Consider the following 192,034-nt stretch of genomic DNA (forward strand, 5'->3'; position numbering starts at 1 on the left):
TGGTGTTCCTTCCTATATCTACGCATTTCACCGCTACACAGGAAATTCCACCACCCTCTACCATACTCTAGTCAGTCAGTTTTGAATGCAGTTCCCAGGTTGAGCCCGGGGATTTCACATCCAACTTAACAAACCACCTACGCGCGCTTTACGCCCAGTAATTCCGATTAACGCTTGCACCCTCTGTATTACCGCGGCTGCTGGCACAGAGTTAGCCGGTGCTTATTCTGTCGGTAACGTCAAAACAGTTACGTATTAGGCAACTGCCCTTCCTCCCAACTTAAAGTGCTTTACAATCCGAAGACCTTCTTCACACACGCGGCATGGCTGGATCAGGCTTTCGCCCATTGTCCAATATTCCCCACTGCTGCCTCCCGTAGGAGTCTGGACCGTGTCTCAGTTCCAGTGTGACTGATCATCCTCTCAGACCAGTTACGGATCGTCGCCTTGGTGAGCCATTACCCCACCAACTAGCTAATCCGACCTAGGCTCATCTGATAGCGCAAGGCCCGAAGGTCCCCTGCTTTCTCCCGTAGGACGTATGCGGTATTAGCGTCCGTTTCCGAACGTTATCCCCCACTACCAGGCAGATTCCTAGGCATTACTCACCCGTCCGCCGCTCTCAAGAGAAGCAAGCTTCTCTCTACCGCTCGACTTGCATGTGTTAGGCCTGCCGCCAGCGTTCAATCTGAGCCATGATCAAACTCTTCAGTTCAAACATCTTTGGGTTTTTAAGAAACCCTAAACTTGGCTCAGCAATCGTTGGTTACATCTTTGATTTCTCGCGGAGTAACTTGTGATGCTGATAATCTTGTTGACTATCAGTCTGACTCCACAAGCACCCACACGAATTGCTTGATTCAGTTGTTAAAGAGCGGTTGGTTAAGATCTTTCGTCTCAACCGAGGCGCGCATTCTACAGCAGCCTCATTTGCTGTCAAGTGATTATTTTCAGAAGTTTTCGAAGATTTCTTCAACAACTTCAACCACTTGCGCTTCCGATCTCTCGTTAGCGGGAGGCGAATTCTACAGCGTTACACGCTGCTGTCAACACCTCTTTTTCTCCGCTTTCGACCGAGAAGATCGAAACGTTAATAGAGCCAAACAACACCGCCCTACCAACTCCTTCTGGGCTTCGATGAACTGAAGCAAGTCGCTGTCGAATCTCGCGTAACTCTTTGTTTACCAAGGAGTTTTCCGTTTCGACTGCGCCGGAAGTGGGGCGAATTATAGACTTCCAGAATCTGCCGTCAACCCTTAATTTTGCTTTTCTATCAATTAGTTATGATTGGTTAAAAAACCATCAATAAAGCAACACTCAGCCTCTATATAGAAGGGACGCCCCTAGATAACGCCTGCCTCCTTCAACGCCGCGATATTCACCACCCCCAATCCCAATACATCCCTCAACACCTGCGCCGTATGCTCTCCTAATAGAGGAGGCGCGCTTCGGTACTCGACAGGCGTCTTGGATAACCGGATTGGACTGGCAACCTGAGGCACCATCCCCGCCAAGGCATGGGGCAGGGCAATCGCCAATCCACGCGCCTGGACCTGAGGGTCGGCAAACACCTGGGCCAAATCATTGATAGGCCCACACGGCACACCTACCTGCTCTAACAATGACACCCACTCGGCCGTGGTCTTGAAGACCGTAACCTGGCGAATCAATGGAATCAGCTCTGCGCGATTAGCCACTCGCATCGTGTTAGTCGCGAAACGCGGATCGTCCGCCCACTGCGGCTGCCCCGCCACGTCCGCAAACTTACGAAACTGGCCGTCATTACCTACCGTCAGGATGAAGTCCCCATCAGCCGTAGGGAAATCCTGGTAAGGCACGATATTCGGGTGAGCATTGCCAAGGCGCTTGGGCGACACACCCGTCGTCAGGTAATTCATGGCCTGGTTAGCCAGGCAAGCCACCTGCACATCCAGCAACGCCATATCGATATGCTGGCCGCCGCCGTCATGATCCCGGTGAGCCAGCGCTGCGAGGATCGCCACCGTGGAGTAGAGCCCCGTGAGAATGTCGGTCAACGCCACACCCACCTTTACCGGTCCAGCGCCTTCATCACCATCACGCCGACCCGTCAGGCTCATCAGCCCACCCAGGCCCTGGATCATGAAGTCATAACCGGCGCGAGACGCATAGGGGCCCGTCTGGCCAAAGCCCGTAATCGAGCAATAGATCAGCTCCGGATTGATCTCCTTGAGCGACGCATAGTCCAGCCCGTACGCCGCCAGCCCGCCGACCTTGAAATTCTCGATCAGGATGTCGGACTTGGCAGCCAGGTCACGCACCAGCTTCTGCCCATCCGGCTGCGTGAAGTCGATGGTCACCGACTCCTTGTTGCGATTGGCAGCCAGGTAGTACGCCGCCTCACTGGTGTTTTGACCATAGGCATCCTTAAGGAAGGGCGGCCCCCATGCGCGCGTGTCGTCCCCATTACCCGGCCGCTCGACCTTGATCACCTCGGCCCCAAGGTCCGCAAGGATCTGCCCGGCCCAGGGGCCTGCCAGTACTCGTGATAAATCCAGTACCCGCAAATGCGAAAGCGCGCCCATGCCCATGCTCCTATTAATAGAAAGCCTGGAGACCGGTTTGCGCGCGCCCCAGAATCAAGGCGTGCACATCATGGGTACCTTCGTAGGTGTTCACCACCTCCAGGTTGACCAGGTGCCGCGCCACACCAAATTCATCGGAGATGCCGTTACCGCCCAACATGTCCCGCGCCATGCGGGCGATGTCCAGGGACTTGCCGCACGAATTGCGCTTCATGATCGAAGTGATCTCGACCGCCGCAGTGCCTTCATCCTTCATCCGCCCCAGCCGCAGGCACCCTTGCAGGGCCAGCGTGATTTCGGTCTGCATGTCGGCCAGCTTCTTCTGGATCAATTGCGTGGCCGCCAACGGACGGCCGAACTGCTGACGATCCAGGGTGTATTGGCGCGCGGTGTGCCAGCAGAACTCGGCAGCCCCCAGCGCGCCCCACGAGATGCCATAGCGTGCAGAATTCAGGCACGTGAAAGGCCCCTTCAATCCGCGCACATCCGGGAAGATGTTCTCTTCCGGCACAAACACGTTGTCCATGACGATCTCGCCGGTGATGGATGCCCGCAGCCCGACCTTGCCGTGAATCGCAGGAGCGCTGAGACCTTTCCAGCCCTTTTCCAGGACGAACCCACGAATATCGCCGGCGTCGTCCTTGCCCCACACCACAAACACATCGGCGATCGGGCTATTGGTGATCCACATCTTGGCGCCGGTCAGGCTGTAGCCGCCGTCCACTTTGCGTGCACGGGTAATCATCGCGCCTGGGTCAGAACCGTGGTTAGGCTCTGTCAGACCAAAGCAGCCGATCCATTCGCCGGAGGCCAGCTTCGGCAGATACTTCTGTTTTTGTGCCTCGGTACCGAACTCATTGATCGGCACCATGACCAGGGAGGATTGCACACTCATCATCGAGCGATACCCGGAGTCGACCCGCTCGACTTCGCGAGCAATCAACCCGTAGCTGACGTAGTTCAAGCCACTGCCACCGTACTGCTCGGGAATCATCGCGCCCAACAGGCCGGTTTCGCCCATCTCGCGGAAGATCGCAGGGTCGGTCTTTTCATGGCGGAAGGCTTCGAGTACGCGGGGCGCCAACTTGTCCTGGGCGAATTGCTCAGCGCTGTCACGCACCATGCGCTCTTCTTCGGTGAGCTGTTGATCCAGCAGCAGTGGATCGATCCAGTTGAAGCTTGCCTTACCAGCCATGAATGAGTCCTCGCAGGGAAAATCAGAAGTCGTGCATGGAGCCTAGGCCGAGCGAACGCTTAGGGCAAACGAGGTTTCTGCATAGGGTTGTGCTAATTTCTCACTCCGAAGCAGCCGAGAAGGGCGCAGACGTGCTTTATAAGTGAGGACTAGGTACATGCGCAGAAAAATACCCAGCACCACCGCACTGGTCAGCTTTGAGGCTGCAGCCCGGCACGAGAGCTTCACCAAGGCAGCGCACGAACTTTCCATTACCCAAGGCGCCATCTGCCGACAGATTGCCAGCCTTGAGGAGTTTTTAAGTGTCGAGCTGTTTCGACGCTCTCGACGCGGGGTCAAGCTGACGGAAGCAGGGCTTTCGTACAGCCGCCGCGTCGCCACGCAGCTGGATGCCGTGGAGCGCGACACCTTGTCCGTGATGGGCCAGCAGGGCGCCAATGTCATCGAGCTGGCCGTGGTACCCACCTTTGGCACTCAGTGGCTGATACCGCGCCTCAAGGATTTCCAACGCCAACACCCGGAAGTCACGGTTAACCTGACCAACCGCACGCGCCCCTTTCTGTTTGCCGACACCGAATTCGACGCTGCGATCTACTTTGGAGATGCTGACTGGTCGGGTACCGAATCCCACAGACTGATGGGAGAAAACCCTGTCCCCGTGTGCAGCCCGCGCCTGATGGGCAATCGCACACATTTCAGCCCCCAGGAGATCGCAGAACTGCCATTGCTGCAGCAGACCACTAGACCCTATGCCTGGCGGCAGTGGTTCAACGCGCAACAACTGAACATACCCCGCGACATGACAGGACCGCGTTACGAGCTATTCTCGATGTTGTCGCAGGCAGCCATGCATGACATGGGTATCGCGCTGATCCCGCCTTTCCTTATCCAGCGCGAGCTGAAAGAGCAGCATCTAGTGATTGCGAGTCCTGAGGCCCTGAGTAGCTCGAAGGCTTATTACTTGATGATTCCGGAGAGAAAAGTCGAATCCGCATCATTGCATGCGTTCAGGGACTGGTTAGTCGATCAGTCACAACGCTACAGCCCAAGCCTTTAAAGGCCTAAAGCTCATAGCTGACTTTGTAGTCAATTAATTTGAAGACCTACAGATATACGTATATGTCGCTTTTAAGCAGACTGTACGGTTCTGCCAAAAACAAGGCTCAAAGCCATGATTTTCATGGCTTGTGGCAACTATCGCAGGTTCATACCTGACTATTCACACCGGCCATCGAAAAAGTCCCAACAAATACCTACAAGCCTTTAAACACCTGTATTTAAAGAGGTTATTCAGGCGCATTGCGACAATCAGTCACAGGGTGACTTGTAGTTAATTTTTCGTCACCCGTCATAATCCCTTGAAGGCCGTAAAGTTCGCCTGCAAAATGCCGCGCCCCGCTGTCATTTCAGCGGGATCGTGCTGATCGGCCGCCCCAGCTGCGCCACTCACGGTGCACTGGCCTTTTTACAAAAAGATCAAAAGCAAAAAGATCATGCAGGAGATTTGACGTGCACATTGGTGTTCCTCTCGAAACCCAGACCGGTGAAACGCGGGTGGCTGCCACCCCGGAAACCATCAAGAAGCTGATCGGCCAGGGCCATAAGGTCACTGTTCAAAGCGGTGCAGGCCTCAACGCCAGCATCGTCGACAGTGCCTATGAAACGGCAGGCGCAACCATTGGCAGCGCCGGCGATGCGTTTGGCGCCGAGCTGATTCTCAAGGTGGTGGCTCCCAGCGATAGCGAACTGGCGCTGATCAAAAGCGGCACCGTGTTGGTGGGCATGCTCAATCCGTTCAGCAACGAAACCATCGCCAAGCTGGCCGGGCAGGGCATCACTGCCTTTGCACTGGAAGCCGCGCCGCGTACCTCACGGGCTCAGAGCCTCGACGTGCTATCGTCCCAGGCCAACATTGCCGGTTACAAGGCCGTCTTGCTCGCCGCCCATCACTACCCGCGCTTCATGCCGATGCTGATGACGGCCGCCGGTACGGTAAAAGCCGCACGCGTGTTGATCCTCGGCGCTGGTGTCGCTGGCCTGCAGGCCATCGCCACGGCGAAACGCCTGGGTGCGGTGATCGAAGCATCCGACGTACGCCCGGCGGTGAAAGAGCAGATCGAATCCCTCGGCGCCAAGTTCGTCGACGTGCCTTACGAAACCGATGAAGAACGCGAATGCGCCGTCGGCGTCGGCGGTTACGCCCGCCCCATGCCCACCAGCTGGATGCAGCGCCAAGCCTTGGCCGTGCACGAGCGCGCCAAGCAGGCCGACATCGTCATTACCACCGCGCTGATCCCCGGCCGCAAGGCGCCGACCTTGCTCAGCGCCGAAACCGTCGCGCAGATGAAACCCGGCTCAGTGGTCATCGACCTCGCGGCGGCCCAGGGCGGCAACTGCCCGCTGACGGTCGCCGATCAGGTCGTGGTCGAGAACGGCGTGATCATCTGTGGCCCGACCAACCTCGCCGGTGCCGTCGCCGCCGATGCGTCTGCCTTGTACGCACGCAACCTGCTGGACTTCCTGAAGCTGGTCTTCACTAAGGAAGGGCAGTTTGAAATCAACCTCGAAGACGACATCGTCGCCGCGTGCCTGATGTGCCGCGACGGCCAAGTCATCCGCAAAAACGCCTAACAGGGATTCAGACGATGGAAGAGCTTATCTCCCCCGGTATCTACAACCTGATCATCTTTGTGCTGGCGATTTATGTCGGTTACCACGTGGTCTGGAACGTCACGCCCGCGCTGCACACGCCGTTGATGGCGGTGACTAACGCGATTTCGGCGATCGTGATCGTCGGCGCCATGCTTGCTGCCGCGCTGACCGTAACCCCGCTGGGCAAGACCATGGGCACATTGGCCGTGGCCTTGGCAGCCGTTAACGTGTTCGGCGGTTTCCTCGTGACGCGCAGGATGCTGGAGATGTTCAAGAAGAAAGCCCCGAAAGTAAAAGAAGAGGCGCCGAAGTAATGAGCATGAATCTGGTCACGACGCTCTACCTGATCGCGTCGATCTGCTTTATCCAGGCCCTCAAGGGCTTGTCACACCCAACCACCTCTCGGCGGGGCAACCTGTTCGGCATGCTTGGCATGGCGCTGGCAGTACTCACCACCGTGGGCCTCATCTATAAGCTCGGTGCTGAGCTGGCCACTGCCGGTATCGGCTACGTGATCGTTGGCTTGCTGGTCGGCGGCACCGCTGGCTCGATCATGGCCAAGCGCGTGGAAATGACCAAGATGCCGGAGCTGGTAGCGTTCATGCACAGCATGATCGGCCTGGCCGCGGTATTTATCGCGATTGCTGCCGTGGTCGAACCGCAATCCCTGGGCATCGTCAAACACCTGGGCGACTCGATCCCGGCGGGTAACCGTCTGGAGCTGTTCCTCGGCGCAGCCATCGGTGCAATCACCTTTTCCGGTTCGGTGATTGCGTTCGGTAAGCTCTCGGGCAAGTACAAGTTCCGCCTGTTCCAGGGCGCACCGGTACAGTTTGGTGGCCAGCACAAGCTGAACCTGATGCTCGGCCTGCTGACCCTCGGCCTGGGCCTGACGTTCATGTTCACCGGCAACCTCACGGCCTTCGCGTTGATGCTGGCCCTGGCCTTTGTGCTCGGCGTGCTGATCATCATCCCGATCGGCGGCGCGGACATGCCGGTCGTGGTGTCGATGCTCAACAGCTATTCCGGCTGGGCAGCGGCGGGGATCGGCTTCTCGCTGAACAACTCGATGCTGATCATCGCCGGCTCGCTGGTAGGTTCGTCCGGCGCGATCCTGTCGTACATCATGTGCAAGGCGATGAACCGCTCCTTCTTTAATGTACTGCTCGGTGGTTTCGGCAATGCGCCGGATGCCGGTGCTGCAGCCGGTACTAAAGAAGCGCGCCCGGTGAAGTCCGGCTCGGCCGATGACGCGACTTTCCTGCTGACCAACGCCGACACGGTGATCATCGTTCCAGGCTACGGCCTGGCGGTGGCCCGGGCACAACACGCGCTCAAGGAGCTGACCGAGAAGCTCACCCACCATGGCGTGACCGTGAAGTACGCGATCCACCCGGTGGCAGGCCGCATGCCTGGCCACATGAACGTATTGCTCGCCGAGGCCGAAGTGCCTTACGACCAGGTGTTCGAAATGGAAGACATCAACTCCGAGTTCGGCCAGGCCGACGTGGTGCTGGTGCTCGGCGCGAACGACGTGGTCAACCCGGCCGCCAAGAACGATCCGAACTCGCCGATTGCTGGCATGCCGATCCTGGAAGCGTTCAAGGCCAAGACCATCATCGTCAACAAGCGCTCGATGGCCAGTGGTTACGCCGGCCTGGACAACGAGTTGTTCTATCTGGACAAGACCATGATGGTCTTTGGTGATGCCAAGAAGGTCATCGAAGACATGGTTAAAGCCGTCGAATAACACTGCGCCAGCGCAATACCCGAAACCCTGGCCTCCCGTAGGCTGGGGTTTTTTCGTTCCAATGCCCTGCGTGGGAATGCAGTCAGGGATGCTCTGCGTCCCGCTTTGCGCACTCACATGAAACCCGACCAAAGGCTCTAAATCGCCGCCTGGCATTCGACCATGGTAGCGGGCCGAAATTTTTTGAAATCACTACACTGCCCACCTTGCTTCCGTAGCCTGAGATAACAATTCATGTACCGTGATCGTATCCGCTTGCCTTCGTTGTTGAACAAGGTCATGAGCGCGGCAGACGCCGCCGCACTGATCGAGGACGGCATGACCGTCGGCATGAGCGGCTTCACCCGCGCCGGTGAAGCCAAGGCCGTCCCCCACGCCCTGGCCGAACGCGCCAAGACTTCGCCGCTGAAAATCACCCTGATGACCGGCGCCAGCCTGGGCAATGACCTGGACAAGCAACTGACCGAGGCCGGTGTGCTGTCGCGACGCATGCCGTTCCAGGTCGACAGCACCCTGCGCAAGGCGATCAACGCCGGCCAGGTGATGTTTATCGACCAGCATCTGTCAGAAACCGTCGAGCAACTGCGCAACAACCAGCTCAAGCTGCCGGACATCGCCGTGATCGAAGCCGTCGCGATCACCGAACAAGGGCACATCGTGCCCACCACGTCGGTCGGCAACTCGGCCAGCTTCGCGATTTTCGCCAAGCAAGTGATTGTCGAGATCAACCTGGCACACAACCCGAACCTGGAAGGGTTGCACGACATTTATATCCCGACGTACCGGCCTACCCGCACCCCGATTCCATTGGTCAAGGTCGACGACCGCATCGGTAGCACGGCGATCCCGATCCCGCCGGAAAAGATCGTCGCGATTGTGATCACCAACCAGGCCGACTCCGCCTCAACGGTAACGCCGCCTGATGCCGACACCCAGGGTATCGCCAATCACCTGATCAACTTCCTGAAGCAGGAAGTGGACGCCGGTCGCATGACCAACAAGCTTGGCCCGCTGCAGGCCGGGATCGGCAACATCGCCAACGCGGTGATGTGCGGCCTGATCGAGTCGCCATTCGAAGACCTGACCATGTATTCGGAAGTGTTGCAGGACTCGACGTTCGACCTGATCGACGCCGGCAAGCTGAGTTTCGCCTCGGGCAGTTCGATCACGCTGTCGGAGCGGCGCAATGCCGATGTGTTCGGCAACCTGGAACACTACAAGGACAAACTGGTGCTGCGCCCGCAGGAAATCTCCAACCACCCGGAAGTGGTACGGCGCCTGGGCATCATCGGCATCAACACGGCGCTGGAGTTCGATATCTACGGCAACGTCAACTCCACCCACGTCTGCGGCACGCGGATGATGAACGGCATTGGCGGCTCCGGGGATTTCGCGCGCAACGCGCACCTGGCGATTTTCGTCACCAAGTCGATTGCCAAGGGCGGCGCGATTTCCAGCGTGGTGCCGATGGTCAGTCACGTGGACCACACCGAGCACGACGTCGATATCCTGGTAACCGAGGTCGGGCTCGCCGACCTGCGTGGCCTCGCACCCCGCGAGCGCGCGCGGGTGATCATCGACAATTGCGTGCACCCGGCCTATCGCGATGCACTGAACAGTTACTTCGAATCCGCCTGCGCCATCGGTGGCCACACTCCGCACATCCTGCGCGAAGCACTGAGTTGGCACATCAACCTCGAAGAAACCGGACATATGCTCAAGGCTTGATTGATACAGATTCGAGCTGATGCAAACACAGTTTCATCAGCTCGATGAACCGACCGACCTTTTTTGAAAAAACTGTACTGCTGTACCGGTCATTTCCTACCGAAATCTCCTACGATTATCGACGAAACTGCCAATTTCGCACTATTTCAGTGCGGACAGGTACAGTTGCCCCATTTCCGTACAGTACAGCACCCTTAAACAGTTAACTGGCCCCTCACAATACAGGTGAACTGTATCTAGAGAGTCTTGCGCCGGAGGAGGATCATTGGCATCAGTTAAACCACTACCTAATCCCGCCACAAGCGGAAGGATGTCATCATGGAACGTACACTCAGTTCCGAACTGTTCTTCGAAGAAAAAGCTGTAAACACCCAGGCCTCCCTGCCTTTGCGCGTTCTCGCCAACCTGATGTTGTGGCAGCGCCGCATCTCCAGCCGCCACCAACTGGCTCGTCTGGATTCGCGTCTGCTGGCTGACGCCGGTATCAGCGAAGCTCAACGCTACGAAGAGCTGAGCAAGCCGTTCTGGCGCTGATTGGCGCCCGCTGGCCCTGACCCCACGGGTCCACTGCCAGCACTCTGATTTGTCAAAACAAAGCCCGCCCCGGGTAACCGGAGGCGGGCTTTGTTGTTTCCGGGATTCCCGTTTTGAGGCGCTAAAACAGAAGGCCTTTGCAGGGACAGGTACAGTTTAATAATTATAACAATTAAGCAGTACAATTTAGCCTGGGTGTATCTGTATCGGTCACAGCCTCTCGCCCAACATGGTGTTTCAGGACCTCATCAAAGGCACCCACCATGGCTACGCGCACCTCTCTTTGTAAGCATCTATTACGCCGTACCGCCTGCGTACTGACCAAGTGGGCGCGTCACGCATACGAAAGACGCCAACTGGCCCAACTCGATCCTCGTGAACTGTCCGACTCCGGCATCAGCCATGGAGACCGAATGGCCGAGCTCTCCAAGCCGTTCTGGCGTGACTAGGCAGTCAAGACGCTACCCGAACGGATAAACGGCGGCTTAATATCCGCTCACCACGTGGCGAACCCTTTAGGACGGGCGTCTGATCCCAACAGCTGTCCTGTGCCACTTTATTCGTTCATCTACAGGAGTCACCCCATGTCCCGTCTTCGCCTGCTGAGTGCTGCTGCCCTGTTGGCCCTGGCTGCCAACGCCCACGCGACCAGCTTCATCGTGACCACCGACTCCATCGTCGGTGCACTGAAGGCCACCTCGGATGCCAGCTCCGATGCCACTTCGTCCCTGCGCGACAACAAGGTCGTGCGCGCCGCCCGCGACGACGCCGCCAGCTTTGTTGCCAGTGAAGGCGCCATCCGTGGCGTGAAGCTGGAGAGCGCCCTGGCCCAGATCCGCCAACAGGCCCCGCAATTGAATTCCGCGACTGACGCACAACTGGCCCAGGCCATCCTGGCTATCTGATTAAGCTGACACAGGGAGCGCCCGCCGCTCCTTGGTGCCGCCGTACTGGCTCTCGCCCGGGCATTGCGCTAGCCTTGGCGCTCGTTTTCAGTTGTCGAGTCCCATGGCTTTTTCATACCGCCTGTTAATAGTCCCTGTGTTGTTTTCCATCGGTTGGTCGCCAATGGCCTCGGCCTTTGACCTGACCACCCAGAGCACCGTCGCGAGCGCCTACGCCACCAGCAAGGTGACCTCTGCGCCCTTCGACAGAAAAGTAGTCATGGCCGCCCAGGATGATGCAGCCGCTTTCATCGCCACTGACGGCCAATGGCGGGGGGCACGCCTGGAATCAGCGCTGAATTATCTGCGCCGCGCCCAACCAAAACTTAACGCCAGCGACCTTGAACTGGCGCAAGCAATTCTCGTCCAATAATCATCTTTGTATTTCGGAGTCATTCCATGCGTAGCCCGCTGATCGCCGCCACCCTTGGCCTGCTGTTGTTGGCCGACGTTGCCCAGGCGCATACCTTGGTGGCCACCAGTAACATCATTGTTCGCGCCTCTGGCCGCACCATTGATTTCACGTCGGACACCACCACCTCCATCCGCGACTCCAAAGTCGTGCGTGAAGCCCACGATGACGCAGCAAGTTTCGTCGCCACCAACGGCGAGATTCGCGGCGCGCAGCTGGAAGCGGCGTTCGACACCCTGCGAACCCGCGTGCCGGAAGCCCGCGATGCCAGTGACCAGACCCTCGCCGAAGCTATCCTCGCACTGTGAGGCGACTCGCCGCCTGGCTCCTGGCCGGGGCTGTGCTGCTGTGTGCCAGCGCAGCCCAGGCCAGCCTGCAACTGCAGCTCAAGACCGATGGCTTGAGCCCAGCCCAACAGCAGGCCAGCCAGGCATTGCTCGATGAAGCGATGCGCTCCTTGCCGCCACGTTTTATCGAGCAGCTGGACCGGCGCATCGATGTCGGCTGGACCGACAAGATGCCCGAAAACGCCTACGGCCAAGCCTCCCTGGTGTCCGAGCTGGACCTCAACCGCAACCTGCTCGCCAGCCTGACCGACGGCAGCGCCGCCACCCAGAAAACCAACCGCCCCCACGGCACTGTGCGCCGGGAAATGCTCGCCACCGTGCTGCATGAACTCACCCACATCTATGACCGTGCGCGCCTGTGGTCCAAGGACGAGCGCGCGCTGATCCAGCGTTGCAGCCGCCAGAACAACATCACCGGCCTGATCGGCCTGCCGGATCAATGCCGGGGCCAGAATGACCGGCGCTTCACCCTCAGCGATGACCCGCGCCTGCTGGATCTCGCCGGCTGGCCGCAATACGTCGGCCGTCGCGGCGAACGCGAACAGCACAACCGCCAGGTCGCGCGCAGCCCGGACATCTACGAAACCACCAGCCCGCTGGAATTCGTCGCGGTCAACATGGAGTACTTCCTCCTCGACCCAAGCTACGCCTGCCGGCGCCCCGCGCTGTTCCGCTATTACAAGGAACACTTCGGCTGGGCGCCACCCGAACAGGACACCTGCGCCAAGACCTACGCTTTTCTCAACGCCGGCAACGATTTTGCCAAGACCCCGCTGGGCCAGGTTGATCCGGAACGGGTCTACGAAATCGACTACCTGCTGGCCGAAGCCAACCAGAACCTGGTGAGCCGCTGGGGGCACAGCATGCTGCGCCTGGTGATCTGCGCGCCCGGCCGCCCGCGTGGTCCGGATTGCCGGCTCGACCTGGACCAGCATTTGGTGCTGTCCTACCGGGCCTTCGTGGGTGACGTACAGCTGTCGAGCTGGGACGGCCTGGTGGGCAAGTATCCGTCTCGCCTGTTTGTGTTGCCGCTGGCCCAGGTGATTGACGAATACACCAAGACCGAGCTGCGTGGCCTGGCCTCCGTGCCGTTGAAACTCAGCCGCCAAGAGATCAACGACACCGTCGAGCATGCCGCTGAAATGCACTGGAGCTATGACGGCAACTACTATTTCCTGTCCAACAACTGCGCGGTCGAAAGCCTGAAACTGTTGCGCAGTGGCAGTGCCAACCCGCAGCTGACCGGCCTGGACAACATCACTCCCAACGGCCTGCTGGAAGTGCTGCAGGCGCGTGGCCTGGCCGATACCAGCGTGTTGAATGACAAACGCGAGGCCATGCGCCTTGGGTATCACTTCGACTCCTTCCGCGAACGCTACCAGGCGATGTTCGACGTGCTGCGCAAGCACCTGCCGATCAAGCAGACCCAGGTCGAAGACTGGCTGTCCCTGAGTGCCGAGGAGCGCCGCCAGTGGTTTGCCCAGGCTGACCTGCGAACCAGCGCCGCCCTGTTGCTGCTGGAGCAAGCGAGCTTTCGCAAACAGTTGATGCTGGCCCAGGACGAAGTCAAACAACGTTATCTCGGCGCCCGCGAACTCAAGAATGGCGGCATGGAGAAAGCCAACGCCACGCTGCAACAGATTCTCGCCAACAGTGGCTTCCTCAGCCGCCCGGCAGAACTGCTCGGCAGTGGCGGCTACGGCCTGCCGCAACCGTCGGAGTCCAAGCGCCTGGAGTCGGAAAGCGCCGAGCGCCAGAAACAGCTGCAATCACTCACCGGCGAACTGGATAAAGAGGTGAGGGCGCTGCTGGAGCCTTCCCGCGCAGCTGAAATTGCCGCCTGTGAAGCCAACCTCAAGCAGGTCGGCGAACATTTGCGAGCGCTGCATAAAGCAGCGGGCGGCCTGGAACTGCCCTGACAGCTTCACGGCAAACACCCTTCAAATGTGGCAGCTGGCTTGCCAGCTCCCACATTGGCGCTGTGTAAATCTGACGACCGTGTATCTACCCTCCATCAACTGTTTGCCCAGCGAAAGCTGGCTGAAAGCTTCCCCGTCTAGGATCGCCCCCACTGCCGGCAACAGACCGGCTGTTAACAACAACAATGGTGATTCCCGATGTCCGCTCGTACCCGCCTGTTCGCCCCGACTCCACCCGTAAGCCACGTGCCTTTCGTTCTGCGCTGACCCCACCCGGTTCGCCATTCCCTAGCCGCGCTACGCCTGGAGTATTCCTATGCTGACTTTCCTTGGCTTTGCCATGGTCATCACGTTCATGTTCCTGATCATGACCAAGCGCCTGTCCGCGCTGATCGCCTTGATCATCGTGCCTATCCTGTTCGCGCTGTTCGGCGGCTTTGCGCCGGAGATCGGCCCGATGATGCTTGCGGGCATCACCAAACTCGCGCCGACCGGCGTGATGCTGATGTTCGCCATCCTCTACTTTGCCCTGATGATCGACTCCGGCCTGTTCGACCCGGCCGTGCGCAAGATCCTCCAGATGGTCAAGGGCGACCCGTTGAAGGTTTCCGTGGGCACCGCCGTGCTGGCCCTGGTCGTGTCGCTGGACGGTGACGGCGCCACCACTTACATGATCTGCGTGGCCGCCATGCTGCCGCTGTACCAGCGCATCGGCATGAGCCCGCGGATCATGGCCGGCCTGATCATCCTCGCCGGCGGCGTGATGAACATGACGCCCTGGGGTGGCCCGACCGCCCGCGCCGCCAGTGCGCTGCATGTGGACCCTTCGGATATTTTCGTTCCGATGATCCCGGCCATGGCCGCCGGTGTGATCGCGATCCTGGTGATCGCCTATATGTACGGCAAGCGCGAGCGTGCACGCCTGGGCGAACTGCACCTGCAAGGGGACGAGATCGACCACAGCGAAATCAGCGTGTCGCAATACCCTGACGCCCGCCGTCCGAAGCTGATCTGGTTCAACGGCGCGCTGACTTTTGCCCTGATGTGCACCCTGATCGCCGGGCTGCTGCCATTGCCGGTCCTGTTCATGGTGGCGTTCAGTATCGCGATGATCGTCAACTACCCGTGCCTGCAAATGCAGAAAGACCGCGTCGCCGCCCACGCCGGCAGCGTATTGGCAGTGGTCGGGCTGATCTTCGCCGCGGGTATCTTCACCGGCATCCTCTCCGGCACCGGCATGGTCGATGCGATGTCCAAGAGCCTGCTGGCCGTCATCCCCGATGCCATGGGCCCTTACCTGGCGGTGATCACCGCACTGGTGAGCATGCCGTTTACCTTCTTCATGTCCAACGATGCGTTCTACTACGGCGTACTGCCGGTGCTGGCCGAAGCCGCCAGTCATTACGGCATCACCGCCGTGGAGATGGCGCGTGCCTCCATCGTTGGCCAACCCGTGCACTTGCTCAGCCCGCTCGTACCGTCGACCTACCTGTTGGTGGCGTTGGCCGGTATCGAATTTGGCGATCACCAGCGCTTCACCCTCAAGTGGGCAGTACTGGTATGCCTGTGCATAATGTTCGCCGCGTTGCTGATGGGGATTTTTCCGCTGTTCAGCACTCTATAATCGTACCGACTCACCGCGCGGCGCTGCAGCTTGCGCGGTTTAACACTTGCTCAAAGGAATACACATGGAATGGCTGACCAATCCGGAAATCTGGATTGCCTTCTTCACCCTGACGGCCCTCGAGATCGTCCTGGGCATCGATAACATCATCATGATTTCGATCCTGGTCAGCCGCATGCCCAAGCATATGCAAGCGCGCACCCGGATCTTCGGCCTGGCCCTGGCCATGGTCACGCGCATCCTGCTGTTGCTGTCGATCACCTGGGTCATGCAACTTACCGCCGACCTGTTCGTGGTATTCGGCCAGGGCATTTCCGGGCGCGACCTGATCCTGTTCTTCGGTGGCCTGTTCCTGCTGTGGAAAAGCTCCCAGGAGATGTACCACGCCCTGGAAGGTGAAGACGAAACCCACGACGAGCCGAAGGGCGCCGGTGGCAAGTTCATCTACACCATCATCCAGATCGCCATCATCGACATCGTGTTCTCCCTGGACTCGGTAATCACCGCCGTGGGCATGGTCTCGCACGTGCCGGTGATGGTGGCGGCGATCGTGGTCGCGGTGCTGGTGATGATGCTGGCGGCCGGCACCATCAGCGAATTCATCGACAAGCACCCGTCGCTGAAAATGCTCGCGCTGTCGTTCCTGCTGGTAGTGGGTACCGTGCTGATCGCCGAATCCTTCGACGTGCACGTGCCAAAAGGCTACGTCTACTTCGCCATGGCGTTCTCGCTGGCGGTGGAAGCGGTGAACATCAAGATGCGCACTGCCATCGCGAAAAAGAAGAAACAGCAGGATCCTGTGAAACTGCGCAAGGACATTCCGGGTCAATAAACCTGACCCGCTGCTGAAAAGGGGCTTTCGAGCCCCTTTTTTCCCTCTGCAAAAAGCTGATTTCATGACAGTTTTATTTCAATCACGACTTTAGCTATGCGATGCTGGCGCACAGCCCATTCGCCAACTACAGCTTAAGTACAAGACGTAGAGCGGCACGCGGCAATTCTCATTTGCTCTTTTTGAGCTAACCCACACGGGGGGCCGAGCATGCTGACCTTGCTCAATCTGCTTTCCGCCGTGACCCTGCTTATCTGGGGCACGCATATCGTCCGTACCGGCATCCTGCGGGTCTACGGCTCTAACTTGCGCCAAGTCATCGGGCAGAACATGTCCAAGCGCTGGCTGGCGTTTGTCGCCGGCATCCTGGTGACCGCCATGGTGCAGAGCAGCAACGCCACCGCGATGCTGGTGACTTCTTTCGTGGGCCAGGGCCTGATGGGCTTGATGCCCGCGCTCGCGACCATGCTCGGCGCCGATGTCGGTACCGCGTTGATGGCGCGGGTGCTGACGTTTGACCTGTCATGGCTGTCGCCGCTGCTGATTTTTCTCGGGGTGATCTTCTTCCTGTCACGCAAACAGACGCGGGCAGGGCAGTTGGGCCGTGTAGGCATTGGCCTCGGGCTGATCATCCTCGCGCTGCAGCTGATCGTTGAGGCCGCCGGGCCGATTACACACGCCCAGGGTGTGAAGGTGCTGTTCGCCTCGCTGACCGGCGACATCCTGCTCGATGCCCTGGTCGGCGCCTTGTTCGCGATGATTTCCTACTCCAGCCTGGCGGCCGTGTTGCTGACCGCGACCCTCGCCGGCGCCGGCGTGATCGGCCTGCACGTGGCCATCGGCCTGGTGATCGGCGCCAACATCGGCAGTGGTGTGCTGGCCTTCCTCAGTACCAGCATGCAGAACGCCGCCGGTCGCCAGGTGGCGCTGGGCAGCCTGTTGTACAAATTGATCGGCCTGCTGCTGATCATCCCGGTACTCGACCCGCTCGTATTGTGGATGGACGGCCTGGACTACAGCGCCCAAGGCATGGTTATCACCTTCCACCTGCTCTACAACGTCAGCCGCTGCCTGATCCTGCTGCCGAGCATCGGCCCGATGTCGCGCTTGTGCGCCTGGCTGCTGCCGGAGCGCGAGGAGGTCAATGGCACGGCCAAGCCGCGTCACCTTGACCTCGCCGCGCTCACCACCCCCAGCCTGGCACTGGCCAACGCCGCACGGGAAACCCTGCGCCTGGGCGACCTGATCGACAACATGCTCACCGCCATGCAGGAAGTGCTGCGCGGCAAGCAGACCGCCATCACCCAGGAGATGCGCAGCCTCAGCGACGACGTCGAGTCACTCTACAGCGCGATCAAGCTCTACCTGGCGCAAATGCCGCGCGAGGACCTCAGTGAGCAGGACAGCCGCCGCTGGGCCGAGATCATCGAGCTGTCGATCAACCTGAAACTGGCCGGCGACCTGATCGAACGCATGCTGCGCAAAGTCCAGCAGCAGAAAACCTCGCAACGCCGGCAGTTTTCGGAGGTCGGCCTGGAAGAACTCAGCGGCCTGCACAGCCAGTTGATCGCCAACCTGCGCCTGGGCCTGTCGGTGTTCCTCAGCGCCGACCCGGAAAGCGCCCGCCAACTGCTGCGCGAAAAGCGCCGTTTCCGCGCCCAGGAACGGCGCCTGGCCCACGCCCATGTCAGCCGCCTGCAACGCAAAGTCGTACAAAGCCTGGAGACCAGTTCCCTGCACCTGGAGCTGATTGCCGACATGAAGCGTCTGAACTCGTTGTTTTGCAGCAGTGCTTATGTAGTGTTGGAAACGTCCGACACCGGCGCGCTCTCCGCCGAAGATATTGCCGACATCACGCATTCACCCTGAACGGATGATGGCGCGTGAAGTCAGTTAAAACTGACCTCACACGCCAGGAAGCTTGTTATGCGTCGCCTGTTATTCGCTTGCCTGCTCATGGGTTCCACCCATGCCTTTGCCTTTGACCGCCTGCAAGTCGAGGGCTACACCTTGCCCAATGGCCTGCAATTGCTGCTCAAGCCGGGCACCGAGCGCGGGCACGTGGCGATCCGACTGGTGGTCGGTGTAGGCCTGGATGACTTCAGTTGCGAAGACAAGGAGCTGCCGCACCTGCTCGAACACTTGCTGTTCAGCGGCCTCGACGGCGGCGGCGAAGGCGAACTGGAAGACCGCATGCAGGCCCTGGGCGGCGAGTGGAACGCCTACACCAGCAATGCCGACACCACCTTCGTGATCGAAGCCCCCGCGCAAAACCAGCGCAAGGTGCTCGACCTGCTGCTGGCGATCATCACCCGCACCGAACTGACCGACGCCAACATCCAGGCAGCCAAGCAGGTGGTGGAGCGCGAGGACGGTGGTCATTACTCACACCTGCAACGCCTGCTCGACCGCCAGGACCTGGGCCACACCGCAAGCAATCAACTGGCCGTCGAACTGGGGCTCAAATGTGCCGAACGCGCCGAGGTCAATCAGCTGACTCGCGACCAGTTGGAGAACCTGCGCAAAAACTGGTACGCGCCCAACAACATGACGCTGATCATCGTCGGCGACCTCGACAAACTGCTGCCCGCCTACCTGGAGCGCACTTACGGCCAACTTGAGCCGGTGGAGCCCAGCGAGCATCTGGCGCTGCCGGACATCCAGCACGCCGCCGCCAGCCATCGCGAGCTGATCCACGGTTGGGTCGGCGACAGCGCCAAGCTGCACTGGCTGTTCCCCGAGCCGGTGCTGGATGACCAGCATGATGAAACCTACGACCTGCTCAAGGACTACCTCGACTGGGCGCTGTACCGCCAACTACGGCTCAAGCACGCCTTGTCCTACGGCCCATGGAGCGAGCGCGAAGTGCTCGGCGGCGTCGGTTTCCTCAGCCTGAATGCCGACCTCGAGCGAGAAAATCTCCCCGAAGCCGAACACGTGCTGCAAGCGCTCAAGGCGCAACTGCTCAAGGACGGCCTCGACCCCGCCGTGTTCAGTCGCCTCCAGCAGGCCGCCGTCGCCCGCCAGGCCTGGGCCGTGCAGGGCAACAGCGCCTTGGCCGATTATTACTGGAGCGCCTCGGGCGATTACCACAATGGGCACTTCAGCGACCCGGTCAAACGGATCAAGGCCGTGAGCCTGGATCAGACGAACCAGGCGATGCGTGAGGTCTTCAAGCAACCCGGCTACTGGCGCATCGAGAAGCCGCTGCTGAGCTACGACATGCTCAGCTGGATCGGTGCCGGCCTGCTCGGGCTGATCGCCATTGTGTTGATCGGCGTGCGGGTTTATCGCAAACGAGTCGCGTAATGAGGCACCGAACCCAGGGCTAAGACGTTATTCTGTCTGGGATTTTTTCCTACAAAGACTGCGAACTGCCGAATGCCAAACCTGACCCGTCTTATCCAGCGCGTCCTCGAACTGATGAAGCGCTACCCAGGGGTGATTGCACTCGGCGGTTTTATCTCGGGTGTGTGCAGCTTCATCCTGGTGGACCGCCAGCAGGGCATGGCCAGCTGGATCGCAGTGATCATGCTGGTGAGCTGGCTGTGGTTGATGCTCGAAAACAGCTTTACCCAGCTGTTCACCAAAGTCTTCAAGCGCGAAATCCCCGAACCCTTGCTGCGCTACGCGACCCAGATGATCCACCAGGAAAGTCTGTTTTTTGTGCTGCCGTTCTTTTTCGTCACCACCGCCTGGAATAGCGGACAGTCGGTGTTCACTGGCCTGCTCGGCGCTGCAGCGCTGGTGTCGATCACCGACCCGCTCTACTACAAGTGGCTGGCGCCCAAGCGCTCGCTGTTCCTGGCATTGCACACCCTGACCTTGTTCGCCGCGCTGCTCACCGCGCTGCCAATCATCCTGCATTTGACCACCGCCGAAAGTTACAAGCTCGCCCTCGGCGTGGCCATGGCGTTGTCGATTCCAAGCCTGGCGGTAAGCCTGCCGCTGCGCAGCCTCAAGGGCTGGGCGATGCTGCTGGGGGTAACCGCCGCTATCGGCTGCGCCGGTTGGTTCCTGCGCAGTTGGGTGCCGCCGGCCACCCTGTGGATGACCGAAGTGGCCATCAGCACACAATTGCAAGACCGCACGCCGGGTGACGATCTCAAAGAAGTCACCGCCGCCCAGCTGCGCAGCGGCGGGCTGTACGCCTACACGGCGATCAATGCGCCGCGCGGGCTGGATGAGCGCATTTACCATGTGTGGAAATTCAACGGCAAAGAAGTCGACCGCATCGCCCTGGATATCCACGGCGGGCGCAAGGAAGGCTATCGCGCCTGGACCCATAAGCAGAATTTCCCGGCCGACGCGGTGGGCCGCTGGCAAGTACAGGTGCTGACCGAGGACGGGCAAGTGATCGGCGTGCTGCGCTTCAAAGTGGCGGACGCAGCACAAACGGACAACCCAAAGTAGGCCGGATCGTGCTATTACGTAGCAATTGTGGATAGCCAGACAAGCTCGGAGCTTATGACCAGCAGCACAACGGCCGGCGCCGCCCATCTCGATACGTCTACCGCCCCTCCGTTACTCAGGATTACGGGGGACTGGACGCTTGCCCACTACGCCAGCCTGAAAAAGCTTTCCGACAAACTCGACGGCCAATATGACGCCGGCGCGCGCATCGACCTCAATGGCCTCGGCGCCCTGGATACTGCCGGTGCCTCGCTGCTGGTGGAGCTGCTGGGGCCCGACCGCATCGAGCAATCCGCCGAACAGACCGACTGCAGCCTCAGCGCTGCCGACCGCGCGCTGCTCAAGACCGTCTACCGTTCCCTCAATGACTTTTGTGTGCCAGACAAAGCCCCGGAAGAAACCGCCGGCATCCAGGTGCTGGCGCGTATCGGGCGCGCGGTGGACACGGTCTGGCAGGACAGCAAGAAACTGCTGGGCTTCATCGGCCTGATCCTCGAAACCTTCGCCCGCGGCATCTTCCGGCCCAAGCGCTGGCGCCTGACGCCGATGGTAGCGCACCTCGAACAGGTCGGCCTCGACGCCGCCCCCATCGTCGCCTTGCTCACCTTTCTGGTCGGCGCCGTGGTGGCGTTCCTTGGGGCCACGGTCCTCAAGAGTTTTGGCGCGACGATTTTCACCGTGGACCTGGTGGCGTTCTCGTTCCTGCGCGAATTCGGCGTGCTGCTCACTGCGATCCTGATTGCCGGCCGCACCGCCAGTGCCTTTACCGCACAAATCGGCTCGATGAAGGCCAACGAGGAAATCGATGCGATCCGCACCCTCGGCCTCGACCCAATGGAGCTGCTGGTGTTGCCACGGGTACTGGCGCTGCTGGTGGCACTGCCGATGCTGACGTTCCTGGCAATGCTCTCGGGCATCGTCGGCGGCGGCGTGGTGTGCGCGGTGGCCCTGGATATTTCGCCGGCGATGTTCCTCTCGCTGCTGCAATCGGACATTGGCGTACAGCACTTCCTGGTGGGTATGGTCAAGGCGCCGATCTTCGCCTTCCTGATTGCCGCCATCGGTTGCCTGGAAGGCTTCAAGGTCAGCGGCAGCGCCGAATCGGTCGGCGCCCACACCACCTCCAGCGTAGTGCAATCGATCTTTGTGGTGATCGTGCTGGATGCGGTCGCCGCGCTGTTCTTCATGGAGATGGGCTGGTGAGTCGTCTACACCGTGCGCCCGCCGAGGCGGTGATTGAGGTGCGTGGCCTGTGCAATCGCTTTGGCAAACAGAGCGTGCACGAGAACCTCGACCTGGACTTGTACAAGGGCGAGATCCTCGCGGTGGTCGGCGGCTCCGGCAGCGGCAAGTCGGTGCTCTTGCGCAGCATCGTCGGCCTGCGGCGCCCCAGCGCGGGCGAGGTGCGGGTATTCGGCAAGAACCTGCCGAGCTTGTCGGAACACGAGCGCTCGCAGGTGGAACGGCGCTTCGGTGTGCTGTTCCAGAAGGGCGCGCTGTTTTCCTCGCTGACCGTGACCGAGAACGTCGCGCTGCCGTTGATCGAACACGCCGGCCTCAGCCGCGCCGACGCCGAGCACCTGGCTGCCGTCAAGCTGGCCCTGGCCGGGCTGCCGCTGTCGGCGGCCGACAAATACCCGGCGTCGCTGTCCGGCGGCATGATCAAGCGCGCCGCCCTGGCCCGCGCGCTGGCGCTAGACCCGGACATCCTGTTTCTCGACGAGCCCACCGCCGGCCTTGATCCGATCGGTGCGGCGCAATTCGACCAACTGATCCTGACCCTGCGCGATGCGCTGGGCCTGAGCGTGTTCCTGGTCACCCATGACCTCGACACGCTGTACACCATCACCGACCGCGTGGCGGTGCTGGCGCAGAAGAAAGTGCTGGTGGCCGATGCCATCGATGTCGTCTCGGAAACGGACGACGCCTGGATTCACGAATACTTCCACGGCCCCCGGGGCCGCGCGGCATTGGATGCCGCTCAACCGCTCAACGAGGTATGACATGGAAACCCGAGCCCATCATGTGATGATCGGTCTGTTCAGCGTGATCGTGGTGGTCGGCGCGATGCTGTTCGGCCTGTGGCTGGCCAAGTCCAGCGTCGATACGGCCTTCCAGGATTACGAAGTGATCTTCAACGAGGCGGTCAGCGGCCTGTCCCAGGGCAGTTCGGTGCAATACAGCGGGATCAAGGTCGGCGATGTGATCAGCCTGCGCCTGGACCCCAACGACCCGCGCCGGGTGCTGGCGCGCATCCGCCTGGCCGGCCAGACGCCGATCAAGGAAGACACGCAGGCCAAGCTCGCCCTGACCGGCATCACCGGCACCTCGATCATCCAGCTCAGCGGGGGCACGCCACAAAGCCCGGAACTCAAGGGCAAGGACGGTAACCTGCCGGAGATTATCGCTTCGCCATCGCCGATTGCCCGCCTGCTGAATAACAGCAACGACCTGATGACCAGCATCAATCTCCTGCTGCACAACGCCAACCACATGTTCTCGCGGGAGAACGTCGAACGCCTGAGCAACACCCTGGACAATCTGCAGCAAACCACCGGCGCCATCGCCGACCAGCGCGGCGATATCAAGGTGGTGATGCAGCAACTGATGCAGGTGAGCAAGCAGGCCAGCGCTGCGCTCGAGCAAACCACCACGCTGATGCGCAACGCCAACGGCCTGCTCAACGACCAAGGCAAACAGGCCTTCGGCAGCGCCGAGCAGGCGATGAAATCCCTGGAGCAAAGCACCGCGACCATCAACACCTTGCTGACCAACAACAAGGACTCGGTGAACAGCGGCATGCAGGGCCTCAACGAACTGGCGCCGGCCGTGCGCGAACTGCGTGAGACCCTCGGCTCGCTGCGTGCCATCTCTCGCCGCCTGGAAGCCAACCCCAGCGGCTACCTGCTGGGCAGCGACAAGAACAAGGAGTTCACGCCATGAAGCGTGCTTACCAACTGATCATTCCCGTGGCCCTGGCGCTGGTCAGCGCATGCTCGATATTGCCCAAGGCCGACCCTTCGGACGTATACCGCCTGGCCTCGAGCCAGACCGCGAGCCAGAGCACCCCGGTGAGCTGGTCGCTGCGCGTGAACAAGCCGCAGACCAGCGAATTCCTCGACAGCCCACGCATTGCCGTGGTGCCCAATGGCGACCTGATCAGCAGCTACGCCAACTCACGCTGGAGCGATCCGTCGCCGGTGCTGCTGCGCAATCGCTTCATGGATGGTTTCCAGCGGGATGGCCGAGTGACGCTGCTAAGTACCGACGACACCAACTTGCAGTCCGACTATGAGTTGGGCGGGCAATTGCTGGCGTTCCAGAGTGAATACCGCGGCAGTGCGGTGGAGGTGGTGATACGCCTCGACGCACGCCTGGTACGCGGCAGTGACCAGCGCATTATTGCCAGCCGCCGCTTTGAAATTCACCAGTCGGTAAGCGACACCAAGGTGGCGGCGGTGGTGGCCGGGTTTGGGCAGGCGGGGGATCAGTTGAACAAGCAGGTGGTGGATTGGGTGGTGCAGCAGGGCAATGCAGCTCCTAAACGCTGAGAGCCTCTTCGCGGGCAAGCCCGCTCCCACATTTGAACGGTGAATACATTCCGAGTGGGAGCCGGCCTGCGATAGCGGTATCAGCCAAAGAACCAATAGCACACCGCAATCGCCGCCACCACGCCGGCCAACTCCGCCAGCAGCGCACACCCCACCGCATGCCGCGCGCGCTGGATGCCGACCGAGCCGAAGTACACCGCCAACACATAGAAGGTGGTCTCGGTACTGCCCTGAATCGTCGCCGCCACCAACGCCGGGAAGCTGTCCACGCCCTGTGTCTGCATGGTCTCGATCAGCATCGCCCGTGCGGCGCTGCCTGAGAACGGCTTGACCATCGCCGTCGGCAACGCGTCGACAAAGCGTGTGTCCATCCCGGTCCAGGCGACCAGATGGCGAATGCCTTCCAGGCCGAAATCCAACGCCCCGGAAGCGCGCAGCACGCCCACGGCGCACAGCATCGCCACCAAATACGGCAGCAGGTTCTTGGCGACGTCGAAGCCTTCTTTGGCGCCTTCGACAAACGCCTCGTACACCTTGACCTTGCGCAACGCGCCGATCACCAGGAACAGCATGATCAGGCCGAACAACGTGAGGTTACCGAGGATCGACGACAACCCCGCCAACGCGGTGGCAGACAATGTCGCCAGCAATGCCATGAAACCGCCCAGCACCAGCGCGCCCGGAATCAGGTACGCCAGCACCACCGGATCCCACAGCCGCAGCCGCTGCATCACCGCCACCGACAGCAGGCCCACCAGGGTCGACGCGCTGGTCGCCAGCAGGATCGGCAGGAACACCAGCGTCGGGTCCGCGGCGCCTTGCTGGGCGCGGTACATGAAGATCGTCACCGGCAACAGCGTCAGCGAGGACGCGTTGAGCACCAGGAACAGGATCTGCGCGTTGCTCGCGGTGTTGGGGATGGGGTTGAGTTCCTGCAGCGCCTTCATGGCCTTGAGGCCGATGGGCGTCGCAGCGTTGTCCAGGCCCAGGCCATTGGCGGCGAAGTTGAGCGTGATCAGGCCGATGGCAGGGTGACCGGCGGGCACCTCCGGCATCAGGCGACGAAACAGTGGGCCGAGGGCCTTGGCCAGCCAGTCGACGATCCCGGCTTTTTCGGCGATGCGCAGAAAGCCCAGCCACAACGTGAGCGTGCCGAACAGCAGCACCATCACTTCCACCGACAATTTGGCCATGGCGAAAATACTTTCCACCATCGCTGCAAAAATCCCGGCGTTACCGCCGACCAGCCATTGCACCAGTGCTGACACCATTGCCACGACAAAGAAGCCAAGCCACAGGCCATTGAGCATCAGTTGAATCCCCCGAAAGATGGGGCGAATGATAGCGGGGCTGGCAGAAACGACAAACCCCGGATTTCCCGGGGTTTGTTCAGATCACGCCTGCATCAGCCGCGGCTGGTCTCGCCGGCCGGCAGCGCCTGCTTGCTGCGCCAGTGCGGCAGGGAGTTCCAGTAGCGCTCGCCCTTGGCGTCGTCGTACATGCCTTCCCAACGCGAGATCACCAGCACGGCCAGCGCGTTGCCGATCACGTTGAGCGCGGTGCGCGCCATGTCCATGATGCGGTCGACACCGGCGATGAACGCCAAACCTTCCAGCGGAATACCCACGCTGCCCAGGGTGGCCAGCAGGACCACAAAGGACACGCCCGGCACGCCGGCGATGCCTTTGGAGGTGACCATCAGGGTCAGCACCAGCATCAGTTGCTGGCCGATCGACAGGTCGATGCCATACAGCTGGGCGATAAAGATCGCCGCGATGCTCTGGTACAGGGTCGAGCCATCCAGGTTGAACGAGTAGCCGGTCGGTACTACGAAGCTGCAGATAGCCTTCGGCGCGCCGTAGGCTTCCATCTTCTCGATCACCCGTGGCAGCACGGTTTCGGAACTGGCGGTGGAGTAGGCCAGCACCAGCTCATCCTTGAAGATGCGCATCAGCTTGAGGATCGAGAAGCCGAACAGGCGTGCGATCAAGCCCAGCACCGCGAAGGCGAAGAACAGGATGGCCACGTAAACCAGGATCACCAGCTTGGCCAGCGGCAGCAGGGAGGCGAAGCCGAAGTTGGCGACAGTCACCGCGATCAGCGCGAATACACCGATAGGGGCGTATTTCATGATCATGTGGGTGACTTTGAACATGCTCTCGGACACGCCCTGGAACATGGTCACCAGCGGCTCGCGCAGCTCCGGCTTGAGGCTCGACAAACCGAGGCCGAACAGCACGGAGAAGAAGATGATCGGCAGCATTTCGCCACGGGCGACGGCGGCGAAGATGTTCGACGGGATCAGGTTGAGGATGGTCTGGATAAACGCATGCTCATGCTGCACTTCGGCAGCGGTGGCGGTGTACTTGGAGATATCGACGGTGCCCAGGGTACTCATGTCGATACCGGCACCGGGGTGGAACAGGTTGGCCAGCAACAGGCCGACCACGATGGCGATGGTGGTGACCACTTCAAAGTAAAGGATGGTTTTGACACCGATACGCCCGAGCTTTTTCGCGTCACCGACCCCGGCAATGCCGACGATCAGCGAAGAAATCACAATCGGGATCACGATCATCTTGATCAGGCGGATAAAGATATCGCCCGCTGGCTGCAACACATTGCTGATCCACCAGGCCTTTTCAGCACTGAAATGGTTGAGCACTGCACCGATTGCAATCCCCAGCACCAAACCGATGAGGATCTGCCAGGCGAGGCTTAGCTTTGCCTTCTTCATGTCATTACCCTTACTTCAAGTGGACTTAAGGCAAATGCGCCAGCTGGAACGCTCGAGAGCGAAAAAGTGTGTGCATCTGCCTCCATGGAAGGTCACCGCAGCGTGGCCGAAATGGCTTACTGGCAGGCGAAAAAAGGCGCAACTATTCCGATGCAAGGGGGCGACGTCTAATGCCGTAAACGCCTACCCTATGCCGAATCGGCATGGCTTTTTTTCATAATAACTGTCTGATCGGTCAGTTCAAATGCGACATTTTGGCAGGTGAACATGCCGTGAACCGGCCAATTCAGGCTCGCTCAGAGATTCAGGACGACTTCAGGTCATTGGCAAAAATGCCTGGAAATTCATAGGCGTCGTGTCAGAAATGTCCTATAGCGAGGGCAAAACTTTCTCGATAGATGGTCGCTCGTACACACCAAGTAATGGTTAAGTGCAGGCAGAAAGGAAATTCTCGGCTATGAGCGGTATGAGGAGGGAAGTAAGCAGCGTAAGCCCGCCGCAAGTTCAGCAAGCTTGAGGACTTGTGAACCTGCGTCGCAGCTTTTCGCCTGACCCGGCCCTTGCGCAGGCACTCCCTGTACCCGTAGGTCACGCCGATCTCGATTGATCAGAGCAACCCGGCCCCCTGGTCATGCCTCACCCGTGGCGAGTGAGGCAGACAGAAAGAAGCGAGGGGCTTCTTTCTATGGACGCTGATCCCGCAGACGACAAGCGCGTCAGACGGAACCTAGTACCAATTCGGATCTTTCTTCAGCTGTTCCATCAGCAGCTTCTGCATGCCTTCATCCGGCTTACCGATAAACCGGTAATCGGCGTGCCGAGTCGGCGACTTGTCCGCCGGCAAGCCGGCAGGGACTTCGACCAACATGGCGTAGGCATCATCCTTGTCGAAGCTGAAGGCAACGATCAGGCGCTTGTTCAGGCATGTGTCTGCGGTTTCACAGAGCGGCCCGACCAAGTACTTTTCGCCATCTTCTTCCATGGCATTCATTTGTTCGGCCGTGCCTGACAGGTTCATCACCCATTCAGGCAGGCGCTCTTCTTTCTTCACCACGCTTTGCCAGGTCTCACGGTATTGCGGGTCCGCGCTGAGCAGTTCGTTGGCCCGGGATTGACCGTCATTGGCGGCCATCGCCAGGCCGCTGCCGCCCAGGAGCAGGGCGGCAGCCATGGCTTTAAAGGAAGTGGTCATGTTCAGCCTCGGCCGCGACGACCAAAGAAGAACGAAGCGATGAACATCACCAGGAAGACGACAAAGAGAATCTTGGCGATACCCGTGGCGGTGCCCGCGATACCACCGAAGCCCAGGACTGCAGCCACAATGGCGATGATCAGAAATGTGATTGCCCAACTCAACATGGTGATTCTCCTTAAGCTTCTTTTAGAGGTAACAACGGTAGTGCGGTACGGACGCTCAAAACGAGCCCCCGACGTTCTTGCCTAGAACACCCAACGCTCTTGGGTTGGCAGCTCGCCCAGGGTTGAATCCTGGTCGGCTACGCGCAATTGCGGGGCTGTCACATCGGCAGTCACGCTACCGACGGATCGAAAATGCGTCTGGGTCATCACCGGACGTTCGAATTGCGGGGTCTGCTGGTGACTCTGCTGCCAATGCTGAAACTGCTGGCCTGCAATCAGCGTGACCATCAAGGCCAGGCTGGCAAACAGACCTTGTTGCAAGCGCAGTGGCGATACACGCAGTTGGTTGAGGCTTTGGCGAGTCATGCTGCATTTCTCCCGCATTCTGATTATTCGTTGGGATAGCTATTGCAGAGCGCATGCCAGCTTTTTTGCAAAATAAAACTCAATAAAATCAATAGGTTAAATATATGCGTTAGGGCAATCGCCTAGCATCCTGCACGATGCCCCCCTGTACGCCGTGCGAAATGCACGATGGTCAGTGGTCGGGTCGAGGGATAGAAAGCAGAGGGAATGTTGCCGAAGGGGCAAGACGGCATGAAAACGCCATCAGGCAGGGCTTTGTAGGACACCGCGCAGATAGCTGCACGATGCTGCCTATTATCGATCAGAATAGACCATGCAACTTGCCCGATTATTCCGGGACTAAACACCATCATTCATAGTTAAGGAGCGCGGGACAGATGGAATCAGCCAAGGAACTTCAAGGCCGCATTCTTTTAGTGGATGACGAATCCGCGATCCTCCGCACCTTCCGTTATTGCCTGGAAGATGAAGGCTACACCGTGGCCACCGCCAACAGTGCCGCCCAGGCCGATACCTTGATGCAGCGCCAGGTATTCGACCTGTGCTTCCTCGACCTGCGCCTGGGCGAAGACAACGGGCTGGATGTGCTGGCCCAAATGCGCATACAAGCACCGTGGATGCGCGTGGTCATCGTGACCGCCCATTCGGCAGTGGATACCGCCGTGGACGCGATCCAGGCGGGTGCGGCCGATTACCTGGTCAAGCCCTGCAGCCCCGACCAATTACGCCTGGCCACCGCCAAGCAACTGGAAGTGCGCCAACTCTCTGCACGCCTGGAAGCATTGGAAGGCGCAGTGCGCCAGCCCAAAGACGGCCTCGATTCCCACAGCCCCTCGATGATGGTGGTACTGGAAACCGCGCGCCAAGTGGCCGGCACAGATGCCAACATTCTGATTCTCGGCGAGTCGGGTACCGGTAAAGGCGAGCTGGCCCGGGCCATTCACGGCTGGAGCAAGCGGTCGAAGAAGTCCTGCGTGACCATCAACTGCCCTTCGCTGACGGCAGAGTTGATGGAGAGCGAGCTGTTCGGCCATAGCCGGGGTGCGTTTACCGGTGCCAGTGAAAGCACCTTGGGCCGCGTCAACCAGGCAGACGGCGGCACGCTGTTTCTCGACGAGATCGGCGATTTCCCCCTCACCTTGCAACCCAAGTTGCTGCGTTTTATCCAGGACAAGGAATACGAGCGCGTGGGCGACCCGGTCACCCGCCGTGCCGACGTGCGGATCCTGGCGGCCACCAACCTGAACCTGGAAGACATGGTGCGCGACGGCCGCTTCCGTGAAGACTTGCTCTACCGCCTCAATGTGATCACCTTGCACCTGCCGCCGCTGCGCGAGCGCAGCGAGGACATCCTGACCCTGGCCGACCGTTTCCTGGCACGCTTCGTCAAGGAATACGCACGGCCGGCGCGCGGTTTCAGCGATGAAGCGCGTGAGGCGCTGTTGAACTATCGCTGGCCGGGCAATATCCGTGAGCTGCGCAACGTGGTCGAGCGCGCCAGCATTATCTGCCCACAGGAAAAAGTCGAAATCAGCCACCTCGGCATGGCCGAGCAGCCGACCAACAATGCGCCGCGTATCGGCGCGGCACTGAGCCTGGACGAGCTGGAGAAGGCCCATATCGGCGCTGTCCTCGCCACCAGCGACACCCTGGACCAGGCCGCGCGCACCCTGGGTATCGACGCCTCGACCCTGTACCGCAAACGCAAACAGTACAACCTGTGAGCACTCTATGAAGCTAGCGATGAAACTGCGCACTCGTTTGTTCCTGAGTATTTCTGCGCTGATTACCGTCGCCCTGCTGGGTTTGATCCTGGGTCTGGTGAGCGTCATGCAAATGGCCAAGACCCAGGAGTCGTTGATTCGCAGCAATTTCATCACCCTGGACCTGGGCCTCAAGCTGCGCCAGAGCCTGGGCGACCAGTTGATCATGATGCTCGAAGAGCCGCCGGACCCGGAGGCCCTGCAAGCCTCCAAACAGCGCTATTTCGACTTGCTGGACCAAGGTATCGCCCATGAACAGCGCGACGGTCACGGGACCGGATTCAGCCAGGCACGAGGCCAGTACCAGGCATTGCTGGAGGCATTTGACCAATCCCAGCAAGCAGAACCACCGCCGGGTACCAAGGAAAAGCTCACCGAAACCTTCAATGTGCTGCGCAACGGGCTGATCAACGAGCACAAGCAAGCGCTGGAAAACATCAGCAACAGCGAGCACAAGTCCCGTGAGCGGGCGCTATTGATCGCAGGTTTACTGGGGCTGGTGGGGCTTGCGGTATTGATCATCGGATTTGTGACCGCGCATGGCATTGCCCGGCGATTTGGCGGGCCGATCGAAGCGCTGGCCAAGGCGGCGGACAAGATCGGGCAGGGCGATTTCGAAGTGACGCTGCCAATCTCATCGGCGGCAGAGATGAACCAGCTGACCCGTCGCTTCGGCATCATGGCCGAAGCCCTGCGCCAACATCAGGCAACCAACGTCGATGAACTGCTGGCCGGCCAGCAACGCCTGCAAGCCGTGCTCGACAGCATCGACGATGGCCTGCTGATGATCGATCGCCAGGGCCGCCTGGAGCACCTCAACCCCGTCGCCCAGCGCCAATTGGGCTGGGATGAAGAACGCCTCGGCCAAGGCCTGGGTGAAGCACTGGTGCGCCCGGAACTGGATGAACAACTGCAATTGGTGCTGCGCGGCGGCAACCTGGAGCGCGCTCCGGACGACCTGGAAGTGGAAGTCGAAGGCGAGCTGCGCCTGCTGACCTATAGCCTGACGCCCGTCAGCCATACTCAGGGGCATATCCTCGGTGCCGTGATGGTGTTGCATGACGTCACCGAACAACGCGCCTTCGAACGCGTGCGCAGCGAGTTCGTGTTGCGCGCCTCCCATGAGCTGCGCACGCCGGTGACCGGCATGCACATGGCGTTCGGCCTGTTCCGCGAGCGCGCGAAATTTCCGGCGGATTCGCGCGAAGCGGACCTGCTGGATACGGTCAATGAAGAAATGCAGCGCCTGATGCAGCTGATCAACGACTTGCTCAACTTCTCGCGGTACCAGAACGGCCTGCAAAAACTCACCCTGGGCGCGTGCGATGTCACCGACTTGCTTGAACATGCGCGTGCGCGCTTCGTCGAACCGGCCAACGCGCAACGCATCGAACTGCTGGTAGAAGCCCAGTCCGACCTGCCGCGCTTGTATGCCGACCAGGCACAACTGGAGCGCGTACTCGACAACCTGCTCGGCAACGCCCTGCGCCACACCGCCGAAGGCGGGCAGATCCGCCTGCAGGCACGTCGCCACGGTGAGCGGGTAATAATCAGTGTCGAGGACAACGGCGAAGGCATCGCCTACGGACAGCAAGGGCGGATCTTCGAACCGTTCGTACAGGTGGGCCGCAAGAAAGGCGGCGCCGGCCTGGGGTTGGCGCTGTGCAAAGAAATCGTGCAACTGCACGGTGGCCGCATGGGCGTGTACTCGCGGCCAGGGCAGGGCACACAGTTCTACATGGCGTTGCCGCTGTAACCTGTCCGGTCACGGCAAAAAAGTGGGAGCGGGCTTGCCCGCGAAGGCGGTGGATCAGTCCATGCATTTAATGACTGACACACTGCCTTCGCGAACAAGCCCGCTCCCACATTTTTGAATCGGTTAACACCTTAACTGCGGTTCAAGGCCCGCAGGATCGCAGCACTTTCGGCGTCCGGTGTGCCATCAAACAGCGATGGCCTGAAGTGCATCTGGAATGCCGCGATCACATGCCGCGTGGCGACATCCAGCTCGCCGGTCTGCGGTGTCTGGTAGCCCAGGCGCGCCAGCTCTTCCTGGAACCACGTGATACTCGGTAGATCCGCGGCGTACTGCACCTGGAATCGGGCAACAGCCTGCGCGTCCGGCCAGACCCCCAACCCTTCAGCGGCGAGTCGCTTCCACGGGAACAGCGGACCCGGATCCAGCTTGCGCAGCGGCGCGATGTCGCTGTGGCCAATGATGTTCTTGGGGTCGATGCCATTGCGCTTGCTGATGTCCTTGAGCAACACCACCAGCGATTTCACCTGGGCTTCGGAGTAGGGGTACCACAGGCGACCGGTCGGTGTGTCCTTGTAGCCGGGGTTCACGATTTCAATACCGATTGAACTGGAGTTGAGCCAGGTCCGGCCCATCCACTCGCTTTCCCCGGCATGCCATGCGCGCTGGCTCTCGTCGACCAGCTTGTAGATGGTGGCAGAGGCGTCATCGCCGATCAGGTAATGGCTGCTGACCTGGCCGTGGGTGAGCAGTGCCAGGGAGCGTTCAAGGCCGGTCGAGGTGTAGTGGACAACCACGAACTGCACGCGGTTATCGTGGTTCACCGAGGGGTGAGTGGTGTCCAGGCGCGGGCCACTGGCGCAGCCCGCGAGTAAAAGGAACAAAAAGGCGAAGTACAGGGATTTCATGGCAGAAGGCATTACGCTGAAGACGATAATGCAACAGTGTAACGTACCGTTTGTGGCTCGGCGGTCAAATTACAAAATGGAACATCTTTTACGCCGCCTGCACCTGGTTGCGCCCCGCAGCCTTGGCCCGGTACAACGCCGCATCCGCACGCTTGAGTGCCAGGTCACTGCGCTCGCCCGCCTGGAACTGCGCGACGCCCATGGACACGGTGATCGTCACCGGCTCGCCCTTGAAGTGAAACGGGCACGCCTCAATCGCTGCGCGCAACGCATCGCCTGCCGCCACGGCCTGTGCCAATGAGGAGTCCGGCATCAGCAACACAAACTCTTCTCCGCCAAAGCGTGCGATAAAATCGTTCGGCCGCAGGCGCTTGCGCAGCACGTTGGCGATGATCTTCAGCACCTTGTCGCCGGCCAGATGGCCGTAGCCATCGTTGATGCGCTTGAAGTGATCCAGGTCGAGCATCGCCAACGACAGGTTGTTGCCGCGCTGGTGCCAGAGGTTGACCTCCAGATCGAGGCGCTCGCTCCAGGCTGCGCGGTTAGGCAGGCCGGTGAGTGGATCGATCAAGGCCTTCTGGCGTTGCACCTCCAGGTGTTCGCGATAGCCCTGGGCCTCCTGCTCCATATTGGCGACCCGCTCGGCCAGCCCTTTCAAGCGCGCGGCCACTTCCTGCTCGCGCTGGTCGCGTTGCTGCTGGTGCTCGTCCATGGTGCCGAGCAAGCCTTCGAGGTGGCTTTCCAGCACGTGCTTGAGGCTGTCGAGGTCGGCGGCGTCCTGCACACTGCTTTGCAAGCCGTCGACCTGTTCGCGAATCTGCGTGTCCAGCTCACGGGCAGCGGATCGGCTGTCTGCATGCCCGTCGCTGGCGACCTGCAAATGCCCCTGGAAGGCTTCGAGGCGCTCGTTGAGCTGCTTGAGGTACGCCTCGAACTCATGCTGGCCGCTGTCGGTGATCGCCAGCATCAGCACGGCCAGATCATCGAGAATCGGTAGCAGTTCGTACCAGTTCAGGCCATGGGCCAGGCGCTCACGCATGGCTTCGGCCTGGGGCCTGTGGCGCTCGGGCAAGGACAGGTCTTCGAGCAGGCCGAGCAGGGTGTCTTCAATATGTTTGGCGACGGAGCTATAGGACGGCTCCGGCGAGTCCGGCAGGGAATAGGCGGCATCCGCTTGCAACTCGTCGGGATCGGGCTCGTCGGGCTCCAGCACAGGCGGCAGCGACAGACTGCCGATAGTGGTTTCGTCCGGCGCCTCGACCTCATCCGATGGCACGTCGATAAAAGCCGCGAGGGCGCTTTCGGGAGCGGGTTCTTCGCTCTGCGACTCGGGCTCCCTGGGCACCACGGGCGCGTCAACGGGCGGCGCCTCAGGCGGGGCCCCGAAGGCCAACGTCTCACTGGGCGCCTCGACAACGCTGGCCGGCGCGACGGGTTCAGGGGGCGGGGCAACCGCCTCTTGCGGCTGTGGCGCAAAGGCCCGCAAGGCCTGGGTGAGTTCCTCGGATTGCTCGGGCTCCTGAGCCACGGCGACCGGCTTGGCTGCAACAGGCGGCGGGGCCGGCTCGCTGGCCGCCGCTTCGTTGGCCGTCTCCTTGGCGCCGAACAGGCGCTGCAACAACCCGGGACCTGGGCGCGTGGTCTCGCCGTCCGGTTCCAGATTATCCAGCGCCTGCCCTTGCAAGTTGCTCAGCTCGCTGAGCAGCAAGGGGATCTCACGGGCCTGGCTGACACGCCCGTCCAACTGCTTGGCGAAGGTCTTCAGCGGGCGTGCGACCTCACGCGGCAGTGGCAGCTTTTGCAACTGCGCGACCAGGGAGGTCAGCGCAGTGCTCATCTGGTCCACCCGGGTTTCGCGGCGCTGCTCCGAATCCAGCACGGCTTTTTCCAGGCGCGGCAGCAAGGCCGCGAGGGCCGCGTCCATATCATCGCTACGGACAACGTCGCGCATTTCCTTCATGCATTGATCGACCGCACGGTCGGTGCCTTCAGCGGCCAGCGTGCTGCGCACCAGCCCACGGCGCAACAGGTCGAGGCGCGCAGCCCAGCGGCGTTCGAGCTTTTCTTGTTGCTCGATACTCTTCAGGTATTTTTCTTTCCAGCGCTGGGCGTCGTCGCTCATGCAAGGGGTCCGCGAGGGCCGGGGCTCAACGCGGGCAATGCATCAGCCGTGAGCGAGCCCGGCAGACGAATCTCTACCGCGACCGGCAGGTGATCGGAGATGGGCTGCGCCAGCACCTTCACGCTTTCCAGCGTGAGGGTCGGGCTGAGCAGGATATGGTCAAGACAGCGTTGCGGGCGCCAGCTGGGGAACGTGGCTTCGGCTTGCGGTGCCAGTAGCCCAAGGTCGCGCAACGGAGAATTCTGTAGCAGGTCGTTGGCATGGGTGTTCATGTCACCCATCAACACCTGGTGTTTGTAATTGCCAATCAACTCGCGGATGTAGGCCAGCTGCATCGTGCGAGTGCGTGCACCCAACGCCAGGTGCATCATCACCACCACCAAGGCCTCAGGCCCTTCGCCAAAACGCACGAGAATCGCCCCGCGCCCCTTGGGGCCCGGCAGCGGATGATCTTCGATGGCGGATGGTTTCAAGCGACTGAGCACGCCATTGCTGTGCTGCGCCAGGCGCCCCAGGTTGCGGTTGAGTTGCTGATACCAGTAGGGGAAGGCACCGAGCTGGGCCAGGTGCTCGACCTGGTTGATGTAGCCGGAGCGCATGCTGCCACCGTCGGCTTCCTGCAGGGCAACCAGGTCGAAGTCATGCAACAGGTTGCCGATCTTCTGCAGGTTGCCGGCACGCCCATTGTGCGGCAGCAGATGCTGCCAGCCACGGGTCAGGTAGTGCCGGTATTTCTCGGTACTGATCCCCACCTGGATATTGAAGCTGAGCAGGCGCAAGCGGCTGTCTGCCGGCAGGCCTGTGGATTCCAGGTGATGTTCGTTGACCTGCGGGTCATGCAGGCCAACAACGCGTTCGGTACCCCAGCGGCGCATGGCGGGCCCCTTACTTGGCTGCGCGCTCTTTGGCGATCAGCTGGTCGGCAACGTTGAGGGTCTGTTCAGGACCACCGGTAGTGCCCAGGTCGAAGCGGTATTTGCCGTTGACGATCATGGTCGGTACGCCTTGCACACCATACTTCTGCGCGAGTTCCTTGGCCTGCTTGATCTGGCCCTGGATGGCGAAGGAGTTGAAGGTGGCGAGGAACTTGTCCTTGTCGACACCCTGGGTGGCAACGAAGTCAGCCATTTCGTCCGGCTTGGTCAGGCGCTTGCCTTGTTTCTGGATCGCGTCGAATACCGCGTTATGCACCTTGTGCTCGACACCCATGGCTTCCAGGGTCAGGAACAGTTGGCCGTGGGCATCCCATGGGCCGCCGAACATGGCGGGGATACGCTTGAAGTTCACGTCCTTAGGCAACTTCTCAACCCATGGGTTGATGGTCGGTTCAAATGCGTAGCAATGCGGGCAGCCGTACCAGAACAGCTCCACCACTTCGATCTTGCCGGGTACCGATACGGGTACAGGGTTGGCCAATTCAACGTAGGTTTTACCGGCTTCAAGCGGCACGTCGGCAGCTTGTGCGGTCATGCCGAAGAGGCTGGCAGTGACGAGAGCGGCGCTGAGGATCAGATTACGCATGCTTTACTCCTGGACAAATAAAGTCGCCTCACGCGACCTTTGTTGTGACAGGTCTACGCGGGCATGAGTTCGTTAGTGTAACGGCACCGGCCACAAAAAAGGGCGGCCTGGGCCACCCTTTTTATGCTTGCATCACGGGATTAATCGAGTGTTAACGTTGCCAGGCTGATCAGTGCAGACCCTGAATGTAGCTGGACAGCGCTTCGATATCTTTGTCCGAGAGCTTGGCCGCGATGTCGGTCATCATTTTGTTGCCGGCATCGCCGTCGATGTAGCGCACTTTTTCGCGGAAATCCTTCAGCTGCTTGGCCGTGTATTGAGCATGCTGGCCACTCAGGTGAGGAAAGCCTGCAGCGGCGAGGCCGCCGCCGTCCGGAATGTGGCACGCCTTGCAGGCGGGCATGCCGCCGATAGGCTGGTCTTCAGCGAGCTTGCCGCCGCGAAACAATGCTTGGCCTTTTTCGACCAATTTCGGATCGGCAGCTCCCACACTGCCTTTCTGGCTGGCAAAATACGCCGCGATGTCTGCCAGGTCCTGGTCGCTGAGGTTGGTTAGCAAGCCGGTCATTTCCAGTACCGTGCGCTTGCCATCCTTGATGTCGTGCATCTGCTTGGTCAGGTAACGTTCGCCCTGGCCGGCCAGTTTGGGGAAGTTCGGAGCCGGGCTGTTACCGTCCGGTCCATGGCAGGCACCACACACGGCAGCTTTCGCTTGGCCGGCAGTGGCATCACCTTTAAGGGGGCCCTCTGCAGCAAAGGCAACACCGGTGACGCCCAAGGTCAACAGCAGACTCACGATCAGTTTGTTCATCAGCTAATCCAACTACGGCTAAGGGTTTAAGAGTTATCTACCGGGTTTACTCACCATCAACTCAATGACGGCCTGGTAATCCTCAGTACTGCAGTCCATGCACAAACCACGCGGCGGCATTGCCTTGAAACCCTGGTCTACGTGCTGCACCAGCGTGTCCATGCCCTGCGCCAGTCTTGGCGCCCAGGCTGCCTGGTCACCCCGCTTGGGGGCGTTCGGCAGCTGGCCGGCATGGCAAGCCACGCAAACTCGGTTGTACACCGCTTCCGGATCCTGTGTAGCCTGAGCGCCGAAAAGCGGAATCAGGACGCCGAAAGCGAGCAACCATCTGGTCATACATCGACCTTTTCAGGGTTTGAGAGCGTTTTGCGTTCTAATGCGCAATGAAGGTCTTTCGCTCCCGTGAACTTCATCCTTCGCTGGGACAAAGCACACACAAAATCTGCGGCATTATATACTGGCGCTACTGAAACGGAAACGACACCGCTTGCCGCACCCTTTCTCGGCACCGCCCACATCGGAAATCTCATGCAACTCAAGAACCCCATCCTCGGCCTGTGCCAACAGTCCACCTTCATGCTCAGCGCCGCCAAAGTTGACCAATGCCCCGATGACGAAGGTTTTGAAGTCGCCTTTGCCGGTCGTTCCAACGCCGGCAAATCCAGCGCCCTGAACACCCTGACCCATGCCAGCCTGGCGCGCACCTCGAAAACCCCGGGCCGCACGCAGCTGCTCAATTTCTTCAAGCTAGACGATGATCGGCGTCTGGTCGACCTGCCGGGCTACGGTTACGCAAAAGTACCTATCCCGCTGAAGCTGCACTGGCAGCGTCACCTGGAGGCTTACCTGGGTGGCCGGGAGAGTTTGAAAGGCTTGATCCTGATGATGGACATCCGTCATCCAATGACCGACTTCGATTTGCTGATGCTCGATTGGGCCGTCGCCAGCGGCATGCCGATGCACATCCTGCTGACTAAGGCCGACAAGCTTACCTATGGCGCAGCCAAGAACACGCTGCTTAAGGTGCAGTCCGAAATCCGTAAGGGTTGGGGCGATGCGATCACCATCCAGCTGTTCTCGGCGCCCAAGCGCATGGGCCTCGAAGAGGCTTACACCGTGCTGGCGGGCTGGATGGAATTGGCTGACAAGAGCGCGGAACTCGCGGAATAACTTTTCTGCGGGCAAAAAAAACCCCGGACTTCGTATGGGGAGGGGAAGTTCGGGGTTCAAGTTCCGGACCGCTAGGGCGGGGTCCAGATATCTGCCAACACTTAACACAACATAGGAGCATTGAAGGGCTTCACCACCCATTCAGTAACTCTGAGTTGCATTTCATGGGTTAAGTTCCGGCACGTTCAAAAAACTATTGGTAATAACCCACGGCGTTTTCTGGACTAAAGCACTCTGCCACCACCTCGGGTGGCGGCAAAGGCCCGAAATCAGTGGGCCTCGTCCCAGTTATCGCCCACGCCTACGTCCACGACCAACGGCACATCCAATTGCGCCGCCGCGCTCATGTACTCGCGGATCTTCTCGCTGACGGCTGCCACCAGGTCCTCACGCACCTCCAGCACCAATTCATCGTGCACCTGCAGGATGACCTTGGCATCCAGGCCCGATTCGGTCAGCCAGTTATCCACCAGCACCATGGCCTTCTTGATGATGTCTGCCGCCGTGCCCTGCATCGGCGCGTTGATCGCCGTGCGTTCGGCGGCCGCGCGCTCCTGGGGCTTGTTGGAATTGATATCCGGCAGGTACAGCCGGCGACCGAAGAAGGTTTCCACGTAGCCCTGGTCGGCAGCCTGGGCACGCGTGCGCTCCATGTACTCGCGCACGCCCGGATAGCGGGCAAAGTACACATCGATATAGGCCTTGGCGGTCTTGGTGTCGACGCCGATGTCCTTGCCGAGCTTCTGCGCGCCCATGCCGTAGATCAGGCCGAAGTTGATCGCCTTGGCACTGCGACGCTGGTTGGACGTGACCTGTGCCAGTTCAACCTTGAACACTTCAGCCGCCGTCGCAGTGTGCACGTCCAGGTCGTTGCGGAACGCATTCATCAGCCCCTCGTCCTTGGACAGGTGCGCCATGATCCGCAGTTCGATCTGCGAATAGTCCGCCGCCAGCAGTTTGTAGCCCTTGGGCGCGACAAACGCCTGGCGGATCCGCCGTCCTTCGGCGGTGCGCACGGGGATGTTCTGCAGGTTCGGGTCGCTGGACGACAAACGCCCGGTCGCGGCCACGGCCTGATGATAAGACGTGTGAATGCGCCCGGTACGCGGGTTGATCTGCTCTGGCAGACGGTCGGTGTAGGTGCTTTTCAGCTTGCTCATGCTGCGGTACTGCATCAGGACCTTGGGCAACAGGAAGTCATCTTCGGCCAACTTGGCCAACACTTCTTCAGCCGTGGACGCCTGGCCCTTACCGGTCTTCTTCAGCACCGGCAGGCCGAGTTTCTCGTAGAGAATCGCGCCGAGCTGCTTAGGCGATCCCAGGTTGAACGCCTCACCGGCAATCTCGAACGCCTGGCGTTCCAGCTCGACCATCTTGTCGCCCAGCTCAATGCTCTGGATGCCCAGCAGATCCTTGTCCACCAGCGCGCCCTGGCGCTCGATACGCGCCAGCACCGGCACCAACGGGATTTCGATATCCGTCAGCACACTGGCCAGGCTCGGGATGGCCGCCAGTTGCGCGTGCAGGGCCCGATGCAAGCGCAGCGTCACGTCGGCGTCTTCGGCGGCATAAGGGCCCGCCTGCTCCAGCGGGATCTGGTCGAAGGTCAACTGCTTGGCGCCCTTGCCGGCGATGTCCTGGAAGCTGACGGTGTCGTAGTCCAGGTACTTCTTCGCCAGGCTGTCCATGTCGTGCCGGGTCGCAGTGGAGTTCAGCACGTAGGACTCAAGCATGGTGTCGAAGGCAATACCTCGCACGGTAATGCCCTGGGCGGGGTCGCCGCCGATGGCGCAGTTGGCCAGGATGTTCATGTCGAACTTGGCGTGCTGGCCGACCTTGAGCTTGGTCGGGTCCTCCAGCAGTGGCTTCAACGCCAGCAACACGGTGTCGCGGTCCAGTTGCTGTGGCGCACCGATGTAGGAATGCGTCAGCGGGATGTAGGCAGCTTCGTGAGGCTCTACAGCGAAGGACACCCCGACCAGCTGCGCTTGCTGGGCATCGATCCCGGTGGTCTCGGTGTCGAACGCGAACAATTTTGCAGCATTGAGCTTCTTCAACCAGGTGTCGAAGGTCGCCTGGTCGAGGATCGTGGTGTAGTTCGTTTCTACGGGCGCCGCAGGCATCGCTTCGAGAAGATCAGCGGCGGCAGGCACCACGTCGGCGGAAGCCTTGAGCTCCACGCGCTTGGCATCGCGCTGAATCTCGTCGATCCAGCTCTTGAACTCCAGCAGGGTGTACAGCTCCAGCAGTTTTTCGCGATCCGGCTCGATCAGGTGCAAATCATCCAGGCCCACGTCCAGCGGCACATCGACCTTGATCGTTGCCAGTTGATAGGACAGGAACGCCATCTCGCGGTGCTCCTCGAGCTTGGCCGGCAACGTCTTGGCGCCACGGATCGGCAGGGTCGGCACGATATCCAGCTGCTCATACAGCTCTTTGAGGCCGCCATTCACGCCTACCAACAGGCCGGAAGCGGTCTTCGGACCAATGCCCGGGACGCCCGGAATGTTGTCGGACGAATCGCCCATCAACGCCAGATAGTCGATGATCTGCTCCGGAGCGACGCCGAATTTCTCCTTTACGCCCTCGATGTCCATCGAACTACCGGTCATGGTGTTGACCAAGGTAATGTGCCCGTCCACCAGCTGGGCCATGTCCTTGTCACCGGTAGAAATCACCACCGGGCGGCTGGCGGCCGCGCTGCTGCGGGCCAACGTGCCGATCACGTCATCGGCCTCGACGCCCTCGACGCACAGCAACGGGAAGCCCAGCGCGATCACGCTCTGGTGCAGAGGCTCGATTTGCAGGCGCATGTCATCGGGCATGCTCGGGCGGTTGGCCTTGTATTCGGCATACATCTCATCGCGAAAGGTCCCACCCTTGGCGTCGAACACCACCGCGAACGGGCTGTCCGGGTACTGCTTGCGCAGGCTTTTGAGCATGTTCAACACGCCCTTGACCGCACCGGTCGGCAGGCCTTTGGAGGTGGTCAGCGGTGGCAGCGCGTGGAAGGCGCGGTACAGATAAGAAGAACCGTCCACCAGGACGAGGGGGGCTTGGCTCATGAGCAGGATCAACCTTTTCGGCGGGTCAGGCGCTAGAATAGCCGGACCAATGACGACAAAGGGACAAGGTTATCATGCGTACATTCAATCGCCTGCTGTTGACTGGCTTGATTGCACTCGCTCCGATGGCTGCCATGGCGGCAGACAGCGCCCCTTCCGGGGATCCGGACGTTACCATTCGCACGGAAGGCGACCGGACTATCCAGGAGTACCGCCAAAACGGTTTCCTGTACGCAATCAAGGTGACCGTAAAGGGGGCACCACCGTACTTCCTGGTACGCGCGGACGGAACCGACGCGAACTTCATCCGCTCTGACCAGCCGGATATGCTGATCCCGTCATGGAAGATCTTCGAATGGAAATGATTTCTTAACTTAAATTGGCGCCGCGCACTGCGGCGCCCGTACTGGCAGTTTTAACCATGTCTGTGTTCACCCCCCTGGCTCGGCCCGAGCTGGAAACCTTTCTCGCCCCTTACGGGCTCGGCCGCCTGCTTGACTTCCAGGGGATTGCCGCTGGTAGCGAAAACACCAATTTCTTTATCAGCCTGGAACAGGGCGAATTCGTCCTGACCCTGGTTGAGCGCGGCCCCGTCGCAGAAATGCCATTCTTCATCGAGCTGCTCGACGTGCTCCACGACGCCGACCTGCCGGTGCCTTACGCCTTGCGCACCACCGACGGCGTCGCGTTGCGCGAGCTGAAAGGCAAACCGGCGCTGTTACAACCGCGCCTGGCCGGCAAGCACATCAAGGACGCCAACGCCCAGCATTGCGCCCAGGTCGGCGACCTGCTCGGCCATCTGCACCTGGCCACGCAAGGCGAGAAAGTGCTGGAGCGCAAGACCGATCGCGGGCTGGACTGGATGCTCAGCGAAGGTGCGCAGCTGATTTCGCACTTGAACGAGGCACAACAGCAGCTGCTGCAAGCGGCATTGACCGAGATCGAAGCCCACAAGGCCGACATCCTTGCCCTGCCGCGCGCCAACGTTCACGCCGACCTGTTCCGCGACAATGCGATGTTCGAAGGCACGCACCTGACCGGCCTGATCGACTTCTACAACGCCTGCTCGGGCCCGATGCTGTACGACGTGGCGATCGCGCTGAATGACTGGTGTTCGGACGTGGACGGCGTGATTGATGGGCAACGTGCGCGCGCACTGCTGGGCGCCTATGCGGGCCTGCGACCGTTCACGGCCAAGGAAGCGGAGCTGTGGCCGACCATGCTGCGGGTAGCGTGTGTACGCTTCTGGCTGTCCCGCCTGATCGCCGCTGAGTCGTTCGCAGGCCAAGATGTGCTGATCCACGACCCGGCGGAGTTCGAGCACCGGCTGGCGCAGCGTCAGCAGGTCACCGTTCACCTGCCGTTCGCGCTTTAAAGATCTACTCGGTCACTGTGGGAGCAAGCCAGCTCCCACAGGAGATCGGTGCAGCGGTCAGAGCGACTCCAGGCACCCCGCCAAGTCATTCCCCAACTTCTCCAGCACCTGCTCGTAACCCTGGGCGGTAGCCGGCGTGTAACCACCCAGCGCATCCAACTCCGCCAGCTTCACCGGCAGGCCGGCGACCAGCGTTTCAGCCAGTCGCGGACGCAACGGCGGCTCACTGAACACGCACGTCTTGCCCACTTCCTGCAGGCGCGTGCGCATCGCCGCCACATGCTGGGCACCCGGCTGAACCTCGGCGGCCACGCTGAACACGCCGGCATGCTTGAGACCGTAGGCCTCTTCGAAATAATCAAAGGCTTCGTGGAACACGAAGTAAGGCTTGTTGCCGATTGGCGCCAGGCGGGCTTTCAAGCGCGCGTCCAGGGCGTCCAGGCGCTCGTCGAAGGCCTTCACGTTGCTCTGGTAACGCGCGGCATTTTCCGGATCGGCGGCGCTGAGGTCAGTCGCCATGCGCGCGGCGATCACCCGTGCGTTGACCGTCGACAGCCACAGGTGGGCATCCAGGCTGCCTGGACGGTGATCGTGGTCATGTTCGTCGGCATCGTCGGCGTGCGAATGGCTATCTTCGGCGAAACGGCGCAGTTTCATGCCCGGCAGGTCTTGTACCGCGACCGTCGGCGCCGTACGACCTTTGAGCACGCGGGGCAGGAAACTCTCCATATCCGGACCAATCCAGTAGAGCAGGTCCACCGACTGCACGCGCCGTACGTCGGATGGGCGCAAGGCATAGTTATGCGGCGAGGCACCCGGCGGCAGCAGCACCTCCGGAATCGCCACGCCGTCCTGCACAGCCGCGGCAATCAACTGCAACGGCTTGATGCTGGTCAGCACCTTGACCTCGGCCTGAGCGGTAGCGGTAATGAACAAACTGGTGACAAATACGACAAAAACGGGAAAAAGTCGGGACACGATGACCACTCAATGGCGTAGGAACGGGTAACATAATAACGTCTCTATCAAATATCTGTCGCCGCTCATGCCTAAAACACCGCTTGCCAGCCGTCCCCACGACCACTCTCACTGCGTGCATACCGCGCTGTCGGAGGCCGATACCCTGTGCACACAGAAGGGCCTGCGCCTGACTGCCTTGCGTCGCCGGGTGCTGGAGCTGGTGTGGCAAAGCCACAAGCCGCTCGGCGCCTACGACATCCTTGGCGTGCTCAGCGAGCAGGACGGTCGCCGCGCGGCGCCGCCTACCGTGTACCGCGCGCTGGATTTCCTGCTGGAAAACGGCCTGGTGCACCGCATCGCCTCGCTCAACGCCTTTGTTGGCTGCAATCACCCGGAACACGCGCATCAGGGCCAATTCCTGATCTGCCGCGAGTGCCACGCCGCCATCGAACTTGAACAAAAAAGCATCAGCGACGCCATCATCAAGAGCTCCGCCGACGTCGGCTTCCAGGTCGAAGGGCAGACGGTCGAAGTGGTCGGTCTCTGCTCGGGCTGCCAGGGGGCTTGATGAGCAACGCGTTAATCCGCCTGGAGCAGGTTGGGGTCACGTTCGCCGGGCAAAACGTGCTGGATAACATCGCGCTGAGTGTGGAACCAGGACAGATCGTCACGCTGATCGGCCCGAATGGCGCCGGCAAGACTACCCTGGTGCGCGCCGTGCTCGGCCTGCTCAAGCCCGACACCGGTAGCGTGTGGCGCAAGCCCAAGCTGCGCGTCGGCTACATGCCGCAGAAACTGCACGTGGATCCGACCTTGCCGCTGTCGGTCCTGCGCTTTCTGCGCCTGGTGCCCGGCGTGGATCGCACTCGCGCCCAGGCCGCGCTCAAGGAAGTCGGCGCCGAACAAGTCATCGACAGCCCCGTGCAGAGCATCTCCGGTGGCGAGATGCAGCGCGTGCTGCTGGCCCGCGCCCTGCTGCGCGAGCCGGAACTGCTGGTACTCGATGAGCCCGTGCAAGGCGTCGACGTGGCCGGCCAGGCCGAGCTGTACAGCCTGATCACCCGCCTGCGCGACCGCCATGGCTGCGGCGTGCTGATGGTCTCCCACGACCTGCACCTGGTAATGAGCACCACCGACCAGGTGGTGTGCCTGAATCGCCACGTCTGCTGCTCAGGTCACCCGGAACAGGTCAGCGGCGACCCGGCGTTCGTCGAGTTGTTCGGCAAGAATGCTCAGAGCCTGGCGATCTACCACCACCATCACGACCACGCCCATGACCTGCATGGCGCCGTGGTCGACGACCCCACCGCACCTCACACCCACGTTCACGGAGATAGCTGCAAGCATGGCTGATTTTCTGCTCTACGCCCTGCTGGCAGGCTTGGCTTTAGCGCTGGTGGCGGGCCCACTGGGCTCGTTCGTGGTCTGGCGACGCATGGCCTATTTCGGCGACACCCTGTCCCACGCCGCGCTGCTGGGCGTGGCCATGGGCTTTTTGCTGGATGTAAGCCCGACTATCGCCGTGACCGTAGGCTGCCTGCTGCTGGCGGTGCTGCTGGTGACCCTGCAGCAGCGCCAGCCGCTGGCCTCCGACACGCTGCTGGGCATCCTGGCGCCCAGCACACTGTCGCTGGGGCTGGTGGTGCTCAGCTTCATGCATGAAGTGCGCATCGACCTGATGGCCTACCTGTTCGGTGATCTGCTGGCGATCAGCCCGACCGACCTTGCCTGGATCCTCGGCGGCAGCGCCGTCGTGCTGGTGTTGCTGGTCGCCCTGTGGCGTCCGCTGCTGGCGATCACCGTGCATGAAGAGCTGGCCACGGTGGAAGGGCTGCCCGTGCCGACCCTGCGCATGGCGCTGATGTTGTTGATCGCCGTGGTGATTGCTGTCGCGATGAAGATTGTCGGCGTATTGTTGATCACATCGCTGCTGATCATCCCAGCCGCCGCCGCCCAGCGCCACGCCCGCTCACCCGAGCAGATGGCCATCGGCGCCAGCCTGCTGGGGATGCTCGCCGTTTGTGGGGGCCTGGCGTTGTCCTGGTTCAAGGACACGCCGGCCGGGCCGTCAATTGTGGTCACGGCCGCCGCCCTGTTTCTGCTGAGTTTTGTCCTGCCCCGCCGAGGGGTGTAGACTTGCTCGCTTTTTGCGCAAATAGAGAGTCGCAGGAATGAAGCTGTTCACCTCCCGTTATCTGCTCCTTGCCGCATTTTCCCTGCTGCTGGGCGCCTGTCAAAGCACACCGCCCGCCGCCCCCGAGGCCCCGGACGCGCGCGCTGCGGCCATCGCACAGCTGGAGCAAAACCTGGCCAGCAGTGAGCTGGCCACCGCCGAAGACCAATTGGCCGCGTTGCAGGCCCAGTCGCCCAACGACCCGGCCCTGGAGACTTACCAACGTCAGCTGGCCGAGGCCTACCTGCAGCGCAGCCAGATCGTGCTGCAAAAAGGTGACGTCAACGCCGCCGCCACTGCCTTGAGCCGTGCCCGTGCGCTGATGCCCAAGGCGCCGGCCCTGACCGGCGGCGTCAACAGCGCCATCACCCATGCGCGCAAAGCCGAGCTGGACAAAGCCGAGGCCGCCCTCAAGGCCGCCGAAGCCAAGCCTGCCGCCAAGGTCATCGACCCGGCCGCGCAAAGCACCACCGTCGCGTTGAACCTCACCGACATTGAAGCGCTGCGCCATCAACTCGATGCCATCGCTACCGACGTGGTGAATTACCAGTGCGACGTGAGCATCCAGGCGCCGCGCACGCAGGATTACCCGTGGTTGGCCACGTTGCTGACCAAACGGGTGAAGCGAATTGATTCGGGGTATGACCTGAAGATCCACCGGCAGATTCTGAAGAATATTCCGGCGCAGGTTGTGCTGATTCCGCGCAAGGCGCAATAAAAGCATCGCAGGCAAGCCAGCCCCCACATTTGAATGTATTCACAATTCAAAATGTGGGGGCTGGCTTGCCTGCGATAGCGGTCTAACGGTCAATCAAGCGTTTAAGCCGGAATCGCCTTGGCCTTCGGCTCGCGATCCCAAACCCGGTGCTGCGCAATCGCCGCAAAGAAGGCCTTGAACGCTTTCGCATCCGACCCCACGATCAAGCCCGCATCCACCTCCAGCTTCAGCAGATCCAGCAATGGCTTGGCGTCATTGGCGACCGTGATCGCCTTCAGGTGCTTGTACGCCTCCAACAGGAAGTGCAGCGCCACACCGTCGCCGCTCAATGCCTGCACCGACTTGGCACCCCCTGGCACAAACACCGCGTCAAACGCGATGGACGGCATGCCTTCCATCGACGCATCGACCTTCAAGCTCTTGCCATCGGCGGTTGTCACCGGTGCCGAAGTCGGCCCCAGCAACTTGGCGTGGGCACCCTCGGCTTCCAACGCCTTCTTCAACGCGGCAATCGCCACGCCATCCACGCCGTTGGCGGCCAGAATCGCGACTTTGCGCGTCTTGATATCGCCCGACAGCAGGTTCACCTGGCTCAACGCCGGCGACTCCTTCAACGACGACTTGCGTGGCGGCACGGTGCCTTTGGTCGGCGCCGGCAGGCCCAGGTTCTGCGCAACGCGCTTGGCCAGTTCCAGATCGATGTTGGCCAGGATCTCGTTCACCTGACGGGCACGGATAAACTCGCGCTCAACCTTGCCCAATTCGAAGCTGTAGGCCGCAATGATGTGCTCTTTCTCGTGGTGGCTCATGCTGTGGAAAAACAGCGTGGCCTGGGAGAAGTGATCGCCGAACGACTCACTGCGCTCACGCACCTTGTTGGCATCGACGCGCTCGTAATAGGTCTCGAACCCACCGTCCTGGGCGGCAGGAGGGGTTTCCTTCGGCCAACCGCCGTCAATGGAATTGGGCTCGTAGGCCGCGCGCCCCTTGTCGATCACCGTGCGGTGCTGGGCGTCGCGCTGACCGTTGTGGAAAGGCACCACCGGCCGATTGATCGGCAACTCATGAAAGTTCGGGCCACCGAGACGGCTGATCTGCGTATCCGTGTAGGAAAACAGACGACCTTGCAGCAACGGGTCGTTGGTGAAGTCGATACCCGGCACGATATGGCCCGGGCAGAACGCAACCTGCTCGACTTCGGCGAAGAAGTTGTCCGGGTTGCGGTTAAGCACCATCTTGCCCAACGGCGTAATCGGCACCAGCTCTTCGGGGATGATCTTGGTCGGATCGAGCAGGTCGAAATCGAACTTGTGCTCGTCCTCTTCGGCGACGATCTGCACGCCCAACTCCCACTCAGGGTAGTCGCCGCTTTCAATCGCTTCCCACAGGTCGCGACGGTGGTAATCGGTATCTTTACCGGCAAGCTTTTGCGCTTCGTCCCACACCAGGGAGCAGGTGCCGACTTTTGGATGCCAGTGGAATTTCACGAAACTCGACTTACCTTCGGTGTTGATCAACCGGAAGGTGTGAATGCCGAACCCCTGCATCGCGCGCAGGCTTTTTGGAATGGCGCGGTCGGACATTGCCCACAGCACCATATGCGCCGATTCCGGCTGCAGCGAGACAAAGTCCCAGAACGTATCGTGGGCCGAGCCGCCGGTTGGAATTTCATTGTGCGGCTCAGGTTTTACCGCGTGGACGAAGTCGGGAAACTTGATCGCGTCCTGAATGAAAAAGACCGGCATGTTGTTGCCCACCAGGTCGAAGTTGCCTTCGTCGGTGAAGAACTTCACTGCAAAACCGCGCACGTCGCGCACCGTATCGCCGGAACCACGCGGGCCCTGCACGGTGGAGAAGCGCACAAACACCGGGGTTTTATGCTCGGGGTTGCGCAGAAAGCCGGCCTTGCTCAGCGCTGAATGGTTTTCATAGGTCTGGAAATAACCATGCGCGCCAGTACCGCGGGCATGCACGATACGCTCCGGGATGCGCTCATGGTCAAAGTGCGTGATTTTTTCACGCATGATGAAGTCTTCCAGCAGCGACGGGCCACGGGAGCCGACTTTCAGGGTGTTCTGGTTGTCGGAAATCTTCACGCCTTGGTTGGTACGCAGGGCCTGGCCGGTCGCATCGGAGCGGAATTCCTCCAGGGCCTGCAGCTTGGCGTTGGTGTTGCCACGGTCCAGGGTATCGGTGCCGGCAAGTTCACTCTTCGGCGGGGTGGCTGGCTTCTTGGTACTCATCAGACAAAACTCCTTATTCAAAGTGGCCAGAGCGGTCCCCGGCTCGTTTGAGCAAAACCCCAGGCACGGCACCTGGGAAATCGAGTTGCTTAAGTAGTGACTGACACGGTTTTGTACCGTTCCTTTTTTATGACCTTTGATCGCGTTATTGCCAAATCACTGGTTGAATGCGAAATAAATGCTAAGAAACGCTATACGGACAGGCTAAAATGCGCGCCCGGCTAACCGCTGATCCCTTTTCCATGCGCCCCACAAGGTTCGCTACGTGATCGAGTTTCATAACGTCCATAAAACCTACCGCGTCGCCGGTAAGGAAATCCCCGCCCTGCACCCCACCAGCCTGCGCGTCGAAAACGGCCAGGTGTTTGGCCTGATTGGTCACTCGGGTGCGGGAAAAAGTACTTTGCTGCGTCTGATCAATCGCCTGGAACAGCCCAGCGGCGGTCAGATCAATGTCGACGGTGAAGAAGTCACTGCACTGGACGCCAACGGCCTGCGCCGTTTCCGTCAGCAGGTCGGGATGATTTTCCAGCACTTCAACCTGCTGGCGTCCAAGACCGTTGCCGACAACGTGGCGCTGCCGCTGACCCTGGCCGGCGAATTGTCGCGCAAGGAAATCGACCAGCGCGTGGCCGAACTCCTCGCCCGCGTAGGCCTGTCGGATCACGCCAAGAAGTACCCGGCGCAGTTGTCCGGCGGACAGAAGCAACGCGTCGGCATTGCCCGCGCCCTGGCGACCAAACCCAAGATCCTGCTGTGCGACGAAGCCACCAGCGCCCTCGACCCGCAAACCACCGCCTCGGTGCTGCAATTGCTGGCCGAGATCAACCGCGAACTGAAGCTGACCATCGTGCTGATCACCCACGAAATGGATGTGATCCGCCGCGTATGCGACCAGGTCGCCGTGATGGACGCCGGCGTGATCGTCGAGCAGGGCTCGGTCGCCGATGTGTTCCTGCACCCCAAGCACCCGACCACCAAGCGTTTCGTGCAGGAGTCCGAGCAGGTCGACGAAGGCGAGCAGCGTGATGACTTCGCTCACGTGCCAGGGCGCATCGTGCGCCTGACCTTCCAGGGCGAAGCGACCTACGCGCCGCTGCTGGGTACCGTCGCCCGCGAAACGGGTGTGGACTACAGCATTCTCGCCGGGCGTATCGACCGCATCAAAGACATCCCCTACGGGCAACTGACCCTCGCCGTCACGGGTGGCGATATGGAAGCCGCGTTTGCGCGCTTCACCGCCGCTGACGTCCACATGGAGGTCCTGCGCTAATGGAAGTCCTGTTGAGTTTCTTCGCCAATATCGACTGGTCCGAAATCTGGCTGGCCACCGGCGACACCATGACCATGCTGTTCGGTTCGCTGTTCTTTACCGTCGTGCTGGGCCTGCCGCTGGGCGTGCTGTTGTTCCTGACCAGCCCGCGCCAACTGTTCGAGCAGAAAGGGCTGTACGCACTGCTGTCGCTGATCGTGAACATTCTGCGTTCGCTGCCGTTCATCATCCTGCTGATCGTGATGATCCCGTTCACCGTGCTGATCACCGGGACTTCGCTGGGCGTGGCAGGCGCCATTCCGCCATTGGTAGTGGGCGCGACGCCGTTCTTTGCGCGCCTGGTGGAAACGGCCTTGCGTGAAGTGGACCGCGGCATCATCGAAGCCACTCAGTCCATGGGCGCCAGCACCCGCCAGATCATCACCAACGCCCTGTTGCCTGAAGCCCGCCCGGGCATTTTCGCGGCGATCACGGTGACGGCGATTACACTGGTTTCCTACACGGCGATGGCCGGCGTGGTCGGTGCCGGTGGCCTGGGCGACCTGGCGATCCGCTTCGGTTACCAGCGTTTCCAGACCGATGTGATGGTGGTCACCGTGGTGATGCTGTTGGTGCTGGTGCAAATTCTGCAAACCGTCGGCGACAAGCTGGTGGTGCACTTTTCTCGAAAATAACGGCCATTGCCGGCCAACTGCCGGCAGATGTCCGAACAAGGAGCTTGTTGGATGAAAAAACTACTGGTTGCTTTCGCCGCCGTTGCCGCGTTTTCCGCCCACGCCGCCGAGACCATCACGGTCGCCGCGTCGCCGGTGCCGCACGCGGAAATCCTCGAATTCGTGAAGCCTGCCCTCGCCAAAGAAGGCGTGGACCTGCAGGTCAAAGTCTTCACCGACTACGTGCAGCCCAACGTACAGGTGGCCGAGAAGCGCCTGGATGCCAACTTCTTCCAACACCAGCCGTATCTGGATGAGTTCAACAAGGCCAAGGGCACTCACCTGGTGAGCGTCGGCGCGGTGCACCTGGAGCCCCTGGGCGCCTACTCGAGCAAGTACAAGAAGCTGGAAGACCTGCCAAGCGGCGCCAACGTCGTGATCCCGAACGACGCCACCAATGGTGGCCGTGCGCTGTTGCTGCTGGCCAAGCACAACCTGATCACCCTGAAGGACCCGACCAACATCCTGTCGACCATCAAGGACATCACCGCCAACCCGAAAAACCTGAAATTCCGCGAACTGGAAGCCGCCACCCTGCCGCGCGTGCTGACCCAGGTCGACCTGGCGCTGATCAACACCAACTACGCGCTGGAAGCCAAGCTGGATCCGTCCAAGGATGCGCTGGTGATCGAAGGCAATGACTCGCCTTACGTGAACATCCTGGTGACCCGCGAAGACAACAAAGACTCGGACGCCGTGAAGAAGCTGGTTGCAGCCCTGCACACGCCTGAAGTGAAAGCCTTCATCCTCGAGAAGTACAAAGGCGCGATCCTGCCGGCGTTCTGATTCGAAACACCGAAGAGCAAAAAATGTGGGAGCGGGCTTGCTCGCGAAAAGTGCAGTGTCAGTCGACTGATCAGTGACTGAACCGATGCTTTCGCGGGCAAGCCCGCTCCCACATTTGTTTTTGGGTTGCCCGCAGATCAGGGTTTCTACAAGGCCGCGGGGTAGAAGCGCCGGGCTTATGGACGCTTCAACAATCCTGGCAATTGCGCCACCAGCTTCTGGTTGTTCAACGGTGCGCGGATAAATCCACGCTGTGTGCCGTCAGGACCGATCAGCGCGAGGTTGCCGCTGTGGTCGACGGTGTAGTTGGGCTTGCTGGTATCGGCCGGGATAAACGGGATGCTCACGGCATTCGAGACCTTCTGCACATCGTCCACATTCGCGCCGGTCAGGCCTTCGAACTGCGGATCGAAGTAACCCAGGTACTGCTTGAGCTGGGCCGGGGTATCGCGGTTCGGGTCGACGCTGACCAGGATCACCTGCAGCTTATCCACCGCCTCCTTGGGCAGCTCGCTCTTGATCTGGCGCAGCTGGGCGAGGGTGGTAGGGCAGATGTCCGGACAGAAGGTGTAGCCGAAGAACAGCAGGCTCCACTTGCCCTTCAACTCATTGACCACCACCGGCTGGCCGTCCTGGTTGGTCATGCTCACCGGCGGCAGCTGACGGCTCTGCGGCAGCAGGATGATACCGGCGTCGATCAGCGCGGTCGGGTCGCCCTGGCCTTTGCCCGAGAGCACTTTGTTGACGGTCAGGCCCATGATCAACGCGACGATGGCCACCAGGATAAAGACGGTTTTTTGAGTTCGAGTCATAGGTTCAACAGTAAGTAGTGGTCTACGAGCAGGGCGATAAACAGAAGGAACAAGTACGCGATAGAGTACTTGAACGTGTTGATCGCCGCGTGCGGCTGAGCGCCACGGTACAGCACCCAGGCCCATTGCAGAAAGCGTCCGCCCAAAACCAATGCACAGGCCAGGTACAGCAGGCCGCTCATGTGGATGACGTAGGGCATCAGGCTCACCGCCAGCAGGACGAAGGTGTAGAGCAGGATATGCACCTTGGTGTAGTGCTCGCCGTGGGTGACCGGCAGCATCGGAATATCGGCCTTGGCATATTCCTCCTTGCGGTGGATGGCCAGGGCCCAGAAATGCGGCGGGGTCCAGGCGAAGATGATCAACACCAGCAGGAGGGGTTCGGCGCTGATATGGCCGGTGACGGCGACCCAACCCAGCAACGGCGGCGCGGCACCCGCCAAACCGCCGATGACGATATTCTGCGGCGTCGCGCGCTTGAGAAAGCCGGTGTAGATCACCGCATAGCCGAGCAGGGAAGCCAGCGTCAGCCAGGCGGCCAGCGGGTTGGTGAACGCCAGCAGCAAGGCCAGGCCCGCAACCGCCAGAAACCCTGCAAAAGCCAGCGCCGCCAGCGGCGATACCCGCCCTTCGGCCATCGGCCGTTTGTGCGTGCGCGCCATCACCGCATCAATGCGCCGATCCACTACATGGTTGACCGCCGCCGCGCCGCCGGCACACAGGGCAATACCCAGGTTGCCGAAAATCAGCACCGCCCACGGCACGCCGGCGCGAGTGGCGAGGAACATCCCCACCAGCGAGGTGATGAGCATCAACACCACCACTTTCGGCTTGGTCAGCTCCAGGTAGTCACGCCAGATCGCCTGGCCGTGACGCGCGCCAATCAAGGTCGCCATGGCATCTCTCCTTTAAGGGTGATCAGGCCTGACACCTGTTTGCGCGGGATAAACCGCCAGCCGAACGGCAGCTGGTTGCGCACCCGTACCAGGCTGGTACGCGCGTGGTAATTGACCAGCACCAGGGTCAGCAGCAACGCCGCGCCCCCGGCGTTATGGCCGACGGCTACCGGCAGCGGCAGATGGAAATACACATTGCTCAGGCCCAGGCCGATCTGCGCCGCCAGGGCAATCAACAACAGGCCCGCGAGCCGCGTCATGCCCACCGCGCGCAGCTGCCAGGCCAGCCCCAGCAACACCAGGGTGACCAACACCGCGCCGATGCGATGGGTGAGATGGATGGCGGTTCGCGCGTCGCTGTCGAGCTGGCCGCCGAGATAATTGGGGCCGATGTGCTGGGTCAGGTGGAAACCATTGGCGAAGTCCGCCGCCGGCCACCACTGGCCGTGGCAGGTAGGCAAATCGATACAGGCCACCGCCGCGTAGTTGGAACTGACCCAGCCGCCCAGGGCGATCTGGCCGATCACCAGCACCAGGCCAGCCGTCGCCCAATATTGCAGGCGCTTGGGCACGATCAACGCGGGCAGCACTCCAGACAGGCGCAGGGTCAGCAGGAACAACAGGCTCAAGGTCGCGAAACCGCCCAGCAAATGCCCCGTGACCACCTGGGGCCACAGCTTCAACGTCACCGTCCACATGCCAAAGGCCGCCTGCGCGAACACCACCGCCAAAACAAACAACGGCAGCTTCACCGGCTGGCCAGGATCACGTCGATGACTCCACGAACGCGCCGCCAGCAGCACGATCAGCAGGCCCAGGGTACCGGCGAAGTAGCGATGAGTCATCTCGGCCCAGCCTTTGTCCGCCTCCACCGGCGTGTCCGGGAAATGCAGCTCGGCATGCGCCAGCTGGGCCTCGGTCTTGGGCACGCTGATAAAGCCGTAGCAACCCGGCCAGTCCGGGCAACCGAGACCGGCGTGGGTCAGGCGCGTATACGCGCCGAGCAGTACTACAATCAGCGCCAGCAGGGTGGCAAACAACGCGAGGCGAAATCCAGGCTTGGCCATGACGATGCCCTTATCCGATATTCGACAGTTTCAGCAGATGGCGCAGATCGTTGAGCAAGTCCTTGCCCTTGACCTTGGCGTCGTAGCGCAGCACCAGGTTGCCGTGCGGGTCGACGATCCACAGTTGCGCATCGCCCGGCGCGGCGGCGTCCTTGGTGAAGGTCGACAGGTCCAGCGAGTAGCGCTGCAGTTGTGGATATTCAGCCTTGAGCTTGGCCTCGTAGTCGGTGCTCACCGGCTGCGCGCTGGCCAAGGCGTGGCTGGCGCGCGATGCATCCCGGCCGAGGCTGATTTGCAGCTGGCGCGCCAGGTACACCAGTTGCTGGCAATCGGCGGCGCAGGCCGTGGGCGCCGTGACCAGCAGTTGCCAGCGCTCTTCATCCGCCTGCACGCCGATATCGGCGCGGGTCTGGCCGTTGCCGATCAGTTCGCCGTGGTAACTGCGGTTGTCCGGCACCCAGAACTGCAGCTTGTACATGAAGGTGGCCAGCGCCATCGGGCCGATCACCATCATCAGGATCAGGATCAGCTGCCAGCGGCCTTTACGCCGATTGAGCGGTTCAGACATGTTGAGTGGATTCATGGCCGCTCCCATGGTGCTTCTCCTTTGTGTTGTGCCATCCGAGGTAGAGGTAAAGGGCCAGCAGCGCCAATGCCATGGCGAACCACTGCACCGCGTAGGCCAGGTGCTTTTCCGGGCCCATGGCTACGATGGGCCAGCTGATTTCGTACGTACCAGGGCCAGCTTCGGCGCGCAGCTCGTAGGCAAAACCGCTACGCCCAAGCTCAGCCCACAGCGCGTCGGGGTGCAGGGCGGTCAGCAAGCGCGGCCATTGCGCGCTCGTCGGGTCGGCGTGCAACTGGAAGGTTTCACCCGGTGCGACGTACACCCAGGCGTCGAGATTCACCGGCTGTTCAGGTGTGGTGAACACCGGCGGGGTGCGCCGGTCGGGCCAGGGCAGCCAGCCACGATTGAGCAATAACCACAGGCCGCTGGCCTGGTCGTGGAAGGGTTGCAGCAGCTCTACGCCGGCCTTGCCATCGCGCATGCGGTTGTCCAGCAACACGCTGTGTTCGGCGTCGAATTGCCCGCGCAGACGGACCCGGCGGAAAGCCGGATCAGCCATCTCACTCAGTTGTGTGCTGTTGACGGGATCGGCCACCCGCCGCTCGGCATAACTGTCCACCAGCAGCTGTTTTTCATGCCCGCGAGACAGCTGCCAGAACCCCAGGCCCACCATCAACGGCAGCAACACGAGCACCACCAATGTCGGTGCGAGCCCTGGGCGAAAGCGTTTCATGGCGCTGGCTATACTTGTTTTCATTGCCCGCCCATCCCATTGGAGCCAGACCATGCTCAAAGCCATCATTGCCCTGATGCTGATCGCGACTGTCGTGAGCCTGTTCAGTGGCTTGTTCTTTCTGGTCAAGGACGAGGGCAACTCCAACCGCCTCGTCACTGCCTTGACTGTGCGTGTGGTGCTGGCCGCGATCACCGTGGGGCTGATCGCCTGGGGCTTTTTCAGCGGCCAGCTGGTATCGCATGCACCGTGGTAAGGCGCGCTACAGCACGTAGACGAAGAAAAACAGCCCGATCCACACCACATCCACAAAGTGCCAGTACCAACTGGCGGCCTCGAAACCAAACTGGTGCTCGGCATTGAAATGCCCGCGCAGGATGCGCATCAGCATCACAAACAGAATGATTGTGCCGATGGTCACGTGGGCGCCGTGAAAGCCGGTGAGCATGAAGAACGTCGCGCCGTACACACCCGAACCCAGTGTCAGGCCGAGCTCTTTGTAGGCATGCATGTACTCCTCGGCCTGGAAGCCCAGGAACGCCCAGCCCAGCAGCACCGTCAGCGCCAGCCAGATTTTCAGCGCGCCGCGATGGCCTTTGCGCAAGGCATGGTGGGCCAGGGTGATGGTCACGCTGGAGCTGACCAGCAAGATCGTGTTGACCAGCGGCAGGCCCCACGGGCTGATGGTGCCCTCCGGTGCGGGGTACATTTTCGGGTCAGGGTTGTTGAGCAGCGGCCAGGTGAACTCGAAGTTCGGCCACAGCATGTGCGCGATGCCCTTGTGCCCTTCGCCGCCCAACCAGGGACCGGACATGTGCCGCACGTAAAACAGCGCACCGAAGAACGCGACAAAGAACATCACCTCGGAAAAGATGAACCAGGTCATGCCCCATCGAAACGAGCGGTCCATCTGCGGGCTGTACAAACCGGCGCGGCTTTCCTTGATCACCGCGCCGAACCAGCCGAACAACATGTAGGCCAGCAGCAGGCCACCGACGAAGAAGATCCACGGGCCATGGGACTCCGGGCGCGCCGCCTTCAGGTCGTTGAACCACACAGCCAGGCCGTACACCGTGATGAGCATGCCCAGGGTAGCAATTATTGGCCATTTGCTTTGCGCTGGTACGTAGTACGTATCATGAGTCGACATGTATTCGCTCTCCTGATTGAGCGGGCAAACAGTAGCTAGCCGCCGCTATGGACAGCCACCGGCGGTTGGCGCGCAGTGATATCAAACAGCGTGTACGCCAGGGTCAAATGCTTCACATCCTTGGGCATGTCGCGGTCGACAATGAAACGCACCGGCATTTCGATGCGCTGGCCTGGCTGCAGCACTTGCTGGGTGAAGCAAAAGCATTCGGTCTTGTGGAAGTACATCGCCGCTTCGGCCGGGGAAATGCTCGGTACAGCCTGGGCGGTCATCGCTTTGTCGGTAGGGTTGTAGGCCACGAACAGCATTTCGGTGACGGCCCCCGGATTGACCACCACCTCATCGGCCTTGGAATGAAATTCCCAGACCATGTCGATGGCATTGGTCGACAGGAACTGCACCCGCACCTGCCGCGTGGCGTCGACGACCTGCTCGCCCTCGTACTGCCCGGCGGTCTTGCCGTTGATACCGAACGCCTTGCACATCACGTCGTAGATCGGCACCAGCGCAAAGCCGAAGCCGAACATCGCCACCACCAGGATCAGCAGGCGGGTGACCAGGCGCCTGGTGGGGATCGACTCAAGCATGACGATCACCCGCTCTTGGCTTTTCTGTAGGAGCTGGCTTGCCTGCGATAGCGGTGTACCAGTCACCCAATCCATCAACTGTCAGGCCCTCATTGCAGGCAAGCCAGCTCCCACGGGAGACCCTGGCAGCCTGCGCCAAGCTGTTCACTTGACCTCCGGCGGCGTCGTGAAGGTGTGGTAGGGCGCAGGCGAGGGGATGCTCCACTCCAGGCCTTCCGCGCCATCCCAGGGCTTGGCCGGCGCGGGCGGGCCACCACGGATGCACTTGATCACGATGAACAGGAAGAAGATCTGCGTGGCGCCAAACATGAAGGCGCCGATCGAGGAGACCATGTTGAAGTCGGCAAACTGCAGGTTGTAGTCCGGCACACGGCGCGGCATGCCAGCCAGCCCGACGAAGTGCATCGGGAAAAACGCCATGTTCATGCCGATGAAGGACAGCCAGAAGTGCAGCTTGCCGAGGGTTTCGTCGTACATGTGGCCGGTCCATTTCGGCAGCCAGTAGTAGGCCGAGGCGAAGATGCCGAAGATCGCACCGGGCACCAGTACGTAATGGAAGTGCGCCACCACGAAATAGGTGTCGTGGTATTGGAAGTCCGCCGGGGCAATCGCCAGCATCAGCCCGGAAAAGCCGCCGATGGTGAACAGGATCACGAAGGCCACGGCAAACAGCATCGGTGTCTCGAAGGTCAGCGAGCCTTGCCACATGGTGCTGACCCAGTTGAATACCTTCACCCCCGTCGGTACTGCAATCAGCAGCGTGGCGTACATGAAGAACAACTCGCCCACCAGCGGAATGCCGACCACGAACATGTGGTGCGCCCACACGATGAACGACAGGAACGCGATGCTCGCCGTGGCGTACACCATCGACGTATAGCCGAACAGCGGCTTGCGCGAGAACGTCGGGATGATCGAACTGACGGCACCAAAGGCCGGCAGGATCATGATGTACACCTCGGGGTGGCCGAAGAACCAGAACACATGCTGGAACAGCACGGGGTCGCCACCGCCGGCGGCACTGAAGAAGCTGGTGCCGAAGTGGATGTCCATCAGCATCATGGTCACGCAACCGGCCAGCACCGGCATCACCGCGATCAGCAGAAAGGCAGTGATCAGCCACGTCCAGACAAACAACGGCATCTTCATCAGGGTCATGCCGGGGGCGCGCAGGTTGAGGATGGTGGCGACCACGTTGATCGCGCCCATGATCGAACTGATACCCATCAGGTGAATCGCGAAGATGAAGAAGGTCACGCTTTCCGGCGCGTAGGTGGTGGAGAGGGGCGCGTAGAAGGTCCAGCCGAAGTTCGGCCCGCCACCCGGAGTGAACAGGGTCGACACGAGCAACAGGAACGCCGCCGGCAACAGCCAGAAACTGAAGTTGTTCATGCGCGGCAGGGCCATGTCCGGCGCGCCGATCATCAGCGGAATCATCCAGTTGGCCAGGCCGACGAACGCTGGCATCACCGCGCCGAACACCATGATCAGGCCGTGCATGGTGGTCATCTGGTTGAAGAACGCCGGCTCGACGATCTGCAGGCCGGGCTGGAACAACTCGGCGCGGATCACCATGGCGAACGAACCGCCGAGCAGGAACATGGTGAAGGCGAACCACAGGTACATCGTGCCGATGTCCTTGTGGTTGGTGGTCAGCACCCAGCGCATCAAACCCTTGGCGGGGCCGTGGGCATGGTCACTGGCGTGGCCATGGTCGTCGATCACAGTGCTCATGGCCGTTCTCCTGCAAGCGAGTGGGCGGGGCGGTTCGGGGCATACGCAATGAAGGAGGTCATTTGCTTTCCGCCTGCTTGATGGCCAGCACGTCTTTAGGCGTGACCATGTCGCCTTTGTTGTTGCCCCAGGCATTGCGCTCGTAGGTCACCACCGCGGCGATATCCACTTCCGAGAGCTGCTTGCCGAACGCCGCCATGGCGGTGCCGGGCTTGCCGAAGTAAACGCGGTGCAGGTGATCTTCCTTGGGCCCGGTGGCAATCGGCGAGCCCTTGAGCGCCGGGAACATCGGTGGCAGGCCCTGGCCCTCGGCCTGGTGACAGGCCACGCAGGTGGTGTGGTAGACCTTGTCGCCGCGCGCCACCAGCTCTTCCAGCGTCCATTCCTTGGAGGTCAGTTCCTTGAGCTTGGCCGCCTCTTCCTTGCGCTCGCCGAGCCAGGTGTCGTAGTCCGCCTTGGACTTGACCTCGACCACGATGGGCATGAAGCCGTGATCCTTGCCGCACAACTCGGCGCACTGGCCGCGGTAGATGCCGGGCTTCTCGATACGGGTCCAGGCCTCGTTGACGAAGCCGGGGATGGCGTCACGCTTGACCGCAAAGGCCGGCACCCACCAGGAGTGGATCACGTCGGCGGCGGTCACCAGGAAACGCACCTTGGCGCCCACCGGCAGCACCAGTGGCTGGTCGACCTCCAACAGGTAATGCTCGCCCTTGACCGCCTGGTTATGGATCTGCTCGGCGGGCGTGGCCAGGTTGCTGAAGAACTCCACGTCCTGGCCCAGGTATTTGTAATGCCACTTCCACTGATAGCCGGTGACCTGGATATCGATGTCCGATTCACTGCTGTCGTAGATATTGATCAGGGTCTTGGTCGCCGGGATGGCCATCGCGATCAGAATCAGCAAGGGCACCACAGTCCAGAGAATTTCCACGGTGGTGCTCTCGTGGAATTTGGCCGCGACCTGGCCCGTGGACCGGCGGTGAACGATCATCGACCAGAACATCGCGCCAAACACAACAATGCCGATCACCACACAGATCCAGAAAATGGTCATGTGCAGGTCAAACACAGCGTGACTGACTTCAGTCGCCCCTGGCGCCATATTCGTTGTCCAGGCGGCGTGCGCCTGGCCGAATACCGACCACAACAGGAGGCCCATCCAAACGTGTGGATGTCGCATCATTGCGGGTTCCCCTTATCGTTCTTGTTATCCCGCCGGTTTGCACCTGCGTCGAAGGGAGCGGCTTCCATACTGCTTACAACCGCTTAGCCTTGCCTGCTCATGCAGTCTGGCGTCATCAGCTAATCGCGTACAAATCCGAGTATAGACAGGCTCTGCAACCCCGCAATGTGTAGGGGCAAATGAGCAAAAATGACTGGTCGAAGCCAATAAAACCGGGGGCGGAATCGTTTATCCGACGAACGATGGCAATTCGATATAACGCACGCGCATAACCATGAAATAATTATGACAAATGCGTCTTAGGCGCTCGTATAAACGAGCTACCTTATCCTCTCCCTTTTCCTACGCCTGTTTCACTGGAGCTTTCATGAACACCGCCGCATTGCGCGAGCAGATTTCCCATGCCCATCAACACGAAGCCAGCACTGGCCAGCTTGCCCAGCAACTGGAAAAACAATTGCCGCACCTGCATTCGGCCATTTCCCTGGCTGACGGTGATCGCAAGATTGTCATGACCCGTTTTGTCACCGCCTACATTGAGCTCGTCCCGGACCTGCTGGAAGCCGCCAACGACGTGGCCCGCGAAGCCGGTATCGAAAGCCAGATCAAGCCGGTGCTGAAAATCGCCGAGCATTTCTTCCTGCAACCGCCGGCGATCCTGGCCGGTCACGAAGGCCTGGACGGCTTGCTCGACGAGGCCTACCTGGCCCATCGCCTGGTGGAAGAAGTCAACGATCTGTATATCAAGCATTTCGGCCAGCCGTTGATTCCGGCCGACACCACCGTAGCCAACCTGATTGCCCACCAGCTGATCGGCGAAGAATTCGCCAACCAGCTGGATGAGGCCGTGCACCTGGCGGTAGATGAAATGCTCAACGAGGAGAGCTTTGCGCTGGAGTCAGTCGAGGCCTATCGCGAAACCCTCAAGAGCCCCAACACAGAAGCTGCGTGGAAGCGCTGGCCGTGCCTGTCGCGCCAGTTGGGGGTTGAGTTGGCGTTGGAACAGCCGGCGTAACGCTTTAGCCTGACGCAGAACAAATGTGGGAGCGGGCTTGCTCGCGAATGCAGCGTGCCAGTCACTGAATATTTGACTGATCCACCGCCTTCGCGAGCAAGCCCGCTGCCACTTTTTTGATCCGGTTTCGTCAGCCAGCAGAAGGTGCCGAACCGATTCCCACCGTCGTACGCACCCGGCCTTCCAGCCTGCGCTTCAACCCACGCGCCTCGATCACCAGCGTCGAGCCCTTGGCGGCATTCGCCCGGCCCCATTCTTCCAACAGCTCCAGGCAGGAATGGTCGATGTAACTCAAGTTACTCAGCGGCACATGCACCGTGGTTCCCGCAGGTACCGTCGACAGCACCTGGGTCAGCATCGGCACTTTCAGGAAGGTCGCCGCACCGGTCAAGCGCAACTCCATTTCACCTGCCTGAGACAGGTCGACCAGGCTGACTTTCAAGCGCGACGCCTTCAAGGCCAGCTTCACCAGTGTCAGTCCGAAACCCACCAGTACGCCGGTCAGCAGGTCGGTAAAGATGATCGCCAGCGCCGTCGCCGCATAGGTGAACATCGGCATCCGCCCATAGCGTCCCAACGCCCGGAACGCCTTGACGTCAACCAGCTTGATGCCGGTGTATACCAGCACACCCGCAAGGCTCGCCACCGGAATGCTTTGCAGCACACTCGAGAGCAACAGCACGAACGCAAGCAGCCACAGCCCGTGGAACATCGCCGACAAGCGCGTGGTGGCGCCCGCCTGTACGTTGGCCGAACTGCGCACGATCACACCGGTCATCGGCAGGGCGCCGACCAGGCCACAGAGCATGTTGCCTACACCCTGAGCGGACAATTCCTTGTCAAAATCAGAACGCTGCCCACTGTGCATGCGATCGACAGCCGCCGCAGACAGCAAGGTTTCGGCGCTGGCGATAAACGCCACGGCGAACGCGGCGATCAACAGTTGTGGATCGGCCAGGTTCAGCAGGTCGCTGGGACGCAACCAGTCGATGGCATCGGCGAGGTTTTCCGGGACCTCCACGCGCTTGACCTGTAACGCCAGCAACAAGCTGGCACCCGTTGCCAGGCCTACGCCCAACAGGGCGCCTGGTACAAAGCGCAGGGTTTGCGGGCGGAACTTGTCCCACAGGTACATCACCAGCATCGTCGAAAGCCCCAGCAAACCGGCCTGCCAACCCAGGCCGCCGCCAACAGTCGGAATGGCCTCGACCAGCGCCGCCGGGAAGCCGGCCAGGTTATCCAGCCCCGATGGCTTGGGGGCACCGTCGAGCATCACATGCACCTGCGACAGCACAATCAGCACCCCGATCCCCGCCAGCATCCCGTACACCACCGCCGGCGCCGTGACACGAAACCAGCAGCCCAGGCGCAGACGTCCAGCCACCAATTGCAGGAAGCCGGCCAGTAACAGGATCGGCCCGAGCATCAGCATGCCGTGCTGGCGCACCAGTTCGAACACCAATACCGCCAGGCCCGCCGCCGGGCCGCTGACCTGCAGCGGCGAACCTGCCAGCCAACCCACCACCAGGCCACCGATGATCCCGGTGATCAGGCCCTTGGCCGGCGGCATGCCCGAAGCAATCGCAATGCCCATGCACAACGGCAGGGCGACCAGAAACACAACCACGGACGCAAGCAGCTCCCGTGGCAGTACAGCTTTCAATTGAGCAGCACGCATGATGACTCTCCCGAGGCATTCGCCGGGCGCGGCAAAGCCTGGCTGCGTCCATGGCAGCCACCGCTTTACCCGGCAGGGAAGTGTGTTAGAAGCGCGCTTTAGGCGTCGCGGAAGGAATCGGGCCTTCGCCCCCCAACGGTCGGAACGTCGATTGATCCGCGTCGTAAGCCCGGATTTCGCTGGTCTCGATGTTGTAGATCCAACCGTGGATGAACAGGTGACCATTGGCCATGCGCGATGCCACAGAAGGGTGGGTGCGCAAATGCTGCAACTGGGCGATGACGTTTTCTTCGGTCAGCACCTTCATGCTCTCGCCTTCATTGGCGCAGTCGCAATTGTCGTGGACCATGGTCTTGGCGACCTCGGCATGCCGCAGCCAGGCCTTGACCGTGGGCATCTTCTCGAGGCTCTCAGGGTTGAGTACCGCGCGCATGGCGCCACAATCGGAGTGCCCGCACACAATGATGTGCTGCACGCCCAGGGCGAGCACGGCGTACTCGATGGCGGTGGAAACACCCCCGTTCATCTGACCATAGGGCGGCACTACGTTGCCGACGTTACGCGTCACGAACAGGTCGCCAGGCGAGCTCTGGGTAATCAGCTCCGGCACGATGCGCGAGTCGGCGCAGGTAATGAACATCGCCCGTGGGCTCTGGGCCGTGGCGAGTTTCTTGAAGAGTTCTTCCTGCTGGGGGAAGACGTCGTGATGGAAATGCAAAAAGCCGTCGACGATGTGCTTTAGCGCTGCATCGGCGGATTCCGCCACCTGAGGGGCAGAAGCCGACGCAGCCAACGGCTGTTTATCCTTGTCACTCATGATTCATCCTCTTGATTAATGCAGGGGGAGCTTGCAGGCAAGTTCGACGCCGGGCCATTGGAATAGTTGTAAACATCCAAAAACCCGGCTTGCGACTCATCAGTCACTCGCTGAACAAGGTAACCGCCGAAACTTAACTCAAACTGAATGAACCGCTCTAGACCGCGGGTTTCAGTGATGTCAAAACGCGACTATTCCTATTGGAAAGCAGGATACGCCTCTACAGTTTACAACAATGCCATCTGCCTGCCCGGTGGGCAAAACGCGGTGCAATCCAGATTAAACCCTTCCCGTCGGTTAAGCCCCAGGCGCTTGATCGCCTTGCTGAAACGCTGGGCGAGCAAATCGGCAAACGGCCCCTCGCCGCGCATGCGTACGCCGAAACGGCTGTCATACACCTCGCCGCCGCGCACCTGGCGCACCAGGCTCATCACATGGGCCGCGCGCTGCGGGTAATGCGCCGCCAGCCACTCCTCAAATAACGGCGCCACCTCCAGCGGCAGGCGCAACATCATGTAGGCCGCACTCTGGGCCCCCGCGGCGTGGGCTTCGGTGAGCAGGCTTTCCAACTCGCTGTCGTTGATCATCGGGATCATCGGCGAACACAACACGCCGACCGGGATTCCCGCCTCGCGCATCACCCGAATCGCCCGCAACCGCGCCTTGGGCGCCGCCGTACGCGGCTCCAGGATGCGCTTGAGCTCATCGTCCAGGCTGGTGAGGCTGATCATCACGGCGACCAGGCGCTGCCGGGCCAGTTCGGTGAGCAGGTCGAGATCCCGCAGGATCAACGAACCCTTGGTGATGATGGTCACCGGGTGCCGATAACGCAGCAACACTTCGAGGGTTTGTCGGGTGATCCTGTACTCGCGCTCGATGGGCTGGTACGGGTCGGTATTGGAGCCCAGGTTGATCGGCGCACACACGTAGCCGGGCTTCGACAGCTGCTGTTCCAGCACGTCGGCGGCATTGGTCTTGGCGATCAGTCTGGTTTCGAAATCCAGCCCTGGCGACATATCCCAGTAAGCATGGCTGGGCCGCGCATAGCAGTAGATACAACCATGCTCGCAACCCCGATACGGGTTGATGGAGCGATCGAACGGCAGGTCCGGCGAGTTGTTGCGGGTGATGATGCTCTTGGCCGTTTCGATGCGCACTTCAGTGCCCTGGGTCGGCGGCACTTCCTGGAACCAGCCGTCGTCCTCGACCACGCTGACGGTCGGCGCAAAGCGGTTGTGCAGGTTGGTGGCCGTGCCCCGACCCCGGGGCGGCAGCGGAGTAGACATGAAAGCGCCTCGATACTGTTTTTATATACAGTATCGAGGCGCGAGGTTCCTGACCAGTGCCGTCTGGCGGTCAGGGCAGGATCAGTGCTTTTGCGTCACTTGGCCCAGGTCATCGCCCGAGGTCGTGCGCATATCACTCTTGCGCAAGTCCGCCACGTCGCTGGCCTTGACCGGCGCGCCCTTGTTGCCCCAGCTGCCGCGAACGAAACTGACCACATCCGCCACTTCCTGGTCCGACAAACGCCAGGCGAAGGCCGGCATGGTGAAGGTCGACGGTGCCGTGTGCGTCGCCGGCAAGGTGCCACCGTTCAACACGATGTTGATCAAGGACGTGGCATCCGCCGTCTGCACCACCGGGTTGCCGGCCAGCGCCGGGAAAACCCGCGTGTAGCCATGGCCGTCGGTCCGGTGGCAGGCCGCGCAGTTGTCGATATACACCGACGCGCCCGGCTTGCTGTCATCACCCTTCCACAATGCCTCGGCCACCTGCTTGTCGTAGACGTGCGGCTGATCCTTGGGGTCCACCGCCGGCAGGCTCTTGAGGTAGCGAGCGATAGCGGTCAGGTCGTCCTGCGACATGTATTGCATGCTGTGCACGACCACGTCGCTCATGCCGCCAAACACCGCGCTGCGATCACTGCGACCGGTCTTGAGAAATTGCACCAGTTGCTCCTCGCTCCAACTGCCGAGGCCGTCCTTGTGATCGCCGCGCAGGCTCTTGGCGATCCAGCCTTCCAGCGGCGCGCTGCCGGACAGGAATGCATTGCCGTCAGTCGCACTCAGGGCTTTTTCCTGCATGGTCAGCGCCCGTGGCGTATGGCACGCGCCGCAGTGACCAAGGCCTTCAACCAAGTAGGCACCGCGGCTGATCACCGGGTCGGCACCCGCCGCTGCCTGGTAGTCCGCCACCTCGGGGGCGAACATCCAGCGCCACGCCGCCAACGGCCAGCGCATGCTCAGGGGCCACGGAATATCGCTGGCCTTGTTCTCCTGCGCGACCGGCTCGACGCCCTTCATGAAGTACGCATACAACGCCTGCATATCGCTTTCGCTGACGCGCGCATAGGACGGATATGGCATTGCCGGGTAAAGCGTACTACCGCTCTTGGCGACGCCATGGCGGACGGCCTTGTCGAAGTCCTCAAAGCTGTAGTCACCCAGGCCGGTCTTGTCCGGGGTGATGTTGGTGGAATAGATCACCCCGATCGGGGTCTCCATCGGCAGGCCGCCAGCGAATGGCTTGCCGCCTTTGGCGGTATGGCAGGCCACGCAGTCACCGGCGCGGGCCAGGTATTCACCCTGCTTGACCAGGTCGGTTTCAGCGGCGCTGATCGAACAACTGCTGAACAGCGCCAGGGAGGCGATAACGAGTGCTTTCATGGTCATCGCTCCTTATGCCTGAACCAGTGGGCCGGGGTTTTTCAGGTACTGCTCGCGGATCGCCCGCGCCGACCAATAGGTCAGGGCAGCGACCAGGCCGGTAGGGTTGTAGCCCAACCCTTGTGGGAAGGCGGACGCGCCGGGGACAAACACGTTGTGTACATCCCAGGATTGCAGGTAGCGGTTCAACGCACTGGTCTTCGGGTCGGTGCCCATGATCGCGCCACCATTGAGGTGGGTGGTCTGGTAAGAGGCGGTGTTGAAGTGCTCACCGACCTTTTTGCCGAGCACGGCAATCGCCTTGGGGTTCATTGCCTGAGCGACCTTGCCCATCTTTTCCATCATGAAGCGGTTCATCTTGATGTCGTTTTCCTGCCAGTCGAACGTCATCCGCAGCAATGGCAAGCCGTAGGCATCGCGATACACCGGGTCCAGATCCAGGTAGTTGCCCCGGTAGGATTGATGCGCGCCGTGGGAGTCCATCGACACCTGGTGGGTGTAGTAATCGGCGGTAGCGCGTTTCCAGGCACTGCCCCAGGCCGGGGTGCCCGGCGGGTTGGACGTACCGGCAATCGGCCGGCTGCCAGCCTGGTTGACCCACATCGGCGAGCCGCCCACAAAGCCGTGGGGCCCGTGGTCGAAGTTATCGGCGTTGAAGTCATCGATGGCCACGCCATTGCCGCCCGCGCCGATGAAGTTGTTGGTGTGGGTGTCCTTGTCGAAGAACGCCTTGATCGTGCCCATGTTCTGGTAGGCAAAGTTCCTGCCCACCACGCCCTCGTTGGTAATCGGGTCGTAAGGCTTGCCGATACCCGAAAGCAACATGAGGCGCACATTGTTGAACTGGAAGGAGCCGATGATCACCAGGTCCGCCGGTTGCTCGCATTCGCGACCCTGGCCGTCGATGTAGGTCACGCCCGTGGCCTTGCTCTTGGTGCTGTCGAGATTGACCTTGAGCACGTGGGAATTGGGCCGCAGCTCAAAGTTCGGCACCTGGCGCAGCGCCGGCAGGATGTTCACGTTCGGCGAGGCCTTGGAATACATGTAGCAGACATAGCCACTGCAGAAACCGCAGAAGTTGCACGGGCCCATCTGCGCGCCGTAGGGGTTGGTGTACGGCCCCGAGGTATTGGCCGACGGCAGGTTGTAGGGTTTGTAGCCGACTTCGGCCGCCGCTTTCTGAAACAGCTGTGCGGAGACGGTGTTTTTCTGCGCTTCCAACGGGAACGGGTTGGAGCGATCCGGCGCATACGGGTTGCCGCCACGGCCTTCGCCTACGAGCTGACCTTTCACGGTCCAGGCCTGGCCTGAGGTGCCGAAGACTTTCTCCGCATAGTCGAAAAACGGCTCCAGCTCTTCGTAACTGACGCCGAAGTCCTGGATAGTCATGTCCTTGGGAATGAAGTTCTTGCCGTAGCGCTCTTCATAGTGACTGCGCATGCGCAACTCGATCGGGTCGACGCGAAAGTGCACCCCCGACCAGTGCAGGCCCGCGCCGCCCACGCCGTTGCCGGGCAAGAACGCGCCCAATTGGCGGTTGGGCAGGGCGACATCATTCACGCTATGGCGAATGGTCACGGTCTCCTTGGAGATGTCCTGGAAGAGTTTTTTACGCACGCTGTAGGTCAATTCGTCGATGACCTGCGGATAGTTGCCGTCCGGGTACGTGTCCTGCATCGGGCCGCGCTCCAGCGCTACCACGTTGAGGCCGGCTTCCGTCAGCTCCTTGGCCATGATCGCGCCGGTCCAGCCGAAACCCACGATCACTGCATCCACTTTCTTCATGATGGTCGCCACGTTTATGCCCTCTCGCCGCGGATGGAAACAGCCGGGAAGGGGTATTGCTCGTTGCGTTCCACCCAATCCATGAAATCGGCGCGGGCGCCGGGGAAGCCGATCATGGTCCAGCCGACCATGCCTTTGTTGCCGCCGTGAATCGGGTCGCAGAAGAACCCTTCCTTGGTGTTTTGCAGCAGCAAATTGAAAAACATCTTCGGCGGCACTGTGTCGAAATGCGCGCTGACTTCACTGCCACCGGCTTCCAGGCGCCGCAACATATCGTCCTGGGTAGCGCTGTCTTGTGCAGCAAAAGCCTTACCGTTGAACGCCTTCGACCAGGCATCCGTGGCAGCAATGCCCAGGCGATAAATCTCCTTGGGCACCAGCTTGCTCTGCCAGCCCATCTCGGGCGCGGCATCGGCATTGAATGGGCCTTGCATGAACCACAGTGCGCCGCTGGCGTAGGGCGTGTTCATCTGGCGGTCGATGTACTCCGGCGCGCCGGCTTCCAGCGCACCGGGCCCTTGGGCGTCGGCAGGGATCAGGCGGGCGACGGCGGCGTTGAGAAACGCCCACTCTTCGGCGCTGAAATAGCTCGGTTCATAGGCCTTGTCGCTGGCCGCAGGCTTGGCCGGCGCAGCCTGGGCAGGCTCGGGCGTGGCCATCAGCATCGAACCGCCAAGGCCGGTACTGGCAACCGTGACCACCGGGATCAAGGTCAAGGATTTGCGCAGAAAGTCACGCCGGGGGTTGTCTTGATCTTGATCAGACATGGGTGCACCTCATCATGTGGTCACGGGTTTTATCAGCCGCTTCTGGGAGCAGCGTGAAGGCTTGCCAGGAAATGGGATCCAAAGGGATAGAACATATTGGCAATCAATAGTTACAAATGATAGCAGGCTAAGGATTTGAAGAATCGATTCAGCGAGAAAAACAGCCGATCCGGCGCTTCAATCACGATTCTTTGACGAGCCCCTCACGCGCCGTTGACCGCCGGCAAGCGACGCTAGGGCTCATCAATCAACGCCCTGCTCGGTCACTCACCATGTTCAAGATTCGATTGCTGCCAGCGCTCGGCCTGGCCTGTATGGCGCTACTCGCCATCGCCCAAGCCCGAGCGGACGAGACTACGTCGCTGCGCTCCCCGGAGTGGGCCCAACCCGTGGGCAATCAATTCAACCTGCACCAGATGACGCCCACGCTCTATCGCAGTGCGCTGCCGGACAGCAGTGCGTTGCCGGTCTTGAAAAACCTGAAGATCGGTACGGTGATCAACTTTCTGCCGGAATCCGATTCGGCCTGGCTGAAGAACGCTGATATCAAGCAGGTGCAACTGACCTACCGCACCAACCATGTCGATGACGCCGACGTTCTCACTGCGCTGAGGGCCATTCAGGCTGCCGAGGCCAACGGTCCGGTGCTGATGCATTGCAAGCATGGCTCAGACCGCACCGGCCTGATGGCGGCGATGTATCGCGTGGTGATCCAGGGATGGAGCAAGGAAGACGCGCTGAACGAGATGACCTTGGGTGGTTTCGGCGGCAGCAGTGGCTTCAAGGACGGTGTTCGCTACATGATCCAGGCGGATGTCGACAAGTTGCGCATGGCCTTGGCGAATGGTGATTGCAGCACCAGTGCGTTTGCACTGTGCTCGATGAAGGATTGGATTTCGACAACCAACAAGACTGAAGAGCAACTGTAGGAGCCTGCCTGCGAAGCAAGTACGCGGTGTTTCAGTCACACCGCGTTGGGGCTATCGCAGGCTAGCCAGCGCCTCCAGGAAGCAGGCTTCAGTGTTTTTTCAGCTTGGGATTGGGAAAGAACTGCACCGCCTGCACCTTTGGATCCGGCGCTTTCAACGCCGAGGTGTTGACCCGCGTACCCAACTCCTTGGGCACCGACAACCCCTGGTCATTCAGCGTATCGGTATACCCGCAGGCCACACACTCGCGGTGCGGCACGTTGTCTTCGGTCCACATCTTGAGCTTGTCCGGCTCGGTGCACGCCGGGCACACCGCCCCGGCGATAAATTGCTTTTTGGTAATCACAGGCCCTTCACTCATGCTGCCGCGTCCTCACTCAGGCCGCTGTGGCGCAAGAGTGCGTCAATCGACGGCGCTCGTCCGCGGAAGTCGACGAACAGCACCATCGGTGCCTGCGAGCCGCCACGGGCGAGGATCGCCTCGCGGAATGCGCGGCCGGTCTCGGCATTGAGCACGCCGTCTTCCTCGAACTTGGAGAAGGCATCCGCCGACAGTACTTCGGCCCATTTATAGCTGTAGTAACCCGCCGCATAACCGCCGGCGAAGATGTGCGCAAAGCTGTTCGGGAAGCGGTTGTAGGCGGGCGGACGCATCACCGAGACCTCGTCACGCACGCCTTCGAGCACTTGCGCCACGCTGCGGCCATCGCCGTGAGTGGCATGCAGTTCGAAGTCGAACAGCGAGAACTCCAGCTGGCGCACCATCATCAGGCCCGACTGGAAGTTTTTTGCCGCGAGCATTTTTTCCAGCAGGTCCTGGGGCAGCGGCTCGCCGGTTTCATAGTGGCCGGAGATCAGTGCGAGGCCTTCCGGCTCCCAGCACCAGTTCTCCATGAATTGGCTCGGCAATTCCACCGCATCCCAAGCCACGCCGTTGATACCGGACACGCCGGCATGTTCGACGCGGGTCAGCAGGTGGTGCAGGCCGTGGCCGAATTCGTGGAACAGGGTGGTCACTTCATCGTGGGTCAACAGGGCAGGCTTGCCGCTGTCGGCCGGGGTGAAATTGCACACCAGGTTGGCGACCGGGCTTTGCAGCACGCCGTCGAGGGTGCGACGACGATCGCGCGCACCGTCCATCCAGGCACCGCCACGCTTGTTGGCGCGGGCGTACAGGTCGAAGAAGAAGCGGCCGACATGCTGGCCGTTTTCCTTGATTTCAAACAGGCGGACATCCGGGTGCCAGGTGTCGAAGCCTTTTTGCTCGGCAATCTCGATGCCGTACAGACGCTGCACGATGGCAAACAGGCCGCCGAGTACTTTGTCGATCGGGAAATAGGCGCGCAGGGCTTCTTGCGACACGCTGTAGCGCTGCTCGCGAAGTTTTTCGCCGTAGAAACCGCTGTCCCAGCTTTGCAGGTCGGCGCAGCCTTGTTCGGCGGCGTAGGCCCGCAGTTGCTGCAGATCCTGGGCGGCAAACGGCTTGCTGCGCTTGGCCAGGTCACGCAGGAAGGTCAACACCTGGTCGCTGGACTCAGCCATTTTGGTCGCCAGGCTCAGCTCGGAGAACGAGGCGTAGCCGAGCAGCTTGGCCAGTTCCTGACGCAGGTCGAGGATCTGTTCCATCACCGGGCCGTTATCATTCTGACCGGCGTTCGGGCCTTGGTCCGACGCACGGGTGCAGTACGCCGCGTAGACTTCTTCACGCAGGGCGCGCTCCTGGGCGTAGGTCATCACCGCGTAGTAGCTCGGGAACTCCAGGGTGATCAGCCAGCCATCCAGGCCTTTGGCCTGGGCGGCGGCAGCCATCTGCGCCTTGGCCGAATCGGTCAGGCCGGCGAGGGTGGCTTCATCGGTAACGTGTTTGGTCCAGGCCTGGGTGGCGTCCAGCAGCTGGTTGGAAAACTTGCTGCCCAACTCGGACAGCTTGCTCTGCACTTCGGCGTAGCGCTTTTGCTGCTCAGGCGGCAGATCGATACCCGACAGGCGGAAGTCGCGCAGGGAATGTTCCAGGATGGTTTTTTGCGCCACGTCGAAACCGGCAGCCTCCGGGCTGTTGGCCAGGGCTTCGAAGGCCTGGAACAGTTCGCGGTTCTGGCCCATCTCGGTGGAATAGGCGCTCAACGCCGGCAGGCAAGCCTCGTAGGCTTCGCGCAGCTCGGCGCTGTTGCACACGGCGTTGAGGTGGCTGACCGGGCTCCAGGCGGCGCCCAGGCGGTCGTTCAGTTCGTCCATGGCCAGCACCAGGCCTGCCCATGTCGGATTTTTACCCTGGCTTTGCAGGATGCCTTCGATGGCGACACGGTTGTCGGCGAGGATCTGTTCGATGGCCGGCTGCACGTGCTCGGCACGGATCGCCGAGAACGGCGGCAGGTCGTAGGACTGCAGAAGAGGGTTGTTCGCGCTCACGGTTGGCACCTTGGCTGAAGAAACATGTAAGAACAAAGATGGGGCCATCTTAATTACAATCAACGCCCACCGCAGCTATCAGCACATAAGAGAGAGGCTATCGTGACCCTTCGCACCTATCAGAACCACACGCCAACCCTGGGCGCCGGGGCTTTTGTCGATATTTCGGCGGTGGTGATCGGCGATGTCGAAATCGGCACCGACAGCTCGGTCTGGCCGCTGACCGTGATTCGCGGCGACATGCACCGCATCCGTATCGGCGCGCGCACCAGCGTGCAGGATGGCTGCGTGCTGCACATTACCCACGCCGGGCCCTTCAATCCTGACGGCTTCCCGCTGCTGATCGGCGATGACGTGACCGTCGCCCACAAAGTCATGCTGCATGGTTGCAGCGTCGGCAACCGGGTGTTGATCGGCATGGGCAGCATCGTGATGGACGGCGCCGTGGTGGAGGACGACGTGATCATCGGCGCCGGCAGCCTGGTGCCGCCTGGCAAGAAACTCGACAGCGGCTTTTTGTACGTGGGTAGCCCGGTTAAACAAATCCGCGCGCTGACTGACAAGGAGCGTGCCTTTTTCACCTACAGCGCCGCGAACTACGTGAAGCTCAAAGACCTGCACCTGGCGGAAGGATTCGATCAATGACCCTCAACTACTCAACCGTCCTGTTCGACCTGGATGGCACCCTCACCGATCCGCGCGAGGGCATCACCCGTTCGATCCAGTACGCCCTCGGCAAGCTGGGGATCGATGAGCCGGACCTGACCAAGCTCGAACACTTCATCGGCCCGCCGCTGTTGCAGGCGTTCATGCAGTTTTATGGCTTCGACGAGGCCAAGGCCTGGGAGGCGGTGAATTTCTACCGTGAGCGCTTCAAGGTCACCGGCCTGTATGAAAACCGCGTGTTCGACGGCGTGATGCCACTGCTGGAAGACTTGGGCAACCAGGGTCGCCAGCTCTATGTAGCAACGTCCAAGCCTTGGGTGTTTGCCCGCGAGATCGCTCGGCATTTCGACTTCGCCAAGCACTTCAAGGTGATCTACGGCAGCGAGCTGGATGGGACGCGGACCAACAAGGTTGAGCTGATTGCGCACTTGATCAGCGAGGAAGGCCTTGATCCTTCGACCACCCTGATGATTGGCGACCGCAAGCATGACCTGATCGGCGCCCGCAGCAATGGCCTGGATTCGGCGGCGGTCGGCTATGGATTTGGCAGTTTTGCAGAGTTGAATGCCGAGGCGCCGACCTGGCATTTCGAAACGCTGGCCGAGATGCACCAGGCATTTTTGCCGCGCGCTTGAGACCGCCTTCGCAGGCAAGCCACACACATTTGATCTTCTTACACCCGAGGCCCCGAGTCATACCCGGAGCCCCCTGTGGGAGCGGGCTTGCTCGCGAAGGCGGGCTGTCAGTTGATGCCGTGCATGCCTGACCCACCGCCTTCGCAGGCAAGCCAGCTCCCACATTTGATCTTCTTACACCCGAGGCCCCGAGTCATACCCGGAGCCCCCTGTGGGAGCGGGCTTGCTCGCGAAGGCGGGCTGTCAGTTGATGCCGTGCATGCCTGACCCACCGCCTCCGCAGGCAAGCCAGCTCCCACATTGGGTCTTCATACACCCGAGGCCCCGAGTCATACCCGGAGCCCCCTGTGGGAGCGGGCTTGCTCGCGAAGGCGGGCTGGCAGTTGATGCCGTGCATGCCTGACCCACCGCCTTCGCAGGCAAGCCAGCTCCCACATTGGACGTCATACACCCGAGGCCCCGAGTCATACCCGGATCCCCCTGTGGGAGCGGGCTTGCTCGCGAAGGCGGGCTGGCAGTTGATGCCGTGCATGCCTGACCCACCGCCTTCGCAGGCAAGCCAGCTTCCACATTGGATCTTCTTACACCCGAGGCCCCGAGCCATACCCGGATCCCTCTGTGGGAGCTGGCTTGCCTGCGAGAGGCCCTGATGGCCCCGTACCCTCCAACTGCCTCAACGCCGCCTTGCGCTGCGCCTGCGGCAGCCGCCCCAGTTGCTCGACCGCCGCATAAAACTTCAGCCAATCCCCGCCCTGCTGCGCATACAACGCCGAAAACGCCGGCACCCATTGGTCATACAGCCCAAACGGTAGCAACCGCGCATTGTTCATCGGCTGGTTGATCCACACGTCATAACGCTTGTCGCCGCCCCACTGGCTATCACGCAGTTGCCGATAATCACTGCGCAAACGCTCGAATTCCGCCGCCTTGGCCTGACGCATCACCTCGCCAGACAGGGGCTGCGCATAGAGTTTTTCCAGGCGGTGACGGGTCTCGAGGATCAGCCGGGTGAATTGGTCACGCTGCGCCACCGCCGAGTCGCTGAGGGGCGCCAGGCCCCGTGCCGCGCGCCATTGGCGGGTGCCTTCCTGTTCGACGAAATTGGCGAATGACTCGTTGAACTCGGTGTCATCCTTCACATAGAAACGCTGGTGCGCCAACTCGTGGAAGATCAGCGTGGCCAGGCGCTCGTCACCCCAGTTCATCATCGAATTCATGATCGGGTCGTTGAACCAGCCCAGGGTGGAATAGGCCTCGACGCCACCGATCGAGACATCCATGCCCTGTTGCTTCAACAGCGCCGCCTCACCGCGCGCCGCACCTTGGTTGTAGTAGCCGCGATAGGCCACGCAACCGGCAATGGGGAAACAGTGGGTCTCAGGCGACAGGGAAAATTCCTGCGTGGCAAACACATTCCAGACCACGTAAGGCCGGCCAATATCGGCGTACAACCGGTAACTCTGGTTGTCAGGAAGGTGCAGGTGCTCGCTGGCGAATGTCCGCGCTTTTTGCGATTGCACCAGGTGCTCACGCAGTGACTGTGGGCGGGACGGGTCGGCGATGACCTCGGCCACCGGCTCGCGGGCACGCAACAATTGCCATTGTCCGCTGGCCAACTGGCTGTAATAACTGAGGCTGGAACAGCCGCTGAGCAACACAACCACTGCCCCTGCAAGAAAACGCCTGACCATGCCCCGACCACTCCTGGCTGATTTGCTCGCCAGACTATCCTGCCTATACGGAATTTTTCCATGGCGTGACGTGTTTATACTCATAGCGAGTCTGTTGCCGTGCGCGCCAGGCTCAATTCTTTCCCTGCGATGAGTGCCTGCCATGCGTCAGCTCTTGCTCCCCGTCACCGCGCTGTTCCTGAGTGCGTGTGCTTACACCCCGATCCCGCCGGTTGACCCGCACCAGGCCTGGATCGATTTCGCCACCCCGACACCGGGTGCCAAACTGGTGATGGCCCAGCGCCTGGACGGCAAGAACCTCCCCGACGGGCGCTACTTCCAGGTCCCGCCCGGCAGTCATGAGTTGATGGTGCGCTTTGATTTCGAAGTGCCGACCGGCGGCAGTTTCAGCGGGTTTGGACAAACGACGGATCGGACGTGCTTCATTACCTTGCAGTACGACCATTTCGAAGCCGGCCAACGTTATAGCCTGGAAGGGCGCTCATTGGCCTACACGCCGAATATCCGCCTGTACAACGCCGCCCGCCAATTGCTGGCCGAAGAACGCAGCGTCAACTGCCTCTGATCAGTCGTTGTTCTTCTGGTAGACGATGGCTTTGGTGCCGTTCTCACAGCTGCCGACGACCATGGCGGAGTCGTGCTTGTCGGCTTCTTCCTTGCTGACAATTTCCAGGGTGTAGGACGGAACAGCGTTCGCCTGGATCTTGACCTCAATCTCTTTCCTGAGCTCTTCGCAGTCTTTTGGCGCGGCCACGGCCGAAGTGGCCAAAACACCGCAGATGATCGCCAAGGCAAAACGTTTCATGTGTGAAGCTCCCTGAATGCATTGCGCACGGGTGTGCGTCTAAGGCTGCATAGGCTATAGGACCACATCGGTGAAACACGAGTTCTGATTTAACGCAGATGTTTTGGCGCCACCCAAAAACACCTGCAGGCGCCGGCTTGCCGGCGACCTACAGGTAGCGGTGTCAGTTTACGAGGGTGGCATCCAGGCTGATTTTCGCATTCAGCACTTTCGATACCGGGCACCCTTCCTTGGCTTTCTTGCTCAGTTCATCGAACTGCGCCTGGCTCGCGCCTGGAATCTTGGCCTTGAGGATCAAATGCACAGAAGTGATCGCAAAGCCGCCATCGACCTGGTCCAGGGTCACTTCAGCCTGGGTGTCGATGCTGTCAGCCTTGAGGCCGGCATCACCGAGAATCATCGAAAACGCCATCGAGAAACAGCCGGCGTGCGCCGCACCGATCAGTTCTTCAGGGTTGGTGCCCTTGCCGCCTTCGAAACGCGCCTTGAAGCCGTAGGGGGCTTCGCGCAGCACGCCGGTTTCCGTGGAAATGGAACCCAGGCCAGTCTTCAGATCACCTTCCCAATGCGCGGATGCCTTTTTAACAATACTCATAGCTTTCTCCTCGAACGGTGGTTTTGCGTCAGTAAGGTTCTGAGGATAGAAGCTTTGGCAAAGTTCACTTGTAAGAGAAACCTAGCGATTAAGTAGGAAATTTCGGGCCAGCTATTGAATCTCGGGTATATGCCCTCATTGCATAGGACATGCACATGAAGCGGCAGGTTTTGGTTCGTCTATGAAGCCTGCGCCCCCATTGGAGAAGCAGGCTTATGAAATCGCTGTCCGACGTAAAGTTCTCGACCCTCGACCTCGTGCCCGTGCGGGCCAACGGCAGTCCGGCGCAGTCGTTACGCAATTCCCTGGACCTGGCCCAGCACGTGGAAAAGTTCGGCTACAACCGTTTCTGGGTGGCGGAACATCACAATATGGACGGAATCGCCAGCTCGGCTACTTCGGTCTTGTTGGGCTATCTGGCTGGCGGTACCTCGACAATTCGCGTCGGCTCCGGCGGCGTCATGCTGCCCAACCATGCACCGCTGGTGATCGCCGAGCAGTTCGGCACCTTGGAAAGTCTCTACCCGGGCCGTATTGACCTGGGCCTGGGCCGCGCGCCCGGTTCCGACCAAATGACGGCCCGCGCCCTGCGCCGTGAGCGCTCGGGCAGCGCGGATGACTTCCCCGAAGATGTCGCCGAGCTGATGGCCTACCTGGGCCCACGCACGCCCGACCAACGGGTGATCGCCGTACCGGGCACCGGCACCAATGTGCCGGTGTGGCTGCTGGGTTCCAGTCTGTTCAGCGCCCAGTTGGCGGGGGAGCGCGGCTTGCCCTACGCCTTCGCCTCCCATTTCGCACCGCGCCTGATGCATGAAGCGATTCGCGTGTACCGCAATCACTTCAAGCCATCAGCCGTGCTCGACAAACCCTACGTGATGCTCGGCATTCCACTGGTCGCGGCGGACACCGATGAGCAGGCGGACTACCTGGCCACCTCCGTATACCAGCGCATCCTTGCGCTGATGCGCGGGCAAAGCCTGGTGCAGCGCCCGCCGGTGAAAACCATGGACGGCCTGTGGCTACCGCATGAAAAAGATGCGGTAGGCAGCTTCCTGGGCCTGGCCATGGTCGGCAGCCCGGCGAAGATTCGCGCCAAACTGGAGGTGCTGGTCGAACAGACCGGCGCTGACGAGCTGATCTTTACCTGCGACCTGTACGAGCATGCCGATCGGATTCATTCCTACGAGCTGCTGGCACAGTTGATGAAGGGCTAAAACTTCAGGCGAAAAAAAACGACGCACCTGTGGCCAGGGAGCTTGCTCCCGCTGGGCTGCGTAGCGCCGCCGAAAAAGGCAGTGCTGCGCCCTCCAGCGGGAGCAAGCTCCCTCGCCACAAGTGCGTCGATTTTATAAGTGAAGCACGGGATCACCCGCGCTTGTAGGCGATTTCCTTGGTACCGGCTTCGCAGCTGCCGACCACTGTGTGATCGCTCGGCGCTGCGCCCTTGTCCACGACTTCCAGCGAATAACCCGAAGCGCCCTTGGCGTCGATTTTCGCTGCAATTTCGCTTTTCAGCTCTTCACAAGGCTTGCCCGCCGCCAGGGCAGTGCCCGCAATGCTCAACAAACCTACCGCTAACAAGAACTTCTTCATCCGTTACTTTCCTTGCGCTGATCGAAAAGAGCGTGCCGACGCTTTCGCCTCGGCACCCATTGGTTGTAGCGCAGGTTATGGCAATCGGCCAGTCGGCAAGTTCAACCGACGTGATCAACTACTGGCAATTCGGAACCCGACTTTGAGGGTGACCTGGAAGTGCGCGGCCTTGCCGTCCTTGATGTGGCCACGGGTTTCGGTCACCTCGAACCATTCCAAGTGCTTGATGCTCTTGTTGGCTTCGGCCAGGGCGTTGTTGATCGCATCTTCAATGCTGGTCGCCGACGAGCCAACCAGTTCGACTTTCTTGTACGTGTGATGATCAGACATAGCGTTTCTCCTGAGGTCTCTAGTGAGCGTAGCAGTCAATGTTCGTAATGCTTCTGGCGACCGTTCCTACCTGAAAGTTCAGATTTACTGCACTTTCTGAAACGGGCGCAGTCGGTATCTACACCTGCCACTCAATCATTTCAGGAGAGTCCACATGGCCAACACTTCTTTACGCAAAGCGTCGCTGGAAAGCATGGAAGCCGAGATTTCGAGCCTGCTCAAGTCGCTTGAGAGCCTCAAGGACGATGCGTCCGATGAGTCGCGCAAAACGCTGAAGGCCCTGAAAAGCAATGCCGAGAATGCCCTCAAGCACTCCCGCCACCTGATCAGCGACGCGTACGAAGAAAGCAAAGTCAAACTCCGCGAAACCGGTGTTGCGACCCGGGACTACGCACAAGAGCACCCATGGACTACCGCCGGCGTCGCCGTTGGCGCACTGGGCCTGCTGGCGGCTTACCTGCTGTGCAAACGCGGCGACTAAACATCCTGGTGCGCCAGCTCAGCCTTGAGCCACTGCGCCAGTTGCCCGGCGCGCCCATCTGCGGCGCGCTTGGGTAGCCACAACGCCAGGTGCGCCGGGGTTTCACTGAAGCCCCACGGCGCCACCAGGCGACCCGCGCGCAGATCCTCTGCGACCAGCGGTTCCGGCGCAATCGCGACCCCAAGACCTGCCACCGCCGCCTCCAGCAAATAATACAAATGCTCAAACCCCTGGCCGTGTTTCAACATGCCGGGCGCGATGCCGTGTTGCTGCGCCCAACTGGGCCAGGCCTGCGGGCGGGAAGTGGTGTGCAACAAGGCTTCTGCGCACAGCGCTTGCGGCGGCGCCTGGCGCAAGCGCTCGTAACCGGAAAAACGCGGGCTCATCACCGGGCCGATACGCTCGCTGGCCAGTTCATACACTTGCATGTCCGCCGGCCACGGCGGCTCGGCAAACACCAGCAAAGCGTCCAGGCCGGGGCGCCTGGGGTCGAGGTCGCCGTCACCCGCCGACAGGTGCAGGCGCAAGTCCGGCAAGTCGGCATTCAAACGACCCAGGCGCGGAATCAACCAGCGCGCCAGCAAACTGCCCGAGCAGCCCAGCACGAAGGGTGCGTCGGCGCTGGCCTGGGTGAGTTCGGCGCAGACATCTCTCAGACGCTCGAACGCTTCAGCGCTGGCATCACGCAGCCGGGCGCCGGCATCTGTGAGTTTAAGGCCGCGTCCATCCTTGGCGAACAGGCTGACACTCAGGTGCTCTTCCAGCACCTTCAACTGGCGGCTGACGGCACCATGGGTCACATGCAATTGCTCGGCCGCCTGGCTGACACTGTTGAGCCGGGCGGTGGCTTCGAACGCACGCAAGGCATTCAGGGGCGGAAGGTCTCGACTCATCTGTGAGTTTTCCTGACAGGTTACGGCGATCTTATCGGTTTTCACTGCGGGATGTGAGGGGTAGAGTGACCGTCATTGCTGGTTACCCAAATTCCTACCTGGAGCGTCCCATGACTCAGTCCCAGACCGATCTGCGCAACGGCCCTGATGCCAACGGCCTGTTTGGCGCGTTCGGCGGCCGCTACGTCGCCGAAACCCTGATGCCGTTGATCCTCGACCTGGCCCGCGAATACGAAGCGGCCAAGATCGATCCGGCGTTCAACGAGGAATTGGCCTACTTCCAGCGCGACTACGTCGGCCGCCCGAGCCCACTCTACTTCGCCGAACGCCTGACCGAGTTCTGCGGCGGCGCCAAGATCTACCTCAAGCGCGAAGAGCTGAACCACACCGGCGCGCACAAGATCAACAACTGCATCGGCCAGATCCTGCTGGCGCGGCGCATGGGCAAGAAACGCATCATCGCTGAAACCGGTGCGGGCATGCACGGCGTGGCCACTGCCACCGTTGCCGCACGGTTTGGCCTGCAGTGCGTGATCTACATGGGCACCACCGACATCGAACGCCAGCAGGCCAACGTGTTCCGCATGAAGCTGCTGGGCGCTGAAGTGATTCCAGTCGTCGCCGGCACCGGCACCCTGAAGGACGCAATGAACGAAGCCCTGCGCGACTGGGTCACCAACGTCGACAGCACCTTCTACCTGATCGGCACCGTGGCCGGCCCGCACCCGTACCCCGCGATGGTGCGCGACTTCCAGGCCGTCATCGGCAAGGAAACCCGCACCCAGCTGCAAGCCCAGGAAGGCCGCCTGCCGGACAGCCTGGTCGCGTGCATCGGCGGTGGTTCCAACGCCATGGGCCTGTTCCACCCGTTCCTGGATGACACCAGCGTCGAGATCATCGGCGTTGAAGCCGCCGGCCACGGCATCGAGACCGGCAAGCACGCCGCCAGCCTCAACGGCGGCGTACCCGGCGTACTGCACGGCAACCGCACCTTCCTGCTGCAGGACGACGACGGCCAGATCATCGACGCCCACTCGATTTCCGCTGGCCTGGACTACCCCGGCATCGGCCCGGAACACGCCTGGTTGCATGATATCGGCCGCGTCCAGTACACCTCGGTGACCGACGACGAAGCCCTCGACGCGTTCCACAAATGCTGCCGCCTGGAAGGGATTATTCCTGCACTGGAAAGCGCCCACGCCCTGGCTGAAGTGTTCAAGCGCGCTCCGACCTTGCCCAAGGATCACCTGATGGTGGTGAACCTGTCCGGCCGTGGCGACAAAGACATGCAAACCGTGATGCACCACATGGAACAGGCTTCACAAGAGCCATCTCAGCAGGAGAAACACTAAATGAGCCGCCTGCAAACACGTTTTGCGCAACTGAAAGAACAAAACCGCGCGGCCCTGGTGACCTTCGTTACCGCTGGCGACCCGGGTTATGACACCTCGCTGGCGATCCTCAAGGGCTTGCCGGCAGCCGGCGCCGATGTGATCGAGCTGGGCATGCCCTTCACCGATCCGATGGCCGACGGCCCGGCCATCCAACTGGCCAACATCCGCGCACTGACCGCCAAGCAGAACCTGGCGAAAACCCTGCAGATGGTCCGTGAGTTCCGCAAGGACAACACCGAGACGCCGCTGGTGCTGATGGGTTACTTCAACCCGATCCACAAATATGGTGTGCCGCAGTTCATCGCCGATGCCAAGCAAGCCGGTGTAGACGGCCTGATCGTGGTCGACATGCCGCCCGAGCATAACGGCGAGCTGTGCGACCCGGCCCAGGCTGCGGGTATCGACTTTATCCGCCTGACCACGCCGACCACCGATGATGTGCGCCTGCCTACCGTGCTCAACGGCAGCTCCGGGTTTGTGTACTACGTATCGGTGGCCGGTGTGACCGGCGCCGGCGCGGCGACCCTTGAGCATGTCGAGGAAGCCGTAACCCGCCTGCGCCGGCATACCGACCTGCCGATCAGCATCGGTTTTGGTATCCGCACGCCGGAACAAGCTGCCGCCATCGCGCGCCTGGCAGACGGTGTCGTGGTGGGGTCGGCCTTGATCGATCACATTGCGAATGCCAAAACTGATCAGCAAGCGATTGATGGCGTGTTGGGCCTCTGCGCGGCACTGTCGGAAGGTGTCCGCAACGCCCGTAAGTAAGCGGCTCGTAAGCGGTAGGTAAAGTTCCTGATACAGAGGAATCATACCGTCGATTCAGTACCTAAACTGACAAGACCAAGGGATTTCGAACCTCGTTCGAGGTCCCTTTTTTGTTCGTGCAGTACTGAGGAAACACCCCATGAAAATGCCTAAACGCTTGATAGCTGGTCTCGGCGTGCTGATGCTCGGCGCAAGTGCCCTGGCGCAAGCCGCGCCTTACGACCAAGGCGGCCCAGACCGTGGCGGCCCGCAAGGCCAGCACGAGCAACATGGCGACGACCACCGCGGCCCACAGGACAACCGTCGCGGCGGCCCGCCCCAGGACTTTGGCCCGGTGCGGCAGATCATCCACGACAACCATGGTCAGTTCGCGCGCGGCGCCCCACCGCCGCCGAATGTGCGCCTGGTACGCGGCCAACCACTGCCCCGTGGCTACTACGGCGAACGCCTGGACAACCGAGCGCTGGCGCGCCTGCCGGTGTATCCAGGCTACGAATGGCGCCGCTCCGGCCCGGACGTGGTGTTGATTGCGGTGGGTACCGGCATCGTCTACGAGATCCTCGACGGCGTCCTCAACTGAAACCGAGGGACAGGGGGAGCTTGCAAGGCAAGCAGGCTCCCTGTGACAAGCCCGCTTCCTGTGTAAGAAGACTCCCTGTGACAAGCCCGCACCCTGTGCAAGAAGACTCCCTGTGACCAGCCCGCTTCCTGGGGCAAACCCGCATCCTGTGGCGAGCGGGCTTGCCCCGCGTTGGGCTGCGCAGCAGCCCCAATAGAGAAGCTACTGCGGTATTTCAGGAATAACGCGTCGACAGATTTTGGGGGCGCTTCGCACCCCAACGCGGGGCAAGCCCGCTCGCCACAGGATGCGGGCTCACCACAGGATGCGGGCTTGCCATAGGGTGCGGGCTTGCCACAGGGAGCCTGTCTGCTACAAAGGCTCACCTGGTAGAGAAGCCCCCATCAGCGCCAAACACCCATCCCCCACAGGCTATTCATTCAGTTCAATACGCTCGACCTTACCCACCAGCAGCACGTAGGAAAGCGCACCGAGCAACGCCAGCACCGCGATGTAGGTGATCGCCGGCGCAAACGAATCGCCGCTGGCCAAAAAGCCAATCACGATCGGCGTGGCAATCGCCGACAGGTTGCCGATGAAATTGAACACCCCTCCCGTCAGCCCGAGCAGACGCGCAGGCGCCAGGGTCGAGACCAGCGACCAGGTGATCGACGCCAGGCCATTGCCGAAAAACGCCAGCGCCAGGAACGCAATCACCCATGCCGTCGAGTCCACGTAGTTGGCGCCGATGATCGCCGTGGAAATCAGCAATCCACCGATGATCGGCAATTTGCGTGCGAAACCCACCGACGCCCCACGACGAATCAGCCAGTCGGAAAATATCCCCGAGCAGAGCACCCCAACAAACGCAGCCAGAAACGGCAGCGACGCCAGCAGGCCGGACTTTATGAAGTCCATGCCGCGATATTTCACCAAGTACGTCGGGAACCACGTCAGGAAGAACCACAGCGTCGAGTTCAGGCAGAACTGCCCGAGGTAGATGCCCCAGAGCTTGCGCTTGCTCAGCACGATGCCCAGGTCGACCCAACTGAACGGCGCCTTTGTGGCTTGCGCCTGCATGTCCACCAGCCCGCCACCTTCGCGGATCAGGTCGATTTCAGCGGCGTTGGCGCCTTTGAAATCCTTCGGCTCGCGGTACACCGCGTACCAGATCACTGCCCACAGGATGCCGACGCCACCGGTGGCGACAAACACCATGTGCCAGCCAAACGCGTGCTGCAGCCACGCCAGGACCGGCGTGAGAAAGGCCAGCCCGACAAACTGCCCGGAGGTATAGACGCCAATCGCAGTGGCGCGCTCGCGTTCGGGAAACCAGGTGGTGACCACACGGCTGTTGATCGGGTAGGCCGGCGCCTCCAGGGCGCCGACGGCCATGCGCAGCACAAACAGCGCGATGAAACTGGCGGCAAACCCGAGCATTACGGTGGCGATCGACCACAGCAGCAGGGCAGCGGTGTAGAGAATGCGGGGCGGCACGCGGTCGACCAGCCAGCCGCCAGGGATCTGCATGGCGGCATAGGTCCAGCCGAACGCGGAAAAGATCAGCCCGACGTGCACCGGGTCGATCCCCAGTTCACTGGTCAGTGCCGGGGCGGCAATCGACAGGTTGCTGCGGTCGAGGTAGTTGATCACCACGGTGATAAACAGCAGCACCATGATGAAGAAGCGCTTTCGGGTAGGCGTGACTAAAGATGCCCGCCCGGTGAAGGATTCAGGGTGCATGGGGGTTGCCTCTTGTTATGTTTATTGAGGACGGGTCGACGCGGTCAATGTGGGAGCTGGCTTGCCTGCGATGGCGGTGCGACCGCTGACTCATCTGGCACAGGCAGACCGCTATCGCAGGCCAGCTCCTACATTCGAACAGGTCCCTTCAGGTCAATATCACCACTCGGCAAAACTGCCGTCGGCATGCCGCCAGATCGGATTGCGCCAGCGGTGGCCGATGGCCGCGCGTTCGATCACGTATTCCTCGTTGATCTCGATGCCCAGGCCTGGCCCGTTGGGGATCTTCACGAAGCCCTGGTCATAGTCGAACACGCCCGGGTCGCGCACGTAGTCGAGCAGGTCGTTGCTCTCGTTGTAGTGAATGCCCAGGCTTTGCTCCTGGATAAACGCGTTGTAGCAAACCGCATCCAGTTGCAGGCAGGCCGCCAAGGCAATCGGGCCCAACGGGCAGTGCAGGGCCAGGGCCACGTCGTAGGCTTCGGCCATGTTGGCGATCTTGCGGGTTTCGGTGATGCCGCCGGCATGGGAAGCATCCGGCTGGATGATGTCGACGTAGCCTTCGCTGAGCACGCGCTTGAAGTCCCAACGCGAAAACAGGCGCTCGCCCAAGGCAATGGGCGTGCTGGTCAACGGTGCCAGTTCCTTGAGGGCTTCGTAGTTTTCACTGAGCACCGGCTCTTCGATAAACATCAGTTTGTACGGGTCCAGCTCTTTCATCAGCACCTTGGCCATGGGCTTGTGCACCCGGCCATGGAAGTCGACGCCGATGCCGACATTAGGGCCGACTGCATCGCGCACGGCCGCGACGTTGGCCAGGGCCAGGTCGACTTTCTCGAAGCTGTCGACGAACTGCAATTCTTCGGTGCCATTCATTTTCACCGCAGTAAAACCACGGGCCACGGCCTCTTTGGCAGCGCGCGCGGTATCGGCGGGGCGGTCGCCGCCGATCCACGAATACACGCGGATCTTGTCACGCACCTGGCCACCGAGCAGGTCGCTGACCGACACACCGAGGGCCTTGCCCTTGATGTCCCACAGCGCCTGGTCGATACCGGCGAGGGCACTCATGTGTACGGCGCCGCCTCGGTAGAAGCCACCGCGATAGAGCACGGTCCAGATATCTTCGATATTGCGTGGGTCTTTGCCGATCAGGTAGTCGGACAGTTCCTCGACCGCAGCAGCCACGGTGTGGGCGCGGCCTTCGACCACGGGTTCACCCCAGCCGGTGACGCCCTGGTCGGTCTCGACCTTGAGGAAGCACCAGCGCGGCGGGACGATGAAGGTCGTCAGTTTGGTGATTTTCATCTGTTATCTCTCTTATAGATGCGGCGCCTGCAGGCGCGGAACTTGATATCAGCTCAGGGCTTTCCAGGCGGCGACATAAGCCTGGGCGCGGCTCGCTACCTGATCCACTGTCATACCCGGTTTGAACAATCCCGACCCCAACCCGAAGCCCTTGGCGCCGGCGTCGATGAACACCTGCATGTTGTCCGGGGTGATACCGCCCACCGGCAGCAGCAACGTGCCGGCCGGCAATACCGCCAGCCACGCCTTGATCACCGAAGGGCCCATTTGCTCGGCCGGGAACAGCTTCAACACGTCGGCACCTTCGGCCAAGGCGGCGAAGGCTTCGGTAGGCGTGGCCACGCCGGGCGACAGGTACAGGCCGGCGGCTTTCGCCGCGCGCAACACCTTGGCATCGCTGTGGGGCATGACGATCACCTGGCCACCGGCGGCCTGCACCTGCTCGACCTGCTCGGGCGTCAACACCGTGCCGGCACCGATCAGGCAATCGGCGGGCAGGCTGTCGCGCAAGGTGCGGATGCTGGTGAACGGGTCGGGCGAGTTCAGCGGGACTTCGATCACCCGAAAGCCCGCCTGGTACAGCACTTGGCCGATGGCTTGGGCTTCGTCCGGTCGTACCCCGCGCAGAATCGCGATCAAACCGTTTTGTGCGAGTGCTTGCTTGAGCATGTCAGGCCTCCGTTGCAGGTTGAGTGAGCCCGGCCGCCACGGCCAATTGCCACAGGCCACGCTCGGTCGCTTCCTGCGCCAGGCTGACGTGGGCGAAACCGCACAAGGCGAGGGCACGTTGGTAGCGGGCGCAGAGGGCGCCAGCACCGACCAGGATGATCGGCGTTTGCTTGGCGTGGCCAGGCAAGCCGGCGAGTTCATGGCCGATCAGCAGGCCAGATAAGTAATCGGGTTGTTGCTCCGGGGCGAGTTCGGCGGTGAGGCCCAGGGCGCGTGCGCTGAACAGCGTCGACAGCACGCCACGCTGGCCGTCCCTGGAGAGCGCCACCTGCACGCCGCGATCAAACGCGTCGGCCTGAAACTGCTCGGCGACCTTTTGCGTACGCCCGAGAATGCTGTGCTTGCTCAGTACCGCGAACAGCTCGCCGGTCATGAAGGTGTCGAAGTGAGTGATGCAACCGTCGACCACCTCGACCCATTTGGAATGGCTGCCGGGCAGGCCGATCAAGACTTCAGCGGTGCTCGGTAGGCTTTGCAGCACGCCCAGCACCTGGGTTTCTTCACCGCGCATCACGTTGGGCAAGCCGACCTGCTCGATCACACCCGGCACGATGTGCACCGCCACGCCGCGCAGGCTGCGCACGGTGTGCAAGGCCTTGCCGAGGCTCGCGACGTCCACGGGGGTATTGCGATAAGCCGCTTCGCTCCAGCCCTGCGCGCTGCCGACCATGCCGCAGGCGATCACCGGCAAGGCTGGCTCGGCGTCGAGCCAGTCGCCGCACGCCGCATCGAACGCCAACTCGAAGCCATCGCTGCAGCGCACGCCGGCAATATCCCGGGGCTCGCTGGGCAAGTGCATGATGCCGGACGCCAGCGCGCGCTGTTCCAGCACCACACCCGCCGGGCCGAGTTTGTAAGCACGAAGGGAGCTGGTCCCCCAATCGAGCGCGATCAATTGCGCCTGCATCGCTTCACCTGAGTTCTGAGCGGATGCAGCGAATATAAACCCAGGCGTACGCAAGTCTCAATATATAAATACACATCCCATATATAGGGAGTACGCGTGCAAGGGAACCGGCCTGGCGGCAATAGCGCTCTTGAGGCGCCATCGCCGACAGGCCGGCTCCTGCATCAGGGCGCAGGTCAGAAAATAGACAGGTCCAATTCGCGCATCGCCCCCATCCAGATCGCGTAGTCGGTGTGATCTTTCAGGTCATCGCCGGTATCGGGGTGCAGGAACACCACCAGGCCATTGCGGTTGAGCGCCAGCCACGGCAACACCACGCCGATGTATTCGGCGTCGAACGCCAGTTGGCAACTCCAGTCCGGGTGCGGGCCGACGGGCCGTTCATGCACGCGGCCCATGCGCAGCGGAAACAGCCTGGCACCGTCCTCGCACAAGGCCCGCGCCTGGTCGATGGTGCTGGCGTCAAAGTAGATGTGGGCGTGGTAGCCCTTGATACGTTGCATGTCGGACTCCGGATCCACTGTGCGCCAAATCCTAGACCGCAATCGATGGCAGGGCCAGCCCGGTCAGCGACTGCGCGCTGTTGGCCTGCTCCGCCACCAGCCAGTCGACAAAACGCTCGACCAGTTGCCCCCGCCGCTTGCGCTGGGGTTGCACCACGTAATAGCCGAAGCGCGAGATCACGGTGTCGCCGATTGGCCGGCACAGCCAGTTCTGTTCCAGCAGGTTATCCACCAGGTGGCGCCAGCCGATGGCCACGCCCTGGCCGGCAATCGCCGCCTGGATCAGCAGGGTGTAGTTGTCGAAGCGCAGTTGCCCCGGGGTGGGCGCGGTGCTGATGCCCAGCTCGCGGAACACACCACTCCAGTCGAACCATTGGCTGTTGTTTTCCTGGCGCAGGTGCAGCAAGGGGAAATCCTGCAAATTCTGAACGGTCAGCGGCACGGCCTGGTCCTTGAGCCACTGCGGGCTGCAGACCGGGAATACTTCCTCGTTGAACAGCCACAGGCTGTCGCCCTGTTTGAACCGGCCATCACCGAAGAGCACTGCGACGTCGATATCGCTGCGCAGGGTCGCGTGGTTGCGCTCGCTGGTCACCAGGCTCACGTCGACCTGAGGGTTGGCCTGGTGGAAGCGATGCAGGCGCGGCATCAGCCAATAGGCGGCGAAGGCGAAGTCGGTGGCCACTTGCAGCACTTCATGCTGGTCCTGCTGGGTAATCGCGCTGAGGCCGTGATTAATGCTTTGCAGGCCGCCTTGCACATGCTCGAACAGCAGCGCACCGGCGTCGGTCAGCTCGATGCCACGGTAGATGCGATCGAACAGGCGGATCGCCAGCTGTTCTTCCAGGCGCTTGATCTGCTGGCTGATCGCGGGCTGGGTGGTGCCCAGCTCCATCGCTGCCGAGGTAAAGCTGCGGTGGCGCGCGGCGGCTTCGAAGGCGCGCAACAGGTCGAGGGACAGGTCACCGAGGGCTTCATACATAAGCTGTGCTTATCCTAGACATTGCTTTTCATGGGCTTTACCCCATTTTCCATGGGCTGCATGCTCATTCGCATAAACACCGCCTATGGAATGCCGAAGACCCATGAAGCGCAAGAACATTCTTTTCATCATGGCCGATCAAATGGCCGCGCCGCTGCTTCCGTTCTACGGACCTTCCCCGATCAAGTTGCCCCACCTGAGCCGCCTCGCCGCGCAGGGTGTGGTGTTCGACGCCGCTTATTGCAATAGCCCGCTGTGCGCGCCGTCGCGATTTACCCTGGTCAGCGGCCAGTTGCCGAGCAAGATCGGCGCCTACGACAACGCAGCAGATTTTCCCGCCGATGTCCCGACCTATGCCCACTACCTGCGTCGTCTCGGTTATCGCACGGCGCTGTCGGGCAAGATGCATTTCTGTGGCCCCGATCAGTTGCATGGCTATGAAGAACGCCTGACCAGCGATATCTACCCGGCCGACTACGGTTGGGCAGTCAATTGGGATGAGCCGGACGTACGCCCCAGCTGGTACCACAACATGTCCTCGGTGCTGCAAGCCGGCCCTTGTGTGCGCACCAATCAACTGGATTTCGACGAAGAGGTGGTGTTCAAGGCCCAGCAATACCTGTTCGACCATATCCGCGAAGACGGCGACCAGCCGTTCTGCCTGACCGTGTCGATGACCCACCCGCACGACCCGTACACCATTCCCAAGCCGTTCTGGGACTTGTACGACGATGCCGACATCTCTTTGCCTGCAACACCCGCGCAAGGCGACCTCGACCCGCATTCGCAACGCCTGCTCAAGGTCTACGACCTGTGGGACAAGCCGCTGCCGCTGGCCAAGATCCGCGATGCCCGCCGCGCCTACTTCGGCGCGTGCAGCTATATCGACAGCAATGTCGGCAAGCTCCTGCAAACCCTGGAAGACACCGGCCTGGCCGATGACACGATCATCATCTTCTCCGGCGACCATGGCGACATGCTTGGCGAGCGTGGCCTCTGGTACAAAATGCACTGGTTTGAAATGGCTGCGCGCGTGCCGCTGCTGGTCAGTGCGCCGGGGCAGTTTGCCGCGGGCCGCGTGACCCACGCCGTTTCCACTGCCGACCTGTTGCCGACCCTGGTGGAGCTGGCCGGCGGCGAGCTGGACCCACGCCTGCCGCTGGATGGCCGCTCGCTGCTCCCGCACTTGCTGGGGCAGGGCGGGCACGACGAAGTGTTCGGCGAATACATGGCCGAAGGCACCATCAGCCCGCTGATGATGATCCGCCGTGGCGCCTACAAGTTCATCTACAGTGAGGACGATCCTTGCCTGTTGTTTGATGTACATAACGACCCGCACGAGCGGGAGGACCTCAGCCAGGCACCGGAACACCGGCCACGGTTCGAGGCGTTTTTGCGTGAAGCGCGGGCCAAATGGGACATCCCGGCGATCCACCAGCAGGTGCTCGCCAGCCAACGCCGTCGTCGCCTGGTGTTTGAGGCGCTGACCCAAGGCAAGCTGAAGAGCTGGGATCACCAGCCACTGGTCGACGCCAGTCAGCAATACATGCGCAACCATATCGACCTCGACGACCTGGAGCGCAAGGCACGTTATCCACAACCCTGCCAAAACCAATAAATACAGAGGGAAGGCCATGCAAAAATTGACTGTGGTGCTGGGCATGCTGGCGTTGAGCTGCGCCAACGTGTACGCCGACACCGGTTGTGAGACGGTGAAGATGGCCGATCCAGGCTGGAGCGACATTGCCGCGACCAATGCCATCACCGGTTTCCTGTTGAGCGGCATGGGCTACAAGGCCAAGGTCGACACCCTGGCGGTGCCGATCACCTTTGGCGGGCTCAAGGATGGCCAGGTGGATGTGTTCCTCGGCAACTGGATGCCGGCGCAACAGGGCTTCTACGATAAGTTCGTGGCCAATGGCGATGTGGTGCAACTGGCGAAAAACCTCGACGGCACCGAGTTCACCCTCGCCGTGCCGGACTATGTGTGGGACGCCGGGGTACATGACTTCGCCGACCTGAACAAATTTGCCGACAAGTTCGACAAGAAGATCTACGGCATCGGCTCCGGCGCGCCGGCGAATATCTCGCTGCAGGAGATCATCAAGAAAAATGACTTCGACCTTGGCCAGTGGAAGCTGGTGGAATCCAGCGAACAGGCGATGCTTGCCGAGGTGTCGCGGGCAGTGAAGAAACAGAAGTTCGTGACCTTCCTCGGCTGGACGCCGCACCCGATGAACGTGCAGTTGAAAATGCATTACCTCAAGGGTGGCGAAAAGTACTTCGGTGACACCGGCAGCGTGTACACCTTGACCCGCAAGGGTTATGCACAAGCCTGCCCGAATGTCGGAAAACTGCTGACCAACCTGATTTTCACCCAGGACATGGAGAACGCGATCATGGCGCAGGTGGCCAACAACAAGGTCAGCAATGCCGATGCGGCGAAGGCGTGGATCAAGGCGAACCCGGCGGTATTGGACAAGTGGCTGGACGGCGTGAAAACCGTGGATGGCCAGGATGCGCTGGCCGCCGTGAAAGCCAAACTCTGAAGGCAACACCACCCCCTGTAGGAGCCGGCTTGCCGGCGAAGCACTCGAAAACGCCGCGTTTTTTCAGACAACCCGCGTTATCGTTACCCACCTTCGCTGGCCCGCCAGCTCCTACAGTATTTCGAGCAGCCCGATGCCCCGGCCCACCCGCCAATCACTCTTCCCCTTCCTCGCCTGGCTCCCGCGCCAGACCCGCGCCAGTGTCGGCCGCGACGCGATGGTCGGCCTCAGCGGTGCCGTGCTCGCCTTGCCGCAGTCGATTGCCTACGCGCTGATTGCCGGTCTCCCACCCGAATACGGCCTGTACGCCGCCATCATCCCGGTGCTGATCGCCTGCCTCTGGGGCTCGTCCTGGCACCTGATCTGCGGCCCCACGGCGGCCATTTCCATCGTGCTCTACGCCAGCGTCAGCCCGTTGGCCGTGCCCGGATCACAGGACTACATCACCTTGATCCTGCTGCTGACCTTCCTCGCCGGGGTGTTCCAGTGGCTGCTGGGCATGCTGCGTTTCGGCGCGCTGGTGAATTTCGTCTCGCATTCGGTGGTGCTGGGTTTCACCCTCGGCGCCGCCGTGGTGATCGCCCTGGGGCAATTGCCTAATCTGCTCGGGCTGGATTTGCCCAGCCAGGCCACAGCGATCAACAGCCTTCTGGCGTTGATCGACCATGGCGGCGAGTGGGACCACGCTTCCTTGGGCCTCGGTTTAGGCACGTTGCTGGTGGGGGCGTTGCTCAAAGTGCTGGTGCCGCGCTGGCCGACACTGCTGATCGCGCTGGCCCTTGGCAGCCTGGCCGCCTGGGTATGGCCGGCGATGTTCGGGCATGTGGCGCTGGTCAGTTCGTTTATCGGCAAGCTGCCACCGTTCAGCCCGTTGCCGATGGATCTGGACATGATCCTGCGCCTGCTGCCCAGCGCCGTTGCGGTGGGCATGCTGGGGCTGGTGACCAGCCTGTCGATTGCCCGCTCGCTGTCGGCGCGTTCTCAGCAATTGCTCGATGCGAACCAGGAAGTTCGCGCGCAGGGTTTATCCAATATTGTTGGCGGATTTTTCTCCGGCTATCTGTCAGCCGGTTCCTTCACCCGCTCCGGCCTCAGCTACGAGGCCGGTGCCTGCTCACCCTTGGCCGGGGTGTTTTCTGCCCTCTGGGTGGCGCTCTTCGCACTGTTTGGTGCGGCGCTGATCGCGCATATTCCGATCCCGAGCATGGCCGCCAGCATCTTGCTGATTTGCTGGGGCCTGGTTGACCAACGCGGCATTCGCGCATTGTTCCGGGTCAGCCGCGCCGAGTTTGTGGTGATGAGCCTGACGTGCGTCGCCACGTTGTTGCTGGAGCTGCAAACTGCGATCTACGCGGGGGTGCTGGCCTCGCTGTTTTTCTACCTCAAGCGCACGTCGCAACCGAGGGTCCAGCAGTGGCGCGACGGAGATGAAGATGTGTTGCGCGTGGGCGGCTCGATCTTTTTCGGCGCCAGCCATTACCTGCAAGTGCGCCTGCAAAGCCTTTCGGGCGAGCGGGTGGTGATCGAGGCGCAGCAGATTAACTTTATCGACTATTCCGGCGTCGAGATGCTGCATCAGGAAGCGCGGCGGTTGCGGGGGTTGGGGCGTAGCCTGACGTTGCGCCGGGCCAGGCCACAAGTAGTGGAAGAGTTGAAAAAGCTGGAAGGGGCGGATAAATGCCCCATCCATTTCGAAGACTGAACGCGGTTAAACCTGTGGGAGCTGGCTTGCCTGCGGTTGCGGTGTCTCAGTGCCAGGTGTGTGGCTGACCCACCGCTATCGCAGGCAAGCCAGCTCCCACATTTGGATTTGCGTCAGGCCAGCTGCCGCCGCAGTTCAGCTAAAACCGGGGCCGACTCCGGGCGCACACCGCGCCACAGGAAGAACGCTTCCGCGGCCTGTTCCACCAGCATGCCCAGGCCATCCATCGCCACGGCGGCACCTTGCTCGGTAGCCCAGCGACAGAACGCGGTCGGTTCCTTGGCGTACATCATGTCGTAGCAGAACGTCTTGCCCGGTTCGATCAGGCTGCCGGCAATCGGCGGTACATCGCCTGACAGGCTGGCGGACGTGGCGTTGATGATCACGTCCACCGGCTCACGCAGCCAATCGAAACCACTGGCAGACACCGGGCCCAGATCGTCGAACAACTCGGCGAGCAATTCGGCTTTTTCCACCGTGCGGTTGGCGATGATCAATGAAGCGGGCCGCTCGGCCAGCAACGGCTCCAGCGCGCCGCGCACCGCACCACCGGCACCCAGCAACAGAATGCGTTTGCCCTGCAGGCTTAACCCGGCGTTGACCGTCAGGTCGCGCACCAGGCCGGCGCCGTCGGTGTTATCGCCGAGCACGGTGCCGTCGGCCAGTTTGCTCAGGGTGTTCACAGCACCGGCGCGTTGGGCGCGTTCGGTCAAGGTATTGGCGAGGCGGTAGGCGTCTTCCTTGAACGGCACGGTGACGTTGGCACCACGGCCCTGCTGAAAGAACTCACGGGCGCAGCCGGTGAAATCCTCCAGCGGCGCCAGCAGGGTGCTGTAGTCCAGGTGCTCGCCGGTCTGCTCGGCGAACATCCGGTGAATCAGCGGCGACTTGCTGTGGCCGATAGGGTTGCCGAATACCACGTAACGATCCATCAGACGGCCGCCTTGGGCGCAGCCACGCCAAGCCAGTCGCGGTCTTGCAGGAAGTAGTCAGTGAGGCGTGCTTCTTCGCTGCCGGCTGCGGCTTTCCAGTCGTAGCTCCAGCGCACTTGCGGCGGCAGCGACATCAGGATCGACTCGGTACGCCCGCCCGACTGCAGTCCGAACAGGGTGCCGCGGTCGTAGACCAGGTTGAACTCAACGTAGCGGCCGCGGCGAAACTCCTGGAATTCGCGCTGCTGCTCGGTGTAAGCCATGGCTTTGCGGCGCTGCACGATGGGCAGGTAAGCGTCGATGTAGGCGTCGCCGATCGCGCGGATGAAGGCGAAGCAGGTATCGAAGTCCCACTCGTTCAGGTCATCGAAGAACAGCCCGCCGATACCCCGGGGCTCGTTGCGATGCTTGATGTGGAAGTAGCTGTCGCACCAGGCCTTATAGCGCGAGTAGACCTCTGCACCGAACGGCGCACAGGCCTGCTCGGCCACACGGTGCCAGTGGATGCAGTCTTCTTCGTTGCCGTAGTAGGGCGTGAGGTCGAAGCCGCCACCGAACCACCACACCGGCTCTTCGCCGTCTTTTTCAGCGATGAAAAAACGCACGTTGGCGTGGGAAGTGGGCACATGCGGGTTGTGCGGGTGGATCACCAGCGACACGCCCAGGGCTTCAAACCCGCGACCGGCCAGCTCGGGGCGATGCGCGCTGGCGGACGGTGGGAGGCCGCTACCGAACACGTGGGAAAAGTTAACGCCGCCTTTTTCGATCACCGACCCGTTTTCGATCACACGGGTGCGCCCGCCGCCGCCGGCAGGCCGGGTCCAGGCGTCTTCGATGAAGCGAGTGTCCGTCTCGAAGGTTTCCAGGGCGCTGCAAATGCGGTCTTGCAGGTCAAGCAGGTAGGCCTTTACAGCCTCGGTGCGGGTAGTCATGGCATCACCTTGAATCGGGCAAAGCTACGCGAGGCCATTGGGCGTCGGCGGCAAATGGGCGCACAGGATACCACTGCACCCTGTGTCGCCGCAGTTGACGAAGATCAAGCTTAGGAGTGGGATAGTGGGCTACGCGAAATAGACCTCAGGAGAAGTGCAGATGGCCAAACGTATCCAGTTCAGCGCCCATGGCGGCCCCGAAGTGCTTGAGTATGTGGACTACACGCCGGCAGAGCCGGGCCCGCAGCAGGTTCGCGTGCGTAACGAGGCCATCGGCCTGAACTTCATCGATACCTATTTTCGCAGTGGGCTCTACGCGCCGCCGGCCTTGCCATCGGGGCTCGGCGCGGAAGGCGCCGGCGTGGTCGATGCGGTCGGCAGTGAGGTCAGCCAGTTCAAGGTCGGCGACCGCGTGGCCTATGGCAGCGGCCCGCTGGGCGCCTACAGCGAATTGCACGTGCTGCCCGCCGCCAATCTGGTGCACCTGCCGGACGACATCAGCTTCGAACAAGCCGCCGGCGCCATGCTCAAGGGCCTGACCGTGCAATACCTGCTGCGCCAGACCTATGAGCTCAAGGGTGGCGAGACCATCCTGTTCCACGCCGCTGCCGGTGGCGTGGGCTCCCTGGCCTGCCAATGGGCCAAGGCGCTGGGCGTCAAGCTGATCGGTACGGTCAGCTCGCCGGAAAAAGCCGCGCTGGCCAAATCCCTCGGTGCCTGGGAAACCATCGACTACAGCAAGGAAAACGTCGCACAGCGCGTTCTGGAATTGACCGACGGCAAAAAGGTCCCGGTGGTGTACGACGGCGTCGGCAAGGACACTTGGCTGACCTCTTTGGACAGCGTGGCACCACGCGGCCTGGTGGTGAGCTTCGGTAACGCGTCAGGCGCGGTGGACGGGGTGAACCTGGGGATTCTGGCAGCCAAGGGCTCGCTGTACGTGACCCGCCCGACCCTGGCGACCTACGCCAGCAACCCGAAAGACTTGCAGGCCATGGCTGACGACCTGTTTTCGATGATCAAGAGCGGCAAGGTGCGCATTGATATCAATCAGCGGTTTGCGCTGGCGGATGCGGCCAAGGCGCAGACGGAGCTGTCGGGGCGTCGCACCACCGGGTCGACGATTCTGCTGCCGTAAGGCTTGAGGGTGCCATCGCCAGCAAGCCGGCTAAAGCGGGCCTGCCGGCGATGGGCACGATGCGCCCTCAGGACGGCCGCACCACCTCACCGGTTGCCAGGTTTCGAATCAGGCTCGGGTTCTTGCGCCCACCCAGGGCGCCGCCCAATACCAGGTCCACCTGGCCGCGGAAGTACTGCTCCACGCGAATTCGCGTGCGCGCGGCAGGACGGCCTTGAGGATTGGCCGACGTCGAAATCAACGGCCCGACCAGCGAACACAGGTCCCGCACCAGTGGGTGGTCGGTGACGCGCAACGCGACGGTGTCGTGCATCCCGGTCACCCATTCCGGCAACAGATCCTGGTGGGGCACCAGCCAGGTGTTCGGCCCCGGCCAAGTGCTGGCCATGCGGTCGATCCAGTCCTGCGGGAAGTCTTCGAAGAGAAAATCGAACTGGCGAATGTTGTCCGCCACCAGGATCAGGCCCTTGTCTACCGAGCGGTTTTTGATCGCGAGCAGACGGTCGACTGCCTCTTCATTCCACGGATCGCAGCCCAAGCCCCACACCGCCTCGGTTGGGTAGGCGATCACCGCGCCTGCGCGAATTTCTCGTGCGGTTTCCAGCACACGCCACCTGTTGACCATTGCTCACTCTCCGGACTAAAGCTCTGCGCAGTTTACCGATCTTCGTTACAAAACCTAGCAGCGCGCAAGCCAGCGCCCGCTTTCGCAGATCACCTGGCCTTCCAGCTCCAGTTCCGTCAGGGTCGCCAACACCTGGGACAACGGGCGCCCGCTGGCAATCGCCAACCCCTCACTGCTGTGAGGCGCCGCGTGCAGCAGCGCCACAAGCGGATGCACCACCGGTATCGGCACCGGGCGAGACAACGCCTGCCAGCCGCGCAACCCTTCCAGAATGTGCTCGATGGTTTCCACCAGTACCGCGCCGTCGCGGATCAACTGGTGGCAGCCCTTGGCGCCGGGATGATGGATAGAGCCCGGAATCGCATACACCTCACGCCCCTGTTCAGCCGCCAGTTTCGCCGTAATCAACGAGCCACTGGCGATGCTGGCTTCCACCACCAGTACGCCCAGGGACAGGCCGCTGATGATTCGGTTGCGCCGTGGAAAGTTGGCCGCATGGGGCGCGGCGTCCAGCGCAAACTCGGAAACCACTGCGCTGCCATGGGCAATCATCGCTTCTGCCAGGCGTTTGTGGCGCTGTGGATAAAAATTTTCCAGCCCCGTGCCGAGCACGCCGATGGTCTGGCCGCCGACGTCCAATGCCGCTTGATGAGCCGCACCGTCGATGCCCAACGCCAGGCCACTGGTGATGACAAAACCGGCGCTTGCCAGGCTGCGGGAAAAGGCAGCGGCGGTGTCCATGCCTGGGCGTGATGCACGGCGACTGCCGACCATCGCCAACTGCGGTTTTTCCAGGATCCCGGGGTCGCCTGCGACGAATAAAAGCGGCGGCGCATCGTCGATCTGGGCAAGCAAGGCGGGGTAGTCCGGCTGGTCCCACATCAGCAAATGCTGGGCCGGGTGCTCAAGCCAGCCCAATGCCCGGCTGGCACCGTCGCGGATCTCGTGACTGCGCCGAGCCTCGGCGCTGATGGCTGGCAAACCCAGGGAACGCCAGGCACTGGCCGGCGCGCTGATAGCCTTTGAGGCCGAGCCGAATGCCTCGATCAATAAGCGAAAACGCTTCGGGCCCACTTCCGGCAGCCTGTGCAAGCGTAGTCGGGCTTCCAGTTCTGAAGGGGATATTTCACTGCTGTTTATCGGATACATCTGATCATCCTTGACCGGAACAAGCTGTGGATAACTCTGTTGGTAACTTATTTAGCAGGCTATTTATTGCGTTTGATCAGCACTCTCGAAACGATCCATTACGGCCAGGGGTCGGGAAGCGCTGAGCACCAGGCCATAGCTGAGCTTTTCATAGGTGCGAAACACCAACAGCGTGCCGGCGCGTTCGTCCGGTAGCGTGACCGGTGCGCCAGTCAGGGTGTCGCGCACGGTCGCGCCGGCCTTGATCAATGTCAGCAGTTGGCCTTCGACCACACCGTCACGGCGGCCTTTGTTCAGGGTGACGGCATCCAGCACGCCGATCTGGGTCACGCCCCTGGGAATATCGATGATCTGTCCCGCAATGAACGGCGCCGACCGGGATGCGCCAAAGTTGGCCGGATCGATGGCAGGTTGGACGCGCAGCAAGCGATCGCCAGGCCGGACCTCCTGGGTGACCCGATGCACGGCGAGGGTGGTGAGATCACCTGCGGTTACAAATTGTGCGGTGCCGATGTCATCCGCGTTGATACCCAGCAGCTCCTGGGTGTGCGGATCGGTGTAAGCCTTGCCGCGTCGCACGATTGCATAACCCGGCTGGGCAGGGTCCAGGACGCCCCGGGCATGCACGTGCTCGTCATGGGCGCCCAATACCCGGCCGTTGCCGGCGGCGACAATGTAGGGCGCGGTGTCCAGGTCGGTGGGCGAATCAAGAATGCGGTTGTGCAACAAAAAGCGCTGGATAGCCTGATAGGCCGGCGGATCCAGGCGCTGGACGGGTGCAGGAAGCAGGGCCATGGCAAGCGGGGCCCACAGCAGCAAGACGAGTAGCGATTTCCTCATGGGGTGAATCTCCTTTATTATGTGCGTTCGCGTGAAATGCCATAGCCTTCGCGGCTTGCGAGCCTTTCACACCGGCTGTCTGGGTCCATCCCAACGCCGATTTGCCTCTACCTCACATGTGCAGCAATTACGCTTATGGCTATTTTGAACATCCTCGAATTCCCCGACTCGCGCCTGCGCACGATCGCCAAACCGGTGGCCGTAGTGGACGACAAGGTTCGTCAGTTGGTCGATGACATGTTTGAAACAATGTATGAAGCCCCGGGCATCGGCCTCGCCGCGACCCAGGTCAACGTGCATCAGCGCGTCGTGGTCATGGACCTGTCGGAAGACCGCAGCGAACCGAGGGTGTACATCAATCCCGAGTTCGAACCGCTGACCGACGAGATGGGCGAATACCAGGAAGGCTGCCTGTCGGTGCCGGAGTTCTACGAGAACGTCGAACGCCCGCTGCGCGTGAAGATCAAGGCCCTGGACCGCGACGGCAAGCCGTTCGAGCTGATCGCCGAAGGCCTGCTGGCAGTCTGCATCCAGCACGAATGCGACCACCTCAACGGCAAGCTGTTTGTCGATTACCTGTCCACGCTCAAACGTGACCGGATCAAGAAGAAGCTGGAAAAAAAGCATCGCCAGCAAGCTTGATGCCCTTCTTCCAAAGGCTTGCTGCGGCAAGCCTTTTTCTTTTGTGACTGCTTTTAACCGAGACCTCCCATGACCGAGCCATTGCGCATTGTTTTTGCCGGCACCCCCGAATTCGCCGCCGAACACCTCAAGGCGCTGCTTGCCAGCCCTTATGACATCGTCGCGGTGTACACCCAGCCGGATCGCCCGGCCGGTCGCGGGCAAAAACTGATGCCGAGCCCGGTCAAGCAACTGGCGCTCGAGCACAACATTCCTGTGCTGCAACCGCCGACCCTGCGCAATGCCGAGGCCCAGGCCGAACTGGCCGCGCTGCAGCCGGATTTGCTGGTCGTGGTCGCTTATGGCCTGATCCTGCCGCAAGCGGTGCTGGATATCCCACGCCTGGGTTGCATCAACAGCCATGCGTCGCTGCTGCCGCGCTGGCGCGGTGCAGCGCCGATCCAACGCGCCGTGGAAGCCGGTGACCGTGAAAGCGGCGTCACCGTGATGCGCATGGAGGCTGGCCTGGACACCGGCCCGATGCTGCTCAAAGTCACCACCCCGATCACCGCCGAAGACACCGGCGGCAGCCTGCACGACCGCCTGGCCGAACTGGGCCCACCTGCCGTGATCCAGGCCATCGCCGGGCTCGCCGCCGGTACCCTGGAAGGCGAAGTGCAGGACGACAGCCTGGCCACCTACGCCCACAAGCTGAACAAGGACGAGGCGCGCATCGACTGGAACCGCCCGGCCGTGGAGCTGGAGCGCCTGGTGCGCGCGTTCAACCCGTGGCCGATCTGCCACAGCAGCCTCAATGGCGAAGCCCTGAAGGTATTGGCCGCCACCCTGGCCGACGGTAAAGGCGCTCCTGGTGAAATCATCGGCGCCAGCAAGGACGGACTGCTGGTCGCCTGTGGTGAGCAGGCGCTGTGCCTGACCCGTCTGCAATTGCCCGGGGGCAAGGCGCTTAATTTCAGCGATTTGTTCAACAGCCGTCGTGAGAAATTTGCCCTGGGCACGCTTCTCGGGGTGGTCGCGCAATGAATCCGCGTCTGGCCGCCGCCAAGGCTCTCGCCGCCGTCCTCAACGGCAAGGCTTCGCTGAACAGTTCGTTGCCCACGCAGCTGGATAAGGTCGACGACCGCGACCGTGGCTTCACCCAGGACCTGGCCTTCGGCACTGCCCGCTGGCAGCCGCGCTTGTCGGCGCTGGCGGCCAAGCTGCTGCAAAAGCCGTTCAAGGCGGCGGATGCCGATGTCGAAGCGTTGCTGCTGGTGGGCCTCTACCAGTTGCTCTACACCCGCGTGCCGGCCCACGCGGCCATCGGCGAAACCGTCGGTTGCGCCGATAAACTGAAAAAGCCCTGGGCCAAGGCGCTGCTCAATGCCGTACTGCGCCGCGCCCAGCGTGAAAGCGAAGCACTGCTGGCCGAGCTGGAGCATGACCCGGTGGTGCGCACCGCCCACCCGCGCTGGCTGCAAAAGTCCCTGAAAGCCTTCTGGCCCGAGCAATGGGAAGCCATTTGCGCGGCCAACAATGCACACCCGCCGATGATCCTGCGGGTCAACCGTCGCCATCACCACCGGGACAGCTACCTGCAACTGCTGGCGGACGCCGGCATTGGCGCTACCGCCTGCGTGTACAGCATCGACGGCATTGTGCTCGACGCCGCCACCGATGTGCGCAGCCTGCCGGGCTTTGCCGAAGGCTGGATCAGCGTGCAGGACGAAGCCGCGCAACTGGCCGCCGATCTGCTCGACCTGGCCCCCGGCCAGCGCGTGCTGGACGCCTGCTGCGCGCCTGGCGGCAAGACCTGTAACATTCTGGAAGTCGAAAAAGACCTCGCCGGTGTGGTCGCCGTCGACCTGGAAGCCAAGCGCCTGGTGCGCGTGCGGGAAAACCTCGCACGCCTGGGCCTGAGTGCCGAGCTGATCGCCGCCGACGGCCGCGACACCGCCACCTGGTGGGACGGCAAGCCGTTCCAGCGCATCCTGCTCGACGCCCCCTGTTCCGCCACCGGTGTGATCCGTCGCCACCCGGACATCAAGCTGACCCGCCAACCCGACGACATCGCCGCCCTGGCCGTGCTGCAAGGCGAGTTGCTCGACGCACTGTGGCCGACCCTTGAAGTCGGCGGCATCCTGCTCTACGCCACCTGCTCGACCTTGCCCACCGAAAACACCGAGGTGATCCAAGCCTTCCTCGCCCGTACCAGCGGTGCGCGTGAGCTCGATCTCGCCACGGCCGCCGGCATCAAGCAGCCCCATGGTCGCCAATTGCTTGCACAGGAAGGCGGACACGACGGCTTCTATTACGCCAAACTGATCAAGATTGCCGCCGCACGCGGCTGAATGGGTTTAAGGGAGTGACCGGATGAAAATCATCATCCTTGGGGCAGGGCAGGTCGGTGGCACGCTGGCCGAGCATTTGGCCAGTGAAGCGAACGACATCACTGTGGTCGACACCGATGCCGAACGCCTGCGCAACCTTGGCGACCGCCTGGACATCCGCACCGTGCAGGGCCGCGCGTCATTTCCGACGGTGCTGCGCCAGGCCGGTGCCGACGACGCCGACATGCTGGTTGCGGTGACCAACAGCGACGAGACCAATATGGTCGCCTGCCAGGTCGCCCACACCCTGTTCCACACGCCGACCAAAATCGCCCGCGTGCGTGAGGCGGCTTACCTGACCCGTGCCGGGCTTTTCGACAACGACGCGATTCCAGTGGACGTGCTGATCAGCCCGGAACAGGTGGTGACCCACTACATCAAGCGCCTGATCGAAATTCCCGGGGCCTTGCAGGTGATCGACTTCGCCGAGGGCAAGGCCCAACTGGTGGCGGTGAAGGCCTACTACGGCGGCCCGTTGGTGGGCCAGCAATTACGCCAGCTGCGCGAACACATGCCGAATGTGGAAACCCGCGTGGCGGCGATCTTCCGACGCGACCGACCGATCCTGCCCCAGGGCGACACCGTGATCGAGGCCGACGACGAAGTATTTTTCATCGCTGCCAAAGCGAATATTCGTGCGGTCATGAGCGAAATGCGCCGGCTGGACGAGACCTACAAACGCATCGTCATCGCCGGTGGCGGGCAGATTGGCGAGCGCCTGGCCGAAGCCATCGAGAGCCGCTATCAGGTCAAGATCATCGAGATGAATCCGGCACGCTGCCGGCATTTGTCCGACACCCTCGACAGCACCGTCGTCCTCCAAGGCAGCGCCTCGGACCGTGACCTGCTGATGGAGGAGAACATCGCCGACGCCGATATCTTCCTGGCGCTGACCAACGATGACGAGGCCAACATCATGTCGTCCTTGCTGGCCAAGCGATTGGGCGCCAAGAAGGTGATGACCATCATCAACAACCCGGCCTATGTCGACCTGATCCAGGGCGGCGATATCGACATCGCCATCAGCCCGCAGCTGGCGACCATCGGCACCTTGCTTGCCCACGTGCGCCGTGGCGATATCGTCAGCGTGCACTCCCTGCGCCGTGGCGCGGCGGAAGCCATCGAGGCGATTGCCCACGGCGATGCGAAATCGAGCAAGGTGATCGGCAAGGCCATCCGCGATATCGGCCTGCCGCCGGGTACCACCATTGGTGCGATCATTCGCGACGAAGAAGTGATCATTGCCCACGACGACACGGTGATCGCCACGGGTGACCATGTGATCCTGTTCCTGGTGGACAAGAAACATATCCGTGATGTGGAGAAGTTGTTCCACGTGGGGCTGAGCTTTTTCTGATCAGCATATTCAGCTGATCCTGCCGCCCTCATCGCGGGCAAGCCCGCTCCCACAGGAGATCCTGTTCCTGTTATGGAAGCGGGTTTGCCCGCGAGGGCGTTATTGAAAACCCGACCTAGCTAAAGGATGCACAGCCATGCTCGAATCCCTGGAAAAAATGCTCGCCAAGGGTGTGGATAACTCATTGCTACGCTTTGGCTTGGGCAAGGGGTATCTGGACTTGAAGGACAACGCCAAGGCGGCGGAGCATCTGCATAAGTGCGTCGAGTTTGACCCGAAGTATTCGGCGGCGTGGAAGCTGTTGGGCAAGGCCCATCAGGCCAACGGTGACAGTGCCGCAGCGCGGCTGGCGTGGGAGAAGGGGATCGAAGCGGCCCTGGCGCATGGCGATAAACAGGCCGAGAAAGAGATGACGGTGTTCCTGAAGAAACTTGATCGCCAGGCCTGAAAGAGACTCTTGTGGGAGCTGGCTTGCCTGCGATGCAGGCAACTCGGTCCTTCAGTTACACCGAGGTGATGCCATCGCAGGCAAGCCAGCTCCCACACTAGATCTGCATGGGTCTACAGATCGAGGTACATCAATACCACCGCGCCTCGCCCGGCGGGCGTTTCTTGAAGCGCTTCATGCTCCACATGTACTGGCTCGGGTAGGCGCCGACATAACGCTCCACCACCTTGCTCATCGCCGCGCAGGAGGTGGCAGTGTCGGTGCTGTACATGTCTTCCGGCGCCGCTTCCAGGATCACCTTGTAACCCGAGCCGTCCGGCAGCCGCAGGGCATGCAGGAATACGCCGACGGCCTTGTGGCCCGCGAGCATGTTCGGCACGAACTTGCTGGTCAGGGCCTGGGTGGCGAAAAACGGTACGAAGATGCCGGCCGACTCCGCCGGCTCCGGGTCGGCAGGGATGCCCACCTGGCCGCCTTTGCGCACTTCCTTGATCACACTCAGAATGCCTTCCTTGGTGGAGGCCGCCACGCGGTTACCCAATTGCACGCGCTGTTTGCGCAGCAATTCGTCCACGGCCTTGAGCTTGGGCGGACGGTAAAAGATGATCGGTTTGCACTGGCTGCAATAGAAGTGGTTCAACACCTCCCAGTTGCCCAGGTGGCTGGTGATACCGACCACGCCCTTGCCCGAGGCCAGGGCTTCATGCAGCACTTCCAGGCCTTCGACTTCGCGCACCAGGTCAATGGAGCGCTGGGCCGGCCAGATCCAGGCGCAGGCGCTTTCGGTCAGCGACTTGCCGATGTCCATCAAGCTGCGACCGACCAGGCGTTCGCGCTCGACCGGGTCCATCTCGGGGAAGCATTTGGAGAGGTTGATCCGCACCGTGTCGCGAGAGCGGTTGGGGGTCTTCCACATGATCCAGCCAATCGACGTGCCGACCGCTTGAACCGCGCGCCAGGGCAATAGGGCAAACAACCGAAGAGCGCCTACCAGCAAGGCGCCTTTAAACTTTTCCACAGGTCACTCCTGATCGTGTGTGGTGCGCAAAGCGGCCATTCTAACCGGCGTTGGCCAAGTCCGCGTAACGGTCGCAATCCTGAGTGTGGTCCATGACCATGCCCGAGGCCTGCATGAACGCGTAACAGATGGTCGGGCCGACGAAGGTGAACCCGGCTTTTTTCAGGGCGCGGCTCATGGCCTCAGCCTCCGGCGTAACGGCCGGGACCTGGCTGCGGTCCTTGAAATGATTGACCTTGGGCACGCCGCCCACAAACGACCACAGAAACTCCACGGGGTGCTCCAGCGCCAGCCAGGCAGCGGCATTGCGTCGGGTGGCGTTGAGCTTGAGGCGATTGCGCACGATGCCCGGGTCGAGCATCAGCGCTTCGATTTCTGCATCGGTCAGCTGTGCCAGGCGCTGGGCATCAAAGCCGAACAAGACCTTTCGATAATGCTCGCGTTTGCGTAAAACGGTGATCCAGGACAGCCCCGCCTGGAACCCTTCGAGCAAAAGCAACTCGAACAAACCCTGCGCATCGCGCAGCGGCGTTCCCCACTCTTGATCGTGATAAGCCATGTACAGCGGATCTTCAGAACACCAAAAGCAGCGTGGCATAAGGCTCCAGGGAGTGGTGGCAGGGCCGAATCGGGTATACTCCCGCTCTTTAAATCGCAGCCCAAGTAACAGGTGAATTTCGTGAGCCAGCCTACGCCAGCCGTGCGTACCTTCCAAGACTTGATCCTCGCCCTCCAGCAATACTGGGCCGAGCAAGGTTGTGTGGTACTTCAGCCCTACGATATGGAAGTAGGCGCCGGCACTTTCCACACCGCTACCTTCCTGCGGGCCATCGGCCCGGAAACCTGGAACGCCGCTTATGTGCAGCCCAGTCGTCGCCCGACTGACGGCCGCTACGGCGAAAACCCGAACCGTCTGCAGCACTACTACCAGTTCCAGGTAGTCCTGAAGCCGAACCCGGACAACTTCCAGGAACTGTACCTGGGCTCGTTGAAACATGTCGGCCTGGACCCGCTGGTCCACGACATCCGTTTCGTCGAAGACAACTGGGAATCGCCAACTCTCGGCGCCTGGGGCCTGGGCTGGGAAGTCTGGCTCAACGGCATGGAAGTGACCCAGTTCACCTACTTCCAGCAAGCGGGCGGCATCGAGTGCTACCCGGTGACCGGCGAGATCACCTACGGTCTCGAGCGCCTGGCCATGTACCTGCAAGGCGTGGATTCGGTCTACGACCTGGTCTGGGCAGACGGCCCGTTCGGCAAAGTCACCTACGGCGACGTGTTCCACCAGAACGAAGTGGAGCAATCCACCTACAACTTCGAACACGCCAACGTCGACAAGCTGTTCGAACTGTTCGACTTCTATGAAAGCGAAGCCAAGCGCCTGATCGAACTCGACCAGCCGCTGCCGTTGCCGAGCTATGAAATGGTGTTGAAGGCGTCCCATACCTTCAACCTGCTGGATGCTCGCCGTGCCATCTCGGTAACCGCGCGCCAGCAATACATCCTGCGTGTGCGCACCCTGGCGCGTTCCGTCGCCCAAGCCTACCTGCTGGCTCGCGCCAAGCTGGGCTTCCCGATGGCTACCCCGGATTTGCGTGATGAAGTGTTGGCTAAGCTGGAGGCTGCACAATGAGTGCTCAAGATTTCCTGGTTGAACTGGGCACCGAAGAGTTGCCACCCAAGGCACTCAATACCCTGGCCGACGCGTTCCTGGCCGGTATCGAAAAAGGCCTGCACAGCGCTGGCCTGAAGTTTGAAGCGAAAAAAGTCTACGCCGCGCCACGTCGCCTGGCCGTATTGCTGACCGCGCTGGAAACCCAGCAGCCAGACCGTAACATCAACCTGGACGGCCCGCCGCGCCAGGCCGCTTTCGATGCTGACGGCAACCCAACCCAAGCGGCCCTGGGTTTTGCCAAGAAGTGTGGCGTCGAACTGAGCGAAATCGATCAGAGCGGCCCGAAACTGCGTTTCAGCCAGGTCATCAAGGGCAAGCCAACGGCCAGCCTGTTGCCGACCATCGTGGAAGATTCCCTGAACGACCTGCCGATCCCCAAGCGCATGCGCTGGGGCGCGCGCAAGGAAGAGTTCGTGCGTCCGACCCAATGGCTGGTGATGCTGCTCGGTGACCAGGTCATCGACTGCACGCTCCTTGCCCAGAAGGCCGGCCGTGATTCCCGTGGCCACCGCTTCCACCATCCGCAGAGCGTGCGCATCACCTCGCCGGCCAACTACCTCGACGACTTGCGTGCAGCCTACGTGCTGGCCGATGCCAACGAGCGTCGCGAGCTGATCAGCAAGCGCACCGAAGAGCTGGCCCGCCTGCAGGAAGGCACCGCCATCGTGCCGCCAAGCCTGCTCGACGAAGTGACCGCGCTGGTTGAATGGCCAGTGCCGCTGGTGTGCTCGTTCGAAGAGCGTTTCCTCGACGTGCCGCAAGAAGCGTTGATCACTACCATGCAGGACAACCAGAAGTACTTCTGCCTGCTGGACGTGGATGGCAAGTTGCTGCCGCGCTTTATCACCGTGGCCAACATCGAGAGCAAGGACCCACAGCAGATCATCGCCGGTAACGAGAAAGTCGTGCGCCCGCGCCTGACCGACGCCGAGTTCTTCTTCAAGCAAGACAAGAAGCAGAAGCTCGAAGACTTCAACCTGCGCCTGCAAAACGTGGTGTTCCAGGAAAAACTCGGCAGCGTCTACGACAAAGCCGTGCGCGTTTCCAAGCTGGCCGCCTACATCGCGCCACGCATTGGTGGGGATGCTGCCTGGGCTGCGCGTGCAGGCTTGCTGTCCAAGTGCGACCTGGCCACCGAGATGGTCGGCGAGTTCCCGGAGATGCAAGGTGTTGCCGGCTACTACTACGCCCTCAACGACGGCGAGCCGGACGATGTCGCCCTGGCGTTGAACGAGCAGTACATGCCGCGCGGTGCCGGCGCTGAACTGCCGACCACCCTGACCGGTGCAGCCGTGGCGATCGCCGACAAGCTGGACACCCTCGTGGGTATCTTCGGTATCGGCATGTTGCCTACCGGCAGCAAAGACCCGTATGCCCTGCGCCGTGCGGCCCTGGGCGTGCTGCGTATCCTGATCGACAAGAAGCTGGACCTCGACCTGACCCAGGCCGTGGTGTTCGCGGTCGGCCAGTTCGGCGGCAAGGTCAAGCAGGCCGGCCTGGCCGAGCAAGTGCTGGAGTTCGTGTTCGACCGCCTGCGTGCGCGTTACGAAGACGAAGGCGTGGATGTCTCGGTGTACCTGTCGGTACGTGCCCTGCAGCCAGGTTCGGCGCTGGACTTCGACCAACGCGTACAAGCCGTGCAGGCCTTCCGCAAACTGCCTGAGGCCGATGCCCTGGCCGCCGTGAACAAGCGCGTGTCGAACCTGCTGAGCAAGGCCGAAGGCCTGGGCAACGCCGATGTCGACCCTGGCCTGTTTGCCGATGCCAAGGAGTTCTCGCTGAACTCGGCCATTGCCAAGGCAGAAAACGCGGTGAAGCCACTGATCGCCGAACGCAACTACGCCGAAGCCCTGGCGCGCCTGGCCACCTTGCGTGAGCCGGTGGATGCGTTCTTCGAAGCGGTGATGATCAATGCCGAAGACGCGGGTGTACGCAAAAACCGCTACGCCATGCTGGCGCGTCTGCGTGGCCTGTTCATCAATATCGCCGACATTTCCGTACTGGGCTGATCATGTTGAAACTGCTGATTCTCGATCGGGACGGGGTGATCAATTACGACTCCGACGCTTACATCAAGTCGGTGGCGGAATGGATTCCACTGCCCGGCTCGATCGAGGCCATCGCGCAGTTGAGCAAAGCCGGCTGGACGGTGGCCATCGCCACCAACCAGTCCGGCATCGCCCGCGGTTACTACGACATCGCCACCCTGGACGCCATGCACGCGCGCTTGCGCACGTTGGTGGCCGAGCAGGGCGGTGAGGTGGGACTGGTGGTGTACTGCCCCCATGGGCCGGATGAGGGCTGCGATTGCCGCAAACCCAAGCCTGGCATGTTGAAAACCATTGCAGAACATTACAAGGTGCCCTTGGCTGGGCTATGGTTCGTCGGGGACAGCCTCGGTGACCTGGAGGCGGCCAAAGCCGTCGACTCTCAGCCAGTTTTGGTTAAGACCGGGAAAGGCGAAAAGACCCAGGCGAAAAACCTGCCGGTAGGCACCTTGATTTTTGACGATCTGGCGGCGGTTGCCGCAGAACTTATCAACAACTAGCCGCCCTCGACTTCCTGACCAAGGACCGTTCGGGAGTGCGCTTTTAACAGGCGGGCGTTGTCCCGCAACGGTAAATGCCGCCATGTCGATTTTGCAGGCCATCAGAACCTTTTTCTTTTACCTGCTGTTGGGCACCAGTTCTTTCCTCTGGTGCACCCTGAGCTTTTTTATCGCGCCCTTCCTGCCGTTCAAGGCGCGCTATCGTTTTATCAACGTCTATTGGTGCCGCTGTGCGTTGTGGCTGACCAAGGTGTTCCTCAATATCCGTTTCGAGGTGAAGGGCGCCGAAAACGTGCCGGACCAGCCGTGCGTGATTCTGTCGAACCACCAGAGCACCTGGGAGACGTTCTTCCTCTCGGCGTACTTCTCGCCCCTGAGCCAAGTGCTCAAGCGTGAGCTGCTGTACGTGCCGTTCTTCGGCTGGGCCATGGCCATGTTGCGTCCCATCGCAATTGACCGTGACAACCCCAAGGCGGCGCTCAAGCACGTGGCCAAGAAGGGCGACGAGCTGCTCAAGGACGGCGTTTGGGTGTTGATCTTCCCCGAAGGTACCCGCGTGCCCTACGGCACCGTAGGCAAGTTCTCACGCGGTGGTACCGCGTTGGCAGTCAACGCCCACCTGCCGGTCTTGCCGATTGCGCATAACGCCGGCAAGTACTGGCCAAAGACCGGCTGGGCCAAGCGTGAGGGCACCATCACCGTAGTGATTGGCGAACCGATGTATGCAGAAGGTGAAGGCCCGCGCGCCATTGCCGCGCTGAATGACCGTGCTGCGGCCTGGAATGAAGCGCAGCAGCGGGCCATGGGTTCGCTGCCGCCAGAGCCGGTTGTGGTCGACACGCCGGTGGTATGAGCATCTGTGGATAACCTGTGTACGGTTTGTTGGCGAATGGGGCTTTTTGACTTATAAGAAGCTGATTTACTTACATATTTCCCAAGCTCATAAAATAGCGGAAAAGGTGCATAAGTTTTTCTCGCATAAAAAAAACCGGTCCTTGGGACCGGTTTTTTATGCACAGCAGGAAAGTGGGTTTTCTCACTCTTCCCACAGCGGCAGCTGCAGGCTGAACGTGGTGCCTTTACCGACCACGCTTTCGCAACTGATCCGCCCTCCATGACGCTCGAGAACGGCTTTGACCATGGTCAGGCCCAGCCCCAGGCCTTCACTGCCCTGCGCGGAATCGAAGCGTCGGTACTGGCTGAACAGCTCCGGTAAATCTTGCGCAGCAATCCCCGGCCCCTGGTCGCTGATACGGCATTCCAACCAACCTTGCACAGTGGCGTGACTCAGCCGGACGGTGGTACCGGACGGGGAGTACTTGATCGCGTTCTCCAGCACGTTGAACAACGCGCGCGTGAGTAACGATTGATCGGCCCACACCATGCCCTCATCGGCTTCATCCAGGTCGTGCACCAAGTGAATGCCCTTGAGCTGGGCGATCAACGCGACTTGATCAAAGGCATCCATCACCAGCATCGCGAACAGGGTCGGCTGGAATTGATAGCCATCAGCCTCGGCTTTCGCCAGCTGTACGAACGACTCGGTAAGGCTCAAGGCGCGTCGTACCTGCTGCTCGATCTGGGCAAATACCGGTGACTCGCCGTTGTGCACATCCAGCAGCGCGAGGATCGCCGAGTGCGGCGCGCGCAGGTCATGGGACAGGAAGCGCAGCATGGTCTCGCGATGCTGCTGGGCATCGCGTTCCTTGCTCAGGTCCGTCAGGCTCAACAGCCAACCGAGCGCGACGTCACCTTCTGCCGGCAGCAAGGGGGCCAGCTCCATGCGCAGGCTGCGCTGGCGGATATCTCGGAACTCGACGAGTTCGAGTGCGGACAGGGCAGGGCGCACACCATTGTGCAGCGGTGGATAACCGAGGTCGGCGAGTTGTTCGATGAGGTTTTCGTTGACCAGGTCATTGCCGAACACCTCACGGGCGATACGATTTGCCAGCAAAATATTGCCGCCGGGATCGGTGATCAGGGTGGCTACCGGTAAGCACTCCAGGCCATCGGCCATAAAGCGCCGCGTGTCTCGCGTGCGGCTCACGGCTTGCTCCAGCGCGAAGATACGCCCCTGCAACACATCGCCATGGCTGGCAGGCGCGCGCCGGCGCTCGGGCAGCACTTTGGGCTCGTTATCCAGCCGCGCCAGCTCCCAGCCGAAATAGGCGAGGATCGCGCTCAGGCGCCGCCAGTTCCAGATCAGGTAGCTCAGTAACAAACCAATCAAGCAGGCCGCCGGCGACCACCAGTGGCCCAGGCGCAGCAGCGCCCAGGCACCGAACAACGCCGTGGCCATGCAGCCCAGGGTCATCCATAGCGCATAGCGCGGGCGATACAGCAGCAATCCCAGCAACAATGCGACCAGCGACGTCGCCAGGGTTGCCGCCAGCCATGCGGGCACGTCAACGATGCTTCGCCCTTGCAGCAAGCCATTGAGCACATTGGCCTGGATCTCTACGCCGGCCGTGGTGCCAACGGTGGAGGAGAGGGGCGTGACGAATCGATCGCCCATTCCGGAGGCCGTGGCGCCCACGAGAATCAGACGGTCGCGCAGTTGCTCGGGAGGCACCTCACCGTTTAATACACTGACGTAGGACACACTAGGGAAATGCGTGTGCGGCGCAATGAACGGGATGCGAATGGCATGCTCCCGGTGCCAGTGTTGATCGATCGGCTCGCGTGCCTCTCCCGGCATCGGCGACTTCTCACCGCTCATCTCATAGGCCAGCCATGCCAACTGCGCAACAGCAGCATCCGGTGGGCCCTCGCGCATATACAAGCTGCGCACCACGCCGTCGTTGTCGGCTTCCACGTTGATATGGCCAACGCCCCTGGCGCATTTCAGCAGCGCGGACATTTGCTCGCCTGGCCGGCTGTAGCTGGCGGTGCTATCGCGCAACAGTGGCAACAACACGTTACCGGCGTTGCACACGGCATCGGCCAGGCGTTTGTCATTGGCTGGGTTGCCAGGCTCGCTGAAGATCACATCAAACAGGATACCGGCGGGTTGTGCGGCATTCAGACGGTCAATGAGGTCGGCGTGCAAACTACGCGGCCAAGGCCATTGACCGAGCTTTTTCAGGCTTTGATCGTCAATCGTCACCAGCAAAATACGCGGGTCCACCGGCAGTGGGGTCAGCCGACGCAGGCTGTCATACAACGGGTTGTTCAAGGCAAGGCCGGGGCTCAATGACAGATAGGCCGTGATCGGCAGCAGCAGTAAACCGATCCAAAGCCACTCGCGGACCAGGCCATGGAACAAGCGCTGGGCGTGGGTGGGCTGGCGTTTCTCGGGCTTGCCCCAGAGCATCATCGGTCAGCCACCGGTAGCCTGCGCCTGTGCGGCGGGCGGGTAGTAGAAAATGTCATAGACCCCGGTTTCTCCTTCCAGTCCGTGGGCGTCATACGCCGACAAACGCACGTGATAAAACGACGCCTTGAGCCCAGTGAAGCTCATTTTCGGCTCACTGGAGAAGTTTTCCTGCTTGATGTTCATGAAGGCTTTATCAGTCGCCACCTGGGCGCGATAACGTTGCGCGCCCGCCAATGGCCGCAGGTAGAGACGCCAGACGGGCGCGTCGCCTTTCTGCCCATCCTGGCCAATGAGTTTCGGCGCGGGCAGCAACGCTAACGGCTCAAGCTCGCCTTGTTTCTTGAACAGCAGCCCTTGTCGCGCGCCGACCTTTACTTCGCTGTCAGACGGGCCAGCCTTGCTGTCACGGTTGACCGCGACCTGGCCGTCGAGTACTTCGAGCACCGATTGCTCACCGTCATCGCGCACTCGAAAATGGGTGCCACGTACCCCCAGCACGCCCACCGGCGTGACGATCTGGAAGCGATCATAATCGGTGGCCCGCTTGATCACATACGCTTCGGCCTGGCCTTGTTCGAGTATCACTTGGGGGATCAACTGCTTCTCGTCGAGGTGCAGGCGCACCTGGGAACTGGACGGCAGCACCACCCGAGAACCGTCACCGAGCAACAGGCTGACAAATGCCGCAGCGGATGTTCTCACCCCCTCTTGCTCATCAATGGTCATGCCCTCCTGCAAAGGCGTCACCTTGCCGCGTACATCGAGCTTCCAGGCTTCCCCGGTCAGGTGCTGGACAACAGCCGGCAACGGCTGCGCACGGCACAGGGTATGGTCATCAATATAGGCCGGCCGCGCTTTGGCCGATGCACCCGCAACCCCTACCGCCAGGATCAACAGGGAGGGAAGGGCGCGAAGCATTGAATGGGGGGAAAGCGTCATGGTTCTCATCAATGTCCAGGTTCCAGAGGACGTCTGACATCGGCACGCGGGCATTTACGGCAGCGCATGTGTCGGCTGATCCTTTTACTTACCCTCGGGAGCCGGTATCTTTCCCACAGAGGTACCCAGGACTTTCAGGGGGTTACGGCCCTTTGATATCAGCGTACCGAGAGATCCAAGGGGTCGTCGAATCTGACCACAATTATTCAGATTCAATGGCCGGCAACTGCGCAGTATGTGCCGTTATTCATTGGCCGTCGGCTGCCCTATATTAAGAACAAAGGACCCTCGACATGCGTGTCGCAATACTGGATGACGAACCTGCCGAGTTGCGGCGGGTGGAACAGACACTGCGACAGATCCCCGGCACCGCGGAGCAGCCTTGGTCCCTGCATTGCTTCGAGCGTGGTGAAGACCTGCTACGCCAACTGCGCCGGGAAACCTTCGACCTGCTGATACTCGACTGGCAACTGCCCGATATCACTGGCATTGCCTTGCTGCGCTGGACCCGCGAACACATGGAATCGCCGCCCGCCGTCATCATGCTCACCAGCCGCGATGCCGAGAGCGATATCGTCACGGCGCTCAATAGCGGCGCCGACGACTACGTCAGCAAACCCTTTCGTCCCAACGAACTGAAAGCCCGTGTCTCTGCAGTGTTGCGTCGCCATGGCCTGCAGAAGTCGGCGACCCAAGAGGTGCAAAGCTTCAACGACCTGACCTTTGACGATGCTGAACTGACGGTGACCCGAGCCGGCAAACCGATCAACCTGACCGAGCGTGAATACCGCCTGGCCAGTTGCCTGTTCGCCAACCTGGCCCGACCGCTGTCCCGTGAGTACCTCTATGAGCGCTTCTGGACTCATGAAGAAATGGTCTCGTCTCGCCCATTGGATACGCATATCTACCGGCTGCGTAACAAGCTTGGGCTGACGGCGGATCGGGGTTGGCAGCTGTTGACGATCTACGGGTATGGGTATCGGTTGGAGAGTGTCGCAACGGCGCCATCGCCCAACTGAAATGGCGATGTTCCACGTGGAGCATTTAAAAAATGCCCAATAAAAAAGGCCAACGCTGAGCGTTGGCCTTTTTGTTTTTAGCGGTCTTGCCTGATCAGAAGTCCAGGTTGGACACCGCCAATGCGTTGCTTTCGATGAAGTCACGGCGAGGTTCGACCGCATCACCCATCAGGGTGTTGAAGATCTGGTCTGCGCCAATGGCGTCTTCGATGGTCACGCGCAGCATGCGACGCTGAGCCGGGTCCATGGTGGTTTCCCACAGCTGATCCGGGTTCATTTCGCCCAGACCTTTGTATCGCTGGATGGTGTGACGCTTGGTGCTTTCAGCCATCAGCCAGTCGAGGGCTTCCTTGAATTCCTTGACCTGCTTCTTGCGTTCGCCACGCTGGATATAAGCGCCGTCGTCCAGCAGGGTGCTGAGTTGCGCGCCCAGGGTTACCACGGTCTTGTAGTCATTGCTGCCGAAGAAGTCGCGGTTGAAGGTGACGTAGTTCGACAGGCCGTGGGAGATCAATTCCACCTCTGGCAGCCAGACATTACGTTCACGGTCTTCGCGCAGACTGGCTTTGTACACCAGGCCAGATTTCTCCACGGTGCGCAGGCGCACTTCGTACTGGGCCAGCCAATCCTGCATGTGAGCGTGGTCACCCAACTGCTCCAGGCTTACGGATGGCAGGTAGATGAAGTGCTCGGTCAACTCCTGCGGATACAGGCGCGACAGACGCTTCAGAGTCTTCATCACCATGCGGAAGTCGTTAACCAGGCGCTCCAGCGCCTCACCGGAAATGCCCGGGGCTTCGTCGTTCAAGTGCAGGCTGGCATCTTCCAGGGCCGACTGCGTCATGTACTCTTCCATGGCGTCGTCGTCTTTGATGTATTGCTCTTGCTTGCCCTTTTTCACTTTGTACAACGGCGGCTGGGCGATGTAGATGTAGCCGCGCTCGATCAGCTCCGGCAGCTGACGGAAGAAGAACGTCAGCAGCAGGGTACGGATGTGCGAACCGTCGACGTCAGCATCGGTCATGATGATGATGTTGTGGTAGCGCAGCTTGTCGATGTTGTACTCGTCACGGCCGATACCGCAGCCCAACGCTGTGATCAAGGTGCCGACTTCCTGAGAGGAAATCATCTTGTCGAAGCGCGCCTTCTCGACGTTGAGGATCTTGCCCTTCAACGGCAGGATCGCCTGGGTGCGACGGTTACGACCCTGCTTGGCGGAACCGCCAGCAGAGTCACCTTCCACCAGGTACAGCTCGGAGAGGGCAGGGTCCTTCTCCTGGCAGTCAGCCAGTTTGCCTGGCAGGCCGGCGATATCCAGTGCGCCTTTACGGCGGGTCATCTCGCGAGCTTTACGCGCCGCTTCACGGGCACGAGCCGCGTCGATCATCTTGCCGACAACCAGCTTGGCTTCGTTCGGGTTTTCCAACAGGAAGTCCGAGAAGTACTTGCCCATTTCCTGTTCGACGGCGGTCTTCACTTCGGAAGACACCAACTTGTCTTTGGTCTGGGAGCTGAACTTTGGATCCGGCACTTTCACCGAGATAATCGCGGTCAGGCCTTCGCGCGCATCGTCACCGGTAGTGGCAACTTTGTGCTTCTTGGCCAAGCCTTCGGCTTCGATGTAGGTGTTCAGGTTACGCGTCAGTGCGGAACGGAAACCCACCAGGTGAGTACCACCGTCGCGCTGAGGAATGTTGTTGGTGAAGCACAACAGGTTCTCGTTGAAGCTGTCGTTCCACTGCAGGGCGATTTCCACGCCGATGCCGTCTTCGCGCTGGATGTTGAAATGGAACACCTGGTTGACCGCAGTCTTGTTGGTGTTCAGGTATTCAACAAACGCACGCAGGCCGCCTTCGTACTTGAACAGCTCTTCCTTGCCGCTGCGCTCGTCCTTGAGGACGATACCCACACCGGAGTTGAGGAAGGACAATTCACGAATCCGCTTGGCCAGGATGTCCCAGCTGAAATGGATGTTCTTGAAGGTTTCAGCCGATGGCTTGAAGTGGATCTGAGTACCGGTCGATTCGCTGTCGCCAACGATCTTCATCGGCTCTTTCGGTACACCGTGGACATAGGTCTGTTCCCAGATCTTGCCACTGCGGCGAACGGTCAGGATCAGCTCTTCGGACAGTGCGTTCACCACCGACACGCCCACACCGTGCAAACCGCCGGAGACTTTATAGGAGTTGTCGTCGAACTTACCGCCGGCGTGGAGCACGGTCATGATGACCTCTGCCGCCGAAACGCCTTCTTCTTTGTGCACGTCTACCGGAATACCGCGACCGTTGTCGCGCACGGTAATCGACTCATCCGGATGGATGATGATGCTGATGTCGTCGCAGTGACCGGCCAAAGCTTCGTCGATGGAGTTGTCGACCACCTCGAACACCATGTGGTGCAGACCGCTACCGTCATCAGTGTCGCCAATGTACATACCGGGACGTTTGCGTACGGCATCCAAACCTTTCAGCACTTTAATGCTGGTCGAGTCGTACGTGTTTTCTTCGCTCATGCCTTCACTCCCGATGGTCGTGGGTCTGGGTGATACGGCCTTGTTCCACGTGGAACAAAGCGACTGGCGTATCCGTGTGCCAGCCTTCCCTCAATAATTCGTGATCTACACAGGTGATGAACACCTGGCAGCGTAATTCTTCCAACAAGCGGCATAACGCGCGGCGGTGCTGCTCGTCGAGTTCGGACGGCAAGTCATCCACCAGATAAATACACTGACCGCGCCGGGCTTGGCTAACCAAGTGGCCTTGGGCAATCCGCAGTGCACACACCACCAACTTCTGCTGACCCCGGGACAAGATGTCCGCGGCATTGTGTGCGCCCAATCTAAGACGCAAATCAGCCCGTTGAGGGCCGGCCTGGGTATGACCCATTTGCTGATCCCGCTGCAAAGACGTGGCGAGCACGGCACTGAGGTCGCGCTCTTTGTCCCAACCACGGTAATAACTCAGCGTCAGCCCCTCGAGATCTAGCAACTCGCTCAAGGTCTGCTCAAAGACTGGTTTCAAGGCTTTGATATAGGCGCGGCGGTATTCATCTATTTCGTCGCTGGCCAGGCACAGTTCCCGGTCCCAGGCCGCTTGCGAAGCGGCGTCAAGTGTACCATGCCGCAGCCACGAGTTCCGCTGCCGCAGGGCCTTCTGCAGGCGCTGCCAAGTGGCCATGAAACGCGGTTCCACGTGGAACACTCCCCAATCGAGGAATTGCCTGCGGATTTTCGGTGCACCTTCCAACAGCCGAAAGCTGTCGGGGTTGATCAGTTGCAGTGGCAGGATTTCCGCCAACTGCGCAGCGCTGCGGGCATTTTGCCCGTCGATGCGAATCTGGAACTCCCCACCGCGATCACGCGATATCCCCAGGCTGCTGTGCCCACCTTCCGCCAGTTCGACTTGGCCAAATACCGTGCACGCCAGTTGCTCGTATTGAATCACCGGTAACAGGCGCGCACTGCGGAATGAACGGGCGAGACCCAACAGGTGAATGGCTTCCAGCACGCTGGTTTTGCCACTGCCATTGGCGCCGTGGAGAATATTGATGCGGGGGGAGGGGGAGAAGGTCACCGGGTGCAGATTGCGCACCGCGGTGACCGAGACGCGACTGAGGGACATCTAGCTTCTGCTGAGCATGATTACAGGCGCATCGGCATGACAACGTAAGCCGAGTCGTCGTTGTCGGATTCCTGCACCAGGGCACTGCTGTTGGAGTCGGACAGGATCAGGCGAACCTGTTCGGTCGTCATCACACCCAGCACGTCGAGCAGATAGCTCACGTTGAAGCCGATTTCCAGCGAGCCGCCGTTGTAGTCGACGCCCACTTCTTCTTCCGCTTCTTCCTGCTCCGGGTTGTTGGCCTGGATCTTCAGCTGACCATTGGCCAGTTGCAGGCGGATGCCACGGTACTTTTCGTTGGACAGAATCGCGGTACGGCTGAACGCTTCGCGCAGGGCCTGACGATCACCGATCACCAACTTGTCGCCGCCCTTAGGCAGTACACGTTCGTAATCCGGGAATTTACCGTCAACCAACTTGGAGGTGAAGGTGAATTCGCCGGTGGTCGCACGGATGTGGTGTTGACCCAGGACGATGCTGACGTTGCCATCCGGCTCGGTGAGCAAACGCGCCAGCTCGAGGATACCTTTGCGCGGCACGATAACCTGGTGGCGATCGGGCTGGCCGATGTCGGCTTTCATCGAGCACATGGCCAGGCGGTGACCGTCAGTGGCCACGGCGCGGATGATGCCTTCGGAGACTTCCAGCAGCATGCCGTTGAGGTAGTAACGCACGTCCTGCTGCGCCATGGCGAAGCTGGTGCGTTCGATCAAACGACGCAGTTTGCTTTGCTCCAGGCTGCACGTCAGCGAGCCAGGACCTTCTTCCACGGTCGGGAAATCATTGGCAGGCAAGGTGGACAAGGTAAAGCGGCTGCGACCGGCCTTGACCACCAACTTCTGCTCATCAACCTTGATGTCGATCAGCGCGTCGTTGGGCAGGCTTTTGCAGATGTCCATCAGCTTGCGCGCCGGTACGGTGATCTCGCCAGGCTCGGCGGGTTCTTCCAGCTGCACACGACCCACCAGCTCGACTTCCAGGTCGGTACCGGTCAAGGACAATTGCTGGCCTTCGACCACCAGCAATACGTTGGAGAGCACCGGCAAGGTCTGTCGGCGCTCGACGACGCCTGCGACCAGTTGCAGGGGTTTCAACAGGGCTTCGCGTTGAATGGTGAAATGCATGGTCTAGTCCCTTGCCTTAATAAGCTGCGCTGGTGTCATCAAGTTGTCAGTGTACGCAGCAGGTTCTTGTAGTCCTCGCGAATATCCGCGTCGGATTCCTTAAGTTCATTGATCTTGCGGCATGCGTGCAAGACCGTTGTGTGGTCGCGACCACCAAACACATCACCGATTTCCGGCAGGCTGTGGTTGGTCAACTCCTTGGAGAGGGCCATGGCCACCTGACGGGGACGTGCCACCGAACGCGAACGGCGCTTGGACAGCAGGTCGGAGATCTTGATCTTGTAGTACTCGGCCACGGTGCGCTGGATGTTATCCACACTCACCAGCTTGTCTTGCAGGGCCAGCAAGTCTTTCAGGGATTCGCGAATCAACTCGATGGTGATGTCGCGGCCCATGAAGTGCGAGTGCGCAATGACCCGCTTGAGCGCGCCTTCCAGCTCACGCACGTTGGAACGGATGCGTTGGGCAATAAAGAAAGCAGCATCATGCGGCAGGTCGACCTTCGCCTGATCGGCCTTTTTCATCAGGATCGCAACGCGGGTTTCCAGCTCCGGCGGCTCGACCGCCACGGTCAGGCCCCAGCCGAAACGTGATTTCAGGCGTTCTTCCAGCCCTTCGATTTCCTTCGGATAACGGTCACTGGTCAGGATGACCTGTTGGCCGCCTTCGAGCAGGGCGTTGAAGGTGTGGAAAAACTCTTCCTGGGAACGTTCTTTGCGCGCGAAGAATTGAATGTCATCGATCAGCAACGCATCAACCGAGCGGTAGAACCGCTTGAACTCGTTGATGGCATTGAGCTGCAAGGCCTTGACCATGTCAGCCACGAAGCGCTCCGAGTGCAGGTACACGACCTTGGCATTCGGGTTCTTCTTTAATAGGTGGTTACCCACAGCGTGCATCAAGTGGGTCTTACCCAAACCGACGCCGCCATAAAGGAACAGCGGGTTGTAGCCGTGCTTGGGGTTATCGGCGACCTGCCAGGCGGCCGCGCGGGCCAGCTGGTTGGATTTACCTTCGACGAAGTTCTCGAAGGTAAAGGTGCGGTTCAGGTAGCTGGTGTGCTTGAGCGCGCCTTCGACCTGCACGGTGCGCTGTTCGGCGCGGACCGGCGCCTGCTGGGAGCTGGCGCCCGCCATCGGGTCAAAACTGTCGCGGGACGGTTCTTCGTGTTCGGGCGCATTTTTTTGCGCGGCGGATTTCGAAGGTGTCGGCGCAGGAGCTGGCGTGTTGTTGACCGGTGAGGTCGCCGCCTGAGCCTGCGATGCCGCAGCCGCCAACGGCGCGTTCGGCGCAGCACGCGGGACTGAACTGCGTTTGCTGCCTATTAATAAGGAGAGCACCGGCGCGAGACCATTGCCATGTTCATCGAGCAATTCGAGAACGCGGCTCAGGTACTTCTCGTTGACCCAGTCGAGGACAAAACGGTTAGGCGCATAGACACGCAACTCGTCGCCTTCGGCTTCGACCTGTAGCGGACGGATCCAGGTGTTGAATTGCTGGGCTGGCAGCTCTTCGCGCAAAAGCTCCACGCACTGCTGCCAAAGTTCCACTGACACGGATATCCCCTAAGTTGAAAGCCGGTGAGGCAAAAACAGCCGCCATTGTAGCGGCCAGCCGTCCACTTATCCACATGTAGGTTGCGCACAGGAGGCCCAAAATCAACGCGTTAAGTGAGAAAAAGGCGACCAATGGTCTGTGCATAAGCTCTGTGGATAAGCCTACCTAAGCTCGTTGTACAAGTGGGGTCGAAAGTCTGTGGGTAACTGGCCTGTGGATAACAACCTATTCCACACACAGCTTATCCGACAGTGCAGCACAGGCAGAGCACCGTTTTCCCCCGTAGTTGTCATTCTCTGTACAGTAGGCAGCTCATGGCCTCAGGGCACTTATCCACAGAGGATCGCCTGCCTAGCTTTTATAAGCTTTACAGAAAAGCTTTAAATAACTTCCTTCTTTATTTTTATATCTATGGCATTGCTCGTGAAAGCCGAGCGCATGGAAAACGGCGGATGGCCGGTAAAGATCTAATTAAAGGAAAAGCTGGTTGGAAATTGACCTAGAGGCTTGCTTTCTCTAGAATCGCCGGTCTCTTAAAACGGGGGCCATTCCGGCCCGTTGTGGACGAACCAGGTAACAACGCCATGAAACGTACTTTCCAACCAAGCACCATCAAACGCGCCCGTACCCACGGCTTCCGTGCTCGCATGGCTACCAAGAACGGCCGTGCTGTCCTGTCGCGTCGCCGCGCCAAAGGTCGTGCGCGTCTGGCAGTTTGATAATCCGGTACTGGTGGTGAGTCAGGACTTCAGTCGGGAAAAGCGTCTGCTAACCCCCCGGCACTTCAAGGCAGTCTTTGACTCCCCCACCGGCAAGGTTCCGGGGAAAAATCTCCTGCTCCTTGCGCGTAACAACGATCTTGATCATCCCCGTCTCGGGTTGGTGATCGGCAAGAAGAGCGTAAAGCTCTCCGTTGAGCGCAATCGCCTCAAGCGTCTGATGCGCGAATCGTTTCGCCTCCACCAGGACACTCTGGTTGGTTGGGATATTGTTATCGTCGCGCGCAAAGGCTTGGGTGATGTAGAAAACCCCGAATTGATTCAGCATTTCGGCAAGCTCTGGAAACGTTTGGCGCGTACCCACAAGCCAGCACCAGCAGTCAGCACCGAAACTGTAGGGGTAGACAGCCTTGATGCGTAAACTGGCCCTCGTTCCGATCCAGTTTTATCGCTATGCCATTAGTCCTCTGATGGCCAGCCACTGTCGTTTCTACCCCAGTTGTTCCTGCTACGCGTTAGAGGCCATAGAAAATCATGGTCTTCTGCGCGGTGGCTGGCTGACCTTTCGTCGTTTAGGTCGCTGTCATCCGTGGAATCCCGGTGGTTATGACCCGGTTCCACCTATCCCTACCTCCCGTTCTTCTTCGATGGCCGAGTAATCATGGATATTAAACGCACGATCCTGATCGTCGCCCTGGCAATCGTGTCCTACGTCATGGTTCTTAAGTGGAACCAGGACTATGGCCAGGCTGCCCTGCCGACTCAGAATGTTGCTACCAATCAGGCTGCGCCGGCTATTCCGGACACCCCGCTGGGTAACAATGCGTCCGCGAGTGCCGATGTTCCCAGCGCGAATGGCGAGACAAGCGCCCCTTTAGAAACGCCAGTGGTCACCAATAAAGACCTCATCCACGTGAAAACGGATGTGCTCGACCTGGCTATCGACCCACAAGGTGGTGATATCGCGCAGTTGAAACTGCCGCTGTATCCACGTCGCCAAGACCATCCGGATGTCCCGTTCCAACTGTTCGATAACGGTGGTGAACGGACTTATCTGGCGCAAAGTGGCCTGACCGGCACCAACGGTCCGGATGCACGTGCTACCGGTCGTCCGGTTTATTCGACCGAGCAAAAGACTTATCAACTGGCTGACGGCCAGAACCAGTTGAACGTCGACCTGAAATTCAGCCTCGACGGCGTCAATTACATCAAGCGTTTCAGCTTCACCCGTGGTTTGTACGACTTGAAGGTCACTTACCTGATCGACAACGAAAGCGACAAGCCATGGAGCGGCAACCTGTTTGCCCAGCTCAAGCGTGACGCCAGTTCCGATCCTTCTTCCAGCACCGCCACTGGCACCGCGACTTACCTGGGCGCTGCCCTGTGGACAAGTAACGAGCCGTACAAAAAAGTGTCGATGAAAGATATCGACAAGGGCTCGCTGAAAGAAACCGTCCAAGGTGGCTGGGTTGCCTGGCTGCAACACTACTTCGTGACCGCCTGGATCCCGAACAAGGGTGACGCGAACCTGGTTCAAACCCGCAAGGACAGCCAGGGTAACTACATCATTGGCTTCACTGGCCCGGCGTTGACCGTCGCTCCAGGTGCCAAGGCCGAGACCAGCGCTACCCTGTACGCCGGTCCGAAAAGCCAGGCCGTGCTGAAAGAGTTGTCCCCAGGTCTTGAGTTGACTGTGGATTACGGCTTCCTCTGGTTCATTGCCCAGCCGATTTTCTGGTTGCTGCAACATATCCACAGCATTGTGGGTAACTGGGGCTTCTCGATCATCTTCCTGACCATGCTGATCAAAGGGATTTTCTTCCCGCTGTCGGCCGCCAGCTACAAGTCGATGGCGCGTATGCGTGCCGTTGCGCCGAAACTGGCCGCGCTGAAAGAGCAACATGGTGATGACCGGCAGAAAATGTCGCAGGCCATGATGGAGCTGTACAAGAAAGAGAAGATCAACCCGCTGGGTGGATGCTTGCCGATTCTGGTGCAGATGCCGGTATTCCTGTCGTTGTACTGGGTACTCCTGGAAAGCGTGGAAATGCGCCAGGCACCGTTCATGCTGTGGATAACTGACTTGTCGATCAAAGACCCGTTCTTTATCCTGCCGATCATCATGGGCGCGACCATGTTTATCCAGCAGCGTCTGAACCCGACTCCGCCGGATCCGATGCAGGCCAAGGTAATGAAAATGATGCCAATCATCTTCACCTTCTTCTTCCTGTGGTTCCCTGCTGGTCTGGTGCTGTACTGGGTGGTCAACAACGTGTTGTCGATCTCTCAACAGTGGTACATCACACGTAAAATCGAAGCGGCTACCAAAAAAGCTGCGGCGTAATTTACTCTGTGGATAACCACTCAAGACGCCCCCTAGTGGGGCGTTTTGCTTTCCGTCACTTTTGTTCTGGAACCTGCTGATGAGCGCTCCTCGTGAAACCATCGCTGCTGTCGCTACCGCTCAAGGTCGCGGCGGTGTCGGTATCGTTCGTATTTCCGGGCCGCTTGCCGGCAGGGCAGCACAGGCGATCAGCGGTCGCGAGTTGAAGCCGCGGTATGCCCATTACGGGCCGTTCCTGGACGCTGACAACAGTGTGTTGGACGAGGGCCTGGCGCTTTATTTTCCAGGCCCGAATTCATTCACCGGTGAAGACGTCCTGGAACTGCAGGGCCACGGCGGCCCGGTGGTGCTGGATATGTTGCTGCAGCGCTGCCTGCAATTGGGTTGCCGCCTGGCTCGCCCGGGCGAATTCAGCGAGCGCGCCTTCCTCAACGACAAGCTCGACCTGGCCCAGGCTGAAGCCATTGCGGACTTGATCGAAGCCAGTTCTGCACAGGCGGCACGCAATGCGTTGCGCTCATTGCAGGGGGCTTTTTCCCTGCGTGTGCATAACTTGACCGAGCAATTGATCAGCCTGCGCATTTACGTGGAGGCTGCGATCGATTTTCCGGAAGAGGAAATCGACTTTCTTGCCGATGGCCACGTCCTGGCAATGCTGGATAAAGTCCGCGATGAGTTATCCACAGTACTGCGTGAAGCCGGGCAGGGCGCGTTGTTGCGTGACGGTATGACCGTGGTGATTGCCGGCCGGCCGAATGCGGGCAAATCCAGTCTGCTCAACGCCCTGGCAGGTCGCGAAGCCGCGATTGTCACCGAGATCGCCGGCACCACCCGTGACATCCTGCGCGAACATATCCACATCGACGGCATGCCGTTGCACGTGGTCGACACCGCCGGCCTGCGCGACACTGAAGACCAGGTGGAAAAGATCGGCGTCGAACGCGCCCTCAAGGCAATCGGCGAAGCTGACCGCGTGCTGCTGGTGGTGGATGCCACGGCACCGGAGGCTGTGGATCCTTTTGCACTGTGGCCGGAATTCCTCGAGCAACGGCCGGACCCGGCCAAAGTCACCTTGATCCGCAACAAGGCCGACCTGACGGGCGAAGCCATCGCCCTGGAAACCAGCGAGGATGGCCACGTCACCATCAGCCTGAGCGCCAAGTCGGCAGGCGAAGGCCTGGAATTGCTGCGTGAGCATCTCAAGGCATGCATGGGCTTCGAGCAGACATCGGAAAGTAGCTTCAGTGCGCGCCGCAGGCACCTGGAGGCACTGCGCCACGCCAGCGCGGCGCTGGAGCATGGTCGAGCGGAGCTGACCCTGGCGGGGGCGGGGGAGCTGCTGGCTGAGGATTTACGCCAGGCGCAGCAGCTGCTGGGGGAAATCACCGGTGCCTTCAGCTCCGATGATTTGTTGGGACGGATCTTTTCCAGCTTCTGCATCGGCAAATAACCAGGTTATCCACAACCCCTGCCGGCGACAGTGGCCTGAAGACGTCCAGATGCTTCAGGCCTCATCCATCACCAGTTATACGAAACTGTCCCAAGCAGTGTACGGCTGTCGCCCCAATAACAGCGGCCCGCATCGTTACAGCCGGACACATATTCCTTGTCGAACAGGTTCTTGGCGTTCAGATCCACAGACCAGTGTTTGTCTATCTGATAACCCACTGACGCATCCACCAAGGTGACACTTCCCGCGTCGAGTTTTCCGTACAGCGATGGCGCCGTGTAGGAAAAGGTGCTGTCGAAATAACGCACACCGCCGCCCAGGGACACGCCTTTCAACTGGCCGTCGAGGAACCGGTACTTGCTCCACAGCGACGCCTGGTTGCGTGGAACTCCGCTCATCTGGTGTCCTTCGACCAGCGACGTGGCCGAGTCCTTGGTAATACGTGCGTCCGTGTAGGTGTAGGCCGCAGTGAGGTTCAGGTTGGGCGTAATGTTGCTGTTGACCTCCACCTCCACGCCCTTGGCTCGGCTCTCGCCAACCTGGCGATAACTGTTGGTGGTTGCATCGAGGTAGGTGTCGTCCTGCTTGCGCAGGTCATACACCGATAATGTCATCGCGGTGTCCCAGCCGATCGGCTCGTATTTCACACCCACTTCGTACTGGCTGCTGGTGATCGGCTTCAAGGGGGAGCCGGCATTGGAAATCTGCTGCACCGGTACAAACGCGGTGGAGTAGCTGACATACGGCGTCAGGCCGTTGTCGAACTGATACATCACCCCGCCCTGATAGGTGAACTTGTGATCCTGCGAGTCGGTATTGCTGGCCTTGTTCACTTTGTCGCGGAAGTCACTGTCGACCCAGTCCTGGCGGCCTCCCAGCAGAAAAAGCCAGTGGTCATACTTGCTCTGGATCTGTGCATAAACCCCTTTCATCTGCTGTTCGAGCAAGGTGTTTTGCACCGCGACCGGCGTAAGCGGGTCGCGCAGGTATACCGGGTTATACACATTGATGGTGCCGGCGAAGCCAGCGTCCCAGTCCTGGTTGAATGAGGTGCGGTCGTAGCTGGCGCCGAACAACAGGGTATTTTCCAGTTCGCCCAGCTGGAATTTGCCTTCAAGCTGGTTATCCAGGGAGTACACCATCGACTTGTTGTAGCGGTCGTAGGCGGTCATGTTCAGTTGGGTACCGAATCCACGATTATTCAGCGTGCTTGGCCAGGTTTCATGCCGGTTGATGCGTGACTGCATATAGCGCGAGTTCTGGCGGAACTGCCAGTCGTCGTTGAGGGTGTGGCTGAATTCGTAGCCGGTGCTCCAGGCTTCGCGTTCGAAGGTGTTCCAGTCCGGATCACCGAGCATGGTGTGTTTGGACAGCTTACCGTTGGGGTTTTTAAGCAACGTGCCGGCAGCGGGCAGGCCGAGTTCCAGGTTGGTGTGGTCTTTCTGATAGTTGGCCAGCAGGGTGAGGGTGTTGTAGTCGTCGAAATTCAAGGTCAGGGAGGGCGCAATATAGAGCCGATCATCCGGGACGTGATCGGTCTGGGTGTCGGACTTGCGACCCAGCATCACCACGCGGCCAAGGATGTTCTCGTTGTCATTGAGCGGACCGGAGATATCCACACCCACCTGGCGACGGTTGTTCGTGCCATACCCCAACTGCACCTCGCCTTGCGGGGTAGAAGTCGGGTGTTTGCTGACCAGGTTGACCAAGCCACCTGGGGCGTTTTCGCCGTAGAGCAGGGAAGACGGACCACGGAAAATCTCGACCCGCTCCAGGCCATAAGGCTCGCTGGTGGTGTCGTACCGATTGCCTTGTACGCGTAAGCCATCACGTAGCAGGCCGTAGCCATAATCCGTGGCGTTGAAACCGCGAATGAAGAACAGGTCGCCCGCCAGGCTGTCGCCAGCCGCAAAGGGTGGAGCGAAAATGCCGGGTACATAGCCCAATACTTCAGTCAGGCTCTGGGATTTCTGGTCCTTGATGCGCTGGCCGGTGACCACCGACACCGAGCGCGGTGTTTCCGACAGCGGCGTGCTGGTCTTGGTACCGATGCGGCTGTTTTGCGCCTTGTAGCCAACATCCGCGGCGATGTCCTGATTGAAACCCGCCTGTTGATAAGTACTCACGGTTGTTGGGGCGAGGGTCAGTTGACCTTCGGGAGCCGCCTGCAGGACATAGCTGCCGGGGGCCTGGGCGACAGCCTGCAGTCGCGAGTCTTGCAGGAGCAGTGCGAAGCCCTGATCCACCGAATAGTCCCCCTCCAGCCCTGGGGTGTTCAATTGCGCGGTTTGCTGGGGCGAAAAGGACAGAATCACATTGGCCCGGGCGGCAAACTGGCTCAAGGCGCCGTCCAGCGGGCCAGCCCCAATGGTGTAGTGCTGCACCGCGCTAGCAGCCATCGCACCCGTGCAGAGCAACATGCTGGTGGCGGCAGACGTGAGCAGCAAACCGCAGCTCATGCCGTGGTAGGAGAGTCGTTGGCGGATCTTGGTAGGAAGGCGCATAGGTGGATAAGCCCTGAAGGTAGCGTCGTGATTACCTGTAGGGCCGCGCCAGGTAAAAAAAAGATAACCCCCTTGTGGATAATTTTTCCCCTCAACCGATGCGCTTCACCGATACCCAATAACGGGTGAAGTATTTCACCTGGATCGGCAGGGTTGCTTGCAGGTTGGCCAATACCGCGTCGGTGGCGTCCAGGCGAAACGTCCCGGAAACACGCAGGCGTGCCGAGGCCGGATCGCACTGCAGCATGCCCGGCCGATAGCGGGCGAGGTCGTCGATCACATCCCCAAGCCGTGCGTCCAGCACGATCAGTTGTCCGTCGACCCAGGCTGCCTGGGTGCGGCGATAAGGCTGGTTGAGCCCCACGTGCTGTCGGTCGAAGTCGACGCTTTCACCTGCTCCGAGCAGTCGGACATGATCGGGTTGGTCACCCGGCGCCACACTGACTCGATCTTCCAGCACACCAACGCGCGTGGCGTCCGGCAATTGGCGCACGGTAAACCGCGTGCCCAATGCCTGGATCCGGCCCTGGCGCGTCTCCACATAAAAGGGCGTCTGCCCGCCGGACTTGCCGGTGTGGATAAGCACTTCACCTTCGCGCAGGCGGATCAAACGCTGGCGATCGTCGAATAGCACATCAATCGCGGTGTTGGTATTCAGGTCTATCCGCGTGCCATCCGCCAGCTCGATGCGCCGTAGCGTGCCCACCGGTGTGCGGTAGTCAGCCCAGACATTGCCCAGGGAAGTATGTTGCTGGACATTCCAGCCCAGGTAGCCGGTTCCACCGAGTACCAGCATCCACTTGAGCACCTGGCGGCGTTGTTGCGTGGTCGACAATGCGCGGCGCGTGAGGTCCTGGGGCAGGGCGCCGAGGCTGCGCTGTAATTGCTCCATCTGGTTCCACGCCGCCAAGTGGGACGGATCACCATTGAGCCATTGCTGCCAGGCATGACGCTCGGCGGCGGTCGGCGGCTGGGATTGAAATTGCACAAACCAACTGGCGGCCGCCTCGAAGGTCTTGCGATCGGGCGCAGCCATCAAAGACTGGCCATGATCAGCGAGCATTCGGTCAGGGCGCGGATCATGTGTTTCTTCACAGTGGTCAACGAGACCTGCAACTGGTCGGCAATCTGTTGATAAGTCAGCCCGTCGATCTGCGAGAGCATGAAGATCCGCCGTGCCCGTTCACCCAGGCCAGCCAGCGCTTTATCCACAGCTACCAGGGTCTCGATGATGATCGCCTTGTCTTCTTCATTGATGGCGGTGGCTTCGGGACGTTCGGCCAGGGTCTGTTTATAAGCTTGTTCGATGGCATGGCGGCGGTAACGATCAATCACCAACCCCCTGGCAATGGTCGCCAAGTAGTCGCGCGGTTCGAGGATCTGTCCCGCATGTCGCCCTCCCAGAATGCGCACGAACGTATCGTGCGCAACATCAGCGGCATCGCAGGCGTTATGCAATTTACCTTTGAGCCATCCGTGCAGCCACGAGTGGTGTTGCTCATAGATGTGCTGGACGGCAACGGTGTGTGAAGAAGGGGACATAGGGCATGACAAGCGAGGTTAATGATAATCGCTATTATTAACTGCGCCGTGGTTTTCTCACAATAGCTCTGTTTTTGCCGCAGTCGGAGGATTCTGGTGGCTTCGTCGTGGGCGCTATTCACTCGGATCCAGCAATTTCTGTGGATTAAGCCCTGTGAATAACCGCCCCTGTGCCCAGTTGATAACAGGGCTTGAAACCTGAGCAAAAACCCCTCTGTGGATAACCACCTGTTTAATCCACAGGCTTACAGCACTTATCCAAGGGCCTCCTTGGCACATGACCACAGACTTTTGAAACGCTGTACACAACGTAAATAAAGGCCTGTAGAGATCTATCCACAGAAACCGTGCTCAGTAGAAATAAACATAAAAACAAAGATTTAATAAATTTCTCTCTTTTAATTTCTATTGTCTGTGATTCATCCACAGCTGGTTAAATTTTGTGCAAAGGGTTCTTTAGGAAGGGCTAAGTCCCTATACTTGCCGCCAAAGCTCTAAAACCAGCTCAACCAATCAATTCCTAATTACCTACATAAGCAGGCACGAGGTGCGTGGTGGATTTCCCTTCCCGTTTTGAAGTGATCGTCATCGGCGGCGGTCATGCCGGTACCGAGGCAGCACTGGCGTCAGCACGCATGGGCGTAAAAACCCTGTTGCTCACGCATAACGTGGAAACCCTCGGTGCAATGAGTTGCAACCCCGCTATTGGCGGGATCGGCAAAAGCCATCTGGTCAAGGAAATCGATGCCCTTGGTGGCGTCATGGCTGAAGCAACCGACAAGGGTGGTATTCAATTTCGCGTGCTCAACAGCCGCAAAGGCCCGGCAGTGCGTGCCACTCGGGCACAAGCCGACCGCATCCTGTACAAGGCGGCGGTACGCGAAACCCTGGAAAACCAGCCGAACCTGTGGATATTTCAACAAGCTGCCGATGACCTGATCGTCGAACAGGACCAGGTCCGCGGTGTTGTCACGCAAATGGGCCTGCGGTTCTTCGCAGAATCCGTGGTGCTGACCACCGGTACGTTCCTCGGCGGACTTATCCACATCGGTATGCAGAATTATTCGGGCGGTCGCGCCGGTGATCCGCCGTCGATTGCCCTGGCGCATCGCCTGCGTGAACTGCCACTGCGCGTCGGGCGCCTGAAAACCGGGACCCCGCCGCGTATTGACGGGCGTTCTGTGGATTTCTCGGTGATGACCGAACAAGCCGGCGATACGCCGATTCCGGTGATGTCGTTCATGGGCTCCAAAGAGCAGCACCCGAAACAGGTGAGCTGCTGGATTACCCATACCAATGCGCGCACCCACGAAATCATCGCGGCCAACCTCGACCGCTCGCCGATGTATTCCGGGGTGATCGAGGGCATTGGCCCACGTTATTGCCCGTCGATCGAAGACAAGATCCACCGCTTTGCCGACAAGGAAAGCCACCAGGTCTTCATCGAACCGGAAGGCCTGACCACTCACGAGCTGTACCCGAACGGGATTTCCACTTCGCTGCCGTTCGACGTGCAAATCCAGATTGTGCAATCGATCCGTGGCATGGAAAACGCTCATATCGTGCGTCCGGGCTACGCCATCGAGTACGACTATTTCGACCCGCGTGACCTGAAGTACAGCCTGGAAACCAAGGTGATCGGCGGTCTGTTCTTTGCTGGCCAAATCAACGGCACCACCGGTTACGAAGAAGCCGGCGCCCAGGGTTTGCTGGCCGGAACCAACGCGGCATTGCGCGCGCAGGGCAAGGACAGCTGGTGCCCGCGTCGCGATGAAGCGTATATCGGCGTACTGGTTGATGACCTGATTACCCTGGGTACCCAGGAACCGTACCGGATGTTTACCTCCCGGGCGGAATATCGCCTGATCCTGCGCGAAGACAACGCCGATCTGCGCCTGACCGAAAAAGGTCGCGAGCTGGGCTTGGTCGATGACGCGCGCTGGGCGGCCTTCTGCAAAAAACGCGAAAGCATCGCGCTCGAAGAGCAGCGCCTGAAAAGTACCTGGGTTCGCCCGGGCACCGAGCAGGGCGACGCGATCGCGGAAAAATTCGGCACGCCGCTGACCCACGAATACAACCTGCTGAACCTGCTGTCCCGTCCGGAAATCGACTACGCTGGTCTGGTCGAAGTGACCGGCCAGGGCGCAGAAGATCCACAGGTCGCCGAACAGGTCGAGATCAAGACCAAGTACGCCGGTTACATTGATCGCCAACAGGACGAGATTGCTCGCCTGCGCGCCAGTGAAGACACCAAGCTGCCTGTGGATATCGACTACACCGGGATTTCCGGGCTGTCGAAAGAAATCCAGAGCAAGCTGGGGATAACTCGACCTGAGACCCTCGGCCAGGCTTCACGTATTCCTGGCGTCACCCCGGCGGCCATTTCGCTGTTGATGATTCATTTGAAAAAACGCGGCGCGGGCCGTCAGTTGGAGCAAAGCGCTTGAGTTCGTTGGTCACCTCGCAACACGCCGAAGAGTTATCCACAGGTGCACGCCAGTTGGGCGTGGACCTGACCGAAGCCCAGCGCACTTTGCTGCTGGGTTATCTGGCCCTGTTGATCAAATGGAACAAGGCTTACAACCTGACTGCTGTGCGCGATCCCGATGAAATGGTCTCGCGTCATTTGCTCGACAGCTTGAGCGTGATGCCGTTTATCGAAAACGGCCGCTGGCTCGACGTAGGCAGTGGCGGCGGCATGCCCGGTATTCCGCTGGCCATCCTGTTTCCGGACGCGCAAGTGACGTGCCTGGACAGCAACGGCAAGAAAACCCGCTTCCTGACCCAGGTCAAACTCGAACTCAAGCTGGATAACCTGCAAGTTATCCACAGTCGGGTCGAAGCCTTCACGCCTGAACAGCCTTTCAACGGAATTGTTTCCCGGGCGTTCAGCAGCATGGAGAACTTCAGCAACTGGACTCGCCACCTGGGCGACCGCGATACCCGCTGGCTGGCAATGAAGGGCGTTCATCCAAGCGACGAGCTGTTAGCATTGCCGGCAGACTTCCACCTCGATAGCGAACACGCCTTGGCCGTACCCGGTTGCCAAGGCCAACGCCATCTGCTGATACTGCGCCGCACGGCATGATTGGGAACACAAGCAAGAATGGCTAAGGTATTCGCGATAGCGAACCAGAAAGGTGGCGTGGGTAAAACCACCACCTGCATCAACCTCGCAGCATCCCTGGTCGCCACCAAGCGTCGGGTGCTGTTGATCGATCTCGATCCACAGGGCAACGCCACCATGGGTAGCGGTGTGGATAAACACGGCCTGGAAAACTCGGTCTACGACTTGCTGATTGGCGAGTGCGACCTGGCCCAGGCCATGCACTATTCCGAACACGGCGGTTATCAACTGCTGCCGGCCAACCGCGATTTGACCGCGGCGGAAGTGGTGCTGCTGGAAATGCAGATGAAAGAAAGCCGTCTGCGCAGCGCCTTGGCGCCGATCCGCGAGAATTACGACTACATTTTGATCGACTGCCCGCCGTCACTGTCGATGCTGACACTGAACGCGCTGGTGGCCGCCGATGGGGTGATTATCCCCATGCAGTGCGAGTACTACGCGCTGGAAGGTTTGAGCGACCTTGTGGATAACATCAAGCGCATCGCCGAGTTGCTCAACCCGAACCTGCAGATCGAAGGCCTGCTGCGGACCATGTTCGATCCGCGCCTGAGCCTGATGAATGATGTGTCGGCGCAGCTCAAGGAACACTTTGGCGATCAGCTGTACGACACGGTGATCCCGCGCAACATCCGTCTGGCCGAAGCCCCGAGCTACGGCATGCCGGCCCTGGCGTACGACAAACAATCGCGGGGTGCCATTGCCTACCTGGCACTGGCCGGCGAAATGGTTCGTCGCCAGCGCCGCAACTCACGCACCGCTGCAGCCCAGCCAACTTAAGGAATCCCCATGGCCGTCAAGAAACGAGGTCTCGGACGTGGACTGGATGCACTGTTGAGTGGTCCGACCGTCACATCGCTTGAAGAACAAGCGGTGCAGGCCGACGAGCGCGAGCTGCAACACCTGCCCCTGGACCTGATCCAGCGCGGCAAATACCAGCCACGCCGGGACATGGACCCCCAGGCGCTGGAAGAACTGGCCAATTCGATCAAGGCCCAGGGCGTGATGCAGCCGATCGTGGTACGCCCGATCGGTGGCGGACGCTTCGAAATCATCGCCGGTGAACGCCGCTGGCGTGCCAGCCAGCAGGCTGGCAAGGACACCATCCCGGCGATGGTGCGTGATGTGCCGGATGAAACGGCCATCGCCATGGCGTTGATCGAGAATATCCAGCGTGAAGACCTCAACCCGATCGAAGAAGCGATCGCGTTGCAGCGTTTGCAGCAGGAATTCCAGCTGACCCAGCAACAAGTGGCCGAGGCTGTGGGTAAATCCCGGGTCACCGTGTCCAACCTGCTGCGCCTGATCGCGTTGCCGGAAGTCATCAAGACCATGCTGTCCCACGGTGACCTGGAGATGGGCCATGCCCGTGCTTTGCTCGGATTGCCGGAAAATCAACAGGTTGAGGGGGCGCGACACGTTGTCGCACGAGGGCTCACCGTTCGTCAGACAGAGGCCCTGGTTCGCCAATGGCTCAGTGGTAAACCTGCACCGGTCGAAACGGCCAAACCTGATCCGGATATTGCACGTCTGGAGCAGCGCCTGGCCGAGCGCCTGGGCTCTGCGGTGCAAATTCGCCACGGCAAGAAAGGCAAAGGCCAATTGGTCATCGGATATAACTCTCTCGATGAGCTTCAGGGCGTCCTTGCCCACATCCGCTGAAACATTTGCTTATGTAGCGCGTGATCGGAAATCACTACCCGGCAGTTGAATAGGGGCAGAACCGCCCCTATACTCTGCGCGCATTTTGTCGGCACAAATTATGCCAAGTTATTGATTTCCGGCAGCCGACCATTGAGGAGCAAGAGTGATGGAAACCCGCACGCCAAACACGTTGCCGTTCCATCGCTTGGCCGTTTTCCCGGTTTTATTGGCTCAGTTAGTCATTTTGCTGATCGCCGCATTGGCGCTTTGGTATTGGCATGGAGTCGTAGCCGGGTATTCAGGACTTTGCGGAGGCCTGATAGCCTTGCTGCCCAATATGTATTTTGCTCACAGGGCCTTTCGGTTTTCCGGCGCCCGAGCAGCCCAGGCTATCGTCCGGTCCTTTTATGCCGGCGAAGCAGGGAAACTGATTTTGACGGCAGTGCTGTTTGCACTGACCTTTGCAGGTGTGAAGCCATTGGCGCCGCTGGCTGTATTCGGCGTCTTCGTGTTGACCCAACTGGTCAGCTGGTTCGCTCCCCTGCTAATGAAAACAAGACTTTCGAAACCTTAGGGCGTTTGAGGCAACCATGGCAGAAACAACCGCTTCGGGCTATATCCAGCACCACTTGCAGAACCTGACCTTCGGTCAGCTTCCCAACGGCGGCTGGGGCTTCGCCCACACCGCAGCAGAAGCCAAAGAAATGGGCTTCTGGGCTTTCCACCTGGATACTCTGGGCTGGTCGGTCGCACTGGGCCTGATTTTCGTCCTGATTTTCCGCATGGCGGCAAAGAAGGCGACTTCCGGTCAACCAGGTGCCCTGCAAAACTTCGTTGAAGTATTGGTCGAATTCGTCGATGGCAGCGTGAAAGACAGCTTCCATGGCCGTAGCCCGGTGATTGCACCGCTGGCACTGACCATCTTCGTCTGGGTGTTCCTGATGAACGCCGTCGACCTGATCCCGGTCGACTGGATTCCTCAGCTGGCCATCCTGATCTCCGGCGACCACCACATTCCATTCCGTGCGGTTTCCACCACGGACCCTAACGCCACCCTGGGCATGGCCCTGTCGGTGTTCGCGTTGATCATTTTCTACAGCATCAAGGTCAAGGGCATCGGCGGCTTCATCGGCGAACTGACCCTGCACCCGTTCGGCAGCAAGAACATCTTCGTTCAAGCCCTGCTGATCCCGGTGAACTTCCTGCTGGAGTTCGTGACCCTGGTCGCCAAGCCGATTTCCCTGGCCCTGCGACTGTTCGGCAACATGTATGCCGGCGAACTGGTGTTCATTCTGATCGCTGTGATGTTCGGCAGCGGTCTGCTCTGGCTCAGCGGCCTGGGCGTGGTTCTGCAGTGGGCGTGGGCTGTGTTCCACATCCTGATCATCACCCTGCAGGCCTTCATCTTCATGATGCTGACCATCGTCTACCTGTCGATGGCGCACGAAGAGAACCATTAAGACCAGTCTCGACTAGTCTGATGTCCTTCCCGGTCACCCGGGAAGGTGGGCTCTAACGGCCTATGAAACGATTTGTTTTACCGCTTTAAAATCTAAAAAACCTAAACCATACGACGTAAAAGTCGGGAGGAAAGATGGAAACTGTAGTTGGTCTAACCGCTATCGCTGTTGCACTGTTGATCGGCCTGGGCGCCCTGGGTACTGCCATTGGTTTCGGCCTGCTGGGCGGCAAATTCCTGGAAGGCGCAGCGCGTCAGCCAGAAATGGTTCCAATGCTGCAAGTTAAAATGTTCATCGTCGCCGGCCTGCTCGACGCCGTGACCATGATCGGCGTTGGTATCGCACTGTTCTTCACCTTCGCGAACCCCTTCGTTGGTCAACTCGCTGGCTAATCACTCGACTTTTCGAGTGATTGGGGTGATGGACAACGAATGAGCGAGGTGTTGGCGTGAACATTAATGCAACCCTGATTGGCCAATCCGTTGCGTTCTTCATTTTTGTAGTGTTTTGCATGAAGTTCGTGTGGCCTCCGGTCATCGCGGCTTTGCACGAACGTCAGAAGAAGATCGCGGATGGTTTGGACGCTGCCAGCCGTGCAGCTCGCGACCTGGAGTTGGCCCAAGAGAAAGTGGGTCATCAACTGCGCGATGCTAAAGCACAGGCAGCTGAAATCATTGAGCAAGCCAAGAAACGCGGTAACCAGATCGTCGAAGAGGCTGTTGAAAAAGCCCGCGTCGAAGCTGGCCGTGTGAAGGCTTCGGCTCATGCCGAGATCGAACAGGAACTGAACGGCGTCAAAGACGCGCTGCGTGCCCAACTGGGTGCTCTGGCGGTCGGCGGTGCTGAGAAGATCCTCGGTGCCACAATCGATCAAAACGCGCACGCGGAGCTGGTTAACAAACTGGCTGCTGAAATTTAAGCGAGGGCGATCATGGCAGAACTGACCACGTTGGCCCGACCTTACGCTAAGGCAGCCTTCGAGCACGCCCAGGCCCACCAGCAGCTGGCCTCTTGGTCAGCCATGCTCGGCCTGGCTGCAGCAGTGTCGCAAGACGACACCATGCAGCGCGTGCTCAAGGCCCCGCGCCTGACGAGCGCAGACAAGGCCGCCACTTTTATTGAAGTGTGCGGCGACAAGTTTGATGTGAAAGTGCAGAACTTCATCCATGTCGTTGCCGAAAACGACCGTCTCCCGCTACTGCCGGAGATCGCCGCTCTGTTCGACCTGTACAAGGCCGAAGCAGAGAAATCGGTAGACGTTGAAGTGACCAGTGCTTTTGCATTGAACCAAGAACAGCAAGACAAACTCGCCAAGGTTCTCAGTGCACGACTCAATCGGGAAGTGCGCCTGCAAGCTTCGGAGGACGCATCCCTGATTGGTGGTGTTGTTATCCGTGCCGGCGACCTGGTTATCGATGGCTCGATTCGCGGCAAAATCGCGAAACTTGCCGAAGCATTGAAATCTTGAGTTTGAAGGGGCAGCAGAGCAATGCAGCAACTCAATCCTTCCGAAATAAGTGAAATTATCAAGGGCCGCATCGACAAGCTCGATGTGACCTCCCAAGCCCGTAACGAAGGCACTGTCGTCAGCGTATCTGACGGCATCGTGCGGATTCACGGTCTGGCCGACGTTATGTACGGCGAGATGATCGAGTTTCCGGGCGGCGTCTACGGTATGGCCCTCAACCTGGAGCAAGACTCCGTAGGTGCCGTTGTATTGGGCGCGTACACCAGTCTGGCTGAAGGCATGAGCGCCAAGTGCACCGGCCGCATCCTGGAGGTTCCGGTTGGTAAGGAACTGCTGGGCCGCGTAGTCGACGCACTGGGTAACCCTGTTGACGGCAAAGGTCCACTGGGCAACACCGAGACCGACGCGGTCGAGAAAGTTGCTCCAGGCGTGATCTGGCGTAAGTCGGTAGACCAGCCTGTACAGACTGGCTACAAGGCTGTCGATGCCATGATCCCTGTCGGCCGTGGCCAGCGTGAGCTGATCATCGGTGACCGTCAGATCGGTAAAACCGCTCTGGCGATCGACGCGATCATCAACCAGAAGAACAGCGGCATTTTCTGCGTCTACGTAGCTATCGGTCAGAAGCAATCGACCATCGCCAACGTGGTTCGCAAGCTGGAAGAAAACGGCGCCCTGGCCAACACGATCATCGTGGCTGCCAGTGCTTCGGAATCTCCTGCGCTGCAATTCCTGGCACCGTACTCCGGTTGCACCATGGGTGAATTCTTCCGCGACCGCGGTGAAGACGCGCTGATCGTTTATGACGATCTGTCCAAGCAAGCAGTGGCTTACCGCCAGATTTCCCTGCTGCTGCGCCGTCCACCAGGCCGTGAAGCCTACCCAGGCGACGTGTTCTATCTCCACTCCCGTCTGCTGGAGCGCGCATCCCGCGTTTCCGAAGAGTACGTAGAGAAGTTCACCAACGGCGCAGTGACCGGCAAAACCGGTTCCCTGACCGCACTGCCGATCATCGAAACCCAGGCTGGCGACGTTTCCGCGTTCGTTCCGACCAACGTGATTTCCATCACCGACGGTCAGATCTTCCTGGAATCGGCCATGTTCAACTCGGGCATCCGCCCTGCAGTGAACGCCGGTGTTTCGGTATCCCGTGTGGGTGGTGCCGCTCAGACCAAGATCATCAAGAAGCTCTCCGGTGGTATCCGTACCGCTCTGGCTCAGTACCGTGAACTGGCGGCATTCGCCCAGTTCGCTTCTGACCTGGACGAAGCGACCCGTAAGCAACTTGAGCATGGTCAGCGCGTTACCGAGCTGATGAAGCAGAAGCAATACGCCCCGATGTCGATCGCTGACATGGCGTTGTCGCTGTATGCCGCTGAGCGTGGGTTCCTGACCGACGTTGAAATCGCCAAGGTCGGCAGCTTTGAACAAGCGCTGATTGCTTACTTCAACCGCGATCACGCCGAATTGATGGCGAAGATCAACGTGAAGGGTGACTTCAATGACGATATCGACGCTGGCATGAAAGCCGGTATCGAGAAGTTCAAGGCCACCCAAACCTGGTAAGCCGCAGCGGGAGCCGCAAGGCTCCCGCTTGCTAACCTGATAGGTGTTACATGGCAGGCGCAAAAGAGATTCGCAGTAAGATTGCGAGCATCAAAAGCACGCAAAAAATTACCAGCGCCATGGAAAAAGTGGCGGTCAGCAAAATGCGCAAGGCACAAATGCGCATGGCTGCTAGCCGTCCTTATGCGGAGCGTATCCGCCAGGTAATTGGGCATCTGGCCAACGCCAACCCGGAATACCGCCACCCGTTCATGATCGACCGCGCAGTCAAGCGTGTGGGTTATGTGGTAGTGAGCAGTGACCGTGGTTTGTGCGGTGGTCTGAATACCAACCTGTTCAAGGCCCTGGTCAAGGACATGGCGGTAAACCGCGAAAACGGCGTCGAGATCGATCTGTGTGTTGTTGGTAGCAAGGGTGCGGCCTTTTTCCGCAACTTCGGCGGTAACGTCGTTGCAGCTATCAGCCACCTGGGTGAAGAGCCGTCGATCAATGATTTGATCGGCAGTGTGAAGGTGATGCTGGATGCGTACCTGGAAGGCCGGATTGACCGCCTGTCCGTGGTATCCAACAAGTTCATCAACACCATGACCCAGCAGCCAACCGTGGAGCAATTGATTCCACTGGTGGCGACTCCGGATCAGGAACTCAAGCACCACTGGGACTACCTCTACGAACCAGACGCCAAAGAGCTGCTTGACGGCTTGATGGTGCGCTACGTGGAGTCGCAGGTGTACCAGGCGGTGGTCGAGAACAACGCAGCTGAACAAGCGGCGCGGATGATCGCGATGAAAAACGCTACCGATAACGCCGGTGATCTGATCAGCGATTTGCAGCTGATCTACAACAAGGCGCGTCAGGCTGCGATCACCCAAGAGATCTCGGAAATCGTCGGCGGCGCTGCCGCGGTTTAACGGTTCAAATATTCAGAGGATCCAGCTATGAGTAGCGGACGTATCGTTCAAATCATCGGCGCCGTTATCGACGTGGAATTTCCACGCGACAGCGTACCGAGCATCTACAACGCGCTGAAAGTACAAGGCGCGGAAACTACTCTGGAAGTTCAGCAGCAGCTGGGCGACGGCGTAGTTCGTACCATTGCGATGGGTTCCACCGAAGGCTTGAAGCGCGGTCTGGACGTTGTCGACACTGGCGCTGCCATCTCCGTACCGGTCGGTAAAGCGACCCTGGGCCGGATCATGGACGTACTGGGCAACCCGATCGACGAAGCTGGCCCGATCGACACCGAAGAGCGCTGGGGCATTCACCGTCCAGCACCTTCGTTCGCCGAGCAAGCTGGCGGCAACGACCTGCTGGAAACCGGCATCAAGGTTATCGACCTGGTTTGCCCGTTCGCCAAGGGCGGTAAAGTTGGTCTGTTCGGTGGTGCCGGTGTAGGCAAGACCGTAAACATGATGGAACTGATCCGTAACATCGCCATCGAGCACAGCGGTTATTCCGTGTTCGCCGGTGTGGGTGAGCGTACTCGTGAGGGTAACGACTTCTACCACGAGATGAAGGACTCCAACGTTCTGGACAAAGTGGCACTGGTTTACGGTCAGATGAACGAGCCGCCGGGAAACCGTCTGCGCGTAGCACTGACTGGCCTGACCATGGCCGAGAAGTTCCGTGACGAAGGTAACGACGTTCTGCTGTTCGTCGACAACATCTACCGTTACACCCTGGCCGGTACTGAAGTATCCGCACTGCTGGGCCGTATGCCTTCGGCAGTAGGTTACCAGCCGACCCTGGCTGAAGAGATGGGCGTTCTGCAAGAACGTATCACTTCGACCAAGGAAGGTTCGATCACTTCGATCCAAGCGGTATACGTACCTGCGGATGACTTGACCGACCCATCGCCTGCGACCACCTTCGCCCACTTGGACGCCACCGTCGTACTGTCCCGTGACATCGCTTCCCTGGGTATCTACCCAGCGGTCGATCCACTCGACTCGACTTCGCGCCAGCTGGATCCGAACGTGATCGGCCAGGAGCACTACGACACCGCTCGCGGCGTCCAGTACGTGCTGCAGCGTTACAAAGAACTGAAGGACATCATTGCGATCCTGGGTATGGACGAGCTGTCGGAAACCGACAAGCAGTTGGTATCCCGCGCTCGTAAGATCCAGCGCTTCTTGTCGCAGCCGTTCTTCGTGGCTGAAGTCTTCACCGGTGCCTCGGGTAAATACGTTTCCCTGAAAGACACCATTGCTGGCTTCAAAGGCATCCTCAACGGTGACTACGACCACCTGCCAGAACAAGCGTTCTACATGGTCGGCGGCATCGAAGAAGCGATCGAGAAAGCCAAGAAACTGTAATCCAGGCGCCCGGAAACGGGCGCTCATCAGGTTGAGGCAATCAGATGGCTATGACAGTCCATTGCGATATCGTCAGCGCGGAAGGGGAAATCTTCTCCGGTCTGGTAGAAATGGTGATTGCACACGGCGAACTCGGTGACCTGGGTATTGCCATGGGCCACGCGCCGTTGATCACCAGCTTGAAGCCAGGTCCGATCACTCTGACCAAGCAAGGCGGGGAAAAGGAGGTGTTTTACATCTCCGGTGGTTTCCTCGAGGTTCAGCCGAACATGGTCAAGGTACTTGCCGACACCGTGCAACGTGCTGGCGACCTGGATGAAGCCTCCGCTCAGGAAGCCGTCAAGGCTGCCGAGAAGGCCCTGAACGAAAAGGGTGCGGACTTCGACTACAGCGCTGCTGCTGTACGTCTGGCCGAGGCTGCAGCCCAGCTGCGCACGCTCCAGCAGATCCGCAAGAAGTAAGCGGCTACGCCGTAATACTTATGCGCGATTGATTAAAAAGGGTAGCCTCGGCTACCCTTTTTCTTTTTCAGCAAAACACATCTCTGGTCTGAAGCAGGACCGCTCAGGATTGGTAGCCATTCATGTCTCTTGAAATCGTCATTCTCGCCGCAGGCCAGGGCACCCGCATGCGTTCAGCCCTGCCCAAGGTGCTGCATCCGGTCGCCGGCAATTCGATGTTGGGCCATGTTATCCACAGCGCTCGGCAGTTGGACCCCCAGCGAATTCACGTGGTGATCGGCCACGGTGCCGATGTGGTGCGCGAGCGCCTGGCGGCCGATGACTTGAATTTCGTTCTGCAAGACAAACAGCTGGGTACTGGCCACGCCACCGCGCAAGCCGTGCCGTTCATTACCGCCGACACCGTGCTGATCCTCTATGGCGACGTGCCGCTGATCGAAGTGGAAACCTTGCAGCGCCTGCTCAAACACGTAGTGCCTGGCCAGATGGGCCTGCTGACCGTTGAGCTGGACGACCCTACCGGTTATGGACGCATCGTGCGCAACGCCGACGGCAAGGTCGCAGCCATTGTTGAACACAAGGATGCCAGCGAAGCCCAACGCGCGATCACCGAGGGCAACACCGGCATTCTTGCGGTGCCAGCCAACAAACTCGCCGACTGGATGAGTCGTCTGTCCAACAACAACGCCCAGGGCGAGTATTACCTCACCGACGTGATCGAGATGGCCGTGAGTGATGGCCTGCTGGTCGCCACCGAGCAACCCCACGACCCGATGGAAGTGCAGGGCGCCAACGACCGCAAGCAACTGGCCGAACTGGAACGTCACTATCAACTGCGCGAAGGCCGTCGCCTGATGGCCCAGGGCGTGACCTTGCGCGACCCGGCGCGCTTCGATGTACGCGGTGAGGTCACCGTTGGCCGCGACGTGCTGATCGACATCAACGTGATCCTCGAAGGCCGTGTGGTCATCGAAGACGACGTAGTGATTGGCCCGAACTGCGTGATCAAGGACAGCACCCTGCGTAAAGGTGTGGTGGTCAAGGCCAACAGCCATATCGACGGTGCCGTGATGGGCGAGGGCAGTGACGCTGGCCCGTTCGCGCGGTTGCGTCCAGGTAGCGTGCTGGGAGCCAAGGCCCATGTGGGTAACTTTGTTGAATTGAAGAATGCCAGGTTGGACGCGGAAGCTAAAGTCGGCCACTTGACCTACCTGGGTGACGCCACTGTAGGCGCGCGAACCAACATTGGCGCCGGCACCATCACGTGTAACTACGATGGCGCCAACAAGCACCAGACCACCATTGGGGCGGACGTGTTTATCGGTTCCAATAACTCCTTGGTTGCTCCGGTCACCCTCGACGATGGCGCAACCACAGCAGCCGGCTCAACCATCAACCAGGATGTGGATAAGTCTCAACTGGCCGTCGCCCGCGCCCGCCAGCGCAACATCGACGGTTGGAAACGCCCGGTCAAAATCAACAAGACCTGAGTTATCCACACGTTCATCGGCTAACGCTATCTCCTGTGGGAGCTGTCTTGCCTGCGATAGCGGTCTGGCGTTCACCATGAATGTCGCCTGACACGCCGCGATCGCAGGCAAGCCAGCTCCCACATTTTTTGCTCCGAGTATTCAAAAAGCTCATTCCCGCGCTTGACGATCTTTCGCCAATAGGTTTTGATTGCCTTCGTTATCTTTCGAAGCGAAACTTATCATCACCATGTCGAAACGAAATACACCCCAACGACGCCACAACATCCTGACCTTGCTCAATGAACAGGGCGAAGTCAGCGTGGACGAATTGGCAAAGCGTTTCGAAACGTCGGAAGTGACCATCCGCAAGGACCTCGCTGCCCTCGAAAGCAACGGCCTGCTGCTGCGCCGCTATGGTGGCGCGATCACTATGCCGCAGGAACTGGTCGGCGACGCCGCCCAACCCATCTCGGTTTACAAGCGTGCCATTGCGCGGGCCGCCGTGATGCGTTTGCGTGAGCACGCCCGCATCATCATCGACAGCGGCAGCACCACGGCGGCCATGATCCCCGAACTGGGCCACCAGCCCGGCCTGGTGGTGATGACCAACTCCCTGCACGTGGCCCGCGCCTTGAGCGAACTGGAACACGAGCCGGTGCTGTTGATGACCGGCGGCACCTGGGACCCGCATTCGGACTCATTCCAGGGCCAGGTTGCCGAGCAGGTGCTGCGGTCCTACGACTTTGACCAGTTGTTCATCGGCGCCGATGGCATCGACCTGGAACGCGGTACCACTACCTTCAACGAATTGTTGGGCCTGAGCCGCGTGATGGCCGAGGTCGCCCGTGAAGTGGTGGTGATGGTCGAATCCGACAAGATCGGCCGCAAGATTCCCAACCTGGAACTGCCCTGGAGCAGCGTCCATACCCTTATTACCGATGATCGCCTGCCGCTTGAGGCCCGCGACCAGATCCAAGCCCGTGGCATTACGCTGATATGCGCGGCAATCATCTAGGAGAAATACCATGTGTGGAATTGTAGGCGCAGTCGCTGAACGCAACGTCACCGCCATCCTGCTTGAAGGTCTCAAGCGCCTGGAATACCGCGGCTATGACAGCGCCGGTGTGGCGGTCTTCACCAACGCCGGCAAGCTTGAGCGCATGCGCCGCCCGGGCAAGGTCGCCGAGCTGGAGCAAGCCCTGCTCGGCGAGCCGCTGGTCGGTCGCCTGGGGATTGCCCACACCCGCTGGGCCACCCACGGTGCGCCGTGCGAACGCAATGCCCACCCGCACTTCTCCGGTGACCTGGCCGTGGTGCACAACGGCATCATCGAAAACCACGAAGTACTGCGCGAACAACTCAAGGGCCTCGGCTACGTGTTCACCTCGGACACCGATACCGAAGTCATCGCCCACCTGCTCAACCACAAGCTCAAGGACCACAGCGACCTGACCACCGCCCTCAAGGCCACGGTCAAGGAACTGCATGGCGCCTACGGCCTGGCGGTGATCAGCGCCAGCCAACCGGACCGTGTGGTGGCCGCTCGCAGTGGTAGCCCGCTGGTGATCGGCCTGGGCCTGGGTGAGAACTTCCTCGCGTCCGACCAACTGGCCCTGCGCCAGGTCACTGACCGCTTCATGTATCTGGAAGAAGGCGATATCGCCGACATCCGCCGTGAAAGCGTGTCGATCTGGGACGTCGACGGCAATCCCGTCGAGCGCGAAGCCGTGCAATACCGTGATGGTGCCGAAGCCGCCGACAAGGGCGAGTTCCGCCACTTCATGCTCAAGGAAATCCACGAGCAGCCTTCGGTGGTGCAACGCACCCTGGAAGGTCGCCTGAGCCAGAACCAGGTGCTGGTCAACGCGTTCGGCCCGCAAGCCGCCGAGCTGTTCGCCAAAGTGCGCAATGTGCAGATCGTCGCCTGCGGCACCAGCTACCACGCCGGCATGGTTGCGCGTTACTGGCTCGAAGAGCTGGCCGGCATCCCGTGCCAGGTCGAAGTCGCCAGCGAATTTCGCTACCGCAAGGTGGTGGTGCAGCCTGACACCCTGTTCGTGACTATCTCCCAGTCCGGCGAAACCGCCGACACCCTGGCCGCCCTGCGCAACGCCAAGGAGTTGGGCTTCCTCGCGAGCCTGGCGATCTGCAACGTCAGCATCAGCTCGCTGGTGCGCGAATCCGACCTGACCCTGCTGACCCAGGCTGGTCGCGAAATCGGCGTAGCCTCCACCAAAGCCTTCACCACCCAACTGGTCGGCTTGTTGCTGCTCACTCTGTCCCTGGGCCAGGTTCGCGGCACATTGGCCGCCGGTGTCGAAGCCACCCTGGTAGAAGAACTGCGTCGCCTGCCGACCCGCCTGGGTGAAGCCCTGGCCATGGACAGCACAGTGGAAAAAGTCGCCGAACTGTTCGCCGACAAAAATCACACCCTGTTCCTCGGCCGTGGCGCGCAATACCCGGTGGCGATGGAAGGCTCGCTGAAGCTCAAGGAAATCTCCTACATCCACGCCGAAGCCTACCCGGCCGGCGAATTGAAGCACGGCCCACTGGCCCTGGTGGATGACGACATGCCGGTGGTGACCGTCGCGCCGAACAACGAGCTGTTGGAAAAGCTCAAATCCAACCTGCAGGAAGTGCGCGCCCGTGGCGGCCAGTTGATCGTGTTTGCCGATGAGAAAGCCGGCATGGTCAACGGTGAAGGCACCCACGTCATCAATATGCCGCACATCCACGACACTCTGTCGCCGATTCTCTACACCATCCCGTTACAGCTGCTGTCGTACTACGTCGCCGTGCTCAAGGGCACCGACGTCGACCAGCCGCGCAACCTGGCGAAATCGGTGACCGTGGAGTAAGCCGCCATACCCTGGAGGCCCGCCCGGGTCTCCAGGTCCCCGCGAAAGGATGCGACCTCAATGCACACGCCCTCCCAGATCCATCCACGTCTGCACAATCGCCGATTCACTGTCGCCAATAACGCCCAAGGGCTGTCGGGTACGGGTACGGTGTTTCATTACCTTGTCGAAGGTGATGCCATCTCCGGGACCTACCAAGGCGGTCGCATCCGGCTGGGTACGCAAGTGGGACGCGTGACAGGCCCCGATACCATCGAGTTGCTGTATCAGTGCCTGACGCTGGACGGTCAGCTGCTGTCCGGTTGGTCGCGTGGGACGGTCGCTGTAGACCCTGTCGGACGCACTACGCTGAGCTTCGAGTGGGGCTGGTTGTCAGGTGCCGCTGGCGGTGGCGAGTCGAGCTACCTGGAGCTTTCCTCGGGTTAAGCACCTCTTGTCGGTTCTGTGGGCCAGTGCCCGTCGCGTGACGCCGTTTTCCCCCTAGAATGCGACCCTGTGGATAACTCAGCCAGGGAACGCCTTCACCATGAATATCGAACTGCTAATCGCCGGCATCGTTGCGCTGATCATTGTCGTGGGCGTCGTCGGCTGGATGGTGGGGGTCTACAACGGGCTGGTGATGCGGCGTAACGATGTGGACAAGGCTTTCGCCAACATCGACGTATTGCTCAAGCAGCGGGCCGATCAGATCCCGGACCTGATGCGCGTGGTCCAGACCGCCATGAACCATGAGAACGCGCTGTTCACCCGCCTGAGCGACGCGCGTACGCAATACCTCAACGCCAGCAGCCTCAACGACAAGGTCGACGCCTCCAACCAGCTCAATGCTGCGCTGAAGTCGGTGATTGCGGTGGCGGAGAATTACCCCGCGCTGATCTCGGGGCCCAACATGGTCGCGTTGCAGCAGGCGATCTCGGCGGTGGAGGAGCGGATTGCCGACCGGCGTGAATTCTTCAATGAGTCGGTCAACCTCTACAACATCGCGATTGCGGTGTTTCCCGACCTGTTCTTTGCGCGAATGCTCAGTTACCAGCGTATTCCGTTGCTGGCCATCAGTGCTGAAGAAACCCGCTACGAAGGCGTGAAGCTCGAAGTGCCGGGTACATGAAGACCACCCAGGCTGGCGCCATCAAGAAAAAGCAGGCATGGAAAACCCTGCTGGCGCTGCTGATACTCGCAGGCTTTATTGGCTTGATGGTCTATGCGCCGAACATCCTGATCGCGTTGTTTTTCCCGACGTTGATCCTGCTCGGCCTGTTGGCCAGCTTCGGCCCCAATTTCTACAAGACGGAACAGCGGCTGGCCACCAGCCAGATCCGCTCGTTGGCGATGGGGTTGGTGGAACTGCGCGGCAAGGTGGTTGTGGATAAGCCGCTGGTGTCGCCGGTGTATGGCAAGCCCTGCGCGGGCTACGTGTTGATCATCGAAGACGGCAAGAAGGACGACGACGGGCACTGGAGCTGGAGCCGGGTTTCGGGCGAGGCGCGCTGCAATGACTTCAGCCTGCAGGACGCCAGCGGCGAAATCCGGGTGATTGCCGAGGGCATTGATCTGTTCGGCAACAAGTCGCCTGACGATTACGAGCCGATGGGCAGCTCCCGCCGCCAGGGTGAAATCCTGCTGAGCCAGGACCTTGATGTGATGCTCATCGGCGATGCCTGCGAACGCGACGGCCTGCGCGTGATTGCCCAGGGCAAACAGGCCAAGGCGGTGTTCGGTGTAGCGCTGACTCAGGATGTGGAAAACCGTCGGGTCCTCGCGCCGCTGTGGCGCGCCGCTGGCTTCTACGCGGCCTGCGTGGGGCTGATCGGCGTGGGCATCATGGCCCTCACGCCCGAACACATTGCCCAACTGCATTTGCCGGGGCCGGACACTTATCAACAGATGGCCGAGCTTGGCCCTGTGTATAAATTGCTGGCCTGGTTATATCGCGAGGGCGGTTTCCAGATTCCGTTCATGGCGGCGTTTGGCTTCTTCCTGGCGATGATCGTGGTGCTGATGGCGACCCGCCTGGTGCTGCCCAAGGGCATCCGCATGGCCGTGGCCCGGGTGTTGGGTGCGTGGACCGGGCTGGGCATGGTGATTGGCGGCGTGGTCACCTTGCTGCTGTTCGTGGCCCAGGTGGATACGCTGAAGTTGTTTCTGGTGTGGATGCTGATCTTGGTCGGCACCCTGGTGTTCTCGATCTTCGAGCAGCGCAAGCTGGGCGCGGCGTACAACCATTTTGCCAAACGCGTGGGCAAAGCCAGTTTCGGCGACGAAGACGCCTGATCAGGGCACAAACTCCACTTTTAGCCCGCGACTCGCGCTACGCCCCTGATCATCACTGACCCGCAGCCGGTATTCCCCCGACTTGCCCGGTCGCCAATTCAGCGTGGTTTGCGGCGGGCCCTGGCCGATCAGGGTCTGGTCGGCGAACCAGTACAGGGTCGCCGCATCGCTGGCGGCGTTGGCGTTCAGTGGGATGCTTTCCTGGGGCTGTGACAGGCGTAACTGGTAGCTCACCTGGGTCAGGGGCGAGCGAATCTGCGGCGCTTCGCTCTGGTCGCTGAGGCGGTTGGGCTGGCAGTTTTTCATCACCGTGGGCGGCGTGCGGCGCGGCAGGCCGGCGGCGCGGTACAGGCGTTGTATGTCGCTGGGCCAGAACTCGAAGACTTCCTCGCGGGTGTACTGCGCCTCGAATGGCGGGCACGCGGCCTTGCCGGTGCGGGTGTCGATCAGCACCGGGCGGTGCAGGTTGGAGACGCGTATCGGTGAGACGCCGGGGATGTACCAGGTCTTGCGGGTTTGCGGGCACCAGCGGTTGGGCAGCTCGCCGGAGGCTGCGCACACGTCGATACGCACCAGCCCGGGGGGCGGCTTGTCAGGCTTGATCAGCACATTGGGCAAGGCCAGGGGCAGGGCGTCGGCGATACGGAAGAACAGTGGCGCGGCGGTTTTGGCGCCGATGAACGCCGGGTTCGGCCGCCCATCGAAGTTGCCCACCCACACCACCAGCACATACGGGCCGATCAAACCGGCACTCCAGGCATCGTGAAAGCCCCAGGAGGTGCCGGTTTTCCAGGCGGTGCGCCAATGGCGGCCGGGCAAGCCATCCGGACGCGGATTGCGGCGCAGCATGTCGCGCACCATAAACGCGGCCTGGGGGGTAAGCAGTTGCGCGCCGGTGGTCTGCGGTTGCTCCTGCAGATAGCGCAATGGCCGTCGATGCCCATCGCCGGCCAGCATTACATACAGCCCCGCGAGTTCTTCGGGGGTCATCTCGCCACCGCCGAGGGCCAAGGCCAGGCCGTAATGGCTTTCACCCCGCAGGCCCTTGATACCGGCCCGTTGCAACAAGCCATACAGCGAAGGTGACCTCACCTGGCTGGCCAGCCACACCGCCGGGATATTGCGACTACGGATCAAGGCATCCCGCGCCGTAAGCGGCCCGACAAAACTGCCGTCGAAATTTTCCGGCTGGAAGTAGCCAAAATTACTCGGCAGATCTTTGAGGATGCTCATCGGATGAATCACCCCCTGATCCAGCGCCAGCCCATACAGGAACGGCTTGAGGGTCGAGCCCGGCGAGCGCCGCGCCAGCACGCCGTTAACCTGGCCATGCAGGCTTGTGGATAAGTAATCCGCCGAGCCCACCAGGGCCTTGACGCTCTGGTCGCGGCTGTCGATCAGGATCGCCGTAGCGTTCTCCACCCCGGTGCTGCGGCGCTCGGCGATAAAGCCGGTGATCAAGCGTTCCAGCAATTGCTGAAGTGGCAGGTTAAGGGTGCTGTTCAGCTCATTACCGGTCTGGGATGCCAGCAGTTGCTCGCTCAGGTGCGGTGCCAGAAACGGGATCTGCTGGCGGTTGCGGGCTTCCAGGGGCAGGTCGAGCAAACTGGCGTTGCGGGCGTCCTGTGGATAAGTTTCGCGCCAGTCGGCCATCAGCCGCAGCCGCGCGTTTTGCAGCGACGGCCCGAAGCGCGCGCGCCGCCCCGGTTGCTGGGGGATCACCGCCAACGCCAGGGCTTCGGACAGCGACAACTGCGCCGCCGACTTGCCGAAATAAATCCGGCTGGCCGCCTCGGCGCCTTCAATATTGCCGCCCATCGGTGCCAGGTTCAGGTAGGCCTCGAGGATGTCGTGCTTGCTGTAGCGCGCTTCCAGCCACAAGGCCAAGGCGATCTGCTGCAGTTTGCCCGGTACTTGCCGGGTGTTGAGATCCCACAGGCGCCGCGCCAGTTGCATGCTCAGGGTCGAGCCGCCCTGGCGCTGGCCACCGGTGTAGGTCGCCATGGCTGCGCGCAGCAACGCCGGAGGATTGACCCCCGGGTGCCAGTAGAAATTACGGTCTTCCTTGAGCAGCAGGGCCTCGACCAATGATGGCGACATGCGCTCCAGCGGCAGCCATAAACGGTATTGGCCGTCCTGCGCGAGGGTCATGCGCAACAGCGAGCCGTCGTCGGCCAACACCACCCGTGACGAGGTCACGGCCTGCTCCAGCGGGGCATGGGGCCACAGCCGCAACCCCGCCAGCACCACCGCCGCTGCCAGCAGCGGCGTCAGGCGTTTAAGGCTTGGTAATTTCAAGCTGGCCTACTTTGCCGCGCCCTTGCAGGGTGGTTTCGTACATGCCTTCGGCGTAGGCCGGAGGTGTATTGAAGGTGCCTGCGTTGGTGGCGCGCACGCGGTAAACGAAAGTGCCTACGTCGCGCAGCGCAGTGCCGTACAACACCACCCGATCATCGCGGACATCCACATACTCCGGCTGCCAGTTACTCAGCTCGGTTTCGCCGATCGGCGCCTGCCAGGTGTCGGCCTCTTCGTCGCTGGCTTCCACGTACTCGGATTCCTCTCCTTCACTTTCCTCGGCACTGGCGGCTTCCGGCTCCGGCGGCAAGTTATACACAGGCTCGACGCCACCCGGCAGCAAGTCGACCACGGCGACTTGCTGCACTTGGTCACGGTCGGTGGCGCGCAGGCGCAAGCGCACCAGGAACTCGTCGCCCACCGCCACTTTGCTCACCGGCTCACCCTTGAGGTCGAGGTATTCGTGGATGATCTCCAGGCCATTGGTGATTGGCTTGAGCTTCGCGCCCTTGTCGAAACCGGCCTCGCTGAGCATGTAGAACGCCGCCGGGCCGTCGGATTTTTCCATCACTAGCTTTTGCGTGGCACCCGGCACGGCAGCGCGTGGCGGCTGGCCAGCCATTTCCAGCAGTTGTTGCTGCTTGTCGCCCAGCCAGGCGGTGGCCTTGAGGGTCATGTCGCTTTGCGCACGCTGGCCATAGTTGTCCAGAGCACGCAGCAACAGGGCGGCCGACAGCGAGTTGTAACGTTGCTCGTTGAGGCGCTTACCGAGTTTATCCAGCAACGCCACCGGCACATCGTCCAGCAGTTCGGGGAAGTGCCGCGCCAGCAGGTGCAGATGCTCGGCGTCATGCACCAGCGGGTCGTAGTACAGGCCATCGCTTTCCCACTTATCCACAAGCGAACGCCATGGGATCTTGCGGAACAACGTATCGGCCTGGCGATCCTGCTTGAGCAGCTTGTAACTGGCGGCCAGGTAAGCGGCGCCGAGGTCGTTCTGCCAGGTGTCCTTGAAGTAGCTTTCGTAGCGTTCGCGGATATCGCTCAAGGCGCCGCTGACGAGAATCCCCTGACGGCTCAGCAGGTAACTGGCGTAGGCACGGTTGCGCAATTCCGACAGGCCTTCGCTCGGGCCGTTGGCCAGGTCTGTCAGATACGCATTCGAGCGCACCAGCAGGTCTTCGGGCACCGGCAGCCCACGTTCCCGGGCTTCGATCAGGAAGTCGGTGGCGTACAGGCTGGCATACGGCGCCACGTCCGGGTTGGCCGCCCACAAACCGAAGCCGCCGGCCTGGTTCTGGCGCTGGCGCAGCATGCGTACCGCGCTGCCGAAGGCCTGTTCGGCCTCTGGTGCATTGCCGCCCCAGATCAATGCCGGCATGGCCTTGGACACCAGTTGCTCGGTGCAGGCATAGCCGTAGTCATCCAGGTAATGCTTGAGGCCGTTGGCCCACACCAATGGCGAGGCCGCCACACCCAATTGCACGTCGCGCAATTGACTGAACAGTTCGCGGGTCGGCTTGAGCTCTTTGCTGGCGCTGTCGAAGCGGCCCAGGCTCAGGGCCACGCGATGCTCGCTCAGTGGGCGGATCGAGGTGGTTTCGGCGACCTGGATACGTTTGCCATCCGGCAGCACCGCGACAAAACGCAGGTCCGCCGAACCGAGGGTGTCGCCGACCTTGATCTTGAACTCGGCGGTGCCTTCCTTGCGCGGTTGCAGGGACAAGGTGCTGCCCTTGTCACCCTGCACCACCAGGCCGGCGCTGGTCTGCACTTCAAACTTCACGTCCGCCGCCGCGTCGAGGTTACTGAACACCCCGGCACTGACGTTGAACACATCGCCCGGGGCCACGAAGGCCGGCACGTTCGGCGTGATCACAATCGGCCCGCGCACCTCGGTGTTGGCCTCGCTGACGCCGACGCTATCGGCATCCACCGCCACCGCAAACAGGTGCAACTTGCCGTTGAAGCTGTCCGGCACCTGGTAATGCAGCACGGTTTCACCCGCCGGCAGGTCCACCAGGCCCGACCACCAGGCCACTGGCGGCTGGTGTTTGCGCTTGAACGGGTTGAGGTGGTTGGCCAGGGCGCCTTCGGTATCGCCACCCGGCGCTGCCCCACTGAGCAGGCGGCTGAATTCCGGCAGGATCAGGTCAAGGATCTGACTAGTGCCGACCTCCAGCGCCCGCTTCTGGAAGAAGAAGCCCAGCGGGTCTGGCGTCTGGTAGCGCGCCACTTGCAGGATGCCTTCGTCCACCGCGTACACCACAGCGCGGCCCGGACGGTCGGCGTTGACCTTGATGTCCAGGGTCTGCCCCGGTTCGATCTTCGCCGGGCCTTCGACCTTCAGTGCCATGCGCCGCGCATCCAGGTTAATGCTGAACGGCACCACGCCGTAGGACAGCGGGCTCATATAGACCTCGGACGAACCGATGTCCCGCACGAACTGCACGTTGACGTAGGCATTGCCCTCAAGCCCTGCCGGAACGCGGATATGTTGCACGCTGTTGGTGCTGTCGGCCTTGAACCACTGCTGGGTGTAGACCTTGTCGCGCTCGATGGTGATCAAGCCGGCGCCGGTGTACGGCGCGCGGATGCTGATCGCGATCTCATCGCCGGTGGCGTAGCTGCGTTTATCCAGGCGCAATTGCAGCTCAGCGTTGCGTTCCAGCGAGCGCGAAGTGTTGCCACGGCCGGCCACGCTGTAGTCAATCTGGTTGAGCAGGTTGCCGTTGGCGTCTTTGAGTTGCAGGGTGAAATCACCCGGCGTGCCGGTGTTCAGCGTCTGCTTGGCACCTTCCTGGGTCATCACCAGCGGTGAGGCAGGTTGGCTGATGTTCTTGATGCGCGACTCGTATTTGTAGGTGCCGTTGGACTGTTTCACCAGCACCGACACGTAGCGGTGCTCGACCACTTCGCTGGTCAGGCCGTCCACTGCCAGTGGCGTGAGGTCCGGCGCGACGGCCAGCCATTGCACCTGGCGTGGGGCGTCCTTGGCGACGTACGACAGCGAATCCTGACTTTTCACACCCACCAGGTAGGGCGCGGATGACACCAGCACGGCACTTTGCGCGGCCACGTTGCGGCCGCCTTCAGCCTCGAACACCTGGGTCATCACCTGCAGGCGATAGGTGCTATTGGCGAAGCGTTGCAGGTTGAGGTCGAGCACGGCCTGGCCGTTGTCATCGACGGTGGTCTCGGCCAGGTCTTCGGTGCTGGCCTCCTCCAGGGCATCGTTGAGGCGGAAGCGGTAATCGGGGTAACGGTCGAAGGCCGCGAGCGTGGGGCTCAGGGACATTTTCGCGGTGACACGCCGACCGGATGCCGGGGCACCGAACAAGTGCATCGCAGTGACTTTGGCCACCACCTGGTCAGGTGGGATCCAGCCCTGCACCGGGGTGTCGTGCAGGCTCAGGCTGACCTTCATGCGGTCCGGCTCGAAGTCGCGGACTTTGAAACTGACACTGCCCAGGTCGGTGCGGGTCTGCTTCTCGCCGATCAACTGCAAGGTCGCGGTGTAGTCGCCGGCGGGGGCTACTTCGCTGCTGGGGAAATCAAAGGTTTCAAAACCGCTGGCGGACAGCTTCAGCGGCTGGCGAATCACTTCCAGGCCACGTGGGTCGGTGATTTGCAGCTCCACCGGCAGGCCTTGCAGGGCGCCTTTCCAGTTGCCGCTGCGCACGATCATGCCCAGGTGCGCGGTTTCGCCGGGCCGGTACAGCCCACGGTCGGTGAACAGGTAGGCGCTGAGACGATCAACCGCACCGTCTTCTTCCAGACCGCCGACGTCGAAGCGCGATAAATCCAGTTGTTGGGACTGACGGGCAATCGGCAGGAACGACTGGTCATTGCCGCGAGTGACCACATACATCAGCGGCGTTTTCTCACGGCGCAGTTCATCCAGCTTGGCGAAATGCACGTGGCCTTCGGCGTCGGTATGGCCGCTGCTCACCGGCAAACCGTTGCGGCCAATGATGTCGACTTGCGCATCCGCCACCGGCGAACCGCTGCCGATGGACTGCACGTACACATCATGGCTGCCGTCGCTGGAGCGCTTGGCGATGATGCCAAGATCGGTCACCACGATAAAACGCAGATCGCTGGTGCTGCTGCGCTCGTACTCGAATGTGCGCGTTGCCGGGTCATCCTGCGGACTAAGCTTGAGTACGAAAATGCCGCGACGGCCGCCATTGGCGGTGAGGTAGTGGCTGAGATCGACGTTGTCGTAGACAGTTTTCGCAGGGTCCGAGGACGACAGCGGAATATCCAGTGCCTGACGCTCGACCATACGATCGAAGTATTCGTTGCCGAAGTTAGGCCGCGCAAAGCTGCCGCTGCTCTGGTCCACCAGGTGTTGCAATTGGTTGGGCAGCAGGCGGGCGATTTCCACATGCGCGCCGGGCACGCCGCGAGCCATGAAGCCCAGGCGTTTTTCGCCATTGAGGCTGAGCAGCGCGCCGTCGGACAGGAACTGCAAGGTGCGCGGATACGCGGGCATGCTGAGCAGCGACGCTGTCGGATTTTTCGCCAGGTAGCCACCGATGGCTTCGAGGTTGGCGGGCACGCGCACATACACGGCGCGACCGGCCGGGGCCTTGAATTTGAAGGCGTGCAGGGTGTTCAACGGTTCGACGCTGGGCACGTGGGTCAAGGTGATTTTGCTGCTGCGGGCGAGCAGGGCGTCGTCGATGTCGTTGCTGTTGTAGGGGCGCGTGTCGTCCTGGGCTTTTTCCGGCAACAGCCAGGCCTGCACCTTACCGGCGATGGTTTCATCGGCTACGGCGCTGGAGCTGCTGAACATCAGCACCGGCTCGGGCTCGCCGCGCGCGTTATCCACAAAGCTGACGTCGGCGCCGGTAAAGGTCAGGCGGTAGCGGCCGGGCACGGTGACTTCCGCCACCAGCGCTGCGGCGCTGGCGTTACCGCCGTCGCGCGCCTTGATGCCTTCGTCGAGCTTGGCGCTGACCGGCGTGCTTTCCAGCGGTGTAGCCAGGGCGGCAGAGCGTATGTAGGCGTTGAGTTTTTTCTCGTCGAAGGTGATTTCCGGGCGGTTGGGCAATTGGGCGTCGCGGTAGGCCAGGCCTTTGCCGAGGGTCACCGAGACACGCTTGCGCAGGCTGTCTTCATCAACAGGGTGGGAAAAATGGAAGGTTGCCACCAGCTGTTTCAGCGTCGGGTTGGACGGGTCCTGGTACAGCTCGTTTTGCGCCAGGGTGGCGCGGAACGGTTGGGTGGAAAACTGGCTGCTGTATTGGCTGAGGAGCACGCCATCGGCCAGCAGGTTTTTCTTGGCCAGGCCGAGGGTGTAATGGGCGTCTACCGGCCAGTCCTTTTCCGGCACGAACAGCAAGGTGCGGTCATCGGACCAGCGCCAGGCACCGGCCACGGAGGGGTTCAGGGTGATGCCTTCGGTCACCGGCTTGCCAATGGCGGCCAGCGGGGCCACGGATTCGGCGAAGCGTACTTGCAGGTTATCCACAACCGGCGGCTGCTGTGTGTAGTCGGTCAGGTTGGGCTTGTGCAGCGAATACCCCACGGTGTGGGGCTGCGGCAGGTTGGAATACCAGTGCCAGCCGTAGAACCCCGCGGCCGCCAGCAACACCAGGCCCACTACGCCGGCGCCGGCCTGACGCGGATAGGCACGCGCCTTGTGCCCCAGGTTCGCCACGCCACGGCCGATCGCACGGAGCCAGAGCGGCGGATGCCATTGGCCGAAAACGGCCCCCACCACAGTCAACAACACAGCACTGATACGGCGGCTGATCGCTTTGAACGAATCGAACATGGTGAGCATCCCTGGCTAAGTGCGGCGTATCTTACACGCGTCTTTGATACAAAAGATGACGCCGATACGCCCTACCGCTAGGCGTGTTGCACAAAAGTGAGGCGCACCGCAAAACCGATCAGAAGACTGCCGAACAACCACTGCTGCATACGCTGCGCCGAGCGATTACGCGCCAGCCAATGGCCGATGCGCGCACCCGTCAGGGCATAACAACAGTCGAAGGCGAAACCGACGCTCACCAGCATCACCCCCAACCACGCAAATTGCATTGCCACCGGCCCAGCCTGCGGGTTGATGAATTGCGGCAGCAATACCGAGCAGAACAACAGCGCCTTGGGGTTGAGCAGGTTGGTGAGCAGGCCGCGTTGAAACGCTGTGCGCCAGGCATGCGCCGTTGGCGGCGTGTTCGCGTTGGCGAGGGACGGCAGCATATTCGCGCGCAAGCATTGAACACCCAGCCATAGCAGATAGGCCGCGCCGCCCAGGCGCACCACATCGAATGTCCACGGCGCCACTTTGAACAAGGTCGCCAGGCCCATGCCTGCCAGCGCCACATGGCACGCCCGGGCAATCCCCAGCCCGATCGCCGTGGTCAGCGCGAGGGCCTTGCCCTGGCGTGCGCCGGTCTGCAGCAACAGGATCATGTCCGGCCCCGGCAACAGATACGCCACCGACAGGGCCATCAAAAACAACCAGAGTTCCGCCATGTTCCACCCCCTTATTTGGTCGACTGATTCTAAGGCGCGAGGGCGGGGCAGGTGCTTGCGTAATAAGCCAGAAAAGCGTCTATTCTTGGCATTCTCTGCCACTGAATAAGCTACCGGCCATTCACTGATGCCAACTCTCAAACTCGATGTGTTTGATCGCAAGATTCTCGAGGCCCTGCAACGCGACGGCCGCCTGAGCAACGTGCAACTGGCCGACGAAATCGGCCTGTCTGCCTCACCGTGTCTGCGGCGTGTGCGCCTGCTGGAAGAGGCCGGCGTGATTCGCGGCTACCAGGCCACGCTCGACCGCGATGAAGTGGGGCTGGGCATGATGGTATTTGTCGGGGTGAAAGTGGAGCGGCATAACGACACCGAGGCCAACGCCTTTCGCGAGGCGGTCACTGCGCTGCCCGAGGTGATCTCGGCATTCCTGGTCTCGGGCGAGTCGGACTTTCTGCTGCAGGTGGTGGTACCGGACTTGCGTGGCTATGAGCGGTTCGTCACCGGCAGCCTGTTGAAGCTGCCGGGCGTGAGGGATATCCGCAGCAACTTCGCGATCCAGACCGTGAAAACCCCGGGGGCGTTGCCGCTCGGGCATTTGCCAGGCTAATGATCCGTAGGCGTCGGGGTGCCAGCGATGAGGCCTGCGAATTTCATGCAGTGTTCAAGACCGTCATCGCCGGCAAGCCGGCTCCTTAGGATTTTTCAGGTCCACCAGTAGCGCACGAGGTGGAAGAAGATCGGCGCGGCAAAACACACCGAATCCAGCCGATCCAGCATGCCGCCGTGCCCTTCGATCATGTGCCCCCAGTCTTTCACGCCGCGGTCGCGCTTGATCGCCGACATCACGATGCCGCCGGCAAAGCCCAGCAGGTTGATCAGCAATGCGATCAAAAACGACTGCCACGGGTTGAACGGCGTGGTCCACCACAGCGCCGCGCCGATCAGCGAGGAGAGCAAAACCCCGCCGATAAACCCTTCAACGGTCTTGGACGGCGACAGGTTGGGCGCGATCTTGTGCTTGCCGAACAGCTTGCCGCACACGTACTGCAGGACGTCCGAGAGTTGCACCACGATCACCAGGTAGGCGATCAGCAAGAGGTTGCGGCCCTCATAGCCAGGGATGTCGAGGGTCAGCAGGGCCGGGACGAACGACACGCAGAACACCGCGATCATCAGGCCCCACTGCACCTTCGAGGCGCGCTCCAGGAAGTGCGTGGTGTCGCCGCCAAGGGAGGCGAGGATCGGCAGCAGCAGGAACACGTACACCGGGATGAAGATCGAGAACAGCCCGTACCAGTCCGAGTAGATCAACAGGTATTGCAGCGGCAGGGCCAGGTAGAACGCGGCCACCAGGGCCGGGTAGTCGCTGCGGCGGGTAGGCGTGAGGGTGAGGAATTCGCGCAGGGCGTAGAACGAGACCGCGTAGAACAGCAGGATCACCGCGCCGGTACCGAGCCAGAAGGCGATGCCGATCACGACTACCATCACCCACCAGGCGTTGATGCGCGCGTTGAGGTTCTCGATCACCGCATTCGGCGTGCCACGCGTGCGCAGTTTGAGGACCAGGCCGATCAGCGAGGCGAGTACCAGGATCGCGCCGATCCCGCCGAACAACATCAGGGTTTGGCTATCCATCTCAGGAATGCTCCGGGGCAAGGGCGAGCAAAGCATCGCGGGTACGGGCGAGGAACGCGGCTTTGTCTTCGCCTTCGGCCAATTGCAGCGGGGCGCCGAAGCTGGTGGTGCACAGCAGAGGCAGCGGCAGCACGCGGCCCTTGGGCATGACGCGGTTGAGGTTGGCGATCCACACCGGGATCAACTCGGCCTGTGGGTAACTTTTCGCCAGGTGATACAGGCCGCTTTTGAACGGCAGCAGGCCGTCTTCCAGATTGCGTGTGCCTTCGGGGAAGATGATCAGCGAGTCTCCACCCTCCAGCGCATCGAGCATGGGCTGCAAGGGGTTATCCACAGGGTCCTTGCGCTCGCGGTCGATCAGCACGCCATTGAACACGCGGTTGATGATGTAGCGGCGCACTGCGCTTTTGTTCCAGTAATCGCTGCCGGCTACCGGGCGCGTGAATTTGCGCAGGTTTTGCGGCAACGACGCCCACAGCAGCACGAAATCGCCGTGGCTGCTGTGGTTGGCGAAATAGATGCGCTGCACCGGCACCGGCGCGCAGCCCAGCCACAGGCTGCGGGCGCCGGTGACGGTGCGGGCCATGGAGGTAATCAGCGTGGCGACCACGGGTTCGAACATGGGGATTCCTTATCCGGCGAAGGGCAGCCAGGGGCTGGCGAGGATCACGGCGAGGGTCAGCAGCGCTTGCGCGCCCAGCAGCCAGGCTTGTTTGCGCAGCAGTTTGAGGGCGCCGCGACGGCGCTCGGTCCAGGGGCGGCCCGCGCGCTTGGCCGACTGCAGGCCAAGGGATTGCAGGGCCTGGTCGAGGTCTGCGGTACGATCGGTGTCGCGGGCGAGCAGCGCGAAGAGGTCGGCATCAAAGGCCACGCGCAGTGCCCAGTACTTTTGCAGCAGCCCGAGGATAATCATCCACAGGCTGAGCAGCAGGCAGATGGTCGAAATACTCGCCATCAGCAACTGGGCCAAGCCGAATAACACACCGACCACGGTCAGGCCTGTGGATAACTGATCCAGTGAACGACCACGGCGTAGCAGGCTGGCGACGACCTGCAGTTCCATATCAGCGGGCATGGGGCAAACCCTCCAGAGCTTTACGGTGAGCGGGGTGCAGGACTACACGGGTACGCGCTGCACGAATAATAGCCAGCGCGTCATCCACCGTGGCCGCGCGGCCGCTGTGCAGCAGCCAGGCAGCGACGGCGGTGGCACTGCGTGAGTAGCCGAGGGCGCAGCACACCAGCAGCGGCCCGCTCTGGCGCAGACGTTCGATGGCGTGCGCGGCTTGCAGGCATTGTTCGGGTGTCGGTGCGATCAGGTCCAGCACGGGCACATTCTGATAAGCGCGGCCCTGTGGATTAATCGGCAATTCGGCGCACAGGTCGACGATAGCCTTGAACGGCTCCTGCTCGTCGGTGCTGGGAATCCTGCCGAGCCAGACGTTATCCACAATCAGATCAGGCTGTGGATGTTTGCGTGTCCACAGCCGTGAATTGACCCACGCGCCCGCGAGGTAAGGCGCGTACAGCCAGCGGGCGGCGGGTGTGAGCCGGCCATCGGCGCGTTTCTGGAAGCCTGCAGCACTAAGCACGAAGTAATTGGCCTTGATCAGACCCAATGAAACTGCTGGCCACAGCAGCCACAACCACCCACCGCCCAGCCCAAAGGCCAGGATGACCAACACCAGGGCGCCGAGGCCGTAGCGCGCGCCCAACCGCCAGCGCTTGGGGTCTCGCGTCAGCCGCGCATTCAATAGCGGGCTGGGGTGCTCCAGCGGCCACAACCACACGCACAGCCAGCCGGCGAGGGCGCCTGTGGGTAAGTCGATAAAGTGGTGTTGATAAGTGGTCAGCACTGAAATCCCGATCAACGCGAACCAGCCATGCACCACCCAGCGCCAGAAGCCCTGCGTATGGCGTTGGTACATGACCCACAGGATCACCAGCAGCGCGATGTGCAGCGAGGGCGCCTGGTTGAACGGCTTGTCGAACCCCGCCAGCACGGCGAACAGCCAGCCAAACACGCCGTCCAGTTCCGGGCGTTCGAAGGTGAAGCGCAGCGGCCAGATCAGGAAGCAACTCACCGCGATGACCTGCGCCGTCAACAGGCGCAGGGCATGTTGCTTGAGCTCGTGACGGCTATTGGGCAGCAACAGCGAGAAACCGTAGAGCAGATCGATGGACCAGTAGGGCACGATGGTCCAGGCCCAGAAGGGCATATGGGTTTCCCAGTCGAACACCAGCGTGCCGACATCGCTGCGCTGGCTGGTGACCCAGGTGGCGAAGCCATAGGTACTGAAAAACAGCGGCGCCAACAGCAGCAGCCATAGCACCGCTGGCTTTAACAGGCCGGGTTCGCGCATGTTCAGATCTTCTGTGCTAGGGACACGGTAAAGATGCCCCACTCGTCCACACGCTGGGTGATCTTGCGGAAACCGGCGGCTTCCACCAATTGGTCCATTTCCGCCTGGCTGCGGCGGCGCATCACCCAGGCCTGGCCCTGGCGATGGCTGGTCAACGCACGGGCGATCAGTTCCAGCTGCGGGTGCCACGGCTGGCCGGTGTAGACCAGATAACCGCCAGGCTCCACGGCCTCGGCGAGACCCGCCAGTGAGCCGCCGACCATGCCGTTGTCGGCAAACAATTCATACAGCCCGGACACCACCGCCAGCGTCGGCTTGGGGTCCAGTGCGGCCAGGTCCAGTCGGTCGAATGCATCGCCTTTGACGAACTGCGCGATATCTCCCAGGCCCTTCTCGCGGATCAGCGCGCCACCGTCGCGCACGTTGATGTCGCTGTAGTCGCGCAGCAGGATCGACTCCGGCAGCGGCGACACACCCTGCAAGGCTTCCAGGATGTAGCGGCCGTGGCCGGCGGCGATGTCGACGATGCGCACTTCGCGCTGCTCATCGCGCAGCCGGATCATGGCCAGGCGCAGCAGTTCTTCGACATTCAACTTGCGCTGGCGAATGCCACGCCAGCCGATGGAATTGAGGTAATTGGTGTCGATCATCCGCCCCAGCCCGCCCTTGCCGGTGGGCTTGTTGCGGTACACGTAATCCAGGGTACTGCCGGAGTCGAAGCCGGTGTCGAAACCGAGTTTCACCCCGTCCGACAGGTTCTTGCCCAGGCCCATGCTGGCGCGGGTCAGGCGCCAGTACAGGTCGCGCAGGGAATTGCGCGGCAGCGGCGCGGCGAGGGCTTCGGACTCGGCGCAGGTGGCACCCAGTTTGTCGGCGTCCAGCAGGCAAGCGCGGTCCAGCGGCTGGGTGAAATTCTGCAGGATAAAGCGCCGGGCACTGCTCACGGCCACCGCGCGGTCGCGTTCGCCAAGGGTGTCGTGGAAGAAACCGGGAAGGATATGCAGCTCTTTTTTCAGGCTGCCAAGGCGGTCGAAAAACTGTTGCTGGGGTTTGCGGTGCACCACAAAGTCGGAGCCGGAGATCAACAGTTGGGTCGGCACCTGGATCGCCTGGGCATCGGCCACGACGCGGTCGGCCGCTTCGTACAGGCCAAGCAGCACATTGACCGAGATGGCCTTGGTGATCAGCGGGTCGCTGTCGTAGGACGCCACGCGCTCAGGGTCATGGCTGAGGAACTTGGCCTTGACGTAGCTGTTGACGAAAAAGTTGCCGCGAAACTTGCGCATCAGCGCCAGCCCTGGCCGTGCGAACGGCACGTACAGCTTGACCTTGAACGCCGGCGAGGCGAGTACCAGCGCGCGGATTTTCGGCGCGTAGTCATGCACCCAAGTGGCTGCGATTACCGCGCCGACGCTTTGCGCGACCACCGCGAAGTTTTCTTCCTCGATGCTGTAAGCCGCGCCGATATGCTCGCAGAAGGTCTGCACGTCGCGGGCGCTGGTGGCGAAGCTTGGGCTGTCGCCGCGCGCGCCCGGTGATTGGCCGTGGCCGCGGGCGTCCCAGGCGAAGAAGTCGAATTGCGGCAGGTCGAGTTCATCCACCAGGTGCGCGATGCGCCCCGAATGCTCATGACCGCGATGGAACAGCAGGATCGCCTTGCGCGGCTCATCGCCCGCAGGCGCAGTAGCCGGCCAGTGCCGATAGAAAAGCTCGACGCCATCATGGGTACTGAAGGTGTGCTCTTGCTGTTCGCGCATCGCAAAAATCCTTATGCAATCGGTGGAGTATCTGAGTGTTCCTTGAGGCCCTGGCGCACCCGGTTGACCAGGGTGTAGGCGAGCAGGGCGGCGACCAGCCACATCACGGTGTCGACCCAGCCCGCGCCGAGCCAACCCAGTGCAACACCGGTGGCCAGCACGCCGAGGACGAAGGCCCGGTCACTCTTGCCCATCGGCCCGTCGTAGCGGCGCGACGCACCGACCATGGGCCCGAGCACGCCGGCGTATTCGCTGAATACCGCCAGCAGCGCCACCAGCAGCACCGGCGCCAGGCTCACACCGGGGATCAGCGCGAAAGGCAGGATCAGCGCGCTGTCGGCGATGACGTCGCACAGTTCATTGAGGTAGGCGCCCAGGCGCGACTGCTGGCCAAATTCACGCGCGAGCATGCCGTCGATGGCGTTGAGGGCCATGCGCAGGATCATCCACAACGGGATCAGCGCAAACAGCCAGAGGTGTTGAGCGAAGCTGGCGATCAGCAGGCCGACCAACAGGGAAACCACGCCGGCCAGGACGGTGATCTGGTTGGCGGTGGTGCCGTTGTCGTAGAGGCGCTGCACGAGGGGGCGCAGCAGGTTTTGAAAACGCGGCTTGAGCTGATAGATCGAAATCATGGGGAGTGACGCTTCCTTGTCCGTGAGCCCGCGAAAAACTGGTTTGGAGTGTGCCGATTATTCATGGCCTGCACCAGTGATGGCGCGTGTTTATGGGGGTTTTGTCACGCTATCGGAGGCGTCGCCGAGCAAATCAGCAAGCGGGCCGCCCCACGAATGCGGTGGGTAAGGGTGAACAGCGATAAATGACAGACCGCCATCGTGGGCAAGCCCACTCCCGCAGGGGTTTTACGCGGGTTTCGAACAAAAATTTCACGCTGCGTGTTATATCGTAACGAATTGTGTACAACTGGGCGTTAAGTAGATGCAAGTGGATCTAGAGGCTGACGGCGCTTCGGTGGAAGGCCTGCCGCGTTTTCAGCAAGGGCTGTTCCATGCCCGTCGATTGCGCCAGGCCGGCATCAGCCTGACGGCCCTGGCCGTTGCCGGTTGGGTGCTGGCGCTGTTTGTCGCGCTGTTTGCGCCGCTGTCGATCTGGCCGGTGGTGTTGATCAACTGTGCGTCGGCGCTGCTGGTGCTGGTGGCCGGGTTGCAGTCGGCGTGGTGGGTCGCCGATTGGCGTGCCCAGGCGCTGGAAGAACCGGTGGCGGCGTTGACCGAACAGCCCGATGACCCCGTCACCTGGCATCGAAGCCTGGCCAACCGCCTGGGCAGTGGCCTGCTGGCCCAGATCGGTGCGCCGGTGTTGTGGCTGTGCGGTTGGGCGCTGCTGGCGCTGGTGAGTGTTATCGAGTTCTGGAACCTGGCGCTGCCCGCCGCGGCGGTGGGGCAGTCGGCCAGTGTCGGTGCCGCGCTCGGCTTGGCACTGGCGTTTGGTCTGCTGGTGTTCGAACGGCGCCTGGCTCAGGAAACCGCCACGCAATGGCCGGAAGCCGCGCAATTGGCACAGTTGAACCGGGTGGCGATTGTGTGCCTGGTGGTCAGCGCGATCTGCCTGCTGTTTGCCGGCGCAGCGTCTGTCTGGCCGCTGCGCCTCGCCACACTGATCGGCCTGTTGCCCGCCCTGGTGGCGCTGGAGTTTCTGCTTCGGGCCGTGCTGTCGCTGTTCAGCCCGCGCCAACCGCGCCTTGAGCCGCGCTTGATGGCGCAGAGCTTTATTGCCGACCTGCTGCGCTGGCCGCCGCAACCGTTACTCGCCTTGCAGCATGAGCTGCACAACCGCTTCGGCATCGACCTGCGCCAGATCTGGGCGTTTACCTACATGCGCCGTGCATTCCTCCCGGTGCTGCTGGTGGTGCTGGCTGTCGGCTGGACACTGACCGGCGTGCATGAAGTGCCGCTGCAGGGGCGTGGGATTTATGAACGCTTTGGCAAGCCCGTCGAGGTGTTCGGGCCCGGCCTGCATACAGGTCTACCCTGGCCGTTGGGCCGTGTCATCAACGTGGAAAATGGCGTGGTGCATGAGTTGGCCACCAGCGTCAGCGAAGCGGCTGCGCCGGAACTGGCGCCTGCCGAGGGCCCGGCGCCGTTGATCGCCAATCGGTTGTGGGACGCCAGCCATGTGAATGACAAATCCCAGGTGATCGCCAGCAGCAGCGGCGACAAGCAGAGCTTCCAGATCGTCAATATGGACGTGCGGTTTGTCTACCGCATCGGCCTCACCGACCAGGCCGCGCTGGCCGCCACCTACCACAGCGCGGACGTGCCGACCCTGATTCGCAGCACCGCCAGCCGTATCCTGGTTCACGACTTTGCCTCGCGCACCCTCGACGAATTGCTCGGCGAGCAACGCACTCGCCTCGCTGACGAAATTGGCAGCGCGGTGCAGGCGGACCTGCAAAAACTCGACAGCGGCGTGGAAATCCTCGCCACGGTCGTGGAAGCCATCCACCCACCGGCCGGTGCCGCCAATGCCTACCACGGCGTGCAAGCCGCGCAGATTGGCGCCCAGGCCCTGATCTCCCGCGAGCGCGGTGCCGCCAGCGAACAGACCAACCAGGCCTTGCTGCAAGCCAGTACTGCGCGCGACCAGGCGCTGGCCAGCGCGCGTGAAGTGAATGCCGGGGCCCAGGCGGCCGACCTGCGCTTTGCTGCCGAACAAAAGGCCTACGCCACGGCTGGCCAGGCCTTTGTGCTGGAGCAGTACCTCGGCCAACTCAGCCAGGGCCTGGCCCACGCCAAGCTGCTTATTCTGGATCACCGCCTGGGTGCCGATGGCGCGCCGACGATCGATCTGCGTTCTTTTACCTTACCGGCCGATCCTTCGGTGCCGCGTAAAGCCGTTCAATAAGGAGTCTGTCTGTTGAGCGCTCATTCTCACGATCATCATCATGGCCATCACCACCACGCTCATCATGGTGATGAACACGCGGCAGGCCCGTTCCCCTGGCGGCGCATGGCCTGGGCGGTGCTGCTGGTGCTGTTTGCCGTAGCGGCGGCGAGCCTGGTGCAGGTGCGTTCCGGTGAAGCCACGGTGATTACTCGCTTCGGCAACCCGTCGCGGGTATTGCTGGAGCCGGGCCTGGGCTGGCGCTGGCCGGCGCCGTTCGAAGCGGCGATCCCGGTGGACCTGCGCCTGCGCACCACGTCCAGTGGCTTGCAGGATGTAGGCACCCGCGACGGCCTGCGCATCATCGTGCAGGCCTATGTGGCGTGGCAGGTGCAGGGCGATGCCGACAATGTGCAGCGCTTCATGCGCGCGGTGCAGAACCAGCCGGATGAAGCGGCGCGGCAGATTCGCACCTTTGTCGGCTCGGCGCTGGAGACCACGGCCGCCAGTTTTGACTTGTCGAGCCTGATCAATACGGATGCCAGCCAAGTGCGCATTGCCGATTTCGAGGCTCAGTTGCGCCAGCAGATTGATCAACAATTGCTCACTACTTATGGCGTGCGCGTGGCCCAGGTCGGCATCGAGCGGCTGACGTTGCCGTCGGTCACGCTGACCGCGACGGTCGACCGCATGCGTGCCGAACGCGAAACCATCGCGACCGAACGCACCGCCGTGGGCAAGCGTGAAGCGGCGCAGATCCGTTCCGCCGCCGAGCGTGATGCGCGCATCGTGCAGGCCGATGCCACGGTGAAAGCGGCTGACATCGAAGCACAGTCGCGCGTCGAAGCAGCGCAGATCTATGGGCGTGCCTACGCCGGCAACCCGCAGCTGTACAACTTGCTGCGCTCGCTGGATACCTTGGGCACCGTCGTGACGCCGGGTACCAGGATCATCCTGCGCACCGACGCGGCGCCGTTCCGTGCATTGGTGGACGGGCCGAAGGACGTCCAGCCATGATCGAGCGTGGCAGCCCGGACAGCCCGTGGATCCAGGCTGGGCGCCTGACCTTTCTGGCGCTGTACGCGGTGACGGTATTGGCGGCATTGGCCTGGGCGTTTTCCAATGTGCGGCAGATCGACCCGCAGAACCGTGCCGTGGTGTTGCACTTCGGCGCGCTGGATCGCATCCAGAATGCCGGCTTGTTGCTGGCCTGGCCGCAGCCGTTCGAGCAAGTGGTGCTGTTGCCGGCGGCGGATCGCGTGATCGAGCGGCGCGTGGAGAACCTGCTGCGTTCCGACGCTGCGATCCAGGCCGACCGCGTGGCCAGTTTCGCCACCCCGTTGAGCGACGCACTGGCCGGCTCCGGCTACTTGCTGACCGGCGATGCCGGCGTGGTGCAGCTGGATGTGCGGGTGTTCTACAAAGTCACCGAGCCCTATGCGTTTGTGTTGCAGGGCGAGCATGTGCTGCCGGCGCTGGACCGCCTGGTGACCCGCAGCGCGGTGGCCCTGACTGCCGCGCGGGACTTGGACACGATCCTGGTGGCGCGCCCGGAACTGATCGGCACCGACAACGGCGCCGCGCAACGGCGCGAAAGGCTGCGTGGAGACCTGGTGCAAGGCATCAACAAGCGCCTCGCGGAGTTGACGTCCACTGGCCTGGGATTGGGCATACAGGTCACCCGCGTCGACGTGCAATCAAGCCTGCCGGGGCCGGCGGTAAATGCCTTCAACGCCGTGCTCACCGCCAGCCAGCAGGCCGACAAAGCGGTGGCCAATGCGCGTACCGACGCGGAGAAACTCACCCAGACCGCCAACCAGGAGGCCGACCGTCTGGTGCAGGTTGCCCATGCCCAGGCCAGCGAACGCCTGGCCAATGCGCAGGCGCAGACTGCTACCGTCGCGAGCCTGGCCCAGGTGAAAGACCCCGGCTTGCTGCTGCGTTTGTACCGCGAGCGGCTGCCGAAGATTCTCGGCCAGGCCGGCGCTGTGACCACCGTCGATCCTAAAGACGACTCCCGCTTGATCATCCAGGGAGCCGAACAATGAGCGCACCCATGTTGACCTCCGCCGAGCAGCGCAGCGCCGCCCGGCAATTGACCCTGGCGATGCTCGCCCTGGGTTTGCTGGTGCTGGGCCTGGTCTGGCGCTGGCTGGCGCCGGACCAGGGTGGCGTCAGTCAATTGCTGCTCGGCGTTGCGTCCTTGCTGGTCGCGGTGCCGGTAATGCGCTCGGCCTGGTACAGCCTGCGCTTCCCCAGCCTGCATGGCATCACCGACCAGTTGATCGCCCTCGCGATGATGGGGGCGTGGGCCACCGGTGACCTGCTGACCGCCGCACTGCTGCCGATCATCATGATTTTCGGGCACGTGCTGGAGGAGCGCAGTGTGATCGGCTCCCAGGAGGCGATCCACGCCCTGGGTAAATTGACGCGCAGCCATGCCCGTCGGGTGCACGCCGATGGCAGCATCCATGAGGTGGATAACGGCACGCTGAACCCCGGCGATATCGTTGAAGTGCGCGCCGGTGACCGCGTGCCGGCCGATGGCGTGGTGCTGTCGGGCCAGGCCAGCCTGGACACGGCGCCGATCACTGGCGAGTCGGTGCCGCTGGAGGCCCATGTCGGCGTCCAAGTGTTTGGTGGCGCGATCAACCTCGACGGCCTGTTGCGTTTGCAAGTGACCCGCACCGGCAATGAGTCGACGCTGGGCAAGGTCATTGCGCTGATGCAGAACGCCGAGCGTTCCAAGCCGCCGATCACGCGGCTGCTGGAGCGTTACGCCGGCAGCTACATGGTGCTGGTGCTATTGCTGGCGGCGGTGACCTGGTCTGTGACCAATGACGCCCAGGCGATGTTGGCTGTGCTGGTGGCGGCGTGCCCGTGTGCGTTGGTGTTGTCGGCCCCGGCCACGGCGATTGCCGGGATTGCCGTGGCGGCACGGCATGGGATTCTGATTCGCAGCTCGGCCTTCCTCGAAGAGTTGGCGGACCTGACCTCGCTGGTGGTCGACAAGACCGGCACCCTGACCTTTGGCACCTTGCGTTTGCAGTCCATCGAGAGTGTATCGACGGATCGCCAGGCGCTGCTCAACCTGGCGGCCAGCCTCGGCTCGGCCAGCAGCCACCCGGTCAGCCGCGCGTTGGCGGGGCTGGCGACGCCGGAGCAACGGCTGGCGCTCAGCGATATCCGCGAGCGCCAGGGCCTGGGCGTGGTGGCACAGACCGAACAGGGCGAGGCGGCGCTGGGGCGTCCGGAGTTGTTCGAGCAATTGGGTATCGCCGCGACGCCTGTTCCTGACCACGACGGCCCGATTGCCGGGCTGGCGCTGAAGGGGCAATTCGTCGCCTGGCTATTGCTCGCCGACAGCGTCAAGCCCGAAGCCCGCCAGGCGCTGCAGGAACTGCGCGACCTCGGCCTGGGCCGCCAACTGCTGCTGACCGGCGACCGCCAGAGTGTGGCCGACAGCCTGGCGCTGGACGTGGGCATCAGTGATGTCGAAGCCCAGGCCCTGCCGGAAGACAAGCTCAACCGCGTGCTCGGCGAGATCGACAGCGGCTTTCGGCCCATGGTGGTGGGCGACGGCATCAACGATTCCCTGGCGCTCAAGGCCGGTGTGGTCGGCGTGGCCATGGGCGCGGGCGGCGCGGATATCGCGCTGGCCTCGGCGGATGTGGTGTTGATCGGCAGCGACCTGCGCCGGCTGGGCACCTGTGTGCGCTTGAGTCGCCAGTGCCGGCACACGTTGCAGGTCAACGTGATCATCGGCCTGGGCTGGACGCTGGCCATCGTGGTGTTTGCCGCCTTCGGCTGGCTGGGCGCCGCCGGGGCCATGATTGCGGCGGTGCTGCACAACCTCAGCACTTTGCTGGTACTGGGCAATGCCGGGCGTTTGCTGCGGTTTCAGGAGCCGCTGCTGAAGCTTGAGGAATAATTTTCGAATTATTTTTGTAGCGCTGTAACGCCGGCAGAGGGCCTCACTCTAGTGGTGTGTCGAGACTGAACAATCCGTTCAGACCGACTCCACTACCGATCATGAGGACTACAAAATGAACATTAAATCCGCTGCTGCCGGTGCCGCTCTCGCCATGGCCGCCGCTACGATGTTTGCCGGTGTTGCTACCCAGGTCCAAGCCGCAGACGCCTCGGTTCATTGCTATGGCGTCAACGCCTGCAAAGGCCAGAACGACTGCAAAACCAAGGACCATGCGTGCAAAGGCCAGGGTTCTTGCAAAGGCCAGGGCTTCCTCTCCATGAGCAAGGCCATGTGCGACCAGAAAGGCGGCACCGTCGGCGAGTAACCGGCAACCGAGTGCAACCGCAGCGGCTGCCTCCCACCGCTGCGGACACTTTTACCTTGGAGTGTCCTATGCCCACTTCTCTTGCGAGCCTCGGTTACGGCCTGGGCTTACGCAGCGAGTACTACCAGCAGATCCTCGAACAATCGCCGCCGGTGGATTGGTTCGAAGTGATCTCCGAAAATTACCTGGTGCAGGGCGGCAAAGCCCTGTACTACCTGGACGCAATCGCCGAGCGTTATCCGCTGGTGATGCACGGTGTGTCCCTGTCCATCGGCGGGCCGCATGCCCTTGATACCGATTACCTGAAGCAGCTCCACGCCCTCGCCGAACGCATCCAGCCGGCGTGGATTTCCGATCATCTGTGCTGGAGCCGCGGCAGCGCGCACCAGCTGCATGACCTGCTGCCGTTGCCCTACACCGAAGAAAGCCTTTACCACGTGGCCGCCCGCGTGCGGCAGGTGCAGGATGTTCTGCAGCGCCCGCTGGTGCTGGAAAACGTCTCCAGCTATGTGCGTTCGAAGGCCGATGAATTTACCGAGTGGGAATTCCTCAACGCGCTGACGCACTTGTCGGGGTGCCAATTGCTGCTGGACGTCAACAACGTCTACGTCAGCTCGCGCAACCACGGGTTCGACGCCTGGACCTTCATCCGCAACCTGCCGCCTGCGAGCATTCGCCAACTGCACCTGGCCGGGCATATGGACTACGGCGATTATGTCGTCGATACCCATGACCAACCGGTATGTGATCCGGTGTGGGCGCTGTACCAGCAGACGTTGGAGCACCTGGGGCCGGTCTCGACGCTGTTGGAGCGCGATGATCATTTCCCGCCGTTCGACGTGTTGCTCACCGAGTTGGACAAGGCTCGCGCGTTGGGTGCTAGCGCCCTGGCCCGGAGATCCTTATGCGCCTGACCGATTGGCAGCTGGCGTTTGAACAGCATGTGTTATCTGAAACCTCGCTGGCCGACAGCAGCTTTGCCGCCACTTTGCTGGGTGGGCCGACGCTGGACGTGGACACGGGCCTGGCGATTTATCACAACGCCTACCTGTCACGGCTGCAGGACGTGTTGCGGCATGACTTCAGCGCCATCCGATATTGGCTTGGGGACGATGAGTTCGCCGCGCTGACCGAGGCCTACGTGCGGCGTTATCCGTCGGCCCATTACAGTTTGCGTTGGCTGGGCGAGCGGTTCCCGGGGTTTATCCTCGAACACCTGGTGGCCGAACAGAGTGCGCCGCTGGCCGAGCTGGCGCGCTTGGAATGGGCCTTCACCCTCGCATTCGATGCGCCATCAGGGCAGCCGCTGACCCTGGACGACATGGCATCGTTGCCGCCTGAAGCCTGGCCGGCGCTGCAGGTCAGTCTGGCGCCCTCGGTGCAGCAGTTGCTCTGCCACTTCAATACGCTGGCGCTCTGGCGGGCCAGCAAGGAGGAGTCCGCCTTCCCGCCCAGCCAGGCGTTGGCGTTGGCGCACATCTGCCTGGTGTGGCGTCATCAGAATGTGTGCCATTACCGCAGCCTGGAGCCGGCAGAAGCCTGCGCGCTGGCCGGTATGGTGACCACCGGCTGGAATTTTTCAGAACTGTGCGAGCAGCTGCAGGTCACTTATGCAGAGGGAGCCCCATTGCAAGCGGTCACGTGGCTTAAACAGTGGATCCAGGACGGTTTGCTCGAGCGCCGAGCCCCATAGAAGAACGCTATCAAATCGATAGCCTCCTACTTTGTCTTCGGATGGTCTACCCTCACACCAGACGTCTGAAACAAGGGGGGACTACTCATGCTCGCGCAACTTCCACCGGCCTTACAGAATCTTCAGCTACCGCTGCGTCTTCGACTCTGGGATGGCCATGAATTCAACCTGGGTCCCGATCCCAGTGTGACCATCGTGGTGAAGGACCCCACGGTTGTCTCCAAGCTCACCCATCCCACGCTCGATTCATTGGGCGCAGCCTTTGTCGAGGGCAAACTGGAGCTGGAAGGCTCCATCAGCGAAGTGATCCGGGTGTGTGATGAATTGAGTCACGCCCTGATCGATGACGACGAGGGGAGTCGTCCGGTGCGCTCGATCCACGACAAGGCCACTGACGCAGCGGCGATTTCCTACCACTACGACCTGTCCAACGAGTTCTACCAGCTGTGGCTGGACCAGGACATGGCGTATTCCTGCGGTTATTTCGAAACCGGCAGCGAGTCCATCGACCAGGCCCAACAAGACAAATTTCGCCATCTGTGCCGCAAGCTGCGCCTGCAGCCGGGCGAGTATCTGCTCGACGTCGGCTGCGGTTGGGGCGGGTTGGCGCGGTATGCCGCGCGGGAGTTCGGCGTCAAAGTATTTGGCATCACCCTGAGCAAGGAGCAGTTGGCGCTGGCCCGGGAACGGGTCAAGGCCGAGGGGCTGGAAGACCAGGTCGACCTGCAACTGCTGGATTACCGCGACCTGCCCCAGGATGGCCGTTTCGACAAAGTGGTCAGCGTGGGGATGTTTGAACACGTCGGCCATGCCAACCTGGCGGAATACTGCAAGACCCTGTACGGCGCGGTACGCGAAGGCGGCCTGGTGATGAACCACGGCATTACCGCCAAGCACACCGACGGTCGACCTGTGGGCCGTGGCGCCGGTGATTTTATCGAACGTTATGTCTTCCCCAACGGCGAGCTGCCGCACCTGGCGATGATGACTGCCGAAATCAGTGAGGTCGGGCTGGAAGTGGTCGATGTCGAAAGCCTGCGCCTGCATTACGCGCGCACCCTGGACCACTGGAGCGAGCGGTTGGAAGACAACCTGGAAGCGGCGGCGAAGATGGTGCCGGACCAGGCGCTGCGTATCTGGCGGCTGTACCTGGCCGGTTGCGCCTATGCGTTTGCACGCGGCTGGATCAACCTGCACCAGATCCTCGCGGTCAAGCCGCACGCCGATGGCAGCCATGAACTGCCGTGGACGCGGGAAGATATCTACCGCTGAAACACAATCATGACAGCTGCGGTGATCTACATGTGGGAGCGGGCTTGCTCGCGAAAGCGCTTTATCAGTGACTCATCGAGTACTGATGTAACGCCTTCGCGGGAAAGCCCGCTCTCACATGGATCGCGTATTGATCGCTAGAGAATGGGTGAAATAAGCCGCGCGACCCGCATGCCCAGTTGTTGCAGGCGGCGGGTTTCGCGGCTTTCTTCCTGGCTGACTTCATGGGCCAGGGCGAAGTCGTCGAGCAGCATCTGTTCCACTTGCTGGGCGAAGGCTTCGTCGACCGTGAGCAACATCACTTCGAAATTCAACCGGAATGAGCGGTTGTCCATGTTCGCACTGCCGATGGCGCTGATCTCGCTGTCGACCAACACCACCTTCTGATGCAAAAAGCCCGGCGTGTAGCGGAATACACGAACCCCGGCGCGTACCGCTTCGATCGCATACAGGCTGGACGCGGCGTAGACGATGCGGTGGTCGGGGCGCGACGGCAGCAGCAGGCGCACATCCACCCCACGCAGCACCGCCAGCCGCAGCGCGGCAAACACGGCTTCGTCGGGGATGAAATACGGGCTGGTGATCCACACGCGCTCGGTCGCCGCGTGGATGGCCTCGACGAAAAACAGCGAGCAGGTTTCATACGGGTCGGCCGGACCGCTGGCGAGCAATTGGCAGAGCACACCGTCTTCCGGGTAGGCGTCCGGCAGGATCAGCGGCGGCAACTCGCGTGCGGCCCAGAACCAGTCTTCGGCAAACGACTCCTGCAGGCACGCGACCACCGGCCCGGTGACCTGCACATGGGTATCGCGCCAGGGCGCCAGCGGCGGCTTTTTGCCGAGGTATTCATCGCCGACATTATGCCCGCCGACAAACCCGGTGACGCCATCCACCACGACGATCTTGCGGTGGTTGCGGAAGTTGACCTGGAAGCGATTGAGCCAGCCGCTGCGGGTGGCGAAGGCCTTGACCTTGACCCCGGCGTCGCGCAGCGATTGCACATAGTGATGGGGCAGGGCGTGGCTGCCGATGCGATCGTAGAGCACATGAATATCCACGCCCTCGGCGGCCTTGGCTGTCAGCAAGGTGTGCAGTTGGCGGCCCAGTTCATCGTCGTGAATGATGAAGAACTGGAACAGCACGGCCGTCTTCGCGCGGCGGATGGCGTCGAAGATCGCGCTGAAGGTAGCCTCGCCATTGATCAGCAGGCGCACCTCGTTGTTCGCCAGGCACGGCATGCGGCCCAACTTGGGCATGGCGCGCAGCGAGGCGTAGGCGCTGGAGTTGCGCGCGGCCAGGGCTTCCTCGACCCACGGGCGCCAGTTCAGCTCAGTGATCGCGGTGTGCATTTCCTGGTTGGCTTGGCGCCGCGCCTGGATGTAGGCGTCGAAGGTGCTGCGGCCGAAAATCAGGTAGGGAATCAGCGTCAGGTAGGGCATGAACATCAGCGACAAGGCCCAGGCGATCGAGCCTTGGGCGGTCCTGACGGTCAGCACCGCGTGGATCGCGGCGAGGGTCCCGAGAAAGTGCAGCGTGGCGATGAAGTAGGCGAGCAGGTGCGGGCCAAAAAAATCCATGGACGACATGACTCCAGACAATCCAGTGCCTAACAGACCATGAACGGCTGCGAATGTCGCTATTTTATTTGCCGTGCAACACTGGCACTTTTGCGGCGTCTAACGCCCACAATTGCCCAGGAGTTACCCGATGAATGCTCGTCTGCTTGGTTTGGCCATGGTTATTGGTGTGTCGCTGCCCGTGGCGGCGCAGGCGCAGATGCTGGCGCCGGGCTTGTGGGAATTGACCACCAGCAACATGAAAGTCGATAACCAGGACCTGCCGGACCTGTCGTTGATCCTCGGTCAGCTCAAGCAACAGATGACCCCCGAACAACGCGCGATGCTGGAAAAACAAGGCATCACCATGGCCGGCAAAGGCGTGCAGGTGTGCCTCACGCCGGCGCAAGTCGCCTCTGACTCGATCCCCCTGACCGACCCGCAATCGGGCTGCAAACAGGAAGTGACCGACAAGACCGGCAACCAGTGGAAATTCCGCTTCAGCTGCCCGAAAGCCCAGGGCACTGGCGTCGCAACCTTCCAGAGCCAGAAAGAATTCACCACCACCGTCAACGGTACCTTCAATGCCACCGGCATCCAGCAGAAGGGCAGCCTGGACAGTCATGCGCAGTGGCTCGGCAACGATTGCGGTACGGTCAAGCCGCGCGCTTAACGCAGGAAATGCAGCGGCAAGCCCTGGCAGCTGTCGACCACCTGGCCTTTGTGCCAGGCCAGGTGGCCAGACACCAACGTGGTGCTGACGCTGTGGCGAAAGCGCCGCTCGGCAAAAGGCGTCCAGCCGCAGCGGGCCAGGATCGGCTCGTCGCTGACCGGCTTGCCTGCAGGCTCGGGTTTGATCAGCACCAGGTCGGCCCAATACCCTTCACGTAAATAACCCCGATCCGGGATGGCGAACAAGTCGGCGACGCGGTGGCTGGTTTTCGCCACCAGGGTGGTCAACGGCAGCAGCCCGTCGGCGACCAATTCCAACAACGCCGGCAGCGCGTGCTGCACCAGCGGCAGACCCGCTGGCGCGTCCCGGTACCCCAGCTGCTTTTGCGCCCAGGTATGCGGCGCATGGTCAGTGCCAATCACATCCAGGCGATCACTCAACAAGGCCCGGCGCAGGGCGTCGCGGTCGGCGCGAGTCTTGATCGCCGGGTTGCATTTGATCTGGTGGCCAAGGCGGTGATAGTCGCGGTCATCGAACAGCAGGTGGTGCACACAGACTTCCGCCGTGATGCGCTTTTGCGCCAAGGGCAGGTCTTCAAACAGCTCCAACTCTCGGGCGCTGGTCAGGTGCAGTACGTGCAAGCGCGTCCCCAAGCGCCTGGCCAACTCCACGGCAAAAGAAGACGAGCGATAACACGCCTCGGCATCGCGGATCAGCGGGTGGGCAACCGCCGGGATCTTGTCCCCGAAGCGCTCGCGCAGGCGCTGTTCATTGGCCTGGATGCTCGGCGTGTGTTCGCAGTGGGCGAGGAGCAGGGTGGGCACCTCGGCAAACAGTCGCTCCAGAACCTTCGGGTCGTCTACCAGCATGTTGCCGGTGGAGGCGCCCATGAACACTTTGACCCCGGCCACTTCGCGCGGATCGAGCGCGGCAATGGTGTCGAGGTTGTCGTTGCTCACGCCGAAGTGAAAGCCGTAGTTGGCCACCGAGTGCAGGGCCGCGCGGCGCTTTTTATCGGCCAGGGCTTCCAGGGTCAGCGTGGCCGGGTTGGTGTTGGGCATGTCCATGAAACTGGTGATGCCACCGGCCACGGCCGCCCGGGACTCGCTGTAGAAACTGCCTTTGTCCGGTGCGCCAGGCTCGCGGAAATGCACTTGGTCATCGATCATGCCCGGCAGCAGCCACTGGCCTTGGGCGTCAATGGCCACCGGCGCATTGCAGCCCTCGATGCTGGCGGCGATCTTCTCGATGCGGCCGTTGGCAAGCAGTACGTCGGCGTCGAATTCCTGGCCCTCATTCACCAGGCGGGCGTTGCGGATCAGCAGGCGGCTCATGGTTCAGAACTCGTTTTGCAGGGCTTTGTAGCCGCGCACCAGGTCGACGTTGGTACGCGCCACGTCTTCGGAAAACTCCGAGGCGCTGACGCTGACCGGCGGGAATTGCGACAGGTCGGTGTTGGGCCCGATGCGCGTGGTGGAGGGCACGTAAAACGCGGCGGGCAAGTCGCGGCCGTCGACCACCGAGTTGTGGCGCACTACGCAGCCGTCGCCCACGGCGCAATTGAACAGCACGCTGTTGAAGCCGATGAACACACGGTCGCCGACGGAGCAGGGGCCATGGACGATGGAGCGGTGTGCAATCGAGGTGAACTCGCCGATGGTCACCGCCGCGCCGGACTTGGAGTGGATGACCACGCCGTCCTGGATGTTCGAGTTGGCGCCGATGGTGATCGGGTCCATCGCGCCGCTGGCGTCGACTTCGTCGGCGCGGATCACGGCGTAGGGGCCGACGAACACGTTCTCACCGATGATGACCTTGCCGCAGATGATCGCGGTCTTGTCGACGTAGGCCGATTCGGCGATCACCGGCAGATCGCCGGAAGGGTTCTTGCGGATCATGCAGCGGGCTCCGTAATGATGTGAACGTAATGACCGTCGATGGCGTTGTAGAAACAGGTCGGGCGGCCGGTGTGGCAGGCCGGGCCTTGCTGGTCGACGATCAGCAGCACTGCGTCGCCGTCGCAATCGAGCCGCGCTTCCACCAGCTGCTGCCAGTGGCCGGACGACTCGCCTTTGCGCCACAGCTGCCGGCGCGAGCGCGACCAGTAGCAGACCTGCCCGGTGGCCAGGGTTTCGGTGAGGGCCTGGCGGTTCATCCAGGCCAGCATCAATACCTCGCCGCTGCCGTGTTGCTGGGCAATGGCGGCGATCAGCCCATCGCTGTTCCACGCCAAGGCATCGAGCACCGGGTCGAGTGGAAAGCGGCTGCCGAGGGCAGCCTCTTCCAGTTCGAGCATGCTCACGGTCATGGCTTGCCCAAGGCGGCGCACAGGGTATTGAGGTTGTATTCGAACAGCCCGGTGAAGGTGCTGGCCGGGCCTTCGGCGGCCAGGGCATCGGAGTACAGCGTGCCGCCGATCTGCGCGCCGCTTTCGTCAGCGATCTGCTTGAGCAGGCGCGAGTCCTTGATGTTTTCCATGAACACCGCCTTGACCTTGTCTTTGCGGATCTGGGTGATCAGCGCAGCGACTTCGGCAGCCGACGGTTCACGCTCGGTGGACAAGCCTTGGGGCGCGAGGAACTCGATGCCATAGGCCTGGCCCAGGTAACCGAAGGCGTCGTGGGAGGTGACGATGCGACGGTTGCCCGGCGGCAGTGCGCCGAACTTGGTCTTGGCTTCGGCCAGCAGGCGGTAGATTTCTTTCAGGTAGACCTGGCTGTTGCGCAGGTAGTCGGCCTTGTTGGCCGGGTCGGCGGCGACCAAGGCCTTGGTGATGTTGTTCACGTAGATTTCGGCGTTGGCCAGGTTGTGCCAGGCGTGCGGGTCGGGGATGGTTTCGCCGTCCTCTTCCATGGTGTGGGAAATCACGCCCTTGCTGGCGGTGACCACGGTGGCCTTGGTTTCGGTGCTGGTCACCAGGCGGTCCAGCCAGGGTTCGAAGCCCAGGCCGTTCTTGATGATCAGCCTGGCCTTGAGCAGCGCCTTGGCGTCGTCCGGGGTGGGCTCGTAGGTGTGGGCGTCGGAATCCGGGCCGACCATGTTGCTGATCTGGATGTGATCGCCACCGATCTGGTGGGTGATGTCATCGAGAATACTGAAACTGGTAACCACCTGGAGTTTGTCAGCGGCCTGGGCCGTCGATAACGACAGCACCAGACTGAACAGCACGAGTAGAGCGCGCATCGGGAAACACCTCATTGGGATGACAGCAAGGGCGGGCGGCGCAGCAAGCCGTGCACCGGACCGAAGACCACGGACAGCAAATACCCGACGCCAGCCACCAGCACGATCGCCGGGCCGCTGGGTAGCGAGTAGTAGAACGACAGCAGCAAGCCAAACCACACCGACAGGCATCCCAGCACCGCCGATACCGCGATCAGCACCGGCAGGCGCCGGCTCCAGAAACGTGAAGCGATGGCCGGCAACATCATCAAACCCACCACCATCAACGCGCCGATAGCCTGGAAGCCGATCACCAGGTTCAGTACCACCAGGGTCAGGAACAACCCATGGGCGAGCGGGCCGAGGCGACTGACGGTTTGCAGGAACAGCGGGTCGAGGGTGTCCAGCAGCAGCGGTTTGTAGATCAGCGCCATGGCGAGCAGGCTGAAACCGGAGACCCAGAGCATGCCGGTCAGGGTGGTTTCATCCACCGCCAGCGCGGAGCCGAACAGCAGGTGCAAAAGGTCCAGGCGCTTGCCGGCGATGCCCAGGATCAGCACCCCGGCGGCGAGCGAGATCGGGTAGATGGCGGCGAGGCTGGCGTCTTCGCGCAGGCCGGTGCGGCGGGTGATCCACGCCGACAGGCCGGCCATGCCCAGGCCTGCGCCGAGGCCGCCGATGGTCAGCGCGGGCAGGCTCAGGCCAGCGAACCAGAAGCCCAGCGCGGCGCCGGGCAGGATGCCGTGGGCGACGGCGTCACCGATCAGGCTCATGCGCCGCAGGATCAGAAACACCCCCAGCGGCGCGGTGCTGCAAGCCAGTACCAGGCCGCCGATCAAGGCGCGACGCATGAACACGAAGTCGAGGAAGGGCATCCACAGGTGGGCGGCGAAGTGCATCAAGCCACCTGCATGTGCGGTTGCGGGCGGATCAGCTCTTTACTGGCCCCGAACACGCAGCCGGTGCTCTTGATCTGCACCACTTGCTGGGTGTGGTGGCGCACGGAGGCGAGGTCGTGACAAACGATCACCACGGTGCGGCCTTCATCGTGCCAGGCGTGCACATGTTTCCAGCACAGCGCCTGGCCTTCTTCGTCGAGGGCAGCGTGGGGTTCGTCGAGCAGCAACACTGGCGCTTCGGCCAGGCTCATGCGGGCGAGCAGGGCGCGTTGCAGTTCGCCGCCGGACAAGGCCATCAACGGGCGATGTTCAAGGCCGCTGAGGCACCAGTCTTCGAGTACTGCTTGCAGGCGTTCGCTGCGTTGCGGCGGCGTGAGTCGGGTGCCCCAGAAACCGGCGGCAACCAACTCTTGCAGGCTGATGGGGAACTGGCGGTCGAGGTGCTGTTGCTGAGGCAGAAACGACAGGCCGCCGCGGCGTGGAACATCCACGGTGACTTTACCGGCGAGCGGTTTCTGCAGGCCTGCGATGACTTTGAGCAAGCTGCTCTTGCCGGTGCCGTTGGCGCCGATGATGCCGGTGAGGCTGCCTTTTTCCAGGGTGAAATCCACCGCCGGCGTCAGCGGTTGGCCGGGGGCGCCCCAGCGCAAAGCGGTGCAGGTGATCATGCAGAGGGTCTCGTCCAGCGGCTTTCAGCCACGGCATCGTGCGCGTGCAGGCTTTCGGCGTGGATCACTTTCAGGTGGAAGGCGTTGATGGCATCCGAGCGCTTCAAGGCGAGGTTCAGGCGGCGGGCAGCGTCTTCGCAGAACATCAGGTTCTGCCCGTTGGCCAGGGCGAAGGCTTGTTCATCCGCGCGTTTTACAGCGGTTTGTACGGCGGTGCCGAGGGCCGCCTCGACGTCGTCGATCAGCGCGGTGATGGGCAGGTCGGGCTGTTGGCCGTCCAGCTCGATCAACAGCTGCGCACTGCTGCGCTGGCTGTGGGGCGTGGCAACAATGCCGTTGGCGCTGCCGAGCCAGGTGAGGACGTCTTCATGTTGCAAAGGTGTGTTGCCGAAATCTTCAACAAATTGCTGCTGAATCAATTGCCTGGCGAGGGCGGCCGAGCAAGGGCAGGTTGAGGAATAAGTAACGTCAATTTTTAGTTCCACGTGGAACATCTGGTTTTGCAGACGCGCTTCGATGCTTACCGGATAGCTTTTCCAGCCGGCCAGCGGGCTGACCAACGCCGGGCGTTTGAGCAGCAAATCGGTGTGGATCCGCAGGTAGGCGTTCTTAGATAAACCTTCATGACTGTCGAGAAAACGCTGCAGTACATTACGCAGAAGTGCCGGCGTAAGGGGCTGCTGGTCGAGCACCTCCAACGCCAGGTACAGGCGTGACATATGAATGCCACGGGCGGCGCCATCGTCCAGGCTGACGCCGGCATCGGCGGTGGCGGCCAGGCGATGGCCGTCGATGAGGATCGGCAAGGCGATACCGCACATACCGACCCAGTCGAGTGGCAAGGCTTGGCGTGAAGCCTGCGCGGCGATATCCGGCAGAGTCAGCGCATTCATGAGCAGGTCCATCGTTGGAAATAAAAAGACATGTTATATTATAACTATTGAGTCGACGATGATTTTTCTGCTCCAGCCTTTTTTCAGTCATGTCGAGCAGGGACGCTCCTTTATTTGCGGTATTTGTCATGCACAGACGTCAGCTCCTAAACCTGCTTCTGGCCAGCCCGCTGTTCACCTTGCCTTTCACCGCGTCGGCCACGCAGATTCGCAATGCGCGCCTGTGGCGCTCGGACGACAAGCTACGGCTGGTGTTCGACCTCAGCGGGCCGGTGCAATACAAAACCTTTTCGTTGAGCGCACCCGAGCGCCTGATCATTGACCTCAGCGGCGCGGGGCTCAGTGGGGATTTCTCCCAGTTGATGCTCAAGGGCAGCGGGATCACGTCGATTCGCTCCGGGCATTTCGGCAAGGGCGATACGCGGATCGTGCTCGACCTGGCCGCGCCGATGCAGCTCAACAGCTTTTTGTTGCCGCCCCAGGACGGCCAAGGGCACCGGCTGGTGCTGGACCTGACCGGCGCCACCCATGCGCCGCGCCAGATCGCGGCGCAGCCTGCGCCGTTGGTGGCACCGGTGGACAAGGCTCATCCCAAGCGCGACATCATCGTGGTGGTCGACCCCGGCCACGGCGGCAAGGACCCCGGCGCCGTCGGCTCCAAAGGCCAGCGTGAGAAAGACGTGGTGCTGTCCATCGCCCAGCTGTTGGCCAAGCGGCTGAAGCGCGAGAAGGGCTTCGATGTGAAGCTGGTGCGCAATGACGACTTTTTCGTGCCGCTGCGCAAACGCGTGGAAATTGCCCACAAGCACAACGCCGACATGTTCATCTCGGTGCACGCGGATGCCGCACCACGGATTACCGCGTCGGGCGCTTCGGTGTATGCCTTGTCCGAAGGCGGCGCCACGTCCGCGACCGCGCGCTTCATGGCGCAACGTGAAAACGGCGCCGACCTGCTCGGCGCCACCAGCCTGCTGAACCTCAAGGACAAGGACCCGATGCTGGCCGGGGTGATCCTGGACATGTCGATGAACGCCACCATCGCTTCCAGCCTGCAACTGGGCAACTCGATCCTGGGCAGCCTGGAAGGCATCACCTCGTTGCATCAGAAACGTGTAGAGCAGGCCGGCTTCGCGGTGCTCAAGTCACCGGACGTGCCGTCGATCCTGGTGGAAACCGGGTTCATCTCGAATGCGCGGGACAGTGCGCGACTGGTCACCGCGCGTCATCAACAGGCGGTTGCCGATGGCCTGTTCGAAGGTTTGAAGAAGTACTTCCAGAAGAACCCGCCGATGAACAGCTACATGGCCTGGGTGCAGGAACAGAAGGATGCCCAGGCCTAGCAGCCGGTTATCCGGCTGCAGGTGAACTTGGCGCTGGCGCCACCCGAACTGGAGAACCGGTTGAGGGTGGTCCAGCCCACGCGCCGTGTGTAGCCCACCCACGCCTCACCGTCCGAGGCCAATCCGGTAAAGAACGTCAGCTGCCCATAGCGGCTGTTGGTCTGTGCCCAATAGCGTTTGCCGATCACCTCGAAGCCGCGCAGGTACGTGGTGCTGCCGACCGTTGCCACGCTGTAGGCATTGCCCAGCGGGTCGACACACGCCAGCAGGTTGGCGCTGCGCGTGCAGTTGGCCAGCAGGCTCGGTGTCTGCGCGCAGGCCGGGCCTGCCGCTGCCAATAACAGGGCGCACCACAGATATTTCATAGGGCTTCTCGGGGCAGGGAGGGTTCCAGCATTGCGCCCTTCGTCGTGACGAGCAAGGGGGATTGGCTTATTTGTATTGTTATACTATAACATTAAACCACAGCCTGACCCGTGAACCGCTCCCCATGACTGAACAAGACCTCCTGGCCCAGCCACACGCCGACTACATGAATGAAGCCCAGCAAGGCTTCTTCCGTGCGCTGTTGCTGGTCCAGCGCAATGAACTGCAAGCGCGTATCGATGCCGAGTTCCAGCAGCTGCGCGAGCAGGAAACCAACAGTGATCCCGCCGATGTGGGCAGCGCCGAAGAGCAGCGCCAGTGGCAGCTGCGCCTGCTGGAGCGGGAAAAAAAGCTCCTGGACAAGATCGACGACGCCCTCGAACTGCTGGCCCGTGGCGAATACGGCTGGTGCCGCGAAACGGGCGAGCCCATCGGCCTGCAACGCCTGCTGCTGCGTCCTACCGCCACACTGTGTATCGAAGCCAAAGAACGTGAAGAGCTGCGCGAACGCCATAAACGGGCGATTTGACCGGCCACCCTGATGAGGAATACCTGATGCCCAATCGTCTCCCCGTTACCGTGTTGTCCGGCTTTCTCGGCGCCGGTAAAAGCACGCTGCTCAACTACGTCCTGCGCAACCGCGACAACCTGCGCGTGGCCGTGATCGTCAATGACATGAGCGAAATCAATATCGACGGCAGCGAGGTGCAGCGCGACGTCACTCTCAACCGGTCCGAAGAAAAACTGGTGGAGATGAGCAACGGCTGCATCTGCTGCACCTTGAGGGAAGACTTGCTCGAGGAGGTCGGAAAACTCGCCAAGGAAGGTCGCTTCGATTACCTGCTGATCGAATCCACCGGCATTTCCGAGCCGTTGCCCGTGGCCGAAACGTTTACCTTCCGCGACGAAAACGAGCAAAGCCTGGCCGACATCGCGCGCCTGGACACCATGGTCACCGTGGTTGATGGCATGAATTTCCTGCTCGACTACCAGGCCGCCGAAAGCCTGGCTTCACGCGGCGAAACCCTTGGCGAGGAAGACGAGCGCTCGATCACCGACCTGCTGATCGAGCAGATCGAATTCGCCGACGTGATCCTGATCAGCAAGATCGACCTGATCAGCAGCCGTGAGCGTGAGGAGCTGATGGCGATTCTCGAGCGCCTGAACGCCCAGGCGGAAATCATCCCGATGGTCATGGGCGAAGTGCCGCTGCACAAGATCCTCAATACCGGCCGTTTCGACTTCGAACGTGCAGCGCAGGCCCCGGGGTGGCTGCAGGAATTGCGCGGTGAGCATGTGCCGGAAACCGAAGAGTACGGCATCGCCTCCACCGCCTATCGCGCGCGCCGTCCGTTGCATCCGCAGCGCTTTTTCGACTTTATCGACCGCCCATGGGTCAACGGCAAACTGCTGCGCTCCAAGGGCTTCTTCTGGCTGGCCAGCAAGCACCAGGACGCGGGCAGCTGGTCCCAGGCCGGCGGCCTGATGCGGCACGGCTTTGCCGGTCGCTGGTGGCGTTTCGTGCCAAAAAGCCAGTGGCCCCAGGATGAAGAAAGCGTCGCGGCGATCATGGGTAACTGGCAATTGAGCACTGGCGATTGCCGTCAGGAACTGGTGTTTATCGGGCAGAACATCGACTTCGCGCGCCTGCGTGCCGAGCTCGATGCCTGCTTGCTCACCGACGAAGAACTGGCCTTGGGCGTCGACGGTTGGCGCTTGCTGGACGATCCCTTTGGCCCTTGGTATGACGAGGCGGCCGCCTGATGCTGGCCCCGGTTATTCCGCTGCGCCCGGTGATCCGCCAGACCCGCGGCGAAACCCCGCTGGCGCTGTCCGACATCCTCGAAGACGGCGTCAACCTGGCGCTGTGGCAGCGCCAGCTGCCGCTGCACATTGCCGAGTTCGGCGCGTTGCTGGTGGCGCTCAATGAGCCGTTGGCCGATTCGCTGGTCGTGGAGTTGAGCCGCGAAGACGCCGCGCCGAACTTGCAGGGCCTGGCGTCCAGTTGTCGCGATCTTGAAGGCTATGAAGGTTTTATCGCTGATGTGGCGTGGCTGGTCAGCGCGTTTGCCTGCCTGCTGGGTGCCAAGCGAATCGGTGTGCGCCTGCGCCTGTTGGACAAGGCCATGTGCCCGCGCTTTCACGTGGACCATGTGCCGGTGCGGCTGATCACCACCTATGCCGGGATCGGCAGCCAATGGTTGCGCGAAGGTGTGATGGACCGTCGCCTGCTGAGCCGGCCGGAGGCCGAGCCTACCGAGCGAATCGAGCAGATTCACTGCGGCGAGGTGGCCTTGCTCAAGGGCACGAAATGGCATGGCAATGAAGGTCATGGCCTGATCCATCGCTCGCCCGCCCTGAAGATGGATGAACGCCGCTTGATCCTGACGCTGGATTGGCTGGCATAACCGCGTAGGATCTAGCGTTCTACACGGTCTGAATGAAGCGTCTCATGCTGCAGAACATTCCCACCCACGTGATTGCCGGACCTTTGGGCGCCGGCAAGACCAGCCTGATCAAGCACCTGCTCGCGCAACGCCCGGCCAACGAGCGTTGGGCGGTATTGATCAACGAGTTCGGGCAGATCGGCCTGGACGCTGCGCTGCTGACCCAGGATGACGACGGCATTGCCTTGGGCGAAGTCGCCGGTGGCTGCTTGTGCTGTGTGAATGGTGCACCGTTCCAGGTAGGCCTGGGCCGTCTGCTGCGGAAGGCCAAGCCGGATCGGCTGTTTATCGAGCCCTCCGGCCTGGGGCACCCGGCGCAGTTGCTCAAGCAATTGCGCCAGGCGCCGTGGCAGAACGTGCTGGCGGTTCAGCCCTGCGTGCTGGTACTCGATGCCCAAGCCCTGGCGGCGGGTAAACCGTTGCCACCGGCGCAGCAGGAAACGCTGGCCAGTGCCGGGCTATTGGTATTGAACAAGGATGAGATGCTGGATGCCGTGCAGCGCCAGGCTGTCGAACGGCAGTTGCCGGATTGCCCGGTGTACTGGACCCGCCAGGCCCAGTTACCACTGCAGCAGCTACCCGGATTAAGCGCACAGGCCGCCGCCGCGGTGGATAACTTCGCCGTGCCCGAGGGGCTCGCGCAACTGCCGGCGATCTGGAACGATCCCACGCTACCGATTTGCTTGAGCCAGGCCCAGGAAGGCGGTTGGAGTATTGGCTGGCGCTGGCACCCGAGTCAGCAATTCGATGCCGTGCGGGTATCCGGATGGCTGGAAAGCCTGGAATGGCGCCGCGCCAAGCTGGTTATCCACAGCGCCGAAGGCTGGATGTCCGCCAACGCCGTGGATAACGCTTCGCTTGCCTGGCAACCCAGTGAATGGCGCCGCGACTCGCGGATCGAATTGATTTTCAGCGCACCACAGGACGTGGCCGCGTTGCAGATGGCGCTCGCGGCCTGCCGTCAGTGACGATTCTTGGCCGCGTGGTCCTCGCGCCATTGGCTCAGCTCAATCACATCGGCACTGGGCAATGGCGTCTTGATCTCGAACGGGTAGGGCGCCAGTTCGATCTGCGCGCTGTGGGCGCCGAACTGGGTGATCGTCCCCGGATGGCGGGTCTCGCCGGTGACGGTGAATTCGAAATTGTAGATGCGCGCCAGGCGTCGCCGACCACTGGCATCCTTCACAAAACCGATGCGCTTGAGCGCCACCGCACCGTCGAGCAGCTCGATATCGAGCTTGGCGCAATGCTGCTTGACCCGTTCCAGCGCCCGCTCGCGCAGGCCGTGGTTGTGCCACACCCAGGCGGCAGCGGTCGCCAGCAGCATCAACACGAAGATGTTTCCCAGGGTCAGCATGCAAAGAACTCCAACAAAGTGAGAGCAGCTTAACTGTGTCGCCGGTCTGTCGTACAGGCTGCGTTTAGTCGCATACTGCGCGGCCAGAATTTCAATGGCTTTACGGAAATCTCCCGCATGAAACGCACACCTCATCTGCTTGCGATCCAGTCTCATGTGGTCTTTGGCCACGCCGGAAACAGCGCTGCCGTGTTCCCCATGCAGCGGGTCGGGGTGAATGTCTGGCCGCTGAACACCGTGCAGTTCTCCAACCACACCCAGTATGGCCAATGGGCGGGAGAAGTGTTGGCGCCGCAGCAGATTCCGGCGCTGGTGGAAGGCATTGCCGCGATCGGCGAGCTGGGCAACTGCGACGCGGTATTGTCCGGTTACCTGGGCAGTGCGGACCAGGGGCGCGCGATCCTCACCGGTGTGGCGCGCATCAAGGCCATCAACCCCAAGGCCCTGTACCTGTGCGACCCGGTGATGGGGCATCCGGAAAAAGGCTGCATCGTGCCGCAGGAAGTCAGCGATTTCCTGCTGGAAGAAGCGGCGGCGATGGCCGACTTCCTGTGCCCCAACCAGCTGGAACTGGACAGTTTTGCCGGACGCAAGCCGCAATCACTGTTCGATTGCCTGGCCATGGCCAAGGCGTTGCTGGCGCGCGGGCCGAAGGCGGTACTGGTCAAGCACCTGGATTACCCCGGCAAGTTGCCGGATGGCTTCGAGATGCTGCTGGTGACCGCTGATGGCAGCTGGCACCTGCGCCGGCCGCTGCTGGCGTTTCCGCGCCAGCCGGTGGGCGTCGGCGACCTGACCTCCGGGCTGTTCCTGGCGCGTGTGCTGCTCGGCGACAGCCTGTTGGCGGCCTTCGAATTCACGGCGGCGGCAGTGCATGAAGTGCTGCTCGAAACCCAGGCCTGCGCCAGTTACGAATTGGAGCTGGTGCGCGCCCAGGACCGCATCGCCCATCCGCGTGTACGCTTCGAGGCCACGCCCATCGGGTTGTAGGCCTCCGCCGGATTGAGCCAGGCCAAGAGCGTCCGGTATTATCGGGCGCTTCTTGTCCCCCTGTGCTTTTCAAGGAAGATCCATGTCGCCATCCCTTAGGGTTTTCTCCGCGCTCAGCCTGGCCTCGCTGCTCAGTGCCTGCAGTGTCAACGGCAGCTACCCGGACGCCACCGAACCTGATGCGGCGAAGCTGCGCTTTATCTCCAACACACAGAACTCCACGCTCGATCTCTTCGATGCGCAGCACTGCGCAGGCCGTACCACCGGCATGCTCAACAACTTCATGATGGCCGATACCCGGCGCCGCGCCGACATGAGCGTGCCGCCGCCACCGAAAACCCGTGGCCTGCTGGAAGTGAAGTTGCCCGCCGGCCAGCCGCTTTTTGTGCGACTCAACACCAACGGCGGCTCCTACGTATGCGCCAAGGCGTTCAATTTCACGCCCGAAGCCGGCAAGGAATATGAAGTGACCTTCGACGTCGACGGGAGCAACTGCATTACCACGTTCCGTCGCCTGTCACGGTTCAATGGCAAAGACGCGCGTACGCCACTGCCAATGTTCGAAACCCCGTTGCTGGCATGCGCAGGCAGCACGCCGATGTTCCCCAGGCAGCTGCCCGAAACCGCCCAGCGCACAGCGTTGATCAACACCATCGTCGACACCAACGTGCAGCTGTTCAAAATGATGAACCCTGATACGCCGGCCGAAGCACCGACGACCGCCAAAGCCCTTGAGGAGCAGATTGCCAAGCGCAAGGTGGCGATGGGATCGTTTACGTTGCCGCAGGATTACTGGGCTCAATATCGCCAGAACTACGCACTGTTGAATGAAGAGGCTGCAGCCCAGCAGACACGCACGCTGGGGTTCTATAAGGAGGTTTATCGCTTCCGGCTCACGCTTATCGAGGACGCGGTGCTGCAACAGTGGCTGAACCCGACGGACCTCGGCACGCGCGAGCGGGTCAAGGCCAACGACAAGATGATGACCACGTACTACACCAATACACGCACGTCAGTGATGATCGAGGTGCTCAACCATCACATGGAGCGCATGAGCCAGTTGGACCAGCGCTTTGATGTCTGTGCCCACTACGACAAGTGCTGGCACCTGTAGGCGTGGGCGCGCTCGCGCTTACTAGGCGTCTGCCTTGATCTCCTGGTAGCGCTTCTCCAGCTCCTGGCGAATCTGCCGACGCTGCTGGGCCTGCACGAACCGGCGCTTGTCTTCGCTGTTGTGGGGCTGCAGTGGTGGCACGGCGGCGGGTTTGCGCTGGTCGTCCACGGCCACCATGGTGAAGAAGCAGCTGTTGGTATGGCGCACCGAGCGTTCGCGGATGTTCTCGGTGACCACCTTGATGCCCACTTCCATCGACGTGTTGCCGGTGTAGTTGACCGAGGCGAGGAAGGTCACCAATTCGCCGACATGGATCGGTTCGCGAAAGATCACCTGGTCGACCGACAACGTGACCACATAGCGACCGGCATAACGGCTCGCGCAGGCGTAGGCCACTTCGTCGAGGTACTTGAGCAGGGTGCCGCCGTGGACATTGCCTGAGAAGTTGGCCATGTCAGGGGTCATCAATACCGTCATCGACAGCTGGGCGTTTCCGGGTTCCATAGCACACTCACGGGTTGTAGGCATTGGTTGGGGGGCACCTCTGCGGGTGCTGGAATCTTTGCAGCGCCATCCTTTACGGGACGCCGGTGGGCGGCTTGCCGTCACGCGTGCACCGATCTGTTTCCATATATTGCACCGGCTTTCCGGCGGAAGTCGCGGTGTTAACCTTCAAAAGCCCATCTCAGGGCATTTCTTACGATCAAGGCAGACTCTTCCTCTCGCTCTTTGCGACCGTTCAAAGGCGCGGACGGATGCAGGAAGAGCGCCAGTACCCTCAAGGAGCCCCTCGCCATGCACGCCATCAGCTTTATCCAGGACCTGGCCGTGATCATGTTGGTGGCCGGGGTTGTCACCATCCTGTTTCACCGCCTCAAGCAACCCGTGGTGCTGGGGTACATCGTCGCCGGCTTCATCATCGGCCCCCATACGCCGCCTTTCGGCCTGATCCACGACGAAGACACCATCAAGACCCTCGCCGAGCTGGGGGTGATCTTCCTGATGTTCTGCCTGGGCCTGGAATTCAGTCTGCGCAAGCTGTTCAAGGTCGGTGCCACGGCGTTTATCGCGGCGTTCCTGGAAATCATCCTGATGATCTGGATCGGCTACGAGATCGGCCGCTGGTTCGACTGGAATACCATGGACTCGCTGTTCCTCGGCGCAATCCTGGCGATCTCCTCGACCACCATCATCGTCAAGGCACTCAATGACCTGAAGATGAAGAACCAGCGCTTCGCCCAGCTGATTTTTGGCGTGCTGATCGTGGAAGACATCCTCGGGATCGGCATCATTGCCTTGCTGTCGAGCATTGCCGTCAGTGGCACGGTCAGCTCCGGCGAGGTGTTCTCCACGGTCGGCAAGCTCTCGCTGTTCATGATCGTCGCACTGGTCATCGGCATTTTGCTGGTGCCGCGCCTGCTGGCCTACGTAGCTAAGTTTGAAAGCAACGAAATGCTGCTGATCACCGTACTCGGCCTGTGTTTCGGCTTCTGCCTGCTGGTGGTCAAGCTGGAATACAGCATGGTGCTGGGCGCGTTCCTGATTGGCGCGATCATGGCCGAATCGCGCCAGTTGATTAAGATCGAACGCCTGATCGAGCCGGTTCGCGACATGTTCAGCGCCATCTTCTTCGTCGCCATTGGCTTGATGATCGACCCGCAGATCCTGCTGCAATACGCCTGGCCGATTGCGGTAATCACCGTGGCGGTGGTGCTGGGCAAGATGCTGTCCTGCGGCCTGGGCGCGTTTATCGCCGGCAATGATGGCCGGACCTCACTGCGCGTAGGCATGGGCCTGTCACAGATTGGCGAGTTTTCCTTCATCATCGCCGCGCTTGGGATGACCTTGCAGGTGACCAGCGACTTCCTGTACCCGGTGGCGGTTGCCGTTTCGGCGATCACCACGTTGCTCACGCCGTACCTGATTCGCGGTGCCGACCCGTTGTCGTTGAAGATTGCCGCCGTGATGCCCAAGCGCCTGAGCCGGGTGTTTGGCCTGTATGGCGAGTGGCTGCGCAGTATCCAGCCGCAGGGTGAGGGTGCGATGCTGGCGTCGATGATTCGCAAGATTATCCTGCAAGTGGGGGTGAACCTGGCGCTGGTGGTGGCGATCTTCTTCGCCGGCAGTTACTTCGCGGCGCGCATTGGCGGGTATCTGGAGGGGTGGATCAGTGATCCAAGCTGGCAGAAGGCATTGATCTGGGGTGGGGCGCTGCTGTTGTCGCTGCCGTTCCTGATTGCGGCTTACCGCAAGCTCAAGGCGTTGTCGATGTTGCTGGCAGAGATGAGCGTGAAGCCGGAAATGGCCGGGCGGCACACCCAGCGTGTACGACGCGTGATCGCCGAGCTGATCCCGCTGTTGTCGCTGCTGGTGATCTTCCTGCTATTGGCGGCCTTGTCGGCCAGCATTCTGCGACCAACAAGTTGCTGGTGCTGATCGCCGTCGTCACGGCCGCAGTGGCGGCCGTGCTCTGGCGGTGGTTCATCCGCGTGCATACGCGCATGCAGGTCGCCTTGCTGGAGACCCTGGATAACCACAAGGACACGCCGGAGCATTGAGAGCAACGGTGGCGAGCTTGCTTGCGCTGGGCTGCGCAGCAGCCCTGAACAGTGATCTCGCCACACACGCCTTGTGGGATCAGCTTTCCAGCCAGACGTCCCGTGCCCAGTGCCACACCGATTCCCAGGTTTCTTCGGTGACGAGTTCTTCTTCGCCGGACCACAGCACCACGGTGCCGTCTTCTTCGACGCAGTAGTAGTCGTCACCGTCCTGGCAGATCGGGATCATGCTGCGATCAACGCCGGCATCCCAGGCGTTGGCGGCCACGTCGGGCAGGTAGGTGTGGGATTGCGGGTCGGTGACGGTCACCGGCTCCAGGCTGCCGTAGACCACGTCGCTGACGGTCAGCAGGAATTCGCGGAACACAAACGGATGTCGATGAACAGTTGTTCCTCGATTTCCACCAGTTGGTCTTCGTCAGGCAGTTCCAGAGGAACCGGGACCGGTTCGTTGGCTTCACGCAATTGTTCGATGATTTCTTCCACGGCCGGGATCCTCTTGCTAGATGGCGCGGTTTATAGGGGCGTTTTATACAGTAGCTCGCTATAAGTGCAACCGTGAAATAGAAAACCCCGGACAGGTCCGGGGTTTTTTGTTACGGCTTGCTCAAGCGCGCGGGTATCAGCCGTTCTGGCGGATACCGGCGACCAGCCAAGGCTGGTTGTCGCCTTGGGCGCGTTCCATGTTCCAGCTTTCGCTGAACACTTCGCCCTGGTCGAAACGCGAGGTCTTCGACACACCGCTGAAGGTCAGGGTGGCGATGGTCTTGTCGGCGCGGTCATCCACACCTTCCAGCTGTACGCGCAGGTCGTCGATGTAGGTCGACTGGAAGGCGTCGCCCAGGTCGGCGCGTTCGCGTTTGAGGAACTCCAGCAGTTGTGGGGTCACGAACTCGGAGATCTTGTCCATTTCGTTGGCGTCCCAGTGCTGCTGCAGGGACTGGAAGTGGCTGCGGGCCGCTTCGACGAAACGCTCTTCGTTGAACCACGC

General features: G+C 61.2%; 180 protein-coding genes, 1 rRNA gene and 2 pseudogenes (1 of these 183 only partly in view). 99 read left to right on the plus strand and 84 right to left on the minus strand.

The window, feature by feature from the left end; translation table 11 throughout:
• From C9990_RS30845 to C9990_RS30860, 3 genes are all read right to left on the minus strand, one after another.
• A 16S ribosomal RNA gene (locus tag C9990_RS30845) occupies positions 1-715 on the minus strand; it reaches 822 nt to the left of the window's first position.
• A gap of 628 nt (positions 716-1,343) precedes the next feature.
• Positions 1,344-2,564 carry a CaiB/BaiF CoA-transferase family protein gene (locus C9990_RS30855; RefSeq protein ID WP_106805520.1) on the minus strand — a complete coding sequence of 407 codons (1,221 nt, stop codon included), beginning with the start codon at positions 2,562-2,564 and terminating at the stop codon, positions 1,344-1,346.
• A 13-nt stretch (positions 2,565-2,577) separates the two neighbouring features.
• Complete coding sequence (locus C9990_RS30860) at positions 2,578-3,759, minus strand: acyl-CoA dehydrogenase (protein WP_003187423.1); 1,182 nt, start codon at positions 3,757-3,759, stop codon at positions 2,578-2,580.
• 157 nt (positions 3,760-3,916) lie between these two features.
• Between C9990_RS30860 and C9990_RS30865 the strand changes: the two genes are divergently transcribed.
• The 20 genes from C9990_RS30865 (at position 3,917) to C9990_RS30965 (ending at position 24,465) form a co-directional block, all read left to right on the plus strand.
• The gene (locus C9990_RS30865; RefSeq protein ID WP_106805521.1) at positions 3,917-4,816 is read left to right on the plus strand and encodes a LysR family transcriptional regulator; all 900 of its coding nucleotides are present in this window, start codon (positions 3,917-3,919) and stop codon (positions 4,814-4,816) included.
• 452 nt (positions 4,817-5,268) lie between these two features.
• Positions 5,269-6,390: a Re/Si-specific NAD(P)(+) transhydrogenase subunit alpha gene (locus C9990_RS30870; protein WP_065902877.1), complete on the plus strand. Its 1,122-nt coding sequence runs from the start codon at positions 5,269-5,271 to the stop codon at positions 6,388-6,390.
• Between the two features lie 14 nt (positions 6,391-6,404).
• The gene (locus C9990_RS30875; protein WP_003187417.1) at positions 6,405-6,725 is read left to right on the plus strand and encodes an NAD(P) transhydrogenase subunit alpha; all 321 of its coding nucleotides are present in this window, start codon (positions 6,405-6,407) and stop codon (positions 6,723-6,725) included.
• Positions 6,725-8,161 carry an NAD(P)(+) transhydrogenase (Re/Si-specific) subunit beta gene (locus C9990_RS30880; RefSeq protein ID WP_106805522.1) on the plus strand — a complete coding sequence of 479 codons (1,437 nt, stop codon included), beginning with the start codon at positions 6,725-6,727 and terminating at the stop codon, positions 8,159-8,161. The genes C9990_RS30875 and C9990_RS30880 overlap by 1 nt, the downstream gene beginning before the upstream one ends.
• Before the next feature lie 234 nt (positions 8,162-8,395).
• On the plus strand, positions 8,396-9,889 hold the full coding sequence (locus C9990_RS30885; protein WP_065902871.1) for an acetyl-CoA hydrolase/transferase family protein: 1,494 nt from the start codon (positions 8,396-8,398) through the stop codon (positions 9,887-9,889).
• A 318-nt stretch (positions 9,890-10,207) separates the two neighbouring features.
• Positions 10,208-10,423, plus strand: a complete 216-nt coding sequence (locus C9990_RS30890; RefSeq protein WP_003187413.1) for a DUF1127 domain-containing protein — start codon at positions 10,208-10,210, stop codon at positions 10,421-10,423.
• Between the two features lie 263 nt (positions 10,424-10,686).
• Positions 10,687-10,872, plus strand: coding sequence for a DUF1127 domain-containing protein (locus tag C9990_RS30895; protein ID WP_106805523.1), 186 nt, complete (start codon positions 10,687-10,689; stop codon positions 10,870-10,872).
• A 135-nt stretch (positions 10,873-11,007) separates the two neighbouring features.
• Positions 11,008-11,328 (plus strand): DUF2388 domain-containing protein, encoded by a 321-nt coding sequence (locus tag C9990_RS30900; RefSeq protein WP_065902870.1) that lies wholly within the window; start codon positions 11,008-11,010, stop codon positions 11,326-11,328.
• A gap of 103 nt (positions 11,329-11,431) precedes the next feature.
• A complete protein-coding gene (locus C9990_RS30905; protein ID WP_065902868.1) occupies positions 11,432-11,740 on the plus strand; it encodes a DUF2388 domain-containing protein in 309 nt (102 codons plus the stop codon).
• Positions 11,741-11,766: 26 nt separating this feature from the next.
• Positions 11,767-12,087 carry a DUF2388 domain-containing protein gene (locus C9990_RS30910; RefSeq protein ID WP_065902866.1) on the plus strand — a complete coding sequence of 107 codons (321 nt, stop codon included), beginning with the start codon at positions 11,767-11,769 and terminating at the stop codon, positions 12,085-12,087.
• Complete coding sequence (locus C9990_RS30915; RefSeq protein ID WP_106805524.1) at positions 12,084-14,045, plus strand: DUF4105 domain-containing protein; 1,962 nt, start codon at positions 12,084-12,086, stop codon at positions 14,043-14,045. The genes C9990_RS30910 and C9990_RS30915 overlap by 4 nt, the downstream gene beginning before the upstream one ends.
• A 316-nt stretch (positions 14,046-14,361) precedes the next feature.
• A complete protein-coding gene (locus C9990_RS30925) occupies positions 14,362-15,669 on the plus strand; it encodes a CitMHS family transporter (protein ID WP_065902853.1) in 1,308 nt (435 codons plus the stop codon).
• Positions 15,670-15,733: 64 nt separating this feature from the next.
• Complete coding sequence (locus C9990_RS30930) at positions 15,734-16,501, plus strand: TerC family protein (RefSeq protein WP_014716354.1); 768 nt, start codon at positions 15,734-15,736, stop codon at positions 16,499-16,501.
• A gap of 210 nt (positions 16,502-16,711) precedes the next feature.
• Positions 16,712-18,370 (plus strand): Na/Pi cotransporter family protein, encoded by a 1,659-nt coding sequence (locus C9990_RS30935; RefSeq protein WP_065902852.1) that lies wholly within the window; start codon positions 16,712-16,714, stop codon positions 18,368-18,370.
• Positions 18,371-18,427: 57 nt separating this feature from the next.
• Complete coding sequence (locus C9990_RS30940) at positions 18,428-19,810, plus strand: pitrilysin family protein (protein WP_106805526.1); 1,383 nt, start codon at positions 18,428-18,430, stop codon at positions 19,808-19,810.
• A 72-nt stretch (positions 19,811-19,882) separates the two neighbouring features.
• Positions 19,883-20,914 (plus strand): DUF5924 family protein, encoded by a 1,032-nt coding sequence (locus tag C9990_RS30945; protein ID WP_065902848.1) that lies wholly within the window; start codon positions 19,883-19,885, stop codon positions 20,912-20,914.
• A 54-nt stretch (positions 20,915-20,968) separates the two neighbouring features.
• A complete protein-coding gene (locus C9990_RS30950; protein ID WP_065902846.1) occupies positions 20,969-22,117 on the plus strand; it encodes an ABC transporter permease in 1,149 nt (382 codons plus the stop codon).
• The gene (locus C9990_RS30955; protein ID WP_065902844.1) at positions 22,114-22,917 is read left to right on the plus strand and encodes an ABC transporter ATP-binding protein; all 804 of its coding nucleotides are present in this window, start codon (positions 22,114-22,116) and stop codon (positions 22,915-22,917) included. The genes C9990_RS30950 and C9990_RS30955 overlap by 4 nt, the downstream gene beginning before the upstream one ends.
• Before the next feature lies 1 nt (position 22,918).
• Positions 22,919-23,857, plus strand: a complete 939-nt coding sequence (locus C9990_RS30960) for an MlaD family protein (protein WP_065902843.1) — start codon at positions 22,919-22,921, stop codon at positions 23,855-23,857.
• On the plus strand, positions 23,854-24,465 hold the full coding sequence (locus tag C9990_RS30965; protein ID WP_106805527.1) for an ABC-type transport auxiliary lipoprotein family protein: 612 nt from the start codon (positions 23,854-23,856) through the stop codon (positions 24,463-24,465). Before C9990_RS30960 ends, C9990_RS30965 begins: the two co-directional genes overlap by 4 nt.
• Before the next feature lie 80 nt (positions 24,466-24,545).
• Here C9990_RS30965 and C9990_RS30970 read toward each other — a convergent pair whose 3' ends face one another.
• From C9990_RS30970 to C9990_RS30990, 5 genes are all read right to left on the minus strand, one after another.
• Positions 24,546-25,775, minus strand: a complete 1,230-nt coding sequence (locus tag C9990_RS30970; protein ID WP_065902841.1) for a nucleoside recognition domain-containing protein — start codon at positions 25,773-25,775, stop codon at positions 24,546-24,548.
• 95 nt (positions 25,776-25,870) lie between these two features.
• The gene (gene gltP, locus C9990_RS30975; RefSeq protein WP_065902840.1) at positions 25,871-27,202 is read right to left on the minus strand and encodes a glutamate/aspartate:proton symporter GltP; all 1,332 of its coding nucleotides are present in this window, start codon (positions 27,200-27,202) and stop codon (positions 25,871-25,873) included.
• A gap of 727 nt (positions 27,203-27,929) precedes the next feature.
• The gene (locus tag C9990_RS30980) at positions 27,930-28,394 is read right to left on the minus strand and encodes an inhibitor of vertebrate lysozyme family protein (RefSeq protein WP_106805528.1); all 465 of its coding nucleotides are present in this window, start codon (positions 28,392-28,394) and stop codon (positions 27,930-27,932) included.
• 2 nt (positions 28,395-28,396) lie between these two features.
• Positions 28,397-28,561, minus strand: a complete 165-nt coding sequence (locus C9990_RS30985) for a DUF1328 domain-containing protein (protein WP_003170804.1) — start codon at positions 28,559-28,561, stop codon at positions 28,397-28,399.
• Between the two features lie 81 nt (positions 28,562-28,642).
• Positions 28,643-28,927, minus strand: a complete 285-nt coding sequence (locus C9990_RS30990; RefSeq protein ID WP_106805529.1) for a hypothetical protein — start codon at positions 28,925-28,927, stop codon at positions 28,643-28,645.
• A 377-nt stretch (positions 28,928-29,304) separates the two neighbouring features.
• Between C9990_RS30990 and algB the strand changes: the two genes are divergently transcribed.
• Together algB and C9990_RS31000 are read left to right on the plus strand one after the other, a co-directional pair.
• Positions 29,305-30,651 carry a sigma-54-dependent response regulator transcription factor AlgB gene (algB, locus tag C9990_RS30995; RefSeq protein ID WP_064053131.1) on the plus strand — a complete coding sequence of 449 codons (1,347 nt, stop codon included), beginning with the start codon at positions 29,305-29,307 and terminating at the stop codon, positions 30,649-30,651.
• Between the two features lie 7 nt (positions 30,652-30,658).
• Positions 30,659-32,446: a KinB sensor domain-containing domain gene (locus tag C9990_RS31000; protein ID WP_065902832.1), complete on the plus strand. Its 1,788-nt coding sequence runs from the start codon at positions 30,659-30,661 to the stop codon at positions 32,444-32,446.
• 131 nt (positions 32,447-32,577) lie between these two features.
• Here the strand turns inward: C9990_RS31000 and C9990_RS31005 are convergent, their stop codons facing one another.
• The 6 genes from C9990_RS31005 to C9990_RS31035 form a co-directional block, all read right to left on the minus strand.
• Complete coding sequence (locus C9990_RS31005) at positions 32,578-33,354, minus strand: N-acetylmuramoyl-L-alanine amidase (protein ID WP_106805530.1); 777 nt, start codon at positions 33,352-33,354, stop codon at positions 32,578-32,580.
• 88 nt (positions 33,355-33,442) lie between these two features.
• Positions 33,443-35,476: a GGDEF domain-containing protein gene (locus C9990_RS31010; RefSeq protein WP_106805531.1), complete on the minus strand. Its 2,034-nt coding sequence runs from the start codon at positions 35,474-35,476 to the stop codon at positions 33,443-33,445.
• A complete protein-coding gene (locus C9990_RS31015) occupies positions 35,473-36,351 on the minus strand; it encodes an endonuclease/exonuclease/phosphatase family protein (protein WP_065902826.1) in 879 nt (292 codons plus the stop codon). The genes C9990_RS31010 and C9990_RS31015 overlap by 4 nt, the downstream gene beginning before the upstream one ends.
• Before the next feature lie 10 nt (positions 36,352-36,361).
• Positions 36,362-36,997 carry a thiol:disulfide interchange protein DsbA gene (gene dsbA / locus C9990_RS31020; protein WP_078826720.1) on the minus strand — a complete coding sequence of 212 codons (636 nt, stop codon included), beginning with the start codon at positions 36,995-36,997 and terminating at the stop codon, positions 36,362-36,364.
• Positions 36,998-37,166: 169 nt separating this feature from the next.
• Complete coding sequence (locus C9990_RS31030; RefSeq protein ID WP_065902821.1) at positions 37,167-37,808, minus strand: cytochrome c; 642 nt, start codon at positions 37,806-37,808, stop codon at positions 37,167-37,169.
• Positions 37,809-37,841: 33 nt separating this feature from the next.
• Positions 37,842-38,144 (minus strand): cytochrome c5 family protein, encoded by a 303-nt coding sequence (locus C9990_RS31035; protein ID WP_065902820.1) that lies wholly within the window; start codon positions 38,142-38,144, stop codon positions 37,842-37,844.
• Between the two features lie 192 nt (positions 38,145-38,336).
• Here C9990_RS31035 and yihA point away from each other — a divergent pair, with 192 nt between their 5' ends.
• The gene (yihA, locus tag C9990_RS31040; protein WP_106805532.1) at positions 38,337-38,978 is read left to right on the plus strand and encodes a ribosome biogenesis GTP-binding protein YihA/YsxC; all 642 of its coding nucleotides are present in this window, start codon (positions 38,337-38,339) and stop codon (positions 38,976-38,978) included.
• Positions 38,979-39,247: 269 nt separating this feature from the next.
• Here the strand turns inward: yihA and polA are convergent, their stop codons facing one another.
• Positions 39,248-42,043, minus strand: coding sequence for a DNA polymerase I (polA, locus tag C9990_RS31045; RefSeq protein ID WP_106805533.1), 2,796 nt, complete (start codon positions 42,041-42,043; stop codon positions 39,248-39,250).
• Positions 42,044-42,117: 74 nt separating this feature from the next.
• Here polA and C9990_RS31050 point away from each other — a divergent pair, with 74 nt between their 5' ends.
• Entirely contained in the window at positions 42,118-42,408 is a 291-nt protein-coding gene (locus C9990_RS31050) for a DUF2782 domain-containing protein (protein WP_065902818.1), read from the plus strand.
• Positions 42,409-42,464: 56 nt separating this feature from the next.
• Positions 42,465-43,418, plus strand: a complete 954-nt coding sequence (locus C9990_RS31055; protein WP_106805534.1) for a homoserine kinase — start codon at positions 42,465-42,467, stop codon at positions 43,416-43,418.
• A gap of 57 nt (positions 43,419-43,475) precedes the next feature.
• Here C9990_RS31055 and C9990_RS31060 read toward each other — a convergent pair whose 3' ends face one another.
• Positions 43,476-44,405 (minus strand): zinc ABC transporter substrate-binding protein ZnuA, encoded by a 930-nt coding sequence (locus tag C9990_RS31060; protein ID WP_065902814.1) that lies wholly within the window; start codon positions 44,403-44,405, stop codon positions 43,476-43,478.
• Positions 44,406-44,463: 58 nt separating this feature from the next.
• Here C9990_RS31060 and C9990_RS31065 point away from each other — a divergent pair, with 58 nt between their 5' ends.
• The 4 genes from C9990_RS31065 to C9990_RS31080 are packed head-to-tail and all read left to right on the plus strand — an operon-like array spanning position 44,464 to position 47,269.
• The gene (locus C9990_RS31065) at positions 44,464-44,946 is read left to right on the plus strand and encodes a Fur family transcriptional regulator (protein WP_065902812.1); all 483 of its coding nucleotides are present in this window, start codon (positions 44,464-44,466) and stop codon (positions 44,944-44,946) included.
• On the plus strand, positions 44,946-45,731 hold the full coding sequence (gene znuC, locus C9990_RS31070) for a zinc ABC transporter ATP-binding protein ZnuC (RefSeq protein ID WP_065902810.1): 786 nt from the start codon (positions 44,946-44,948) through the stop codon (positions 45,729-45,731). The genes C9990_RS31065 and znuC overlap by 1 nt, the downstream gene beginning before the upstream one ends.
• Positions 45,724-46,512 carry a zinc ABC transporter permease subunit ZnuB gene (gene znuB, locus C9990_RS31075; protein WP_065902807.1) on the plus strand — a complete coding sequence of 263 codons (789 nt, stop codon included), beginning with the start codon at positions 45,724-45,726 and terminating at the stop codon, positions 46,510-46,512. Before znuC ends, znuB begins: the two co-directional genes overlap by 8 nt.
• A gap of 37 nt (positions 46,513-46,549) precedes the next feature.
• Positions 46,550-47,269 (plus strand): PA5502 family lipoprotein, encoded by a 720-nt coding sequence (locus tag C9990_RS31080; protein ID WP_065902805.1) that lies wholly within the window; start codon positions 46,550-46,552, stop codon positions 47,267-47,269.
• A gap of 101 nt (positions 47,270-47,370) precedes the next feature.
• Here the strand turns inward: C9990_RS31080 and katE are convergent, their stop codons facing one another.
• Complete coding sequence (katE, locus tag C9990_RS31085) at positions 47,371-49,533, minus strand: catalase HPII (protein ID WP_256595148.1); 2,163 nt, start codon at positions 49,531-49,533, stop codon at positions 47,371-47,373.
• 244 nt (positions 49,534-49,777) lie between these two features.
• Here katE and C9990_RS31090 point away from each other — a divergent pair, with 244 nt between their 5' ends.
• Genes C9990_RS31090 through C9990_RS31100 form a run of 3 tightly spaced genes read left to right on the plus strand, consistent with a single transcriptional unit; the run spans position 49,778 to position 52,284 of the window.
• Positions 49,778-50,785 carry a methionine ABC transporter ATP-binding protein gene (locus C9990_RS31090; protein WP_106805536.1) on the plus strand — a complete coding sequence of 336 codons (1,008 nt, stop codon included), beginning with the start codon at positions 49,778-49,780 and terminating at the stop codon, positions 50,783-50,785.
• Positions 50,785-51,459, plus strand: coding sequence for a methionine ABC transporter permease (locus C9990_RS31095; RefSeq protein WP_065902799.1), 675 nt, complete (start codon positions 50,785-50,787; stop codon positions 51,457-51,459). The genes C9990_RS31090 and C9990_RS31095 overlap by 1 nt, the downstream gene beginning before the upstream one ends.
• Positions 51,460-51,510: 51 nt before the next feature.
• The gene (locus tag C9990_RS31100) at positions 51,511-52,284 is read left to right on the plus strand and encodes a MetQ/NlpA family ABC transporter substrate-binding protein (RefSeq protein ID WP_065902797.1); all 774 of its coding nucleotides are present in this window, start codon (positions 51,511-51,513) and stop codon (positions 52,282-52,284) included.
• 176 nt (positions 52,285-52,460) lie between these two features.
• On the opposite strand, the gene C9990_RS31105 is transcribed toward C9990_RS31100, so the two are convergent.
• Genes C9990_RS31105 through C9990_RS31125 form a run of 5 tightly spaced genes read right to left on the minus strand, consistent with a single transcriptional unit; the run spans position 52,461 to position 56,384 of the window.
• A complete protein-coding gene (locus tag C9990_RS31105; protein ID WP_065902795.1) occupies positions 52,461-53,096 on the minus strand; it encodes an SCO family protein in 636 nt (211 codons plus the stop codon).
• Positions 53,093-53,992 (minus strand): heme o synthase, encoded by a 900-nt coding sequence (cyoE, locus tag C9990_RS31110; protein ID WP_106805537.1) that lies wholly within the window; start codon positions 53,990-53,992, stop codon positions 53,093-53,095. The genes C9990_RS31105 and cyoE overlap by 4 nt, the downstream gene beginning before the upstream one ends.
• The gene (locus C9990_RS31115; RefSeq protein WP_065902791.1) at positions 53,980-55,059 is read right to left on the minus strand and encodes a heme A synthase; all 1,080 of its coding nucleotides are present in this window, start codon (positions 55,057-55,059) and stop codon (positions 53,980-53,982) included. Before C9990_RS31115 ends, cyoE begins: the two co-directional genes overlap by 13 nt.
• A gap of 10 nt (positions 55,060-55,069) precedes the next feature.
• Positions 55,070-55,654: a hypothetical protein gene (locus C9990_RS31120; RefSeq protein WP_065902789.1), complete on the minus strand. Its 585-nt coding sequence runs from the start codon at positions 55,652-55,654 to the stop codon at positions 55,070-55,072.
• The gene (locus C9990_RS31125) at positions 55,620-56,384 is read right to left on the minus strand and encodes an SURF1 family protein (protein WP_106805538.1); all 765 of its coding nucleotides are present in this window, start codon (positions 56,382-56,384) and stop codon (positions 55,620-55,622) included. Before C9990_RS31125 ends, C9990_RS31120 begins: the two co-directional genes overlap by 35 nt.
• Before the next feature lie 28 nt (positions 56,385-56,412).
• Between C9990_RS31125 and C9990_RS31130 the strand changes: the two genes are divergently transcribed.
• A complete protein-coding gene (locus C9990_RS31130; RefSeq protein ID WP_106805539.1) occupies positions 56,413-56,616 on the plus strand; it encodes a twin transmembrane helix small protein in 204 nt (67 codons plus the stop codon).
• 6 nt (positions 56,617-56,622) lie between these two features.
• On the opposite strand, the gene C9990_RS31135 is transcribed toward C9990_RS31130, so the two are convergent.
• The 4 genes from C9990_RS31135 to coxB all read right to left on the minus strand — a co-directional run bounded on the left by C9990_RS31135 (position 56,623) and on the right by coxB (position 61,017).
• A complete protein-coding gene (locus C9990_RS31135) occupies positions 56,623-57,510 on the minus strand; it encodes a cytochrome c oxidase subunit 3 (RefSeq protein ID WP_065902785.1) in 888 nt (295 codons plus the stop codon).
• Between the two features lie 35 nt (positions 57,511-57,545).
• Positions 57,546-58,097 (minus strand): cytochrome c oxidase assembly protein, encoded by a 552-nt coding sequence (locus C9990_RS31140; protein ID WP_106805540.1) that lies wholly within the window; start codon positions 58,095-58,097, stop codon positions 57,546-57,548.
• 144 nt (positions 58,098-58,241) lie between these two features.
• Entirely contained in the window at positions 58,242-59,831 is a 1,590-nt protein-coding gene (gene ctaD, locus C9990_RS31145) for a cytochrome c oxidase subunit I (protein ID WP_065902781.1), read from the minus strand.
• 58 nt (positions 59,832-59,889) lie between these two features.
• A complete protein-coding gene (gene coxB / locus C9990_RS31150; protein WP_106805541.1) occupies positions 59,890-61,017 on the minus strand; it encodes a cytochrome c oxidase subunit II in 1,128 nt (375 codons plus the stop codon).
• A 367-nt stretch (positions 61,018-61,384) separates the two neighbouring features.
• On the opposite strand from coxB, the gene C9990_RS31155 reads away from it, so the two are divergent.
• Positions 61,385-62,032 carry a hypothetical protein gene (locus C9990_RS31155; RefSeq protein WP_106805542.1) on the plus strand — a complete coding sequence of 216 codons (648 nt, stop codon included), beginning with the start codon at positions 61,385-61,387 and terminating at the stop codon, positions 62,030-62,032.
• A 130-nt stretch (positions 62,033-62,162) separates the two neighbouring features.
• Here C9990_RS31155 and C9990_RS31160 read toward each other — a convergent pair whose 3' ends face one another.
• The 6 genes from C9990_RS31160 to C9990_RS31185 all read right to left on the minus strand — a co-directional run bounded on the left by C9990_RS31160 (position 62,163) and on the right by C9990_RS31185 (position 69,745).
• Positions 62,163-63,710 (minus strand): SulP family inorganic anion transporter, encoded by a 1,548-nt coding sequence (locus tag C9990_RS31160; RefSeq protein ID WP_106805543.1) that lies wholly within the window; start codon positions 63,708-63,710, stop codon positions 62,163-62,165.
• 85 nt (positions 63,711-63,795) lie between these two features.
• Positions 63,796-64,527, minus strand: coding sequence for a carbonic anhydrase (locus tag C9990_RS31165; protein WP_065902773.1), 732 nt, complete (start codon positions 64,525-64,527; stop codon positions 63,796-63,798).
• Positions 64,528-64,754: 227 nt separating this feature from the next.
• Positions 64,755-65,813, minus strand: a complete 1,059-nt coding sequence (locus C9990_RS31170) for a PA0069 family radical SAM protein (RefSeq protein ID WP_065902771.1) — start codon at positions 65,811-65,813, stop codon at positions 64,755-64,757.
• Positions 65,814-65,894: 81 nt separating this feature from the next.
• Entirely contained in the window at positions 65,895-67,193 is a 1,299-nt protein-coding gene (locus tag C9990_RS31175) for a cytochrome c (protein ID WP_106805544.1), read from the minus strand.
• 12 nt (positions 67,194-67,205) lie between these two features.
• Positions 67,206-68,990: a GMC family oxidoreductase gene (locus tag C9990_RS31180; RefSeq protein WP_106805545.1), complete on the minus strand. Its 1,785-nt coding sequence runs from the start codon at positions 68,988-68,990 to the stop codon at positions 67,206-67,208.
• A 2-nt stretch (positions 68,991-68,992) separates the two neighbouring features.
• Entirely contained in the window at positions 68,993-69,745 is a 753-nt protein-coding gene (locus C9990_RS31185) for a gluconate 2-dehydrogenase subunit 3 family protein (RefSeq protein ID WP_106805546.1), read from the minus strand.
• A 272-nt stretch (positions 69,746-70,017) separates the two neighbouring features.
• Between C9990_RS31185 and C9990_RS31190 the strand changes: the two genes are divergently transcribed.
• On the plus strand, positions 70,018-70,674 hold the full coding sequence (locus C9990_RS31190; protein ID WP_106805547.1) for a dual specificity protein phosphatase family protein: 657 nt from the start codon (positions 70,018-70,020) through the stop codon (positions 70,672-70,674).
• 88 nt (positions 70,675-70,762) lie between these two features.
• Here C9990_RS31190 and C9990_RS31195 read toward each other — a convergent pair whose 3' ends face one another.
• Entirely contained in the window at positions 70,763-71,035 is a 273-nt protein-coding gene (locus C9990_RS31195; protein ID WP_106805548.1) for a YheV family putative zinc ribbon protein, read from the minus strand.
• On the minus strand, positions 71,032-73,083 hold the full coding sequence (prlC, locus tag C9990_RS31200; protein WP_065902758.1) for an oligopeptidase A: 2,052 nt from the start codon (positions 73,081-73,083) through the stop codon (positions 71,032-71,034). Before prlC ends, C9990_RS31195 begins: the two co-directional genes overlap by 4 nt.
• 102 nt (positions 73,084-73,185) lie before the next feature.
• On the opposite strand from prlC, the gene C9990_RS31205 reads away from it, so the two are divergent.
• Positions 73,186-73,728: a gamma carbonic anhydrase family protein gene (locus tag C9990_RS31205; RefSeq protein ID WP_065902756.1), complete on the plus strand. Its 543-nt coding sequence runs from the start codon at positions 73,186-73,188 to the stop codon at positions 73,726-73,728.
• The gene (locus C9990_RS31210) at positions 73,725-74,384 is read left to right on the plus strand and encodes an HAD family hydrolase (RefSeq protein ID WP_106805549.1); all 660 of its coding nucleotides are present in this window, start codon (positions 73,725-73,727) and stop codon (positions 74,382-74,384) included. Before C9990_RS31205 ends, C9990_RS31210 begins: the two co-directional genes overlap by 4 nt.
• A gap of 581 nt (positions 74,385-74,965) precedes the next feature.
• Here the strand turns inward: C9990_RS31210 and C9990_RS31215 are convergent.
• Positions 74,966-76,075: an aminopeptidase gene (locus C9990_RS31215; RefSeq protein WP_106805550.1), complete on the minus strand. Its 1,110-nt coding sequence runs from the start codon at positions 76,073-76,075 to the stop codon at positions 74,966-74,968.
• Positions 76,076-76,217: 142 nt separating this feature from the next.
• Between C9990_RS31215 and C9990_RS31220 the strand changes: the two genes are divergently transcribed.
• Entirely contained in the window at positions 76,218-76,640 is a 423-nt protein-coding gene (locus tag C9990_RS31220) for a hypothetical protein (protein ID WP_065902750.1), read from the plus strand.
• Here the strand turns inward: C9990_RS31220 and C9990_RS31225 are convergent, their stop codons facing one another.
• Together C9990_RS31225 and C9990_RS31230 are read right to left on the minus strand one after the other, a co-directional pair.
• Positions 76,641-76,880 carry a DUF1161 domain-containing protein gene (locus C9990_RS31225; RefSeq protein WP_010207769.1) on the minus strand — a complete coding sequence of 80 codons (240 nt, stop codon included), beginning with the start codon at positions 76,878-76,880 and terminating at the stop codon, positions 76,641-76,643.
• Positions 76,881-77,043: 163 nt separating this feature from the next.
• A complete protein-coding gene (locus tag C9990_RS31230) occupies positions 77,044-77,475 on the minus strand; it encodes an OsmC family protein (RefSeq protein WP_106805551.1) in 432 nt (143 codons plus the stop codon).
• A gap of 215 nt (positions 77,476-77,690) precedes the next feature.
• Here C9990_RS31230 and C9990_RS31235 point away from each other — a divergent pair, with 215 nt between their 5' ends.
• Positions 77,691-78,692, plus strand: a complete 1,002-nt coding sequence (locus C9990_RS31235; RefSeq protein WP_065902748.1) for an LLM class flavin-dependent oxidoreductase — start codon at positions 77,691-77,693, stop codon at positions 78,690-78,692.
• Positions 78,693-78,843: 151 nt separating this feature from the next.
• On the opposite strand, the gene C9990_RS31240 is transcribed toward C9990_RS31235, so the two are convergent.
• Together C9990_RS31240 and C9990_RS31245 are read right to left on the minus strand one after the other, a co-directional pair.
• Complete coding sequence (locus C9990_RS31240; protein ID WP_025854355.1) at positions 78,844-79,071, minus strand: DUF1161 domain-containing protein; 228 nt, start codon at positions 79,069-79,071, stop codon at positions 78,844-78,846.
• A 114-nt stretch (positions 79,072-79,185) separates the two neighbouring features.
• The gene (locus tag C9990_RS31245; RefSeq protein WP_003187305.1) at positions 79,186-79,401 is read right to left on the minus strand and encodes a dodecin; all 216 of its coding nucleotides are present in this window, start codon (positions 79,399-79,401) and stop codon (positions 79,186-79,188) included.
• A gap of 154 nt (positions 79,402-79,555) precedes the next feature.
• Between C9990_RS31245 and C9990_RS31250 the strand changes: the two genes are divergently transcribed.
• Complete coding sequence (locus tag C9990_RS31250) at positions 79,556-79,882, plus strand: YqjD family protein (RefSeq protein ID WP_003233664.1); 327 nt, start codon at positions 79,556-79,558, stop codon at positions 79,880-79,882.
• On the opposite strand, the gene C9990_RS31255 is transcribed toward C9990_RS31250, so the two are convergent.
• On the minus strand, positions 79,879-80,775 hold the full coding sequence (locus C9990_RS31255) for a LysR family transcriptional regulator (protein ID WP_106805552.1): 897 nt from the start codon (positions 80,773-80,775) through the stop codon (positions 79,879-79,881). The two genes, C9990_RS31250 and C9990_RS31255, sit on opposite strands and share 4 nt — an antisense overlap.
• A gap of 110 nt (positions 80,776-80,885) precedes the next feature.
• On the opposite strand from C9990_RS31255, the gene trpB reads away from it, so the two are divergent.
• The 3 genes from trpB to C9990_RS31270 all read left to right on the plus strand — a co-directional run bounded on the left by trpB (position 80,886) and on the right by C9990_RS31270 (position 83,517).
• Positions 80,886-82,127, plus strand: a complete 1,242-nt coding sequence (gene trpB / locus C9990_RS31260) for a tryptophan synthase subunit beta (RefSeq protein ID WP_106805553.1) — start codon at positions 80,886-80,888, stop codon at positions 82,125-82,127.
• A complete protein-coding gene (trpA, locus tag C9990_RS31265; RefSeq protein ID WP_106805554.1) occupies positions 82,128-82,937 on the plus strand; it encodes a tryptophan synthase subunit alpha in 810 nt (269 codons plus the stop codon).
• A 139-nt stretch (positions 82,938-83,076) separates the two neighbouring features.
• Positions 83,077-83,517, plus strand: coding sequence for an anti-virulence regulator CigR family protein (locus C9990_RS31270; protein WP_065902741.1), 441 nt, complete (start codon positions 83,077-83,079; stop codon positions 83,515-83,517).
• A gap of 411 nt (positions 83,518-83,928) precedes the next feature.
• Here C9990_RS31270 and C9990_RS31280 read toward each other — a convergent pair whose 3' ends face one another.
• From C9990_RS31280 to C9990_RS31305, 6 genes are all read right to left on the minus strand, one after another.
• A complete protein-coding gene (locus tag C9990_RS31280; protein WP_106805555.1) occupies positions 83,929-85,239 on the minus strand; it encodes an MFS transporter in 1,311 nt (436 codons plus the stop codon).
• Between the two features lie 159 nt (positions 85,240-85,398).
• Positions 85,399-86,547 (minus strand): galactonate dehydratase, encoded by a 1,149-nt coding sequence (gene dgoD, locus C9990_RS31285; RefSeq protein ID WP_003170741.1) that lies wholly within the window; start codon positions 86,545-86,547, stop codon positions 85,399-85,401.
• Positions 86,548-86,595: 48 nt separating this feature from the next.
• A complete protein-coding gene (locus tag C9990_RS31290) occupies positions 86,596-87,216 on the minus strand; it encodes a 2-dehydro-3-deoxy-6-phosphogalactonate aldolase (protein ID WP_106805556.1) in 621 nt (206 codons plus the stop codon).
• 1 nt (position 87,217) lies between these two features.
• Positions 87,218-88,183 carry a 2-dehydro-3-deoxygalactonokinase gene (locus C9990_RS31295; RefSeq protein WP_106805557.1) on the minus strand — a complete coding sequence of 322 codons (966 nt, stop codon included), beginning with the start codon at positions 88,181-88,183 and terminating at the stop codon, positions 87,218-87,220.
• Between the two features lie 176 nt (positions 88,184-88,359).
• Positions 88,360-88,686, minus strand: a complete 327-nt coding sequence (locus C9990_RS31300) for a DOPA 4,5-dioxygenase family protein (RefSeq protein WP_065902730.1) — start codon at positions 88,684-88,686, stop codon at positions 88,360-88,362.
• Positions 88,687-88,717: 31 nt separating this feature from the next.
• A complete protein-coding gene (locus C9990_RS31305; protein ID WP_106805558.1) occupies positions 88,718-89,668 on the minus strand; it encodes a LysR family transcriptional regulator in 951 nt (316 codons plus the stop codon).
• A 103-nt stretch (positions 89,669-89,771) separates the two neighbouring features.
• Here C9990_RS31305 and betC point away from each other — a divergent pair, with 103 nt between their 5' ends.
• The 3 genes from betC (at position 89,772) to C9990_RS31320 (ending at position 93,919) form a co-directional block, all read left to right on the plus strand.
• Complete coding sequence (betC, locus tag C9990_RS31310; RefSeq protein ID WP_106805559.1) at positions 89,772-91,286, plus strand: choline-sulfatase; 1,515 nt, start codon at positions 89,772-89,774, stop codon at positions 91,284-91,286.
• 16 nt (positions 91,287-91,302) lie between these two features.
• Positions 91,303-92,217 (plus strand): choline ABC transporter substrate-binding protein, encoded by a 915-nt coding sequence (choX, locus tag C9990_RS31315; protein ID WP_106805560.1) that lies wholly within the window; start codon positions 91,303-91,305, stop codon positions 92,215-92,217.
• Between the two features lie 133 nt (positions 92,218-92,350).
• Positions 92,351-93,919: a SulP family inorganic anion transporter gene (locus C9990_RS31320; protein ID WP_065902726.1), complete on the plus strand. Its 1,569-nt coding sequence runs from the start codon at positions 92,351-92,353 to the stop codon at positions 93,917-93,919.
• A 113-nt stretch (positions 93,920-94,032) separates the two neighbouring features.
• Here the strand turns inward: C9990_RS31320 and aroE are convergent, their stop codons facing one another.
• Both aroE and hemF read right to left on the minus strand, forming a co-directional pair.
• Complete coding sequence (gene aroE, locus C9990_RS31325; protein WP_106805561.1) at positions 94,033-94,851, minus strand: shikimate dehydrogenase; 819 nt, start codon at positions 94,849-94,851, stop codon at positions 94,033-94,035.
• A complete protein-coding gene (gene hemF / locus C9990_RS31330; protein WP_065902724.1) occupies positions 94,851-95,783 on the minus strand; it encodes an oxygen-dependent coproporphyrinogen oxidase in 933 nt (310 codons plus the stop codon). Before hemF ends, aroE begins: the two co-directional genes overlap by 1 nt.
• 160 nt (positions 95,784-95,943) lie before the next feature.
• On the opposite strand from hemF, the gene C9990_RS31335 reads away from it, so the two are divergent.
• Positions 95,944-96,921, plus strand: a complete 978-nt coding sequence (locus C9990_RS31335) for an NADPH:quinone reductase (protein WP_065902722.1) — start codon at positions 95,944-95,946, stop codon at positions 96,919-96,921.
• 67 nt (positions 96,922-96,988) lie between these two features.
• On the opposite strand, the gene C9990_RS31340 is transcribed toward C9990_RS31335, so the two are convergent.
• The 3 genes from C9990_RS31340 to C9990_RS31350 form a co-directional block, all read right to left on the minus strand.
• Positions 96,989-97,546: an L-threonylcarbamoyladenylate synthase gene (locus tag C9990_RS31340; protein ID WP_065902720.1), complete on the minus strand. Its 558-nt coding sequence runs from the start codon at positions 97,544-97,546 to the stop codon at positions 96,989-96,991.
• Between the two features lie 54 nt (positions 97,547-97,600).
• On the minus strand, positions 97,601-98,695 hold the full coding sequence (dprA, locus tag C9990_RS31345) for a DNA-processing protein DprA (protein ID WP_106805562.1): 1,095 nt from the start codon (positions 98,693-98,695) through the stop codon (positions 97,601-97,603).
• 63 nt (positions 98,696-98,758) lie between these two features.
• A complete protein-coding gene (locus C9990_RS31350; RefSeq protein WP_106805563.1) occupies positions 98,759-99,535 on the minus strand; it encodes a peptidoglycan-binding protein in 777 nt (258 codons plus the stop codon).
• 135 nt (positions 99,536-99,670) lie between these two features.
• On the opposite strand from C9990_RS31350, the gene def reads away from it, so the two are divergent.
• The 5 genes from def to C9990_RS31375 all read left to right on the plus strand — a co-directional run bounded on the left by def (position 99,671) and on the right by C9990_RS31375 (position 104,351).
• Positions 99,671-100,177: a peptide deformylase gene (gene def / locus C9990_RS31355; protein WP_053127413.1), complete on the plus strand. Its 507-nt coding sequence runs from the start codon at positions 99,671-99,673 to the stop codon at positions 100,175-100,177.
• Positions 100,178-100,246: 69 nt separating this feature from the next.
• Positions 100,247-101,200, plus strand: a complete 954-nt coding sequence (gene fmt, locus C9990_RS31360; protein ID WP_065902717.1) for a methionyl-tRNA formyltransferase — start codon at positions 100,247-100,249, stop codon at positions 101,198-101,200.
• Positions 101,197-102,507 carry a 16S rRNA (cytosine(967)-C(5))-methyltransferase RsmB gene (gene rsmB, locus C9990_RS31365; protein ID WP_106805564.1) on the plus strand — a complete coding sequence of 437 codons (1,311 nt, stop codon included), beginning with the start codon at positions 101,197-101,199 and terminating at the stop codon, positions 102,505-102,507. Before fmt ends, rsmB begins: the two co-directional genes overlap by 4 nt.
• Positions 102,508-102,529: 22 nt before the next feature.
• On the plus strand, positions 102,530-103,903 hold the full coding sequence (trkA, locus tag C9990_RS31370) for a Trk system potassium transporter TrkA (protein ID WP_065902713.1): 1,374 nt from the start codon (positions 102,530-102,532) through the stop codon (positions 103,901-103,903).
• Positions 103,904-104,039: 136 nt separating this feature from the next.
• Complete coding sequence (locus C9990_RS31375) at positions 104,040-104,351, plus strand: M48 family metallopeptidase (RefSeq protein ID WP_106805565.1); 312 nt, start codon at positions 104,040-104,042, stop codon at positions 104,349-104,351.
• A gap of 130 nt (positions 104,352-104,481) precedes the next feature.
• On the opposite strand, the gene C9990_RS31380 is transcribed toward C9990_RS31375, so the two are convergent.
• Together C9990_RS31380 and C9990_RS31385 are read right to left on the minus strand one after the other, a co-directional pair.
• Positions 104,482-105,369: a lysophospholipid acyltransferase gene (locus C9990_RS31380; RefSeq protein ID WP_106805566.1), complete on the minus strand. Its 888-nt coding sequence runs from the start codon at positions 105,367-105,369 to the stop codon at positions 104,482-104,484.
• A 40-nt stretch (positions 105,370-105,409) separates the two neighbouring features.
• Entirely contained in the window at positions 105,410-105,967 is a 558-nt protein-coding gene (locus tag C9990_RS31385; RefSeq protein WP_106805567.1) for a DNA-3-methyladenine glycosylase I, read from the minus strand.
• An 81-nt stretch (positions 105,968-106,048) separates the two neighbouring features.
• Between C9990_RS31385 and glyQ the strand changes: the two genes are divergently transcribed.
• The 4 genes from glyQ to C9990_RS31405 all read left to right on the plus strand — a co-directional run bounded on the left by glyQ (position 106,049) and on the right by C9990_RS31405 (position 110,445).
• A complete protein-coding gene (glyQ, locus tag C9990_RS31390) occupies positions 106,049-107,002 on the plus strand; it encodes a glycine--tRNA ligase subunit alpha (protein ID WP_003187265.1) in 954 nt (317 codons plus the stop codon).
• The gene (glyS, locus tag C9990_RS31395; protein WP_065902707.1) at positions 106,999-109,053 is read left to right on the plus strand and encodes a glycine--tRNA ligase subunit beta; all 2,055 of its coding nucleotides are present in this window, start codon (positions 106,999-107,001) and stop codon (positions 109,051-109,053) included. The genes glyQ and glyS overlap by 4 nt, the downstream gene beginning before the upstream one ends.
• A complete protein-coding gene (gmhB, locus tag C9990_RS31400) occupies positions 109,053-109,592 on the plus strand; it encodes a D-glycero-beta-D-manno-heptose 1,7-bisphosphate 7-phosphatase (RefSeq protein ID WP_174245652.1) in 540 nt (179 codons plus the stop codon). Before glyS ends, gmhB begins: the two co-directional genes overlap by 1 nt.
• Before the next feature lie 82 nt (positions 109,593-109,674).
• Complete coding sequence (locus tag C9990_RS31405; RefSeq protein WP_065902705.1) at positions 109,675-110,445, plus strand: 1-acyl-sn-glycerol-3-phosphate acyltransferase; 771 nt, start codon at positions 109,675-109,677, stop codon at positions 110,443-110,445.
• 183 nt (positions 110,446-110,628) lie between these two features.
• Here the strand turns inward: C9990_RS31405 and C9990_RS31410 are convergent, their stop codons facing one another.
• Together C9990_RS31410 and C9990_RS31415 are read right to left on the minus strand one after the other, a co-directional pair.
• Positions 110,629-112,908: a CHASE2 domain-containing protein gene (locus C9990_RS31410; RefSeq protein ID WP_106805568.1), complete on the minus strand. Its 2,280-nt coding sequence runs from the start codon at positions 112,906-112,908 to the stop codon at positions 110,629-110,631.
• 3 nt (positions 112,909-112,911) lie between these two features.
• On the minus strand, positions 112,912-113,826 hold the full coding sequence (locus tag C9990_RS31415) for a FecR domain-containing protein (RefSeq protein WP_256595164.1): 915 nt from the start codon (positions 113,824-113,826) through the stop codon (positions 112,912-112,914).
• Positions 113,827-114,140: 314 nt separating this feature from the next.
• Between C9990_RS31415 and C9990_RS31420 the strand changes: the two genes are divergently transcribed.
• Positions 114,141-114,866 (plus strand): response regulator transcription factor, encoded by a 726-nt coding sequence (locus tag C9990_RS31420; RefSeq protein ID WP_106805570.1) that lies wholly within the window; start codon positions 114,141-114,143, stop codon positions 114,864-114,866.
• Positions 114,867-114,960: 94 nt separating this feature from the next.
• Here the strand turns inward: C9990_RS31420 and gyrB are convergent, their stop codons facing one another.
• Genes gyrB through dnaA form a run of 4 tightly spaced genes read right to left on the minus strand, consistent with a single transcriptional unit; the run spans position 114,961 to position 121,166 of the window.
• Positions 114,961-117,378, minus strand: a complete 2,418-nt coding sequence (gene gyrB, locus C9990_RS31425) for a DNA topoisomerase (ATP-hydrolyzing) subunit B (RefSeq protein ID WP_065902697.1) — start codon at positions 117,376-117,378, stop codon at positions 114,961-114,963.
• Between the two features lie 4 nt (positions 117,379-117,382).
• The gene (gene recF / locus C9990_RS31430; RefSeq protein WP_065902696.1) at positions 117,383-118,486 is read right to left on the minus strand and encodes a DNA replication/repair protein RecF; all 1,104 of its coding nucleotides are present in this window, start codon (positions 118,484-118,486) and stop codon (positions 117,383-117,385) included.
• Between the two features lie 20 nt (positions 118,487-118,506).
• Entirely contained in the window at positions 118,507-119,610 is a 1,104-nt protein-coding gene (gene dnaN, locus C9990_RS31435) for a DNA polymerase III subunit beta (RefSeq protein WP_053258802.1), read from the minus strand.
• Positions 119,611-119,648: 38 nt separating this feature from the next.
• Positions 119,649-121,166: a chromosomal replication initiator protein DnaA gene (dnaA, locus tag C9990_RS31440; protein ID WP_106805571.1), complete on the minus strand. Its 1,518-nt coding sequence runs from the start codon at positions 121,164-121,166 to the stop codon at positions 119,649-119,651.
• A 585-nt stretch (positions 121,167-121,751) separates the two neighbouring features.
• Here dnaA and rpmH point away from each other — a divergent pair.
• From rpmH to mnmE, 5 genes are all read left to right on the plus strand, one after another.
• Positions 121,752-121,886 (plus strand): 50S ribosomal protein L34, encoded by a 135-nt coding sequence (rpmH, locus tag C9990_RS31445; protein WP_003213577.1) that lies wholly within the window; start codon positions 121,752-121,754, stop codon positions 121,884-121,886.
• 13 nt (positions 121,887-121,899) lie between these two features.
• Positions 121,900-122,307 carry a ribonuclease P protein component gene (rnpA, locus tag C9990_RS31450; protein WP_020302575.1) on the plus strand — a complete coding sequence of 136 codons (408 nt, stop codon included), beginning with the start codon at positions 121,900-121,902 and terminating at the stop codon, positions 122,305-122,307.
• On the plus strand, positions 122,300-122,545 hold the full coding sequence (yidD, locus tag C9990_RS31455) for a membrane protein insertion efficiency factor YidD (protein ID WP_010207715.1): 246 nt from the start codon (positions 122,300-122,302) through the stop codon (positions 122,543-122,545). The genes rnpA and yidD overlap by 8 nt, the downstream gene beginning before the upstream one ends.
• A 2-nt stretch (positions 122,546-122,547) precedes the next feature.
• Positions 122,548-124,230, plus strand: a complete 1,683-nt coding sequence (gene yidC, locus C9990_RS31460; protein ID WP_065902690.1) for a membrane protein insertase YidC — start codon at positions 122,548-122,550, stop codon at positions 124,228-124,230.
• 79 nt (positions 124,231-124,309) lie between these two features.
• Positions 124,310-125,680 carry a tRNA uridine-5-carboxymethylaminomethyl(34) synthesis GTPase MnmE gene (gene mnmE, locus C9990_RS31465; RefSeq protein ID WP_106805572.1) on the plus strand — a complete coding sequence of 457 codons (1,371 nt, stop codon included), beginning with the start codon at positions 124,310-124,312 and terminating at the stop codon, positions 125,678-125,680.
• Positions 125,681-125,748: 68 nt separating this feature from the next.
• On the opposite strand, the gene C9990_RS31470 is transcribed toward mnmE, so the two are convergent.
• From C9990_RS31470 to C9990_RS31480, 3 genes are all read right to left on the minus strand, one after another.
• Positions 125,749-128,184 (minus strand): TonB-dependent siderophore receptor, encoded by a 2,436-nt coding sequence (locus C9990_RS31470; protein ID WP_106805573.1) that lies wholly within the window; start codon positions 128,182-128,184, stop codon positions 125,749-125,751.
• Between the two features lie 91 nt (positions 128,185-128,275).
• Positions 128,276-129,220, minus strand: a complete 945-nt coding sequence (locus tag C9990_RS31475) for a FecR domain-containing protein (protein ID WP_106805574.1) — start codon at positions 129,218-129,220, stop codon at positions 128,276-128,278.
• Entirely contained in the window at positions 129,220-129,726 is a 507-nt protein-coding gene (locus C9990_RS31480; protein ID WP_106805575.1) for a sigma-70 family RNA polymerase sigma factor, read from the minus strand. The genes C9990_RS31475 and C9990_RS31480 overlap by 1 nt, the downstream gene beginning before the upstream one ends.
• A 554-nt stretch (positions 129,727-130,280) precedes the next feature.
• Here C9990_RS31480 and mnmG point away from each other — a divergent pair.
• The 19 genes from mnmG (at position 130,281) to C9990_RS31575 (ending at position 148,365) form a co-directional block, all read left to right on the plus strand.
• Positions 130,281-132,173: a tRNA uridine-5-carboxymethylaminomethyl(34) synthesis enzyme MnmG gene (gene mnmG, locus C9990_RS31485; protein ID WP_065902900.1), complete on the plus strand. Its 1,893-nt coding sequence runs from the start codon at positions 130,281-130,283 to the stop codon at positions 132,171-132,173.
• Positions 132,170-132,814: a 16S rRNA (guanine(527)-N(7))-methyltransferase RsmG gene (gene rsmG, locus C9990_RS31490; RefSeq protein WP_106805576.1), complete on the plus strand. Its 645-nt coding sequence runs from the start codon at positions 132,170-132,172 to the stop codon at positions 132,812-132,814. Before mnmG ends, rsmG begins: the two co-directional genes overlap by 4 nt.
• A gap of 18 nt (positions 132,815-132,832) precedes the next feature.
• Positions 132,833-133,630, plus strand: a complete 798-nt coding sequence (locus tag C9990_RS31495; RefSeq protein WP_010207696.1) for a ParA family protein — start codon at positions 132,833-132,835, stop codon at positions 133,628-133,630.
• 9 nt (positions 133,631-133,639) lie between these two features.
• Complete coding sequence (locus C9990_RS31500) at positions 133,640-134,512, plus strand: ParB/RepB/Spo0J family partition protein (RefSeq protein WP_015886650.1); 873 nt, start codon at positions 133,640-133,642, stop codon at positions 134,510-134,512.
• A 148-nt stretch (positions 134,513-134,660) separates the two neighbouring features.
• Positions 134,661-135,068, plus strand: a complete 408-nt coding sequence (locus C9990_RS31505; protein ID WP_043048220.1) for a F0F1 ATP synthase subunit I — start codon at positions 134,661-134,663, stop codon at positions 135,066-135,068.
• A 16-nt stretch (positions 135,069-135,084) separates the two neighbouring features.
• Positions 135,085-135,954 (plus strand): F0F1 ATP synthase subunit A, encoded by an 870-nt coding sequence (atpB, locus tag C9990_RS31510; protein ID WP_034101609.1) that lies wholly within the window; start codon positions 135,085-135,087, stop codon positions 135,952-135,954.
• A gap of 134 nt (positions 135,955-136,088) precedes the next feature.
• A complete protein-coding gene (gene atpE / locus C9990_RS31515) occupies positions 136,089-136,346 on the plus strand; it encodes a F0F1 ATP synthase subunit C (RefSeq protein WP_002555987.1) in 258 nt (85 codons plus the stop codon).
• 56 nt (positions 136,347-136,402) lie between these two features.
• Entirely contained in the window at positions 136,403-136,873 is a 471-nt protein-coding gene (locus tag C9990_RS31520) for a F0F1 ATP synthase subunit B (RefSeq protein WP_106805577.1), read from the plus strand.
• A gap of 12 nt (positions 136,874-136,885) precedes the next feature.
• Entirely contained in the window at positions 136,886-137,422 is a 537-nt protein-coding gene (locus tag C9990_RS31525) for a F0F1 ATP synthase subunit delta (protein WP_015886646.1), read from the plus strand.
• 21 nt (positions 137,423-137,443) lie between these two features.
• A complete protein-coding gene (gene atpA / locus C9990_RS31530; RefSeq protein WP_003177064.1) occupies positions 137,444-138,988 on the plus strand; it encodes a F0F1 ATP synthase subunit alpha in 1,545 nt (514 codons plus the stop codon).
• 50 nt (positions 138,989-139,038) lie between these two features.
• Entirely contained in the window at positions 139,039-139,899 is an 861-nt protein-coding gene (gene atpG / locus C9990_RS31535; protein WP_003233565.1) for a F0F1 ATP synthase subunit gamma, read from the plus strand.
• 27 nt (positions 139,900-139,926) lie between these two features.
• Positions 139,927-141,303: a F0F1 ATP synthase subunit beta gene (gene atpD, locus C9990_RS31540; RefSeq protein ID WP_015886645.1), complete on the plus strand. Its 1,377-nt coding sequence runs from the start codon at positions 139,927-139,929 to the stop codon at positions 141,301-141,303.
• Positions 141,304-141,347: 44 nt separating this feature from the next.
• Positions 141,348-141,764 carry a F0F1 ATP synthase subunit epsilon gene (locus C9990_RS31545; RefSeq protein ID WP_003177061.1) on the plus strand — a complete coding sequence of 139 codons (417 nt, stop codon included), beginning with the start codon at positions 141,348-141,350 and terminating at the stop codon, positions 141,762-141,764.
• A gap of 122 nt (positions 141,765-141,886) precedes the next feature.
• Positions 141,887-143,254, plus strand: coding sequence for a bifunctional UDP-N-acetylglucosamine diphosphorylase/glucosamine-1-phosphate N-acetyltransferase GlmU (glmU, locus tag C9990_RS31550; RefSeq protein ID WP_106805578.1), 1,368 nt, complete (start codon positions 141,887-141,889; stop codon positions 143,252-143,254).
• A gap of 229 nt (positions 143,255-143,483) precedes the next feature.
• Positions 143,484-144,251, plus strand: a complete 768-nt coding sequence (locus C9990_RS31555) for a DeoR/GlpR family DNA-binding transcription regulator (protein ID WP_028618576.1) — start codon at positions 143,484-143,486, stop codon at positions 144,249-144,251.
• Between the two features lie 10 nt (positions 144,252-144,261).
• Positions 144,262-146,094, plus strand: coding sequence for a glutamine--fructose-6-phosphate transaminase (isomerizing) (gene glmS / locus C9990_RS31560; protein ID WP_065902670.1), 1,833 nt, complete (start codon positions 144,262-144,264; stop codon positions 146,092-146,094).
• 60 nt (positions 146,095-146,154) lie between these two features.
• On the plus strand, positions 146,155-146,520 hold the full coding sequence (locus C9990_RS31565; protein WP_106805579.1) for a hypothetical protein: 366 nt from the start codon (positions 146,155-146,157) through the stop codon (positions 146,518-146,520).
• 100 nt (positions 146,521-146,620) lie between these two features.
• The gene (locus C9990_RS31570) at positions 146,621-147,202 is read left to right on the plus strand and encodes a LemA family protein (RefSeq protein WP_106805580.1); all 582 of its coding nucleotides are present in this window, start codon (positions 146,621-146,623) and stop codon (positions 147,200-147,202) included.
• A complete protein-coding gene (locus C9990_RS31575) occupies positions 147,199-148,365 on the plus strand; it encodes a hypothetical protein (protein ID WP_106805581.1) in 1,167 nt (388 codons plus the stop codon). Before C9990_RS31570 ends, C9990_RS31575 begins: the two co-directional genes overlap by 4 nt.
• Here the strand turns inward: C9990_RS31575 and pbpC are convergent, their stop codons facing one another.
• From pbpC to C9990_RS31590, 3 genes are all read right to left on the minus strand, one after another.
• Positions 148,366-150,663 (minus strand): penicillin-binding protein 1C, encoded by a 2,298-nt coding sequence (gene pbpC, locus C9990_RS31580; RefSeq protein WP_106805582.1) that lies wholly within the window; start codon positions 150,661-150,663, stop codon positions 148,366-148,368.
• Positions 150,644-156,448, minus strand: a complete 5,805-nt coding sequence (locus tag C9990_RS31585) for an alpha-2-macroglobulin (RefSeq protein WP_106805583.1) — start codon at positions 156,446-156,448, stop codon at positions 150,644-150,646. Before C9990_RS31585 ends, pbpC begins: the two co-directional genes overlap by 20 nt.
• 77 nt (positions 156,449-156,525) lie before the next feature.
• Complete coding sequence (locus tag C9990_RS31590) at positions 156,526-157,155, minus strand: LysE family translocator (protein WP_106805584.1); 630 nt, start codon at positions 157,153-157,155, stop codon at positions 156,526-156,528.
• A 127-nt stretch (positions 157,156-157,282) separates the two neighbouring features.
• On the opposite strand from C9990_RS31590, the gene C9990_RS31595 reads away from it, so the two are divergent.
• Positions 157,283-157,765, plus strand: coding sequence for an Lrp/AsnC family transcriptional regulator (locus C9990_RS31595; protein WP_106805585.1), 483 nt, complete (start codon positions 157,283-157,285; stop codon positions 157,763-157,765).
• Positions 157,766-157,860: 95 nt separating this feature from the next.
• Here C9990_RS31595 and C9990_RS31600 read toward each other — a convergent pair whose 3' ends face one another.
• Genes C9990_RS31600 through C9990_RS31625 form a run of 6 tightly spaced genes read right to left on the minus strand, consistent with a single transcriptional unit; the run spans position 157,861 to position 163,548 of the window.
• Positions 157,861-158,793 carry a phosphatidate cytidylyltransferase gene (locus C9990_RS31600; protein ID WP_065902659.1) on the minus strand — a complete coding sequence of 311 codons (933 nt, stop codon included), beginning with the start codon at positions 158,791-158,793 and terminating at the stop codon, positions 157,861-157,863.
• Between the two features lies 1 nt (position 158,794).
• Positions 158,795-159,415 (minus strand): 1-acyl-sn-glycerol-3-phosphate acyltransferase, encoded by a 621-nt coding sequence (locus C9990_RS31605; RefSeq protein ID WP_065902657.1) that lies wholly within the window; start codon positions 159,413-159,415, stop codon positions 158,795-158,797.
• A 9-nt stretch (positions 159,416-159,424) separates the two neighbouring features.
• Positions 159,425-159,868 (minus strand): hypothetical protein, encoded by a 444-nt coding sequence (locus C9990_RS31610; protein WP_106805586.1) that lies wholly within the window; start codon positions 159,866-159,868, stop codon positions 159,425-159,427.
• On the minus strand, positions 159,858-161,156 hold the full coding sequence (locus C9990_RS31615; protein WP_106805587.1) for a phosphatase PAP2/dual specificity phosphatase family protein: 1,299 nt from the start codon (positions 161,154-161,156) through the stop codon (positions 159,858-159,860). The genes C9990_RS31610 and C9990_RS31615 overlap by 11 nt, the downstream gene beginning before the upstream one ends.
• Positions 161,157-161,158: 2 nt before the next feature.
• Entirely contained in the window at positions 161,159-162,913 is a 1,755-nt protein-coding gene (locus C9990_RS31620; protein ID WP_106805588.1) for a bifunctional alpha/beta hydrolase/class I SAM-dependent methyltransferase, read from the minus strand.
• A gap of 11 nt (positions 162,914-162,924) precedes the next feature.
• The gene (locus C9990_RS31625; RefSeq protein ID WP_106805589.1) at positions 162,925-163,548 is read right to left on the minus strand and encodes a CDP-alcohol phosphatidyltransferase family protein; all 624 of its coding nucleotides are present in this window, start codon (positions 163,546-163,548) and stop codon (positions 162,925-162,927) included.
• A 304-nt stretch (positions 163,549-163,852) separates the two neighbouring features.
• Between C9990_RS31625 and hflK (C9990_RS31630) the strand changes: the two genes are divergently transcribed.
• From hflK (C9990_RS31630) to cfaB, 8 genes are all read left to right on the plus strand, one after another.
• Entirely contained in the window at positions 163,853-165,778 is a 1,926-nt protein-coding gene (gene hflK, locus C9990_RS31630) for a protease modulator HflK (RefSeq protein WP_106805590.1), read from the plus strand.
• A 9-nt stretch (positions 165,779-165,787) separates the two neighbouring features.
• Positions 165,788-166,774 carry a protease modulator HflC gene (gene hflC / locus C9990_RS31635; protein ID WP_371920718.1) on the plus strand — a complete coding sequence of 329 codons (987 nt, stop codon included), beginning with the start codon at positions 165,788-165,790 and terminating at the stop codon, positions 166,772-166,774.
• Entirely contained in the window at positions 166,771-167,805 is a 1,035-nt protein-coding gene (hflK, locus tag C9990_RS31640) for a protease modulator HflK (protein WP_106805591.1), read from the plus strand. Before hflC ends, hflK (C9990_RS31640) begins: the two co-directional genes overlap by 4 nt.
• Positions 167,802-169,688 carry a heavy metal translocating P-type ATPase gene (locus C9990_RS31645; RefSeq protein ID WP_106805592.1) on the plus strand — a complete coding sequence of 629 codons (1,887 nt, stop codon included), beginning with the start codon at positions 167,802-167,804 and terminating at the stop codon, positions 169,686-169,688. The genes hflK (C9990_RS31640) and C9990_RS31645 overlap by 4 nt, the downstream gene beginning before the upstream one ends.
• Before the next feature lie 115 nt (positions 169,689-169,803).
• Complete coding sequence (locus tag C9990_RS31650) at positions 169,804-170,055, plus strand: hypothetical protein (RefSeq protein ID WP_065902641.1); 252 nt, start codon at positions 169,804-169,806, stop codon at positions 170,053-170,055.
• Positions 170,056-170,123: 68 nt separating this feature from the next.
• A complete protein-coding gene (locus C9990_RS31655; protein ID WP_106805593.1) occupies positions 170,124-170,969 on the plus strand; it encodes a DUF692 domain-containing protein in 846 nt (281 codons plus the stop codon).
• Positions 170,960-171,748 (plus strand): DNA-binding domain-containing protein, encoded by a 789-nt coding sequence (locus C9990_RS31660; protein WP_106805594.1) that lies wholly within the window; start codon positions 170,960-170,962, stop codon positions 171,746-171,748. Before C9990_RS31655 ends, C9990_RS31660 begins: the two co-directional genes overlap by 10 nt.
• Positions 171,749-171,835: 87 nt before the next feature.
• Complete coding sequence (gene cfaB, locus C9990_RS31665; protein ID WP_106805595.1) at positions 171,836-173,020, plus strand: C17 cyclopropane fatty acid synthase CfaB; 1,185 nt, start codon at positions 171,836-171,838, stop codon at positions 173,018-173,020.
• Between the two features lie 137 nt (positions 173,021-173,157).
• Here the strand turns inward: cfaB and cls are convergent, their stop codons facing one another.
• The gene (gene cls / locus C9990_RS31670; RefSeq protein WP_065902633.1) at positions 173,158-174,597 is read right to left on the minus strand and encodes a cardiolipin synthase; all 1,440 of its coding nucleotides are present in this window, start codon (positions 174,595-174,597) and stop codon (positions 173,158-173,160) included.
• 130 nt (positions 174,598-174,727) lie between these two features.
• Between cls and C9990_RS31675 the strand changes: the two genes are divergently transcribed.
• A complete protein-coding gene (locus tag C9990_RS31675) occupies positions 174,728-175,249 on the plus strand; it encodes a DUF3617 domain-containing protein (protein WP_065902631.1) in 522 nt (173 codons plus the stop codon).
• Here the strand turns inward: C9990_RS31675 and C9990_RS31680 are convergent.
• From C9990_RS31680 to folE2, 7 genes are read right to left on the minus strand one after another with little or no spacing between them, the layout of a single operon-like run.
• Positions 175,246-176,583 carry a dihydroorotase gene (locus C9990_RS31680; RefSeq protein WP_106802244.1) on the minus strand — a complete coding sequence of 446 codons (1,338 nt, stop codon included), beginning with the start codon at positions 176,581-176,583 and terminating at the stop codon, positions 175,246-175,248. The genes C9990_RS31675 and C9990_RS31680 overlap by 4 nt on opposite strands.
• Positions 176,584-176,586: 3 nt before the next feature.
• Positions 176,587-177,147 (minus strand): DapH/DapD/GlmU-related protein, encoded by a 561-nt coding sequence (locus C9990_RS31685; protein WP_048721911.1) that lies wholly within the window; start codon positions 177,145-177,147, stop codon positions 176,587-176,589.
• On the minus strand, positions 177,144-177,557 hold the full coding sequence (hisI, locus tag C9990_RS31690; protein ID WP_065902628.1) for a phosphoribosyl-AMP cyclohydrolase: 414 nt from the start codon (positions 177,555-177,557) through the stop codon (positions 177,144-177,146). Before hisI ends, C9990_RS31685 begins: the two co-directional genes overlap by 4 nt.
• A complete protein-coding gene (locus C9990_RS31695; RefSeq protein ID WP_106802245.1) occupies positions 177,554-178,432 on the minus strand; it encodes a metal ABC transporter substrate-binding protein in 879 nt (292 codons plus the stop codon). The genes hisI and C9990_RS31695 overlap by 4 nt, the downstream gene beginning before the upstream one ends.
• A gap of 11 nt (positions 178,433-178,443) precedes the next feature.
• Positions 178,444-179,310, minus strand: coding sequence for a metal ABC transporter permease (locus tag C9990_RS31700; protein ID WP_065902624.1), 867 nt, complete (start codon positions 179,308-179,310; stop codon positions 178,444-178,446).
• Positions 179,310-179,978: a metal ABC transporter ATP-binding protein gene (locus C9990_RS31705; protein WP_106802246.1), complete on the minus strand. Its 669-nt coding sequence runs from the start codon at positions 179,976-179,978 to the stop codon at positions 179,310-179,312. The genes C9990_RS31700 and C9990_RS31705 overlap by 1 nt, the downstream gene beginning before the upstream one ends.
• Positions 179,975-180,871 carry a GTP cyclohydrolase FolE2 gene (gene folE2, locus C9990_RS31710; RefSeq protein ID WP_106802247.1) on the minus strand — a complete coding sequence of 299 codons (897 nt, stop codon included), beginning with the start codon at positions 180,869-180,871 and terminating at the stop codon, positions 179,975-179,977. Before folE2 ends, C9990_RS31705 begins: the two co-directional genes overlap by 4 nt.
• A 128-nt stretch (positions 180,872-180,999) precedes the next feature.
• Between folE2 and C9990_RS31715 the strand changes: the two genes are divergently transcribed.
• Positions 181,000-182,211, plus strand: a complete 1,212-nt coding sequence (locus tag C9990_RS31715) for an N-acetylmuramoyl-L-alanine amidase (RefSeq protein ID WP_106802248.1) — start codon at positions 181,000-181,002, stop codon at positions 182,209-182,211.
• On the opposite strand, the gene C9990_RS31720 is transcribed toward C9990_RS31715, so the two are convergent.
• Complete coding sequence (locus C9990_RS31720; protein ID WP_065902616.1) at positions 182,208-182,576, minus strand: glutamine synthetase; 369 nt, start codon at positions 182,574-182,576, stop codon at positions 182,208-182,210. The genes C9990_RS31715 and C9990_RS31720 overlap by 4 nt on opposite strands.
• A 125-nt stretch (positions 182,577-182,701) precedes the next feature.
• Between C9990_RS31720 and dksA the strand changes: the two genes are divergently transcribed.
• Genes dksA through C9990_RS31740 form a run of 4 tightly spaced genes read left to right on the plus strand, consistent with a single transcriptional unit; the run spans position 182,702 to position 185,992 of the window.
• Positions 182,702-183,106 (plus strand): RNA polymerase-binding protein DksA, encoded by a 405-nt coding sequence (gene dksA / locus C9990_RS31725; protein WP_106802249.1) that lies wholly within the window; start codon positions 182,702-182,704, stop codon positions 183,104-183,106.
• Positions 183,107-183,132: 26 nt separating this feature from the next.
• Positions 183,133-184,341: a zinc metallochaperone GTPase ZigA gene (gene zigA, locus C9990_RS31730; RefSeq protein WP_106802250.1), complete on the plus strand. Its 1,209-nt coding sequence runs from the start codon at positions 183,133-183,135 to the stop codon at positions 184,339-184,341.
• Positions 184,341-184,985: a DUF1826 domain-containing protein gene (locus tag C9990_RS31735; RefSeq protein WP_106802251.1), complete on the plus strand. Its 645-nt coding sequence runs from the start codon at positions 184,341-184,343 to the stop codon at positions 184,983-184,985. Before zigA ends, C9990_RS31735 begins: the two co-directional genes overlap by 1 nt.
• A gap of 44 nt (positions 184,986-185,029) precedes the next feature.
• Positions 185,030-185,992 carry a GTP-binding protein gene (locus tag C9990_RS31740; RefSeq protein ID WP_106802252.1) on the plus strand — a complete coding sequence of 321 codons (963 nt, stop codon included), beginning with the start codon at positions 185,030-185,032 and terminating at the stop codon, positions 185,990-185,992.
• On the opposite strand, the gene C9990_RS31745 is transcribed toward C9990_RS31740, so the two are convergent.
• On the minus strand, positions 185,986-186,381 hold the full coding sequence (locus C9990_RS31745) for a DUF3301 domain-containing protein (RefSeq protein WP_106802253.1): 396 nt from the start codon (positions 186,379-186,381) through the stop codon (positions 185,986-185,988). The genes C9990_RS31740 and C9990_RS31745 overlap by 7 nt on opposite strands.
• Positions 186,382-186,498: 117 nt before the next feature.
• On the opposite strand from C9990_RS31745, the gene pdxY reads away from it, so the two are divergent.
• Both pdxY and C9990_RS31755 read left to right on the plus strand, forming a co-directional pair.
• Entirely contained in the window at positions 186,499-187,371 is an 873-nt protein-coding gene (pdxY, locus tag C9990_RS31750) for a pyridoxal kinase PdxY (RefSeq protein ID WP_106802254.1), read from the plus strand.
• Positions 187,372-187,453: 82 nt separating this feature from the next.
• Complete coding sequence (locus tag C9990_RS31755; protein WP_106802255.1) at positions 187,454-188,485, plus strand: hypothetical protein; 1,032 nt, start codon at positions 187,454-187,456, stop codon at positions 188,483-188,485.
• 21 nt (positions 188,486-188,506) lie between these two features.
• Here the strand turns inward: C9990_RS31755 and C9990_RS31760 are convergent, their stop codons facing one another.
• A complete protein-coding gene (locus tag C9990_RS31760) occupies positions 188,507-188,989 on the minus strand; it encodes an acyl-CoA thioesterase (RefSeq protein WP_065902603.1) in 483 nt (160 codons plus the stop codon).
• 291 nt (positions 188,990-189,280) lie between these two features.
• Between C9990_RS31760 and C9990_RS31765 the strand changes: the two are divergent.
• Positions 189,281-191,043, plus strand: a pseudogene (locus C9990_RS31765) (cation:proton antiporter).
• Positions 191,044-191,122: 79 nt separating this feature from the next.
• Here the strand turns inward: C9990_RS31765 and C9990_RS31770 are convergent.
• Both C9990_RS31770 and C9990_RS31775 read right to left on the minus strand, forming a co-directional pair.
• A pseudogene (locus tag C9990_RS31770) lies at positions 191,123-191,529 on the minus strand (SMI1/KNR4 family protein).
• A 136-nt stretch (positions 191,530-191,665) separates the two neighbouring features.
• Positions 191,666-192,034: Tim44 domain-containing protein (locus tag C9990_RS31775; RefSeq protein ID WP_177410361.1), on the minus strand; the 369-nt coding region annotated here is incomplete at its 5' end.

The organism is Pseudomonas sp. S5D5, assembly GCF_003013355.1.
GTDB classification, from domain to species: Bacteria; Pseudomonadota; Gammaproteobacteria; order Pseudomonadales; family Pseudomonadaceae; genus Aquipseudomonas; species Aquipseudomonas aylmerensis.

Excerpts from the sequence above, each read along its gene's own strand:
- cfaB (WP_106805595.1), top strand. The coding sequence starts at position 171,836 with ATGCTCGCGCAACTTCCACCGGCCTTACAGAATCTTCAGCTACCGCTG.
- C9990_RS31215 (WP_106805550.1), bottom strand. The coding sequence starts at position 76,075 with ATGGTCAGGCGTTTTCTTGCAGGGGCAGTGGTTGTGTTGCTCAGCGGC.
- C9990_RS31575 (WP_106805581.1), top strand. The coding sequence starts at position 147,199 with ATGAAGACCACCCAGGCTGGCGCCATCAAGAAAAAGCAGGCATGGAAA.
- C9990_RS31650 (WP_065902641.1), top strand. The coding sequence starts at position 169,804 with ATGAACATTAAATCCGCTGCTGCCGGTGCCGCTCTCGCCATGGCCGCC.
- glyS (WP_065902707.1), top strand. The coding sequence starts at position 106,999 with ATGAGTGCTCAAGATTTCCTGGTTGAACTGGGCACCGAAGAGTTGCCA.
- gyrB (WP_065902697.1), bottom strand. The coding sequence starts at position 117,378 with ATGAGCGAAGAAAACACGTACGACTCGACCAGCATTAAAGTGCTGAAA.
- C9990_RS31000 (WP_065902832.1), top strand. The coding sequence starts at position 30,659 with ATGAAGCTAGCGATGAAACTGCGCACTCGTTTGTTCCTGAGTATTTCT.
- C9990_RS31745 (WP_106802253.1), bottom strand. The coding sequence starts at position 186,381 with ATGCTGACCCTGGGAAACATCTTCGTGTTGATGCTGCTGGCGACCGCT.
- C9990_RS31680 (WP_106802244.1), bottom strand. The coding sequence starts at position 176,583 with ATGAGCCGCCTGCTGATCCGCAACGCCCGCCTGGTGAATGAGGGCCAG.
- C9990_RS31195 (WP_106805548.1), bottom strand. The coding sequence starts at position 71,035 with ATGAGTGAAGGGCCTGTGATTACCAAAAAGCAATTTATCGCCGGGGCG.
- C9990_RS31030 (WP_065902821.1), bottom strand. The coding sequence starts at position 37,808 with ATGAACAAACTGATCGTGAGTCTGCTGTTGACCTTGGGCGTCACCGGT.
- C9990_RS31695 (WP_106802245.1), bottom strand. The coding sequence starts at position 178,432 with ATGCGCGCTCTACTCGTGCTGTTCAGTCTGGTGCTGTCGTTATCGACG.
- C9990_RS31115 (WP_065902791.1), bottom strand. The coding sequence starts at position 55,059 with ATGGCCAAGCCTGGATTTCGCCTCGCGTTGTTTGCCACCCTGCTGGCG.
- C9990_RS31555 (WP_028618576.1), top strand. The coding sequence starts at position 143,484 with ATGTCGAAACGAAATACACCCCAACGACGCCACAACATCCTGACCTTG.
- C9990_RS31545 (WP_003177061.1), top strand. The coding sequence starts at position 141,348 with ATGGCTATGACAGTCCATTGCGATATCGTCAGCGCGGAAGGGGAAATC.
- hisI (WP_065902628.1), bottom strand. The coding sequence starts at position 177,557 with ATGACCGTGAGCATGCTCGAACTGGAAGAGGCTGCCCTCGGCAGCCGC.
- C9990_RS31095 (WP_065902799.1), top strand. The coding sequence starts at position 50,785 with ATGGAAGTCCTGTTGAGTTTCTTCGCCAATATCGACTGGTCCGAAATC.
- C9990_RS31010 (WP_106805531.1), bottom strand. The coding sequence starts at position 35,476 with ATGAGCGACGACGCCCAGCGCTGGAAAGAAAAATACCTGAAGAGTATC.
- C9990_RS31245 (WP_003187305.1), bottom strand. The coding sequence starts at position 79,401 with ATGTCTGATCATCACACGTACAAGAAAGTCGAACTGGTTGGCTCGTCG.
- C9990_RS31475 (WP_106805574.1), bottom strand. The coding sequence starts at position 129,220 with ATGGCTGCGCCCGATCGCAAGACCTTCGAGGCGGCCGCCAGTTGGTTT.
- dnaN (WP_053258802.1), bottom strand. The coding sequence starts at position 119,610 with ATGCATTTCACCATTCAACGCGAAGCCCTGTTGAAACCCCTGCAACTG.
- folE2 (WP_106802247.1), bottom strand. The coding sequence starts at position 180,871 with ATGAATGCGCTGACTCTGCCGGATATCGCCGCGCAGGCTTCACGCCAA.
- C9990_RS31715 (WP_106802248.1), top strand. The coding sequence starts at position 181,000 with ATGCACAGACGTCAGCTCCTAAACCTGCTTCTGGCCAGCCCGCTGTTC.
- C9990_RS31125 (WP_106805538.1), bottom strand. The coding sequence starts at position 56,384 with ATGAAAACAAGTATAGCCAGCGCCATGAAACGCTTTCGCCCAGGGCTC.
- C9990_RS31755 (WP_106802255.1), top strand. The coding sequence starts at position 187,454 with ATGTCGCCATCCCTTAGGGTTTTCTCCGCGCTCAGCCTGGCCTCGCTG.
- C9990_RS31290 (WP_106805556.1), bottom strand. The coding sequence starts at position 87,216 with ATGCTCAAGCAAGCACTCGCACAAAACGGTTTGATCGCGATTCTGCGC.
- C9990_RS31230 (WP_106805551.1), bottom strand. The coding sequence starts at position 77,475 with ATGAGTATTGTTAAAAAGGCATCCGCGCATTGGGAAGGTGATCTGAAG.
- C9990_RS30875 (WP_003187417.1), top strand. The coding sequence starts at position 6,405 with ATGGAAGAGCTTATCTCCCCCGGTATCTACAACCTGATCATCTTTGTG.
- C9990_RS31505 (WP_043048220.1), top strand. The coding sequence starts at position 134,661 with ATGGAAACCCGCACGCCAAACACGTTGCCGTTCCATCGCTTGGCCGTT.
- C9990_RS31135 (WP_065902785.1), bottom strand. The coding sequence starts at position 57,510 with ATGTCGACTCATGATACGTACTACGTACCAGCGCAAAGCAAATGGCCA.
- C9990_RS31605 (WP_065902657.1), bottom strand. The coding sequence starts at position 159,415 with ATGTTCGAACCCGTGGTCGCCACGCTGATTACCTCCATGGCCCGCACC.
- C9990_RS31705 (WP_106802246.1), bottom strand. The coding sequence starts at position 179,978 with ATGATCACCTGCACCGCTTTGCGCTGGGGCGCCCCCGGCCAACCGCTG.
- C9990_RS31340 (WP_065902720.1), bottom strand. The coding sequence starts at position 97,546 with ATGGTCAACAGGTGGCGTGTGCTGGAAACCGCACGAGAAATTCGCGCA.
- betC (WP_106805559.1), top strand. The coding sequence starts at position 89,772 with ATGAAGCGCAAGAACATTCTTTTCATCATGGCCGATCAAATGGCCGCG.
- C9990_RS31720 (WP_065902616.1), bottom strand. The coding sequence starts at position 182,576 with ATGAAATATCTGTGGTGCGCCCTGTTATTGGCAGCGGCAGGCCCGGCC.
- C9990_RS30880 (WP_106805522.1), top strand. The coding sequence starts at position 6,725 with ATGAGCATGAATCTGGTCACGACGCTCTACCTGATCGCGTCGATCTGC.
- hemF (WP_065902724.1), bottom strand. The coding sequence starts at position 95,783 with ATGACTACCCGCACCGAGGCTGTAAAGGCCTACCTGCTTGACCTGCAA.
- C9990_RS31250 (WP_003233664.1), top strand. The coding sequence starts at position 79,556 with ATGGCCAACACTTCTTTACGCAAAGCGTCGCTGGAAAGCATGGAAGCC.
- cyoE (WP_106805537.1), bottom strand. The coding sequence starts at position 53,992 with ATGGCGACCTTGATTGGCGCGCGTCACGGCCAGGCGATCTGGCGTGAC.
- C9990_RS31590 (WP_106805584.1), bottom strand. The coding sequence starts at position 157,155 with ATGGCGGAACTCTGGTTGTTTTTGATGGCCCTGTCGGTGGCGTATCTG.
- znuB (WP_065902807.1), top strand. The coding sequence starts at position 45,724 with ATGGCTGATTTTCTGCTCTACGCCCTGCTGGCAGGCTTGGCTTTAGCG.
- C9990_RS31585 (WP_106805583.1), bottom strand. The coding sequence starts at position 156,448 with ATGTTCGATTCGTTCAAAGCGATCAGCCGCCGTATCAGTGCTGTGTTG.
- C9990_RS31185 (WP_106805546.1), bottom strand. The coding sequence starts at position 69,745 with ATGTCTGATCAAGATCAAGACAACCCCCGGCGTGACTTTCTGCGCAAA.
- dsbA (WP_078826720.1), bottom strand. The coding sequence starts at position 36,997 with ATGCGTAATCTGATCCTCAGCGCCGCTCTCGTCACTGCCAGCCTCTTC.
- C9990_RS31005 (WP_106805530.1), bottom strand. The coding sequence starts at position 33,354 with ATGAAATCCCTGTACTTCGCCTTTTTGTTCCTTTTACTCGCGGGCTGC.
- dprA (WP_106805562.1), bottom strand. The coding sequence starts at position 98,695 with ATGTATCCGATAAACAGCAGTGAAATATCCCCTTCAGAACTGGAAGCC.
- coxB (WP_106805541.1), bottom strand. The coding sequence starts at position 61,017 with ATGATGCGACATCCACACGTTTGGATGGGCCTCCTGTTGTGGTCGGTA.
- C9990_RS30980 (WP_106805528.1), bottom strand. The coding sequence starts at position 28,394 with ATGACCACTTCCTTTAAAGCCATGGCTGCCGCCCTGCTCCTGGGCGGC.
- C9990_RS31685 (WP_048721911.1), bottom strand. The coding sequence starts at position 177,147 with ATGATCCGCAAGAACCCTTCCGGCGATCTGCCGGTGATCGCCGAATCG.
- C9990_RS31255 (WP_106805552.1), bottom strand. The coding sequence starts at position 80,775 with ATGAGTCGAGACCTTCCGCCCCTGAATGCCTTGCGTGCGTTCGAAGCC.
- C9990_RS31500 (WP_015886650.1), top strand. The coding sequence starts at position 133,640 with ATGGCCGTCAAGAAACGAGGTCTCGGACGTGGACTGGATGCACTGTTG.
- C9990_RS31210 (WP_106805549.1), top strand. The coding sequence starts at position 73,725 with ATGACCCTCAACTACTCAACCGTCCTGTTCGACCTGGATGGCACCCTC.
- C9990_RS31375 (WP_106805565.1), top strand. The coding sequence starts at position 104,040 with ATGCTCGAATCCCTGGAAAAAATGCTCGCCAAGGGTGTGGATAACTCA.
- C9990_RS31170 (WP_065902771.1), bottom strand. The coding sequence starts at position 65,813 with ATGTCTACTCCGCTGCCGCCCCGGGGTCGGGGCACGGCCACCAACCTG.
- C9990_RS31700 (WP_065902624.1), bottom strand. The coding sequence starts at position 179,310 with ATGCACTTCGCCGCCCACCTGTGGATGCCCTTCCTCGACTTCGTGTTC.
- C9990_RS30990 (WP_106805529.1), bottom strand. The coding sequence starts at position 28,927 with ATGACTCGCCAAAGCCTCAACCAACTGCGTGTATCGCCACTGCGCTTG.
- C9990_RS31525 (WP_015886646.1), top strand. The coding sequence starts at position 136,886 with ATGGCAGAACTGACCACGTTGGCCCGACCTTACGCTAAGGCAGCCTTC.
- ctaD (WP_065902781.1), bottom strand. The coding sequence starts at position 59,831 with ATGAGCACTGTGATCGACGACCATGGCCACGCCAGTGACCATGCCCAC.
- C9990_RS31050 (WP_065902818.1), top strand. The coding sequence starts at position 42,118 with ATGCGTACATTCAATCGCCTGCTGTTGACTGGCTTGATTGCACTCGCT.
- C9990_RS30865 (WP_106805521.1), top strand. The coding sequence starts at position 3,917 with ATGCGCAGAAAAATACCCAGCACCACCGCACTGGTCAGCTTTGAGGCT.
- C9990_RS31645 (WP_106805592.1), top strand. The coding sequence starts at position 167,802 with ATGAGCGCACCCATGTTGACCTCCGCCGAGCAGCGCAGCGCCGCCCGG.
- atpD (WP_015886645.1), top strand. The coding sequence starts at position 139,927 with ATGAGTAGCGGACGTATCGTTCAAATCATCGGCGCCGTTATCGACGTG.
- C9990_RS30885 (WP_065902871.1), top strand. The coding sequence starts at position 8,396 with ATGTACCGTGATCGTATCCGCTTGCCTTCGTTGTTGAACAAGGTCATG.
- C9990_RS31120 (WP_065902789.1), bottom strand. The coding sequence starts at position 55,654 with ATGGGAGCGGCCATGAATCCACTCAACATGTCTGAACCGCTCAATCGG.
- C9990_RS31470 (WP_106805573.1), bottom strand. The coding sequence starts at position 128,184 with ATGCGCCTTCCTACCAAGATCCGCCAACGACTCTCCTACCACGGCATG.
- C9990_RS31305 (WP_106805558.1), bottom strand. The coding sequence starts at position 89,668 with ATGTATGAAGCCCTCGGTGACCTGTCCCTCGACCTGTTGCGCGCCTTC.
- gltP (WP_065902840.1), bottom strand. The coding sequence starts at position 27,202 with ATGAAGAAGGCAAAGCTAAGCCTCGCCTGGCAGATCCTCATCGGTTTG.
- C9990_RS31270 (WP_065902741.1), top strand. The coding sequence starts at position 83,077 with ATGAAAATGCCTAAACGCTTGATAGCTGGTCTCGGCGTGCTGATGCTC.
- C9990_RS31190 (WP_106805547.1), top strand. The coding sequence starts at position 70,018 with ATGTTCAAGATTCGATTGCTGCCAGCGCTCGGCCTGGCCTGTATGGCG.
- C9990_RS31570 (WP_106805580.1), top strand. The coding sequence starts at position 146,621 with ATGAATATCGAACTGCTAATCGCCGGCATCGTTGCGCTGATCATTGTC.
- hflK (WP_106805591.1), top strand. The coding sequence starts at position 166,771 with ATGATCGAGCGTGGCAGCCCGGACAGCCCGTGGATCCAGGCTGGGCGC.
- C9990_RS31600 (WP_065902659.1), bottom strand. The coding sequence starts at position 158,793 with ATGGATAGCCAAACCCTGATGTTGTTCGGCGGGATCGGCGCGATCCTG.
- C9990_RS31565 (WP_106805579.1), top strand. The coding sequence starts at position 146,155 with ATGCACACGCCCTCCCAGATCCATCCACGTCTGCACAATCGCCGATTC.
- dgoD (WP_003170741.1), bottom strand. The coding sequence starts at position 86,547 with ATGAAAATCACCAAACTGACGACCTTCATCGTCCCGCCGCGCTGGTGC.
- C9990_RS31105 (WP_065902795.1), bottom strand. The coding sequence starts at position 53,096 with ATGACTCGAACTCAAAAAACCGTCTTTATCCTGGTGGCCATCGTCGCG.
- C9990_RS31225 (WP_010207769.1), bottom strand. The coding sequence starts at position 76,880 with ATGAAACGTTTTGCCTTGGCGATCATCTGCGGTGTTTTGGCCACTTCG.
- C9990_RS31160 (WP_106805543.1), bottom strand. The coding sequence starts at position 63,710 with ATGCGTGCTGCTCAATTGAAAGCTGTACTGCCACGGGAGCTGCTTGCG.
- C9990_RS30970 (WP_065902841.1), bottom strand. The coding sequence starts at position 25,775 with ATGCTCAATGGCCTGTGGCTTGGCTTCTTTGTCGTGGCAATGGTGTCA.
- C9990_RS31015 (WP_065902826.1), bottom strand. The coding sequence starts at position 36,351 with ATGCGCCGCTGGGGTACCGAACGCGTTGTTGGCCTGCATGACCCGCAG.
- atpA (WP_003177064.1), top strand. The coding sequence starts at position 137,444 with ATGCAGCAACTCAATCCTTCCGAAATAAGTGAAATTATCAAGGGCCGC.
- C9990_RS31130 (WP_106805539.1), top strand. The coding sequence starts at position 56,413 with ATGCTCAAAGCCATCATTGCCCTGATGCTGATCGCGACTGTCGTGAGC.
- C9990_RS30900 (WP_065902870.1), top strand. The coding sequence starts at position 11,008 with ATGTCCCGTCTTCGCCTGCTGAGTGCTGCTGCCCTGTTGGCCCTGGCT.
- C9990_RS31480 (WP_106805575.1), bottom strand. The coding sequence starts at position 129,726 with ATGTCCCCTTCTTCACACACCGTTGCCGTCCAGCACATCTATGAGCAA.
- C9990_RS30895 (WP_106805523.1), top strand. The coding sequence starts at position 10,687 with ATGGCTACGCGCACCTCTCTTTGTAAGCATCTATTACGCCGTACCGCC.
- fmt (WP_065902717.1), top strand. The coding sequence starts at position 100,247 with ATGACCGAGCCATTGCGCATTGTTTTTGCCGGCACCCCCGAATTCGCC.
- C9990_RS31175 (WP_106805544.1), bottom strand. The coding sequence starts at position 67,193 with ATGAAAGCACTCGTTATCGCCTCCCTGGCGCTGTTCAGCAGTTGTTCG.
- cls (WP_065902633.1), bottom strand. The coding sequence starts at position 174,597 with ATGGATTTTTTTGGCCCGCACCTGCTCGCCTACTTCATCGCCACGCTG.
- C9990_RS31350 (WP_106805563.1), bottom strand. The coding sequence starts at position 99,535 with ATGAGGAAATCGCTACTCGTCTTGCTGCTGTGGGCCCCGCTTGCCATG.
- C9990_RS31620 (WP_106805588.1), bottom strand. The coding sequence starts at position 162,913 with ATGCGCGAACAGCAAGAGCACACCTTCAGTACCCATGATGGCGTCGAG.
- trpB (WP_106805553.1), top strand. The coding sequence starts at position 80,886 with ATGACTCAGTCCCAGACCGATCTGCGCAACGGCCCTGATGCCAACGGC.
- yidD (WP_010207715.1), top strand. The coding sequence starts at position 122,300 with ATGCGTAAACTGGCCCTCGTTCCGATCCAGTTTTATCGCTATGCCATT.
- C9990_RS31100 (WP_065902797.1), top strand. The coding sequence starts at position 51,511 with ATGAAAAAACTACTGGTTGCTTTCGCCGCCGTTGCCGCGTTTTCCGCC.
- yidC (WP_065902690.1), top strand. The coding sequence starts at position 122,548 with ATGGATATTAAACGCACGATCCTGATCGTCGCCCTGGCAATCGTGTCC.
- def (WP_053127413.1), top strand. The coding sequence starts at position 99,671 with ATGGCTATTTTGAACATCCTCGAATTCCCCGACTCGCGCCTGCGCACG.
- C9990_RS30925 (WP_065902853.1), top strand. The coding sequence starts at position 14,362 with ATGCTGACTTTCCTTGGCTTTGCCATGGTCATCACGTTCATGTTCCTG.
- trpA (WP_106805554.1), top strand. The coding sequence starts at position 82,128 with ATGAGCCGCCTGCAAACACGTTTTGCGCAACTGAAAGAACAAAACCGC.
- C9990_RS31410 (WP_106805568.1), bottom strand. The coding sequence starts at position 112,908 with ATGATGCTCTGGGGCAAGCCCGAGAAACGCCAGCCCACCCACGCCCAG.
- glmU (WP_106805578.1), top strand. The coding sequence starts at position 141,887 with ATGTCTCTTGAAATCGTCATTCTCGCCGCAGGCCAGGGCACCCGCATG.
- C9990_RS31055 (WP_106805534.1), top strand. The coding sequence starts at position 42,465 with ATGTCTGTGTTCACCCCCCTGGCTCGGCCCGAGCTGGAAACCTTTCTC.
- C9990_RS31595 (WP_106805585.1), top strand. The coding sequence starts at position 157,283 with ATGCCAACTCTCAAACTCGATGTGTTTGATCGCAAGATTCTCGAGGCC.
- mnmE (WP_106805572.1), top strand. The coding sequence starts at position 124,310 with ATGAGCGCTCCTCGTGAAACCATCGCTGCTGTCGCTACCGCTCAAGGT.
- C9990_RS30945 (WP_065902848.1), top strand. The coding sequence starts at position 19,883 with ATGCCAAACCTGACCCGTCTTATCCAGCGCGTCCTCGAACTGATGAAG.
- algB (WP_064053131.1), top strand. The coding sequence starts at position 29,305 with ATGGAATCAGCCAAGGAACTTCAAGGCCGCATTCTTTTAGTGGATGAC.
- C9990_RS31280 (WP_106805555.1), bottom strand. The coding sequence starts at position 85,239 with ATGCACCCTGAATCCTTCACCGGGCGGGCATCTTTAGTCACGCCTACC.
- C9990_RS31615 (WP_106805587.1), bottom strand. The coding sequence starts at position 161,156 with ATGCGCGAACCCGGCCTGTTAAAGCCAGCGGTGCTATGGCTGCTGCTG.
- C9990_RS30930 (WP_014716354.1), top strand. The coding sequence starts at position 15,734 with ATGGAATGGCTGACCAATCCGGAAATCTGGATTGCCTTCTTCACCCTG.
- hflK (WP_106805590.1), top strand. The coding sequence starts at position 163,853 with ATGCAAGTGGATCTAGAGGCTGACGGCGCTTCGGTGGAAGGCCTGCCG.
- C9990_RS31735 (WP_106802251.1), top strand. The coding sequence starts at position 184,341 with ATGCTGGCCCCGGTTATTCCGCTGCGCCCGGTGATCCGCCAGACCCGC.
- C9990_RS31655 (WP_106805593.1), top strand. The coding sequence starts at position 170,124 with ATGCCCACTTCTCTTGCGAGCCTCGGTTACGGCCTGGGCTTACGCAGC.
- C9990_RS31220 (WP_065902750.1), top strand. The coding sequence starts at position 76,218 with ATGCGTCAGCTCTTGCTCCCCGTCACCGCGCTGTTCCTGAGTGCGTGT.
- recF (WP_065902696.1), bottom strand. The coding sequence starts at position 118,486 with ATGTCCCTCAGTCGCGTCTCGGTCACCGCGGTGCGCAATCTGCACCCG.
- C9990_RS31675 (WP_065902631.1), top strand. The coding sequence starts at position 174,728 with ATGAATGCTCGTCTGCTTGGTTTGGCCATGGTTATTGGTGTGTCGCTG.
- C9990_RS30950 (WP_065902846.1), top strand. The coding sequence starts at position 20,969 with ATGACCAGCAGCACAACGGCCGGCGCCGCCCATCTCGATACGTCTACC.
- C9990_RS31240 (WP_025854355.1), bottom strand. The coding sequence starts at position 79,071 with ATGAAGAAGTTCTTGTTAGCGGTAGGTTTGTTGAGCATTGCGGGCACT.
- pdxY (WP_106802254.1), top strand. The coding sequence starts at position 186,499 with ATGAAACGCACACCTCATCTGCTTGCGATCCAGTCTCATGTGGTCTTT.
- C9990_RS30905 (WP_065902868.1), top strand. The coding sequence starts at position 11,432 with ATGGCTTTTTCATACCGCCTGTTAATAGTCCCTGTGTTGTTTTCCATC.
- rsmB (WP_106805564.1), top strand. The coding sequence starts at position 101,197 with ATGAATCCGCGTCTGGCCGCCGCCAAGGCTCTCGCCGCCGTCCTCAAC.
- C9990_RS30940 (WP_106805526.1), top strand. The coding sequence starts at position 18,428 with ATGCGTCGCCTGTTATTCGCTTGCCTGCTCATGGGTTCCACCCATGCC.
- glmS (WP_065902670.1), top strand. The coding sequence starts at position 144,262 with ATGTGTGGAATTGTAGGCGCAGTCGCTGAACGCAACGTCACCGCCATC.
- atpG (WP_003233565.1), top strand. The coding sequence starts at position 139,039 with ATGGCAGGCGCAAAAGAGATTCGCAGTAAGATTGCGAGCATCAAAAGC.
- C9990_RS31140 (WP_106805540.1), bottom strand. The coding sequence starts at position 58,097 with ATGCTTGAGTCGATCCCCACCAGGCGCCTGGTCACCCGCCTGCTGATC.
- C9990_RS31080 (WP_065902805.1), top strand. The coding sequence starts at position 46,550 with ATGAAGCTGTTCACCTCCCGTTATCTGCTCCTTGCCGCATTTTCCCTG.
- C9990_RS31335 (WP_065902722.1), top strand. The coding sequence starts at position 95,944 with ATGGCCAAACGTATCCAGTTCAGCGCCCATGGCGGCCCCGAAGTGCTT.
- C9990_RS30935 (WP_065902852.1), top strand. The coding sequence starts at position 16,712 with ATGCTGACCTTGCTCAATCTGCTTTCCGCCGTGACCCTGCTTATCTGG.
- C9990_RS31320 (WP_065902726.1), top strand. The coding sequence starts at position 92,351 with ATGCCCCGGCCCACCCGCCAATCACTCTTCCCCTTCCTCGCCTGGCTC.
- atpB (WP_034101609.1), top strand. The coding sequence starts at position 135,085 with ATGGCAGAAACAACCGCTTCGGGCTATATCCAGCACCACTTGCAGAAC.
- C9990_RS30860 (WP_003187423.1), bottom strand. The coding sequence starts at position 3,759 with ATGGCTGGTAAGGCAAGCTTCAACTGGATCGATCCACTGCTGCTGGAT.
- C9990_RS30960 (WP_065902843.1), top strand. The coding sequence starts at position 22,919 with ATGGAAACCCGAGCCCATCATGTGATGATCGGTCTGTTCAGCGTGATC.
- dksA (WP_106802249.1), top strand. The coding sequence starts at position 182,702 with ATGACTGAACAAGACCTCCTGGCCCAGCCACACGCCGACTACATGAAT.
- C9990_RS31405 (WP_065902705.1), top strand. The coding sequence starts at position 109,675 with ATGTCGATTTTGCAGGCCATCAGAACCTTTTTCTTTTACCTGCTGTTG.
- C9990_RS31300 (WP_065902730.1), bottom strand. The coding sequence starts at position 88,686 with ATGCAACGTATCAAGGGCTACCACGCCCACATCTACTTTGACGCCAGC.
- choX (WP_106805560.1), top strand. The coding sequence starts at position 91,303 with ATGCAAAAATTGACTGTGGTGCTGGGCATGCTGGCGTTGAGCTGCGCC.
- C9990_RS31740 (WP_106802252.1), top strand. The coding sequence starts at position 185,030 with ATGCTGCAGAACATTCCCACCCACGTGATTGCCGGACCTTTGGGCGCC.
- aroE (WP_106805561.1), bottom strand. The coding sequence starts at position 94,851 with ATGGATCGTTACGTGGTATTCGGCAACCCTATCGGCCACAGCAAGTCG.
- C9990_RS31295 (WP_106805557.1), bottom strand. The coding sequence starts at position 88,183 with ATGCAGGCGCAATTGATCGCGCTCGATTGGGGGACCAGCTCCCTTCGT.
- C9990_RS31235 (WP_065902748.1), top strand. The coding sequence starts at position 77,691 with ATGAAATCGCTGTCCGACGTAAAGTTCTCGACCCTCGACCTCGTGCCC.
- C9990_RS31035 (WP_065902820.1), bottom strand. The coding sequence starts at position 38,144 with ATGACCAGATGGTTGCTCGCTTTCGGCGTCCTGATTCCGCTTTTCGGC.
- C9990_RS30965 (WP_106805527.1), top strand. The coding sequence starts at position 23,854 with ATGAAGCGTGCTTACCAACTGATCATTCCCGTGGCCCTGGCGCTGGTC.
- atpE (WP_002555987.1), top strand. The coding sequence starts at position 136,089 with ATGGAAACTGTAGTTGGTCTAACCGCTATCGCTGTTGCACTGTTGATC.
- C9990_RS31065 (WP_065902812.1), top strand. The coding sequence starts at position 44,464 with ATGCCTAAAACACCGCTTGCCAGCCGTCCCCACGACCACTCTCACTGC.
- rpmH (WP_003213577.1), top strand. The coding sequence starts at position 121,752 with ATGAAACGTACTTTCCAACCAAGCACCATCAAACGCGCCCGTACCCAC.
- C9990_RS31760 (WP_065902603.1), bottom strand. The coding sequence starts at position 188,989 with ATGGAACCCGGAAACGCCCAGCTGTCGATGACGGTATTGATGACCCCT.
- C9990_RS31420 (WP_106805570.1), top strand. The coding sequence starts at position 114,141 with ATGCGTGTCGCAATACTGGATGACGAACCTGCCGAGTTGCGGCGGGTG.
- yihA (WP_106805532.1), top strand. The coding sequence starts at position 38,337 with ATGCAACTCAAGAACCCCATCCTCGGCCTGTGCCAACAGTCCACCTTC.
- C9990_RS31385 (WP_106805567.1), bottom strand. The coding sequence starts at position 105,967 with ATGCCACGCTGCTTTTGGTGTTCTGAAGATCCGCTGTACATGGCTTAT.
- C9990_RS31495 (WP_010207696.1), top strand. The coding sequence starts at position 132,833 with ATGGCTAAGGTATTCGCGATAGCGAACCAGAAAGGTGGCGTGGGTAAA.
- C9990_RS30890 (WP_003187413.1), top strand. The coding sequence starts at position 10,208 with ATGGAACGTACACTCAGTTCCGAACTGTTCTTCGAAGAAAAAGCTGTA.
- C9990_RS31610 (WP_106805586.1), bottom strand. The coding sequence starts at position 159,868 with ATGCCCGCTGATATGGAACTGCAGGTCGTCGCCAGCCTGCTACGCCGT.
- C9990_RS31660 (WP_106805594.1), top strand. The coding sequence starts at position 170,960 with ATGCGCCTGACCGATTGGCAGCTGGCGTTTGAACAGCATGTGTTATCT.
- C9990_RS30985 (WP_003170804.1), bottom strand. The coding sequence starts at position 28,561 with ATGTTGAGTTGGGCAATCACATTTCTGATCATCGCCATTGTGGCTGCA.
- trkA (WP_065902713.1), top strand. The coding sequence starts at position 102,530 with ATGAAAATCATCATCCTTGGGGCAGGGCAGGTCGGTGGCACGCTGGCC.
- polA (WP_106805533.1), bottom strand. The coding sequence starts at position 42,043 with ATGAGCCAAGCCCCCCTCGTCCTGGTGGACGGTTCTTCTTATCTGTAC.
- zigA (WP_106802250.1), top strand. The coding sequence starts at position 183,133 with ATGCCCAATCGTCTCCCCGTTACCGTGTTGTCCGGCTTTCTCGGCGCC.
- C9990_RS31165 (WP_065902773.1), bottom strand. The coding sequence starts at position 64,527 with ATGAGTGACAAGGATAAACAGCCGTTGGCTGCGTCGGCTTCTGCCCCT.
- C9990_RS30910 (WP_065902866.1), top strand. The coding sequence starts at position 11,767 with ATGCGTAGCCCGCTGATCGCCGCCACCCTTGGCCTGCTGTTGTTGGCC.
- znuC (WP_065902810.1), top strand. The coding sequence starts at position 44,946 with ATGAGCAACGCGTTAATCCGCCTGGAGCAGGTTGGGGTCACGTTCGCC.
- C9990_RS30855 (WP_106805520.1), bottom strand. The coding sequence starts at position 2,564 with ATGGGCGCGCTTTCGCATTTGCGGGTACTGGATTTATCACGAGTACTG.
- C9990_RS31625 (WP_106805589.1), bottom strand. The coding sequence starts at position 163,548 with ATGATTTCGATCTATCAGCTCAAGCCGCGTTTTCAAAACCTGCTGCGC.
- C9990_RS31415 (WP_256595164.1), bottom strand. The coding sequence starts at position 113,826 with ATGCTTCGCGCCCTTCCCTCCCTGTTGATCCTGGCGGTAGGGGTTGCG.
- C9990_RS31155 (WP_106805542.1), top strand. The coding sequence starts at position 61,385 with ATGAACACCGCCGCATTGCGCGAGCAGATTTCCCATGCCCATCAACAC.